The following is a 230,686-nucleotide window of genomic DNA, read 5'->3' on the forward strand; positions in this document are numbered from 1 at the left end:
TAAAAAATCATTACAGACAAATCGCTTAAATTCTTCACTGTATTTAGATTGCCATTTTGAGGTTGATATTTTTGTATATCGTTCCATTTTGTTACACTTTTGTGTAAACCTATTTCAGGACAAGACAGATTGCTTAAAAAAAAGTCTCACGCAGATTTTAGCAGAATCAAATAAAAAAATCCGCAAAATCCGCAAAATCTGCGTGAAAAAACTCTTAACTTAATGACATTGAGCGCGAGCGTCCCGCTCGTGACTATTTTTAATGTTTTATTGTGTTTACGAGTGGTATGCTGACGCTGGTGGTGAATTGAAATTATTTGTCTTTTATAAATCTTTAATGAAATCACTTGGACTTATTTTTAAAGCTTGAGCAATTTTAAATAGAGTACTTATCTTCATTTCTTGTGAGCCTTTAATGTATTTCCTTAGATTTTCTACATCCATTTCAGCTTCATGAGCAACCTCTCTTTGTTTTAATTGATTGTCTTCTATTATATCCTTTATTCTGATTCCGAGCTGTTTTACAACTTCCGGAATTTCAGTTTTTCTTGTTCTTTTCATGGAAATGAAATTACAAGTAATAGATTGTTTTTATGGGATTGTAAAGAATCGGTTGTTTGTAACCGATTTTTTGTATATTTGTTTTTCAATTAGTAGAAATATAATTTAATTTAATCATGGAAGTACAAAATAATAAGCCAGTTGCAGAATTTTCAGAATTGATGAATAAGACAAATTATTTCACGAAGTTAAAAGAGAATACGATTAACAATTCCTTTAGCGTACCACTAAAAGTGTCTGGTTATGAGGAATTAAATCTAATAGCTTCAAATCTTCTTAAAGCAAGTATCTTTATGCTTAAAAATGATGGTGAATGTTTGTCAAACAGTTCTGATATAGATGTCATATCTTTACTTGAACTTGCTTTGCAGCTTCTACCGGAGGATGAGATGGAGTTGTTGGATGAGTTAAATAAACGTCATTTGTAGTTGATACTATGTGAAGTCTCCCGACTTCGCACAACGATCGTAGTATTGGAAGAACACTTCGAAGAACTGAGGATTAAATATGCAAGTCTTTTCCCGAGGCATAAATTTTTCAAGCACATGCACTATCAAATACAGGACTTGAAATTTTATACATTTTTCTTTTTATTTATATCCCGAATTGTGAAAATCATTGCTAGTATTAATAACAAATTTGAAACAATACTTGCGTATCGATTTTCTTTTAAGTTGTCAAAGTTCAATTCACTTATGTTGAAAATGAGCAGAATTAAACTTGCAAATATTAAAAAGTAGGCTATGATTTTTCTATTCATATCGTTTCTGTTTTTTATTTCAATTTTTAGAAAACTTTTTTTCGTTGCAACGTAGCTGTTTGCCAATTCCTTGTCTTACAGCCGGTTTCCGTTGGTTTACTAGCGGGGCATTTTTATACAATTCATTCAATAACCCGCTTTTTTGTCGAACGCCCGTTAGCAGCAGTTGTTTTGTTACTCTTGTGGTTTTATAGCTCTTGTCGCGATGAATGCAGGTAAAAATTCGTCCATTTTATTTTCTCCGCCCCAAGAGTCTTCAAACATTGCAGTTATTGTAAAACCAGCGTCTAATTGTCCGCCAATTTGGTCTGTCAAACTGTGTCCAAACAGCAATGCTTCCTTGTTTTTTTTCAACTCTTCTAATTCTTCTGTCGGCAATGAATGCAGGTCTGAAAAGGGTTGCTTGTAAATTAACGTCAAGTTTTTTTCGTCAAGCTGAAGTGAAATTGGATTCATCAAACCCGTCATTAAAATTCCGTTGGGTTTTAAAACTCGAAAACATTCTTTCCAAACGGGCAAAATATCTTCAACGAAGAGTATGGAGCAAGGATTAAAAATTAAGTCAAATGAGTTGTCTGCAAACACAGAAAGGTCTTTCATATCTCCTTGAACAGTTTTTATATCAAGGTCAAATTTGTCGCTTAGCGTTTTGTCTTGTAGTAATTGCTTTTCGGAATTGTCAAAAATGGTTACGTCCGCACCCAAAGTCGCAAGGATTGGACCTTGCTGTCCACCACCGGAGGCAAGTCCTAATATTTTTAAACCTTTTAAAGTAGGAAACCAATTTTTAGGTACCGCTTTTTTAGGTGTCAAAACGATACTCCAATTTCCGTTTTTTACGTTTTCCAATTCTTGGTCTGAAACAGGAATTGTCCAACGGTCTTTTTTGTCAACGTAATTGTCCCAAGCTAATTTATTATGTTTTACTATGTCCATTTATTTGTCGTTTTACAATTGATGCTAACTAGTATATATGTCTTATAAAACTAGACCGCTGCTGCATGATTTTAATAAAAATAGCATAAAAGACTACAAGATATCATTTTTTATTTAGCCTCTTCTGCTTCAATTTCTTTTATAATTTCTCTTGCTTCCTTAATTGCGTTTTGATAAGGTTCTTGACTATATTGGGTGAATTTACTAAGTCCCGATAAAACAATTTTTGTCTTCTTTTTCAATACAGTTGTATTAATATCTTCATCTTCTTTTCCGGATATTAATAAATCTACATATCTTGAAATAAGTCTTTCGTATGAAACTTCAACAATTGCTATTTGTGGAATAGTTTGCTGGTAATAACTCAAAATCTTATTTCTTACCTTTTGATTTTCTATAGTATTTATTTTTCCACTAGATTTAAAGCCTTCATAGCTACCATTATTTATTAAGGTATTAATGAAATTTGTACCTGAATTAATCTCTTTATGATTCGCTTCAATACTGTCTATTTTTTTTGGTGTAAGATATAAAACAAAATCTATTTGTTTTTGCGTTTTACTTAATAACTTTTTTGTGTTTTCCAGATTCGAAATGTCATTTTGTAAATCTCCTTTCAACCCCATTAAAAATTTTTGTGCATCTTTCTGTTGATGCTTTTCTTCGCTCCAAGAGTGAAGCCATATTGAAAGTGAAACCGCAAATACAATAATTAAAATTTCAGTAAGTATTTCTTTTACTTTTTCTTTGAAGGAATGTTTTTTATTGTTCATCTCTGAGTATATTTTTTTTGTGTGTTTTATTATTTCGTCTTGCATCTTTGTAGTTTTGTAATTTTAAATGTTTATTCGTTATTCTGTTGCTATAAAGTGACGCACAACATTTTGCCACTTTGAAACGACTGAGAATTCGTATACGCTCCGTTTTCGGCTGAACGAAAATTGGATAAGAAACAGTAATTCCACTAAATTGTAACTCGCTTAAAAGGGCTGTTCGCGACTTTATTTTAATACGTCCTTAAGTTCCACAACATCAAAGTTATCGTTGTTTTCTAAAAAGTGTTTTATTATTGGAATGTGTCCTTGCCCAAAAATTAAAATGACATATTTGTCCGAAGGTTCAACTTGATTTATAATATTTGAATAAATAGCAAGATTTCTTAAATACCATTCTGATACATATTGTGCTCCTGCATAATTTTTACCTCCACCAATCTTTGCTAAAAACTTTAGATAAATGGATAAATTTCTTTTTAACTCTTCGGGTTTATTTACGTATTTTATGACTTCGGTTATGGTGCTTTTTTTTACTTTATTATTATAATCATTTAGCATTGCATTTGCCTGGGACCCTAAATCTTTTAGTATATAAAGTTGATTATTTTCTTTTGCGGTCGCAGCCATTAAGCTATCGTGTAGCCCATAAAATTTGTCTATACAGTTTACTTGATTTAGTTTTAATTTTTTCGCTAACCTAAAGCCAATTTGTTCTCTTTCTGAAACGGTAAGTTTATAATGATCGGTTAAATATAAATGATACAAACTGTCGCTGGAACGTTGATTTTCAAATGGTCTTTCAATCATCACTTTAGTCGCTTTTGTCTGAGATAGAACATTTGTTAAGTCTTCTAATTCATTTTGTCGCTTAGCATTAAAAAAATCGTCCACTTTTAGTTCAAAACTATCTTTATGTGGGGTTTCAAAATGGATAGTTCCAATTAATAAAATTTTTGTTTTCTGAGTTTGTCCGAATGTGATAAGTCCAAAATTTAAAGCAAAAATTAACGGTAATAGTTTCATAGATTTTATTCTGTTTTGGTTGTTTTTTTGGTTGTTGAGGTATTAATAGCCGCTAACGTTCTGACGCTAGACGAGGTTTGGAATCAAAGATGCGAGTTTTTTCCATTATGCACAAATTTTGTAAGTACAAAACACAGCTGAGTTGTAACGGCTGTTATGGACTGTTTTTTGTTTTGCGAGATATTTTTCTTCTAAATTTATTCTGTTTGAAAAATATTCAACATTTGGATTTTTGCGAACATATTTCTTCTATGGTATTGTGTAAAGTGAGTCAATAAGATTTCTTCCGGCTAGATCTTGGGCAATGTCATTAAGTTTTAAAATTTTTTCACGCAGATTATGCGGATTATGCGGATTTTTTTTATTCTATCCCGCTAAAATCTGCATGTGACTTTTTTTAATGTTAGCCTTTATTTAAATTGTATTCACGAGCGGAACACGAATTTTATTATTTAGTAATTTTTTCGATGTAATTTTTTAAACCCGTTGTTTCAACCTGAATGTCCGGAGCAATTCCTTTTCCAATTTCACGATATTCTGTTTTGTTTCGATCCATTAGAATACCTGTTGTTATTTTTAAAATTGCATTATCGGAAAGTCTGAATTCTGAGTTATCGGAAGTTAATCCTTGTGTATTGCAGCCAATTATTTTTACGTTTTTTTGTCCTTTGAAACTGGCAACAATAAATTCTCCCGAGCTCGCCGTTTTTTTACTCGTTAAAATATATATAGGTTTGTTCTTTTTTTTGATTTTTATATCCGGTGTTTGAAAGGTCGCAATTACAGTTTTATTAAAATTGATGTTCGAATTGGTGTTGCTATAGTAGCCAATTTCTCCCGAATTATCTATTGAACCCACCACATTTACAGCATCTAAAAAAGGATAAATGGATTTAAACATGGGCGAAAACATTCCTCCATCATTTTCTCTCACATCAATTATCCAGGCTTTTGGATTTATCTTTTCTAGTTTTTTAATCTTTTTGTAAAAAGAACTCACATATTCTTCCCAATCTTCCTGGTTTAGATTTCCAATGGCTGGAATGGTGATGTAGGCATATTTTTCGTTTATTATACTGTCTTTTGCATAAGGAAAAGGCAAGCCGCTGTCCTTGTATCTTTTTAAATAAAATTCCACTACTTGAGGCTCATAAAAGCCCGAATGCTGGTCACCCAATTCATTCAAAATATTCTTGATAATTGGATACGTGTCTTGTATTGAATTCGATTTGTTATTTTCAAGCTTGGCCTCAGTTCTTATTTTTGCCCAATCAATTTTCTTTTTGTTGACCGAGTTTTGTTCCATTATAGCAATTGCTTTTTCTAAATAAGAATCCGGTTTTGATTGGGAGAAAGTTTTAGTGGTGAATGTTAACAAAGCTAATAGTCCTAGTAGTGTTACTCTTTTCATTTTGGTTGTTTGGTTATTCTTTTAGTGTTAGTTTTTATCTAGATTGCGTTCACGAGCGGGACGTTCGCGTTAGCGGTGGTTTGAATCAAAGATGCGGGTTTTTTCAATTATGCACAAATTATTCAAGTATAAAACCATCTTTAAATTCGGACTAAAACTCAGCTTTGTGAAGTCTCCCAACTTCGTACAGCTGATGATTTAACGGGTTCTAAAAGGCATCAATAAACCCTAGTAAACTTGCAACTGAAATACCGGTAAATAATAGACCAATAATGATCAAAAGTAGTGAGCCCAAACCATTAAAATTGTTTTCTATAACAAATTTTTCAGGGTCTTCCGGATTGTAGCGTATTGTAATGGTTTTATTTATATTTTCCTGATATGACTGAAATTTGTCTAAATCCGATGATGTATGTAAAAAGGGTTTTCCCGTAATATTTTTTCCTTCTGTTGTTAAAAACTCAATGAAAGGAGTTTTATATCCGTCATTATCGGATTCATAAGATAGAATTTTTCCAAAACTTTCGATTCCGTTTTTTTTAATCTGATTTAAGAAAGAGATAGAAGAATAGGCATAAAACAAGAGCAATATTCCTATCATCAAAAAACAAATGGCAGGTTTGTAAAACATAAAGAAAATAAAAAGGATAACAAAAATCAGGCTTTGTTCTTTATTGAGATTCATTCTTATTGAGGATTTTGTTTACTATTTGATTTTGTCTTTTTATAATATGGAAAAATGCTGCTTTGCGAAGTCATGAGATTTCGCAAAGCTGATAGTGTAATTTAAGAACAATTTTAAGAAAGGAACGGGATAAGTTTTTTATAATTTATTTTTTATTTCTCGTATTTCCTTTTCAGAATAATTACAACTATTAATAGTGCCATTTCGATGAACAATTTTTACAATAATCTTATCATAGTTAAATGATTTGATACTTCTGACTAAAAAAGTATAATAAATAATTGCTATTTTCTCGCAATGTGTTTTTATATTTTTTAAATCTGTATCTAATAAGTTACTATTGGTTAATGTTATTGTATAGTTTTCTTTTATAGATTCAGCCTCAATTTTATTTTCTTTTAATTCAAATTTTTCAGGTTTATACAAGTTACCAATTTTCTGAAGTTCATCATTAAGTTTTTCTTTATTAATTACTTCATTGTTCTTTGTCTCCGGATGTTTAACTTCATTTTTTTTACAAGAAAAAGTCAAAATTAAAATTAATATAAATAGTTTTTTTTTCATAGTTTTTTACTGAGTTATGGGTTAGATATTCTCAGGATATTTTGCAGAATGGTTTAGTTGATTTCCTTTAATATTGTAAGTAATTCTGGAATTTTGCTTACTTGCGATTCTGTCCAGAAATAATGTTCGTTATCTGTATTACCGTTATCCTTCAGATAAATAGATATTCTTCTTGTACTTTTTTCAATATAAAAACTAAATGTGATTTCTCTTGAATTAAAAATATATGTTATTGATTGTTTTCTCTCGGTTTTATCTTTAAGATTTGGGATTACGTATTGCTCGATAAATAATATAAATTCATCTACTTCATTTAAATCGATCCATGAAGATTTAAAATAGTTAAAATTTCTTCCTGCTATTTGATATATTACGCTCATATCCATTTGCAAAGATTTGATTTTATTATTTGATTTTAAATCAATTGCTTCAACTGGAAAGAATGTAACTATTTCACCAAGTCCGGATTTAAATTCTGCTTTTACGTTCCAATCTTTATTGATTTGTGTTATCTCTGCATTATCTATAAATTTTCTAGTTTCAGAATTTGTTTTTTCTTTTTGAGAATAACTTTTTGATCCAATTAAGAGTAATAAAATTGAAATTAATATTCTGTTGAATTTCATAATGGTATTTGTTTATTATTTAGTGTAGGCAAAACTAATTTATTGAAATCTAATAAACTTACGGGAAGCCGTAAATACTCAAAATAAATACGAAAGATTTGATAGAAGGGATGTCCTTTTTTTTGGGAAACAAAACGTCTAATTCAGTGACAAAAGTTCTAGCCGAACAAGTAGTGTTTATGGAGGCGGGATGCGCTAGCGGTGAATACCCTCTGCTGTGTGAATTCTCCCGGCTTCGTGCCTGTTCCAATGAGCGAAGAAAGTTGTAGAGCAGTGTTAGCGAGTTGGGAGACTTCGCGCAGCGATCACAGTATTGGAAGAACATTTTGAAAAGCTGGTACAGGTATTAGTTTTTATTTTAATTGTTCTGTAATTATTTTTAAAATGTCAGTTGCAATTTTCTCATTTTCAATTTCATGTTTTGCTTTTTCTTGTTCCCAATTTTTCTTGATCCATGTTATTTCATATTCATTATTTAGTTTTTCAACTTCAATAACTGTTCCGCCTCTTGTTCTTGTTGCGCATAAAATAATATCGCATTTTAATTTTGCAAATATTGGTAGTGAGAAAAATATTCTTGAATTTGGGTCGCCTTGACTTTCAATTCCAATTATTTTGCCATTTATTTTTACGATAACTGAAATATCTCCGTTTTCGTGGGTTATTTGTTCAAAGTCTTCATGAAAGATAAAGCCTTGAAATTTTTCATGAAGTTTTTTATAAACCAATTTGATTGTTTCAGATTTTCCGACATTTGAAGTTCCGTAAAGTCCAATAAGTTTTTTCATATTTTTTATCTTAATTTTAAAAAGTACTTTTTACGAATGGTTACACTAATAAAGCTATTTAACGCTGCTCTGTAAAGTCGCGCGACTTCGTATCCGTTTCAATGAACGAAAAAAGGTGTAGTGTAATATAGCAGTGTGTGCGAAGTCAGGAGACTTCGCACAGCTGACTGGTTTTATTCAGTTGGTATTCCCGCATTTTTAGCGTCTTCTTTTTCTATAGCTTTCCATTTATTATAATTGACTTCATCTTTTGCTTGTAAATATGCTGCAGCAACCAAACTTGCTTGTACATAAGTTTGCATTTTATCACCTCCATTTTTTGCTATTTCATATTGTTGTTCAGCATCCAAAGCAACTTGATTCTCTATTTTTTGCATATCGTTAGCAACTTGTTTATCCATTCCGCCTCCAAAAAAATACCATATAACTCCGATAAAAATTATTGCTGAAATGATTGTTTTCGCTTTACTTGTTTTTTTAGGTGTTTCCATTTTTGTTTCCATAATTTTAATTTTTACAATCTTTAGTTAATTCTCGTTTATTTATGTGGTTTCTGAACTCCACTTTTATTTTTCTATTGTTATTGTTTAGAAAGAGTGTCCGGTTTTCGATATTAGACCAAATTAGTTTCTGTTTTATATTCTTAAAAATGAATTTTTCCCACTATGCATACCCGAGCAATAGCGCACTGACAAAGTAAGTTTTACAAGTAGAAAACAAAGCTGAGGACGTTTATGAGGAAAGAAAATAAGTTCATATTCAATCTGAATTTCGCGAAACCTATCTGTTCGCTGAAATCCCAATTTAATCAAATTATTTTGGTAGATGTGCAATCAATTCAACTTCTAATTTTGCATTTGGTAGGTACAATTGTACTATTTGAACCCATGTAGCAGCAGGAAAGTCACCATTATAGAATTTTTTTCTAACGTTATTGTATTTTTTCATTGTCTCTATATCTGTTGTATATAAATTTTCTTTTACAACATTTTCAAATGTGGCACCATAACTCGATAGTGACGCTTTTAAATCGTTATAGACAGCTGTGATTCCTTCAGGAGTTAATTCGGTTGTTACAGCACCGGAAATGTAAAGAACATTGTCAACTTTTAAAACTTGAGCATAACCAATATCGGTATCTTGTTTTGCCTCATTGTTCCAATGCCATTTTTCCTTTTTTATTTTAGCTTCTTGTGCAAAATTTTTCGTGAAAATTAATAGAAAAGATAGTAAAAGGAAATATTTCATAATGGTTTGTTTTTTAATTGAAGTTTGTTTTAGGGTTTATTTGGTTAACTCAAACTGTTAGAAGTCTCCCCACTTTGTACCAGTCACAATGAGCGAAAAAAACTGCAACGGAATATAGCAGTGTGTGCGAAGTCGGGAGACTTCGCACGGAGATCGCAGTATTGGAAAAACATTTTGAAGAGGTGGATACTATTCTTCCGGTCTTAAAAATTTTCTTTTAATTGAAGTCATTTTTTCTAATCTACTATTTATTGCTTCGACCGTTATTTTTTCATTTTCTAATTGCACAGTTGACCATTTATGCATGTTAACCCAGGCTTCGCCTTTAACTCGTAATGAATGACCTAAGGGGTCATTAGGTAAATATTTACGAATAATTTTACTTGATGCATGCCAAGCATCTCCAACCATTGTATTATATCCGATATTCCGAGAACCATCAGCTCGTTCTCCAAATTCTATTTCTGTGATTTGAATTGCGTCGCTTACAGATTCTGTAATTTCGCTTTTTTCTTCCTTGGTTAAAAACACATAAGATTCTAATCTTTCATATAGATCTAAAAGATCACTTAATAAATTTAATTTAAATTCAGCCATGTCCTAAGTTTTTTTAATTGTCACGCTTTTAATTAGTTTGTATTCGAGATGTTGTTCCATTTTTAATATTCGAAATCAATCTGGATGATTTACAATCCGTCTACTAGGGATTAAACTCAATAAAAGATTTATTCACTTTTTTAACCCTTATTAATACAATTGTATCATCTTATAAAACAAACAAACATCGTCTTTAAATTCAACTGTTCACCACGTAAAAACACCTGATTTTATAATGAGAAGAAATGTAGTTATTCTATGTGCTCCTTTGAAAATGATTCTCTGCTGTGTGAAGTCTCCCGACTTCGTACCCGTTCCAATGAGCGAAAAAGTTGTAGTGGAATATAACAGTGTGTGCGAAGTCGGGAGACTTCGCACAGCGATCACAGTATTGGAAGAACACTTCGAAGAGTTAGTTTTTTCGACTAAACGAGTTTATGAATTATAAGTGTAATTCCAATATAAACCCTGATTTCGCTGATCGTTTGTTAGTAATATTTATAAATTATACAATTAGTTTTTTATAATTAGTCGTTTAGCTTGGCGGTCGGTTCGATCATAACCAATTCAGCTAGTTTAGCTGCTACATCTTTCATCTGTTCTTCTGAAGTACTAAGACCACTTCGTGATCCGAGTAGAGGACTGACTTCGCGAAGAGCTTCGTAAGTAGTATTATGAATAATTGGGACTAATTGGTCACGCGCTAACAATGCAGATAATTCTTTATCTGCAATACCTTCTTTTGGGAGGCGGGAAAGTAGAGCAGGAGTTACTAATACCAATCCAATTCGAGAGTTTGCCAAGCCTTTGTCAATTGCCCTCATCAAAGGTACACCGAGGCCTACGTCTTTCTCGCTGAACCAAACGGAAACGCCATTTTGCACAAGCAAATCGTGAAGTTCTTTTGCGGCACCTTGGCGATCATCCCAAGCATGGCAGAGAAAGACATCCCGAAGATCGGGTTTTGCTTCTGCACGCTCTTCAACTGTTTTGCGGATTGGAGTTAATGCCAGTACTTCAGCGGCTGTATAAAAAACAGGTGAACTTGCTCGCGACCAACGCGGCTTTGAACTTCTGCTAGCTCTGCTACTTCCTCCGCCTACGGATGAGTAGGATGGAGTGGAATATGAATTGTAGGAATATGAATTATAGCTACTACGATAATTTCGACCACTACATGCTGGGCAGGCATCTGCTCCGCTTGCGGTCCGGTGTCCATGAATTGGTGCTGTACATCTTGCCATATTTTCTAGTTTAAAGTGTTACATAAGATTTAGTAAAAAAAATATAGAAAAGTGTCTATTTACTTGTCTATGTATTATATATAAGTTGTTGACAGAGTTTGCTGGTTTTTACTCTTAAAAATTCCTGTTGCTTTTTGGATAGGTATGGATTTAAAATGAGTTTTTTCTAGTATGATACTATCTTTAATTCAGCGCAACCTAAATCACGGCAAACTGCTTATTGATTACTTTTTTTATTCATTTTTTCTTGCAAACCATTGAGTATGTTCTCTTGAAAAAGCATTTTCACAATTTATAATGTAGTTTGAAAAATCTGCTTCATTTTCAATACGTGTTATTTCAGATTTGATTAAAATAATTTCATGAGCTGTCAAGGAATAGGAAGAAGATAATTCATTATGTTTTTTTGATTGTAACCATGTTAATACAGAAGAAGCTGCAGTTGCAATTACTTCTATTGGTATTTTTAATGTTGGTTCATAAATATTATATAATAGTAAAATTATCGCTAATGCATGCAAACTTACTGTTGTCCAAAACCATAATTCAGCTTTATCTTTATTAAATTTTGCCTTTTTTGTATACCATAATGCTTGATTTGTTATTCTTTCTTTTCTGTAAAATTTGAATCTTTCACTTAAATTAAGTCTTCTAACTTGTATCATTATATTAGAAATGGGGTCTTCAATGCTAGCAGATATACCTAGTTTACCTATCAAACTTTCATTTTGTTTTAATATAGTTTTCATATCGTTAATGAAATACTTTCGCATTATTTCAATATTTTCACAATCAACGTAAGGCTCTGCTCTCATCATCCATCTCCAAGAGCGAGTTTTAACGGACTCAGCAACTGCTCTTCCATTATACCAAATGTCATCAGGGCGGCTTATCCGCAACCAAATCATAATAAATAAGGTTATTAAAAAAATAACTGTTGTAATAATTTTTAATATTGGGTTTGGGTAATCATCAGAGAAATAAGCAAATATTGCAGCAATAATTAGGAGAATTAGATACCAAGTAATTCCATTAAAAAACTTTTTTTGCTCATTTATAGAAGCTTTGTCAGAAGTTTGATACAAACCAGGTAAATCTTTATCTTCAACTTTTATCATGGTTTAACTTTTGTTTTTTCTGCAATTTGGTGTTCTCTTTTCTGAAATGCTTTTTCTATATAATTTTCAGGCGTTTTTACAAAATCATCCCATTTAACTAAAACGCAGAATCTATCATCTTCAGACCAAGAACATTTATTTCCATTCGGGATATAATAGTTATAACTAAATTCACTAACAGTTGTGCTATTTAGATTGATATAAGTGTGCGATTTACCACAATTGCTACAAGCATAACTACCTTTATAAACATCTTCGTAAGAACTTGGAAGAACAACCCCTAAGATTCCATTTTGTGTATTTCCTGCACCATGATATAATGAGGCCTGTAGTTCTCTTTTGATGAATTTCTGTTCCTCCCAACCAAGTAATTCAGAACTTTTTGCTCCAATTAAGTGGATTGTTACTGTACTTTTTGCTAGATGATATTTTCTTATTTGTTGCATAATATATTCCTCATTATCTGAATTAATTGCTTCGTCTAATGAATGGTCAATCATATCTATTTCAAGATTTTCTTGAATATATTTTTTATAAGCGTAATCTTCTGTTTTAAAAGAAATAAAACATCTATGTCCCATAATCTAGTGTTTTTAATGTTATGTGTTAAACTTGCCGATAATTTTTATATACGAGACTTTGTTTCGATAATTTACCCTAATTTGGTTGTATAAAAGGAGTTCTGGAGCATATTAATATATTTCCAAATCTAACTGCTTTTAATATCAAAATTTTACGGAAATCCATAAACACTCTTTAAAAAACAAACATCGACTTTAAATTCTACTAACAACCAAGTAGAAACACCTGATTTTGATTTTAAAAATTTATTAACTGTAAATATTCTTTAGCCCTAGCCCTGATAGAAGCGGCATCCTTTTTAGGCAGTCAAAATCGCCTAATTCAACCATAAAAGTACTGCCTGAAAAGATACAGCGGATAGCAGGAAATAGCTCCTGAAAAAGAATATAAGTCTCCTAATGTTAAGTGAGAATAGGCTTCTAAAAAACTTGAAACATGAAACATACAACTATAAACAAAAATTTCGTAATTTTGCACTCCAAATAAAAGGGATTATAAAATGTTAGATAGACTTCAAATAGTAAAACAACGTTTTGACGAGATTTCGGATTTGATTATCCAGCCGGATGTTATTTCGGATCAGAAACGTTATGTGCAATTGAATCAAGAGTACAAAAACTTGAAAGCATTGGCTGAAAAGCGTGATGAATATGTGCTGTTGATGGCTAATATAGAAGAGGCAAACGAAATTATTGCTGATGGAAGTGATGCAGATATGACCGAAATGGCCAAGATGCAATTGGATGAAGCAAAAGAAAGACTGCCTGAACTTGAGGAAGAAATTAAATTTATGTTGATTCCTAAAGATCCTGAAGATGCTAAAAACGTGATGGTCGAGATTCGTGCTGGTACGGGTGGAGATGAAGCGAGTATCTTTGCAGGGGATTTGTTCAGAATGTATACAAAATACTGTGAAAATCAAGGTTGGAGAACTTCGGTTGTAGATATGAACGAAGGAACTTCTGGTGGTTTTAAAGAGGTTATTTTTGAGGTTACGGGTGAAGATGTTTACGGAACTTTGAAGTTTGAAGCTGGTGTACACCGTGTACAACGTGTTCCTCAAACGGAAACTCAGGGTCGTGTGCATACCTCGGCAGCTACTGTTATGGTTTTACCGGAAGCGGAAGAGTTTGATGTACAGATTGATATGAACGATGTTCGTGTGGATTTCTTCTGCTCGTCAGGACCTGGTGGACAGTCTGTAAATACTACGAAATCTGCGGTACGTTTAACGCACATTCCAACGGGATTGGTGGCGCAATGTCAGGATCAGAAATCGCAACATAAAAATAAAGACAAAGCGTTAACGGTTTTACGTTCTCGTTTATACGAACAAGAATTGGCTAAGAAAGAGGCTGAGGATGCTACAAAACGTACTTCTCAGGTAAGTTCAGGTGACCGTTCGGCTAAGATTCGTACTTACAACTACGCACAAGGTCGTGTAACGGATCACAGAGTTGGATTGACTTTATACGATTTAGGAAATATTATGAATGGTGATATTCAGAAAATTGTGGCTGAGCTGCAATTGGTGAATAATATGGAGAAATTGAAGGAAGCTTCGGAGGTTTTCTAAGGGACTGAGGTTCTGAGTTACTGAGATGCTAAGATTTATAGAAAAGGCTGTTTCACTTTGTGAAACGGCCTTTTTTTTGGTCATTTGTGTTCTTTCGAGCGAAGTCGAGAAATCACACAAGAAACTCCGTACAGTTTGTCATCCTGAGGAACGAAGGATCTTCGTTTGCTGAATCGATACCGTTGCGCTTTACTTTACGGAATTACTTGTGAAGATACTTCGTTCCTCAGTATGACAAAATTGTGGAAAATAGAAACGGAGCGCCTTGTGTGATTTCTCATTTGAAATGACAGAATTGTGACAACCCTGAAACTAGTAACCTAAAATCTGTAAAATGTATTGTTTCACTTGTTCATTTCGACGTAAGGAGAAATCGCATCCAATATTCCGTACAGTGCGTTCTTTGCGTGTGTGATTTCTCCTTACGTCGAAAGGACACGATTGTGGTTGTTTTTGCTAAAAAAAGTGAACACGGATTTCTGTTTGCTATTCCTCAATGCTTTACGGAGTTTCTTGCGGAGATCCTTCCTTCGTCAGGATGACAAGATTGTGGTTACGTCGCGGAAAACAAAGAAAAAGCCTTCACATTTTCTCAAAATGAGAAAACAGAAGGCTTTTTCTTAGATTCTTAGTAACTCAGTACCTTAGAATCTTTAAAAATATATAAAGAAGGTATTAACTCATTAACCGTTTGTTTAAGAAACGTATAAAGTGTGTTAGATGCCTAGAAATACTCTCGTAAATTCAAAACATTTATATAGATTAGAGTAGAGTTGCACACCATTTTTTATAAGTACTTCATTGAACTTTTCCATACTATAAGAATTTAAGTTAGACAATTACTCCTTTGATGATTCGTGCGGCTTAGAAACGATATTGGTTACGGCAAACTGTAAGAGTGTACCAAAGATATTTTTGATTTTTGAATCACTTTTTCCGACTACGAATTTTTTGGCGAGATAACCAATGGCGATGCTAACCGCAGATTGTGCTAAATTGCTTTTGAAACCAACTGTTTCGTTGATTTCTTCAACGGTATTGCGAATGAGGTTAAGAGGTTTCAGATTGTCTCTGATTTCATCGATTTCCTCTTTTATGGCACACCATTCTCTGTCCTGTCGGTTTTCGAGTAGTCGAATCCTCTGATTTAAGGTATCAATAGTATAAGTTTCCATAACAGTCTTTTTTGATTTAACGTTACTTTAAATCAGGATCGATTTCTGTATTTTCATCTTTTAAAATACTGGAAATAATCATATTCCCAATCGGAGTCTTGATTAGTTTGTGTTGCATTTTATGCAATACGATGGCCGCAATCAGATAAACCAGTGCCATGATAAAGAAACCGTAATAATACTGTCCCAGTTCGCTCCCAATCCATAAACTAAGTCCAATATTCAGGAACAAGGTAAAGAATGCAACAACAGCGCCAACCGCTATTCTGGATGTTAAGGTCGACAGCGCGTCTGCAGACGACGACACTGTTTTGAGTTTGATTAATTCAAAACTCGTTTTGGTATAATTTTCAGCCTTTTCATAAAGATTAAGGTTCTCGTTTGTTGTTGCATTCGGTTCCATTATATTTGGTTTTATGGTTTGAAAAATTCCCTTTTTCTAGTAATTCGTTTTTACGGTTTTTGCTTCCTCCTTAATGGTATTGAAGTCTTCTTTGGCAGCATTGAATCTTGCTTTACCTTCTTCGATAATTTCTTTACCGTTTGAAGAGATGGTGTGCATGATATCATCAACTTTGCTTTTTAAATTATCTTTGTAATCTTTCGATTTATCTGAGATTTTTTTTCTTGTATTTGATCCTTTATCCGGTGCAAATAATACTCCTAAAAATGCTCCCGCCGCTGCGGCTCCTAAAATTCCTAAAACTGTGGTGCTCGTTTTCATAATATTTGATTTATTGGATTATTAATTAGTGTTGTTTTAAACTTCACGGCCTTTTATAAGCCTCAATAAAATAGCGATAATAGCAATGACTAATAAAATATGAATAATACTTCCCAGGCTGTAAACAAAAAATCCAAGGGCCCAAAGAATAACTAAAATCAATGCTACTGTGTATAGTAAGTTTGACATGGCTTTTATATTTAGGGTTAATATTCAGTTATTGTTTTTAATTTAACTTATACGAGAGGTATAAAGTCAAATTGCTGTTTTTGGCATCAGGAAAAGTATAGGTTGTTCCTAGTACTGTTCGTTCTTTACCAATTGTAGTAAGACCATAATTGTAACGTAATCCGACACTTAGAGGGTTAAAATCAACTCCTACACCTGCTGACAGACCAGCATCAAATTTGTTTAGATCATCGGTGTCTATGTCTTGGTTAAAGTTGAAGTCTCCTTCGCCGCTGACTTTGGAGCTTACCAGATAGGAAGCGTAACCACCGGCATGAACATTAAAATTTTTGGTAATATTTACGCGTACTAACAAGGGAACTTCGATATAGCTTAATTTAAACTTCGTATTTCCACTTGCGAAAGCGTTATTGTAGTCTAGTTTTGAACCCTTTGTGGTAAACAGAATCTCGGGCTGAATAGCGATAAAGTCCGAAATAGGTAATGTTGCATAAAGACCGGCATTAAAGCCGTACAATATATTCTCATCGTCAGCGTCGTTGCTGTATAAGTTAGACATGTTGAATCCTCCTTTTACACCAAACTCTGTATTTACATTATTGTTCTGAGCGTGCAGCATTCCAAATGAGGCTGTTAAAAAAAGGGTCAAGGCGTATAAAAAATTGGTTTGCATTTTCATAGTTAAATAATTTAGTTAATAGTAGATAGATTAATTAAAGGCGTTTAGTTTATTTGTTCTCTGATTTGCGCAGTTTCTCTTAAAAACTGATAATTCTCCGGTAGATACTGTAATACAAATTTTAAAATCACTCTGTCGTTTGTGTCTTTAGAAATGGATTCAAATAACTTGATTTGCTGTTCTAATAATTTTGCAATTGAATTCAGGTAAGCTTCATCAAAATCGACGTCATTTTTATCAATTAGTTCTCGTAAACCTGGCGTGTTGTTGGCGTTTATATCGGTAACGATTACAAGCCTGTTATTGGCCATTTTGTTTATGTCTTCTAACAAAAGATTCTGATGACTTTCTATTCTTTTACTGATTTCCCGGATACTACTTTGTGAACTCTTTTGTTCGGCAATCTGACTTTTAGAAATAATAGACTTACCAATATTTGCCGTCGCAATTAAAAAATAAGCTTCAGTATGTTCTTTGTCACTTTTAATAAAAACTTCATTTTTTAAAGTCGTTTCTATTGAATCACTTTCTTTGCATGATGAAATGCACAGGGTCATAATCAATAAAAAAAAGACTCTTAAAATAGATGCTTTTACGTCAGGTTTTGCTTTCATTTAGAACTTCATAAAGTATTACATTACAAAGATGCCACCGAAATGATTATTTTATTTTACAGCATAAAAAAGAAACGTTATATAATTCCCATAATGGGCTTATATAACGTCTCATAGGTCGGTTTTTTGAGTTTTAATCCGGTAGAAAAACAGTAAATAAAGAACCCTCGTCGGGAGTACTGTCGGCTATAATATAACCTTTATGGTTGTCGGCTATTTTCTTACAGATGGCTAAGCCAATTCCGGTTCCGGGATAGTCTGTTTTGGAGTGTAAACGTTGAAAGAGCACAAAAATAGTTTCTTTAAACTGCGGGTCAAATCCCATTCCGTTATCCTTAAAAGTGATTTTGTGGTACTTTTTTACGTTCTGATCTAACAAATTATGATAGTCGGCTGAGTTTACTTTTTCACTTTCAACCTGAATTTCAGGCGCAATACCCGGACGGTTGTATTTTAGTGAATTTCCAATTAAATTAATAAAAAGCTGTTCGATCTGGTAAGGAATTACAGATAGCTTAGGTAATTTAGAAACGGTTATAGTTGCCTTTTTCTCGTCAATAACTTCTGTTAGTTCCGATTTGGCATTTTCGAAAATATCATTCAGATTGGTTTTAATGAACTCTTTTTTGGTGGTATTGGTTCTTGAAAACAATAGTAAGTCATCAATTAAAACGCGCATTCTCTTGGCTGAGGCTTCAATTTTATTGAGGTATTCTTTAGCGCTGTCGGATAAAACAGCTTTATCGGCATCTGAAACTCTTGATATAAACGTTTGAATTTTTCGAAGCGGTTCCTGTAAATCGTGACTGGCTACATGGTTAAAAGAAGCCAGTTCTTTGTTGCTTTTTTCCAATTCGTCATTTCGCTCTTGCAGTTCTATATTCAGCAAATGCTCGTCTGTGATGTCAAAATTAATTCCGAGTAAAATTTTACCACCCTGTTGATCCGTCAGTAATTTTCCTGTCGATTTAAAATGTCTGATTTCATGATCGGCACGTAAAACTTTATAATAGATAAACGGCAATTGTTTTTTGTTCAAAATACCGTCCATAGAATTTGCAATAGCGTCTCTGTCATCAGGATGGACATATTCTAAAAAGGTCTCTTTTTCGGGAACAAATGAATTGGGTTTAACGCCCAGTAAACGATATTGATTGTCGGAATAATCAATTTTTTGAGTGTCTAAGTCCCATTGCCAGGTGCTAAATTTACCTGTTATTTCAGACTCTGCCATTAAACGGGACGAGATCAGGAGTTTTTTATTGTAGACCATCAAACGATGAATGTCCCGGCTGATTTGTCTGTAAGCCAGTATGATGAAGGTTAAAGCGGTCAGGAATAAAGAGATCGAAAAAACAGGCCCCAAAGAAATTTCCTCATCGTAAATTTTCAAACGTTTTTGGAGATACTCTTTTTCGATATCATTCATTTTGTCTACCTGAAAGCGAATGTTCTCCATTAGAATTCGGCCTCCGAACATATAATTGTCGAGTCTTCTTTTGTCGTATGTTTTTGGATCACTGTATTTAAAACAATTTTCAAACGAGGTAAAACGCTGAATAATTAATTTAAATAGTTTTCGAAGGTTTTGTTGTTGCCTCGCATTATCCGCAGTGAGTTTTTTTAAGGTAATAAAGGAAGTATTTACCTTGTCCCGGGAATAAAGATAGGGGCTCAGGAAGCGATTATTGCGCGTTATGATGTAACCGCGCTGTCCGGTTTCGGCATCTTTTATAGCCGACATTAACCGCTCCAGCTGAATGTTTATTTCATACGTATGCATAACCAACTTACTGGATTCGTTTAGATCCTGGTTGTGTTTGTATGCAATAGAGGAAAGAAATAACAGAATGAAAACTGCAATTACAAAAATAACTCTCAATGAGTTTGAAGAATTAAACTTGGGTAGCCATTTCATGGAATGTTATTATTTTAGGCGTAACAAAAAATTATCACGGTTAAGACCAGACGTGTGGTAGTGCCAATTTAAAGTAACGACTTCATTAATAATTTTTTTCAGTGTACTAAAATCACTTGGTTTTTTGATGTAAATATTAGCCCCTTCAATAAAGGTATCTTCGATGTCTTCTTCTGAAGACGAAGTAGAATATATAGCGATAATGATGTTTTTAAGATGCTCGGTTTTTTTGATTTCCTTCAAACATTCTTTACCCGTTTTTTTCGGCATATTTAAATCCAGAAATAAAATATCAGGTATTTTGATGTCCGGCGTTTTCAAATGTTCCATCAATTGAAGACCATCATGAACGAAGGTTACATCGGTTTGAACTCTTACTTCTTCAAAGGCATCCTTAAAAAAAAGTCTGTCATCTTCATCGTCATCAGCGAGTAAAATGTGTAATGCGTTTTTTTGCATCTATTTTATGGTATTTGTATTTATTGTAAATTTTCTCGTCTCTTTTTTATAATCCTCTGAAAAGCCGATGGCGTAATTCCGGTAGTGTTTTTAAATTGTGTACTCAAATGGGCAACACTCGAATAATTCAATAAAAAAGCAATTTCGGTCAGACTCATCTCATTGACTAACATCAACTGTTTGGCTCTTTCTATTTTTTGTATAATGATGAAATTTTCAATCGAAGAATAGGTTACTTCCGAAAAAACATTCGATAAATACCCGTAACTATGATTTAATTTCTCCGCCAAAAAAACAGAACTTTTCAGGTTGTTATTGTCATCTACATAAACCAGTTCAATAATTGCATCTTTGATTTTCTGAACCAAGACACTTTTTTGATTCTCAACAACTTCAAACCCATATGGACTTAGTGAATTTTTTAAGTTTTCAAGTCCTTCTGCATCAAGCATTTTAGTAAGTTCAATTTCACCAAAACCCAGGGTGCTAAAGTCTATATTTTGTTCGTCCAGCTTTTCTTGTAAAAAAAGGGAACAAATCGCATTGATATCGAACTTTATAAATAGTTTCATAGGATTAAAATAGGGTTAAAGATAATTATTTTTTTCATGCTTACTGTTGGCTTATAGATTTAATTAAGATTTTGGGCTTGAAAATTTATGGTTTGTCGTAACGAAAAAAATACCGTCTAAGTTTAAAATTCAGACGGTATTCTCTCTGGGCCAAAAAAGGTTTATAAATCAGATAACATTTGCTTAAATTCCTCCTTCGTTTTGCCTAATTTTTGCTGAAGTTTTCCATACATTTCTTCTTCTTTTCCCTCAGCATACATTAAGTCATCATCTGTCAGTTCGGCAAATTTTTGTTTCAGTTTCCCTTTTAGCTCATTCCAGTTTCCTTTTATTTCTGTAGTATTCATAATAGTTTTCTTTAATGATTAATAGTATTGTAAAATTGCAAATTAATCATCGTTTATCTCTTACATCGATTTTTAGGAATGTTACATTATTCACAGTTATGGTATTTTAAACCTGATAACGACGAAGAATCCAGGCCATTTTTTCGTGTTGTTGTAATAATCCTGTAATAAAATCGGCAGAGCCCACATCGTGATTGTCATTTTCGAAAGTCGGAATAAAAGCTCTGAATTCGGTCACCAGTTGTTCGTGATTATCGAGTAATTCCTGTAACATATGTTTCTGTGAAGCATATACTTTAGGAGATTCTTTTAAGGTTGAATTTTCGATAAATTCGTGCATCGTTCCAATTGTTTTTTCACCCAATTGACTAATGCGTTCTGCCACTTCATCGATGTTGTTTTCTAAAATTCGATACTGTTCTTCAAACAATTTATGCAATTCCATGAAGCTGTTTCCTGAAATATTCCAGTGAAATTTCCTGGTTTTTACATATAATGTCATTTCATTAGATAAAATTGTGGCTAATATATTCGTGCTTTTCTTTAAATTTTTTGTGGTAATACCAATATTTGGAATCATAATCGCTTGATTTTCGGTTCATTCCAAATTTAACATAAAGAGCTGTTTTATTTTTTATAGAATTTGACAAAGATGTTACAGGAATTCAATGTTTTGGTAACCTCCGAATGAATCCTTTATTGTAGTTTTGCCGCCGAATTAACTTAAACCCCGATTTGAATGAAAAAACAAATACTTATTCTATTAACTTTCAGCGCCTCTTTTACAGTCAAAGCCCAATCTTATTCCGGTTATTTTCATGATAATTATGCTGGTGTACAAAGTGTACTTTTTAACCCGGCTTCTATAGCTGATTCTCGTTTTAAAACCGATATCAATATATTCTCAGTGAGCGGATCGGTACAAAACGATTTGTACGGCGTACGTCTTTTTGATGTTTACAAGGATGGTTATGATTTTGATAAACAAGCAAAAATGACGCCTTCTGGCTCAAATAGTGGTCTTGCCAATTTTGATATTATGGGGCCATCTTTTATGTTTAATATCGCTCCGAAGCATACTTTGGCTGTTTTTACAAGAGCCAGATCAGTATCTAATGTTAGAAATATTAACGGATACCTTGTAGATCAGGTTAAGGACGGATTGGACATGTCAGGCAATTTTAACTTCGATGCCGGGAATGTAAATGCAGCTTCAAACTCATGGGCTGAATTAGGAATTTCGTATGCAGCAGTTTTATACCAAAAGAACCAACATTTCTTAAAAGGAGGTTTAACAGCTAAGTATTTGCAAGGTGGTGTAAACGGTTATGTACAAGGAAAAGATGTAAAAGTAGCCTATGTTGAAAATACAACGAATCCTCAGGCGGGTGTTCTGGCATCTACAGGAGAAATTACGATTGGTGCAAGTCAGGATTTTGAAGCCAATGACGATTACAAATTTGATTCCGGTTCAAGAGGATTCGGTTTTGATTTTGGACTTGTCTACGAATGGAGACCGGATTATGAGCAATATGATTTAAGTAATGCAAAACCGGCAGACAATAATTTCAGAGATTTAAATAAATACAAACTTCGCTTTGGATTGTCTGTTACAGATATTGGATCTATAGATTACAGAAATGCAAAACAGGATACGTATAATGTGACTGGTGTTGTGACAGAAAAGATGATCGATGATATGAGTAATTTATACGATTTTCTAAACGAACATTATACGAAAACATCAACTTCAAAAGGAGCAAAAACAAATTTGCCAACTGCACTTCATGCTGATGTGGATTGGAATATGTACAGAAAATTCTATTTGAATTTGAACGGAGATATCAATATGGTTTCGGCTAATAAACTAAACGGTTACGGAATCGCGGACCGAGTAAGCTTAACTCCTCGTTACGAAAGCAGATGGTTTAGTTTTTATATGCCGATGACTTGGATGGAATACAGCGGAATGCAGGTTGGTTCCGGAATTCGAGTGGGTGCTTTCTTTATTGGTTCAGGATCTGTGTTGACTAATTTAGTTTCTAAAGAATCAAAAGGAGCCGATTTTCATTTGGGTATGAAGATTCCGGTTTACCAAAAGAAATTTAAAGATACAGACGAAGACGGTGTTATCGATAAAGAAGATGCTTGTAGAAAAGTAGCAGGACCGGCAGAAAATAATGGTTGCCCTTGGCCGGATACAGATGGTGATAACGTTTTTGATAAAGATGATGCTTGTCCGGATGTGAAAGGTCCAATCGAAAACAAAGGTTGTCCATGGAAAGATTCAGATGGCGATACTTTATTAGACAATGTTGATGCTTGTCCAAAAGTGGCAGGTCCTGTAGAGAACAAAGGATGTCCTTGGCCAGATACAGATAAAGACGGCGTTTTAGATAAAGATGATGCTTGTGTTGATGTTCCTGGTTTGGTTGAAAACAAAGGCTGTCCGGTTTTAGATGCAGATAAAGACGGTATTCCGGATAATGAAGATAATTGCCCATTGATTGCGGGACCAAAAGAAAATAAAGGTTGCCCGGAAGTTTCTAAAGCGACATTAGAGCAATTAAAAGTAGAAGCAAAATCGATCTTTTTTACAACAGGTAAAGCAACGTTGAATGATGCCAGAAAAGGAGAAACATCAGGAAGATTAGACGCGATTAAAGAAATCCTGAAAAATTATCCAAATGCTAAATTTGCGATTAACGGTCACACGGATAATGTTGGTAATGCTAAAGCCAATCAAAAATTATCGGAAGCCAGAGCCAAAGCAATTATGGATCTTTTAATTAGTAAAGGAGTAAATCCTGCTAATTTGACTTCTCAGGGATTTGGATCTTCAAAACCGGTAAAATCAAATAAAACAGCAGTAGGAAGAGCTGAAAACAGAAGAACAGAAATTGTTTATTTAGGCAATTTATAAGCTGAATTGAATATAATACCAAAAAGCCATTCTTAATTGAGTGGCTTTTTTTATTTTTGCATACTTCTAAAAAAGAATTATTTCTTGCGAATTGGAAGGATTAAAAAAACAAGAATGACAACACAACAACTACACGAACAAATTCTTCAGAAAAAATCATTTTTATGCGTTGGATTAGATCCTGATTTAACGAAGATTCCACCTCATTTATTAGAAACTGAAGATCCTATTTTCGAATTCAATAAAGCCATAATCGATGCAACACACGATTTAACGGTAGGGTATAAGCCCAATACGGCTTTCTTTGAAGCGTATGGAATCAAAGGATGGCTTTCGCTTCAGAAAACGATCAATTATATCAATGCTAATTATCCGGATATTTTTACCATTGCCGATGCAAAACGCGGTGATATCGGAAATACATCAAGCATGTACGCCAAAGCTTTTTTCGAAGATTTAAATTTTGACAGTGTGACCGTTGCACCGTATATGGGAAAAGATTCTGTTGAACCCTTTTTGGCTTTTGAAAATAAACATACTATTATGTTAGCCTTGACATCAAATGAAGGTGCTTTCGACTTTCAAACGTTAACTACAAATGGAAAAGAGTTGTACAAACAAGTTTTGGAAACGTCTAAAACATGGAAAAATAGCGAAAACCTAATGTACGTGGTGGGCGCTACAAAAGCAGAATACTTTGCAGACATTAGAAAAATTGTTCCGGATAGTTTCTTGTTAGTTCCCGGAATTGGTGCGCAAGGCGGTAGTTTATCTGAAGTATGTAAATACGGAATGAATGATAAAATCGGTCTGTTGGTAAATTCTGCCAGAGCCATTATCTACGCCTCAAAAGGAACTGATTTTGCAGAGAAAGCAAGAGAAGAAGCTTTGAAGGTACAGCAGGAAATGGAATCGATTATTAATAATAAATAAGTTTGCAGTCTCGGTTTTCGGTCTCAGTAGGATCGGCTTTGTGAGTTTAACCGCAAGGTTCGCAAAGTTTTAAGCAAAGATCGCAATAAAAAAACCTTTGCGAACCTTGCGTAGCCCCTTGCGCCCTTTGCGGTTAAGAAAACCTGAAACCTGAAACAAAAAAAACAAATCTCTCCCCTTTGAAACAATTCCCCGACCAGCTAGGAACTTTACACACCTTTGAAACGGCTCCAAAACGTATTATTTCGTTGGTACCTTCTCAAACCGAATTATTATATGATTTAGGTTTAGAAGAAAAAATCATAGGGATAACCAAGTTTTGTGTACATCCGTATCATTTAAAAGCGACCAAAAAAGTAGTTGGCGGAACAAAGAAGATTCATTTCGAGAAAATAAAACTATTACAACCCGATATTATCATTTGTAATAAAGAAGAAAATACAGCGGAAATTGTAGCACAATTAAGTGAGATTTGTCCGGTTTGGGTAACGAATATTGTTACTTTGGAAGACAATTTTCAGATGATTTCAGATTTCGGTCAAATTTTTAATTGTCGAACCGAAGCTCAAAAATGGAATAACAAACTGGCTTTCGCCTTGAGCGATTTCAGAAAATACATTGAGGACATCCCGGTAAAAAAAGTGGCTTATTTTATTTGGAAGAATCCTCACATGGTGGCCGGAAAAGATACCTATATAAACGAATTACTGAAACTGAATCATTTTCAGAATATCTACGAAGACAAAGGACGTTATCCTGAAGTCGAACTCAAAAAAATGCGTTTGGAAGGCGATCCCGATTTGGTTTTTCTTTCCTCAGAACCTTATCCTTTCAAAGAAGAAGATGCTTTCGAAATAGGACGTTTTACCCATCACGCCAAAACTGTTTTTGTTGACGGTGAGATGTTTTCGTGGCATGGTAGTAGATTATTAAAGGCCTTTCCATACTTTAAGTTACTTCATGAACGGTTGAAGAATTAATCTGTTTGAAGCTTAAAAGTTTCAAGTTTCAAGTTTCAAGTTTCAAGTTTGAAGTTTCAGGTTTAAAGTTTAACCGCAAGGATCGCTAAGTTTTTCACGCAAAGGCCGCAAAGATTTTAATAAATACTTTGCGGCCTTTGCGTAACTCCTCGCGTACTTTGCGGTTAAATAAGCAAAGTCAAGCAACCTGAAACCTGAAACAATTCAAACCTGAAACAATTCAAACTTGAAACATTTCAAACCTGAAACATTTCAAACTTCTACCAAAAAAAGAATGCCGGCATCTCGAAGACGCCGGCATCATTTAACTAACCAAAACCAAAATAATAAATAACCAGTTTATTACATTACAAAGATCAGACATATATGAATCGTTTGCTGTTAAGGTTTTGTTATTACTTTGTTGAACATAAGTTAAGATTTTTTAATACACTGTTCTGAGCTTTCTGTAGCGTTAAATAACTTTTGGTTATTAAAATATAATAACAATCAATTTTGTTTATGAATATCGAAAGCTTTTGTTTGTATATTTGATAAAACGTTAAATATCAGTGTAATGTGGTTTTGTGAAAAAATTACCATTTCACAAAAAAACAGGCAGCTGTCTCAAAAAAAAACAAACAAAATGAGTGAATCAAATCAAAGTAAATGTCCTTTTCATAATGGACAAGTGAAAGAAACGGCCGGGTCAGGAACATCTAATAAAGATTGGTGGCCAAATCGCTTAAACGTTGATATATTACGTCAGCATTCTAATTTGTCAAATCCATTAGGAGAGGATTTTGACTATGCGGCTGCGTTTAAAAGTTTAGATCTAAGTGAAATCAAAAAGGATATTTATGATCTAATGACAAACTCCCAAGACTGGTGGCCTGCAGATTATGGTCATTACGGGCCTTTGTTTATTCGTATGGCGTGGCATAGTGCAGGGACATATCGTATATCAGACGGTCGTGGTGGTGCAAGTTCGGGTAATCAACGATTTGCTCCGCTAAATAGCTGGCCGGATAATGGTAATTTAGATAAAGCACGTTTTTTACTTTGGCCAATTAAACAAAAATATGGCAATAAAATCTCCTGGGCAGATTTGATGATTTTGACAGGAAACTGTGCTTTGGAATCCATGGGATTTAAAACCTTTGGATTTGCAGGAGGAAGAGAAGATATTTGGGAATCTGAGAAAGATGTAAACTGGGGTTCAGAAGTAGAATGGTTAGCTACCAGTGATAAAGCGAATAGCAGGTATACTGGTGATCGAAATTTGGAGAACCCACTTGCTGCCGTACAAATGGGATTAATATATGTAAACCCTGAAGGCCCGGACGGTAATCCGGATCCACTTGGTTCAGGAAGAGATATCAGAGAAACATTTGCTCGTATGGCGATGGATGACGCAGAAACTGTAGCACTAGTTGCCGGTGGTCATACTTTCGGAAAAGCGCATGGTGCAGGAGATGCTGCTTTAGTTGGAGCAGCTCCCGAAGGTGCGAGTATTGAAGAAATGGGACAGGGCTGGAAAAGTACGTACGGTACCGGTATTGCAGGTGATGCCATTACAAGTGGTATAGAAGGTGCCTGGAAACCAAATCCTACTACTTGGGATAATGGTTATTTCGAGACATTATTCAAATACGATTGGATATTAACAAAAAGCCCTGCCGGAGCACACCAATGGAAACCTTCTGATGAAAGTGCTGCCACTACAGTAGAAGATGCACACGATCCGAACAAACGTCACGCTCCAATGATGACAACGGCTGATATGGCCTTAAAATTGGATCCTGTTTATGAGCCTATTTCAAGAGATTACTTTGAAAATTTTGACAAATTTGCGGATGCGTTTGCCAGAGCATGGTATAAGCTGACGCATAGAGATATGGGGCCAATTGCTCGCTATTTAGGGCCTGAAGTTCCTAGTGAAATACTAATTTGGCAAGATCCGATTCCGGCGGCTAAAAGTGAATTGAATCAAAATGATATAGCTGTATTAAAAGATAAAATCCTTTCAAGCGGACTTTCAATAGCGCAATTAGTTTCTACTGCTTGGGCTTCTGCTTCTACATTCCGTGGTTCGGATAAACGTGGAGGTGCTAATGGTGCACGTATCCGTTTTGAGCCTCAAATTAATTGGGAAGTCAACAATCCAAATCAATTAAAAAAGGTATTGACTGTTTTAGAAGGGATACAAAATGAATTTGAAAATTCAGGAAAATCGGTTTCTTTAGCGGACTTAATTGTATTGGGAGGTTCTGCTGCAGTTGAAAAAGCGGTTGGTAACGCCGGTTTTAATTTCGAAGTTCCATTTGCACCGGGTAGAGGAGATGCTACTTTAGAGCAAACGGATGTACATTCCTTTAATGCATTAGAGCCCAAAGCAGACGGATTCCGAAACTATAAAAATGCCAATAATAATTCGATTACAGAAGAACTATTACTGGACAGAGCGCAATTATTGACTCTGACTGCTCCAGAAATGACCGTTTTGATTGGTGGACTTAGAGTTTTAGATGCTAATTATGACGGGGCTAAAAAAGGTGTTTTTACAAAAAATACAGAGACACTAAGCAATGATTTCTTTGTTAATTTATTAGATCTAACGACAACATGGAAAGCAACAGACGAAACCGGAGAAACATTCGAAGGACGTAATCGTGCAACCGGAGAAACCAAATGGACTGCATCCCGAGCCGATCTTATCTTTGGTTCTAATTCAGAACTTCGCGCCGTAGCTGAAATTTATGGTTCAAACGACTCGAAAGAAAAATTTGCAAAAGACTTTGTAGCCGCCTGGACCAAAGTGATGAATTTAGATCGATTTGATTTGGTTTAGTTTTTTTGGGAGGTTCTGAGTTACTAAGTTTCTGAGTTTCTAAGCTTAGTTGGAAAGACTCAGAGTTGATTTAAAATAAAACCCGACAGGTTTCAAAAACCTGTCGGGTTTGTTATTTTAAAGGTTCAGAGAGAAAACTTAGAGCCTCAGCAACTCAGACCCTCAGTACCTTTTTCAAGAAAAAACCACTGTCTTATTACTATAAACCATTGTCTTTCTTTCTGCATGAAGTTTAATCGCACGGGCCAGAACAATTCGTTCCAGATCACGTCCTTTCATTATAAAATCTTCAACGGAATGAATATGTGATACCGGTGCAATATCCTGCTCTATAATTGGACCCTCGTCCAACTCCTCTGTTACATAATGACTTGTTGCTCCAATAATTTTTACACCACGTTTAAAAGCCGAATGATACGGTTTTGCACCCGGAAAAGCAGGTAAAAACGAATGATGGATATTGATTATTTTATTTTCATAAAGCGAAATCAGCTTAGGCGTGATAATCTGCATATAACGCGCTAAAACAATAAAATTGATCTGATATTTGTTTAACAGTTCGATTTGTTTTGCTTCCCCTTCTTCCTTATTGTCTTTTGTGAAAGGAACACAATGAAACGGAATATCAAAACGCTCTGCTATCGATCGCAGATCATTATGATTACTTATAATTACGGGAATTTCAACATTCAATTCATCTGCACTGTAACGACCCAAAATATCAAACAAGCAATGATCGTACTTTGAAACAAAGAGTGCCATTCTGGGCTTTTGTTCCTGATTGTACAAATCCCACGACATTTGAAAATCGGTGGCAATCGTTTGACTGAATTCATTTTTTATGACTTCAATACTACTGCTGGGATTGGTAAATTCACACTCCAGACGCATAAAAAAAACATTTTGCTCCACGTCAACATGTTGATCAATATAGATAATATTTCCATCTACTTTTGCGATAAAAGTAGTTACTGCGGCGATAATTCCTTTTTGGTCTTTGCAGTGAATCAGAATGGTTATTTTTTGCATTTTTTCCGGGTTGTTTATAGTTTTTTGGTTTTAGATTTAAATATAAAGTCTGTAAAGGTTTATACTATGCGCTCAAACAATTAAAATCTTAGGCTCTTAGTCACTCAGCAACTTAGAGCCTTGCGATTAAAAGTAATTATTTAGCATCCTGCATCGCAAAAACTTTTTGTAACAGAGGACTTGTTCTTGATTTGATATTTTCGCGGATCTCTTTTTCTTCTACGGCAATCATTTTAAAAACACCGGCTAAAGCCTGATTCGTTGTATAATCAGTTAAGTCAGGATTTACTTTTTTAACTAAAGGTAGTTTGTTGTATTTAGTAATGATTTTTGTCCAGATAGAATCGGCACCTACCTTTTCGAATGAACTTTTAACCACCGGATTAAATTTTCCGTATAAGTCTTTTGTGGTACTTCCCTGAAGATAGGTTGTAGCGGCACTTTCGTTTCCAAGCAGTATATTTTTAGCATCTGTAATCGATATGTTTTTTACTGCGGAAACAAATATCGGAGTCGCTTCTTTAACTGCATCTTCTGCAGCACGATTCAATACTTTAACACCTTCATCAGCAAGAGAACCCAAACCGAATCTGCGTAAAGTAGCATCTACTTTTTGAAGTTCTTCGGGCATTAAAATTTTTACCGCTTCATTTTTATAAAAACCATCAACAGCTGTTAATTTACTTACCTGTTCTGTAATTCCTTTGTTTAGTGCTTCTTTTAACCCGGAAGCGATATCAATACCGCCAACCCCTAGAACTTTTGAAGATGATTTTGGAAGTTTATTTAGAATGTCTTTCACTTGGGCATTAGAACTAAGAGAAAAGACGAACATTAAAAGGATAATTTTTTTCATTAAATTTTATTTTTTATAAGTTTCAAAAATACTACTTATTCAAAAATAAAGCCACAATTTTATTGCAGGAGCAGAAACAATTTGTTTTAGAATTAACACTAGTCCCGCTATCCGTTGCAATCTTTTGTGTCGAACTCCGACACAAAAGGATTTTCACTGCTATCGGGGCTATATTATACGTTTTAGTTTTTTTGAGAATGTGTTTTTATGCCAATTCAGGATTGGGAGTTATCATAGGAAAAATCTTTCGACTCTATTGTAAAGCAAAATGATTACAGGTGTTTTATCGAAAAAAAAAGTTTATTTTCTTAAATAATTTTAGTTAAAACCACCATTGATATTTCTTCGGTGTATTTGTTTAATTCCATTTTTTGTAAAAGAATAGGTAGATTCTTCCGTCCAGCTCCATTTTTGAGGTGTTTTTTCGTCAAAGCCTGCCGCAGTATAAATAATTCTTATCGTATTGTTTAGAGTAGCCATTTTTAATACAATAAAGAAATCTTGAGTTTTTTCTGAAGATTCCGTTTTACTGCAATATTGTAGGTTTTGCAAAACAGCTGCATCTTCTTTAAACCATTTTCTTAAATAAGACAAATGCGTCTCAGAACATTGGTAACCCAGATTAAGAGCCCATAGAAATTTACATTTTAGATTACTTTTGTCCGGTTTTTCATCCCCGTCCCAAGAACATTCGTTACCAATAGAAGTTGCAATATAGCCTAATGCTGCACGCTGTTGGTTTGTTATTGTTTTGATAAAGTCATCATTGAGTTGAAGGTTGCGGTTTTTGTCCAGCCACAATACTGTTACATAATCTTCTTGCGAGGTTGGATTGGTCGCTTCTTTATTGGTGGCTGAAGTACTTTTATTTTTGGTTTGAGAAAAAACAGAAAGACTTAAAATTAGAAGAAGCAGGGAGAAAACGACACGTAGGTTCATTAGTAAAGAGTTTTAAATTTGAGTTTTATTTCTTTAGTAAATCGATTTTTTCGTCTGTAGCTTTAATATAAACAGCCATTTCACGGTATTCCCAAGTTCCTCTTTTTTGGGCAATTACAAACAAAGTACCCGTACCTTTTGGACCTTTTATCGGAATTTCTAAATCACAATTTTCAGAATTGCCATTTATTTGAATGCTGCCGGAAGTTAGCCCGTCCATTTCGATAGGTTTTCCTAATTTTTGAATTACTACTTCATTATGGCGAACCTGATTCATTGCATTTTTATAAGCCTCTGATTCTTCCATCATTGAAGTAACTCCGAAAAAAATACCGGCAATAAACAAACCAAAAAGCACGATAAGGCTTAAACATCCGGTTGGTACAAACCATTTCCAGTTTCTGTCCCACCAATTTTTTTTAACTTCATTGTAATTTTCTTCCATAATAAAATAGGGTAATTTTAAATTTAAGTTTAACACTTGAAAGATATTCTTTTTCTTCCAAAATTTTAAACAAACTTAAAATTACCCCGTTTAAAAAATTTAAAAATCAGTTAGTTTTGAATTTAAATATTAGTTGTTAAATGCTACAGATTCCTGATACATAATTTTATTCAGATCATCATCTTTCTCATAAACATCTCTAAAGAAGCTTATTTCCCCGGATTCATTCACCCATGAAGTAAAATAACAGATGTAAATAGGTACTTTGTTTGCTAATTTAAAGGTAGTCTCTTCTTTCCCTTCCATAGCCTTGTTTATTCTGTCGGTAGTCCATTCAGGATAGTCTTTAAGCATCGCGATAGCTAGATTTTTTGCTTCTTTTACATTAATACAACCATGGCTGAAGGTTCTTTTTTCAAAATCGAATAACGTTTTTGCCGGTGTGTCGTGCATATAAATATCTTCAGGGTTAGGGAAAATAAATTTCACCAATCCAAGAGAGTTTTCAGGACCCGGTTTTTGTCTCACCTGACCATTTACCATTTCCATATTATGATCGGCCAGATAATTTTTATCAGCGGCCATTTTTAATTTTAATTCGTTGTCAACGATACTTTGTGGTACAGTCCAATACGGGCTGAAAACAATTCGGTCAATGTTACCACTAAAGATTGATGTTTTAGTCAATGCTGAACCCACAAATACGCGGGATGCTAAGGCTGTCTTGCCGTCTTTCACATATACCAATTCAAAAGAAGGAACATTAACCATGATGTATTCTTTGTCTTTGATCAATTTTGGAGAAATCCAACGGCAACGTTCCATATTAACCGTCAATATTTTGATTTTATCGGCAATAGGCGTGTTCATGTCTTTAATATGTTCTTCGACCAGAATGTAGTTAGGTTTAAAACCGTTTCTTAATTTGTATTTCATTACAGCATCCATCAGTTCTCTGTCATACACATTACTTTTAGAATCCTGTTTTAAATCCCCCATAACCATCAATCGTGTTCTCACCTGAGCAATTGTATTCGAAACAGCATCAGGACGTAAATCTTTATAAGGAGTTTCTGTTACGATTGGTGTCCATGTACCGTCTTTTTCGATTTGTCTGTATTTTTCCAGAGCGCCTTGTAATTTATAATACTGATCAAAAAGCAGTTCGTCATTTTTCTCCAGTAGAGCAGGATTTACAATAAGAGAATCTAATAAAGTTTCATAAGATAATTGTTTTTTAGGTAGAAGCCAACCGGTTTTTTTTACCGTTTCTGCGTCTAGTCCCTCATAAACCTGACTCATATAGATAATGTAAGCAGCACTTAACAACAGATCAGAATCAGATTTTGAAGGTCTTTCTTTTACTTTTTTGTTGAAAATTTTATCAATTTCATTTTCGTAAGGAATTTCAATTTCTAATCCTTCTTCATGTGTTGATTTTAATTTTTGGTGTAACAACTGACCAAATTCATTGATTTTATTGTCTTCAAACCAAATCGATTCATACGATCTGTTTTTGTACAAGGCCACCACTTTGTTTTGGTATTTTTTTAAATCGGTATATCTTTTAAAAAAGTCATTTAGTACCTCATTATCTACTAAAGGATCAGAATTAGTTGAAAAGGCAGAAGGAAGATCCTGTGATTTCTTATTTTCTGTAGGGTCATTTTTTTTCAAATCAAAGGAAGAAGTTATTAAACCAGTGAATAGAATGATGGTGAAGAGATATATTGTTTTCATTGCATTAAATTTTTACGTTACTACTTAAGTTTGAAAAGTCGTGGTAAAAATTTGGGGTTTTTCTACACTACTAAATTATGTATTATGTTGTTTTTCAAGTTGTTGTATTCCTTTTAAATGTTTCGAAATTACCATGTCCTGTAGGTTAATATACCTTATATACGTAGAAAGTTTAAATTGTTACCCCTCGATTAAAAAAAAACGATTTTTTTTGTTAACATAAAGCTATCAAAGTGATCAAATATTAAAATAATTTGTAAATTGCTCCTCTAAAATTATCATATTCATAAAATGGAACAACAAATACCATATATTCCTAAAAATAAAGTAAGAATTGTAACTGCAGCTTCACTTTTTGACGGACATGACGCTGCGATCAATATTATGCGACGTATTATTCAGTCAACCGGTGTTGAGGTGATTCATTTAGGTCACGACCGTAGTGTTGAAGAAGTTGTAAATACCGCCATTCAGGAAGATGCCAATGCGATTGCAATGACGTCTTATCAAGGTGGACACAATGAATATTTTAAATATATGTATGATTTGCTTCACGAAAAAGGAGCAGGACATATTAAGATTTTTGGTGGAGGTGGAGGTGTAATTCTACCAAGTGAAATTTCAGAATTACATGAATATGGAATTACAAGAATCTATGCTCCGGATGATGGCCGTTCTTTGGGATTACAAGGAATGATTAATGATTTGGTGCAACAAGCAGATTTTCCGATTGGAGATAAATTAAACGGAGAAATTGATCATATCGAAAGCAAAAATCCAACCGCAATTGCACGTTTGATTTCTGCCGCAGAAAATTTCCCTGAAATTGCAAAACCTGTTTTTGATCAGATTCATCAAAACAATGCCGATTCTAAGATTCCGGTTTTAGGAATTACGGGAACGGGTGGAGCAGGAAAGTCCTCTTTGGTTGACGAATTAGTACGTCGTTTTCTAATTGATTTCCCTGAAAAAACAATCGGATTAATATCGGTTGACCCTTCAAAAAGAAAAACAGGAGGAGCCCTTTTAGGAGACAGAATCCGTATGAATGCCATTAATAACCCTCGTGTTTATATGCGTTCGTTGGCGACACGTCAGTCTAATTTGGCATTGTCTAAATATGTAGCCGAAGCAATTCAGGTTTTAAAAGCCGCAAAATACGATTTGATTATTCTGGAAACTTCCGGAATTGGACAATCGGATACCGAGATCATGGACCATTCGGATGTTTCTTTATATGTGATGACGCCTGAATTTGGTGCTGCAACACAATTAGAGAAAATCGATATGCTTGATTTTGCAGATTTAGTTGCCTTAAACAAATTTGACAAAAGAGGTGCACTTGATGCGATTCGTGATGTAAAAAAACAATACCAGCGCAATCATAATCTTTGGGATAAAAATCCGGATGATATGCCGGTTTTCGGAACCATTGCTTCTCAGTTTAATGATCCGGGAATGAACACGCTTTACAAAGCGATTATGGATAAAATTGTCGAAAAAACAGCTTCTGAGTTGCATTCGACTTTTGAAATCACACGTGAAATGAGTGAGAAAATTTTCGTGATTCCACCACACAGAACCCGTTATTTATCTGAAATTGCAGAAAGCAACAGAAGTTATGATGAATCGGCACTTTCACAACAAAAAGTAGCGCAAAAATTATACGGAATTTTTAAGACGCTGGAATCTGTTTCAGGAAAAGTTCCACAAATCAATAAAGCGGGAATCGACGATAGTACTGTGTTGCCAACAGGAATTGCAGAACACGACGAAAACCGTATTTTCTTAAATCTTTTACTCAATCAGTTTGATAAAGTAAAAATGGATTTAGATCCGTACAATTGGGAAATTATCCTGAATTGGGAGGAGAAAGTAAACAAATACAAAAATCCGGTTTACTCGTTTAAAGTTCGTGATAAAGAAATCAAAATCGCAACACATACAGAGAGTTTATCACACCTTCAAATTCCAAAAATTGCTTTGCCTAAATATGAGGCATGGGGTGATATTTTGCGTTGGAGTTTGCAGGAAAATGTTCCGGGAGAATTTCCTTTTGCTTCAGGATTGTATCCGTTTAAACGTGAGGGTGAAGACCCGTCAAGAATGTTTGCGGGCGAGGGTGGACCGGAAAGAACGAACAAACGTTTTCACTATGTAAGTGCGGGATTGCCTGCAAAAAGGCTTTCGACTGCTTTTGACAGTGTGACTTTATATGGAAATGACCCTGATTTGCGTCCCGATATTTACGGAAAAATTGGTAATGCAGGAGTTTCGATCTGTTGTTTAGACGATGCTAAAAAACTGTATTCCGGTTTCGATTTGGTTCATGCGATGACTTCGGTAAGTATGACAATCAATGGACCGGCGCCAATGTTGTTAGGCTTTTTTATGAACGCGGCGATCGATCAGCAATGCGAACATTATATCAAAGCCAATGCTTTAGAAAAAGAAGTTGAAGCTAAAATCAACAAAATATATGCAGGAAAAGGAGTAGAGCGTCCTAAATACCAAGGCGATTTACCGGAAGGAAATAACGGTTTAGGATTAATGCTTTTGGGTGTGACCGGAGATCAGGTTTTACCTTTGGAAGTATACAACGAAATCAAAGTTAAAACGCTGTCACAAGTTCGTGGAACGGTTCAGGCCGATATCTTAAAAGAAGACCAGGCACAAAACACCTGTATTTTCTCTACCGAATTTGCTTTGCGTTTAATGGGTGACGTTCAGGAATATTTTATTACCAAAAACGTCCGTAACTTTTATTCGGTTTCTATTTCGGGGTATCATATTGCTGAAGCGGGTGCCAACCCAATTACGCAATTGGCTTTTACGCTTTCAAATGGTTTCACTTACGTGGAATATTATTTGAGCCGTGGAATGAATATCAATGATTTTGGACCAAATTTATCGTTCTTCTTCTCTAACGGAGTTGATCCTGAATATGCTGTAATCGGACGTGTAGCGCGTAAAATCTGGGCGAAAGCCATGAAAAACAAATACGGCGCAAACGAAAGAGCGCAGATGTTGAAATATCACATTCAGACTTCAGGACGTTCGTTGCACGCGCAGGAAATTGATTTCAATGATATCCGTACGACATTGCAAGCTTTGTATGCCATTTACGACAACTGTAACTCGTTGCATACGAATGCGTACGATGAAGCGATTACAACGCCAACAGAAGAATCTGTTCGTCGTGCAATGGCGATTCAGCTGATTATCAATAAAGAATTAGGTTTAGCGAAAAACGAAAACCCAATTCAAGGTTCGTTCATCATCGAGGAATTAACCGATTTAGTGGAAGCAGCCGTTTTACAGGAATTCGACCGTATTACAGAACGTGGAGGCGTTTTAGGTGCTATGGAAACTATGTACCAACGTTCTAAAATTCAGGAAGAAAGTTTGTATTACGAAACCTTAAAACACAACGGAGATTTCCCAATTGTGGGGGTTAACACTTTCCTAAGTTCAAAAGGTTCACCAACCGTTATTCCGGCAGAAGTAATTCGTGCCACCGAAGAAGAGAAACAATATCAAATCACAATGCTGGATAATTTACACCAGTTTCACGAAGCAAAAGTAAACGAGCATTTAAGTAAACTACAGGAAGCAGCCATTAAAAACGAAAACTTATTCGATCATTTAATGGAGGCTACAAAAGTTTGTTCTTTAGGTCAGATTACTTCGGCATTGTTTGAAGTGGGAGGGCAGTATAGAAGGAATATGTAGTTATTAAAGAGTATAGAAAAATAGAGGGTTAGTTTCTTAATTAACCCTCTATTTTTTTATGCTTTTCAATTATTAATATATATTTACGTACTAATTTTTTAGTGTTACTATAGAATCAAATTTTTAAAATCAAAAAATCAATGAAAAGAAAATTACTCTTACTACTTTTAACTTTTATGTGTATCGGAGCTCATGCACAGCAAGAAATTTATAGTTTTACTTCAGCTCATCCAGGAGGATTTGTACAATTTAATGATCAGATTTTTTTTGGAGGTAATCAAGAGAGTACAGGTAAAGAAGTTTGGCAGAGTGATGGAACGACATCAAATACTAATTTACTAAAGGATATTAATCCTGGTATTGGTAATGGATTAGTTGGTGTGTTAAAGCAAAGTTCTTCAGTTTTAAATAATAAGCTTTACTTTCTATCAAAAGATGAAAATTCATTAGGTGAAATATGGAAAACAGACGGTACTGAAAATGGGACAGAGAAAGTAACTAATTTTATTAATGGAAGAGTTTCGAAATTAACGACAGTCGGGAATCTAATTTATTTTTTGTTGAAAAAAGAAGATGATAAATTAGAGGTTTGGAAAACAGATGGAACAACTATAGGGACCGTTTTAGTAAAAGATAATCTACCTATTTGGAATCGGCCTTCTTTTGAGGGAAGCTGTAATAACACTTTTGTATTTGTATTTCAGCCATTTGGGACTAATAATTCAAGAGTATGGAGAAGCAATGGAACTACTGAGGGTACATTTCCGATAACGGAGGAATATGATGGTAATGGTTCAGGTTTTAATAACGGAGCTGGGGGAACTCCTATTCTAACACAATTTATTGAATCTAATGGTAAATTGTATTTTGCTACCAGATATTTTTTGTTTGAAACTGATGGAACTCTCGAAAATACAAAAAATGTTGCTAGGGTAAGAAGTCAGGGTGATTTAGTTCAATATGATGATATTATTGCGGTAAATAACGACTTATATTTAATGTTTTTTACTGCCACAGGTTTTAGTAATAACTTAGTAATTTTAAAATATAATACACTAGATAAAACCATTGCTACCGTTTATGAAAAAAATACCAACGATTATTTTTTTGCATCAAACTTAGTCAAGATAGATAATTCTCTGGTTTTTACCACATCAAATGTAACAGCAGGTACAGAATTAGTATCGTTAAATCTTACTGATAACACTGTTTCAAATATTAAACAATTAGCTGCATCGACAGATTTGACAACACCTCATTTTTTTGATGAAGTTGCGGTTGGTTCCATTATGAAAATAAAGAATAATGAATATTTTATTCTTTCAGGACTAGATAAAAATGATGCCAGAAAAGGGTGGATTTTCAACTCTAGTACACAAACGGTACAAAATATTAGTGCTTTAGAAAATATTCTGCAACCTTTTGTTTATAAGGACAATTTATATTATTCTAAAAATTTTAAATTCTGGAAGTACGCTAATAATTTAAGTACAATTGATTTTGATAAAAAACATTCAATTAGTTTTTACCCAAATCCATCATCTGATATCATGCAGTTAAATGTTGAGAATAGTAATGAAATAGAAAATATAAGTGTTTTCGACTTAAATGGGAGATTACTTCAAACCCTGTCAAATTCTTCTCAAATTGATATTTCTAAGTTACCTAAAGGAATTTATAGCGCTCAAATAAAGAGGAATGGAACTTTGATTAATAAAAAGATTATTAAAAACTAGAAATAGATGAAGCTTTCATAAAAAAACGAAAATTCGATCATTTAATGGAGGCTACAAAAGTTTGTTCTTTAGGTCAGATTACTTCGGCGTTGTTTGAAGTGGGAGGGCAGTATAGAAGGAATATGTAGTTATTTCAACCCGTTGAGAGCAATTGTTTTAACACATAGAAACATAGTTAACAAAACCTATAAAAGGCGTTTTACTTAAAATAAGTCGCATAAAACTATATGAGAAAATTGTAATTTTCTTGAAACACCTTAAATTATAACTTCTAAATCTATGTTTCTATGTGTTAAATAATATTTAGCTGAATTACATCCAACGGATTATCTTTTTAATATTGGAAAAACTTCTCAGAAATGAGAGGTTTTTTTTATTTTAGTGTTATGAAAAATACTATCTATTCTATTCTGTTTCTTTTTGTTACGGTTTTTGGATACACTCAGGATAAGCAATTGTTACCAACGGGAGCTATTATCGATTCGGTGAAAATTGCAACTGCTCCAACGGAATCGTATGCCATCTATTTTCCTAAAAAATACGATGCTAAAACCCCATTGGCCTTGGTTTTTATTTTTGAACCCGATGCGAGAGGCAAAATAGGGATTGAACCCTTTATTCTGGCTGCAGAAACGTATCATTATATTTTGGTATGCTCTAATACGTTAAGAAATGGATCTATTCAGGATAATATTGCTGTTGCCAATAGATTATTTGAGGATGTTTTGCAAACCTATGCTATTGATACTTCACAACTTTATATAGCAGGTTTTTCGGGTGGTGCAAGATTGGCCAGTTATTTCGGGATATCTACGGGCGCTTTTCAAGGAGTTATTGCTTGTGGCGCTTCTTTTAATAATATGGATAAGTTTATACCTCCTTCTAATAAATTCTCCTATGTAGGTATGGTTGGCGATCGGGATATGAATTATCAGGAAATGATAGGAAATAAACAATGGCTGGATAACGCAAAGATGGTGAACACCCTTTTTATTTCTCATGAGGAACACGTTTGGCCCAAACAATCTGAAATGCTTCGCGCATTTGACTGGTTGGAAATTCAGGCTTATAGAAAAAATATAAGACCAAAGAACGATACCATTATTAAAAGAATTTATGATACCAATTTGCGAATCGTCGATAGTTTAAAGGCCAATAAAGAAATGGTCCCTTCGGTGAATGCCTATGAAAAAGGCATTACTTTTTTTAATACCAATGAAGACAATTTTCTAAGAGCTAAGATTGCCGAGATCAAAAAAACCAGAGAATATAAGGAGGAAGTCAACAAAATGGAGAAGATAAATATTTTGGAAAACGAACTTTTAGATAAATTTTCGCTTCGTTTTGATCAGGAATTAAAATCGGCTAAGAGTAAGGCTAATTTTAAGTTTTGGAAATCTGAAATTAAAGATTTGAAGATGATGAAGTCAGACGACAAAAATCCTCTGTTACAGAATATGGTTATTAGGGTATTATATTGGTTTCAGGTTTCGGTTTATGAAACGGGGCAGGAAAGTAAAAGAAACCAACAAAATGATAAGTTTGCCTATTGTGAAGAATTGTATAAAATTATTACTGAAGCTGATTAATATGAAAAGCCTGATCCTTGAAAAAGAATTAGAATAAACTTTAGAAAAGCATTCATTTATTAAGCGGTCAATTTTTGGTCATTAAATTCAAACGGTATTATATTTACTGACGAATTAACAAAAACAAAGAGACTTGATATGAAGCATTTATTTACAATTTTATTTATTGGAATCTTATTTTTTTCCTGCAGCAGCAATGAAGATGACGCAACGAATACTAACAGCGATCCATTGGTAAAACAAATAAAATTTGATGGGGCTACTAATACTGGTCTTGCGATTAATTCTCAGGAGATTAATTTTAATTTTGAATACGACAATAGCAAAAGATTAACCAAAAAAGTGGGTGGCTATTTAGCTATTTCTCCTAATACTGGTTTTGACAGAATTTTTTCAAATAAGGTATATACATCCTTTGTTTACAGTAATAATAAGGCTACTGTTGAAAATTTTTATGATTCAGATAATTATGCAGTTGCTAAAGGCACGATCTATTATACATTAAACAGTGCTAATCTCATTGTCGAAAAAGAAGTGCCAAATAGTATTGCCATTAATTCCAAAAAGCTAGTTTATAAATATTCAGAAGGAAAACTTACAGAGGTCGTAACGAGTTATCCAAATATGACCTACTACCCGGATGATGAAACCGATTTTATATTGACATTTTCGGAGAAATTCTATTACGACGCCAAGAACAATCTGACGAAGACAGAATATACAGAGTTACATAATGGAAAGAACGAAGGGAGAAAAATCGTAAGGACTTTTGAAGAATATGATACCTCTTATAATCCGTTTAAGAGGATGCAATTAGTAGAAGAATATTTTTATCGTTCACTTTCCAAAAATAATTTTAGAAAGTATACAGAGACTTCCTATTACCATGACGATGTCTCAACAAATGAAACAGGATGGAAATTTGTCTATGATAATCAGGGAAATATTATAGTCAATTAGTACCTAGATCCACGAAGTGTTTGCAATTGCTGTGCGAAGTCTCCCGACTTCGTACCCGTTGCTATATTCCGTTCCAAATTTATTTTTTGATTTTCTTTACGAGTTATTGGAGTGGGTGCGAAGTCGGGAGACTTCGCACAGCGATCACTCATGCTAGTAAGACATTCTAGTTATGCTCGTCAACCATCTCGCTAACATAACTCAAAAACTCCAACTCATCCAAAGGAAACAGAGAGAGTACAGTTTCTAAAAGCAGTGCAACATCAACAGATTCCTTTTCGTTATTTTCTGAAATTTTATGCCTGTTATGATGAAGTGCTAAAATGCATAACTTTAGCAGATCAGTAATAACACAACCCAATTCGAAATAGTTAAGAACTCTAATCTGTGCCGTGTAGGTTTGGGATTGGTCATTTGCAGGTTTTAAGGTCTGAAAATGCTCGGTAGCTAATTTTTTAAGATACTCTAAATTTTTAATTTCATTTGTTTCCATAAGGCATATATTTTTAGTTTTGTTAAACGCTTTATTGTTTTTTAAAGAAAAATCGTACATTTGTTTAACTTGGCGAAGAAAGAAAAAGATTCTACTGTATTAAATCATTTTTGGTCGTATTGTACATCGCTAAATATGTTTTTTACATCTTACCAATTATTACACTTAATTATTATCTTTGAATTATGAGCACATTAACAAAACCAAATCATATATGGCGAAAAATAAGCCGTATTCGTGAACTTCGTGATATGAAACAGGAAGCTTTGGCGCAAGCTTTAGGAACAAACCAACAAGCTATATCGGCTATAGAAAATAGTGAGACGATTGATGAGGAAAAACTTATTGAAGTAGCAAAAGCGCTTGGTGTGACGGTTGAAGCCATTAAGAATTTTTCCGAAGAAGCTGCGATTAATTATTTCAATAGTTTTAATGAAGCGGTAAATAACAGTCATTTTGGGAATAACAATCAGTGTACTTTCAATCCGTTAGATAAATTAATGGAGACAGTAGAAGAAAATAAAAAGCTCTACGAACGTTTGCTTCAATCCGAAAAAGACAAAATCGAATATTTAGAAAAATTATTAAAAGGAAAATAATAATCTCTACTGAGATTTATTTATAAAAACAGCTTTTTTGGAAGCTGTTTTTTAGCTTTGCGACTCTGCGACTTCGCGAGATTTTTGTTTCTCCACAACTTTTAGAATTGATTCTAATTTTACTCAAAATTTTAATCTCATGAGAAAGAACAGATCCATATCATTGGGCAGTTATTTTGAAAATTTCATAGAAGACAGCCTCTCTAATGGCAGATTTAAAAATGCCAGTGAAGTTGTCCGGGCAGGTTTACATCTTTTGGAAGAAGAAGAAAGCAGACTTTCAATTTTAAAAAATGCTATTCAGCAAGGAATAAATAGTGGAAGAGTGGAGGATTTCGATCCAAATGAACATTTAAAAATCTTGAAATCCAAATAGTAAGAATCCTTCATGACAGAATGGATTTAAAAGCAAAATTTTAAACAAAACAGATCGCGAAGTCCAAAAAACAAATTAAACCTTCTTTTTAATTGATGTTTTAGATCTGCCTTGCAGTTTTTTAATAACAGCGTCGGCTTTTTCATTTTGACAAATAAACCTTAGAGATTCTGCATAACGGTAATAATATTCAGCCTCTAAATCTGATGTCATGGCAAATAATTGATCGTACCACACAGCAGCTTTTTCTAATTTATTGCGAGAATAAGACGAATCTCCTAGTTTCTGAAATAAGTCTATTGATTTATAGCCTTTTGCAGCGATTTTTTCATATGTTTTTATCACGTCAACATAAGCATATTTGTCGCTTACTTTATCCGTGATATAAACAGTTTGATTTTGCGCAGCAGCACGAAATGAAAATACAATTAATACTAGTAAAACAATAAGGTTTTTTTGCATAGTATTAATTTGAAATATTGGTTTTGATTCTCATTTTTTATTGAATATTTTTTTTGGTATTCTTATGTTTACAAATATATCTAAATCAGTAGTATAACTTGTTTTTTGACTGATTTTTTTTCGTTTTATCGATTTTTTAAAGCAGTTGTAAGAAATAATTTGCAGTTAATTTCAGAACATTTTTTTTTTAAGGGAAGAATATTTATGCAGGCTATTTTTTTATTTTTATAAAGTTTATTTATAGTATATTTCGACTTCTGTAATATAAAATCATGCGTAAAATAATCCTCTCTTTGCTAATTCTTATAATTGTGCTATTTGGTATAATATTATTTGTAAAGAATCCTAAAGAAGAGACAGTTTTTGATAAAAAAGCTGACGATAAATTTACCAAAAGAGTTAGTGCAGTAAAAAAACTAGTTGCGAGTGATTCTAAATACAGTAACAAAACCGCCTTTTTTATCGACATGAAAATTAGTTCGGGAAAGAACAGATTCTTTGTTTATGATTTACAAAACAATAGAATAGTTGATAAAGGTTTAGTGGCTCACGGTTCGGGATCTGAAACAAAAGTTGAAGGAGAATTGAAATTTAGCAATGTCAATAATTCACTTTCTACATCATTAGGAAAATATTACATTGGGTATAGTTATAACGGAGATTTCGGAAAGGCATACAAATTACATGGTTTAGACAAGACAAATGACAATGCCTTTTTAAGAAATATTGTTTTGCATAAGTATAGTAAGGTTCCGTATGAGGAACAAGATACCCCGATTTGCAATAGTTACGGTTGTCCAATGGTCAATGAAAGGTTTTATAAACGAATCGAGAAGCTAATTGATGCTTCTGATAAAAAGATTGTTTTAGATATTTATTACTGATTTTTTCGGACACTAGAAACGGTATAAGAGCGGGATGCTCGTGCCCAATGTCATTATATTATGGATTATCAAAAATAGCCTCACGCAGATTTTAGCAGATTAAAATAAAAAAAATCCGCCTAATCCGCAGAATCTGCGTGAAAAAATATCTTAACTTAATGACATTGTGCCCGCGCCAACGACAGATTGATATAAATAAAAATAATAATTGATGAGCGAAAAATATACCCTTACCGGAGGAGCAAGAATAGGTAAAGCAAACGCAAGTTATCCCCTTGCTAATTTGTATGTTGATAAAGATGTTTTAAAAATTAATGCTTCTATTGTGGGGAATTTGGTTTTTCTACCAAAAGATATCATTTCTATAGAAGCCTATACCTCGATTCCGATAATTGGAAATGGAATAAAAATTAAGCACAGGGTTGAAAAATACAATTCAGAAGTTATATTCTGGACTTTTAAAAATCTAGAGACGGTACTTAATGAAATTAAGAAAACAGGGTTTTTAGAAAACACAAACTCAGAACTAAGCGAACATGATTTTGAAATTATAGAAAGACAAAATAAGGGAGGATTTCCAATAAAAAAAGGCGCTGTTCTATTTTTTGTTGTGACGTGGAATTTTCTTTTTTTATATGATATTGTTCCTTTTTTTCTGCAAGAGAAACCAGAAGGCCTTCCAATAGGAATAGGTATGAACCTGGCTGTTGGTCTGGTTCTGATTAGCTCGATTTTGGTTTTAGTTTCAGAAAAATTCAGAAAATTAATTCTGAAAGAAGACCGAGATATTAATGATATTAAGAGATTTATATATTTATTAATCGTGGTATGTGGATTGTTGTTAATTCAATTTACGATCGTAAATAGTAGTTTTTAATCTTTTATTGTTGAATAAACGAAAGTTTTTTCTTTCAATTTAATTGTTATTGCTAGCAAATAACCTTAAATTTGAGATTTAAAATTTAGTAGATTCAGATTATGGAACATTCAGAAAACATTCAATTATTTGAAGAAAAGAAAGTGAGAGTCGTTTGGAACCAGGAGGAAGAGAAATGGTATTTTTCTATCGTTGATGTTATTGGTGTATTAACTGAAAGCCCCAATGCACGAAAATATTGGAGCGTTTTGAAAACAAGACTTAAAAAAGAAGGCAGTGAGTTGACTACAAACTGTAGTCAACTTAAAATGAAAGCTACGGATGGAAAATTCTATAAAACTGACGTTGCCAATACAGAACAACTTTTCCGATTAATTCAGTCAGTTCCGTCGCCAAAAGCGGAACTTTTTTTTAATATACCTCGTCATACATTTAGGTAATATTGTACTTTTTTGAATTGCCGTTGGTTTTAACCAACGGATTATGAAGTTACAGCTGCAAGGCTTTAGCCAAAACTTTACTCTTAGGTTTTTTTGGCTAAAACCCCCTGACTCAAACATAGATGACCGTTGGTTAAAATAAACGGCTATCCAAATCCGGATTATTTCCCCACCTTTTTTATTTTCAAAAGAATACTTCTCTTTATCAAGCGATCACTTACATATAAAATGTAGTTGATAATAAAAAATTAAGAGACATTAACTTGTACTAATAGCTCTTCGAGCCCCTTTGTTATGGGTAGTTTCGGATAATCAGATCTTTATAAAAGTGATCACTTATTTCCAAAAAAAAAGTTGTTTATGTTGCGGTAAGTTAAGTTTTATTAAAAAATAAAATTTAAAACAGCCAGAATGTGGAAAACCGTAAAAAAATTCCGAAGATAATACCTAGTTTAGCCAAAATAAGGGTGGAGTTCAGACACCACTTAAATAAACGGGGAGTAACTGAAAATCCTAAAGAGTAAGGAAATCAAAACAAAAAACAAAAGAATTATGTTAACAAAATTAGTTTACAAAGCAGCAATTTGCCTAGGTTTAATTTTAGTAATGCAACAAAACTGTTTTGCACAAGCCAAAACAAAAGACGAATTAAAAGCAGAACGTGAAGTTTTGAAATCAGAAATGAAATCAAAAGATGCTGAAGAACGTAAAGCTAAACTGGAAAAATTATCTGCACCAAAACCTTCAGGTATCTCAAGCGTTGATGGACTTGCAGCAAATTCATCACAAATGTTAACTTCTTCAAAAGAATTAAATGTATTGATTCCTGAAATGTACAAAAGAACAGTTGGAGAATCTGTTGACGGTGTTGCAGATGTAACCGTTAAAAAACCAACTTTAGACGAACTTAATGCTCTAGGATTAAATATTGCTACACAAATCAAAACAGTTTCAGAGGCATCAGCAACTGTTGCTACTGCTTCAACAGATTTAAAAGGAGCTGGAATGATGCAAGCACCAAAAGGAGCTAAATCATTAAACTTTTCAAAAGATGTAATGGCTTTGGTTTTACCGGAATTAAACTTAAACTTAAAAGTGGTAAACAATTTAATTTCTACTTTGAAATCATCAGGAAACTATTAATTATATGAGAAATTTATATTTTCTTTTAGTACTGCTTTTGAATAGCCTTGTGGGCTATTCACAAGCAGCAACGAAACCGGTTGTAGGTGTTGCTGCTTTTACGTCTGAAGTAGATTCTAAATATTCGGGAGCAGTTGCCGAAAAAGTAGTTCAGATTGTTACTAATACAAGACGTTTTACCGTTGTTGACAGAACAAGTTATGACAAAGTAAAAGAGGAATTGGAGTTTCAAAAAACAGAAGCTTTTCTTGATAGTAAAAACACTGCCAAACAAGATGTTGCTTTGGCGGCCCAAAATATGATTATTGGGAATATACTAAAAATGAGTGTTTACGCGATAAAAAATACAGACGGTAGTGTAAACGGTTACAAATCAAGTGTTGCTTTTACGCTAAAAGTAAACGAAGTAGAGACAGGACAAACTACTGAGGCTGAAAGTTTTCAAACCTCTGTTAGTCCGTTGATGTTATCTCCTGAGAGTGCTGTGAACGAAGCTTTGAAGTCTATTGAGCCTAAATTGAGCGAGTATTTTATCAAAACCTTTCCTTTAACAACTAAAATCAGTAAAGTGCTGACTGTAAAAAAAGAATCAGCTGCTGTTGTTTTAATTTCAGGTGGTAAAGAATTTGGTTTTAAAGAAGGTGACAAATTAATCGTTGAAAAAAACGAATTGATTGACGGTAAGCCTTACCCATCTCAGATAGGAGAATTAAAAGTGGTTAAAGTAGCCGGAAACGATTTCTCTGAATGTGCTGTTTCTGACGGTGGAAAAGAAATTTTGTCAAGATTTAATGCGGCAGAAAAATTGACGTGTAAACTAATCGTAAAATAAGTACAACATGACTTTATCAAAAAGAATAGGTGTTTTAGTTCTTCTGATTTTAATTTCATTCACGTATAGCTGTAGTCAAAAAACACTTCCAACTTCTGAGGTTAATTATGTTTCAGGAAATGCAGGAACGATTACGATGCGAACCATTGGTAATGGTTCAAATGAGTCTGAAGCAATTAGTGAAGCAGAAAAAAATGCGATTAACGTATTGCTTTTTAGAGGGCTTCCGGAATCAGAGCAGAAGTCGGCCTTAGTTGGAACTAATGAGTCAGAAGAGATAGAAAAGCATAAAACCTATTTTGAAAAATTTTATACTCAAAAAAGATATAAAACTTTCTTTATGTCGAGTATTCCGGTAAGTGATTTTGCAAAACAAAAGGGAGGGGCAAAAAGTATGACTTTAGATGTTAAAGTTAATCTGACGGCATTGCGAACAGACCTTGAACAAAACAACATAATCCGCAAGTTTGGATTTTAAAATAAAATTTATGAAATATAAATATATTAATTATATGATTTTATTTGTAACGTTATGCGTTACAAATTTTGCATTTAGTCAAAATCCTGCAACAAATAGCGGTGGGCAAGTAGTAACAGTTCAACCTAAAATAATGGTAATCCCTTATACAAGAGAAGGGGAAGATTTGAGAACTGTTTTAGAAGATGACCCAAACAAAAGAATTGCCATAACAAAAATAAAGGAAGGTTTTGACAGCAGAGGTTTTACAACTGTAGATTTTATTGCAAAATTAAAAGCTGCCAAAGACAATCACGTTTTTACTTCAGATAATCAAACGGATATTAAGTCGCAGATTATTCAAATGTCCGGTGCAGATGTTTATGTGCAGGCAGAAGTTATTATTGACAATACAAGTTCGGGAAATTCAGTTAAGTTAATTTTGACGGCTTATGAAGCATCAACGGGAAATTCATTGGCCAATAAAGTTGGGGAAAGCGGAAGATTTTACACCGAAGATTACAACAAATTAGCCTCAAAAGCGGTTGAAAGTTGTATTCAGGATTTTCTTAATGTTATGCAAGCCAAATTTACAGACATTGTAAATAATGGTAAGTCCGTAATTGTTGACATTAGTTTTGATGCAGGTTCACAGCACAATATGGCGTCGGAAATTGGTTCTGATGGTTTACCATTATCTGACCAAATCGAGGCCTGGATGGAAAAAAATGCCTTTAAAAACAATTATCATATTCAGGGAACAACTGACTTGAAAATGATACTTGACGATGTTAAAATCCCATTAAAGGATCAAGCAACGGGTAATAATTACAATCCAAATAAATTTGCGCTTGAGCTTTTTAAATTCTTCAAAGGATTAGGATTGCAACCGGCAAAAGATGTTAAAAGCAGTACTATTTACATCACAATTAAATAAATAGAGATGAAAAATATTTACTTTATACTAATTGTTTGGCTTTTTTCATTAGTGGCAAAAGCACAAACAACCAATGATATCGGAAAAATTTCTCTTTCGGTAGTAGTACCTGAATACATGGAGGATTTAGGCGATTCTCAACTCTCAAAATTAGATACAAAAATCTCTCAGATCGTGACAAGTTCAGGTTTGTCGGATTCGGGTTATGGTAATAATTTTGTGATTTATCCGAAATTTGCCGTTAACGAAACTAATGTTGTGGAAGGCGGAATGCAAAACATAACAGTTGTTACTATTGATTTTAGTTTGTTTGTGAAACAAGTAGACAGCAATATTTTGTTTTCGACTATTACCAAAGCAATCAAAGGGAGTGGAAGTAGTAAAGAATTGGCCATCACCAATGCGATTTCTAAAATTGCAACAAACGATCCGGGCTACAAAAAGTTTATTGAGGAGAGTAAAAAGAAAATTTTTCAATATTACGAAACCAAATGCACTGAGCTTATTAAAAAATCGGATGGATTTGTAAAAACGCAGCAATATGAACAAGCTTTAGGTTTACTGATGTCAATTCCTGACGCTGTGAGTTGCTATAGCCAAGTTCAGGTGAAAGCAATTGAAGCGTACAAAGGTTTTCAGAAAAATAATTGTGCGAAACAAATGCAATTAGCGAGAACAACAATCGCAACAAACGATTATGTTGGAGCATTGAATATTTTAGCTGAAATTGATCCTTCTTCCCCTTGTTTTAAAGAGTCACAAACTATGGCGAAAACCGTAGAAACAAAAGTGAACGCGGAGGAAAAGAAACAATGGGATTTTCAAATGAAACAATACAACGACGAAGTTAGTTTAGAAAAACAAAGAGTAAATGCCATTAAGGATATCGCTGTTTCTTATTATAAAAGTCAAACAACAGATATTAATTATACTGTAATTGTAAAATAAAAATCTGTGGTAAACAAAAAAAGCAGCTCCGTAAAGAGCTGCTTTTGTTTTTTCAGGCAAAAAATTAACGACGGAATGCTGGACTTTTATTTACAGATTCGTCAAGTTTAACGGTTTTTGTTTTCTTTGTTGAAACCGTAATTTCATGCTTTGTGATTTTACCATTTTCAGTTACTTCCAAGGTATAAGTTCCAGCTGGATAAGCTTCTAAACTTAATGTTTTTGAAATTTCTAATTCATCTGTAGCAGAAGTTCCTGTATAGACTAAATTATTATTTACGTCGAAGATTGAAAAACTTGATTTCTCAACGGTGTTTATAGTAAAGCTTACTACCTTTCCATTTCCGGTTTTTATATACAAGATATAATCCCCTTTTCCATCAATTGCATAAGTAAACACAGTTGTTAAAAACACGGCTACAACCAAGCCTAATTTGATAAATCTTGTCATTTTTTTTAAATTTAAATCGTGAACCGCGCAAAACTACAAATAGAAATTGAATTTCATATAAAAAAAATATTTTTTTAAAAGACATAAGTAGTTGAATTAAAACGCTTTCGGTGTTTTGTACGAACTATGTACGTCATTACTGGATTTCCGGATGTTTTTGTAGGTGTTTTTTTTTAATGCAATACAAATCAGGATCTTAAAAATTATTAAGAATAATTTTTCAAATGAAAAAAAGCACTACGAAGTATGTTTTTAAATTATGTAATTTCTGACAAAAATAACTGCTCCGTTGATCGAATTGGTACGAATTATTTTTTGCTACAGATTAGAAAGATTTGCACAGATTAGTGAATCATTTTAATCCTTTAATCTGTGACGGGATACAAAAAAGAACAGCGATTTTTTTTTTAACCATATAAGTGATAAAAGCTCATTTAAGATTGTTCTTTGTGTTTCTTGCGAAACCTTTGTGGGTTTTGCGATTAGGAAGTTTAATCTCAAAGTCCGCAAAGGCTTTTATTTGTGTTGAACGCTAAGTGCGCAAGGGGTTAGGCTTTTGGAAATAGGCTTAGAGGTTCAGAGTTACAAAGTTTTTCTTTTTCACGCAGATTTAGCAGATTGAACAGATTTTTTATAAGAGGTAAACAGATCAGCCTAATCTGCTAAATCTGTGTGAAAAAAAATAGGTGCAAAATTTAAAAGGATTTACTATACCATGATTAAACTTCACGCCCCTTGCAGTTAAAAAATGAAACACAAGGCTCGCTTAGGCTTTTGTGAAATATTCAATAACGTTCTGCATAAAAAAACAGCTCAATGATTAACAAGGAGCTGTTTCTTAAACAATCGTTTTATATAACTAACAATATAAAAACACTTTTATACCAGATAATAGGTATGTTTTTTAACGTACCGCTATGCTGCTGTTTTTCGCAGACAAACCGGTTTTGTAAACAGATGAAACTGCTTTTCGGGATAAAACAGATGTGTCATCCGTAATTGTAATCTCATGTCTTACTTTTTTTGCATTATCTTCCACTTCTAAGAAGTACGTTCCTTGCGGTAATTCTTCCAGGTTAAAAGTTCTCAAAATTCCAACTGTGCCGGAAGCATTTTCAGAATAAATAAGAGTATTCTCTTTGTCATAGATCGCCAGATGGGCTTTCTTAACCTGATTCAATGCAAACGTAATTTGTTTTCCGTTTGCTTTTAATACATGAAGATTAAAATCTTCATTCCCGTCGATTGCATAAGAGCTCATTCCTGTGAAAAGCACTGCACATACTAAACTTAATTTTAAAATCTTTTTCATGACTGTTGTTTTTTAGATTAATAGTTCTAATTCTATGGTGCTAAATTACTCCAGTCTTACATGATTTTTCACAACTCTATTGGCTAATTGTGATGCTGTATTCTCATTTACGAAACCGTTATAGGTTAAAATTTGAATTATTTTAGGCGTTTTTGTTAATTATGGTGTTATTTTTTAATGTTTGTATGTGGTGGATTGATTTTTTATTTTTCTGTTCTTCTTACAAAAAAAAAAGGCGAGTGAAATAAAATATGTTTTATTGTGTCAAATAGTAGTTCGGGAAAATACAAAGCGACCAAGTCTTTGTCTGCTTTTTCAACTTCTGTCCTTTTGTCCCTTTTTGACCTTTGAAGGGATCAAGTCTTAAAGTTGTGGGGAAGTAAAAATCTCGCAGAGTCGCAAAATCGCAAAGTTTTAATGAAAAAACAGAAAAAAAATTTGAGACTCTATACTATTTTTAGAAATCCAAAGCGAGAAAGTAGAAAACAGAAAGGTGGAACTTAAAAACAGGAAAAAACTTAGCGGCTTGGCGTCTTTGCGAGATCATCAAAGCGAGAAGTTAGAAAATAAGGTACTTAATAAAAGGCTCTGGCCAAAAAGTATATGATCTGCTACTTCTAAACAAAAGAAATTTCTAAAAATTATTTCACAACTTTTTAACTTGATTCGAAATTACAGAGTTACAAGATATTTGTTCCTCCACAACAATATGTTTTGATCCTTTTGAAGCTGATCCAAATAAGGCATAAAAAAACAGCTCAGTAACCACAAAGAGCTGTTTTGAAAAACAATTAAATGTTTTTAAACTTTACTAACTATCAAACCTCGTTTTATACTATGCAGTATAAACTCTACCAGCATGTTACCATGCTTGTATTTCTATTGCTAAAGTACTTCGATTTTAGTTTTTTTTGCACAACTCTATTGACTGATTTATATGCTGTATTCTCATTTACGAAACCGTTATAGGTTAAAATTTAAAGTATTGTAGGTGTTTTGGCTGATTGAGTAATTATTTTTTAATTATTTATTAAATATAGTGTTTCGTTTTTTCTTCCGTCTTTCTTACAAAAATTACCGTATTTGTATAAAATAAGCGGATTAAATACGATTTGTAAAAAAAAAGTAGTGATAAAAAATCAGATGCAAAAAAAATGACTATTTCGACGATTATTCAGTTTTAGCTATTTTTGATTTTTTGCACTATATTCTTGTTTACGAAACCGATATAGGTTAAAATATGAATTATGATAGGCGTTTTTGTTAAATTTGTTATTATTTTTTAAAATCCTTAGCATGAAGACTATCGTTCCGACTCTTGAAATAATATCCAATTCATACGGAAGTTCTTTTACCTATACGAAACATGCTGAAAAGACCAATAGCAAAACACATTTATGGCATTATCATCCTGAAATTGAATTGGTTTATATAAACGGAGGAGCAGGAAAAAGACAAATTGGGAGCCATATTTCGTATTATACAAATGGAGATTTACTTTTAATCGGTTCGAATATGCCTCATTGTGGTTTTACTAATGAGCAAACAGGAAATAAAAATGAAATCGTAATTCATCTTAAACCGGAATTTTTAGGGATTGATTTTTTTGTCGCTCCCGAAATGAAAAGGGTGTTAAGTGTCATTAACCAAGCCAACGCCGGAATAGCATTTGGCGGGGATACAAAAAAAAATATCGGCAAAAAGATAGAAATGATGGGGGATCAGCTTCCTTTCGAACGTTTATTAACACTCCTGAGTATTTTGGATGAGTTAGAATCTTCAGAGGAATATACAGTGCTTAATGCTAATGGTTTCTCTCTTGAATTAAATGCGCAGGACAGTGACCGGATAAATGTGGTTTTTAATTATGTCAAAGATCATTTCCAGGAATCGATTGCCATAGATGAAGTTTCGAGTTTAGTGAGTATGACTACGCCTTCTTTCTGCAGGTATTTTAAGAAAATATCCAGCAAAACGTTTACAGAATTTGTAAACGAATATCGTTTGGTTCACGCCTCAAAACTTTTGGCGGAAAAACCAATAACCATAAATGAAGTCTGCTACGAAAGTGGTTTTAATAACTTTAGTCACTTTAGCAAATCGTTTAAGCAATATACGGGTAAAAGCGCCTCGCAGTACCGTAATGAACATAAGATAATTATCAAGTAAAGACTTTTTTAGGTGCTTGATTTTTTTTTTCACGCAGATTTGGCAGATTTGGCAGATTTTTTTGTTCCGTTGATAAAAGGTAAATAAATCTGCTTAATCTGCTCGCCAGAGAAAAAAACCTTACGATTCCACGAGCTAAAATTATGCTTTTGCTACCCTTGTAGTTTAAAAAAAAGCAACCATTTCCAAAATAAAAAATCTCAGCGAACTTTGCGTTAACCCTTTGCGACCCTTGCGGTTAAAAAACACACACACAAATAATCTTTTACCTGGAAAAAGTTATATTTACAATCCCTAATCAAAAAAAACACCAATATGAAAAAGATCAGAGCTCTAGTAGTAGTATTTCTTATAGGCATCACCTCAGTGAGTTATGCGGCAAAAGTAGATACTTTACAAATTGCAAGTACAGCGATGGGCAAAACCTACAAAGCCGCCGTTGTATTGCCGAATACCTATGCTAAAAGCAAATCGACTTATCCCGTGATGTATTTATTGCATGGCGCTTACGGTCATTTTAGTGACTGGTTGAAAAATACTCCGAACAAAAAGCTAGTCCAAAATTTGTCGGACCAATACAATATGATTATTGTAATGCCCGAAGGAGAAACATTTAGTTTCTATCTGGATAGTCCTATGAATAAAGAAAGTCAGTTTGAGACTTTCATCACACAGGAAGTGATTCAGAAAGTAGATAAAACATACCGAACGATAAGCAATAGAAATGGTCGTGTCATTACAGGGCTTTCCATGGGCGGACACGGTGCTTTGTATCTCTCCGGCAGGCATCCTGATTTGTTTTGTGCAGCCGGAAGCATGAGTGGGGCAGTAGACATGAGCGCGATGCTCAACAGAGATTCTTCTACTCAGGTGATAAAATTGATGCAGCCAGTTTTTGGTGATAAAAGCAGTAATACGGAATTGTACGAGCAGAATTCTGTATTGGCGATGATAGATAAATTAAAAGCCAATAAGCTACCTTTAATTATAGACTGTGGTGTTAACGATTTTCTGATTGAGCCCAATAGAGAATTACACCGCAGATTGGTTTACAATAAAGTAGATCATGACTATACCGAACGCCCCGGAGCACACACTTGGGACTATTGGGAGAATTCATTGCCGTACCATGTGTTGTTTTTTAATAAAATACTACTTAAAAATCAGGTAGTTAGTAAGAAATAATGAGAAATAGCAAAAAATATTAAGGTAAAATACCCTCAATCGCTTTTTTTGGTTTGGTTTTTGGAATACCTTTATATATAGAAACTTAAAAATATATAAATTATGAAAAAGATACTTACCTTATTCGCAGTTGTTGGATTAATTGTGTTTTCTAGTTGTGAAGGACCTGAAGGGCCTCCGGGATATGATGCACCAATTCCTTTTGTTACTGAAACTACATTTGACTTTGTTGGTCCAAATTATAATAAGAATGTTTCGTTAACAGGAATGTTGTCGGGAGATAATATTCTAGTGTATGAGTTAGTTAGTGCTCCAAATCAGACTGATAAATGGGCTTTATTACCTCAGATATATTACTTTAATAATGGAACTGAAACTGCTCAGTATAATTTTAGTTTTTCGAAAAATAATGTTACGATTTTTGTTGATGGTAGTTTGAGTGATCTCTCCCAACTGCCTTCTAATTTTAGGATAGGAAAAACATTTAGGATTGTTATTATTCCAGGTGACGACGGAGTTAATGCGAAAAAATCAACTAGTAAATCTGATTACTTAGACTATAATGCAGTTATCAAGAAATATAATATTGATGATAGTAATATTAAGAAATTAAACTAATAGTCTAGTTTATAAATAAAAAAAGGAAATCGTAAGATTTCCTTTTTTTGTATCTCTAAATACAGATGCAAACCTTATTTTTCTTTTTCTACAGCCTCCTTGGTTTTACCATACTTCAAAGAAACCAAAATCCCAACTAAAAGCGAGAGTGCGATAAACCCTAAAGAAGCCCACTCTGGAATGTAGATATAATGGTGTAACAGCATTTTTAATCCCACAAAGGCTAAAATAGCGACCAAACTGTATTCTAAATAACTGAATTTTTCCAGCATATTGGCCAGAAAAAAGTACATCGAACGCAATCCGAGAATCGCAAAGATATTAGAACTAAACACTAAAAACGGATCAGATGTAATGGCCAGGATTGCCGGAACACTGTCTACGGCAAAAAGTACGTCCATAACTTCAATGACGATCAAAGCAACGAATAGGGGGGTAGCGGCTTTTTTTCCTTTGTCGGTCAGAATGAAAAATCGCTCATGATCCATATGGGAAGTAATCGGAATAATCTTCCCTAAGGTTTTGTATACGAAAGAATCTTTGGGGTTGAAATCTTCTTCTTCACCCGAGAATAACATTTTGATGGCGGTAAAAAGCAAGAAAGCACCAAATACATAAGTTGTCCAGGTAAATTTATTGATTAATAGTACACCAAAGAAAATCATTAGTCCGCGGAAAACGATCGCACCTAAAATTCCCCAGAATAAAACACGGTGTTGGTATTTTTGAGGTATTTTGAAAGAAGCAAAAATAATAGCAATCACAAAGATATTGTCAACACTCAAGGACAATTCAATTAAATATCCTGTGATGAATTTCATGGAAGCCACAGCAGGTTTCAGATTGTCGGGATTTGAAATATAGTCGGTAGTGTACAACCAGTATATTACTCCGGAGAACAGAAAAGAAAGCGTTACCCAGATCAGGGTCCATTTGCTGGCTTCTTTAGTACTAATAATATGTGGCGTTTTATTGAAAACACCTAAATCCAAAGCTAAAATAAAAACTACGGCTAACAAGAAGAGAATCCAGACTGTCATGATGCTATTTATTAGTGATTTACAAAGATAGTTTTTGAAATTAAACTTAAAAAGTAATTATCCAAAAGTTATTTCTAAACCTAACAGGTTTTTAAAACCTGTTAGGTTTAAGATGAAAAGGTTCTCGACTTCACTCGAACTGACAACGAATCGTTTTTAAAAACCTAATAGGCTTCTAAAACCTATTAGGTTTAGATAACGAAAACGGCTAAAAAAAAAAGTGCCATCAATTTTGATGGCACTTTTGAATATAATTTAAGCAATGAATTACAAAGCAGACTTTACAGTTTTGATAATTCTTGCTGCAATTTTGTATGGATCTCCATTTGAAGCAGGTCTTCTGTCTTCTAACCAACCTTTCCAACCTTTTTGAACTGTAATTAAAGGGATTCTGATTGAAGCTCCTCTATCAGAAATTCCATAAGAGAAATCGTGAATAGAAGCTGTTTCGTGTTTACCGGTTAAACGTAAGTCGTTGTAAGCTCCGTAAACCGCGATGTGCTCAGCAGTAACAGGTCTGAAAGCCTCACAGATTCTTTCGTAAGTAGCCTGATCTCCACATGTTCTTAAAACTTCGTTAGAGAAGTTAGCATGCATACCAGAACCATTCCAATCGGTGTCTCCAAGTGGTTTTGGGTGGTATTCGATATAGTAACCGTATTTTTCAGTCAAACGATCCAGTAAGTATCTGGCAATCCAGATTTCGTCACCGGCTTTTTTAGCTCCTTTAGCGAATAATTGGAATTCCCATTGTCCACAAGCAACCTCTTGGTTAATACCTTCAAAGTTAATTCCCGCAGCAATACATAAATCAGCATGTTCTTCTACTAATTTTCTTCCGTGTGTGTTTTTTCCACCAACAGAACAGTAGTACATACCTTGTGGAGCAGGATAACCTCCAACAGGGAAACCTAATGGCAATAAAGTTTTAGTATCCATGATGAAATACTCTTGTTCAAAACCAAACCAAAAATCATCATTATCATCATCAATCGTAGCTCTACCGTTAGAAGGGTGTGGCTTTCCGTCCGCATACATTACTTCTGACATAACTAAGTATCCATTAATACGAGTTGGATCTGGATAAATGGCAACAGGAACCAAAAGACAATCTGAAGAACCTCCCTCAGCTTGTTTAGTTGACGAACCATCAAATGACCAGTTTCCAAGTTCTTCTAATGTTCCTTTGAAATTTTCGTGCTCTTCAACTTTAGTTTTACTTCTTAGATTTTGAGTTGGTTCATATCCATCTAACCAAATGTACTCTAACTTAATTTTAGCCATAATAATATAAATTTTTGTTTTTTTGTTTTTTCGCTGGGTCAAAGATATATTTATTTTTTTACTCCTGAAAATTAGGGGGCTATTTTGTTTGAATGACTATAATTTTTTAGAAAAGCATAATTTTGATAGGGGTGTATTTTTTAAAAAGCATTTTTAAAGGCTTAAAAAGGCAAATTCGTAAAAATTGAGGTTGTTTATTGAATTTTCTGTCTGCTGAATTGCGAAAAAATGTTTGTTTAATGAAGAATACTGCGGTGTTTTGTTATATTTATTCGATTCAGATTAATTATTCTTGGTAAAATGCTTTTTCTGTTGATAAATCGTTGGATAAAATTCTGTGATTTAAGTTTCAAACAGGGGGTTTAATTCGTTATATTTGTTTTTCTTTTTTTTAGTGAAAATGAGTACGAATTTTTAAAATTATATACATGTCAACATTACGTTTCCAAGCTTTAAAAGAAGCTTCTACAAGAAAGCCGGTACATTTTGAGGAAATAGACAGAAAGTCTAACATTTTTGGTTCAAATGTGTTTAATGAGAAAGCAATGAAGCAATATTTAACTTCAGACGCTTTAAAAGGGGTACGAGACGCCGTTCAGCACGGAGCTAAAATAGACAGAAAACTGGCAGATTATATTGCCATGGGAATGAAAGAATGGGCACTTGCCAAAGGAGTAACACATTATACACACTGGTTTCAGCCACTTACGGGGACAACTGCAGAAAAACACGACGCTTTTTTTGAAACCTCTTATGATGGCAGTGATCCTGTTGAAAAATTTGGAGGCGCACAATTGGTACAACAAGAACCTGATGCCTCAAGTTTTCCGAACGGAGGAATCAGAAATACATTTGAAGCCAGAGGGTATACAGCCTGGGATCCTACTTCTCCCGCTTTTATATATGGTACCACTTTATGTATTCCAACCGTTTTTATAGCCTATACAGGAGAAGCCTTAGATAATAAAATCCCATTGTTAAGAGCGTTGTCTGTTATGGATGAGGCTGCAACAGAAGTATGTAAATATTTTGATAAAAATGTCAAAAAAGTAACCGCTACTTTAGGATGGGAACAAGAATACTTCCTTATAGATAAAGCATTGGCAAATTCCCGTCCGGATTTAATGATGACCGGAAGAACTTTGTTGGGACATACTTCGGCAAAAGGGCAACAATTAGACGATCATTATTTTGGTTCTATCCCCACTCGTGCCTTAACTTATATGAGAGATTTAGAGCAAGAATGTATGTTATTGGGAATTCCGGTAAAAACCCGTCACAATGAGGTAGCACCTAACCAATTTGAGTTAGCGCCTATTTTTGAAGAAACCAATCTTGCCGTAGACCATAACTCTTTATTGATGGACGTGATGCAAAAAGTGGCAGAGCGTCATGATTTTAAAGTATTATTTCACGAAAAACCATTTAAAGGAGTAAACGGTTCCGGAAAACACAACAATTGGTCATTAGCAACCGATACGGGAGTAAACTTATTAAGTCCGAGTAAGACGCCAATGAGTAATTTACAGTTTTTAACCTTCTTTATCAATACAATTAAAGCCGTAAATGATAATGAAACTTTGTTGAGAGCTTCTATCGCAACAGCAAGTAATGACCACAGATTAGGAGCCAATGAAGCACCACCGGCAATTATCTCTGTTTTTATCGGAGCACAATTGACAAAGGTATTATCCGAATTAGAAAGTGTAACCACAGGAAAATTATCACCGGAAGAAAAAACAGATTTAAAACTGAATGTGGTAGGGAAAATTCCAGACGTTCTTTTAGACAATACTGATAGAAACCGAACATCGCCATTTGCTTTTACAGGAAATAAATTTGAGTTCAGAGCGGTGGGTTCAACTGCCAATTGTTCGAACGCGATGACTACACTAAATGCTATTGTTGCCAAACAATTAATAGACTTTAAAAAAGAAGTAGATTCGTTGATCGATTCAAAAGACATGAAAAAAGACGATGCTATTTTTAATGTTTTAAGAGAATACATCAAACAGTCTAAAAAAATACTTTTTGAAGGGGACGGTTATAGCGAAGCCTGGGAAAAAGAAGCCAAAAAAAGAGGCTTAAGTAATTTTAAAACTACACCTGAAGCCATTAAAGCCAAAGTCTCTAAGCAGGCCTTAGATTTGTTTAGTGAATTGGGAATTTTAAATCACATCGAAGCAGAAGCACGTTACGAAATTGAATTGGAAGAATACACCAAAAAAATTCAGATTGAAGGAAGAGTTTTGGGTGATATTTCAAGAAACCACGTAATTCCTACTGCAATTCGTTATCAAAATACCTTGATTGAAAACGTAAAAGGATTAAAAGAAATCTTCGGAAAAGAATTTGAAACCATTGCAAAAGAGCAGATTGTTTTGATTAAAGAAATCTCCGGTCACATTGAAGGAATTAATTCTAAAGTTGAGGCGATGACCAACGAAAGAAAAACAGCCAATCAATTGACAGATGCGCAAAAAATGGCAGAAGCCTACTGTGATAAAGTAAAACCTTATTTTGAAGATATTCGTAATCACTGTGATAAATTAGAATTATTGGTAGATGATGAAAGCTGGACATTAACAAAATACAGAGAATTGTTGTTTACAAAATAACATTTGCTGAACATTTATTTAAAGCCTGTCTCAAAAAGACAGGCTTTTTTGCGATTATGTTAAAATTAAGTCGGTTATTTTTTAATTTTAACAAATGTTTTGGATTAAATGTAAGGAAATTGCAATAAGTAATTAATTTCTGACGACCCAAAATAACAAAAATAGTAGTTCGTCGAGATAGTGTTACATTTCATCGAAAAGACGTTAATGTATTGTAAAATAGGTATTTGTACTTGATTTTTGTTTGGGTAACTTTTTCTAATTTTGAATCAGAAAAGAGAAAATAAGTGCAAAAATTTGTTTTCAAATGATGTTAGATTCTTAAAGAATTTCACCCCAAGATTCGCTTTAGCCTACATAATAAGTTGTATTAATAACCAATTAAATATATTTATTATGAAAAAAGTAATTTTAAGCATCTCCGCGATGCTATTTGTAGGTGCAGCAGCTTTTGCTCAGGGAAACACTTCTTCTGTAAATCAGGTTGGTAACTCTGACCAAGGTATCGTAAATCAAAACGGACAAACGAATGCTTCTACAATTGATCAATTAGGAAATACCAATAAATCAGAAGTTTATCAAGGTATTATGCCGGGAGTTTACAATGCTAAAAGTAATATGGCAGATGTGAAACAAAAAGGAGACAACAATGGTGCATTTATTTCTCAAAGTAATCACGATAACAAAGCGTATCAAACTCAAACAGGAAACAGTAATGGCGCAACTATCTGGCAAGATCAGATAGCACCACCGGCTTCAGCTCTTGGAGGATGGGATAAAGCAACTCAAACTCAAACAGGAAACTATAATTCAGCTACCGTAGATCAGGGTACAACAGGAAACGAAAAACCAACCGGACTTCCTTTCAATGCTACTCAATTAGGGTATGCAGCAGCAGTTAGTGTTCCGTTTGCTCCTCACAGCCAAAACGAAGCAACCCAAACTCAAAATGGAGATAACAATGTAGCTTATGCTAGTCAAGGTGGAGTTAAAAACAAATCTTGGCAAACTCAAACTTCTCCAACCGGTACTTCTGCAGCTGATAAAAACGTTTCCAACCATTATCAATATGGAAATGAAAATGAAGCAAAAAGTACTCAAACTGGTACTAAATTGACTGAAAACACACTACAAATTGGAGATTACAACAAAGCAACTGTAACTCAAACAGGAGCTTCTCACAGTAGTATTTCTTTCTCAAAAGGAAATTCAAATACGATCTTGGTGACACAATCAGGAATGTAAGGAATGAAATAGATGAGATAGTCGTAGAACGACTATCTCATTTTTTAATTTTAAAAGAGTAAAGATGAAAACTTACATTTTAAATAGTGTCTTGCTTTTGCTTTTTTCGTCCGCATTTTATGCACAGGAGAAAGAAGATAGTCCTTATTTCAGACCATACAGTTCTTCTGTGTTTAATACAAAAGAAGTGGCGCTGAGCGTGATTTCTTCTTTGGATAAAAAAGCACAGAATGATTTATATGCAAGAATCCAATCAGGAGTTCAGATCCAACAGATTGGAGATTATAATACTGTAAACGCCAATCTAAAAGCAACAGAAGTAAAAGTTTCGGTAAATCAACAAGGGAATGGTAACGAATTGTTTTTAGATAAAAATGCAAAAACAATTACGCAGAATATTATCCAAAAAGGGAACGACAATGTTATTTCTGACTTCACTTTGCATACCAATTATAAGGTAAATACGCAGATGATTCAGAATGGAGATAATCAAAATATTAAAAGTATCGGAACCAATTCCATGTCAAAAAACATGAAGATTACCCAAACCGGAAATGGTGCCTCATTAATTCTTATAAATAAGTAAGTATGCATTTTTTATACAGACATATAACCCTTTTATTACTTGTTTTTACTGCGATATGCTATGGACAGGTTCCTCAGGATAAAATAAAGGCAAAAATAGAGATTGAAAAAATAGAAGGAAACGTAAAAATTACGGCCAGTGCTGAAAATCTCACAGAAGTAATTAGAAGTGCTAGTTATAGATTGTCTGCCATAAAAAATAATAATAAAAGTAATAATCAGTCTAATAATTCTCAGGAAGGGATTTTTACCCTCCAGCCAAGCGAAATTAAAAAATTGTCTACTGCTCAGGTAAATCTGGAACCCGATGATGAAGTAATAGTTTTGTTATTGTTTTATGATGAAAATAAACAAATCATAGCAAAAGATCGTGTGGTGATTGGGGATGAAAAAAAAAAGATGATGTGAAAGTTCTTCCTGTGGACGGGTTTGAGTTGAGAGGTATCATTACAGACGATACGAAAACTAAAATAGGAAAGGATTTTTACGATCGCTATTATTACAGATACAATGATATTGGAATAAATGCTGAAAAAATAGTAACAATAGGCGAAGAATATAGTTTTGCACGAAATACCTCCATATCAATCACTATTGATAATGAAGTTATTTATGAATTTTTAGCCAGACCCGATGATGATTTTTTAGATGCTGTCGCAGAAGAATCTGTAAACGCGACCTATGCCTATTTTAAAGAGAAAGAAAAACAAAGCAAATATTTCACTCAGTATTAACTTTATTATTAGCGATATGAAATTTATTTTAACCACCGCAATAGTAGTATTTCTGATCCCTCTGTCTATAAGAGCCCAGGCCTTGGTGTATAAACCTGTCAATCCGGCTTTTGGAGGAGATACCTTTAATTATCAATGGCTTTTAAGTAGTGCAGAAGCCCAAAATAAGCAAAAGGATAAAACAGTAGATACGACCCCACAAACCGATTTAGAGCGATTTAAAGCCAATTTAAATTCGCAATTATTGAGTCAGATTTCCAGTACACTCTACAAACAGCAATTTGGTACAGACGGAATCAAAGAAGGATCTTATACTTTTGGGAGCTTTTCAATAGATGTTTACCCGTCGGCAGATGGTTTAACACTTAATATTTTAGATACCAATACAGGAGAGCAGACTCAGGTAATTATCCCAAATCAATAACATGAGATCGCATCACTATTTATGTATCCTAGTCGGAATTCTTTTTACCGGTTGCGGTGCCTATTTCAATCAGCCTACAGGAGTAGAAAAAGCTACTTTAGGCGAGAGTACGCCGGCGACCTCATTGCTAAAAGAATTGCCTAAGCCAAAAGAACCAGTCATAGTAGGAGTCTATAAGTTCAGAGACCAGACCGGACAATATAAACCGCAGGAAAACGGAAGCAGCTTTAGTACGGCGGTCACTCAGGGTGCCACTTCAATTTTGATTAAAGCGCTTGAAGATTCCAAATGGTTTATTCCTATCGAAAGGGAGAATATAGGCAACTTACTTCAGGAGCGAAATCTAATTCGGGCTACCCGCCAGGAGTATATTAAAAATGCAAATCCAAATGAACCACAATTAACGCCTTTGCTGTATGCCGGAGTTTTACTGGAGGGTGGTATCGTTTCGTACGATTCAAATATTATTACCGGAGGTTTTGGAGCACGTTATTTTGGAGCGGGAGGTTCGGTTAAATACCGTCAGGATCGGGTGACGGTTTATTTGCGGATGATCTCAACTTCCAATGGAAAAATTTTAAAATCAGTTTATGTTTCCAAAACTATTTTATCACAGGCAATTGATGAGAGTTTATTTAGATATGTGAATTTTAAAAGACTTTTGGAAGTAGAAACCGGTTATACTACTAATGAACCGGTTCATATGGCCGTGACAGAAGCAATAGAAAAAGCGGTAGAATCTTTGGTTTTAGAAGGGATTAAAGACAATATCTGGCAGGCTGATGCACCAAAAGAAAAAGTTGATGCGCTGTTGGAAGCCTACAGTAAAGAAACCGAAACAGCAGAAGCAACGGCACTTTACGGAAGGCTTTTAGAAGAACGAAGAAGCAAATTTGCTATGGAAATTTCCGGTGGAGGAACATTAATGGACGGTGATTATGCCAATCCAATTGTGAGACCTTTTGGTAGAGGAGCATTGAAGTTTTTTATTTCACCCAGTTTAGATATCAGTGCTTCTACAAACGTGGTAAATCTTGCGAATAAAAACTTACTCGACGTTGGTTACATCACCTTCGATCTTAATCTGGAATGGATTATACTGCCCCGGGATAGGTTTACGCCTTATGTTTACGGTGGTGGCGGATATGCGATGAATCGAAAATTTGAAAACGTTTACGGCAAATTTCAATACGGTTTAGGTCTTGAATATCTGGCATCGAGAAGAATCGGAATAAAAGTATTCGCAGAACAAAATGTAAATTTTAGCGACAATGTCGATTATATAAAAGCAGGAACCCGAGACGATTACTATTATAAATTCGGATTGGGTCTGACGTATTATTTTGCTAAAAATAAAAATAAAGCAAGTAAGAAAAACTAAAAGGATCTATGGAGTTGCATTCGAAAAAAGAGGGTACTCTATACGTTAAAATAAAGGAGGAGACAGCAGGAAGTTTAAACTTAAAAACAAATGAATAATGAAGTATTTATACAAAATAGCAAGCGTACTTTTTTTATTGTTTTTGACGGCATGCAGTGAAGAAAAAATAGACGAATCTCAGTTTGGAACGGTTTCAGGAAGAGTAGTTTCAGCAGATACTTTTACCCCTATGGAAAACGTAAAAGTATTTTCGAGTCCAACTTCCAGTATTGTATTTACAGGTGCTGATGGAAAATTTACTATTCCAAACGTCAAAGTGGGTGAATATTCTTTTCAGGCTCAAAAAGACGGGTATATTGCCAAGTTTGAAGCTGTGACGGTTGGAGCTAATAAAGCGGCAGAAATTGTATTCGAACTTAAAAAATCAACAGCAAACAACAAACCGCCAACCGTTCCGGTATTGGCAGCACCGACAGATAATAGTACGGGGCAGGTGATTCCATTAGATTTGACTTGGACCGTAACCGATCCCGATGCAGACGAACTGACTTTTAAAATAACAGTAAGGAACAATAAAAACAGTGACGTAAAAGTCTATGACGCCGTAAAAGAGAAAAAACTAACCTTGACTGATCTGCTCTACGGTGTAAAATACTATTGGCAGGTTGAGGTAACAGATGGTGTAAATACCCCCGTTTTAAGTGCTCTAAGTAGTTTTACAACAATGGCATTTCCAACGGCACGCTATTTATTGGTTAAAAAGGTAAACGATAATAATGTAATTTATGCAGCCGATGATACCGGGAAACAATACCAACTAACAAGTTCTGATAAAAACAGCTGGCGTCCAAGGAGAAATAATCAGGCCAATAAAATCGCTTACATCGCAACAAATGGCTCTCAAAATGATATTTATACGATGAATTTAGACGGAACAGGAGCAAAAAAAGTAACCAGTTCGGTTCCAATTGCGGGTTTCAATTCAAATTATATAGGTTTCTCTTGGAATACTTCCGGTAGTGAACTGATTTACCCCAACTTTGATAAATTGTACAAAATAAGCAGTGACGGAAGTGGTCTCACAAAAATATACCAAACACCAACAGGTAAGTTTATATCAGAATGTGATTGGAGTGCTGATGGAAAGAAAATTGCTTTGAAAGTAAATGATTCAGATGGTTATGGTGCTGAAATTTATGTCATTAATTTGTCTGGAGTACTAACAACATCAATTACTTCGGGAGAAGACGGAGCGTTGGGCAGTGTGAATTTTTCAGTTACCGGACAAAAGCTCGTTTATACCAAAGATGTTTCAGGATTTGAAAATTCAACGTACCGACAGTTAGATACCAGAATTTTTGAATATAGTTTTCTAACGTCGACTTCGACCCAGATTGTAACGGAGAAGACATCAGGAACAAATGATTTAGACGTTCGCTATTCGCCTAATGAATCCGAATTAATTTTCACGAACACGTCTAATGATGGTATTTCAGCCAAAAATATTTTAAAAACCAGTATCGGTATTGCCAATTCCAGACAGCTATTGTTTTCGGGAAGTTCGATGTCCGATTGGGAATGATTTAAGGAATGCTAAAAGTTTCAAAACCAGATTTAATAGCAGAATTCGGCATTGCCTAAAAACATGCCGAATTTTTTTGCGAATCAAACAATTGAATCAACCAAAGAATTAAAAAAACTGATTATCTTTGCACCACATCAACACAAACTAATTTTCATGAGTTCAGATTCTAGCAAAAGGTACGCACAAAGAGGTGTTTCGGCATCAAAAGAAGACGTACACAACGCCATAAAAAATATTGATAAAGGTTTATTTCCACAAGCATTTTGTAAAATTGTTCCTGATTATTTAACCCAGGATTCAGACTATTGCCTAATCATGCACGCAGACGGAGCCGGTACAAAATCGTCTTTGGCCTATATGTATTGGAAAGAAACAGGAGATATTTCGGTTTGGAAAGGAATTGCTCAGGACGCTTTAATCATGAACATAGATGATTTATTATGTGTTGGTGCAACCGATAATATTTTACTTTCTTCCACAATTGGAAGAAACAAAAACTTAATCCCCGGTGAAGTGCTTTCAGCGATTATCAACGGAACAGAAGAATTGATCAACGAATTAAAATCTTTTGGCGTAACCATTCATTCAACAGGTGGAGAAACCGCAGATGTTGGTGATGTTGTTCGTACCATTATTGTAGATTCTACCGTAACGGCACGTATGAAACGCAGTGATGTTGTTGATAATGCAAACATCAAAGCAGGAGACGTAATTGTTGGTTTGGCTTCTTTTGGTCAGGCCACTTACGAGAAAAGTTACAATGGCGGTATGGGAAGTAACGGACTTACTTCTGCGCGTCACGATGTTTTCGGGAAATATTTGGCTGCCAAATATCCGGAAAGTTACGATGCTGCAGTTCCCGAAGAATTAATTTATTCCGGACAGGTTAACTTAACGGATGAAGTAGAAAACAGCCCGATAAACGCAGGTCAGTTGGTACTTTCTCCAACAAGAACTTACGCGCCGATTATCAAGAGAATTTTAGACACCTATACACCAAACGAAATTCACGGAATGGTGCATTGCAGTGGTGGAGCACAAACTAAAATTTTACATTTCGTTCAGAATTTACACATTATAAAAGACAATTTATTTCCGGTTCCACCATTGTTCAAGTTAATTCAGGAGCAATCAAAAACAGACTGGAAAGAAATGTATCAGGTTTTCAATTGCGGTCACCGTATGGAAATCTATGTACCGGAAGACATCGCACAGGATATCATCGCGATTTCAAAAGAATTCAATGTAGAAGCTCAAATTGTAGGTAGAGTAGAAGCTGCTGATGCTAAAAAATTGACGATCACCAGCGAGTACGGTACTTTCGAATATTAATTTTTTTAAGGTTCTGAGTTGCAAAGTTGCTAAGTTTCTGAGATTTGTTCACAAAGATGAGACTGAAAACTTTTATAAAGGTTCTGAGTTGCAAAGTTTCTAAGTTTCTGAGATTTGTTCGCACAGATGAGACTGAAAACTGAGACTGCGAACTTTTGTAAAGGTTCTGAGTTGCAAAGTTTCTAAGTTTCTGAGATTTGTTCGCAAAGATGAGACTGAAAACTGAGACTGCAAACTTTTGTAAAGGTTCTGAGTTACAAAGTTGCTAAGTTTCTGAGATTTGTTAGCACAGTTGAGACTGAAAACTGAGACTGAGACTGAGACCGAGAACTTTCTAATTAAACAGTTACGCTTCTACAGGAGCTAAAAAAAAATACTAATCCAATAAGCTATGTAAGTTCATCCAGGCACAACGCCAACAATTTAAATGAACTTACATAACTTATATGGTTAAAAAAAAACACTAGATTATGTACGAATTACTTTTTTGGAGATATTTAGACGAAATTTACCTGAACCATCATGAAGTTTATGAAGCTCTTGTGGAGAACGAAGAGGTAAATGGACTTGAAAAACTTCCGGTAGATGTAATTATGAACCGAATCAAATCGGTATTTTCTCAATGGGAAAAAGTCGATGAAAACAGTTGGAAAAATCCAAAAGGAAAAGGAGCATTTCAAGTAATCACCACTCCACAAAGCGTACGAATCGATTGTTACGGAACCGAAGGCAAAACAATGAATCAGTTGGTAAGCCTGATGGAAGAATTCAAATGTCCGTTGTACGACCCACAAGTACCGGAACGTTATGATGAAATGAGTGAGTAATCGGATTTCATTAAATTAAAAAAGAACGATTTTCTAAAATAAATACTGCAATGAATTTTAGTTTTACCTCCACCATAATACTCGAAGACGACTCCGTTCTACTGCGTCCGCTACAGGAATCTGATGTAGAAAATCTATTGGAAATTTCTATTAATGAACCTGAAACCTGGAAATATTCTTTGGTAGGTGCCGATGGGAAAGAAAATCTGATTAACTATATTCAGTCAGCTATAAAAGCAAGAGAAAATCAAAAGGAATTTCCCTTTATTGTTTTCGATAAAAAATCTCAGAAATATGCAGGTTCAACTCGTTTTTACGATATGAGTCTGGACTATAAAACCCTGCAATTAGGATATACCTGGTACGGTTCTGCTTTTAGAGGAACAGGACTTAACAAACACTGCAAATTTTTACTACTACAATTCGCTTTCGAAACGCTGGGGATGGAACGCGTTGAATTTCGTGCCGATAATAATAACCAAAGAAGTATTGCCGCCATGAAAAGTATCGGCTGTAAAGTCGAAGGTGTTTTACGCAGCCACATGCCAACAGCTAATAGTGAAATCCGTCGTGATTCTATTGTTTTGAGTATTCTAAGAAACGAATGGTTTGATGAGGTAAAAGAAAATCTAAAGCAAAAATTGTAATTTTAGGTGCAATTAAAGTTGAACACGAATTACACGAATTTTCACGAATTAATTATTGAGATTCTTTGTGGGAAATTTTTTGCCACTGATTAAAGGATTAGAATGATTTAGCCAATGCTACAGTTCACAAAGAAATTAGTGAAAATTGGTGCAATTCGTGGCGAAAAAAGGCTGGACACGAATTGCACGAATTTTCACGAATTAATTATTGATATTCTTTGTGGGAAATTTTTTGCCACTGATTAAAGGATTAATATGATTTGGCCAATGCTGTAGCTTACAAAGAAATTAGTGCAAATTGGTGCAATTCGTAGCGAAAAAAAACTACCTAACTCTTACTATTTCACTTGATGCTAAACCAAGATATTTAAAAGGGATTTAATTTACAGTCATTTTAATTTTTTAGAAACCAATTTTATTGTATTTTTCTACCCGAAAATTAAAACTTTAAGACGGAGTTACTAAATCGATTTTGTAATTGATTTTCAGTAGGTTAATTAATTGGTTTTTGGGCGTAAAATAGAGTGCTGTAATCGCATTTTAGGAACCGGTCGATTAATTAATTCTTTATTGAAAGTGACTCTAATTAATATTTCGAATATATGCACAAACAACCTCTATGGAGGAGTATTAACTTTCTAACGAATAATAAAACCAAAAGAATGATTAAACCAAGCATTTTAAAAGCGGTGAAGTATCGTAAAACCCTTTTGTTATCATCATTTTTGATGATCGCAGGTTCTTACACTATCGAAGCACAGAAAAAAAAGACAGATTTAAAAGATCTGATTCAGTATGTTGATCCAATGATTGGGACAGCCAAAATGGGGCATACCTATCCGGGTGCCACAGTTCCGTTTGGAAGTGTACAGTTAAGTCCCGAAACCGATACAATTGCTTACGCTTCAAACGGGAAATACAATGGCGAAGTTTATAAATATTGTGCCGGGTACCAATACGAAGACAAAACAATTGTAGGTTTCAGCCACACTCATTTTAGTGGAACAGGTCACTCTGATTTAGGAGATTTTTTAATCATGCCGACAACCGGAAAATTGCAATTGAATCCCGGAACAGCTTCCAAGCCTTTGTCTGGCTATCGATCTGCCTTTTCGCATGCAACGGAAAAAGCAGAAGCGGCCTATTACAGTGTTCTTCTGGAAGATCATAAAATCAAAGCAGAACTCACGGCTACAACGCGTGTTGGAATGCATCAGTATACTTTCCCTAAGTCAGATGAGGCACATATTATTCTCGATCTAACTTCAGGGATTTACAACTATGATAAAAAGAATGTTTGGACTTTTGTTCGCGTAGAAAACGATACTTTAATAACAGGATATCGCCAAACAAGCGGGTGGGCAAGAACCAGAACGGTTTATTTTGCCATGTCTTTCAGCAAACCTATTAAGAGTTACGGACAAGGTGCTCTTGAAAAAAGCGTGTACAGAGGTTTTTGGGGAAGATTTGATCAAACAAAGAATTTTCCTGAAATGGCCGGACGTGACCTGAAATTGTTTTTTGATTTTGATACTCAGGAAGGCGAAAAAATCAAAATTAAAAAGGCTTTATCTCCTGTGAGTTCCGCTGGTGCTCTTGAAAACATGAAGAAAGAAATTCCGGACTGGGATTTCGAACGTGTTAAAAAACAAAGTCAGGAAGTTTGGAACAAAGAGTTGAATAAAATTCAAATCGAAGCCCTTCAAAAAGAAGATCTGGTTAATTTTTATACCGCGATGTACCATTCTTTCTTAGGGCCAACAGAATACATGGATCTTGATGGTACGTACAAAGGTTTGGATATGAATGTACACAAAGCCGATAATTTTCGTAATTATACCAGTTATTCTTTATGGGATACCTATAGAGCTTTGCACCCGTTGTTTAATATTGTACAACCGGCAAGAAATTCAGATATGATCAGTTCTATGCTGGCACATTCAGATCAAAGTGTACATAAAATGCTTCCGATCTGGTCGCATTATGCCAACGAAAATTGGTGTATGATCGGTTATCATTCCGTTTCGGTAATTGCAGATGCTATTGTAAAAGGAAATACCAATTTTGATCCCGAAAAGGCACTTCAGGCTTGTGTGAATACCGCTAAAGTTCCTTATTACGACGGTTTAGAATTTTATATGAAAAAAGGGTACGTTCCGGAAGACAAAAACGGAGCTTCGGTTTCTAAAACTTTAGAATATGCCTATGACGACTGGGCAATTGCTCAGGCCGCTAAAAAATTAGGTAAAACCGAAATCTATAATGAATTTATTGAAAGGTCAAAAAACTATAAAAACGTGTATGATGTCAAAACAGGTTTCATGCGCCCGAAATTAAATGACGGAACTTTCAAAAAAGAATTTGATCCTTTAGATACACACGGACAAGGTTTTATTGAAGGAAATTCATGGAATTACAGTTTGTATGTACCGCACGACCCGGCTGAAATGATAAAATTAATGGGGGGTAATGATAAATTTAAGGTTCGTTTAGATTCTTTATTTAATATGCATCTGCCGGAGAAATATTTCGAAAATACAGAAGACATTACAAGAGAAGGAATTATCGGGAATTATGTTCACGGAAACGAGCCATCACACCACGTAGTTTATCTGTACAACTGGACCAATTCACCGTGGAAGGCACAAGACAAAATTAGAATGATTTTGAAAAAAATGTACCGTAACGGAGCTGACGGTTTAGGAGGAAATGATGATTTCGGACAAATGAGCGCCTGGTATATTTTTAGTAGCTTAGGATTTTACCCTGTTGCTCCCGGTTCTGACGAATATGCTTTAGGAAGTCCATTAGTAAAAAATGCAATTTTTAATCTGGAAAGCGGTAAAAATTTCGAAGTAGAAACGGTAAACCAATCAGATAAAAATGTGTTTGTGAGCAAAGTTCTTCTAAACGGAAAATTACTTTCTAAACCTTTCTTAAAACACTCAGATGTAATTAACGGAGGAAAAATCACTTTTTATATGAGTAGTAAACCTAATAAGAGTTATGGGTTGTAAGTACCAAAACTAATAAAGAAGAATTTTTAATCTGACAGGTTTTTAAAACCTGTCAGATTTCCTCATAAGTTAATGTCCCCCTGAGCGAAGTCGAAGGGAGCTTTTAAAACGTAGAGGGCTTCGACTTCGCTCAGCCTGACAATCGGGTGGTATTGAAATTTGCGAAAATTAGTGCAATTCGTGGCTAAAAAAACATTGCAAACAAAAAAGACAAACATAATGGAGTTTGCAAAAAACTTCACGAAATTTGCCTTTCAAATAAAATTACAATCACTATGAAAATAAATCTAAAATCGGGAATTGATAAATTGCTTTTCGGAATGAAGCAAAATGATGTAACGGCTGCTTTAGGAAAACCGGATAAAAATTACAATGATGAAGATGATAATGTAATTTTCGTATATAATGCCCAAAAAATCAGACTGACTTTTTATCAGGAAGAAGACATGAGATTAGGTTATTTAGTAGCTTCAGCCAATGATTTAGAAGTTTTTGGATTCAAACTAATCGGAAGAAAAATTGCTGATGTAAAGAAAGATTTGGCAACAAAAGGAATCACAAAATACAATCAGGAAACTTTTGATACTTTCGAGAATTACTTCAACGAAGACAACTGGTTTATTCTTCAAACCGAATTTGATGAAGTAGTAAAATTTGAAGTTGGAGCAATTATCAACGACAAAGACGAATTTGACTGGAAATTCCCGGTAAAAAAATAATTTTAAAACAAAGGCTTTTAGTAAAACTGAAAGCCTTTGTTGTTTTTGGGAAGGTTGTTATTCTAAAGATGTAGCTCGTGAATTCGGTTGTTCTATGGACGTTTTTGCCATTTTCGTGATAGGAGAATCGTCGCAAGAAACTCCGCTAACCTTTTCCAGAATCTTGTCATTCTGAGGAACGAAGAATCCTCACAAGAAACTCCGCTAGCCTTTTCCGCAATCTTGTCATTCTGAGGAACGAAGAATCCTCACAAGAAACTCCGCTAACCTTTTCCACAATCTTGTCATTCTTGAGGAACGAAGAATCCTCACAAGAAACTCCGCTAACCTTTTCCACAATCTTGTCATCCTTGACGAAGGAAGGATCTTCGTAAGTAACTCCACAAAGTATTATTTAAATAGATGTGTATTATATTTTTTTATTATTTAAATAAGAAAAATCTTTCTTTTTTATTTCAAAAACAAATTAAAACTACTACTTTAGCTTTATGAAATTACAAGAAGGATATCATACTTACTACATTTATATAATTACGAACAAATCAAAGACTGTTTTATATACTGGAGTAACCAACAGTTTAAAGACTCGTTTGCATCAGCACAGTGAAAACTGCATAACGGGTAAAATAACTTTTGCGTCAAGATACAAAGTAGAGTTTCTGCTTTACTATGAAAAATTTACTTGGATTCAAGAAGCGATTAGTCGGGAAAAAGAAATAAAAGGTTGGCGAAGGGATAAGAAAATGGAACTGATTAAAACAATTAATCCCGATTTGGATTTTTTGAATTATTTATTTGTTTAGTGCTGTAGAGATTTTGTATTTGAATTCTTTGTGGAGTTACTTACGAAGATCCTTCCTTCGTCAGGATGACAAGATTGCGGTTAATCTTTGTCTTTTTTTCTTGTTTTGTAGCCTTAAATGGTCATACCTATATTAGAAATCTTCTCAAAAAATAGGTTGTGCATTCTTAAAATGTCGAGTTACTTGTAAAGATTCTTTATTCGAATGGCAATTTTTCCATAAAACATATTTTCATAAAAAAAACCGACAATCACTTGTCGGTTTTCATGTATTCAGATTAAAAAGATTATCCTTTTAACCAAGCATTTTTAAGTTTCTCTTTTGAAGCATCGGTAGCTTTAAAAGTTTCTGTTTCTTCGTATGGTAATTTTACAGTTCCTTTTATAGTTTGCGCTGCACCACCACGTTTAATTTGAAGCGTGATAGCATCATTTTCTTTCCAGTTTTCACTTTCTGTAATTAACTCATAGATGTTTGTTAATGAGTATGGTTTATTGTTTACAGATACAATGATATCACCACCTTTTAAGTTTAGATTTTTGAAAAAATCATTTGGCTCAATATCCGAACGAACCGCAATCTCTTTGGTTTGTTTGTCAATTGTGATATAAGGCGTTTGACCTTTTAAGAAAATTGAGCCCGGTTTTTTCTCTGTTGCTTTTGTTACACCAACTTTAGCTAAATAAGTGTCATAAGGAATTGGAGTAGTACCTTGTACATATGTTTTCAGGAATTCACCCACTTCAGGGTACGTCAATTCTGTGATTTTTGCAAAAAGTTCATTGTCGTTAAACGGTTTGTCTATACCGTATTCATTAGATAATTTATGCATTAGATCAAGGATTCCTCTTTCTCCGTTGCTTTTTTCTCTGATGATAATGTCAATACACATACCGATTAAAGCTCCTTTTTGATATACATTTAGGTATTGATCTTTATAAGGTTGCTCTAAAACATTCGCACTCATTACCGTAAAAGACATCGTGTCGTTTAAACGTTTAGCTTGTTCGATTTTATCAGCAATACGAGTGTAGAATTCAGCTTCATCAATTAAACCTTGATTGATTTGAAAAAGATTCGCAAAATATTCTGTTACCCCTTCGTACATCCATAAATGCTCAGACATTTTTGGTGCGTTATAATCAAAATATTGAATTTCTTTTGAATGGATCGTTAATGGTGTTACGATATGAAAAAACTCGTGAGAAACCACATCTTTCATCGATTCTACCAACTTTTCTTTTGGCATAGATTCCGGTAAAACTACAGTCGTAGCAGTAGGATGCTCTAAAGCTCCAAAACCATGAGCGTCATCTTTAGCCATGCTTGATAAATACAATAAAACCGTGTATTTTTTTGTAGCATTTACTTTTCCTAAAAAGTTCTTCTGAGCGGTCATCATCGTTTTCATTTCCGGAGTGATACTTTCAGCCGTAAATTTTCCTGTTGGAGAATATACCGCGATCAAAATATCCATTCCGTTTACATTAAACGTAGTGTAATCCGGTTTAGAATACATAATCGGATTCTCAACCAAAACGGCATAACGTGGCGTAGAAAACACATCACTTGTTTTGCTTGCATCTTCGTCTGTCATTGACGTTGCTCCCCAAAGTGCTTCAGGATGTGTGATGGTTACTTTATAAGGAACATCTAACTTATCTTTAAAATACCCAACAAAACCGTGTGTATTGACCATGAAGTTCACTCCCGCGTTGATATTAGTTCCGGCCGGTGAGAAAACATCGTCATTACCAAATCCGGTTCCTTTTTCAGTATCAAAAGTATCACCAACTAAATAGGTGATTTTTTTTAATGTTTTAGCATTTGAGATTGACCATGAATTATCGTCAATTCTTTTTACTGTTAATGCATTTCCTTTAGCGTCAAAAGCTTTGAAATCATCAGAATATTTACCGTAATTATCAGTAGAATAAGTTCCTGGTACTGTTTTAGGAATACTGTAAATTACCTCGTCTGTCTTGATTTGTGGAGGTGTAACGGTTACTAAAACCTTATCGTCTTTAACATCTGTAAGGTTAATGTTAACGTCGACCGTATTTGATTTTGCAGCTCCGGAAGAAGTACCGGTTTTACAGCTCCATAATGTTATGGCGAGCGCTAAAGTGTAAATTATTTTTTTCATTATGTTTGAGTTTAGTTATCTGTGTTGGACTGACAAAATGTAAAATTGTTACAGAATTGTCAGGAAACTTTTAAAAATAAAAAAAACTCCTGATTCACAGGAGCTTTATTTTAGTCTAGTTTGTTCTTTATATAATATTTGCCATCCAAATCTTCATCAAAATCATCAATTTTAACGGGTTTTGGTTTCGGTTTATTTGCTAAAGCTTTCTTTTTCCACATCTCAAATTTTTCAAGAGGCATCTTCTTCTTCAAGATTTCCAGTACTTCTTTTTCTGCCAATCCAAATTCTTTTTTGATAATTTCAAATGGATTCTTTTCTTCCAGGGCTAACGAAACAAGTTTTTCCGTTTGCTCCCAATTCAATTCTTTGCGGTTACTCTTTTTCATCTCGTGAAAATTAATTCAAAAATAGGGGTTAATGATTAGTAGATTGATTTTCAATTTATATATCAATATTAATAAAAAAAATAATTAGTTGGTTCGATCGAGTATATTTTTTTTGTGTTTTTAACTGTTTTTTGCTGATCTGGATTCCTGAAAGGGAATATGAAGTAGATTTTTTAATTTATTGTTTTCTTCAGGCTCCATATGAGTGTCTACGCCATAAACGATGTGTTCTTTCGGAAGTGAGGTAAAAGTCCCGAAAAGACGGTCCCAAATCGAGAATATATTTCCATAATTACTGTCTGTATAAGGCAAAACATAGTGATGGTGTACTTTATGCATATTGGGAGAAACGAGAAAATAACTTAAAAAAGCATCCAGTTTTACAGGCAGCGAAATATTGGCATGATTGAACTGAGAAGCTATTACGGATAAGGATTGGTACAAAAACACCATCCACATCGGACTTCCAACCAGTAAAACCCCAAGTGTAGTAAATACAAAACGGATGACACTTTCTCCGGGATGATGTCTGTTGGCACTTGTGGTGTCTATCCAGGTATCGGTGTGATGTATTAAGTGAAAGCGCCACATGAATTTTACTTTGTGCTGTACAAAATGGGCCAAATAAGCGCCAATTAAGTCTAAAAGCAATAATCCGATAATGGTGTATAATGCGATCGGGATTTCGGGTAGCCAATTTAAAATTCCAAAATGATGTTCCGTAGTCCAATTGGCAGTTTGAATCAAAATAAAAGCCAGAATAAAATTGACAATAATCGTCGTAAAGGTGAAAAAGAAATTGAGACCTGCATGATTCCATTTTTTATATTTCATTTGAAATAGGGGAAAGGCATTCTCAATTAACCAAAAAAGGGTTATTCCTCCAATCAGAATTAAACTTCGGTGGGAAGAGGGAATCGTGCTAAAATAGGTTATTATTTCGTTCATGATTCTATAAAGGATTTTATCAAATTTAAGTAATTTATTGAAATATAGGGACAAAAGAAGTGATTGTTTCGACTTTACGATCTCCCAAAGTCGCCAAGTCGCTAAGTTTTTTCTACTTAGTTTTAAGCTTTACCTTTTTGCTTTCCACTTTGAGTTTCTGGAAATGTCATGGAGTCTCAAAGTTCTTTTTCTGCTATTTCATTAAAAAGGTTGCGATTTTACGACGCTGCGGGATTTTTACTTCCTGTAACTTTTGAATTTGTGTCGCTTTATATGATGTTCGTTAGTAGTTAAACATAAAAAAAGAGAAAAGCGAAGGGGTTACTTCACTTTTCTCTTTTATGTGATTGTAGTAGTACTGTATGCCTACTTATTTCGGGATTATGATTTTTTTATGAGGCTGATAATAAACAACAAAACCCATGCACCTCCAGCGGCTATAATAATCTGCCATAAGAGCCCGCCACCGCCAATGCCAAGTTTAGCTGCCAGCCATCCGCCAAAGATTCCACCAATTATTCCAACAATAATATTACCAAAAAGGCCAAAACCACCACCTTTCCATAATTGACCTGCTAGCCATCCTGAGATTGCTCCGATAAGTAAAAAATATAAAAAGCCCATAAGTTTATGTTTTATAAGTTATTAATTGATTTTGAATCTTCGTTTTACGCTTCGTCGTGATTCTGCAGTAAGGTTTTGTATATAAACCCTGCGACTATAGCCCCTAAGATCGGCGCCACCCAGAATAACCAAACTTGTGATAATGGTTCTCCACCAGTGAAAACAGCCTGAGATAAAGATCTTGCAGGATTTACAGAAGTATTTGTGATTGGAATACTAATTAAATGAATTAAGGTTAGTGCCAAACCAATTGCAACTCCGGCGAATTTTCCGTTGGCAAATTTATCTGTAGCACCCAAAATTACTAATAGGAAAAATAAAGTCAGAACAAATTCAGCTATAAAGGCAGATTGTAAAGAATAACCATCAGGAGAAAAAGCTCCGAATCCGTTTGAGGCAAAGGCTCCGGCTTTGGTATTGTCGATTGCAAAACCCGCTTTTCCGGATGCAATAGTAAACAAAGTACCAGCGGCTGCTATAGCTCCAACGCATTGTGCAATGATATAGGGAATCAGGTCTTTTGCAGGAAATCTGCCTCCGGCCCATAAACCAAATGATACAGCGGGATTAAAATGTCCGCCTGAGATATGCCCGACAGCGTAAGCCATTGTCAGAACCGTAAGACCAAAAGCAAGTGCTACACCGGCAAAACCAATTCCTAAATCAGGAATTCCTGCTGCAAAAATTGCACTACCACAACCTCCAAAAACTAGCCAATAAGTTCCAAAGAACTCTGCAAATAATTTTTTCATAGTAAATAATTTTAATTAATATTTAGTTGTTAACGGGTATATAGATACGCCCATAAAATCAATGCGACTTGTAAGGGCAAGCGTACTAATAGAATGATATTTAACAAAGAAAAACCCTTTTTGCTCTTTTGAAACATATACCAGTTGGCAGGAAATACAGCAATCAACAAAGCTATAATTCCCCAAGCAGCAATAACTCTCGAAAAAGGAAGGGTGAGGAGGATACCTAGAATAATTTCGGCAGCTCCACTTAAACTATTTAATAATTTGGGATTCTGAAAATAAGGGGGAATGATTCTGATGTACATTCCCGGGTTTTTAAAATGATTAATTCCGGCAATTATATATAGAAAAGCCATTAAATATAAGTGCCAAGGTAAATTCATGATATCTTGTTTATCACGAATTTATAAAAAAATTAACAAATATTGTATTATTAAGCTCTTTTTTTTGGAACTATATAAAATAGATTATTTTTTGCCTTTAAAATTTACATTCATTATAATGATAGCCAGAATGATTAGGACAATTCCAACCCATTGTAAAAAGATTACTTTTTCATTCAGTAAAAAGTAAGCCATCATTACTGAAACAGGAAGTTCAAGTGCCGAAACAATACTTCCTAAACCAATTCCTGTTAGTGGAAAACCAGCATTCATAAGCATTGGCGGGATAATCGTTCCGAATAATGACAATACAATTCCCCATTTTAGGAAAATTGCAAGGTTAAAAGGCGTTACCTGAGTAAAAAAAGCAAAAGAAAACACAATTACAGCACCACCCAATAGCATGTACAAACTACGTTGTGCCGATGAAATTTCGGTTGCAACACGATTAGCAGTAAACATTGTTGTCGTAAAAGAAGCTGCAGCCATAACCCCCCAGGCGATACCTCTCCAATCAAGGACTACATCATTTTGAATGATATTGGTTGCCAGTACCGTTCCTACCAGTACAATAAATACGGCGAGCACTTTTTGTTTAGAAGGTAATTTTTTCTCTAAAATCATTTCAAGTAAAACCCCCATCCAAACGGTTTGCATTAATAAAACAATACCAATTGAAACCGGAATATATTTTACAGCCAGGTAGTAGAACAAACTGGTCATTCCCAGAGAAGTTCCCGCTGTCATTAAGCTAATGATATTTTTAGGAGTAGCTTTTACTACTTGATTTTTATTTCTTATTTTCTGAAAGGCATTGATTAATAAAATCCCTGCAATTCCAAGTACAAATTGAGATGTTGTTACCTCGGCTGTGGTATATCCTTCTGAATAGGCCATTTTTACAAAAGTGGCTAACATTCCGAAAGTTGTAGCGCCTAAAGCAACTAAAAATACTCCTTTTAATACATTGTTTTGTGACATTCTGACTTGTTTAGTTTAAAAAATTAAAGCCGGCAAAGGTAAGCTATTTTGTTTAGGATTTAATGTTAAAACTGTGATAAACTTGTTAGTCCTTAAGTATCAGGGGCTAGTTCTTTCTCAGTATGATTTCTCGTTCGTTGAAATGGCGATGGTGAGAAAAAAAGAGCTTGCAGGAGATAAGAAGATGTGTTAAATGTTAGCAGACAAGGTTTAAGTTTTAGCCAATAAAAAAACCATCAGAAAACAATTCCTGATGGTTTAATTTTTATATAACAACCGAAGTCTGAAATATTTATTTCACAGGTTGCGTATTGTAAGTTTCGATTTCGAAAACTAAAGTTGCGTTTGGTGGAATCACTCCTCCGGCACCTTTTTCTCCATAGGCTAAATTAGAAGGAAGAAAGAAGATTGCTTTTTCTCCGTCCGTCATCATGTCTAATGCTTCGATAAAACCTGGAATCATTCCGTCTTTTTTACCAACTGCAAACGGAAAAGCTTGATATCCTTTTTGTGCATCTCTGTTCGCATCATATTTACCATATGCTTTTGCTACATTGGCAATGCTGCTGTCAAAAAGATTTCCATCTTCAAAATAACCTGCATAGTGGAAATAGATATTACTTCCTTCTGCTAATTTTACTCCGGAACCTTTTTGAGTGATTTTATATTTTAAACCCGAAACCGTTGCAGTTGCAGTAGCTTTAGTAGCGGCAAAGTAAGCTGCTTTTTCGGTTACCACTTTTTGACTTTCGGCTTTTTTAGCTTCTCCTTTTTTAGCATCATCACTGATTACTTTTAAAGCATCAAATTTCTTAGCAGCAGCACCTTTACGTGTAATGGTAATTTTAGTCATCACATCGTCCTGAACAATTTTATTCACAACATCCATTCCTGAAACTACGTGACCAAAAATAGTGTGTTTGCCATTCAACCAAGGTGTGTCTTTATGTGTGATAAAAAATTGACTTCCGTTGGTAGCCGGACCTGAATTGGCCATAGCTAAAACACCCCCTTTTTCAAATTTTAAATCTGGTACAAATTCATCTTTAAAAGAGAATCCAGGACCTCCCGAACCGTTTCCGTCCGGATCACCACCCTGAATCATAAAATCATTGATAACTCTATGGAATTTTAATCCGTCATAAAATGGCTTTCCTTTTAGTTTTTCCACTTTTACATTAGGGTTTTTTCCTTCAGCTAAAGTGATAAAGTTGGCTACTGTTACAGGCGCTTTTACATACTCTAAAGACAAAACAATAGTTCCTTTAGTTGTAGCAATTGTTGCAAAAATTCCTTCAGCAGGATTTGCTGCTTTCGGAGCTACTTTTGTTGTAGTTGTCTTTGCGGCCGGTTTTGCAGCCGGTTTTTTGGTTGCTTGTGCCTGAATATTGACTACTGCCAGGCAAAATAAGAATAGAAGTTTAAATTTCATTGTATTTAGAATTTAAGTCTATGTTAATTATTGTGGTTTCTCTAATAATTGAACTTCAAAAATGATATTCGCATTTGGTGGAATAACTCCTCCAGCTCCGGCTTCTCCGTAAGCTAAGTGTGCCGGAATAAAAAGAACGGCTTTGTCTCCAAAAGAAAGTTTCTCGATTCCTTCAATAAATCCCGGAATCATACCGTCTTTACGACCTGCCTGAAATGGAATTGGCTGGTAACCTTTTGCTTCAGCTCTTGCAGCATCAAATTTTCCGAAAGTTTTGCAAACTTCTTCAATACTACTGTCAAATAAAGTTCCGTCTTCTAAAAATCCTGCATAATGAATGTACAATTGTGTTCCGATCGCCGGTTTTTTACCCGTTCCTTTTTCAGTAATAACATATTCTAAACCTGTGCTTGTTTTGGTAGCTTTTGGTTTTAAAGAAGCATAATAAGCTACTTTTTCTTTCTGAACTTCTGCATATTTACCTTTTTCTTTTGCTATTTCTGAAAAATAGTCGTGAAATACTTTTACAGCATCAAACTTTTTTGCAGCTTCACCATTTCTGATAATAGTAACAGTGGTGATGTTATCGTTTTGAACTACTTTATTAACGACATCCATTCCTTTGTCCACTACATGACCAAAAATAGTATGTTTTCCGTCTAACCAAGGCGTTTCAACATGTGTGATGAAAAATTGGCTGCTGTTTGTTCCCGGACCATTATTTGCCATGGCCAAAACACCACTTTTGTCAAATTTTAAATCAGTGAACTCGTCTTTAAATTTGTATCCGGTATCTCCAGAACCTGTTCCTAAAGGATCTCCGGTCTGGATCATAAAATTCTCAATAACACGGTGGAATTTTAATCCGTTAAAAAATGGTTTCTTTTTAAGGTTTTCATCCGTTACAAATTCATTTTTGCCTTCTGCTAACGTTACAAAATTGGCAACCGTTATAGGTGCTTTTTTATAATCTAACTCAACAATAATGCTTCCTTTATTAGTTTCAATTTCAGCGTATAAACCATCCGGTAAGTCACTGTGTTTGTCTTTACAAGAATAAAACGAGGTAGCGGCTAATAGTAATATTAAAATACTCTTTTTCATTTTTTAAATGTTGTTTTATGGGTTTAAAGTGTCTTTTTTAGTCTGAACTACTGGCTTTGGAGCGACCGGTTTTGGAGTTTGTGTACTCGGTGTCGTTGCTTTTGGAGCTTCTTCAGGTGTGAAATTTTTAAGGGTAACGGTACAAATTAAGGATTGATTGGTTCCTATTTTTTTATTGTCTCCATGGTAACCATAGGCGATATGTGATGGAAATAAGAAGTTTACAGTTTCGTTTTTGCGCATTAATTTAATTCCATCGCGCAATCCCATCATGATTTCTTGTTTGTCTACATGATACGTTTGCGGGCCAAGTTCAGCTTCGGGATAGATAATTTTACCTTGTATGTCTTTTATTTCCAGATTATAATAAGCTATATCTCCTCTTTTTGGACGTAACGTATCAATCAGATTTTGTTCCTCATAAGCATACCAATAACCTTTTTGTGAAGCAAAATACTTTACTTTGGGATTACTTTTGATTATTTTTTTGATGATATCTTCTTCACTGGCAACTAATTTTTTGTTCCGATCAGCTGATTTTTTTATGAAAGTACCCGAAGTTCTTGAAATAGGTCTTCTGGCTTCTTCGTGTTGTTTACAGCCTACCAATAAAACGGCAAAAAGTAGGGCACAGCTGCTTAGTTTTAAGTAGTTCATATAGGGTTATATTTTTAGTTTAGTTACTAAATCTTCAAATTTTTTGATCGTCTCTTCCATAGAAACATCAGATCTTCCACCAGCGGCATTGCTGTGACCTCCACCATTAAAATGATCTCTGGCAAACTGATTTACATCAAATCCTCCTTGCGAACGAAATGATATTTTGATGATTTTTTCGTCTCTATTTTCTATAAAAATAGCTGTGAAATTAATTCCTTTGATGCTTAATCCATAATTAACGATTCCTTCTGTATCGCCTTTTATGTAATTAAAAGAATCCAATTCGTCCTGTGTAAGCGTTGTATAAGAGGTTTTATGCTCTTCAAATACTTTCATGTTTTGCAAAGCACGACCTAACAATTGTAAACGGCTGTACGAGCTATTATCAAATAAAAGTACTGGAATCTGCGTGTTTTCAACACCTAAATCAATTAATTCGGCTATAATACGGTGTGTATTTCCGGTAGTTCCAGGAAAGCGAAAAGAACCTGAATCGGTTAGAATTCCGGTATAAATACAGGTAGCAATGGTTTGGTCTAGATCTTCTTTTTTATCTAAAAAGGAAATGAAATTGTAAACCATTTCACAAGTAGAACCAAAAGTAGTATCAGAGTACATATAAGTCGCATAATCATCAGGTCTTTGATGATGATCGATCATAATAAACGGAACTTTTAGCTTGGCTAAAGTGTGTTCCATTTCACCCGTACGATGAAAAGCATTAAAATCGAGTGTAAATACAATCTCTGCTTCTTCTAATATTTTAGTACAGTTTTCGGTGTCTTTTTCAAATATTTTTACGGTTTCCGAACCTGGTAACCAAGCTAAGAAATCAGGGAAATCATTAGGTGCAATCACCGTTGGCTGATGATTGTTTTTTAATAAAAAATGGTATAAACCCAACGTAGACCCCATGGCATCACCATCTGGACCTCTATGCGGGATTATAGCGATTTTCTTTGGGGTTGCGAGCAACAATTGTATCGCTTGAATATCTTGTATTTTCATAGTGTGCGAATTTACATTTTTTTAATGTAATGCTGAAAAGATTTTAGAGATTCTTGGGTTTCAGTTTATAGCCGTGGTTTCAGTTCTTAGTTTTCGGTCTCAGTCTCAGTCTCAGTCTCAGTTTTCAATTCACATTTCATAATTCACAATTTTAATCTTGAACTACAAAAAAAAATCAAAGCCACTTCTGATACAACTTATATTTGGCACCCTTGACAATCTGCGATTTATAAATCCCTACCGAGCCTGAAGAAAAATAAGCAATGGTACAGGCGATCGCAATAAATAGCCCGGGTTGAATTCCAAATAACTCCATTCCCATAATGGTGCAGGCAATGGGAGTGTGGGTGGCACCCGAAAATACGGCTACAAAACCCATTCCGGCCAAAAGGGCTATTGGCATAGGAACGACAAGAGAAAGTGCGCTTCCTAAAGTAGCTCCGACAAAAAATAACGGAGTTACTTCTCCGCCTTTAAAACCAGCTCCTAACGTGAATCCCGTAAATAGAATTTTGAGTAAAAAGTCATACCACGGATTTGCATTTGAAAAGGAATCCACAATGACAGGTACACCTAAGCCAGCAAATTTGGTAAATCCGAAACCTGCAATGGCAATGGCCAAAACGATTCCTCCAACAAACGGACGCAATGGTGGGTATTTAATGTTTTTTGAAAATAAAGAACTCCAAAAATGAGTAGTTCTCGAGAACAGCAAAGCTGCAATGCCAAATAAGAGGCTAATTAGAATGGTATAAAATAAGTTCGTAAAATTGATTTCGGGTACATCGGGAATACTGTAATGCGTGTGTTTGACCTGCCAGAATTCAACCGTAAAATAAGCGGCGTAAGCCACTAAGAAGGATAGAATAATACTTTTAAAGTTGATTTTACTAAAGTACAGTACTTCCAAAGCAAAAATTGCTCCCGCCAAAGGTGTTCCGAAAACAGATGCAAAACCCGCACTGATCCCGAGAATAATCAGAATTTTTCGCTCAGATTGCTCTAGTTTAAAAAGTTTTGTAAACTGATCGGCAATAGCGCCTCCCATTTGTACTGCTGTGCCTTCGCGTCCGGCAGAACCACCAAATAAATGGGTGAGTAGGGTTCCCGCAAGGACCAAAGGAGCCATTTTGAACGGAATGGTTTTCTTTGGGGTTTCGTATTCTTCCAACAATAGATTATTGCCTTTTACAACAGATTCTCCCCAGTAATAGTAACTCAATCCAACAAGTAATCCACCAATGGGTAAAAACCAGATGATCCAGTTGTGGTGGATTCTAAATTGTGTAATCCATTCTAACGAAACTAAAAAAAATGCTGAAGCCGATCCTGAAAAAAAGCCTATTAAAAGACAAATGAGAATCCATTTAAGGACTGTCAGGAGTGTAGTTTTAGAATCAGGTAGAGCCATTTGTAGGTTTAGTTTTTTTAAACACGAATTTCACAAATGTACACGAATTTATTTTTTTTGCCACAGATTAAAAAGATTCGCACAGATTGTAAAATCATTTTAATCATTTTAATCTGTGGCAAAATTAATTAGCACAATTCGTGTAATTCGTGGAAAAAGAAAAGTTACTGAACTACAGCCGTAAATTCAATTTCAACTAAATATTCTGGAGCAACCAATTTACTGATTTCATAAAAACCCGTTGTCGGTTTTACATCTTTGAAAAAAGAAGAATGCGCTCTGGCAACCTCTTCAAAAGTGGTAATATCGGTTGTGAAAATACGGGTTCTGATTACATCTTTCATTCCAACATTCAAATCTTCCAGTACTTTTTCTACACGTTCGAGGATGTTAAAAGTCTGTGCATACGCATCGTCAGCTTTTACTTTATCGCCATCAACAATTGCCACAGTTCCTGAAACTTCAATGATATTGCCAATGCGTACAGCGCGACAATATCCCATTTTGTCTTCCCAAGGTGATCCTGTTAAGATGTTTTCTCTTTTCATTTGGTAGTATTTTATTGAATTGTTTTATTCCTTTTTTAAAACAAATCCCGGTTAGTTAATTAGGCTGCAATTTATAAAATAGGAAACTGAAAAGCGCAAATTTTATTTGAAATCACTTTCAAAATCAAGCTTTTTTGTGATATTTTAAGAAATCGTTTTTTAAGATCTACTTGGTTTGCTGGTGTTCGAAAAGGCGAAGTTTATTTTGAGTTATCGTTAAGTTTTGTTGTAACGTTTCAATCTTACTTAATAAATGCGCTATGGCATCAATTCCTTCAAAATTAATTTTCAGATCATAATGCAACCGGATCATTTTTTCTATGGCAGGCAGGTGTTTAAGGTGCAGGTATTCGTCATCTTCCTGAACAATAATTTCTACCAATCCGTAATTATTTAGTTCGGTTATAAAGGTGTATTCAATTTCGTGATACGTGCAAAATTGTTTGATTTGGATTAGGTTTTTACTGCTCATGATTGCTTATTTTAGATAATTCTTCAAATAATTCTTTTTCCTTTTTTGATAATTTTGTGGGGAGTTTTAAAGTATAAGTAATGTATAAATCTCCAAACTGACCTTCTTTTTTGTAGACCGGAAAACCTTTTCCTTTTAATTTGACTTTTGTTCCGGGCTGCGTTTCTTCAGGAACTTTTATTTTTACTTTTCCGTCAAAAGTGTTAACGAAAATCTCACCTCCTAAAATAGCGGTGTATAAATCGAGAGCAACATCGGCGTATAAATTATTGCCTTCGCGTTTAAAATTAGAATTGTTTTCTATGGTGAAGGTAATGTACAGATCACCGCTGGGGCCTCCATTTGCTCCAGGTCCGCCATGTCCCGGAATTTTTATGATTTGACCGTTTTCTACTCCTGCAGGAATCGTAATCCGGATATTTTTACCATTTACCGTCAGATTTTGTTTGTGGGTGGTGTAAGCAGAATCTAAATCTAATTGTAGTTCGGCATTATAATCCTGGCCTCTGTATTTGGATTGCCTTTTGTTGCCGCCAGTTGAACCGTACATGGAATTGAAAAAATCAGAAAAATCACTGCCTGAGAAATCACCTCCTGAAAAGTCGTTATAATCAGAACTGCTTTGTTGCCTGGTTTGCTGTTGTTGATTGGGATTGTAACCTGCCTTTTCAAATTCGTCCGCATGCTTCCAGTCTTTTCCGTATTTGTCGTATTTTTTTCGGTTTTCGGGATTACTTAGGACTTCATTAGCTTCGTTGATTTCTTTGAACTTTTTCTCCGCTTCTTTATCGTTTGGATTCAAGTCGGGGTGGTACTTTCGAGCCGCTTTTCGATAGGCTTTTTTTATTTCGGCGTCAGTAGCAGACTTTGTAATTTCTAATGTTTTATAGTAGTCGATATAATCCATTTTTCTAGTTTTTAATAAAGGTAGATTAAAACATTGAAATTAGGAATAAGTTGTTAATTATCAAAATGATATATTTTTTTAAAAGAAGAATTTAACTAAGACGTAAAATAGCATCGGTATATTTTTGTGGCATTAAAAATTTAGTTTTTTGATTTTTTGGCAGGTTTTTTGTTTCCAAAAATTAGCCTAATATATTGTTATAAAAGTCTTAAAGTTGTAGTGCCTAATTAAATTATGCTATTTTTGTGAAGCTACACTTGATTTTATAAAAATTATAAAAGCCTATTCGATAATACTTTTTCAATGAAGCAAATTCTATTTTTCATATTATTTTTTACTGCTGTAACTGTATCAGCCCAAACTGAATTCAGTACAAAATTTAAGTCGATTCCGGCTCCAAAATTTAGTGCGAAACCTAAAAAGATCCCGTCTCCGGAAATCAAAAATCCTGCAGGGACTAACTTAGATATTCCAAGTATAAAAACACCCAATGTTTTTGATAATACCAGTATTACACCTAAGTCTAAATTTCAAGTAGGAGAGCAGAAAAGTACTTTTACAATGTCAACCGAAACTGATTTTGCCAATCCCGGAGATCGTTATGTTGGGAAAATGGAAAAGGATTTGGATAAGGCCGTAAAAGAAGCGGGATTAAAAGAAGGCAGAGGACCATTAGTTAGAAAAAACCTTGAATTTGGTGATATTTATACAAGTTCTACTTATTTTATAATAAAATGTCGTGATGCCGGGGCGATTGATGGTGATATGATAAAGGCCGTTTTTAATGAAAATGTTATAGTGCAGAGAATGGTATTAGAGTCCAACTATCAGGAATTTAAAATAACTTTTAATGAAGGTTTTAATACTTTCGAATTAGAAGCACTTAATATCGGAAGCCTTGGAGGAAATACGGGTGGATTTGAAATCTACGATGCCGAAGGTAATCTGATCTTATCTGATTATTGGAATAACCTGGATACAGGATTTAAAGCAAAATTTGTCATTGTGAAACAGAAAAAAGCTCTCATAAAATCTGTGAAATAATTTCAAAAAGACATAAAGTTTCAAAGATATGAAAGGAAAAATCAACTTACTATTTAATTTTTAAGACCTTTAAACCTTTGTAACTTCGAATCTTTGTAGCTAAAATCAGAACAATGAAAAAAATATTAGTTTTTTCATTGTTCTGATTTTTCAAATTCGAATATAAAAAGTATTTTTGCGCATGCAACACAACGTACTTATTTTAGATTTCGGATCGCAATATACTCAACTTATTGCGCGTAGAGTTCGCGAATTAAATATATTCTGCGAAATTTTCCCTTACAATCACTTTCCAAGTGATTTATCACCTTATAAAGCTGTAATTTTAGGAGGAAGCCCATTTTCTGTTCGTGCAGAAGATGCTCCACATCCTGATTTGTCTCAAATTCGAGGTAAACTTCCAATGTTGGCAGTTTGTTACGGAGCACAATATTTAGCGCATTTTAGTGGTGGAGAAGTAGCTGCTTCTAATACCAGAGAATACGGTAGAGCTAATTTGTCTTATATTAAGGAGAATGAAGTTTTCTTTAACGGCGTTTCAGAAAACAGCCAGGTTTGGATGAGTCACAGCGATAGTATCAAAGCTTTGCCGACAAATGCAGTAAAATTGGCAAGTACTCATGATGTAGAATATGCAGCTTATAAAATTGAAGGCGAGACAACTTACGCGATTCAATACCATCCGGAGGTTTTTCACTCTACTGATGGATCAAAAATGTTAGAAAACTTTTTAGTTAACATTGCCGAAGTTCCTCAAAACTTTACGCCAGGTGCTTTCGTAGAAGAAATGGTGGCAGAATTAAAAGAGAAATTAGGTGATGATAAAGTTGTTTTAGGATTGTCAGGAGGAGTAGATTCTACTGTAGCGGCAGTTTTATTACACCAGGCAATTGGTAAAAACTTGTACTGTATTTTCGTAAATAACGGTTTACTTCGTAAAAACGAATTCCAAAATGTATTAGATCAATACAAAGGAATGGGATTGAATGTAAAAGGAGTAGATGCAGGAGATCGTTTTCTTGGCGAATTAGCCGGAATCAGTGATCCTGAAACCAAACGTAAAACAATTGGTCGTGTATTCATTGAAGTTTTTGATGATGAATCACATTTAATCGAAGACGTAAAATGGTTGGCTCAAGGAACTATTTACCCTGACGTGATTGAGTCGGTTTCTGTAAAAGGACCATCGGCTACAATTAAATCACACCACAATGTTGGTGGATTACCGGACTATATGAAATTGAAAATTGTAGAACCACTTAGAATGCTTTTCAAAGATGAAGTAAGAAGAGTTGGAGCTACTTTAGGAATAGATCCTGAATTATTGGGAAGACACCCTTTCCCGGGACCAGGATTATCCATTAGAATTTTAGGAGATATCACTCCTGAGAAAGTTCAGATTTTACAAGATGTTGACGCTGTTTTCATCGATGGATTAAAATCTTGGGGATTATATGACAAAGTGTGGCAAGCCGGAGCGATCCTGCTTCCTGTAAATAGTGTTGGTGTAATGGGAGATGAGCGTACTTACGAAAAAGTAGTAGCGCTTAGAGCCGTAGAATCTACCGACGGTATGACTGCCGACTGGGTACATTTACCTTATGATTTCTTAATGAAAGTATCAAATGATATCATCAATAAAGTAAAAGGAGTGAATCGTGTGGTATACGATATAAGTTCTAAACCACCTGCAACAATTGAGTGGGAATAGTATTATTTTTATAGTAAGGCGTTACAATTTGTAACGCCTTATTTTCTTAACTCCGGTACGTATATCAAAAATACGGATGAATTTTTATGCGAATAAATGCAAGAAAAAGGAAGAACTGGAGTTATATAAGTAAAGGATTATTGTTAAGATCGGAATGGACTGAAGACAATAATCAAAAAAAAAACAAGCCGTGCGAATCCTGCTTTAAGCAAAAATTAGTATCTTGTTTTTTGAATTAAAAATTAAATTGTTTTAAGCCCCATTATGAAATATTATTTTACATTATTGTCTCTCGTTTTTTTAGTAACCTGTTCTGCTTTTTCTCAGGAAAAGGTAGTAAAATATACAGTTTCGAGCGGAGAAACAATTAATCAGATTGCGCAAAAATTTAAGGTAACTCCTTACGATATTTATCAGTTAAATCCGGATGCCAGAAAAGCTTTAGCTCCTAAAACCGTACTGTTAATCCCGACTAAAGGAGATAAATCAACACCTGCTAAAACGGAAGTAACTTCAACGAAGCCAAGTACATCAGGAAAAACAATTGTGCATGAAGTACAACCTAAAGAAACACTTTTTGGCATCGAAAAAAAATATGGTATTTCGGATGAAGCATTAAAAGCCGCTAATCCGTTTTTAGTGACTAATGGTTTGCAAATTGGTCAGACGCTTACTATTCCATCAAAAGGAGCTGCAGTTAAAACTACTGCCGCAGTAAGTCCTAAAGCCACTAAAACACCAGCTCCTGAAAAATACATATATCATGATGTTGTACCAAAAGAGACCAAATATTCTATTGCAAAACAATACAATACAACGGTTGAAGATTTAGAGAAACGTAATCCGGATATTGTAGCAAATTTAGAAGTTGGACACCGAGTAACGATTAAAGGAACCGCTCCAAAAACAGAAGTGGCTACCCCGGTTGTTGCTAAAGTTGCAAAACCGGTTGAGACTAAAAAAGTTGATGAGTCTTCAAAAAAAGGCACAACTTATATGGATTATCAAGTGAAACCAAAAGAAACACTTTATAGTTTGTCAAGAACATTTCAATTAACTCAGGCAGAATTAACAGAATTGAATCCTTCTCTTTCTGAAGGAGTGAAAGAAGGAATGGTTTTAAAAGTACCATCCGGATTCCTTGCACCAACTCCAATTATTGTTCAGCACCAACCAACTGAAAAAGCGGTAGAAAAGCCAGTTGATAATTCCGGTTCAGGAGCAATAAAAATTGTTGAAAAAGTAAAATCGGAAACGACTTCTGCGAATCCTGAAATAGTCGAGTTGACTAAAAAAAGAGGACAAGGTGAGCGTAAAAAATTAGTTTTATTAATGCCTTTTAATTTGGCAAAAATGCAGACTGATACCGTAAGTACTACAAATAGAATTAAAAGCGATAAATTTTTGAACATGACTCTTGATTTTTATTCAGGAGCGATGATGGCAATTGACTCGGCGAAGACCTTAAAATTACCAATTGATGTGTCGATTTACGATTCGCAAGAAACAAAAAGTACTTCCAATGTATTGAGTTTAATTGCACAGAATAAATTGCAGGATGCCGATGCAGTGGTAGGACCTTTTTATCAAGGTAATGCAGAAAGTACCGCTAATGCATTGCATTCATACAATGTACCGGTAATTTCACCACTATCAAAAGATGCGGCCAATCCAATTGATAATTTGTACCAGTCAATTCCAACAAACGATGTCGTTAAAAATGCAGTTTTTGACTATATGCGTGCTAAAAACGGAAACATTGTTGCGGTAGTAGATAAGAAAAAAGAATCGGTTGTTACCTATATTAAGCAAAATCAAAAAGGAGTTGTTTTTGCTGCTTTAACAGAGACCGGAGGTTTAGATGCAGCAAACTTAAAAAGCTTGTTATTGCCTAACCGAATGAATTATGTGGTAATGGAAACGGCTAATACCGCTATGGTGAAAGCAACAATTAAAGCATTGATTGATGCGCAAAAAACTTGTCAGGTGCAATTGGTGATTTTAGAACCAAACAGCACTTTAGATACAGACGAAATTAGTTTTGAAAATTTAGTGAAGTTAAAATTAATGTATCCGTCAGTAACCCGTGAAAGTGATGAATCCGGTGTTTCAATCTTTAAAAAAGAATATCGATTGAAAAACAAAATAAATCCAAATACGTATGCGACTCGTGGTTTCGATGTAACTTTTGATACTATGATGCGTTTGGTTCAGGGTAAAACCTATCAGGAAACAGCAGATTTAATGACGACTGAACAAGCGGACAATAAATTTCAATATTACAAAAAAGAAGATGGCGGACACGCAAACAAAGGTGTTTACATTTTATATTACGATTCAGATTTAACTTTAAAAGTAGCCAATTAATGACATCAAAAGTAACCTACTTAGGGGATTTAAGAACAAAATCAATCCACGTGCAATCCGGAAGCGAAATCATTTCGGATGCACCAATAGATAATAACGGAAAAGGAGAAGCGTTTTCTCCAACAGACACCGTAGCAAACGCTTTAGCAAGTTGTATGATGACAATTATGGGAATCAAAGCTCGTGATATGGAAATCAATATCAACGATTCTACAGCCGAAGTAACTAAAATAATGAACGCTGAACCAAGACGTATCGGAGCAATCGAAATTGTTTTTGAAATGAAAGGTACGACAGACGAAAAAAGCAAAACAATCTTAGAGCGTGCTGCCATGACCTGTCCGGTGTTTTTGAGTTTAAACAGTGAGATTGAAAAACGAATTACTTTTAATTGGAAGTAGTAATTTGTGTTTTAAAATAAAGGAAAAGAGGTTGTTGCACTAGTGTAGCAGCCTCTTTTTTTATTAATAAGCCCAAAACGGCTTTTTTTCTTATACTATAGAGGTTCGATATAACTCGGTTATCAGATTAGAAAAACGAAAATTACACTTTTTATCCAATCGAAAAGATCATTCAGCTTCACGATGAAAAGATCGCTCTCTATAAAGTATGTTGAGGGAAAAAGATGAGATGATGGCAAAGTTGGGGAAATTGATTGAAGGGAAATAAGATTTGCACGCAGATTTGGCAGATTTGGCAGATTTTTTCTGTGATCTTCCGTTAAAATCCGCCGAATCTGCGTGCATATTTTTTTTAAACTCTTTTAATAGTGCCCTTTGCATGCTTTGTGAAGTCTAACCTCACGTTAAGTTTTTTTTTCACAAAGTTCACAAAGCCATAACTAAGTTTTGGGGAGCTTACGTTTTTTCTCTGCGCCTTTAGCGGTTAAATAAGCGCAACAATAATAAATATTAAAATTGAAAAAAGGGCATCTAATAAATTTAAGATGCCCTTTCTCACTAACTAACCAAGAAATATTTAATTTGAAAACTCTAATTTTTGTAGTTTGTTCCAACCCCCACGTGTGAAATCAGGAATTTCTACAGGAGCTGAATTGTTGTCAAGTGAAATTTCTGTTAACGGACCTAAGCAAGACCATTCTGCTAAATCGTAAACGTCCATATCTAATGGCAATCCTTTTTGAAGACAGTAAATCAATCGGTAGTCCATTACGAAATCCATTCCGCCGTGACCGCCTACTTTTTTAGCTTGCTCTTCGATATCTTTTACAATTGGGTGTTTGTATTTTTCCATCAACGCTTTTTTAACTTCTGCAGGAACAAAAGAGTGAGCGCTTAATTTTTCGTGATTTGGTTTTACGTCATCCCCTAATTCTTTACCGTCTAAAGCATAACCTTCCATTGGATATTTATTAGCAAAACCTTTAGTTCCGCTCAATTGATACATTCTGCTGTATGGACGAGGAGAAGTAACATCGTGTTGAATTTGAATAGTTTTTCCGTTTTCAGTACGAATCATCGTCATTGTATGATCTCCATTTCTGAAATCTTTAATTTCTTTTCCGGATTTTTCTTTGATGTAAGCTGGGTTTCCAACAGCTTTCGTATCCATAGAAACTAAGAAATTCATTTTATCACCACGGTGAATATTAAGTGCCTGACAAGCCGGTCCCATACCATGAGTAGCATAAATATCACCACGATGTTTGATATTGTAATCCATTCTCCAGTTGTTCCAATACTCACCCCAGAAAGGTTGTAAACCATGAATATAAGATCCTTCTGCATGAAGAATTTCTCCAAATAAACCTTGTTGGGCCATGTTTAATGTCGTAAGTTCGAAGAAATCATACACACAGTTTTCAAGCTGCATACAGTGTTTACGTGTTTTTTCAGAAGTATCGATCAGTTCCCAGATTTCTTTCATTGTCATTGCTCCAGGAACTTCTATTGCAACGTGTTTACCATCTTTCATAGCCTGAACACCAATCATAGCGTGATGTTTCCAGTCTGTTGCGATGTATACTAAATCTACATTTGGTAATGCTGTAACTTTTTTCCATGCATTTTCGTCGCCATAAAATTCCTGTGCTTTTGCAAGTCCTTGTTTGGTTAAGATTTCGTTTGCTTTAGAAGTATTTTCCTGTGTCATATCACATAAAGCGACAATTTCAACACCGGGTATATGAGTCATGCGTTCTACTGCTCCGGGGCCGCGCATTCCAAGACCTATAAAGGCAACACGTACGGTTGGTAGTGGTGTTGCTGCCAAACGTAAAACGTCAGTTTGACCTTTTGCACGTGACGGGGTTTTGGTTTTGATCATTTGCGCCGATACAATTGCTCCACAAAACAAAATGCAAACGGTTAAAATGAATTTTAAATTACTAGTTTTCATAATTAATTTGATTTTAAATGATTTGATAATCTACTAGATCGATTATCGATAATATAAGTAGTTTTGTTTTTATTAAAGATTATCTACGGTAAAGTAGTGAAATTTATTTCCGGTTTTTTATTCGTTAATGGTCTTGTAAATGTAGTTTTTGGAGTTGTAAAATCATTAAAGAAACCACCATTTTTCAAGAAAAAAGAACCATTTTCTGCACCACCGGCAAAATCCATTCGGTATTCTTTTGCACCCGTATTGTCGTTTGTGAATCGAGCAGTATTAATTTCTGACCAAGCACCTTTATCATCGCAAATCCATTGATTGTTGAATAACACTTTACGCGAGAAATCTCCTTGTTCCGGAACGAAATTTTCTAAGAAAGAATGAAATCTTTTTAAATAAGTATTGGTTTCAGGACGATTAAAACTCGCAATTAACAACCATTTGTTTACTTCAGGAGCGAAGAAATAAGCAGTGTACGTAGTGGTATTATTTCCGGCTGGAAGTCCGCGTAGTAAAAACTTGTAGGTTGTACCTGCTTTCCAGTTGTATTTTAGGTAACTCTGTCCGCCTGAACCTTCATTTCCGAATTCTCCCGTATATACGTTTTCTCCTTTTTTCAACATTTTAATTTTATGAGAATCAGGAATACTGTTTGGATCATCAGTAGTAAACGGACTCCATACAGAGAATAAAACTCTTCTTTCTGTCGATGAGTTTACCTGAATTCCAAAATAACCTTCGCCAAAACCATTTGCCATAAAATAAGAACCGATTTTGTCTTCGTTTTCTGGAATTGTCAACTCGTTGTAATACCATTCGGCATTGATGCTTTCCTGTACTTGATAATTTAAGTGAACAGATGGACCACGTCTTCCCCAGTGATAAAAGTCGCCTTCGTTATTAGGGACATAGGCTATTTTACTATCATAATCAGCACTGGCAATCGTTAAACGACTAATAGACGGAAAACGATCGCCTGTTTTGCTGATTCCTTTTATTTTAACAGCTACATAACCGGCTTGTTTAATCGTCCAGGTTCCCGCGATAACTGCTTTTTTTGTGGTAGTAAAATTTACTTTTTTAGACTCGTTGTTTATCGAAAATTCTACTTCTGATTTCCCATTCACTTCAACAGATTCTTCAACAGTAATTTGAAATGTTCCGGGAGTCGAAATTTTAAAATAAGCAGTAAAAAATTCGTTGGAATCAGTCCAGTTTTCTATTCCATTGTCTGTAATCGTATTGTTTCCGTCTAAATGTTTAGAACTATAGGCATTTCCTCCGAGTGGCAGAGAAATTGTTGTTTTTGGGTTTTGAATTGTTTCATTTTTCGGAGGTGTATCCTGCTGGGTATCATCATTATTATTGCTGGCGCATGAAAATGATACTAAAGAAGCTGCAAAAAACAAGTAAAATATATTTTTCATAATTTGAGGTTATTGGATTAGAATTTATTCAACTATTTTTAAAACAACCTCTCTAATCCTTTTTAATTAGAGAGGTAATAAACAAACAAAAAACAAATATTTAAAATGATTACGGATTCTGGGTTAAAGTCCCCGGATATGCATTTATTTCTGATTGTGGAATATATTGTACTACACGTGGGCTGGAAGCCGGAACGTCTATCATTGGCAAATGTGGACCAGGATAACGACGTGTCATGGTTTGTCCGTTTCTGTAAACATCATACCCACGATGAGCTTCAAAAGCCAATTCTAACTGACGCTCTTCATCAATTCTTTGTACGGCATTTGTACTGTTTAAAGAAGTATAACCCCCACCAACAATGGCTCTTTCTCTAATGATGTTAAGGTTTGTCAATGCATTATTGTAATCTCCTTTTTTAGCATAAGCCTCAGCCATGTTCAGATACATTTCTGCTAATCTCGAAATAATAGGCGAGTGCAGGTGTGAATCATTATCCTGTAGCGAACATTTTGTAATGTAGAACATTGGATATACACGATTTAATAACATCATAAAATCTTTTTCACCTGTGTACGTTTTACCTTGATAAGAGATAGCATATTGGTTTTCTGCAACATTTACTTCGGTAAGATTGTAATCTGCATTTGAAATGGTGATATAGTATGACCCGTCTGCTTTTGTTTTTAAAGGTTGCTGGATATAATTGTATCCGGTTTGAGTACCGCTGGCATCCTTAACATCAACAATAAAACGGAATGCGTCTGTTTTATTCCCACTAGCGTCTTTGGTGTATTGCGGATCGATAAAGGCCCAACGTGCATCTTTCTTTAATCCGGCTTTACGCAACAAATCAAGATATTCTCCACTCGCGTACATTTCTCCCCATCCTTGTCCTTGAAGATTAGCATACATTCCGCCAATTCCGTAATAATGATCAAATCCGGAATATTCTGTAGCAACTCTTTTTACAGCAAAGATAGTTTCAGTTTGTTCGGCTGAATCCGGTGCATAAGTGTTGTACTTCATAAAGTTTGCACGACTTAGTAAACTGTATTTTCCGCTGGTAATAACCTTTTGTGCATAATCTATAGCAAGCGTTGCATACTCTTGATTTGGAGTTTCATACGTTCCGCTCATATACAAATACACTCGTGATAACATAGCCTGCGCAGCTTGTTTGGTTGCGTAACTTGCAGTTTTGCTTACCGTCATTAACGCTTCAGCTTTTTTCAAGTCATTGATCGCTTGATCGTAGGTTGTTTTTATTGTTGAACGATCCGGTAATTTCAGGTTGATTAAATCATCTGGCAAACCATTTACAATAGGCACACCTAAATTAGAATCAGGAGATTGTGCATAAGGCCTTCCGTAAGTACGAGCTAAGTAGAAATAAATCATACCTCTCAGATAATAAGCTTCTCCCAATTGTTGATCAACAGCAGGGCTTTCACCTTCTGAAATCAGTTTAATCAAATCACTGGATTGCGAGATGATTTTATAACCATTATTCCAGAAAGTAGATAATCTGCCATTGTCAGGAATATGCTGGTAGGAGATAAAAGAGTAAAAAGAATCTGTCGAAGTTCCTCTAATCATGATGTTATCTCCGGGATATTCTCCCACACGGTGCATAACATCTGACCAGCCTTTTAGCTGTGCATAACATCCGTTTAATAAAACTTCGATAGAAGCCTCTTTATCTTGTTGTATTTTTTCTTGTGTATAGGATGCAAATGGCTCTCTGTCTAACTCACATGAGGATAGAAAACTAATCGCGACACCTAATATTAATATCTTTTTCATGATTTTGTTTTTTAAAGTGTTAGGTTAAGTCCAAGTGTAATTCTACGCGTTTGAGGGTAAATTTGTGTAGCAGTACCTGAGATTACATATTGACCGGTTGCACTATTGTAATTTGGTGAAAGTTCCGGAGTTACCCCTGAAAAATGAGAGATTGTAAATAAATTTTCTCCCGCTATAAATAACCTTAGGCTATTAATATTTATACTTTTTAGTGGTAAATTATAGCCAATTGAAACACTTCTCATTTTTAGATAAGTACCAGTTTCCAGAAAACGGGAGGATGCTTTGTTTGATTGACTGGTATTGTCATAAATTGCCTGTGGGTGTGTAGCGATGTCGCCTGGTTTTTCCCAACGGCTCCATCCACTGTGCAGATTCATTTGATTTCTATCTGTATAAGCTCCATCTGAGTCAAATTCCGATCTGGCATAGTTGTAAATTTGTCCTCCAACAGAATAACTGAAGATGGCTGAAAAATCAAAGTTTTTATAATTCAAAGTAGTCGAAAATCCTCCAAAGAAATCAGGCGTATAAGAACCGATTGTTTTTCTGTTTTTTGAAGCGTCTGCGTAATTATAAGTTTTTACACGTTCTCCACTAGCGTTTGTTGTATACCACTGTGGTTTTCCGTTTTCAGGATCAACACCTGCCCATTCGGTTAAGAACCAGCTGTCTACATCTTTACCCGGTTTTAATAGTTTATTAGCAGAACCTGCAACACCACTACCGTCTCCAGCAATAATTTCCTGGCGATCACCGTAAAGTTTTGTTACTTTGTTTTTATTTGTACCAATATTAGCATCAACAGTCCATTTCAGGTTTTCGTTTTTAATGATATCTACACTAATAGAAGCTTCGAAACCTCTGTTGTTTACTGCTCCAACATTTCTCCAGATACTGGTTACACCGATCACACCCGGAAGCGGAACTGCATACAACAAATCGGAAGTATTTTTATCATAATAATCAAAAGTAAGGTTTACTCTATTGAACAAGCTTACATCCAAACCTACACCGGCTGTATATGTTTTTTCCCAGCTTAAATCAGGATTTGCTATTTGAGAAATCAAAGCTCCCGGATTTGTATTGTAGCTTTCAGAGAAAGAATACAGTGGCAAGTGTCCGTAAAGACTGTTTGGACGATTTCCTACTGAACCATAACTGGCTCTTAATTTTAAGGTGTTAACCCATTTGGCTTTAAAGAAAGCTTCATTATGAATGTTCCATCCACCACTGATAGAGAAGAAATTACCATATTGTGCATTTTTTCCAAAATTAGATGCTCCATCACGACGGAAAGAGAATTGTGCTAAATACCTATTGTCATAAGAATAGTTTATATTAGACAGTAGCGATTGTACAGCCCATTCAGAACGGTTTCCATCTACTTTTTCCGGGATAGCGGCAGGGTCTGCTACGATAATTCCGGGAGGGATTCCTGTTGCAATAGCATTACTAAATTTAGAACTGTATTCATTCCACTCATAACCCGCAATAGCGTTTATCTGATGTTTATCAAATGAGGTGTTGAATTTTAATAATTGATTGGTATATAATCTGTTAAAAGTGCTGTAGTAGTTACTAACTCTACCTTTTACTGATAAAGCAGAAGATGATCTCGGATCCTCATAAGAAGAGAAATTAGAGTTGCCAAAAATATAATTGTTTACTGAGGCAAAAGTCAACCATTTAGTAAGTCTAACGTCAAAATCAAGATTGGAACGTACGTTGTATTCTTCAGATTCAGAAAAATTCCATTGTAAATCATACAAATAGTTTGATCCTGTAGTATTTACCCACGTTGGGTTAGGAGCATTTCCTACTAAGGTCCCGTCCGGTAAGTAAGGACTGTCCCATGGGAGGTTGCGATACATGTCACTAACAGAGTGCTGTTGGTCGTAACTTGTTTGTCGGGTTAAATTTACCTGAGGCCTGATGGTCAACCAGCTGTTTGGTTTGTATTCAAATTTCAACAGACCATTATATCTTTTGTAATCATAACCTTTTACAGCTCCTGATTCGTCATAAAGACCCAGCGAAACATAACTTTTAAAGTTTTCTCCTCCACCGCTAATAGACAAGTTATAATCTTCTGCAAGACCCGTTTTGGTGGCATTGTCCCACCAATCATAGTTTTTGTTTTTTAATTCAGGTGTCCACCATGAAGCATTTTGAAAAATCTGCTTGTTTGGGAAAGAATTGTAAAGATCGTATAATTCAGCTCCATTCATGATTTTAAAATTCCCTGAATCTAATGTAGCCAAAGAGGTTTTAGCAGAGAAATTTATAGTTGCTTTACCACCTTTACCGCTTTTTGTGGTAACTACAATTACACCATTAGCACCCTGAGAACCATAAACTGCTGTAGAGGCAGCATCTTTAAGAACGGTTAAGCTCTCAATATCTGAAGGATTCATCGGAGGGGAACTGTTTCCAACAATAACACCATCAACAACCCAAAGTGGGTCTGTACTACCATTTACAGTACTGCGTCCTCTAATTACCACTTTTGATGCACCTCCGGGTTGACCACCGCTGGTACTTACAAAAACACCACTTGCTTTTCCTGCCAAAAGATTTTCGACAGAAGGAGTGGTAACGTCAAGTAGTTTTTTACTATTTAAAGTCTGTAAGGACCCGGTTAAACTCTCTTTCTTAATTTTGCTGTATCCAACAACAACTACTTCGTCCATTTGTTGTCCGGCTTCTTTCATAGTTATTTTTAGACCACCGTTTCCTGCAGGGGCTTCTATTTCTTGCATTCCCAGAAAAGAGAATACTAATATTGTAGAAGCATTTGGCACATCTATAGCAAAACTACCGTCCATATCAGTCTGAACACCTGTTTTGGATCCTTTTATAATAACATTTACGCCTGGGATTGGAACCCCTTTTTCGTCTACAACTTTTCCTTTTACTATTTTTTGGAATGCTAATAAACTGATTTTGTTCAAAGCTTTTTCATTAGCAGGAGCAGCAGCATCGGCTGTCTGAAAGCTTAATGACAAAAGTGAAACTAAAGTCGCTTTTAAGCTTTTTTCAAGTACACTATGCAGACCTGAATTTCCAGGTTTTTTTGCAAATACTTTTTTCATACTCTGGTTTGGTTTTGATTAATAAATTGAATCTTTTGTTTAGTAGGTTTTTCTTTTTTACAGTCAAAATTTAGTTTTTAATAAGGTCTTTAGGATCGTTTTAATTCACAAAAAAAAGAGTGAAATTGAACTGAAAAAAGACCACTAAATTTTAATTATTCGACGAAACTATCGATTATATTTTTATTAAACAAGAAAAAATGTGAAAAATGTGCTCGAACACACAAAATTCGTGTTCTCGAGCACATGAAAATGCAATAAATGCTTTTTTTGACATAAAAAGATGACAATTTTTCAAAATATAATACAAAAGACAGAGTTCTTTTATTTAACAGGAATCTTAAGCTGAATATTTTGTTTTTAGTGAATAATCGTTATTTGATTTTATTAAATAAGAATATATTAATTTTTTGATATTTATATTGCCAATAAATTGATTATTCGTTCGCAAAGTGAGATTCCGTATTTTTGTTATTTTTTGATTTTGAAGCTAAAAATAACGTAAAAAACAGTGTTCGTTTTAAGGAAAGTTTACCTTATATTAGTGTTTTAAAAATGAAATAAAACAGTCTTTTTTTTGAGGTTGAAATTTCGAAAAAACAGAAGTCAATTTGGGTTAATGAACCGTTGAAAATCTAAAAAAATATGAGCACAATTTTAAAAGAATATCAAGTAAAATTTACCGATCAAAACGCAAAAATAAATGCTTCAGATTTGGATTTTCAGTGCTGGGAAAAAGCCAATTGTTTAACCGATTTTTGTTCACCTTGGAATACAGATCCCTTTTCAAAAATCGAATTTCGAGCGCTGTGGGATTTCGATAATCTGTATTTTAATTTTAAGGTTTTTGATGGTGATATCCATATCGACCAAAAAGATGATAGTATCGATTGTATTGGAAATTCGGATAGGGTAGAGCTATTTTTTAGGAAAAATGAAGCGATGAGCCCGTATTATTGTTTGGAGATGGATACAGCGGCCAGAATAATGGATTTTGAAGCCTTTCCCAATCATAATTTTGATTTTAAGTGGAATTGGCCCAGAATCGATTTAAAGCTCGAAGCGTCAAAAGAGAATGGTTTTTTTACCGTGCAGGGCAAGATCAGTATGGCGTCTTTAAAAGCTTTAGATTTAATTCATAATAATACAATTGAAACTGGTGTTTTTAGAGCTAAATTTTCTAAAAAAGCGGATTCACAATATGAAGCCACCTGGATTTCGTGGGTGGATCCTAAAACTGAAACGCCTAATTTTCATATTGCTTCTTCTTTTGGGAGGTTTGTTTTGGTGGAGTAAGGTGTGGATTGTTTTAAGTTTCAGGTTTCAAGTTTCAGGTTTCAAGTTTTAGGTTTAACCGCAAGGGATGCAATGGTTTACACAAGGTTCGCAAGGTTTTTTCGCGAAGGGAGAACAAATGTTTGTGTTCTTTTGCGGTTAAAGGTATTTACTAAAGAGTATCGTTTTGATTCTACTCTCTTTTCTGTACTATTGTCACCCTGAGCGAAGTCGAAGGCTGGATAGGTAAAGGGGGGCTTCGGCTCCGCTCAGCCTGACAGATGGGGAAAAAACTTTATAAAAAAAGAGATTATCTCACGGATTGCGAGATAATCTCTTCAAAAACAAACAATACTAAATAAGATCGCTTACTTAGGTTTTAATTTCTTGTTGTCTTTTTTAGTATTTCTGACTGTTAAACTTTTTGATTAGCGGAGTTACATGGTTCTTGGTATCCTCGTCTAAAGAATTTAGTGTTTTATCTGCCTCATCAGCTGAGAATTTAGTTAGTCCGCAGATACCGGCCGCAATTACGTTGTAAGATTGATTTTTGATACTTTCTTGCATCAATCCTTTGTATTCGGGATTAGCTGTGCTGGCAAGTTTTATAATCGCAGCTGCTCTGGCAATTGTCTTTTTGTCGTTTTTGGCAATGTTAAGCAGGCTTTTTAAGGCTGCATTTTTAGTTTGATTGTCTTCTAAACTAATTGCTTTAATACTTAAAACGCGTACATCGTCTTGTTGGTCTTCTAAACCTGCCAACAAAACAAGCTGGGCATCCTGACTTTTATCTGTAGCAGCAAATTTTACGGCTTCGATTCTGTTAAAATAGGAGGGAGCATTTTTATATTGAAAAAGATAATCGGCTATTTTTTTGTTGTCAATAATTTTACCAACTAAGATTTTATCCGGATCCAGGTCTGTAAAATTGGGCTGTGCCGGTACATCAAAAGTAAAATTTTGTTCTCTTTTGTCAATTAAAATTTCTTTTCTAATTTTAGTTCCATTCACATAAAAATCCACTTTTAGCGGTAAGCTGAACGTCTGAACCGAGTTGTCTTGTATTTGTTTTACGGCAATGGTAGCTTTTCCGTCAGCATATCTGTATTCAACATTTAAAATTGGGTTTCCGCCTTGGTAATACCATTGATTAAAATAAGGACTCCAGTCTTTTCCGGTAACCTCTTCCATAGCTAAACGCAGTTGGTGTGATTCTCCCGATTTATAAGCATTTGTCGTTAAATAATGATTTAAGGATTTAAAAAAGGCTTCATCGCCCATTTGATTTTTTAGCGCATACAAGATAATCGATCCTTTAGAATAGCTGATATTATCAAACATGTCGTCTTGGTTTTGATAATGAAAACGAGCTAAAACTGGACTGTCTCCATTTTTTTGAGAGCGCAGGTAATTTTGTAATTTTTCATAACGAGATTTATCTTCTGCGTCTTGTCCTGCATCATGTCCGTGCCAAAGTACCTCACCAAAAGTGGCAAAAGATTCATTCATGGTTAAGTTTGACCAGGATTCAGCGGTAACATAATCTCCAAACCATTGATGAAAAAGTTCATGAGCAATGGTACTCTCCTGGTTATCGTCTAATAATTCTCTTTCTGTTTTTTGTACGTATTCGCCATGTAAAGTGGCAGATGTATTTTCCATTGCTCCCGAAACAAAATCTCTGGCTACTACTTGTGAATATTTTGCCCAAGGATATTCCACGCCCAACATTTTGCTGTAAAACGCCATCATATCAGGTGTTTTTCCAAAAATTTGTTTGGCGTAAGGCGCATACTTCGGCTCCAGATAATAACTTACTTCTTTTCCTTTATAGGGAGTGTCTTTATAAACTTTAAAATCACCAACAGCCATCATAAATAAATAAGGAGAATGCGGTAATTCCATTTTCCAGGTGTCGGTACGCGTTCCGTCTTTATTTACTTTTTGCGCGGTTAATTTCCCGTTGGATAAGGTGGTGTATTTGCCCTCAACCGTCATAGCGATTTCAGAAGTTGTTTTCTGGTTGGGTTTGTCAATAGTAGGAAACCAGGCCGAAGAGGCTTCTGTTTCACCCTGTGTCCAGATTTGAACGGGTTTGTCTCCTTTTCCGTCCGGATTTATAAAGTACAATCCTCTTGCATCTGTGATGGCATTACTCCCTTTGGCTTTCAATTGATCCGGTTTTGCCGTATAATCGATGTAAATAGTATAATTTTCTGTGCTTTTGTATTTTCTGTTTAGCGTAATAAAAAGTTGTTCGTTATTATAGCTGTATTTTAAAGGAATACTTTTTTTTCCGTCAATAACTGCAATTTCTTTGATGTCCATTCCTTTGGCATCTAGCGTAAGCGCATCGGTTTCGTAAAAATGAGGTTTCAGCGTAAGCCATTCTTTTCCATACAAAAAACGTTTTCCATAATCAAAAGACACTTCTAGTTTGGTATGTAGTATATCGTGAACTTTTAACGGTGTAACTCTGTAAATCGACAGATCGCTTTTGTTCTGATCTGTATTTTGTGCCTCTATATTTTGGCAGCCCAACAAGACAATGCTAAAAAAGGTGTATTTTAAAAAATGTTTATTCATGGTATTTTAATTTATATGGGTAGTTTTTATAGTTTTTCAATAATTCGAACCTCACCGTCTTTTTCATCCTCGGTCAAAGGAGTTGATTGCTTTTTAGTATATACTTGTAAGGTCCATTGAATAATTTTGTTGGAAGGATATAACGAAGCTTGATTTTTTAACCATGCTGTTGCTTTTTCTGCTGAAGAAGTTTTTTCAATAGCCCAAGCGGACACAAGCTGATTTGCCGGTAAAAAATTCATAACGGTATTGTCTATTTTTGGATTAAAAGTAAGAATTTTTTCTAAGGATTGTTTTGCTGAATCCAAATTATTAAGGCTGGTATAACAGTGATAATCTAACCAGTTTTCAAGTCTTTCATCAATATCTTCCTCATATGGTTTTCCAACACCCAGATTTTGAGGCCACAACTTGGCATCGGCGATAAATTGTAAGGCTTTTTTGTACTGTTTGTTTTTTATTTGGTTTAATGCCTGCATGAGTTTGGCTTCGTGATAAAGTTGTCGTCCTATAGTTGCTCCTTCAAACGGAAGAATTTCTAATTTAGTCAAAAACGTATCTGCTTCTGCATATTTTTTGTTTAACAATAAAGTTTTGGCGTATAACATTCCCATGATATAATTCGTGGAATGTTGCTTGTAAAAAGGAGCTGCAATGGCCAGTGCTTTATCATATTGTTTTTGATTGATATAATGCTCTGCCAGTAATTTAGGATATCTCCAGCTCTGATTATCTAATTTAATTGCCTGTTGCAGGCTCGATACGACCAATGGTGCGTCTTCTTTCATTAAAGCCGCTTTTGCCGCGTAAAAAGCCGGATCTGCTGGTTGGCTACCGCATTGCAGAAACAATTCTTTCGCTTTTGAAAGCGTATTGCGATTCCATTCTATTAAAGCCAAATGATATTTCAATTGCCATTGCCCGTTGGTTTGGATTAATTTCTCCAGAATTTCAGCAGTTTCGGGACGGAAAGGAAAACTGGTTCCGGGTTGTATTTTACTTAAATCAACGGCTTTATTTTCTAAAAAAGCCATCCAATAGATAATTTCAGCATTTGGAACGGTAAGAGCAAAAACTTTTAAAGCTTCTTCTTTAAGATTCAATTGTTGATACCAAATCCCTAATTCCAAATAAGTTTGTTCCGGCATTTCATTTCGAATAAGTGAAGTAAAATGCACTTTTGAAGCTGTTGATTTTTCCCAAAGGTATTTTTCAAACCCTGCGAAATGATTCAACGGATCAATGGAGTTTATTTGATTTAATAAAGCGGTGGCTTTTTCAGAATTGTTTTGCAAGCGATAAATCACGGCCAGCAATTGTAAACCTTCTAAATTATATGGATTGTTTAGCAGACTTTTTTCCGCGTATTCGATTGCTTTTGCTTGTTGATTTTCGTTGAAATAAAGTTTACTCAATTGCGTGTAAGCGGCAGAGCGGTATTCGACACTTGAGGCTGCGATGTCAAAACCATCCTTAGCATCCGTATTATTTCCTAAATGTAAATTGGCTAAAGCATAATAGTAGTTTGCCGCAGGATCGTAGGTATTTATTGCCAAAGCTTTACTTGCGGTTGCAACTGCTTCCTTGTATTGCAGTTTTCTAATTTGTAAAGAAGCCAGATCGGATAGAGCAGGAGCGTAGTTCGGATCTATTTTCAGGCAAGCCGACAATTTTTCTTCTGCTTTTATGTAATCTTTAAAACTAATGTAATTTTTTCCTTGAAGATACAATCCGTAAAGGGAATTGTTGTCAAAATCTTTTGGTATTTCTAAAGGACGACTTAGATTTCCGTCTTCAGGATCTGAATTCCAAACTAATTTATTTTCGCCAAGCGTAAGTCTTATTTTATTTGGATTAACCGAAACTTGAACAGAATCTTTGAAGGTTTCTAAGGTCGAAAGCGAAATGTCTTTAGAATAGATTTTCTTGTCATTATCAAAAACTTCGAGTTTATCTTTTATTTTTTGAAGTGGCGAAAAATAGATTTTAAGCCAACCATTTTCATTTTTTACATTTACAGAACCATAGTTGTTTGCTTTTACGAAACCTTTGGTCTGCTTTACAGGAAACCAGTATTCGGTCCAGGAATCTGTTTGGTAGGGTGCAAAAGAGCGTTGTTTAAAAGGAGTGAAGCTACTGTTTTCGCTTGCCTGATTGAACAATCTTCCGCTTTGTACTTCTACATATTGTCCGTCGGTATCGGTCAATAATTTTTCCCAGATCATTCCTTGTTGTGACAGTCCCCAAATCCATATTTTTTTACCTGCTTTATCATCGTGATTGCTGTATCTTCCCATTCCAAAGTCTTCGTCATGCCAATAACCACCAAAGAAATCAGTATATTTTCCAAAAACATGATAAGATTTATAACCGCCAAAATCGTTGTTTTTATAGAAAGAGACCTCCTTGCCATTTTGTTTGTTGATGGGCCAGGCATTGTGCTCGCCGTCATGACCCAGGTAGGTAGTGCCCGGATAAATAAACTGCAGATTTCCGGCGGCTTTGATTCCCGTATTCATCCAGGTGTAATAAGGCTGTTCGAATTCGGTTGAATTAAACCAAAACGAATTGGTAGTAAAATAAGCCTTGTCTTTTGGCAGATTAATATCCAGTTTCCAGGACGTACGGGTCAGTAAATCTAAAACCTGAATCACACAACTCACGCTTCCGTCTGCTCTGTTAATGGTTATAAAATCAACGGGAGTAGCACAATTGGGAGTATGCCCAATAATTCCATAATTGCCTTCTACACCACCGCTTGTCCAAGGTCCACGCATGGCGATATCTCTGAATTTGATTACATGGTTGTTGTAAACGAAGTCTTTTCCAGTAGCTTTTTCTACGGCTGACCAAACTTTTCCGCCTACTTCGGGCAGAATCATTAATTTGATATAGTCATTCTCCAATTCAATGACCTTCCATTCTTTTTGAATCGGTTTATCAGTAAAACCATCAAAACGGAAGTACGGGTAAATTTTGGTATCCGGTTTCGGAACCGGATCCGGATCTGAGAATGGATAGGTGGTGAATACTTTTTGGTATTCTTTTATTGTTGGTTGGTTTTGAGCATTTGAAAAAAGGCTTCCGAAGAGCAGAAAGGGAACGAATAGTTTAAGTTTCATAGGGAGCGATTTATTGTTTCGTGTTTTTTTGCCACAGATTAAAAGGATTAGGAAAGATTTTTTTCTTTTTTTTTTCACGCAGATTTGGCAGATTTTTTTTTTAGCATCTGCAAAATTTGCGTGTTATTTTATCTTTTCATCTGTGCTAAAAACGATTTTGCTTTTGCCACAGATTAAAAGGATTAGAAAAGATTTTTTTCTTTTTTGTTTTCACGCAGATTTTGCAGATTTTTTTTAGCATCTGCAAAATCTGCGTGCTATTTTATCTTTACATCTGTGTTAAAAACGATTTTACTTTTGCCACAGATTTCACAGATTAAAAAGGATTTTTTTAAATAAATTAATCTGTGTTAATCTGTGAAATCAGTGGCAAAAAACCATTTTCAATTTGTGTTAATTCGTGCAATTCGTGTTTAAATCTGGATAAAGCATTACTTAACAATAAGCAACCACCCTTTACCTTTAGCGACGGGAATTTCATCCTTTGCCGTAAAAGTTTGCGCAGGCTGAAAATTAGCCACTTCCAATGCTGTAATTGTCGCTTTGGCAGGATTGATTCCCAGTTTTTTCCAGTCGATGTTTAATTTTACTTTTACATCAGCATCTGCCCAGCTTGCGATTGAAATTAAGGCTGTACCGTTCTTTTTGTAAACCGTTGCCAATACTTTTTCGTTAGTTGTTTTTACCGGACAGTTTTCGCTCCAATAACCAATCATTTCAGAACCTTTAATGCCGAAAGTATCCCATAATTTCCAAATTGGTCTTGGGTCTGCATTGTGACTCCAAGGCATTCTGTTGGTCATTCCGTAAACCATTCCTCTCCATGGATTTCCTCCATCTTGCAGCATTTCTCCCATTAATCCAAAAGGAATACCGCTCACTTCAGTTAAGAAAAAGTCAGGATTGTTTTTTTCATAGTCAAAATATTCTCCAAACCACAGTTTATTGATGTATGGAAAGTGTTCCATATACAAATTGGCACTATTATTAAAACCATCACTTTTGTTGTATTGATTGGCACTGTGCAAATCGATGATTCCGGGGTGACCGTCTTTGGTAAGTACTCTTTTGATACGTTTCATGGTAATTCTGTCAAAAGCCACATCGTCAAGATAAACACCATCGATGCCAACGTTTTGTGTCAGCCAATTCATTCCTTCCACATAATAATTGTGCCAACGATTCATACCGCTGTTTACAATGGCAGCATCTTTTATTTCGGGAACAAACCAGGCTGCGATATAATCATCACCCACATGTTCCTGTAGCCAGGAGAATCCGCCTCCTTTACCCGGAGAATAAATTTCGTGTCCCAAACTTCTTAAAGCAAAAGTTTCATACGCTTTATTAGAAACCTCTCTTACGGTGTTGTAAATTTTTACTTTTAATCCTTTTTGATGTGCTTCATCAATGTACTCTTTCATTTTTTTGAATTCAATAAAAGGATAATTAATGTAGGGATTAATGGCATTGGCATGGTGTATATTGACTACCGTTGCTCCCGTTTGGGCTATAGTGTCGAGGTTACTGTATTTATGATAAAACTTCGTGTTCCATTGAAAATCAGTGTCTATTTTACGAAATGGTGTGATCAATAAATTGAAGTTGTAGTATAAAACATCCCCTTTTTTCATTGTGCGATTGCCGCTGTAGGCATTGACCAAAACTGTTTTTTGGTTTGGTGTTATTGTAATTCCACCTTTGTTTTCGTTGCCCCATGAAGAAGGTAATAATAAAGGTTTTTGCAAATAAAAATTAGTGTTTAACGGACGGCTGTATTTTTCATCTCTTAATGAAAATTGCAATCCTGCATTCACATTTCCGATCCAGGCACCATCCTGATTTTTATGTGCCACATCCCATTTCCAGTCGAAAGTCTGAGGACGATCACCCCCTTTTTGGCCTAATCCCATCATGTATTTTGAAGCAGAAGATTGCAATGGCATATGAAAATTAATATCATTGAAAACAGCATCTTCCAAAGCGGTAATTTTTACAGCATACGATACAAATCCATCAAATTCGATGCTTCCCGTCACATCCATTTGAAGGGCTTGTGAGGTAGAACTACTTTCCCACGAAACGGTTCCGGCTTCTTTTTTTAAGAATTTAAGGCCTGAGTTTTTCCATTTTAAAGATTCTTTTCCTGCTGCATCTATAAAATGAAATGCTGCCGGAGCGGTCAAAATATCATTTGGTTTTGTACCGATAGAAGTCATTTCGGGCGTAAAGAAAGTTTGGATTTGGACTGGGAATCCATTTGAACCTAAGACTAATTTTCTCCCCAATAAAGAGATTTCAGTATCTTTTACAACTAATGGAATGTAAGGTGCAATAACCGTATTTTCCTGAGCCAAAGTTGAGTTGAGCCATTTTAAACGCGTCATTTTTTCCGGAAAATCGATTCCTCCGTTTTGAGTCACTTCGTTCGTTACTTTTATTTGAAGGGTAATTTCTTTTGTTTTCCCATCACAATTCACGACTGCTTTTCCGGTATAGGTTCCCGCGGCAGTAGTTTGCGGAATGTCAATGCCACACCACATTGCCTGTACTTTTCCTTTTGAAACTGAAACGGTATTGGCAAATACAGATCCGTCATATCTGGTTCCGTCGGTATTGATGCAGTTTAAATATTTAGCTTCAATGATTGCTCCGTTGTTGCTGATTAAATTGGAGAAAGTAACTTTTAAATTAGTAATGTCTTGCAAGGCGTAAACCCCCAATTGAAAAGCTAAATATTCTCCTTTTAATGCGGTGTCAGCAAAGGTGTTTTGAATTCCTTTTTGGATCCAGCGTTGTGGCAGATCATTTTTCATTCGGATTGAATTTAATCGGTCTTCGGGAAAAACGATAAAAGAACTACCACTGTTTTTAGCAATGATGTCTTGTGTTTCTGCCGCTGTAGCAATAACTTCCATAGGGTAGTAACTGTTAAAAGCATTTACACTCTGGATTTCCTGAACAGTAGTATTGTCCGCCGCAGCTGTTTTTATTTTGGCCAGCCATTGCGCATCGGCTTTGTATTCGGGTTTGGCATACACTCCTTTTGGATAGTTTGCATCACCTTCATCAATATAAGGCATATAGTACACATAATAAGTCGTCTGACCCGAAACTGGCTCAAAGAAAATAGTACCGCTTTCTCTCGTGATGTTAACTGTTTTCAGGTTTGTAATTTCTTTTCCGGTGGCATCCTGAATGATAATTTTTTTCTGATCCGGGTTTTCATCTCTTCGGCGCCATTCGATAGTCGTTTTGGCAACGGCGCCAGTACCGGAAAAGACCACCACAGCGCGATGATTTCCTAATTGATTTGGATTCCAACTGTCATTACCGTCGGTATATTTTATTTGTTGCGCACTTAATGGAATACTGATAATGAAAAAACACATTAGCACTATTCGACTTAAAATTGGGTTGTTTTTTAGGTTTGGCTTCATTTTTTTGTTCAAGTTAAAGGGAGATATTGATATAAAGTTAATAAACGGCTTTCCATCCATTTTGTTTCCAATAGGCAATAATGGGTTTGTATGGACCGTATTTATGTTGTTCTTCAGAAAAAGTATCACTAAAAGGACTGTGGGCATAATCGATTGGTTTGCCCATTTTATTCGGATAGTCAAATGTTTTCGGATTTGGTCTCGTGTGTATAGCATCATCATTTACGTAAGCGGCGATGTCCAGTGCTTCTGTGTCTGTAAGATAAGGTTTTCCTAGCGTTACTTTATCGTATGGCATGTTGCTTTTTAGCCACTGGGCTTGTTTGATAACTCTATGCATGCTTGAGCCCGGCTGATAGCCGTATTGTCCCCAAAGCGGAGGATACACATAACCGGATTTGTCCTCGTTGTATTTTCCTTCCCCATCAGCTCCGTGGCAACGAACGCAGTTTTCGATAAATAATGTTTTTCCTCTTTCAGGGCTGGCAGCTACATCGGGAAAATCGATTTCCAGATTTTTAGCCCCTTTGAATTGCCCGTCTTTAGGAACAAATTTGCTAATCCATTTAAAGTAAGATAAAAAAGCGACCATTTCTTTTCCGTCAAGCGGAAGAGGTTTACCGGAATGAGGACGCATGATGCAATTGTTAACCCGTTCAGCAAGTGTGAGTACTTTATTTTCACGTCCGCGATACTGTGGATAATTGTCATGCGAAGACATCAGGTTGAAAGCATGCGGTTTTGTACCGGCATCCTGATGGCAATTGGTACAGTTCATTTTATTGCCCAAATATTTTCCTTTAATGCCGTTTGGCCCAATATAATAGGCTGTTTTTAGCATTAATTCTCTTCCATATCGAACGGATTCACCAAATGGATCGTCCGGAATTTTGGAGGTATCTATGGTAATGTAACCTTCATCGTCTGAGGTTTCTTTTGCTAATGTTTGAGAATTAGAGGTATTGCACGAATTGAACACTACAATTGGCAGCACTAAAGAGAAACCAATAAGAATTATTTTTTTCATGTTTACTAGTTTTAATCTGATACTCGAATACTAAAAAAGCGATTCACTTACGTCATTATTATTATTAACCCGTTGGTTATAATTTAGCTAAATGTTTTTTAACACATTAGGAACATAGATTTGGCATTTTACAATTGGAGAAATTTCAAGAAAATCACAATTTTTTCACCTCGTCTCCTGTGATTTATTTAAAGTAAAACGCCCTTTTTTTTTAAGTTTTGTTAGCTATGTCTCTATGTGTTAAAATTAATTGTGACTATTTTTTTTAATTGAAAAGAAACGGTTTTAATTTTTCTTCCGGAATAAACTCAACGCGATAAGGAGGGATTTCGGACTCTAAAGCCCAAAGTAACACTCCTTTTTTATTCGTCAGAACCGTTATATGTCTTTTTGAACAACAGCACAATAGCGTTTCTTTATCAATCATATAAGCACTTCCCATTCTGTCATTATAAATTTCTTTGGGCAATTTGATCTGAAAATCCAATTGCGCGGAATTGTCTTTTTCATTTATTTTCAAAGCAAATACCGAGGATTGTTTTTTATCAACACCATTATCAAAAAAAAGTAGACTGCCTTCGGGATTAATGTGTGCGGCATGTGCTTGCGAGAAACTGGAATTTTCTTTTTGCGATAATGTACCACCTTTTCCTAATTTCCAGATCACTTTTCCGGTTTTGGCATCTACTTTCCAAATTTGACCGTTATTGTAAAAAGAGATCAGAAAGTTTCCATCTTTATCATAATTCAGACTGTTGGCGTGCATCCAGTCTTTTTTGGTTTTCAATAAGGCCTTATCTTTCATTGGATCTAAGTCGTCAAAAACACTCCATTTCCAGAGTTGTTTTCCTTTTTTATTCAAAATAAGAATGCCATCTCCATTGATCGTATCTTGTTTTTTGCCACCAATAGCCGTTAAATCGGTTATTCTTTCATCAACAAACAAGGTTACAATTTCATTAGTCGATTTTTTGATGATTTCATGATGGATTACTTGTTTAAAATCACCTTGTCCTTTTTTAATATGTGTTAAAGTGTCTCCCTGTAAATTGATTTCCAGAATTTCACTGCCGTAGCTTGTCGGTTCATTGTTTTTTCCTAAAATAGCTATAATACTTTGGTCTTTAGTAAAATGAGTGACTTTAAAACCGGTTCCTTCTACGGTATGATACCATCTCAAATTACCTTTATAATCAACAATATAAGCGGTACCCGGCGTTTCTCTTTTGCCCATTAGCAGAAAACCTTTTTTGAAATTTTGAGGCAAAAGTTCCGGTTTCTGAAAATTGGCTTTAAATTGTTTTTGTAACCATTCGGGTAATTTTCTGGTTTTAAAATGATATATTTTGCTTGTCTTTTTTTCTCCGTTTGCAACCGTAACCACCTGAAAACTATAACTAGTTTCGGGACTAACGCTACAAAGTATCAAAGAATGTGAAAGTCCTGTTTTTGAAATTGGAGTAGCTACTTTGTTTTTAATTCCTTTTGTATCAGCCCAATATTCTGCATAAACCGAAAGGTTGTCACTCGTAGTAACATCGATCTGAATCTTCAATTCGTTGTTGCTATGAGTTCCAATGGCAATATTTAGAATGCGATTCTGATTTTTGGAACAGCTTGTCAATACAAGCAATGCCAAAATAAAACTCCATTTTACAATTAATTTTTTGATCATAGGAAAAGCTTCTTTTGTGAAACAGAAAGGTACTTCTTTTGTATGAAATCGGGAACAGACAACGCTGAAAACGTTGTCTACTCCTGATTTTCCTGCTCTTATTTATCTATTAGCATTGCTTAAATTGGGGTTTAGATCAACCTGGCTTTGCGGATAGGTGTAATATTTATTTTGCGGCATTTTGATTTGTGCCGTTTCTCCAACTCTGAGGTGATAGGCATTTACAAGAACGTCGAATTTATTCATTCGGATTAAATCCTGACGGCGTTTACCTTCGTAGAAAAGTTCCCATCCTCTTTCTTGCAGAATAGCATCTCTCAAAGTACTTTGATTGTAATCTGCTAAAACCAATAATTTGGCATGAGATCTTCCTTTCACCTGATTGATAAGATCTATAGCTTCAATGGTTGGACCACTGATCTCGTTTAGTGCTTCGGCTCTGCTTAACAATACATCTGCATAACGTAAAATGTTGACACTGTGACCATCATAATAGGTGGTAGTTTCATCATCTGCGTATTTTCTGGTCGATACATCGGGCATGTAAAATACGCCTGCCGGTGGCTCTGCACCCAAAGATGGTGCTTGTTTGTGCAGCAATTTATCTGTTCCCATAAATTCTGGAAAAAAGCATTGTTTTCTGTCATCTTCATTACCAAAGGTGTTGTAGAAATCCCAGTTTACCGTATAATACTGCCATCTGTTTTCAACAACAGGATGATCAATTGGTCCAAAATGGTTCAATAACTCCGTTCCGTTTGTATTGGCATCGCTAAGAGAAGAAAAAATGTTTTCGCTGCACCATTTGTTACTTTCTTTGAACAATCCTGAATAACTAGGATAAAGACTGTATTGACCTAAGTTCATTACTTGTTGTGTAAGCGTAGCGACTTTTTGCCAGTCGTGCGCACGCAAATACAATTTCGCTAATAAAGTTAAAGCAGCACCTTTTGTAGCGCGTCCTACATCATTACCACCATAGATAGGATTGTCCTGATAATTTATAGGAAGTACAGCAGCAGCATCGTTGAGTTCTTTGATCAGAAAAGCATCAATTGCCTCAACCGATGTTGGAGGGGTTTGTGCCAAGTAATCCGGATTAGTTAAATCGGCTTCCGTAATTAAAATTACAGGTCCCCAGGAATCTGTTAAGTCCATATAACCGGAAGCTCTTAGAAATCGGGCTTCAGCTATAAATTGCGCTTTATCTGAACTTGAAATTTCCTGCATTTGATTGATGTAGAAAATGGCATTATTGGCATTGGCAATCAATTTGTACATGGCATTCCAGTCTTCTAAAAGCAATCCATTAGTAGAACTCCAGGTCCCTAAAGATAATTGACCCGGATCCCCGCCGTACTGACAATGTCCCAAATCTGTTGCAATATCCGTTAAAGCAAAATGTCGTGTTGCCCAGTATGAAAAGTTGTCACCTACAGACGGACCTTTCAATCTGCCGTAAATTCCGTTTATAGCCGCTATGGCATCCGATTTTGTTTGATAGCCATTCGCAGTTGTTAAACTACTGTATATGGTGGGGTCTAGATCTTCATTACACGAAAAATGTGTACCTGCGACAAGTAAAAGTAAGAGTACTGTATATTTTTTCATTTTAATAAATTTAATGTTACTAAAAAGCCTTTAGACTAATGAATTGCAACTTTAATACCTAGAATAAACGTTCTGGAAGCCGGGAAGGAGTTGAAATCAATTCCTCCGCCTAAGTTCTGTTTGGTATTATCAGTGGTAAAATGTCCATTTACTTCCGGATCATTTCCGGAATAATTTGTAATAGTCAGCAAATTTTGTCCAATAGCATACAATCTGATACTATCTATGAATTTAACTTCTTTTAATACGCTTTGCGGAATAGAATAACCGATAGAAACATTTTTCAGACGCAGGTAGGAAGCTTCTTCAACAAATTTTGAATTGACATAACTGCCATATTTACTTTTGTAATAACCATCTCTCGGAATATCCGTATTTTCATTTGTATTGGCAACCCAGCGATTTAAAGCATCAGTACTTGTAGTAGACTCACCAACCATTGCAGTCATATTATAAACGGAATAGTCGAAAGCACCCTGAAAGAAGATATTCAAATCAAAATCTCCATATTTAAAATCGTTATTAAACCCGAGAATAAAATGCGGCGTAGAATTTCCTAAATAAGTTCTGTCGGCAGCTGTAATGGTTCCGTCACCATTTAGATCTTCATATTTTGGATCTCCGGGTACAGAAAGCGGCTGCGGAGCATACGTTTCTCCTGATTTTATAACCCCTGCATACTTATAACCGAATAAAACGCCCATTTCCTTACCTGGCTCCAGTCTTGTAAATTCTTGTCCGGAAACAGTTCCGCTTGGGTTAGAAGTACTGTTACTGATTATTTTAACATTATCAGCAAGGGATACAATTTCTTGTTTGTTGTAAGCAAAATTTAGAGAAGTACTCCAGGTAAATTTATCATTGCTAAAGTTTACAGTGTTAATGCCTAACTCGATTCCTTTGTTATCAATAACCCCGGAATTGAATCTTAGGGTACCAAAGCCCCACCATCCACCAACAGGAACATTCAAAAGAGCATCAGTTGTTCTTTTTTTGTACGCATCGATAGTGATGTTCAATCTGCTGTTAAAGAAACCCATATCCAATCCGATATTGGTTTGGGCTGTTTCTTCCCATTTCAGATCAGGGTTTGCTAAATTGGCAGGCTCGTTACCACCCGAAAGACCGCCTTGTCCAATTACTGTTCCCCATGGAGTCAGTCTGCTCAGGTAGGCATAGTCTCCAATGCCATCACTTCCTGTAATACCGTAACTCACTCTTAATTTAAGCTCAGAGAATGTATTTAGTTTTTCTATAAAAGGTTCGTTGGAAAGCTTCCAGGCAACGGCTCCGGATGGAAAAATTCCGAATTTGTTATTTGGGCCAAATCGGGAAGAACCGTCTTTTCTTATTGTAAAGGAGGCTAAATATTTATCTGAATAAGAATAGTTTAATCGGCCAAAATAAGAGGTAAGCTTCGTTTCTGTTTTTTCTGTTTCCGGTCTTAGGTATACTTCAGCACTTTCGAGTTTATGATACGTCAATAAATCATTAGAAAAACCGGAACCGGAAGCTTTTAGACGTTCGTAAGTATCTTTTTGATTAGAAGTTCCAATCATTGCTGTTATGGAATGTTCTTTTATTGAAAATTTATAAGTCAGATACTGATCTGTACTCCATCTGAAATAGGTTTTATTCTCTTCAGATCCGGTACCATGCAGGGCAGCTCCGGCAATTAACGTACTAGGAGTATATTTTCCCTGGATATTTTCCTGCCATTCTGCTCCGGCACCAAAATGGAACGTAAGGTTTTTAATAATTTCATAGTCCATAAACATACTTCCGTTTACCAATCTGTTGATGACGTGGTCTGTAGGTTCCAATAACAAGGCCAAAGCATTGTCTTTTCCCTGATATTTGTAGTAAGAACCATCAGGATTGTAAATAGGAATAGTTGGAATAGCGGTCTGAATCGTAAACATAGGAGATAGGATATTGTCGCCAAAATCGCTGTTGTTCCCTTCACTTGCCGCACCATAAATATTAGTGCCGACATTTAATTTGTCGTTGAATTTTTTCTCGCCACCCATTCTTACACTATATCTTTTAAAATCAGTGTTTTCAATAGCTCCGGTTTGTTTCAGGTAATTTCCGGAAAGAAAAAATTTAGAGGTTTTATCGCTTCCGCTAAAACTAATTGTTCTGTTAATCACTTCTCCCGGACGTGTTGCAGCTTCAAACCAATTGGTATTGGCGATTGGGAAACTTGCAGGAAAAACGGGAGGTCTTCCATTTTCCTTTGCAATCGCATTTTGGATATTGGCATATTGCTGTCCGCTTAATAAAGAAGGCTCATTGATGATGTTTTGAAAACCATCCGAAATTTCGGCCTCAATTTGCATTTTTCCTGATTTTCCTTTTTTAGTTGTAATGATGATAACTCCATTTCCTCCTCTGGCACCATAAATAGCTGTAGAGGAAGCATCTTTAAGAATTTGGATGTTTTCAATATCATTAGGACTGATAGAAGCACCTGTGCTGGTAATAAATCCGTCTACAACATATAATGGAGCGTTGGAAGTATTAATAGAATTTCCTCCTCTGATTACCACTGACGGGTTTGTTCCAGGTGCGTAGCTGTTCTGCTGTACCTGAACTCCTGAAGCACGTCCTTGTAGCGCTTGACCAACATTGGCAATCGTACCTCCTAAATTTAAATTGTCTTTGCTGATCGAACTGATAGAGCCCGTAAGGTCTTTTTTCTTTTGTTTTCCGTACCCAATAACAACTTCATCTAATTTTTGTCCTGCTTCTTTCAGCATAATTTTCAGAGGAGCATTTGTTATGGTAATTTCCTGGTCTTCCATACCAACATACGTTACAATAAGTTTCGCGGCATTGTCCGGTACTGTGATTGCAAAGTTTCCGTCAAAATCAGTTTGTACGCCTTTTGAACTTCCTTTTACTACAACGTTGGCACCCGCCAAAGGAACACCATTTTGATCAGTGACAGTTCCTTTTACTATTTTTTCAAAAAGAATAACTATAGTATTTTCGTCTGAAGTAGTTATCGAGGAAGCAGCCGAAGCCTGAAACGCAAAAACTAATAACGAGAGAACTGTTAATTGGACCTTTTTATCGGATAGAATGTTAATCCGAAAATCTCTAGGCTTTTTTTGGGTTAAAAATTTCATACTTTAATCGAGTTTGGTTAATTAATAATCTGTTTTTTATTATTTGTAGGTTTTGGATTTCTTTTCTGATTGGGAATAATATGGTATTCTTTAATCGAATCTTTTTTTTCAATAAATCACTGCTTCATTTTTCAACCTTAATGTTGGTTTACTTAATCCATTTTACTCGCTTTAAACCTTATAAAACGCTTTAAAAATTTCACCTATTAACTTAATTTTAAGAATAGTACCTAACGAAATTATAGATTATATTTTTATTAAACAAGAAAAAACATGAAAAATGTGCTCGAACACATTAAATTAATGTTCTCGAACACATAAATAGTTGTAAATTGTAATTATTAACTTAAAATGATGTGATTTGTATAAAATGTTTTGATTTTAAAAAGATTTATTAGTTTGAGTATTTCTAATGTTAAATTGCTATAACTTGTTATATCATTGGTATTTGTGTGAAAATGCTGAATATTTTATATTGTATAGTCTTATGTTATGTACGATAAAGAGACTTGTGTTTTTGCGAAAAAGGGGTTTCAAAAAAGCTTTTTTGCGTTTAAATTTCTAGTTTAGAAAACTATGTTGGAATTGATATAAATAAGGGATCATTTTTGATACTATTTTCAATTTTTAGAAAAATAAAAATTAACAAAAAATTAAGAATTAAGGTTTTGGAAGAATATCAAGTGGTTTTGGCAAAAAAAGAATAGAAAATTTCTAAGGAGTTTACTGGATTTTAATATTCTTTTAAAGAGATGAAGTTGGAGTGATGTGAAATGTAAAGTGCAAGATAATGAAAGAGGATGTGTTGATTTAGGGTGGTGAAGAGCCGTTGTTTTTTATTAAACCATAAAAGTGTTTAAGGAAACAGAAGTATTGCTTAAATGGACTTACATTACCCCACAACTTCTGTCCTTTCGAGCGAAGTCGAGAAGTCACACAAGTAACCCCGTACAGTTTGTCATCCTGAGGAACGAAGGATCTACGTTTGCTGAATCGATAGCGTTGAACTTTACTTTATGGAAGAATTACTTGTGAAGATACTTCGTTCCTCAGTATGACAAAATTGTGGAAAATAGAAGCGGAGCAGCTAGTGTGATTTCTCATTCTTCGAAATGACAAAAAAACAGAAGTACGATGTTAATATGGTTTTAAATTTTGCGCGTCAAAATATTTAAGAAAATGTAGATACTGCTAAAATGAACTTACATTACCCCACAACTTCTGTCATTTCGAAGAATGAGAAATCACACAAGAAACTCCGTACAGTTTGTCATACTGAGGAGGCGTAATCAAGCGAGAAACTCCGCCCAGTTTGTCATCCTGAGGAACGAAGGATCTACGTTTGCTGAATCCATACCCCTGAACTTCACTTTACGGAATTACTTGTGAAGATACTTCGTTCCTCAGGATGACAAAATTGCGGAAAATAGAAGCGGAGCACTTAGTGTGATTTCTCATTCTTCGAAATGACAAAAAAACAGAAATACGATGTTATTATGGTTTTAAATTTTGCACGTAACAGTATTTAAGAAAATGTAGATACTGCTAAAATGAACTTACATTACCCCACAACTTCTGTCCTTTCGAGCGGAGTCGAGAAATCACACAAGAAACTCCGCACAGTTTGTTATCCTGAGGAGGCGTAATCAAGCGAGAAACTCCGTACAGTTTGTCATCCTGAGGAACGAAGGATCTACGTTTGCTGAATCCATACCCCTGAACTTCACTTTACGGAATTACTTATGAAGATACTTCGTTCCTCAGTATGACAAAATTGTGGAAAATAGAAGCGGAGCACTTAGTGTGATTTCTCATTCTTCGAAATGACAAAAAAAACAGAAGTACGATGTTAATATGGTTTTAAATTTTGCGCGTAACAATATTTAAGAAAATGTAGATACTGCTAAAATGAACTTACATTACCCCACAACTTCTGTCATTTCGAGCGAAGTCGAGAAATCACACAAGAAACTCCGCACAGTTTGTCATCCTGAGGAGGCGTAATCAAGCGAGAAACTCCGTCCAGTTTGTCATCCTGAGGAACGAAGGATCTACATTTGCTGAATCGATACCGTTGAGCTTCACTTTACGGAATTACTTGTGAAGATACTTCGTTCCTCAGTATGACAAAATTGTGGAAAATAGGAGCGGAGCACTTAGTGTGATTTCTCATTCTTCGAAATGACAAAAAAAACAGAAGTACGATGTTAATATGGTTTTAGATTTTTCGCATAACAATATTTAAGAAAATGTAGGTATCGCTAAAATGAACTTACATTACTTATATGGTTTAAAACTTAACATCAGGTATTTTTATGAAATATAAAAACCGGCATTTTCGACATTGATAATGTCAATTGGTAGTAACACCGTTTCAGGAATTTCTTTGCTGTATAAAAAATGTTCTACTAAGGTGCTTACACCTAAATAGGCTTGTCTCTTTTGATTTTGATGAATTAAAAAATGAACCAATCCCTGATTCAAGAAACTGACATTTTTTTCAACTAAATCGTATCCGATTAAGGCAATTTTTTTATTCTTTTGTTCGGCGAGTATCGAAGCAATTTCGTAAGCTTTGGAAGTGGTGATAAAAATTCCTTTCAGATTAGGATGTTCTTCTGTGAAATTTAAAAACTTACTTTCTACATTCGCATGTTTTAATTTTAAAGTGGTTAAGGAAAAGTTGGTTAGTTTTTTTTCATCAAAATAATTCCGGAAACCTTTTTCCTTTTCCTGCATGTGAACGGCATTTTTTAGACTCTCATCAATATGCACAATCGCGATATGACCGTCTTCTAAAATTAAATTCATTAAACTGGCAGCAACACGACCGCTCTTGTATAAATCCTGTCCGACAAAACTTTTAATGGTATCAGACTCCACCTGGTTGTTAAACGTATTGACCATGATGTTTAACTCATCATATTGTTTTACAGCTTCTAAAGTCTCTTTGTGAAATAGGGGTGCTATCAAAACCGCTTCAGGTGCAATTTTGACCACCACATCATTGGTATTGATAAATGATTTTTTGCTTTCCGGATTAAAATAATGGATGGTGATATTGACATTGTAAGCTTTATACTCCTTTACCGCATCCTGGATTCCGTTTACGCACGGAAGCCAATAGGAATCTATTTTAGGATCAGGTAGTAAAACACAGATGCGATAAATTTTATTGTTTTTTAAATTTCTCGCAATAAGGTTGGGTTCATAGTCTATTACCTTTAAGACTTCGTTTATCTTTTCAAGTGCTGCAGGAGAGACCTTTCCTCTTTTGTGTAATACACGATCAACAGTTCCTTTAGAAACTCCGGCCATGTTTGCAATATCCTTAATAGTGTATTTCTTATCCATATTAGCAAATATATAAATTTGATTTAATTATTTCAGTATATAGTTTAAGGAAATATTAAAATGTGCTCGAGAACATTTTTAGGTGTGTTCGAGCACATTTTTTTGTTTTTTCTTGTTTTATCAAAAAATAATCTATAGTTTCGTAGAATCAAAACCCGAAATCAGAGCCGAATTTATAATCAAGTAATACTGTATTTTTTTGAAATTCAGTATTTTAATATCATATATGTAAGTGAAAAGAATCATATCATCAGCACCAGGAAGAACATGTCTTTTTGGAGACCATCAGGATTATTTAGGATTACCTGTTATAGCCTGCGCCATCAATAGAAAAATTAGCCTAACGGCAGAACAAAACGGTAGAGAAACATTTGTTCTTAATATGGTTGATATTGACGAAGTTAGAGTGATTGCTATAGATGCCGCTTTTACGACGTTGGAACCACGTGATTATTTTGCTTCCTCGCTGCGGGTCTTGCGCAGATACGGCTGTATACCAACAGTTGGTTACGATATCACGATAACAGGAGATATTCCGATCAATTCGGGAACGTCAAGTTCATCGGCTTTGTTGATGGCTTGGATTCGTTTTTTAATTGCAGCTTTCGGAGTTAATGATGAGGTTACTCCTGAGTTTATTTCAAAAATCGGATATGAATCAGAAGTATTAGAGCATAGAGAGCCGGGTGGAATGATGGATCATTTTAGCATTGGTGTTGGCAATATAGTGTATATCAATACAAAAGATCCTTTTTCTTATAAAGTTATCGGGGCTGAATTAAAAGGTCTGATTACCGGAGTTTCCGGGGTTCCAAAAGAGACCATCGGTTTGTTAGGGGACTTAAAAGGGAATGCTTTAATGGCTATTGATGTGGTGAAGCAAAATTTTCCCGATTTTGATTTATATACTACTGAAATTGAAGATATAGACCGATACAGAAATTGTCTTCCCGATCGGTTAATTCCGTTTTTTGAAGCGGCGATTAAAAATTATCACTATACCAAAGAAGCCTTAAAAGAGTTCGAAAAACCCGTTTTGGATCTTAAAAAAATAGGTTCTTTAATGAATGATCATCATGCCGTCTTGCGTGATTTATTGAAAATTACTGTTCCAAGAATTGACGACATGGTAAATGCAGCTTTGAAAGCGGGTGCATACGGAGCCAAAATCGTTGGTTCAGGCGGTGGCGGAAGTATTGTAGTTATTGCCGATCCTAAAGTGGAAAATTTGGTTATAGAGGCCATTTTAAAAGCCGGAGCAGAGGAGGCTTACGCTGTAAATGTAGATGCTGGCGTAAGAATTTTAGAAAATATTGAAATTTAAAAAAATAAGATGCACAACAATTTAGTTATTCTTGCCGGAGGAGCTTCTTCCCGCATGAAAAAAGAAGCGATTACCACTAATTTATCGCCGGAAGAAATAGCACAGGCAAACGAAAGAAGTAAAGGTTTAATCGGAGTAGGAGCCAGTGGAAGACCGCTGTTGGATTATCTTTTGTTGAATGCAAAAAAAGCAGGGTACCAAAATATTTACATTATTATCGGAGAACAGGGAGGTTTGTTTAAAGAGTTTTACGGAAGTGAAATGAAGAATAATGATTTTCATGGACTCAATATCTCATTCGCTGTACAGTATATTCCGGAAGGAAGAGAAAAACCGTTTGGTACTGCTGATGCTTTGTTTCAGGCTGTTGAGCAATATCCGGAATTAAATACACAACAGTATTCCGTTTGTAACAGTGATAACCTGTATTCAGCTGCCGCTTTATTGGCACTTCGTGAAACCGAAAGTCCAAATGCTTTTATTAGTTACGATCGTGATGCTTTGGCGTTTCCAATAGAACGAATTTCACGTTTTGCGATTGCGAAACTGGATAAAAACAATCAATTGTTGGATATTTTAGAAAAACCTACGGCTGATGTTTTAGAAGAATATAAAGATGTTGACGGGAAAATCAGAGTGAGCATGAATGCTTTTAAATTTAATGGTGCAACCTTATATACGCATCTTAAAAACTGTCCGGTTCATCCCGAAAGAGACGAGAAAGAATTGCCAACGGTACTTTTGAACTCCGTTAAAGAAAACCCGGGTACAACAATTGGTATCGCATTTTCTGAGCATGTACCTGATTTAACCGCAAAAGAAGATATTGCAGACGTAAAGGAATACCTTCAAAAATATTACCCTGATCTAAATTGGGAAACAAAAAATTAACAAAATTTTCATATCTGAATTAGGAATAAGACCAACTTATTGTATTACTTTTGTTTTGCAAAAAAAATGCAAAACATTTGCGTAAAAACCGCAATAGGTAATTTAGTGTTGATTCTACTTTAGATTTGAAATCAAAATCTTTTTAACAATCAACCAAAAATAGTATGTCAAACATTGAAAATGCAGTCCGTTTAGAGAGAGGGAATCCGGTTATTCCGATGGTTATTTTAACCTTATTGTTTTTTATTCTGGGTTTTGTTACCTGGCTTAACGGGCCTTTAATTCCATTTTTCGAATTGGCCTGTGAGTTATCCTCTTCACAAGCTTATTTTGTGACTTTTGCTTTTTATATTGCCTATTTTGTGATGGCAATTCCATCCTCTTGGATTATCGAAAAAGTAGGGTATAAAAATGGTATTTCTTTAGGATTATTGATCATTGCAGCCGGTGCATTTATGTTTTATCCCGCTGCGTCAAGCCGTACTTTTTTGCTGTTTTTAATTGCATTATTTGTGATGGGAACAGGCTTAGCTGTTTTGCAAACTGCCTCTAATCCGTATGTTGTCGTTATAGGTCCTCGTGAAAGTGCTGCGGCAAGAATCAGTGTTCTGGGAATTGCAAACAAACTGGCCGGATTTGTGGCTCCGATTGTATTAACAGCCTTGGTTTTATCAAACATGCAGGATTTTACTGCCGATAAGATTGCGTTGTTAGATGAAGCATCAAAAACTGCTGCCTTAAATTCACTTGCACTACAATTGCAAAGACCTTATCTTTATATGGGGTTGATCATTATGGTTTTAGCGTTGTTGGTTAAGTTTTCTCCGCTTCCTGAGATTGATTTGGATGAAGACGGAAATGTAACAAATTTGAGTATTTTTCAGCAAATAAAAAACGCATTTAAGTACCCGCAATTGGTTTTAGGTGTTGTAACTTTGATGCTGTACATATCAGCGGAAGTTTTGGCCGGTGATTCAATAGGTGGTTTCGGAAAACAATTAGGAGTTTATGGCGATGAAGGGAACTTTTATTTGAAATTAACCTCATTCACTATGTCATTTATGGTAGTGGGTTATGTATTGGGAATCACATTAATTCCAAAATATCTTTCGCAGGTTACAGCTTTAAAAGCTTCGGGATTTTTAGGTTTAATTTTGGTTTTAGCGATTGTATTAATCTCTCCAAAGTTAATGATTCAGTTGCCCGGAATTCCAAATTTACCGATTGTAATTCTTTTGGTAGCCTTACTTGGATTGGCAAATGCACTTTGTTGGCCGGCAATTTGGCCAATGGCCCTTCAGGATTTAGGAGGTTATACTAAAATTGCAAGTGCAATTTTGATTATGGGAATTATTGGTGGTGCTGTTTTTCCGCTGTTTTATGGGATGATTGTGGAGCACGTAAATACATCAAATATCGAAAATGGAGTAGCATTAACTTCAAAAAGCGGGAATCAAATTGCTTATTTAATATTATTGCCTTCGTATTTAATGATTCTTTTTTATGCAATAAAAGGTCATAAATACAGAAGTTGGAAGATTTAGAATCAGGAATAAAAAAAGATATATATCATGTTAAAAAGTAAAATAGACAAAGCAACAGGCTTCGAAAAACGATTTGAAAACATCAATACAGTAGTTTTTGAAAATTCTAATGAGGCTTCTAAAGCGGTTGCTCAGGAAATTGCAGCTTTAATTCAATCCAAACAAAAAGAAAACAAACCTTGTATTCTGGGTCTTGCAACCGGTTCTTCTCCAAAAGGATTGTATGCAGAGTTAGTGCGTCTTCATAAAGAGGAAGGTTTGAGTTTTAAAAACGTAATTAGTTTTAATTTGGATGAATATTATCCAATGGAACCTAATTCTATCAACAGTTATGTTCGTTTTATGAAAGAATTACTGTTTGACCATGTCGATATTTTACCTGAAAACTTCCACGTTCCCGATGGACTTTTAACCAAAGAACAAATTGCAGATTACTGTCATGATTACGAAGCTAAAATTGAAGCTTTAGGTGGAATCGATTTGCAGATTCTTGGAATTGGAGGAAACGGACACATTGGTTTTAATGAATCCGGTTCTCTTCAAAACTCTAAAACGCGTTTGGTAGCTCTAGATCATATTACCAGAGTTGCCGCAAGTAAAGATTTCTCCGGTTTAAGTAATACGCCTAGAACTGCAATCACACTTGGAGTTAAAAAAATCATGGAAGCCAAGCAAGTTATTTTGATGGCTTGGGGAGAAGGAAAATCTAATGTGATCAAAAAATCGGTTGAAGATGAGGTGACCAATCAGATTCCGGCTTCGTTTTTACAGGAACACAATAATGCTGTTTTTGTTTTAGATAAAGAAGCGTCTTCAAAACTAACCCGAATCAACAGACCTTGGTTGGTAGAAAAAGTAACCTGGAGTGATAAATTAATCCGTAAAGCTGTTTTAGGATTAGCGCTTGATCTTAAAAAACCAATTTTAATGCTTACCGATGCCGATTATATCGAAAACGGGATGAGTGATTTATTGGCCGATTCAGGTCCTGCTTATGATATTAACATTAAGATATTCAATAAATTACAAAACACAATTACAGGTTGGCCAGGTGGAAAACCAAATGCAGACGATGCTAATCGTCCTGAAAGAGCGGAGCCAGCCAGAAAACGTGTATTGCTTTTCAGTCCACATCCTGATGATGATATTATCAGTATGGGAGGAACGTTTATGCGTTTGCAAGAGCAAGGGCATGAAGTGCACGTAGCCTACCAGACTTCAGGAAATATTGCCGTTGCCGATGATGAAGCCTTGCGTTTTGCAAGTTTCGTAATTGATTACAATGAGAAATTCGGAATCAAAAGCCCGGAAGCCGATGCGATTTATGAAAAAGCAGTTAACTTCTTAAAAAATAAAAAGAACAGCGAAATTGACATCCCTGAAGTCCGTTATATCAAAGGACTAATCAGAAAAGGAGAAGCAAGAGCAACAAGTCATTTTGTTGGTTTAACAGACGATCAGATTCATTTTATGGAGCTTCCATTTTATGAAACGGGTACTATCGAGAAAAAACCAATCGGACAAGAAGACATTCAATTGACGATGGATTTAATTGAAAAAATTAAACCACATCAAATCTATGCTGCAGGAGATTTAGCAGATCCGCACGGAACACATAAAGTATGTTTAGATGCTATTTTTGAAGCCGTGAAAGCCTTAAAACCAAAATCATTTATGGACGACTGTTGGTTATGGTTGTATCGTGGTGCTTGGCAGGAATGGGGTATTGACGAAGTAGAAATGGCGGTACCTATGAGCCCGGATCAGGTTTTGGCAAAACGCCATGGAATCTTCAAACACCAATCACAAAAAGACGGTGTTGTTTTTCAGGGAACCGATGCCAGAGAATTTTGGCAAAGAGCTGAAGACCGAAACCACGAAACAGCAGCTTTGTATCAGCAATTAGGTCTAGCGACTTATGCGGCGATGGAAGCTTTTGTGAGATGGCATTACTAGTTAGAAGGTGCTAAGATTCTGAGCTGCTAAGGTTCTGAGCTAAAAAAAGTTTTGGCCACGAATTACACGAATTTTCGCGAATTTATTTTCGGGATAATTGGTGTGATTCGTGGCTTTTTTTTTTGCCACAGATTAAAGGATTCTCGCAGATTAAAAAAAAATCATTTTAATCCTTTTAATCTGTGGCTAACTAAAAAAAATACGAGACAAAAATTACTTTTTTACTGTGACTTTAAAAAAGTTGGATAAAAAATTAAGGAGGTAAGATAATTTAATTTTCCGGCACACAAAGAAATTAGCGAAAATTCGTGTAATTAGTGGTAAAAAAAATCATTCTAATCCTTTTAATCTGTGGCAAAAAAATAAAAAATAAAAGTAACTTTGCATAATTAGAAGCAAGAAAAGAGAATGAGTCTATTCTTTTTTTCTTGCTTCTTTTTTCTAAAAAAAATGCAACAAGACAGTAAACTTCTCATAAAATTAGCCCATACCAAAATGCCTTTCGGAAAATACGAGGGACGTTACTTAATAGACTTGCCCGAGTATTATGTTGTTTGGTATCAAAATAAAGGTTTCCCGAAAGGAGAACTGGGGCAACAACTACAACTGATCTATGAACTAAAACTAAACGGATTAGAAGAGTTGATCCGTAATATCAAAATGCAGTATCCTAAGCCTTTAAAGTAGTTTCTGGGTTAGCTGTTAGAGCTACACTTGTATTTGTTTTTCAATTATCGATTTTTTTTTAACGGAATTAATATACCACGATTTTGCTTACGCGTAGAGGCTAATTTATGTCTTGATTTTACTTTGTAGCGGTAGTGTTGTGAAAAATAAATAAAACAGGCTGTTATAGAAAAATAATAATTGAACAATTGTTTCTTTTTGGTAACAGTCTTATTCGTAAAAACTTCATTATAATGTGAAGGAGGAAGATTATCAAGGTTTTAAAAGTGATTTTCTGACGTATAAGGGAGGTATTTATTTTGAAATATAAAGACTACAGAAATTTTACATAAATTCTATTATTTGTAAGAAATATTTTATATATTTGAATAAATATTGAAATATCTCTATTATGAAAAATCTTAAAAAAATGAAATTTTCTGACATTACAGGAATGTTAGAGGCAGATGAAGCAAAGGGAATTTTGGGAGGAGGACCTATAAAGTATACTAACGACCAGGAAGCCCCTGGTGAAGCGGATAATATTGGAGGAAACGGTGGTTTTGGCTTGACAGGTTTTGGCCAAGGAGGTTTTGTTAGCGGGAGTGCTAACAATTTTTCTCAATTAGGCAGTTATGGTAATACTTCCTTTGGTGGGAATTACTCTAATTCAGGGGCTGGCACAAATTCTGGTTCAGGAACAAATAATTTAAATTCTTCTACTTCTAATACCAATTATAATAATGATTGGTTTGTCAATGCTCAAGGCAATCTAAGTACTACAAGTGCAATTGCTATAGATCGTTATTTTCAATTTATTCGCGCAAATAATGGGATTGTAAATGCGAATCAAATAAATGCCTTCGTAAATAACGAAAAAACGGCAAGCGGACAGCAGCAAAATTTTATTCAGTATAATATTCAATTGCCGGGCACACGATTAGATAATGTTACTGTAGTGAATTATTACAAAGGACCAAGTACAATAAAACAAGGTACTGTAATTGATAATATGACATTGCAAATTAATCTTTCCAATGGTCCAAGAAGCACAAGTACAACCAATACGACAAATTCAAATGCGTCTTGGTATGTAATGCCTATACATGGCAGTTCTTCAAAACCTTCACCTTTAGAAGCTGCATTACTATCGAAATCAGTTTATGGCGGTAAGGACACGGTTGGGCCTGATAAGCTTTTCGGATGGAAAGTTTCCAATGAAGTAAAAGGTATTAAATATAATGATGCTTCTTCAGGTTTTAAATCGCAATTATATGAAAGAATTACAGCTGGCAAAAAAGAATATTGTTATGTAACTGCTGGTACAGAACCTGAGATAGGAGATTATGCTGCGGACGTCTTACAAACAGCGGGGATTTCTCTGCAATATAAAGAATCTGTGGATAATGCTAAGGCATTAAAGGCTCTGTTTGGTGATGCATTATCTTTTTCAGGGCATTCTTTAGGCGGAGGTATGGCAGAAGCCAATGCCCGTGCTACGGGAGGAAGTGCTGTCACAATTAATGCGGCAGGATTGAGTTATTCAACAGCTTTACTTTTAGGAATAGGGTTCGTGTCAGATACGCATTCTTATATTATGACAAATGATCCTTTAAATATAGCGCAAATGGTGATGCCGGGGTTAACAACAGCGGGAGGGCAAAAACACTTTATTACACCAACCAGAACATCAGGGGGACACGGTGTAAATGAAATGGCAATAGAACTGGGTATAAAATCAAAGTGAGATGAAAAAAGTAATTATGTTATTTGTTATTGTAGCGTCTACATTAAGTTCATGCAATTGCAAGTGTACTAAAACTCATTTATCTAAAGACGAAAAAGAGTGGTTTTCGGCTTACAAAAAAGGGCAGCAAATAATTTTTAAAAGCAATCTGGGGAAATTGGACACGCTTTTTGTAGCGGATAAATATGAAACATATGATAATAAAGAATGTAATTGTTACGAAGTAGGTAATTTACAATACAATATGATGCATATTGACTTTAAGTCCAGAATTTGCCACAATGATTCCTATTGTGTTAGCGGAGTATCAATTAGTAAAGACGAAATAAATAAAAAGTCTTTTCCTACTTTTAATGTTTTTGGCCTATTTTATCCGGATGTTCAAGTAAAACCTATACCGACAGAAAGTTGGGTTGTCTTGAGAACATCTTTAAAAAAGTATACACATGTGTATGTTTTTGAAGACGGTATCAATGCAAAAAACTTTGGTAATAACTATCTAAAATCTTTTTACTGGGATAAAAGAGAAGGTTTAATACGTTACGATACAGGTGAAGGTGAGATATTCGAGCTGCTAAAAAAATAGACCACTTATGATTAATTTCCCCCACGAGTTTCAGCTCGATGCTAAAGATTGTGGTCCTGCCTGTATAAAAATTATTGCAAAATATTATGGCAGGTTTTATAGCCTGCCTTTTTTACGTGATTTATGTGGTATCACGCGCGAAGGGGTCAGTTTTTTAGATCTTAGCGATGCTTGTGAAGCAATTAGTTTGCGTACTAAAAGTGTTAAAGTAGATTTTAGTGTTTTGCAGACAATTCCATTGCCTTGCATTGTACATTGGAAGGAGAGTCACTTTATTGTGGTTTATAAAATAACACAGAAACAAGTATATGTTTCAGATCCCGCAAAAGGGTTGTGTAAATATTCGTACGAGAGTTTTCAGGAAGACTGGTTAAAAGAATCAAAAGTGGGTGCTGTTTTAGCTATAGAGCCCATGGCGGATTTTAAACAACGCTCTATAAATGATAAATTAGAACGAAGAAAAACGTTAGAGAATTTTCTGGGGTACTTTACACCTTACAAAAGAAGTTTTGTAAACCTGTTTGTAGTGATGCTTGTAGTGACGTTGTTACAGGCCTTTTTGCCCTTTATTTCAAAATCAGTTATCGATGTTGGAATTCAGACCAATGATTTAGATTTTATTGATCTTGTTTTAATCGCCAATATTACCATTATATTGAGTATCTTATTGAGTAACATGATTCGCGATTGGATTTTACTGCATCTTACCTCGCGAATCAACATCTCTTTGATATCAGATTATCTGATAAAATTAATGAAGCTGCCTATTACTTTTTTTGAGAATAAGTTGATTGGAGATATTTTACAACGAGCGCAAGATCATGAGCGTATTCGGGATTTTATAATGAACAATTCGCTCAACTTTATCTTCTCTATTCTCACCTTTTTTATATTCGGGATCATTCTGTTTGTTTACAGTCCGGTCTTGTGTTTGATTTATTTGATCGGTAGTACTTTATTTATTGGTTGGGTGGTCTTTTTTTTTAAATTCAGGAAAAAACTGGATTGGGAGTATTTTGACGTTCACACAAAAAATCAGAGTTACTGGGTGGAAACTATTGGAAGTATTCAGGATATAAAAATCAATAATTACGAAAAGCAAAAAAGATGGAAATGGGAAGCTTTGCAAGTTCAATTATTTAAGATTGACCAAAAAATATTGCGAATTACCAATGCGCAAAACCTGGGAGCGCAATTTATTAATCAATTAACCAATTTAATGATTACGTTTTATTGTGCAAAAGCAGTGATAAAAGGTGATATTACATTTGGTGTAATGATTTCGACACAATTTATAATAGGGATGCTTAATGGTCCGATTATGCAGTTCATTTCTTTTGTTCAATCTGCTCAATATGCAAAAATTAGTTTTTTAAGGCTTAACGAAATACACGAATTAGAGGAAGAAGAAGAAAACGAAACCAATAACAGTATCAAACTTCCGGAAGATAAAAGCTTGCTATTGCGAAATGTTAGTTTTCAGTACAGTAGAAATAGTCCTTATATTTTGACTAATATTTCAATATTGATTCCGGAGGGAAAAGTAACTGCCATTGTAGGAGATAGCGGTAGCGGTAAGACCACTTTGTTAAAACTTATTTTAAGATTGTATAAACCGACCCATGGTGAACTTTCTATGGGGAATCTTAATATTCAAAACGTTAATCTAAAACAATGGAGAGCAAGTTGCGGAGCGGTGATGCAGGACGGCAAAATTTTTAGCGATACGATTCAAAATAACATTGTCTTGGACGATGAGAATATTGATTATGCAAGGTTGAAAAAAGCGGTAATGGTAGCCAATATAGCAGCAGAAATAGAAGCTATGCCCAAAGGATATCAAACGATGATGGGAGAAAACGGCAGAGGTTTAAGCGGAGGACAGAAACAACGTGTTCTGATAGCAAGAGCTTTGTACAAAGATCCCGACTATTTGTTTTTTGATGAGGCAACAAATTCACTGGATGTTATAAATGAGCAAAAAATTGTGACAGCATTAGAAGAGATTTTTAAAAATAAAACAGTAATCGTGGTGGCACATCGATTGAGTACGATTCGTAAGGCAGATCAGATTATAGTGCTTAAAAATGGATTTATTAGTGAAATTGGAAATCACGATATGTTGATGACAAAAGAAGGTGGGCATTATTATGAATTGGTTAAAACACAGACAGGAGATACTGTAAATGGATAATAAAGGATTTCATAAAACACTAAACTCAAATCGAACCGAAGAGGTAGCTTGGATTATTGAAAAAATGCCGACTAAATTCGGAATTTTAATTAGCTCAGTTGTTATAGGTTTGGTATTACTGTTGTTGCTTTTTGGCTGGCTTATAAAATATCCGGAAGTATTAATGGGGCAAATTGTGATAAATACAAGACAGGCTCCGGTTAAATTAGTTGCATCGACTCAAGGGAATATTATATTGTTAGAACATGCTTCCGGTGCTAATGTACATGCCGGAGAATACATTGCGTACATAAAAAATGAAGCCAATTTAGCTGATGTCAAACTGTTGAAAAACACACTTGGTGATATAAATATTCATGAAGTCGATTTTCAAAAACACCGTCATTTATTTCCTGAAAATTTATCTTTAGGAGATATAAATAATAAATACTATAACTTTTTAAATGCGCTGTATCAATATTTAGATTACACGAATCAACAGCCTTATGAGGTTCAAAAACAAATTAATAAAAAATTACTCGAGCTACAGATAAAGAAATTTGAGCAGTTAAAAAATGATTTTAAGAGCCAAAAAATAAAACACGAAGTTTCACAGAGTCTTTTTCATAAAGATTCGACACTATATAGTAAAAATGTCACTTCCAAAGCAGATATAGAACGTTCAATTATAGCAAAAGCAAATAGTGAACTGGATTATAAAGCAATTGATAAAGAGATTAATAATACAGATTATCAAATCAATGAAGCTCATAATAAATCACAAGTAATTGCAATTGAAAAAACAGCTAAAGAAAGAGAATTGATTATTGGGTTATTTAACAGTTATTATGACTTAATTGATGCCATAAAAAAATGGGAACGGACGTATGTTTTTCTTTCCCCGATAAAAGGAAAAGTAGATTTTTTGAATTTTCTTAAAGACAACGATTATATTCAGTCCGGAGAAGAATTATTTAAGATAGTACCGGATAATAACCAAATAATAGGACAGGTTAATCTTCCTGAAAATGGCTCAGGGAAAGTGAAAATTGGACAAAATGTTATAATTAAACTGAATAATTATCCTTATAATGAATATGGCTCGATAAAAGGTAAGGTGGTAAGAATATCACTTGCAACAAATCAGCAGGTTCTTTCTGATAATCAAAAGAAAATGAGTTACTATCTGGTTGATGTAAATCTGCCCTACGGATTAAAAACGAATTATGATGTTGTATTAAACTTTCATGCTGAAGCTAAAGGGACAGCCGAAATCATAACAGAAGACAGGAGATTGATCGAACGTTTCTTTGATAATTTGAGATATAAATTAGAATAGAATTTCTTCCGAATAGTAGGAGCAATGTTTTTAACTTTAAATAAAAATACGGGTTACTTATTCGGTATTTTAGATTTATAGCAAAGAAGGATTTAAGTGAGACCAATAAATTATTCAAAAATAAGTCACTATAACATCTAAAATTAGGGATTACGGAAACAAGTAAACGATCTGTTTATAAATTTGCAAATTATCTCATTCGCTATTTGCCAAAATGTCCAATTAAATTTGTACTTTTGCCAAGTTTTTTACACAACTACAATACAAACAACAACAGAATGAATCAGACAAAATATATTTTTGTTACAGGTGGTGTGACTTCATCTTTAGGAAAAGGAATTATCGCGGCATCTTTGGCAAAATTGTTACAAGGAAGAGGGTATCGTACAACTATTCAGAAATTTGATCCATATATTAATGTGGATCCGGGTACGTTAAATCCATATGAGCATGGGGAATGTTATGTGACTGATGATGGTGCTGAAACCGATTTAGATTTAGGTCATTATGAGCGTTTTCTTAATGTTCCTACTTCTCAGGCGAATAATGTTACAACAGGAAGAGTATATCTTTCGGTTATTGAAAAAGAAAGAAGAGGAGAATTTTTAGGAAAAACAGTTCAGGTTGTTCCTCATATTACCAACGAAATCAAAGACAGAATGCAATTGCTGGGTAAATCCGGTGATTATGATATTGTTATTACTGAAATTGGTGGAACAGTTGGTGATATTGAATCACTACCTTATATAGAGTCTGTTCGTCAGTTGGTTTGGGAATTAGGTGAAAATAACGGAATCGTGATTCACTTAACATTAGTTCCGTTTTTAGCTGCTGCAGGGGAGTTAAAGACAAAACCTACACAACACTCGGTAAAAACATTAATGGAGAGTGGTATCAAAGCCGATATTCTGGTTTGTAGAACCGAGCATGAATTGTCTCAGGAACTACGTCAAAAATTGGCATTGTTCTGTAATGTGAAAAAAGAAGCGGTTATTCAGTCTATTGATGCTTCAACGATATACGAAGTACCTAATTTAATGCTTGAAGAAGGATTAGATGTAGTGGCTTTGAAAAAATTAGATTTACCTAAAAAAGCATTGCCGGACCTTAAAAACTGGAATACTTTTTTACGCAGATTAAAAAATCCAAAGCATACCGTAAACATCGGTTTGGTTGGGAAATATGTAGAAATGCAAGATTGTTACAAATCGATCTTAGAGGCGTTCATTCATGCCGGTGCTGCTAATGAAACCAAAGTAAATGTAATTTCTATTCATTCAGAGCATATTAATGCGGACAATATCGTAGAAAAACTAAAAGATCTTGATGGTGTTTTAGTTGCTCCTGGTTTTGGAGAAAGAGGTATAGAAGGAAAAATCGAAGCCGTTCGTTATGTACGTGAAAATAATATTCCGTTTTTCGGAATTTGTTTAGGTATGCAAATGTCAGTGATCGAATATTCAAGAAATATTTTAGGATACAAAGATGCGAATTCTACAGAGATGAACGATAAAACGTCACATCCTGTTGTAGATTTAATGGAAGAGCAAAAAACAATTACAGATAAAGGTGGAACAATGCGTTTGGGAGCCTGGAAATGTGATATTAAACCCAATACGCTTGCACATAAAATTTACGGAGAAAAAACGATTTCAGAGCGTCACCGCCACCGTTATGAGTACAACAATAAATATGCTGAAGAATTACAAAAAGCAGGTTTATTGGCTTCAGGAGTTAATCCCGATACCGGTTTAGTGGAGATTGTGGAACTTGAAAATCACCCGTTTTTTATAGGGGTGCAATACCATCCGGAATACAAAAGTACGGTTGCTAATCCACATCCGATTTTTGTAAACTTTGTAGCTGCTGCTGTAAATTCACATAAAAAACAATAATTAATATTCTGTAAGGTTGTAACGTTTGGATTAAACTCAAGACAAATAGCCTTTAACGAATAACCTTTTTTAAACTATAATGGAAGAAAAAAAATTTGACCTTAATTCAATCATTGGTTTTGTATTGATATTTGGAATTTTGATTTGGATTATGTACCAAAATCAACCTTCTGATAAGGAAATTGCTGCTGAAAAAGCCAAGAAAGAATTAGTTGCGAAACAAGAAGCTCAAGCTAAAGCGGATAAAACTAAAACGGCAGTTTTGCCAGTTGCAGCAACAACTCCAGGCGATACAGTTCAATTAGCACAATTGCAAAAAACCTTAGGTGGTTTTGCTTACTCAGCGACACTTCCTTCTGCAAAGGAGTCTTTTACAACAATCGAAAATGAGAAGATTAAACTAAAAATCGCTAATAAAGGGGGTTATATTGTTGAAGCTACTCTTAAAGAATTTGAAAAATTTCAAAAAGGTTCAAAACAATTAGTGGAATTAATCAAAGACAATAATTCTAATTTAAACATTCAGTTACAAACAACAGATAACAGAACTTTAAATTCGAAAGATTTGTTTTTTGAGCCAACACTAACTAAAGTTGGAGCAGATCAGATTTTAACAATGCGTTTGAAAGCTGGAGCGAACGAATTTTTAGAATACAAATACATTTTAAAACCAAACGAATATTTAGTTGGTTTTGATGTTCGCTCTCAAGGTTTGAATAAGATTTTAAATTCGTCTAAGCCATTAGATTTAGTTTGGGATTTAAAATCATACAGAAACGAGAAAAGTATTTCTATCGAGAAGCGTTATGCACAACTTGAATACGAATATGAAGATGAAAAATACAGTTCGGTAAGCGACGGTACAGCAAAAGAAGATACTCCTGAAAAAGTGAGTTATGTAGCTTTTAAACAACACTTTTTTACGGCTATCTTGGCGACTGATAAACCATTTGAGAAATCTAAATTACAATCTGATGCTTTAGTAAAAGATGAAAAAATAGATACTACTTTTATCAAACAATTTAAAGCAACAGTTCCTTTAGCTTTTTCTAATGGAGAAGTAGATTATAAAATGAGTTGGTATTTTGGACCAGCTGATTATAAGGTTTTAAAAGCATATGATAAAAACTTCGAAAAAATTATTCCACTAGGATGGGGGATTTTCGGATGGATTAATCAATGGATTTTCATTCCATTATTCGGATTCTTAAGCTCTTATATTGCTTATGGAATTGCGATTATCATTTTTACAATTATCATCAAATTGGCAATGTCGCCAATTACCTATAAGTCATTTTTGTCTCAGGCTAAGATGAAAGTTTTACGTCCGGAGATTACAGAGTTGGGAGAAAAATTCAAAAAGGACCCAATGAAGAAACAACAGGAAACGATGAAATTGTACAATAAAGCAGGGGTGAACCCAATGGCAGGATGTATTCCGGCATTGATTCAGCTTCCGTTTATGTATGCGTCATTCCAGTTCTTCCCATCTGCTTTTGAGTTAAGACAAAAAAGTTTCCTTTGGGCAGACGATTTATCATCTTTTGATGCGGTTGTAAACTTACCATTCCACATTCCTTTATATGGAGATCATATCAGTTTGTTTCCAATTTTGGCCGCAATTGCGATTTTCTTCTATATGAAAATGACTTCAGGTGACCAACAAATGGCAGCTCCTCAACAAGAAGGTATGCCGGATATGGCGAAAATGATGAAAATCATGATTTACGTTTCACCATTAATGATGTTAATTTTCTTCAATAGTTATGGTGCAGGATTGAGTTTGTATAACTTTATCTCTAACTTAATTACAATCGGAATTATGTTTGTAATTAAAAACTATATTGTGGATACAGATAAAATTCATGCTCAGATTCAGGAGAACAAGTTGAAAGAGCCTAAAAAGCAAAGTAAATTTCAACAACGTCTTCAGGAGGTAATGGAGCAACAAGAGGCCGCAAAAGGTCAGAATAAAAAGAAATAAGTACTAAAAAAAATCTCGATTTATCGGGATTTTTTTTTACGACAGATATACTTTATAAAGTGTAATTTCGTTAAAGTTTAAAAGGAATTAAAAGATGATTTTAAGAAGAATACTACTTGGCTTAGCCTTACTGAATGTTATAGTAATAAATGCTCAAACAGACTTTAATAAGTTAGACGCAAACGGAAAAAAAGAAGGTTTGTGGAAAGGGACTTATGAAGTTTCGAAACGTCCGAGATACGAAGGGACTTTCAGCCACGGAAAAGAAACCGGAGTATTTAAGTTTTTTGATGACACGAAAAAAGGAGATGTTGTCGCAACACGAGATTTTAGTGCCAACGACGGGAGTGCTTATAATATCTTTTATGATCAGAAGAAAAATAAAGTAAGTGAAGGAAAAGTGATCGGTAAAAATTATGAAGGGCAATGGACGTACTACCATAAAGCTTCAGCTATAGTAATGACCACCGAAAATTATAAAAATGGGAAATTGGAAGGTGCAAGGACCGTTTTTTACCCAAATGCTAAAGTCGCAGAAAAAATGACTTATGTGAATGGTCAGAAAGAAGGGATCTATGAAAAGTACGGGCAGAACGGAATTATTCTGGAGAAAAGTACCTATAAGAATGACGAATATAACGGAGATGCTGTTTTCTATGATTCTGATGGAGTGGTGGCTTCTGAAGGAAAATTTTTGAAAGGAAAAAAAGCCGGAATGTGGAAGTTTTACTTAAAAGGAAAACTAACGAAAGAAGTGAATATGAGTGACCCGAAAAGTAATTACCAGTCTGACTCAAAACCTAAAATGGAATAGAACTTTTTGGTAGCAATTCAAATTTGAGGCTTTTTTTATGCCAAAATTTTTAGGCTCCTATTTCGGACTAAAGTAAAATAGATGCTAAGGATTTTTTTTTTTGATTGGTAATTTGTAACTGTGATTTCGGATTATAGCTCGACTCAATGAGAATTACTTTGTATTCTATTTTGTCTAGATTGAGTTGTTTATATATGGATTTTTTTTTGACAGTATTTTTTTTTAATTTTTAATAAAAAAATGGAGTGATGTTCTTTTTTGGTAAGTAAATATCTATATTCGCCGCTTAATCGCAATTTTGCATTTTAATTAAAGAAGTGTTTAATTAGACTTCTTTTTGTATGAAAAAAAAGGAATATATATGAGGAAAAACTACCATTTTTTATTGATTTTATTAGTAATGTTTTTTTATAATAATGTCGCTATCTCTCAAACTTCTCTAGGGACATGTACAAGCTTTATGAATAGCTTAAAGAAGGAGTTTATTGTTTCAACCGGAAAAAGGGAAGTGAAAAGTGTTTTACTTCAGACTGTCGATTCAAAAAAGTTTAATGGAAAAATAAATTACAAGGAATCAACTCCTTCGAGTGAATTTTTGATTGGAGAAATTAAAGATATTTCAGAGTCTTCTTTTTATATTAAAGTAATTGGGCAGTCATTGGAAGGGCATATTATTTTAAGAAAAACAAAAGAAGCATATAAGTATTCTTCTGATGCTCATGGAAATGCTTACGTTTCAAAAGTAGACATAAATTCTTTGATTTGTGTGGAATATAGTAAACTGCCACAAAAAAAGACCACAACTACAAAGTATAATGTTGCAGAGTTGAGTGCTAACATATTTAGTTTAGAAAGCTTGCCAGGCGGAAAAGGTTGTGTACTGTTGGATTTTGACGGTTACAATATGCTTGCAGGAAATTATTGGAATGAAGGGAAAGCAATTAATGCAGCTCCGGCTGGATTGAGAAGCGCTTATATAATGGAGCTTTTTGAAATTGTTGCAGAAGATTTCAGACCATTTAATCTGAATATAACAACAAATGAAGCCGTTTTTAATAAGTATCCTAAATCGAAAAGGATGCGTATAGTGCTGACCACAACAAAAACTGCAAGTCCAAAAGCGGGTGGAGTAGCTTATATGGGGTCCTTTGGCTGGGATAATGATGTTCCGGCCTGGTGTTTTAATCTTAATAATGGTAAGGATGCTGGAGATACCTGTTCTCATGAAATAGGGCATACTTTTGGGTTAGAACATGATGGACGTACTTTGCCGACGGAAGAATATTTTTACGGATTAGACAATACTTCCTGGGCACCAATTATGGGGTTTAGTTATTACAGACCTGTTGCGCAATGGAGCAAGGGAGAATACAATAGCGCAAATAATAAAGAGAGTGATGTTGATGTTATTTCCGGACGGGAATATGGAGTGGGGTACAGAATGGATGATTATGGTAATGATGTATCTTCAGCATTTAGTTTAACTCACGATGATACAGGATTGATTATTAAAAAAGAGGGCGTAATCGAAAAAGAAAGTGATCGTGATTTCTTTGCATTTACCACCAAAGGAGGAAATGTAATAATCAACGCTAATGCAATAAACGGATCTGGTAAAGGGAATCTCCATGTTGCAATTACGTTGCATAATTCGACTGGTGCTGAAATAGAAAAATTTTGGAATCCGAACCCTTATTCGCTCAATGCGTCAATGAGTATAGACCTGCCGGCAGGTAAATATTTTATCAGCGTGAGTGGAATTGGAGCTGGCGATATTTTATATGGCGGTTATTCTGCATACGGTTCGGTTGGGGGGTATTCTATTTCAGGGTTTATTTCGATCTCGGACACCCCTGTTTCGGATATCTTTATTTCCGGAGTACAAACAAACGTAAGTTGTTATGGGGAAGCTGACGGAGTTGTTCGTGCAAGCGTTGTGGGAGGATCCGGTAATTACACTTATGCTTGGACGCCTTTCGGAGGAACAACTGCCACCGCATCCGATTTAAAAGCAGGTATTTATAGCCTAATAGTTAAGGATGATAAAGGGGGAAGTAAAACGAGAACCTTTAATATAACAGAACCTCCGGCTTTAAATTCAAATGTAACGGTTGGAACTGAAGTTTTAATTGCAGATCAATCCGGTGCGACTTACCAATGGTACGAATGTCCTATATCATCAATCGATGGAGAAACAGGTCAATTCTTTGAACCAAAGATAGATGGCTCCTATAAAGTTGTAATGACTTTAAATGGTTGTACTGTTTCTTCCGATTGTATAAACTTTAACAATCTTAGTACAGTATCGTTCGATAAAGCTGTAAAGTTTATGTTACATCCAAACCCAAGTAATAAAATTATAACGATCAAGTCAGATCATGATGCGGATTTAAATCTTATTAACTCATTGGGAGGAATCATTAAAACATTTAAAGTAGTAGCAGAGGTAGATAAAATAGTAAATGTCGAAAATTTAGCTAATGGTATTTATTTTATTTGTGAAATAAGGGAAGGAAAATTAATCACTCATAAATTTGTGAAAAACTAGTATTTAGAAAATATCTTTTTATCTGTCATTACACCTGATTTTTGCCTGTAGTAAGACCTGAATGGTTTGGTAAAATCAGGTGTAATGATTTTGATTCAGAAAAAAAATACATTCCAAAATTTTTTAGACAGAAAAATAAAAAGTATAATTTCATCTTTAGTAGTAAAGTTTGAATAGTGGTGAGCGTATTTAAGTTTTATCCAAAAAACGACTTAGAGAAATTCCTAAAGAAATACAAAGAACTTCACATTCTTTAAGAAAAAAAATAGGTGCCTTGCATTGACTTTGGTGATTTTTGCAGGTAAACAAAAAATGCAATAAGTTTTATCTACCGCAGCATTATATAAAGTAATCAAAAGAATTACAATTATCTATAATTTGGCTTACCTTTGCACCCTTGTAAAAATATAAACGAGTTAAAATGAAACGTGTAGTTGTTGGACTTTCCGGTGGTGTTGATTCTAGTGTTGCTGCTTATTTGCTGCAAAAACAAGGGTACGAAGTTATTGGCCTTTTTATGAAAAACTGGCACGATGATTCGGTTACTATTTCTAACGAATGTCCTTGGTTGGAAGATAGTAATGATGCTTTATTGGTAGCCGAAAAACTTGGAATACCGTTTCAAACTGTTGATTTGAGCGAAGAGTACAAAGAAAAAATCGTTGATTATATGTTCAACGAATACGAAAAAGGAAGAACACCAAATCCGGATGTACTTTGTAACCGTGAGATCAAATTTGATGTTTTTATGAAAATTGCTTTAAGTCTTGGGGCCGATTATGTGGCCACAGGACATTACTGTCAAAAAAGTGAAATTGAAGTAGATGGAAAGCCGGTGTATCAATTAATAGCCGGTGCTGATACAAACAAAGACCAGTCTTATTTTTTATGCCAGTTGTCACAAGAGCAATTAGCTAAATCATTGTTTCCAATTGGCGCTTTAACCAAACCGGAGGTTCGCGAAATTGCTGCCGAAATGGATTTGATAACCGCAGAGAAAAAAGATTCCCAAGGATTATGTTTTATCGGAAAAGTTCGTTTGCCGGAGTTTTTACAACAAAAACTACAACCAAAAGAGGGTAAAATTGTACAGATTGATAAAAACGATCCGATTTATACAATCGAAAAACCAACTGGTTTATCTATAGAAGAAGAATTAAAATTAGAGTCTCAGAAACGAAATTACCTTCCTACAATGGGGAAAGTAGTGGGTAAACATCAAGGCGCGCATTATTTTACAATCGGACAAAGAAAAGGCCTTAATGTAGGCGGAACAACTGATCCGTTATTTATTATTGCTACGAATGTTGAAACTAATACTATTTATACAGGATTAACAAGTCAGCATCCGGGATTGTTTAAGAAAGCTTTGTTTATCGAAAAGTCTGAGGTACATTGGATTCGTACTGATTTGGCTTTAAAAGTTGGAGAAACGATGGAGGTAATGGCCAGAATTCGTTATCGTCAGCCTTTGCAAAAAGCAACTTTACATCAGTTTGAAGAGGGGATGTATGTTTCTTTTGAAGAACCTCAATCTGCTATAACAGAAGGTCAATTTACAGCTTGGTATTTTGAGAATGAATTAGTTGGTTCGGGAGTAATTTCTTAGCTTTATACTTTTTAAGAAGGTTTTGCCTTTAAAAAAGTATACTATGAAAAACAACTACCTATTTTTTCTATTGTTATTTTCTTCTGCCCTGTTTGCGCAAGAAGATGCGTGGGTGTATTTTAATGCAAAGCCCAATGCACAGTTCTATCTGGATAACCCACTGCAAATGCTTTCACAACGAGCATTAGATCGACGAACCAATCAGAATATTGCCTTAAGCAGTACTGACGTTCCTGTAGAAACTACCTTTGTTACTCAGGTAAAACAAAGCACCGGAATTACGGTAATGGCACAATCCAAGTGGTTAAACGCACTTCATATCAGGGGGAGTCAGGCCGATATTAATGCTTTGAAAAACTTTACTTTCGTTGATAAAGTAGTTTTTGCCAATAAGATTTTAAATACGACTTCAAAAAAGGATACGGAGAATAAAATAGCGAAAACAAAGGATAAGTTTAAAGCTACCGTTAACTATGCTTACGGAGCTTCCGCAAATCAAATTCAGATGTTGAATGGTCAGGTTTTGCACCAGCAGAACTATACCGGATCGGGAAAAATAATTGCTGTTTTAGATGCCGGTTTTCCGGGAGTAGACGTGGCACAACCTTTTCAAAGACTGATAAATAATAACCAAATTTTAGGCGGTTATGATTTTACAACCCGTAATGCCAATTTTTATGCCGGAGACGAGCATGGTACGATGGTGCTTTCAACAATGGGTGGTTACAAAGAGAATTCTTTAGTAGGAACAGCTCCGGATGCTTCTTATTATTTGTTCATTACAGAAATTGATGCTACAGAAAATCCGGTGGAAGAATCACTTTGGGTTGAAGCGGCAGAAAAAGCAGATGAGTTTGGAGTTGATATCATTACGACTTCATTGGGATATTTTGGTTTTGATAATGCGAATTACAGTCATACCTATAGTGATATGAATGGAACGACGAATTTTATTTCTCGTGGTGCCGAAATGGCGTTTAGCAAAGGTATTGTGGTGCTTGCTTCAGCAGGAAATGAAGGAAATACAACAGAACGACATATTGGTGGGCCGGCAGATGCTGTTTCAGTTATAGCAGTGGGTTCCGTTACCGCTTCAAAGGTTAGATCAAGTTTTAGTTCAATAGGGCCAAGTTTTGATAGTCGAATTAAGCCGGAAGTTATGGCACAAGGAAGCTCAGCAGTTGTTTCAAGCCCTGCCGGTACTATTACTACGATTGATGGGACTTCATTTTCGTGTCCTATTATGGCGGGGATGGTTGCTTGTTTGTGGCAGGCTTTCCCTTCCAAAACGAATCAGGAAATTAGACAAATGATTCTGAAATCTTCAGATCGATATACCGTTCCAAATAATGATTATGGTTACGGAATCCCTAATTTCGGGTCGACTTTAGGAGTTGATGATTTTCAGATCTCCTCTTTTTCGGTATATCCAAATCCGACTCAGGCCACAGTTACATTTGCCCTTTCAGATCAAAATACAGCTTCCATAACGATTTATTCTGTTTTGGGACAAAAAGTTTTGGAGAAACAAATTACAAATGAAAATTCAACTCTTTCTTTACAAACCTTAAAAAGCGGTCTCTATTTTTATACTTTTGATGCCGAAGGCTTACATAAAACAGGAAAGATTATCAAACAATAACAGCATTTTTGAATGAATAAAATCACACAACTTTTTAAAATAAAATATCCAATAATTCAAGGAGGAATGATTTGGAACAGCGGTTATAAATTAGCAAGTGCAGTTAGTAATGCGGGAGGTTTAGGACTTATTGGCGCCGGCTCTATGTACCCTGAAGTATTACGCGAACACATTCAGAAATGTAAAAAAGCTACAGATAAACCTTTTGGAGTCAATATACCAATGTTGTATCCCAACATTGAAGAAATTATGAATATCGTTGTAGAAGAAGGCGTGAAGATCGTTTTTACTTCAGCAGGAAATCCTAAAACATGGACTTCTTTTTTGAAAGAAAAAGGTATTACAGTAGTGCATGTGGTCAGTAGCAGTGTTTTTGCCTTAAAAGCGGAACAAGCAGGTGTAGATGCTATTGTGGCGGAAGGTTTTGAAGCCGGAGGACACAACGGGAGAGATGAAACCACAACGCTGACGTTGATTCCTATGGTGAAAGAAAAAGTTCAGATTCCGCTTATCGCTGCCGGAGGTATTGCAACCGGAAGAGGAATGCTGGCCGCTATGATTTTAGGTGCCGATGGTGTTCAGGTTGGAAGCCGTTTTGCAGCTTCTGTAGAATCTTCTTCTCATGATAATTTCAAACAGACCATTTTGAATGTGAAAGAAGGGGATACCCAACTAACATTAAAAGAATTGGCACCGGTACGATTGATTAAAAATAAATTCTACCAGGATGTTCAGGTCTTATATGAAAGATGCCCGTCAAAAGAAGAATTGGTACAGCTTTTAGGCAGAGCACGAGCTAAAAAGGGAATGTTTGAAGGAGATTTAGAAGAAGGAGAACTTGAAATAGGTCAAATTGCCGGAATTATTCATGAAATTTTGCCTGTAGAAAAAATTATTCAACAAATGATGGCCGATTTTGAAATTGCAAGCAAGGAAAAAGCTAAATTTGAGTTTTAATAGCCCTAAATTACATCATGAATACTTTACGTACCTACATATTATTCCTTTTCCTTGGACTGGGTTTGCAGCAGTCCTATAGTCAGTCTTATCGTTTTAAAACATCCGGATTTAGTGTGTTAGAAAAAAATGAAAGAGGAAAATGGGGAGAGTGGTCCACGCTTGATCTGGTCAACCTTTCTGTAATTCTGGATACTGATAAACACCGAATCGTGGTGTATTCTCAGGAAATTCAGTTGTACACGATCACCAATTATATCGAACGCGAAGAAAACGACACCGACATAGTGTATTCATTTTTATGTAAAGATAATAACGGAAACGACTGTAAGCTCTCCATAATTACACGGAAAAAACAAGACTATCGCAAACAGCTTTACATTAATTACGATAATCAGATTATAGTTTATAATATTGTTACGGTATAAGACAAAAAAATAAACCCAACAGGTTTCTAAAACCTATCGGGTTTATTTTTTTAAACCTTTGCAACTTTGCATCTAAAAAGGCTAAAAAACTTAGCGACTTATAAACTCAGAGCCTTAGAATCTTAAAAAAAAAACTACTCAATATCCTTAATAAATTCATCATACTCAAGATAGAACATTTCAAGAGCGTGCATTTTTTCGTTGAAAAAATCAAAAATAGTATCCCAATTAGTGCGATTGCTAAAGCCAACACCTGTTATTTCTACCCAGATTCGGCTTATGGTTTTGCCGCTTTCAAGGGTATATTCCTTTTCGAAAACCAAATCTTTGATGAATTCTTCTTCCAGAATATTTTTTAGGGCTTCCAGTTTTTCAAAATAAGCAATTCGTTTCTCATCGTTTCGTTGCTCGATATCAATTAAAACCTGTGCTTTTTTATTGTCTACATAAAACTTAAAAGAGAAGTCTTTAATTTTGGTATCATAAAGTACCCATTTACGCGGGTATTTTTCGGCGAAAGCCACCCAAAATTCTCTTTTTATTCGCTGTGATTCTTCTTTACTGTACATTTTTAAAAATTGGTATAGTCGAAACTATTTTAATATTTAAGTTCAAAATTATTTACGAATAACGTACTGTTTACACCCCCCTCATACAAGATTCCGTCAGCACTGGAGGCAAAAACAACGATGATGTGTGTTGGTTTATCATTAGAATTCCCATAAATTCCATTGCCAGGCTTCTGATAATCAGGAAATGTTGCGTTTAACGTTCCGTAGGTCAAAGCTACATTAATATTTTGAAGATTCACACCTGTTGTTGTCCCGGTTCTGTACCAACCTGTTGCAATACGTTTGATCGCATTAGGATCCTCTCTGTTTTCAAGAATAACATAAATATCAGCTTGGTCGGTTTTGTCTAAAACATTGCCTTTGCCATCCTGATATGGTGTTCCGGCCGTGTACTTAATTTCGGCAGAGAAACTTTTGGGTTTGGCGGTAAATGGAATTCCAAATTGTGCCGAAGCAGGCGGATTTGCAACATTCAAAACAAATTTTCCGGTAAATAAAGTACCCGATCCCATACGTTGCCCTACAATTCCCGAGACACTGCCCAAATCTTTTGTAATAATTTGAGCTACATAATCAGTGCCCGTATTCAGATAAGGATAAGTGGTTACATTGGCGCTGCTGGTAGTAGTGGTTCCGTCATTGGCGGTAGCCCAAATGGTATTATCATTGGTTCCGGGTTGTTTGTATGATTTTCCCGAAGGTTGATACCAGGCATCAAAAGCGCTGTTGTCTAATTGCGGGTTAGCACCTTCTTGTGTAACAGTAACAAGATAAGCTGCCTGATCTCCATTTTCGGCGGTTACTATATAAGTCTGAGGAGTTGTAAAATCTCGTATCGTTTCTTTAACTGGTGAAATTGTAGCAAAAGTTGATAAAGCAAGTGAATCGATTGCCAGTTTTGTGATATCAGCTTCAGAATTCACCGTGATCTGAATCGTTTTTGTTGCGATGTTGATAGTAGAAAATCCTGACTGCCCTGTGACTGTAAAGTAGCGAATAGCGTTTTTGTCGGATTTACCAAAATAAGTATCGTTTACGCAAGCAGCGGTAAGCAGAAACAAACAAAAGCTGAAAATTTTAAAGATTATATTTTTCATTTTGAGTGTTTTTTAATGGGAAAATAATAATAAAAACCAATATTCAACCGTAATAAATTGATACTAAAATCGGCATCGGTTGCATGCGATTTCTCCGTAACTTCATTGTTGAGCGTAGTCTTTGACCAAGTTGAGCTAAAACCGGCAATTTGAGCCCCTACTTCAATAGAAAACCCCTTTACAACATTGACCATAATCCCCGGATTAATCTGCAATTCAAGAGCGACATCTTTGGTATAACTTCTTTTTAGCAAATCGTTTGTAGTTCGTTCTTCAATTATATGTTTAAAACTGGTTCCCAAGAGAACCAAATTGTACAAATAAAAGCGTCTTTTTGAGTCAAGGGGAATGAAATTTTTCATTCCGCCATAAAGTCCATAAGAATCCTTGGCATATTGCACTGCTGTTTTTGTGCCTTGTTGATCCGTTTCGGTTTGATTATGACGATCATTTTCGAAACTAATTAAGGCTCCCAAAGCAAAATTATCTTTGATAAAATAACCCGCATCAACGCTCATTTTAAACTGATTTCGTGATTGATCACTAACGTCTACAAGCAAGCCTTGCTTGACATCGGTATCTTTTGTTGAGAAATTAAAAGTTAGCCCACTGTACATATTGCCTTTTGAGGTAAGCCTGTTTTTTGAAACCAAAGTGTCTTTAACGATTTGATTTTGAGCGTTAATCCTTTGGCCGGAAATAAGTAAAATAAATAGAAAAGAAAAGAGGAGTAAGGTTTTCTTAATCATAAATTAGTTTTTTGTGACTTTATTATTCGTTTAAAAAATTGCCTTTTATAAAAGTACACTTTTTATTTACGCATTAAGATTTTCAGAAGTAGTTTGCATTAAAATTTGTGGGGCGATGAATTCTAAACTATCTTTAGATATTATTTAAAAGTATTCGCAACGCTATAATATGGATTTTAAAGATTTCTTGCATTATGTTCCTAATATAATTCCGGTAGAGTTGCCGGCTATACTGGCTCATTTGAAAATGGCTCCAAAAGAGCGGGCAGAGGCATTAAAGAACTTAAATGCAGAAGCGATAAATCCCAGAATAGCAGCTGTTATGATGTTGTTTTATCCTAAAAAGGGAAAAACACATTTGGTTTTAATAGTCCGAAATGCCTATAATGGAGTTCATTCTTCGCAAATTGCTTTTCCGGGTGGAAAATACGAAACGACTGATGCCGGATTTGCAGCAACCGCTTTAAGAGAGACACATGAAGAAGTAGGGATTTTGCCGGAGAAAATAAAGGTAATTAAGGAATTTACGCCGATGTTTATACCGCCGAGTAATTTTATGGTGCATCCTTTTTTGGGAGTTTCTTCAGAAGAACTTTCTTTTTATCCGGATGTCAGAGAAGTTGCGGACATTATAGAATTACCTCTTTCTGTTTTTTTGAATGACGAAATTATAATCGAGGCCACATTGTCAACTTCTTACGGATCAAATATTCTGGTTCCGGCATTTAATATTCAAAATCATATCGTTTGGGGAGCAACAGCGATGATATTAAGTGAATTAAGAGATGTGCTAAAATTGACTTTTGCAGAAAATTCGTAAAAACAATAAATTAACAATTTGATATTCATTACGATAAGCATTTGTCTTAGAAATTGCTTAATACTATAGGTAAAAGAATAATTTTTGTATGTTTGCGAACTTAACTAAAAAATACAATACACAGCTATGGGATTGTTTAAACGAAATCCTTTCGGACATATATTATTCATCAAGAAATGGTTAATCCGTGTTTTGGGTGCCATGACGCACCGAAGATATAGAGGTTTTAATGAATTACAGATTGAAGGATCTGAAATCATAAAAAACTTGCCGGATACTAATGTTTTGTTTATATCCAATCACCAAACTTATTTTGCTGACGTTGTAGCCATGTTTCATGTTTTTAATGCAAGTTTATCAGGTCGTCAGGATACGATCAAGAATATTGGTTATTTGTGGCAACCTAAAATGAATCTGTATTATGTTGCTGCCAAAGAAACGATGCAAGCTGGTTTATTGCCAAGAATTTTGGCTTATGTTGGTGCAATTACAGTAGAAAGAACCTGGCGTGCAAAAGGGGTTGATGTTACCGAAAAAAGAGACGTGAATCCTAATGATACCGAAAACATTAGAATCGCACTGGAAGACGGCTGGGTAATCACATTCCCGCAAGGAACTACAAAATCGTTTAAACCCGTTCGAAAAGGAACCGCTCATATTATAAAACAGCATAAACCTGTTGTAATTCCAATTGTCATTGACGGTTTTCGTCGTTCATTTGATAAAAAAGGATTGCGAATGAAAAAGAAAGGGATTCTACAGTCCTTTATAATCAAAGAACCTCTTGACATTGATTACGAAAACGATACGATCGACGAAATCGTAGAAAAGGTAGAATACGCAATCGAACAACACCCGTCATTCTTAAAAGTAATTCCCGCAGAAGAATTAAAAGTGCAGGAAGAACTGAACCAAATGAGAAGATGGGGGTATTAGAATTTTAGAGTGTAGATTTTAGATTTTGGAGTGTAGATTTTTGATTGAAAATTTTTAAGTTTTTTTGGTTTGCGGACAGCAGAGTCGGTATTCTAAAGTTTGTTGGTCTATTGTCTAGATTTAGTACCACAATAGACATAGTAACTCAAAGAAACCTTTTGCAACTCTAAACCTTTGCGCCTAAGAAAAAAAACTCAGAACCTTAGCAACTCAGCACCTCAGAACCTTTTTTAAAACTACAGATCAATCTTCTTCAACTCCTTATAGTTAGCGTATAATCTGCGTAAAAGTGTACCGTACAATAATCTGTAAAAGCACCAGAATATCCCTAAGAAAGCTAATGTAACCAAAAGTAAAATCCCACCGGTAACAAACATTGCTTTACCGTTTGTAGCTAATTTATCTCTTAAAAAGCTCATGTCCGGATTGTATACAAAGGCGATAAAGAAACTTATTATCGAACTGATTACGGCCATTCCCAAATTATACCACACATAATATTGAACTGTTCTTCGGGTTTTCAAAATACTGCTCATTAATAGTTTAGTAGACCCCGTAGTCGATATTGTTTTGTAGTTTTTGTAGAAAAAATAGACAAAAATAAGCACAACTACATAGTTGAAGTAGGTTAAAACAGCAAGATAAAAAATCATTTCAGGATGTTTTATCTTAATTAACATTTCATCAGTACTGAAGAATAAATTTGAAACGGTCCAGAATAAAATTTCCAAAATACTGATAATCAAAATCCACTTCACGATCGAAGAAGATTTTTTGTGTATCATTTTGTAGATTTCATTTTCTGAAATTTGCTCAAAAGAATCGGCATTCTTTTTCCAGTCTTTTTTTAATAAATCCAGTTCTTTCATAATAATTTTTAAGGATTTAATATTTTTTTAAGTTTCCCCTTTATTCTGTTCATTTTCACACGTGCATTCACTTCGCTGATTCCTAAGGTCTCTGCTATTTCTTGATAATCTTTGTCTTCTAAATACATAAAAACTAATGCTTTTTCGATGTCATTAAGCTGATAAACGGCTTTGTACATCAGTTTAATTTGTTCCTCCTCTTCATAGTTGTAATCAACGTCTTTTACAAAATGCTGATGACTTTCATAATCTACAGTAGATATGGTTCTTTTGGTTTTTCGATATAAGGTAATGGCGGTATTTAAAGCAACGCGATACGTCCAGGTCGAAAATTTACTGTCGCCTCTAAATTTAGGATAAGCTTTCCATAATTGAATAGTAATTTCCTGAAACAAGTCTTTATGAGCGTCTTCGCCAGCAGTATATAATCTACAAATCTTGTGGATTATATTCTGATTTGCCTGCAATTGCACAACAAATGACTGTTCTAAATTTTCGCTCATAATCTATTAGTAGTACTGTTTTAATTTTTGTTACACTTCAATCAAAATTCTTTTCCTTTATAATAATTCACCATCAAATCGACAAATTTGCTGTAACTCTCCATACCGTCTTTTTGCTGGTTTATTTTTAAGAAATTATCATAAAAGATATGAAAACCAGTTTCGATCGGGGTTTCATATTGTTTCCAAAAATCCTGACTTTCCTGATAGTTTTTTAAAATCCCAACATGAACCGTTTTCTTTAATTGATTAAAAAGGGGTTCGTTTTTTGCCTGCCAAATGCCAAGACAATAACGCAAAGCAAAACTATAACCGGAATATTGGTAATATAAATTATCGTTTTTAACGGTTGCCAGAACGCCAATAAAATTACATTCGCTTTCGCTGGCAAACCCGATCTGATGTGCCATTTCGTGACAACTCGTTGCAGGGAAATTATACATTGGCAATAAGTTATTTACTTGCGCTTCATTGGTAAACGGATTCAGGTAACCTCCAAATCCCATATAAGTCAAAGGCAAACTGAATAGCGACTTTTTGATGCTTAGATTTTGATAAGCAAAATAGGGATGTTCTTTTGCAAGATTTTGATATCCGTTTAAATTCATCTGAAAAGCTTGCTGCTGTGAATACGGGAAAACGACTTTTGAACTGTCTTTTTTTGTTATTTGAAATTGAATTTCATTCGTTTTTGCTATTAGTTTTTTAGTGAAAACCAATAGTTCGGCATCCGTGTATTCTCTTTTAATCTTCATTTTTTCGAAAAGAGGTTCACGATAATAATTGAGAGCCCAAAGCAAATGAAAGAAAAAGTAAAATATAGAAATTACGCTTAGTGTTCTTAAGAGATGGTCTTTCCAATTTGATTTCCAGGTCTTACGGTTTTTCCAAACCCAGCGAATTAAAAGGAGTATTAAAACCGAATATATACAATCGCCTATAGAAAACGGAATCCAGCCTAGAATAATTCTCGAGAAATGAGAGATTTTCAAATAGATTCCATTGCTATAAAAGCGTTCGATGAATTCCGGAAAAAAGGGAAGAATCTTTAAAAGAATAATCTGCAGGAGAAGTAATAAAGGTAGAATGTATTTTCGTTTCACAATGTAAATTTTGGTTACGTAAATATAAATACAATTATTAATTTTCTATAAGAGATTTTTGATATTCTGGCAGATCGTAAATGGTAAAGATACATTTATGGCGATACGAAGTATTAAAAAACAGAAAAACCGAAGAGACTTCGGTTTTTGGTTGTATTTTTTAAGTGTTATTTTTTGATGAGCTTACATTGCAATGATATCATTTTTCATAACTGTTTTGTTTTAAGTTTAATATTGTAAATGTATGTATTTATTATTGATCTAAAAAGTTAATTAACATTGTAAGATTTCTTTGAAGTTTCCTTCTTTAAATTTTCCTTCACGGATCGCGGCTTTATTGACAAATTCATGAGTAAATATGTTGTTTAGCCCCGTTAAACTATGACGGGCGGTAATTTGAAATTGTATGTGTGTAGGGGAGTATTTCATTTTTTCAGGTAAATCTTCATAAGTAAAAAACTGAATACAGTTATGACCGTAATTCTTTTTGAAAGGAATATAACCGGGTATGTAATTGATTGTATCTGTTTTAAGTTCAATTCTGGAAAAGATCTTATTAATGATGCCGTTCTCTCCTTGTATGATGTAATAATAATTGGTTCTGGCTTCAATGTTATAAGCACCAAAAAGTGATTTGTTTATAATTTTGAACGAATAACAAATTTGGTCAATATTATCAAAAGGACTATTGTTTTTTGCTATTAAGGGTACTATTTCAAATTTGGGTTTGAAAAAAATCAAAAGAGTAAAGATAAAAAAGAACGAAGCAAAGAAGCTGCAAATAATATTGAAGAATAGAGTGGAAACTGTAAATTCTGAAAGGAGAGATTCCATAAAATGATTTTTAGTTTAAAAATTAAAAGGTAATTAAAAGTAAGTAAAATTTTACAATTTTAAATGGAAAATTACTTTTTATAACCTTCCTTATTTGTTAATTGGAAGTAATATCCAATGATTCATTTTATTTGTTGATTGAATGGTAGATACTTTTTTTTAAGAGGTAATACTTTCTTAACTTTGATGCTCTTAATTGTTAAACTTCAAACACAAAATAATGAGTCAGGAAATAAGAAATCTGGAACCTAAAGCGCTATGGAACAAATTCGCTGATCTGAATGCCGTTCCACGTCCGTCAAAGAAAGAAGAACGAGTGATCGAGTTCATGAAGAACTTTGGAAATAGCTTAGGTTTAGAAACTTTTGAAGACGATATCCGCAACGTTATAATTAGAAAACCGGCAACTGCTGGAATGGAAAATCGTAAGGCGATTGTAATGCAAGGGCATCTTGATATGGTGCACCAAAAAAATGCAGACACCGTTTTTGATTTCGATACGCAAGGAATTGATATGTATGTTGATGGTGACTGGGTTCGTGCGCGTGGTACTACACTTGGTGCAGATAACGGGTTAGGGGTAGCTACTATTATGGCTATTTTAGAAAGTAAAGATATTCCGCATCCTGCGATTGAAGCTTTGTTTACAATTGATGAGGAAACTGGAATGACAGGAGCTTTAAACCTAAAAGGAGGAATTCTTCAGGGGCAGATTTTATTAAATTTAGATACTGAAGAGGATGATGAAATTGATATTGGTTGTGCTGGAGGAATTGATGTAACGGCTACAAGAAGCTATCATGAAGAAGAAGTTCCGGAAGGTTCTGTTGGACATATTATTACCGTAAAAGGGCTTAAGGGAGGTCATTCAGGAATGGATATCCATAAAGGTCTTGGGAATGCTAACAAAATTATGAACCGTTTGTTATTTGATGCCTTTGAAAACTTTGGTTTACAGGTGGTTGAAATAAACGGAGGAAGTTTACGAAATGCAATTCCAAGAGAAAGTGTTGCTAAAGTAATCATTTCTGAAATGTTTGATGAAGCTTATATTTTTGATATGCAGGAAATTATCAACGATATTAAAGCCGAGTATAAAACGACTGAACCTAATCTTTCTATTGAAATCGTGAAATGTGATTTACCGGAAAAAGTAATGGATTTAGGGGTCCAGGAAGGTATTATTCGTGCTATTTATGCAGCTCATAATGGTGTTTACAGAATGAGTGCTGATATGGAGGATTTAGTTGAAACCTCAAATAATATTGCCAGAGTAATAATAAAAGACGGTGAAATCACAATTGGATGTTTAACACGTTCTTCTGTAGAAACTTCAAAATTTGATTTGGCAAATGCATTGCGTTCTGCTTTTGAATTAGTAGGTTGTGAAGTAGAACTTTCAGGTTCTTACCCAGGTTGGACACCAAATGTAAATTCAGAAATACTAGAAGTATTAAAAGAGATTTACGAAAAGCAAAATAACGAGAAACCAAAAGTAGTGGCTTGTCATGCTGGTTTGGAATGTGGGATTTTAGGAACAAACTATCCGGATATGGATATGATTTCTTTTGGACCAACCATTCACGGAGCGCACTCTCCGGACGAAAGAGCAAGTATCTCTTCTGCTAAGAAATATTGGAAATTTGTATTAGAAATTCTATCAAATATTCCGGTTAAATAAGTAATTAGTCTCAGTTTGCAGTCACAGTTTTCGGTAATAACTGAAAACTGCGACTGCGACTGAATACTGCTATCAATCTCGTTTAGGATTGTTTTTCTTCTCTCTCTTTTCTTCTTTCTTTTCTTTAGCCGTTTTTAACGGTTCTTTTTTTACCGTTTTTTTTGCATCTTGACTTTTTGACATAATATTTATTTTTTTAGGGTTTTTATTTCGGGTACACTTTGTCTATATACTTCTATAGAGTCTTTTTGAAGTCTCACTTTTAGCCAGGACTTTAGTTTTTCTTTGGTTTCTGAAGTGATGTCTTTTTTGCTTTGAAAAAGGATTATCGGGATAATTTTGGTTCTACTGTCTTTGTGTTCAGACGAATAATTTCCAATAGACAGTGAGGTTACAAATGGAAACAGAATTTTGGCTTCGCTTCCTATCTGAAGGTTTTTGAATTGATATTGTGACAATTGATTTCTTAAATCGTTAATCAGAACATCTTTTTGATCGACTAAGTTTTTGCTGCTGTTGATTTTATTCATGATGTCTTTTGACAGATTAAAAGTGTCTTGTTTAATAATCAATCGGGTATTTTTCAGATCGTATTCCGTTAATTTTTTATTTAAATTGATAATCTCGGCATCGTTAAATTTCTTTGTTAAAAATGCAAGTTCTATTCTTTTTGGATTAGTATTGTATTCGATGTTTTTGTAGATAATAGGATAATCGTTATCCAGAAATTCTTTTCGGATAAAAGTTTCTGTTTTAAAGGTATAATTTTTTTGAATGAATAATTGGTAAGCAAAATAGATGCTGGGAACTATTAAAAATAAAATCAGAATCGTAATAATGTATTTAACACGTTTTTGATGTACAGTATCAAGCTGTCTGGTTATAGGGTATTTCAGGTAGTTAACAATTACAAAAGTAGCGATACAGATAAAAACACAATTGATGGTATATAAGTACATGGCACCTAAGAAAAACTTAAAATTACCTAAAGCAAGACCATAACCCGCGGTACATAAAGGAGGCATTAAAGCCGTAGCAATAGCAACACCCGGAATTGGATTTCCTTTTTCGACTCTGGTTACGGCTATCACACCAACCAAACCTCCAAAAAAGGCAATTAAGATGTCGTAGATATTAGGAGATGTTCTGGCTAGTAATTCAGATTGTGCTTCTTTAAAAGGGCTGATATAAAAGTAAATGGTAGAAGTTGCTAAACTTGCGATTGTTGCAATTAATAGATTCTTAATCGATTTTTTTAGTAATTCAAAATCATACATGCCTAAGCCAAATCCAGCGCCAACGATTGGTCCCATTAAAGGAGAGATAAGCATGGCGCCAATTATCACAGCGGTAGAGTTGACATTTAGCCCTACAGATGCAATGATGATAGCGCATACTAAGATCCAGAGATTTGATCCTCTAAAAGATACCGTGCTGCTAATGTTTTGTATTACTGTTTTTTTGTCTTCTTCCCCTTTATGCAGATCTATAAAATTTAGAATCTTATCGGTTATGTTTATCATTTTAAATTGATTTTTAAAATCGATGACGATTTTAAGAGATGTATAATGACTAATTTAATCAATTATTTGTTGAAATACCATTATTTTGAAAGAATAATGCCGTAAATAAAAAAATCCCCAATTAGACAATTGAGGATTGATTTTTATAATGTAGTAATTAATTTCGTTTTAATACTTTATATTGTTCATAACAAGCACTTATGGCATCCATGATTTGCAGATCGTTTGCAGTCTGAATAAAAGAATCAGAATAGTTACAACGGTGCATAATCTCCGGAATTTCATCTTTACTGATACCTAATAGTACAGAAACTGTTTCGCGGTCGTATTTCGACTCTAAAAGATTTCGAACCGTATCGTCTTTCTTCATCTCTTTAAGCTTCTTGAGTTCTTTACCATTTTTTCCGAAGAAATTATAAAGCATATCTGCAGGATTAAAAATCGAACCGAGTACTTTTCCAAAGGCATTTGGAGAATATTCACCGGCTTCATACCCTTGTGTAAGGCCTGAAATGCTATAACGATAGTTTTCTTTAGTCGGAATTAATTTAGAATCAACTTCAAGGTAACCCGTTAAGCTAAAGGGAGCAATAATAACTTCTTCAAGCGCAATTGCTTTTTCAGTAAGCTGAATTCTGGTTACTTTATTTTTTATCCAGTCATTGGTTACTCTGATACGCAGCGATTGAAATCCTAAAATCGAAAAATGAAGGGTATCATTGACTTGTACGTCGATTTCGAAATATCCTTTTTCATCAGATTTTGCACCTCTAACCTTGTTGGTGTTGATGATGTTAACTCCTGAAAGAGGTTGTTTGCTGTTGTCATTAATAATGTAGCCCGAAACTCTTTGTGGTATTGTAGACGGGGTGTCTTGTGCAAAAGCAATAGTAGATAGTAATGTAAAAAAGAAAACTGCGAAATATTTCATATCCTGATTTAAAGCACTAAAAGTAGTGAATCAAGATTAAATATTTCGCAGTATCCAAATATAATTATCAGAAAATTAACAAAGAGAATTAATCTCTTCTTGGTCTTCTTGGTCTTGGCGAATCACCAAAGCTTTCAGAACGTCTTGGGGCTCTGTCAGAACCACCTTCAGTTCTTGGAGTTGAACTTCTGAAACCACCTTCTCTTTTTGGAGCAGATGAATTTCTGTCGCTTCTGAAACCACCTTCTCTAGGAGCAGAGTTTCTGTCGCTTCTGAATCCACCACCACCAGAACCTTCACGTCTTGGAGCAAAACTTCCTTCTCTTCTTGGTCCTCCAGAGCTTCTTCCGCCACCAGAACGTCCATTATGATCACGTCTTCCGCCACCGTCATTTTTAGAAATTTCAACATTAATACGACGTCCTTCTAATTGTACGTTGTTTAATACTTCCATTACTTTTTCTGTGTGCTCAGGATCCGTGTTAAAGAAAGAGAAACCTTCTTTTACGTCTACTTTGAAAACGTCATCACGACCTAAGTCTAATGTTTCTTTCAAGTAATCTTTAAGTGACATCCAATCGAAGTTGTCTCTTGAACCGATGTTTACGAAATAACGAACTGCTCCGTTATTGTTGAATTCTCTTGGCTCAGAATCACTTCTTTCGCGTCTTTCTCCAGCTTGAGATGAAATATCTCTGTTCTTTTTGTAGTAAGCGATAAAACGATTAAATTCTACAGATACCATTTTTTTGATCAACTCTTCTTTAGATAACTCTTCAAGAACGTTGTTGATAGCCGGTAGGTAGTTGTCAATTTCGTGATCTACCTCAGTATCTTTAATTTTATTAGCTAAGTGTAATAATTGAATTTCGCAGATTTCGATTCCAGATGGAATAACTTTCTCTTCGAATTTTTGTTTGATAATTCTTTCGATAGAAGAAATCTTACGCAATTCACTTTTAGTAACAATTACGATAGAAGTTCCTAATCTTCCAGCTCTACCTGTACGTCCTGAACGGTGATTGTAAGTTTCAATCTCGTCAGGTAATTGATAGTTTACTACGTGAGTAATATTATCAACGTCAATTCCACGTGCAGCAACGTCAGTAGCAACAAGCATCTGAATTTGTCTTCCACGGAAAGATTTCATTACACCATCACGTTGCGCTTGAGATAAATCTCCGTGTAACGCAGCAGCGCTGTATCCATCTTCGATTAATTTTTCAGCTACCGCTTGTGTATCACGTTTTGTTCTACAGAAAACTACTGAGAAAATGTCCGGATTAGCATCTGCGATACGTTTTAAAGCTTCGTAACGGTCACGTGCATTTACTAAGTAAAATTCGTGAGAAACAGTTGCAGAACCTGAGTTCTTAGCACCTACTGTAATTTCAACAGGCTCGCTCATGAATTGTTTTGCAATTCTGGCTACCTCTTGTGGCATAGTTGCAGAGAACAACCATGTACTTTTTTCGTCTGGAGTATCGGATAAAATAGATACGATATCCTCATAAAATCCCATATTCAACATTTCGTCAGCCTCATCAAGAATACAGTAATCTATATTTTTAATGTTAACTAAACCTCTGTTGATCATGTCTTGCATTCTCCCCGGAGTAGCTACAATGATCTGAGCTCCTCTTTTAATTTCTCTGGCTTGCTCTGTAATACTAGCCCCGCCGTAAACTGCTACCACATTAATACCTTTTTCGTATTTTGAGTAGTTTTTAAGTTCGTTGGTAATCTGTAAACAAAGTTCTCGTGTTGGCGATAAAACTAATGCTTGTGTATTTCTGTTGTCAGCATCAATTTTTTGAATTAGCGGAAAACCGAAAGCTGCCGTTTTCCCTGTCCCTGTCTGAGCCAACGCAACCATATCTGTGTCTTTTTCCAATAATAGGGGAATCGCCTTTTCCTGTACCTCTGACGGATTTTCAAATCCTAGATCTAAAATCGCCTTCAGTAACGATTCATTCAATCCTAATTGTTCAAATTTATTCATATGTATTTTTAAAATAGGGTGCAAAATTACTGTTAATTATTCAGATAAACTAATGCTTATTTAAGAATTATGGATTTGTTATGATTTGATTATCAAAAAGTTATAAAAATTGTAAAATCATTTTGAGTAAGAAATCGTTAAAAAAGAAAAAAAATACGTCGTGAAATATAATTTTTTGAGTTTAAAATGTTGTATTTTAAACGATTATTTTGCTGAATTCAGAAAATCAATTAGTTGCTGTGTTGCTTTTCCGCGATGACCGATTTTATTTTTGATCTCTAAAGGCAGTTGCGCAAAAGTTTCCGTATAGTTTTCGGGCTGAAAAATCGGATCGTATCCAAAACCCTCATTTCCTGCTTTGGTAAGTGTGATAGTTCCTTTTACGATTCCCGTAAAAAGATGTTGTTCTCCTTTTATGTTTAAGGTTATAACGGTCTTGAACTGGGCGCTGCGATCTGATTGATCTGATAGCGCATCTAAAAGTTTGTCCATGTTATCATTTGCATCACGGTGTTCGCCTGCATAACGGGCGGAGTATACACCCGGAACGCCATTCAAAGCAGTAACTTCAAGGCCTGTGTCATCTGCAAAACAATCGTAGCCATAGTTTTTAGTTACATAATCGGCTTTTAAAATTGCATTTCCTTCTATGGTATCGGCAGTTTCGGCAATATCTTCGTGACAGCCAATTTCTTCAAGACTTAATATTTTGATAGAATCCGGAAGGATGCTTTGTATTTCTTTGATTTTATTTTTGTTGTTTGAAGCGAAAACGAGATTCATAAGTAGTATAGTTTAAGGTAAGTTTTTCTATTGTATAAGCAATTGCAATTCCAAAAGTATAAGCTAGGAGATCACTCCATAAAAATCCCTGTCCTAAAACATACCTTCCAAAGAGTGTTTTTCTCAGAGCGATAATCCATTCTTGCTGATAGAGTTGAAAAATTTCAATACTATAACAAATCAATAAAGAAATTAGTATAATAAAGTGTGCTTTTTTATTAATGAATACAATTCTAACTAAAGTATACATCATTATAGCGTATAATCCGTCTCCAAAACATAGTGGAATTAGTGTGATTTTTCTGGAGAGTATTCCAAGACAGATTACCAAAAGAAATACGAGAGCATAGCAGATTCTTAATTTTTTCAATTTCTGTATTAATTTAGGTCTTGGTAGTCTTTTAGTTAAACAAAGATATAAAAAGGGGCGTAAAGTAGTGTGATTTAAAGAGCGACAGATCAGGTTTCTTTTCGGTCTTTATATATTAGACGGATTATTATTATCTTGAGACACTTTTAAGAGTAAAGCGATTAATGTAAAAATTCTAAAAATTATGAGGAAGAAAATAAGTCGGATTTTGTTTGCAGTTAGTATCATGGTACTGTTGGTAAGTTGTAAAAACACTAAACAAAAACTTCAGGAGTATGTGGTTGAATATAACAATACTGCTAATAGCTTTAAAGCAGAAAACGTAACATTAACTACTGCAAGAGGATATGTTAATGATAATAAGATTGAACTGCGATTTGAAACCAATTTAGAACAAAACGAACCTAATAAAGTAGCTGCCACCGAATCGTTTCCTAAATTATTGAAAGAAATGATCCGTAAAAATCAAATTCCCAAAGAGTTAATCGAAGAAGGAGTGCGATTTGACGTATATTTTTTAGCCAATGATAATACGGTTCTGGTAAAAGAAATTCTGGATAAGGAAGCTGTTGTTGTTTTGTTGAAAAAATAATTTTATCAAAGGAGGCTAGAGGGGTGAGAAGTTTTTTTTAGTTTCAGGTTTCAGGTTTCAGGTTTCAAGTTGAGATTGAGACTGTAAACTGAGACTGTTTTAGGTTTCAAGTTTCAGGTTGGGACTGAGACTGTAAACTGAGACTGAGACTGTTTCAAGTTTCAGGTTTCAAGTTGTGACTGAGACTGTAAACTGAGACTGAAAACTAAAAATAAAAGCTACTTTTCGGTTGAATATAACCGCAAAGTAGCTTTTGTTGTTTTAATGTTTGGTGACATTCGTTAGGTTGTCAGGGAAATAACTGTCTGATAAATTGCTGAATTCATCACCACGCATGAATATATTAATGTCTACATCGGCGAAGCTTTTTTTGCCGGCTGCGGCTAGAAGTTCATTTGCGGCATGTAAAGTGTTTTTATGAAAATGATAGACACGATCTGATTTATCGGTTACTACCAAACCTTTCATAAGCATTTTGTTTTGAGTTGCTACTCCGGTAGGACATTCGTTATTGTGACAACGTAATGCCTGGATACAACCTAGAGAAAACATAAATCCACGGGCACTATTACACATGTCGGCGCCTAAAGCAACAGCATGTAGGATAGAGTAACCTGAAATAATTTTTCCACTGCCAATAATGCGTATTTTGTCACGAATATTTAAGCCAACCAATGTTTTGTTTACAAAGATCAAAGCAGGTTCAAAAGGCATTCCGACACCATCAGAAAACTCCAGAGGTGCTGCTCCCGTACCACCTTCTGCACCATCTACTGTAATGAAATCAGGGAAGATGTTTTCTGCGATCATTTCGTGACAAATGGCTTCGAATTCGGCAGTGTTTCCGATACATAATTTAAAACCGATTGGTTTTCCGTTCGACAATTCACGTAAGTGTGCTATAAAATGAACTAAGCCTTTTGCATCAGAAAAAGCACTGTGGCTAGGAGGGGAGAGGATCAGCGTATGTGGAATAACTCCTCTTATTTTTGCAATTTGAACGGTGTTTTTTGCTGCCGGAAGAACACCACCATGACCTGGTTTTGCACCTTGCGAAAGTTTAATCTCAATCATTTTTACATTTGGATGATTGGCTTTTTCTTTAAAGTTTTCCGAACTAAAATTTCCTTCAGCATCACGACAGCCAAAATAACCGGTTCCAATTTGCCAGGTAATATCGCCGCCGCCGGCAAGGTGAAATTCTGTTAATCCTCCTTCACCGGTATTTTGATAAAATTTTCCTTTTTGTGCGCCAATGTTTAATGCACGAACAGCATTTTCGCTTAGGGAGCCAAAACTCATGGCCGAAACATTAAAGAGAGAGGCAGAATAAGGTTGTTTGCAGTCTTTTCCTCCAACTAATACACGTGGTAGTTCGTCATTTACTTTTGCAGGAAAAATAGAATGTTTGATTCCTTCGTAGCTGTCCTGATTTAAATTGAGTTGTGTTCCAAAAGGGGTGTTTGAATCAATATTTTTGGCTCTTTGATAGACTAAGGAGCGTTGATTTCTGGAAAAAGGTTTTCCGTCTGTAGATCTTTCGATAAAATATTGTTGAATTTCCGGAGCAATCATTTCAAATAAATACCTGAAATAGCCTAAAACCGGAAAGTTTCTCAGAATGGCATGTTTGGTTTGAACAGTGTTATAGATTCCGACAACCAATAGAATCGGCAGAATGATAACGAGTAAAAAACCACGATCTGTATAATAATAGATTGCAGCAACAATTAGAAACAATAAGAATCCGTAAATAAAGAATTTTTTTCTCATGTTTTTTTGAAATTAAAATGGAATAGTTTGGTAATTAGTTGAAGCGTAAACGAACGTAAACGTGTTTAATGCCTTTTTTGTCTGATTCTCTTTCGTCAATTTCAAGAATATCAGTTAAGGATTTCAACATCGGCGTAAGTTTTGAGAAACCGTAGTTTCTAGGGTCAAATTCGGGTTTTTTCTTTACAATCAGATTTCCGACATCACCAAGGAATGCCCAGCCGTCATCGTCTTCGATGTCTTCAATTGTGGCTTCGATAAGTTCGATAGTTTGTTTGTCGATTTTGTGAAGGGCTTTTTCGGCGGGTTTTTCGACCGGTTTTTTAATATCGGCTACGGCGGTTTTTGTTTTCTTTTTCTGAATGGCGCCGTCTAAAACTTCAATATAAATAAATCGATCACAGGCGACAATAAAAGAGTTTGGTGTTTTCTTTTCCCCAATACCAATCACTTTCATGCCGGATTCCCGAAGACGAATTGCTAAACGAGTGAAATCGCTATCGCTGGAAACAATGCAAAAACCATCCAATTTACCGGAGTAGAGCAAGTCCATGGCATCGATTATAAGTGCTGAATCGGAGGAGTTTTTACCGACCGTATAACTGTATTGTTGTATGGGAGTGATGGCATGCTCGAGTAAAACCCCTTTCCATCCGTTAGCGTTTGGTTTGGTCCAGTCGGCATAAATACGTTTGGTGGTTGGTGTTCCAAATTTGGTTATCTCTTCCATCATACCCTTTACATTACTATAAGGAACGTTGTCGGCATCAATAAGAACGGCTAGTTTTAAATCTTTTGAGGTGCTTAAAGCCATTATTTAGATATTAGAATTTATAATGTTCATTTTGTAAAATGCTTTTAAAATTAATAAAAAATAAAACAAATTCGTTCGTTTAAGCGGAATTTATAACAGGTATAAATTACGGTTTTTATTGTTGGTTATATTTTTTTAAAGGAAAAACACTACAAATAAATTGGTTTTTACTCTTAAAGTATATTAAAGTATTGCCTTGAATCCGATTCATTTTTAAATTATTATGATAACATAGAATAAATATTTATTTTTGCTCGCGTTTAAAATTAAAAATATTACTTCATTATATTATGGTAAAAGATTTATTCGAAAGAATTCAAAACAATAAAGGGCCGTTAGGAAAATGGGCTTCACAAGCTGAAGGGTATTTTGTATTCCCTAAATTAGAAGGAGAACTTGGTCCAAGAATGCAATTTGGTGGGAAAAATATTTTGAACTGGAGTATAAACGACTATTTAGGTTTGGCAAATCATCCTGAAGTACGTCAGGCAGATATTGATGCTGCTGCAGAATATGGTGCTGCTTATCCTATGGGAGCACGTATGATGTCTGGTCACACTAAATACCACGAGCAATTAGAAAATGAATTGGCTGCTTTCGTAATGAAAGAATCGGCTTATTTATTGAACTTTGGTTACCAGGGAATGGTATCTACTATTGATGCTTTGGTTACTAAAAATGATATTATTGTGTATGATGTAGATTCTCATGCTTGTATCATTGACGGAGTTCGTTTGCACATGGGGAAACGTTTTACTTACAAGCACAATGATCTTGAAAGTATAGAGAAAAACCTGCAGCGTGCTACTAAAATGGCATTAGAGACTGGTGGTGGAATCTTACTTATTACAGAAGGTGTTTTTGGAATGCGTGGTCAACAAGGAAAATTGAAAGAAATTGTTGCGCTTAAAGAGCAATACAACTTCAGATTGTTAGTTGATGATGCACACGGTTTTGGAACTCTTGGTAAAACAGGAGCCGGAGCAGGTGAGGAGCAAGGAGTTCAGGACGGTATTGATGTTTATTTTTCTACTTTTGCAAAGTCAATGGCTAATATTGGAGCTTTTTTAGCTGCAGATAAAGATATTATCGATTATTTAAAATACAATTTACGTTCTCAAATGTTCGCTAAGGCGTTACCAATGATTCAAACTATTGGATCTTTGAAACGTTTGGAATTGTTGCGTAACCACCCGGAATTGAAAGATAAACTTTGGGAAAACGTAAATGCATTACAAAACGGATTACGTTCAAAAAATTTCAATATTGGAGATACTAATACTTGTGTAACACCGGTTTATTTAGAAGGAAGTGTTCCTGAAGCAATGGTTATGGTGAATGATTTAAGAGAGAACTACGGTATTTTCTTGTCTATTGTAATCTATCCGGTAATTCCAAAAGGGATTATTTTATTGAGAATGATTCCAACAACTTCACATACTTTAGCTGATATCGATGAAACGTTAGTTGCTTTTGAAGCAATTCGTGAGAAATTAGAAAACGGTACCTACAAAGAAATAGCAAGTAAAACTAAGGTTGATTTAGATGCTTAATTGCTGAAAATGATAGATTCCTCCAATAGTGGGAATTATGTAAAAAAATCCATTCTGCATAAGAATGGATTTTTTTTATTTCAGCTAAATTTATAATAGTAAAACATAAAAATTATTATTATGAAAAAAATACTCGCACTAACGATAGTCACTTTGGCTGTTTTAACATCCTGTAAAAAAGCACCTGAACCGGTAGAGATTGCGCCAAATCCGCCAAAAGAGGCAGAGATTGTAGAGCCTTCCGGAGATCAATGTTATGCTTCGATTGCTAATAACAGTATTGTGCAACTTAGTTTTAATGTAAATTCACATCAGGAAGTTAACGGAAAATTGAGTTATGCTTTATCGGGAAAGGATAAGAATGACGGAACGATTATCGGAAATATGAAGGGAGATACGCTAATTGCAGATTATACCTTTATGTCGGAAGGACTTTCGTCTGTCAGAGAAGTTGTTTTTCTTCAAAAAGACGGTGCATTTATTGAAGGATATGGAGATATTGTCGAGGTAAATGATAAAGCAACCTTTAAGGATAAAACAAAACTGAAGTTTGATCAGAAAAATGCGTTGACGAAGGTCGATTGTAAGGTCGAATAAAATAATAAAATCAAACCCTACAGGTTTTTCAAACCTGTAGGGTTTAGTTTATTTTAAAGATCCTTTTTATACGTTTTTCTTCGACAGTGTACTTTTGGGTCGAAATTTTTCCAAAGTAAATGAATGGCCGTATTTTCGGCTAATTCCGGAGTTCTGATGCAGTTTACGATTCCTTTTTCTGAAAAAGTTTTAAAATACTCATCAAAGATAATCGCTGTAACTCCTTTGTTTTGATAGTCGGGATGTACGCCAATTAAATAGAAAACAACATCTTTACTGTGTTTTCTGGCTTTTAACAGATGGTAAAAGCCAAATGGGAAAAGTTTTCCTTTAGCTTTTTGTAAAGCTTCAGAAAAACTAGGCATTACAATGCTAAACGCTACTAAATTATCCTCCTTGTCAACAACAAATTTGATGTATTCCGGATTGATAAAACTGATGTATTTCTTTTTGAAATATTCTTTCTGCACATCAGAAATGGCAACAAATGAAGCCAGGTTTGCATAAGAATCATTAAACAAATCAAACATTTTATCCACGTGCGGCATAATGTCTTTTGTTTTGGTAAAGGTAAGCGATCTTAAACCGTATCTTTTTTTGATTAATTCCTGTGCTTTCAGGAAAAATTCAGGTTTTACGTTAGAGAATGGGAAGATGCTTTCGAGATATTCTTTCTCCACCTGAAAACCTAATTGCTCAAAATGGGTTACATAATAAGGATTGTTGTACCAGGTGATCATAGTCCCCATCTGATCGTATCCTTCTGTAAGTACTCCAACTTTATCCAAATTAGAGAAGCCCATTGGACCTTCAACATGTTCCAGATTGTTTTGTTTCCCTAATTCGTATACTTTTTCTAATAAAGCTTTGGTCACTTCAATATCATCAATAACATCAAACCAGCCAAAACGAACTTTCTTTTTGTGCTGATTGTTTACTTCCGACCAGTTGATGATGGCCGTTATTCTACCAGCAATTTCATCATTTTTGTAAGCCAGATAAAAATAAGCTTCGGCATTCTCAAAAGCAGGATTTTTGGTTTTATCAAAAGACTCCAGTTCGTCAGCAATTATAGGCGGAACCCAATACGGGTTGTCTTTGTATAGTGAAAACGGGAATTTGATATAATCTGTTAATTCTTTTTTGCTTTTGGCTTCTTTAATTGTAATCATTAAGATCGTATTGTGAAATATCTCTTTGTTTTGAGATTTAGGTTATTAAATTTTTATTCGTATTTAGATTTACGTTTTCTCTCTTGTGCCTGATAATCTGTTTCCTTCTTAGATTTAGCATCTTTAGGATTTTTTTTGTCTTTTCGGGACTGTCTCTTGGATTCTATTTGGTTCTCTTTATATTTCCCATCATAACGCCACGAAACCCCAACTCCTCCGTACAATATAGACGGTGTGTTTTTAAAATTGGTGCTTACAGAAGCATCAACCTGTAAGTTTGGGTTAATCAGATAGGCTGCTCCACCGCGCACGATGGCATCGCTGTAAAAATCACTTTTATAACCTTGATTTTCAACAAAACCGGACCATTTGTTGTTGAAACCGTGCGTTAAAGTTAGTACATAACCATAACTTGGGTAATCTGTTGTGATATAATCGGCAATAATATTAGTTACAAATACCCATTTCCCGCCACCAAACTGATTTTGTGTAATTAATACTATTTTTGGCGAAATACTGGACTTCGGGGAAAACGAGTACGGATTGTCTGCGCCAACAAAATTGGCTCCTGCAAAAAGAGATACGGCAGGTATTAACTGATGCCAGTCAAAACTATGATTGGCTTTGTAACTGTATATGTTTTTTGTTTTTTCGTAGTTTTTAAAAGGATCGTAAATTAAATATTTCGCTCCCAAAACGGTTTGTCTGAAATTATTTCTCTTAGAATTGTTGTAGGGTGTATTAAAAGCTTCCATTTGATATTGCAAATCAAGTACAAATTCAAGTTTTTCTAAAAATGCACCATAACGGAATGTTAAATCGGTACCAAAACCATTCGCATCATAATTTAATAAATCATGTTTTTCCTTTATTCCGTAGATACCAATTTCGGCCTGAATAACAGTTTTTCCAACAGCAAAGGCAGACATTGTCTCCCCTGGACGGTTAGAATTAATGATATCAGTGTATTGTGCGAAAAAGAATTGTGGTGTAAAAAAGAGAGTAGCAATAAATAAGTTTTTAACTTTTAACATAAACGTAATTTTTGATTAAAAAGTAATAACGCATTTCAAATGTACATATTTTATTATTTATTTAAGATTGATATTTTAATTTTAAACAACAGATTTCTTAATTTTGAAAAAAAAATATACAATTATGCAAGAAGCATCTTTTTCAGGTTTAATAAAAGCTATTTTTTACATCTTGGCTTTTTATTATATTTTTAAATTTTTAGCTAGAATCTTTTTGCCTGTGTTGGTTAAAAAGGCTGTAGAAAAAGCAGGAGAGAATTTTCAGAGACAACAACAATATAGCCAGGGTAACTCATGGCAAAATACGCAACGCAATAAAGATGAGATAATTATCGATACTGCGAATGCGAAAAATCCCCGTGAAACCAAAAAAGTGGGAGATTATGTTGATTACGAAGAAATAGATTAAGTTTGTGTCCTGAAAAAACAGGATTCATCATTTAACCAAACTTGCCTAAATTGAAAATAGTAAATAAGTTCTATCCGCACGCCCTAGTTGTTTTGGGCTTTATTCTCGTTTCCCTAATTTATTTTTACCCGGTTTTGCAGGGAAAACAAATTTTCCAGTCTGATATTGCTCAATATACCGGAATGGCAAAGGAGCAAAATGATTTTAGAGCGACAGAACATGCCGAGCCTTATTGGACAAATTCTGCTTTTGGGGGGATGCCGACATACCAGCTTGGTGCCAATTACCCTAACGATTATGTTGGGAAATTAGACGATGCATTGCGTTTTTTACCTCGTCCGGCTGATTATTTATTTTTATACTTTTTAGGTTTCTACGGTTTGTTGTTGGTTTTAAAAACAGATCCTTTAAAAGCTTTTATCGGCGCATTGGCATTTGGTTTTTCAACCTACTTAATTATTATCTTGGGAGTAGGGCACAATGCAAAAGCACATGCGATTGCTTATATGCCATTGGTTATTGCCGGATTTATATTGGTTTTTCAGAAAAAATACATTAGGGGAGGTTTGCTCACCATGTTTGCGGTGGCTTTAGAGGTTAATGCCAACCACTTCCAGATGACCTATTATTTATTGATTTTTCTGCTGATACTTTCGGGTTATTATGCGTTCAATTTCATTAAAGATAAAGAATACAAGCCACTTTTAATTTCGTTTGGTGTTTTGGTAGCTGCAGGAATTTTGGCTATTGGAGCCAATGCAACTAATTTATTGGCGACTAGCGAATATGCTAAATTTAGTACACGAAGCAATAGCGAATTGACTTTTAATCCGGACGGAACCAAAAAGACAAACGAGAATGCGCTAAGCCGTGAATATATCACAGAATACAGTTACGGAATTGCGGAGAGTTTGAATCTAATTGCGCCAAGACTTTTTGGAGGTTCAAATCATGAAAATTTAGGGACAGACAGTCGCATGTATTCTTTCATGATCGAAAAAGGAGTTCCATCAGAACAAGCACAAGATTTTGTATCCGGGATGCCTACTTATTGGGGAGACCAACCTATTGTTGCAGCTCCGGCTTATATTGGGGTTGTAGTTTTCTTTTTAGCCGTTTTGGCATTGTTTATTGATGACAGAAAAATAAAATACGTTTTTCTTTCTGGAGCATTAGTTTCACTTATACTTTCATGGGGGAAAAACTTCTCTCTGTTAACAGACTTTTTTATCGATTACGTACCGATGTACGATAAATTCAGAGCCGTTTCCTCTATTCAGGTGATACTTGAATTGTGTTTCCCTGTTTTGGCTGTTATGGGCTTACAATCGTTTTTTAAAGCGAAAGAAGAGCCAAAATTACAACAGAAAGCATTGGTACAAACCGGAGTTTTTGGTCTTGGAATTTTGTTGATTTTAGTAATTACCAAAAGCATGTTTCATTTTTCAGGAAGCAGCGATAGTTATTACTTAGAAAGTTACGGACCTGATTTTGTTGACGCTTTAAAAGAAGACAGAATGAGTTTGTATTCGGCAGATTTATTGCGATCAGGCTTTTTTATTGTAGTGACTTTTGCAATTCTGTGGTTGTTTATTAAAAACAAATTTTCGCAAAATACAACTTTGGTTATTGTTGGTGTTTTAATGATTTTTGATTTGTTTTTTGTAGATAAAAAATACGTTTCAGCCAAAGATTTCGTGAGTCCGGTACAAATTGCAGCTCCATTTCAGGAAACGCCATCTGATGCTCAGATTTTAAAAGATACCACACATTACAGAGTTTTTGAAGTAAACGGAAATATGTCGAGTGCACGTGCTTCTTATTTTCATCATTCATTGGGAGGATACCATGCGGCAAAACCAAGAAGAATTCAACAGTTGTTTGATTACCAAATTGCGAAAAACAATATGGAAGTACTGGACATGTTGAATGTGAAATATATTATTCAGACCGATAAAGAAGGAAAAGAATTCCCGACCGTAAACCCGAATACCAATGGTAATGCCTGGTTTGTAAGTTCTGTTAGACTGGTAAACAAACCGGATGATGTGATGAAAGCATTAGACAATATCGATACTAAAAGGGTCGCTGTTTTTAATGTGCGTGAACACGAAGGCAAATTCAGAAATGCGCGTTTGAAAAAACAATGGGATACAACCGGAACGATCAAAACGGTAGTATACAAACCAAATTATATTAAATACCAATCAGATAATAAGAAAGACGGTTTGGCTGTTTTCTCTGAAATGTATTATAAAAATGGTTGGAATGCCTATATCGACGGACAATTGACAGATCATTTCCCTGTAGATTATGTCTTAAGAGCGATGGAGATTCCGGGTGGTCAACACACTATTGAGTTTAAATTTGAGCCTCAGGTTGTAAAAACCGGAAGTACGATTACCTTGATAAGTTCAATCGGAATGTTATTATTGTTGATTGGTGGGATTTATTTTGAAAGGAAAAGAGTAATTTTACATAAAGAGTAAATTTTCATGAAAACGACTACTGTAAAAAAAAATCAGAAACCTCAAGTGAATGATACTTCCGTTAATTCGGAATTGCAACAGTTATACGTTGAAAGGATAGAGCGTTTTATGGCTTTAGTGGAACTTTCATATGTCTTAAAACATTCTCCTAAAATTATTCAGAGTAAATAATGCTTCTGGAAATTCTAAATATTTGGAGAATTTTTAATGAAGAGAATGTTCGTTACATTACTATTGGAGGTTTGGCTGTTAATATCTATGGGTATGTAAGAAATACAGGAGATATTGATATATTGATTGAGGATTCTGTTGAAAATAGATTAAACCTTCGTGCTGCTTTTAAAAAAATAGGATTAGGTGATTTTCCACAAATTGAAACGATGCAATTTGTAGCAGGATATACTGATTTTACTATATCTTATGATTTGAGATTAGATGTAATGACTTCGATTAAAGGTCTAGAGAATGTGAAATTTGATGAATTACATCAAAAAGCTACTATTGTTTATTTACAAAAAACACCAGTCTATTTTATTGATTATGATAATTTAATGATTGCAAAAAAAGCGACTAATAGATTAAAAGATCAGTTGGATATTGAAGAATTGAATAAATTGAATAAAAAATGAATGGAAAGCAGAATCTAAAAAGCGCTTTCTTATGTGGAAATATTAGAAAAATTAATGGCTCTGATAGAGTTGTCTTATATGTTGAGAAAGGCAAAAAAGTACACTTTTAAAGATATATATAAAAGCTAGTTTAATTAGAAATGGTTGATTTTGAGTAAGTTGTCTTTGAACGTTTTTTCAATTATTGGTCTGCTGATTTTAGATCTTTCAGTTTATATTTTCTGTGGTCTTTTTATGATGGGATACGATGATTTTTATGATGAAAGTCAAGGAGAGTATTTTAGTTTTTCAAGCATGGAAATGAAATATAAAGTAGTTTATGTCTTTAGTAATTTCTGGCTTATCTTAAACGGTATTCTGTTATTGTATTTTTTATTTAATTTATATAAGAAATTGATTTTAAAAAGACATAAATGATTCTAATAACTTTTAAATTTGCATTTTTAAAACTTTAAACCAATTTTTCTTGGAACAAAAAAAGCTCTTAATCATTACCTATTATTTCCCACCTGCCGGAGGGCCTGGTGTACAACGTTGGTTGAAATTTGTAAAGTACTTACCTGACTTTAATGTTCAGCCTATCGTTTATGTTCCTGAAAATCCAACCTATCCAATCGTTGATGAAGCTTTGGTTAATGAAGTGTCGGATCAGGTAATTGTTCTTAAAAATAAAATTATGGAGCCTTACCAACTGGCGGCTCTTTTTTCTAAAAATAAAACAAAGAAAATCAGTTCGGGAATCTTTCCACAAAAGAAAAAACAAACTTTTTTGGATAAACTTTTTCTTTGGGTCAGAGGGAATCTTTTTATTCCGGATGCCCGTGTTTTATGGGTAAAACCTTCTGTTTCTTATCTTGAAAAATACATCAAAGAAAACAATATAGATACGATTGTAACTTCCGGTCCACCGCACAGTTTGCATTTAATCGGATTAGAATTAAAAGAGAAACTGAATGTAAAATGGTTTGCGGATTTCCGCGATCCGTGGACTACAATTGGCTATCATAAAGCATTGCGTTTATCTGCTTACGCTGCGAAAAAACATAAAAAATTAGAACATAAAGTGCTTAATTCGGCAGATACGATTATTGTAACCAGTAAAACGACGAAAACGGAGTTTCAGGCGATCACCAGTAAACCAATTTCGGTAATTACAAACGGTTATGATATAGAAAATGTTGAAAAACAAACGCTGGATACCAAGTTTACTTTGGCTCATATCGGATCCTTTCTTTCAGATCGTAACCCGCGTTTTTTATGGGAAAGTCTGATCGAATTGCTTCAGGAAGTTCCGGATTTTAAGACACATTTAGAAATAAAATTAATTGGTGCCGTAAGTCAGGAAGTATTAGATGCTATCAAGGAGTTTAATCTGGAGGAGTATTTAAACCTGTTGGGATATGTTTCACATCATGAAGCTATTGCGCATCAGAAAAAATCACAGGTTTTGCTGCTGATCGAAATTAATTCAGAAGATACCAGAAGTATTATTCCGGGTAAATTGTTTGAATATATGGTGTCAAACAGACCTATAATTGCAATTGGACCACAAGGTTCTGATTTCGCGGATATTATAAAGGAAACAAATACAGGTGTATTTTTTGATTATTCTGAAAAAGCGAAACTAAAAAGTGTAATTTTGGACTTTTATAATCAATATTTGGAAGGGAAATTACAAGCGAATGGCGTTGGTTTACAACAATATTCGAGAAAAAACTTAACCAAACAGTTAGCACAGTTGATTAGCGAATAAACTATCAGAACACTACAATCTAAAATTACAAATGGGCATTGTCTTAAATCAGTCTTTCAAAAATACCATAATTACTTATATAGGCTTCGGAATTGGAGCCATCAATACCCTTTATTTGTATCCGGTTTTTTTAGGTGCTACCTATTATGCTTTAACCAATTATGTTCTTTCTGCGGCCAATGTAATCATGCCATTGTTTGCCATCGGAATGCAAAATACACTGGTTAAATTTTATTCCCAGTATAAAACAGAAAAAGAAAGAGAGCAATTTCTGTCGTTTACGGCATTGTTTCCTATTATAATGTGTATTCCGTTAGGGATTATTGGTTTGCTCTTCTTTGACGATATTACGGCCTTTGTTTCTAAAGAAAATCCTGTTGTAAAGGAATTTATGCTTCTGATTCCTTTTATCGGAATTTGTATGGCTTATTTTGAAATTTTTTATGCCTGGGCAAGAGTACACATGCATTCGGTTTTTGGAAATTTCATTAAAGAAGTAGGATTGAGATTGTTTTCTTCGTTTGCATTGGTTGGTTTGTATTTTCATTGGATCACCTTAGTGCAATTTGTTTACGTGACGGCAGTAATTTATTTTATTGGCTTTCTGGTGACGATGTTTTATGCCTTTTACATAAAAAGACCCAATTTTCAGATTACAATTCCGGCGAATGTAAAAAGTGTAATGGAATATACTTTCTTTATTATTTTATCAGGAAGTGTTGCAAATTTACTTTTGGACGGGGATAAACTGATGTTGAATCAATACATGAAAATTGAGAATATTGCCTATTACTCTGTTGCGACATATATTGCGTTGGTGATTTCGGTTCCAAGTCGGGCGATGCATCAGATTGTATATCCAATTACCGCAAAATTGATGCACGAAAATAAACATGATGAACTGAATGTTTTGTATAAAAAAACCTCAATAAACCTCCAGTTCGTGGGTGGTTTTGTGATGCTGTGTATTTTTGTAAACATCAACCAGTTGTACGAATTGGTTCCTAAAGAATACAGCGGGGGAATTCCTGTAGTGTTTATGATTGGATTGTCTAAATATTTCGATTTGATCCTTGGAAATAATAATGCCATTATTTTTAATACCAAATACTACCGAATGGTGCTGTATTTAGGATTACTGTTGGTGTTTTTAACTTTTGTTTTAAACATGATCTTTATTCCGTATTGGGGAATATTCGGTTCTGCATTTGCGACTTTATTGTCTATTACTTTATACAGTTTAGCTAAATTGCAATTTGTGGTTAAGAGACTGCATCTGTATCCGTTTACAAAACAGACGGTACATTCGATTTTAATAACAGCTGCTTTGTTTTTAGTGTTTTATTTTTGGGAATTTCCTTTTTATCAATTGATTAGCATTGCATTAAAATCCGCTATAGTAACTGTTTTTTATGTTTATTTCAATTATAAGTTCAATATCTCACCCGAAATTAATCAGGTTATTAAGAATCTTTTAAAAAGAATCGGAATTAGCATTTAATAAGATTTTACAGAAAATAAAAAGAAATGTTAAAAGGAAACTTAATTGTTTTTATATTTGTTAGAAAGGATAATTAATTTATTTCTAATAGCATATGAAAAAAAGATTAGTTTGTTTTTTAGTGCTCTTTATTGCACTGTCTTCTTCTGTCAGTTTTGCTCAGAAAAAAGAGCCGCAAGAGTCAGCAAAAGCTATAGATTCAGTTAAGTTAAAAGGTTATCCCGTAAGCCCTTTTAAAGACACGCTTTTTTATATTTACAACAGAGTAGGCTCGTTTTCTGCAGAAGACAGAGCAAACACCATTACAGGAAAGATAAAAAAAATCTACGAAGATTCTTTTTTCGATACAGACTCGATTCAGGTCGTGCCGTCGGATATTACTCAGGACATTGTCTATAAAGGCGATTTTGTTATTATGTCTGTTTTGGATATTGATGCCCAGTCCGAAAAACAGTCCGCAGCTTATCTTGCAAAACGGAATCTAAACTTAATTAAGAAAGCAATTATTGGCCAGAACGAAAACCATTCCCAGCTTCCAAAAAGATTGGGTTATACGGTTCTGCTGATTCTGATTGTTGGTTTTATACTGTTTTTTGTCGGCAAGATTTTTAATAGAGTTAAACTTTACATTTTAAAGAACAGCGACAAACACTTTAAAGGGTTTGTTTATAATAATATCACGATGCTTTCGCCGCAAAGACAGCAATTTGTCGTGATGCGTTTATATGGATTCGTCAAGATTATTGCGCTGATTCTGATCGTTTATTTCTCTTTGCCTTTATTGTTTAGTATTTTTCCGGCTACAGAAGATTACACCACAACATTACTTCGCTGGGTACTTTCTCCGGCAAAACTTGCTTTTTTAGGATTTGTTGGTTTTCTGCCAAGTTTATTTGCTATTATAGTCATCATTGTAATATTCAAATACGCACTGAAAATTATCAAATTCTTTTTTGATGAGATAAAAAAGGAGAACATAAAAATCGATGGTTTTTACAGCGATTGGGCAATGCCGACCTTTAATATCATACGGTTTTTAATGATGGCCTTTATGTTGGTTATTATTTTCCCGTATCTGCCGGGTTCCGATTCTCCGATTTTTAAAGGAGTTTCCGTATTTGTGGGGGTTTTGTTTTCATTGGGTTCTTCAAACGCTATTGCTAATATGGTGGCGGGATTAGTTATTACTTATATGCGTCCTTTTAAGATTGGTGATTTTATAAAGATTGGTGATGTAAGCGGGGAAGTGATCGAAAAAACAGCTTTAGTAACCCGGGTAAGAACTCCGAAGTTTGAAGACATTACGATTCCAAATGCGACCGTATTATCTAGTACATCGACGAACTTCTCGGCGAATACAAAAAATGCCTCAAATGGCTTGTTAATTCACACTACAGTGACAATTGGATACGATGTTCCGTGGAAAGATATTCATAAAGCTTTGATTGAAGCAGCACTAAAAACAGACATGATAGAACAAACTCCGACTCCTTTTGTATTGCAAACGAGTCTGGATGATTTTTACGTTTCCTATCAGGTAAATGTTTATACTAAAGAACCTACAAAACAACCGAGGATTTATTCGTCGTTGCATCAAAATATTCAGGACTCTTTTAATGCTGCCGGGATAGAGATCATGTCTCCACACTATAAAGCGTTAAGGGACGGAAACACAACAACAATTCCTGAAAATTATTTAAAAACAGACTATGAAGCACCAACCTTTAATGTAAAGAACAAGAGTTAAGTCGCTGATAAGCAGATATAAGTATTGAAATTTTAACAGTTTTTTATTTTGTTGTTCGCTTAATAAAAACTAACTTTAGGTGAGAATTTAATAGCAGTTTAATTAGTATGATTAAAAAAATCTAATAAAATGCAATAAATATAAAGTAATGGTGTTTTAGTAGATTGAAATAATTGATAGTAATTAAGAAAAATTAACAATGAGAGTGGAAGTATTGGGATTAATTTAATTTGGTAATTATGAAGCACAATCAACTTAGTCAGGAACAAAGCTTACAAGTATTTTCTAATATGATATCGAATAAAGTTCATAATGGATTTACACTGGAAGAAAGAAATGATGAATTGCTTTTTGCAGTTCTTTCAAAAGGGGGAAAAGTGGTCAATCACAGTTTGAATTTTACAATTTTTTGTCTGACTTTGGGGTTATGGTCATTTGCATGGCTTTATCTTACTCTGGAAGCGTCTAAACAGAAAAAAATATTAGTCGCAATAGATGAAGACGGGTTTCCTTTTGAAGAGAAATGTTTAGTAGCTTAAAAGTAACAGCTAACAGTAAGTAAAACGGCCAGAAATAGGATTTCTGGCCGTTTTATTTTTTGAGTTATTTAGTTACGTATTAAACGCAATTTATTTATTTCACGCAGATTTTTTTTCATTTTTTTTTTGAAAAAATCTGTTAAATCTGCAAAATCTGCGTGCTATTCTACTTTTGTATTTCCTATCCCAAAAATGTACTTTCTCGAAATCTGTGGTACAAAAATAAGTACGCTGGTTCAGAGTGATAGCAATACAAAGAAAAGCTGGCCACGAATTACACTAATTAAAAGGATTTGATCTAAGGTTTTTGATTTCTCCTTTTACTATTTTGTCATTTTTGCACTGACTAAACGAAATAGTATTCGTAAAGCTTTGTGCAAAACCTACAGTTTGTCTTTTAAATATACTCCGGTTACGGACTCTTTTACTTTTACAATGTCTTCCGGAGTTCCTACTGCCAGTAAATGGCCTCCGTTTTCTCCACCTTCCGGACCTAAATCAATAATCCAGTCAGCACATTTGATGAGATCCAGATTGTGTTCAATAACAATTATCGAATGACCTTTATCTATCAATGCTTCAAACGAAGCAAGTAATTTTTTGATATCGTGAAAATGCAAACCGGTAGTAGGTTCATCAAATACAAACAAAGCTTTGTCTTTTGTAGCTCCTTTTACCAAAAAGGAAGCCAGTTTAATACGTTGCGCTTCACCACCTGATAGAGTAGAAGAAGACTGTCCTAATTGTACATACCCTAAACCTACATCTTGAAGCGGTTGTAATTTTTGAGTGATCTTGGCTTGTTTGTTTTTTTCGAAAAAAGCAATAGCATCATCGATCGTCATCGTCAGGATATCGTTGATGTTTTTATCATCGAAAGTAATTTCTAAGACTTCTTTTTTAAAGCGTTTGCCTCCACAAGTTTCGCAGGGTAGCTGAACATCGGCCATGAAGACCATTTCAACATTAATAGAACCTTCTCCTTTACAGGTTTCACATCGGCCTCCATCAACATTAAAAGAAAAATGTTTCGCCTGATACCCTCTTATTTTTGATAGTTTTTCTTTGGAGTATAAATCACGAATATCATCATAGGCTTTGATATACGTAACAGGATTAGATCTCGAACTTCTTCCAATCGGATTCTGATCGACATACTCAATGTGTTTTATTTGCGAAAAAGAGCCTTTTATTTCACTAAACTGCCCCGCTTTTTCAGAAGCACTTTCCAGCATTTTTTGCATGGCCGGAAATAAAATTTTCTTTATCAGGGTACTTTTTCCACTTCCGGATACACCAGTAACGACTGTTAAAACGTCCAGCGGAAAAGTAACATTAATATTTTTTAAGTTGTTTTCTCTGGCGCCAACAATGTCAATATGATTTTTGAATTTTCTTCTTTTTTTCGGAACGGTAATTTCCAGATCTCCATTTAAATACTTTGCAGTCAGAGATTCTGATTTCAGGATTTCAGGATATGTACCTTGCGCCACTAGATGTCCACCAAAAGTACCGGCTTCGGGACCAATATCGATAATCATATCGGCAGCCTTCATGATATCTTCGTCATGCTCTACGACAATAACGGTATTGCCTAAATCACGTAGAGAGAGTAAAACTTTTATTAAACGTTCTGAATCTTTTGGATGCAAACCAATACTTGGCTCGTCTAGAATGTACATTGACCCAACCAAACTACTCCCGAGAGAGGTAGCCAGATTAATTCTTTGTGATTCTCCTCCCGAAAGCGTTGCTGAATTTCGGTTTAAAGTAAGGTAATCTAAACCTACTTCGGTTAGGAATGACAAACGATTATTGATTTCGATCATCAGACGTTTTGCGATTTGATGTTCGTAAACGTTTAGTTCTATATTTTTGAAAAAAGTAACCAGATGTTTAATCGGTAAATCGACTAAGTCAGAAACCGTTTTTCCATTGATTTTTACATAAGATGCTTCTTCGCGTAGACGTTTACCACGACACACATGGCATTTTGTTTTTCCGCGATAACGGGATAACATTACCCTGTTTTGGATTTTATAATTTTTTTCTTCTAATTCTTTGAAGAAATCATTTAGCCCTTGAAAATATTGATTTCCACTCCAGATCAGCTCTTTTTGTTCTTCTGACAGTTCAAAGTAGGGTTTATGAATAGGAAGATCAAATTTATAAGCATGTTTAACCAGTTCATCTTTGTACCAGCTCATGCTATCACCTCTCCAGGGATAGATGGCGCTTTCGAAAATAGATAAAGAAGTATTCGGAACCACCAGATCGGCATCTATTCCGATAATGTTTCCATAACCTTCACAAACCGGACAAGCACCGTAGGGGTTGTTGAAACTGAATAAATGAACATTCGGTTCTAAAAACGTAATGCCATCCAATTCAAAATTATTAGAATAAGAAAATCTTCGATCTGAGTTTAATTCTTGCAGATAACAAATCCCTTTTCCTTCAAAAAAAGCAGTCTGTATCGCATCTGCCAGACGATTATAGAATTCTTCTTCCTCTTTTACAACGATTCGGTCAATAATAAGCAGTATGTCTTTATTGTCAAATTGATGTAACTCTGCCTCAGCAAATTCATCGAGACGAACCATTTCATTATTCACAAGAATACGGGCAAAACCTTGTTGAAGCAGTACTTTTAGTTTGTCTTCCAATTGTCTTCCTTCTTCCAAATGGATCGGAGCCAATAAAAGCCATTTGCTGTCTAATTCCAATGTTTTTACATCTGAAACAACATCGGTAACGGTATTTTTCTTTACTTCCTGACCTGAAACCGGAGAGTACGTACGACCAATTCGGGCATACAGCAGTTTCATATAATCGTAAATCTCAGTCGATGTTCCTACAGTAGATCGCGCATTGGTGGTATTTACTTTTTGCTCAATCGCAATTGCCGGCGCAATCCCTTTGATATATTCAACTTTTGGTTTGTCTAAACGACCTAAAAACTGACGCGCATAAGAAGACAAACTCTCTACGTAACGACGCTGTCCCTCGGCATACAAGGTATCAAAGGCTAAACTCGATTTTCCGGAACCTGAAAGTCCTGTAATAACCACGAGTTTGTTTCTGGGAATAGCTACATCTACATTTTTTAAGTTATGTACTTGTGCGCCTTTAATGATGATATTATGTTTTGGGTCGAGTGTAGAAAGGTCGATTTGCATAAAAAAAGTCAATTTCTACAAAAGTAATCAATTTTGACGTGAGTTTAGTTAATGAGATTGATCCAAATCTTAACAATTTACAGCTTGGTTTCTCATTTTTTAATATTGGTTTTTTTATTAAAAAGTTATTGTATCAGTATAAAATAAGCTATTTTAGAGCAGTTTTTATAGTAAATTAATACCATTCCAGTTTGAAATCAAAATTACATCTGCTATTTGTTTTGGTCAGCTTTACGGTGTTTTCGCAAGAGCTGCCGCCAATTGTAAAATATCCGCCCATCGTTTATGGTGCCGGAAATCAAAGTTGGATGATCTCTCAGAACGAGCAAAATTACCTGTATTTTGCCAACAACGAGGGCCTTCTGGAGTTTAATGGTACCAATTGGAAATTGTATCCGACGCCAAACGAAACCATAATGCGTTCGGTAAAAGTAATCGACAATAAGATCTACACAGGTTGTTATATGAATTTTGGCTATTGGACAAGACAGCCAAACGGAAAATTGACGTATACATCGCTAAGTGATACCATTAAATCAAAAATTCTGGACGACGAACAGTTTTGGAACATTCTAAAATACGATCAATGGATTTTGTTTCAGTCCTTAAACAGAATTTATATTTACGATACAAAAACAAAAAATTTCAAAATCATTTCGCCCGAGAAAGGGGTTATAAAATCGTTCAGTACCAAAAATTCGATTTATTATCAAACCGCAAACGAAGGTCTTTTTGAAATTGAAGCCGGAAAAGGAAAACTAATTTCAGATCATCCCGTTTTTAAAAAATATACTATTGTTAATGTTTTTACACTTGATGATGGTTTATTAGTTCAAACCCAATTAGACGGATTTTATAAGTTAACCGGAACTGCATTAACACCATTTAAAACCGCTGTAGATGCAGATTTGAAATCAAGTTTTGTATACAGCAGTCAGCGCTTGCAGGATGGAGGATATGCTTTAGGGACCGTGTCAAATGGTATTTATATTCTGTCAAAAGAAGGACAATTAAGATACCATATTTCGCAAAGTAAAGGTTTGAGTAACAATACCGCCCTGTCTTTGTTTGAAGATAAAGATCAGAATGTATGGGTGGGTCTTGATAATGGAATTAATTGCATCAATCTGCAAACACCTGTACATAATTTTACAGACGATACCGGCGTTTTGGGAACCGTATACGCATCGATTACCTATAACGGAATGTTGTATGTAGGTACCAATCAGGGATTGTTTTGTAAAAAATACCAAAGCAATGGAGATTTTCAGTTTATAAGCGGAACAAAAGGACAAGTTTGGTCGCTGTTTGTTTATGATAATACACTTTTTTGCGGGCACGATTCAGGGACTTTTATCGTGGCGAATACCTCAGCAAGAACTATTTTCTCCGGTTCAGGAACCTGGAAATTTGAATCCGTTCCGAATGCGAAAAACCAGTTAATACAAGGGAATTATTACGGAATTTCGGTTTTAGAAAAAGTAGGGGATCAATGGCAGTTTAGAAATAAGATTCAGGGATTTGATTATTCTTCCCGTTATTTCGAAATAACAAATAATCTGGAGGTTTATGTTAGCCACGAATACAAAGGGATTTTTAGATTTAAACTGGATAAAAACCTTTTAAAAGCAAAAGAATTCTATGCCTATTCAGCCCCGAAAAAAGGAAAAAATGCAAGTTTAATAAAATTCAATAATTCGATTTATTATGCTTATAAAGGAGGGATTTTTAAACTGAATCCTGCCACAAAACAATTTGAAAAAGAGAAAGTACTAAGTTCTATTTTTGAAAAAGACGAATATACTTCCGGTAAATTAATTGTAGATAATTCCAATAGAATATGGCTTTTCTCTAAAAACTACATTCATTACTTCTCTGCCAGCAAACTTAGCAATCAGTTAAAACAAAACATAATTCCGATTCCGTCCTCTCTGACCAATTCGATGTTGGGTTTCGAGAATATTACACAAATTTCAAAATCAACTTATTTAATCGGAACTACCGATGGTTATTATATGCTGGATATTGATGATTTAAGTTTTAAAAACTATACCGTCTTGATTTCGGAAATTTCAATAAATAAGCAAAATCAAACGCTGAAGGATGTTGTGCTCAATGAAGAAGGACGTTTTAAATCGAATGAAAATAACATCACCTTAAACTACACCGTTCCCGAGTACAACAAATACATCAACACAGAATATCAATATTTACTCGAAGGATTTCAAAACGATTGGAGCGAATGGAGTACAAAATCGTCGGTTAATTTTAAAAATCTGGCACCGGGCAAATATACATTCAAATTAAAAGCTAAATACGCCAATACGATCCTGCAAAATACAGCGGTTTATACTTTTGTGGTTTTAAAACCTTGGTATTTAACCTATCTGGCTTACTTTATTTATTTCTTGCTAATTCTTATTCTGGCCTATTTTGTAAACAAAACCTATCGTAATTTTTACCGAAAGCAAGAAGAGAAGTTAATCGAAGAAAACAATCTTTTGCTGGAGATAAAAGAACTGGAAAACGAGCAGCAACTCATGAAGTTAAGAAATGAACAGCTGTCACAAGATGTCGATACTAAAAACAGAGAGCTGGCCGTTTCGACTATGAGTTTGAATAGTAAAAATGAACTTCTGGCTTTTATCAAAGAAGATTTAAAGAAAACTGCTCAGGACGATACTAAAAACATCAAATCGGTAATCAGAACCATAAACGATAACATCACCGAAGAAGATTCGTGGAAGGTTTTTAAAGAAGCATTTGATAGTGCCGACAAAGATTTTCTAAAACGAATTAAGCTTTTACATCCCTTATTAACACCCAACGATTTGCGCCTTTGTGCTTATTTACGATTGAATCTTTCTTCAAAAGAAATTGCTCCCTTGTTTAATATCTCTGTTCGGAGTGTGGAGATAAAAAGATATCGTTTACGCAAAAAAATGGATTTACAGCACGAAAATGGCTTAGTAGAGTACATTCTGGCTGTATAGGAAACCCAAGAGCACCCCAAAACACCTATACATCACCACAACATTAACGTTTTGTTGTGCATTTTCGATGTAAATGTTAAAAAAATTAACATTTGTAATTTACAGTTAAATAAGGGTTTGTTTTATGATATCTTAAAAATTAGTCTTATTTTTTTATGATGTATGTTTTTTGTTGAGGTTAATTTTGGGTTATTGTTAAAAGGATGCGATAAATTTAACTTTCAATAAAAACTAACTAATTATGAAATCTAAATTATTACTAATGGTATTGTTACTGTTTACATCTTTTGCATTCTCGCAGACTTTTGATGTAACCGGAACAGTACTGGATGGATCAGGTTTATCATTACCTGGTGTGAATGTAAAAGTTAAAAGTTCATCACAAAGTACAACCACAGACTTTGATGGATCTTTTAAGCTATCAGGTGTTCCAAAAGGGACTATAATTGTTTTAAGTTATATTGGTTTTCGGACGCAGGAAGTAGCGGTTACGGGACCTAAAATAACGGTGAAATTGAGTGAGGATGCCAGATCACTGGACGAAGTTGTTGTGATTGGTTATGGTAGCCAGAAAAAGAGAGAAGTAACGGGAGCAGTAGCGGTTCTGGACAGTAAAACACTTGATATTTTAAAACCAGCAAGAATTGAACAAGCTTTACAAGGAACTATTTCGGGAGTAAATGTGACCACACAATCAGGTTCGCCGGGAGCTCCGTTGGATATCCGTATTCGTGGTATTGCTACTAATGGACAAAATTCACCTACCGTAATTATTGACGGTTATGTGGGAGATTTAGGGATTTTAAATCCAAATGATATTGAGACTATTACCGTTTTAAAAGATGCTCAGGCCGCCATTTACGGGACGATTGGAGCAAACGGAATTATTTTAGTAACGACCAAGATGGGGAAGAAAAATTCTAAAACCAAAGTTTCTTTCAACAGTTACACCGGATTTCAGGAAACATCCAGAAAAATACAAATGTTGAATGCCACAGAATATGCTTTATTGTTAAACGAAAGTTATACCAATGGAGGAAAACCGGTTCTTTACCCGAACGTAAGCGGTTTAGGCAAAGGAACCAATTGGCAGGATGAGGTTTTTAAAACAGGAGTGCCTATTCTCAATAGCGATTTGACTATTTCAGGAGGTTCAGAAAAAATCACGTATTCTGTTAGTGGTTCTCACTTAGATCAGGAAGGTATAGTGGGCGGTGATAAATCAGGTTTTTTAAGAAACACAGCCAGGATAGCCCTTAGTGCTGATTTAAGTGAAAAATTCAAATTAAGAACCAATGTTATTTATACGTATTTCACCAGAAAAACATTAAATGAAAATGGATTAGGATCGGTTTTATTTAATGCCTTAAACGTGCCTGCAACGATGACTCCTTACGATGCTAATGGTGAACTTACCAAAGTGCCTATAGCCGGATTTGGAAACGAAATTATAAATCCATTAGCACAAATTGAAAATACTTATAATGACTATAATTATAAAAAAATCAATGGAAATTTTGGGTTGGATTATAAAATTTTTAAAGGATTTACGTTATCGTCTTCTATAGGTTTTAATACGGCTAACAGTGAATCAAAAACTTTTGCGAAAAAACTTTTATACTGGATTAATCCTAGTGATAAAGTATTTGACGTATTGAGAAGTTCCGTTAATCAGGGTGCAACGAATGACAATGACTATTCATTTGACCTTTTTGGAACTTATACGACTAAAATTGCAGAACATCATAACATAGTCGCTACAATAGGTAATACCATCTACAAACAATGGGGAAACAGTTTTAATGCTACCGGTTTTGATGTTCCGAACAATTCCTGGGAGTATGCCGACATTAGTTTAACAAGAGGAGTGCCGGTCGCGGTCAATACAGCCGGATATGTGTACGATCAAAGAAGGCTTTCTTATTTTGGAAGAGTGCAATACGACTACAAAGGAAAATACTTGTTTTCGGCTATGATCAGACGTGATGCCTCTACTAAGTTTGGTCCCGGGAACAAAGTAGGTTATTTTCCCTCTCTTACCGCAGGATGGGTGATCTCTGACGAAAATTTCTTTGGTAAATCTGAAACATTTAATTTTTTAAAGTTTAGAGCGAGTTATGGTACGCTGGGGAATGATCAGATTCCAAATTACGGCTATATCTCTCTATTAAATGGTGAAGCGACCTATGTGTTTGGAGGTTCTTTGGCCAGTGGCCAGGCAACAGGACAAGTGCCAAACCCTGATTTAAAATGGGAAGAGGCGAAAAAATTTGATGCAGGTTTAGATTTAAAACTCTTTAACGACAAAGTTTCCATCGTTGCCGATTACTTTATTGATACGAGAAAAGATTTGTTGATCCCCAATGTTCCTGTTTCAGGAATTAATGGTACCGGAGCACCTGGTGCAAGTCCGCCAACAGTGAATGCAGGTACCGTTAGAAATTCCGGTGTTGAATTTTCAATAGATTATAAAGAAAAGTTTTCTAATTCCTTTTCATTAAGTGTGGGGTACAACGTAACGTTTTTGAAAAATGAAGTGTTGGAAGTAAACAATGGTACCGGATTTATTCCCGGAGGAGCCTTTGGAGTAGGGCAATTGGCGCCTTCCCGTATGGAAGTAAGTAAACCAATTGGCTATTTTTATGGCTATAAAACCGATGGGATTTTTCAGAATCAGGCAGAAGTTGCAGCGCATCCTTCTCAATTAGCGTTGGGAGCCAATGCGGCGCCGGGAGATCTTCGTTTTGTTGATGTAAACGGTGATGGAAAAATTGATACTCAGGATAAAACAAATATTGGAGACCCAATTCCTGAAGCCACAATGGGATTCAATTTACAACTGAATTATAAAAATGTAGATTTTGCGCTCTTTACTTTTGCCTCTGTCGGAAATGACATGGTAAGAAACTACGAAAGAACCGTTACAAACGCCAATCGTTTAAATTATGTTTTAGACCGCTGGACCGGAGAAGGAACCAGTAATTCGACACCAAGAGTTACAACAGGAGCTACGGCAAACAATGTTTTCTCCGATTATTTTGTTGAAGATGCTTCTTATCTGAGAATTCAAAATATACAGATAGGATATTCACTTGACCCGAAAGTAACGCTGAAGGCCGGAATAACAAAACTAAGACTGTATGCAGGAGTAAATAATCTGTACACTTTTACAAAGTACAAAGGTTTTGATCCCGGAGCTTCCTTTGGACCTCAAAATAGAGATGGAGTATCACAATCTCCTATTGGAGCCGGAATCGATTATGGATTCTATCCCGTTCCAAGAACCTATTTGTTAGGCTTAAACATTAATTTTTAATTTTTATTAAAATGAAAAAATATTTTTTTACAACAATAGTAATGGTAACACTGTTTTCAGCCGTAACGATTTCCTGTTCGGATGATTTTGTTGATCCCACTCCGCCATATTCCATCGACTCTGAGAATTATTTCAATTCAAAGGCCGATTACGATCAGGCTTTGATCGGAGCTTACGATTTACTTCAAGCCACATATGTAAATGTTTTATTGGGTGAAATTGCATCAGACAATACACTTTGTGGAGGAGAAAGCCCAACAGATGTAATTGGTTTTCAGCAAATAGATGATATGATTCATACACCGACAAACAGTAACCTTAAAGATGTATGGGACTGGATGTTTGCAGGTGTTCAAAGAGCTAATTATATACTTGAATTTCAAAATAAAATAGATTTTGAAGGTAAAACACAACTTATAGCGGAGACCCGTTTTCTTAGAGCCTACTACCAATTTGAATTAGTGAAATGGTTTGGTGGTATTCCGATGAAAGGCGACGCGAGGTTTAAAATTGGAGATGAAACGAAGATACCACGTTCATCAGTAGCAGAAGTTTATGCTGCTATTGAAGGCGATTTGATTTTCGCGGCAGCTAATTTATCTCCAATACCTTCACAAAAAGGAAGAGTTACAAAAGGTGCTGCTCAGGCATTGCTTGGTAAAGTGTATTTGTACCAAAATAAATTTGTTCCGGCTGCGAATATTTTACAAACTGTAATTACTACGGGAGGTTATTCCTTACTACCTAATTACAATGAAATATTTGAAGCAGAGCAAGAAAACGGAAATGAATCTGTTTTTGAAGTTCAATATACCGATGTTGAAGGAGCAGCTTTTACCTGTTTACAATGTAGTGAAGGAAACGTTGCCGTAGGTTTTAGCGGAGTAAGAGGTTATGACGGACCGCTTTACACATCAGGTTTTAGTTTTAATCTTCCAACGCAGGAAAGTGCAAATGCATTTGCGGCAGGAGACAAACGCAAAGAGGTTGCTATTTTGGATATTAATGCGTGGGCTTTGGCAAATGCAAGTTATGATGGTGGTAACGGAATTAAATTCGGAAAAGGGAATGAAGACACCGGTTTCTTTAACAGAAAATACATTCCAAGAAAAAGAAGTACCAATTCTCAGGGAGATTTGAACCTGACAAATCCAAATAATTACAGAGCCATTCGTTATGCAGATGTTTTATTGATGGCAGCAGAAGCTTACAACAGAGGCGCAATCGACGATGGTAAAGCAAAAGAATACCTGAATCAGGTCAGAAGACGCGCTTTTGGAGACAACAATCATGATGTAAATCTTACGGGAGCTTCTTTGACGGATGTGATTTTGAATGAAAGAAGAGTAGAACTTTTCGGAGAAGGACACCGTTTCTTTGATTTAGTAAGAACCGGAAAAGCTGCTGGAACCATACCTGGTTTTAAAGCAAATAAAAACGAATTATTTCCGCTGCCGATTGAAGAAATTCAATTTGCTAATGGAAACTGGCCTCAAAATCAGGGTTATTAAAAAAAAAGTAATTATGAAAAAAATACATTTTATTATAAGTCTTTTCGTTTTAGCCACACTTATAGGTTGTGCAAACGATGACGGTGGTACAATTGATTTAGATGGAGTTAGCGCGCCGGCAAATATTTCGGCTTTGACGACCGTAACGCAGGATAATACCGGTAAAGTAACTTTTGTTCCGAAAGGTGAAGGTGCAACGCAATACAAAATCAATTTTGGGGATGGTAGCGCCGAGTCGGCTTATGTAGCTCCCGGAGAAGGAATCGTACATACCTATGCCGAAGGCGTGTATCAAGCTAAAATCACCGCAATGGGAATTAACGGAAAAATCACCGCAGTAGACAAAGAAGTGGTAGTTTCTTTCAGAGCTCCCGAAAATTTAGTGGTTCTTATTACAAATGATATCGCTATCTCTAAAAAAGTAACCGTTAAGGCAACAGCCGATTTTGCTTTGTTCTACGATGTTTATTTTGGAGAAGCAGGAAAACCGGACCCTGTTTCGGCAAACAATGGAGATCCTGTTTCTTATACCTATCAGCAAGCCGGAGTTTATACGATACGAGTTGTTTCAAAAAGTGCTGCAATTCAGACTACAGAAAAAACACAGCAGTTTGAAGCGATCCTTATTCTAAACCCGACAGCATCAGCGCCAACGCCTCCAAACAGACAAGTCGGAGATGTAATTTCGATTTATGGGTCTAAATATACTAACCTTGCCGGAGTCAATTATTTCCCGGATTGGGGACAAGCAAGCCAGGGTAGTAGTTGGAGTGAGTTTGATCTGAATGGCGATAAAATGCTGAATTATATCAAGCTGAGTTACCAAGGGATTGCATTAGCAGAGGGGACTTCTATAGATGTTTCCGGTATGGATTACATTCATATGGATGTTTGGACAGCTGATGTAGAGAAAATTGAAACTTCTTTAATCAATACAGCAGGTAAAGAAAGACCGGTTGTAAAAAATCTTACTGCAAATCAATGGACTAGTATAGACATTCCGATTTCGGCCTTTACAAGTCAAGATGGATTCATCGTGACCAATATTTTCCAATTGAAATTGGTTGGAACACCTTGGGCACAAGGAACGGTTTTTATAGATAATATTTATTTTTATAAAGAAGGTACGAGTTTAACCCCCGCTCCAACACCAACAAAAGCAGCCGGAGACGTTATTTCATTGTTTAGTGATGCGTATACCAATATACCAATGAGTACCTGGAGAACTTCATGGTCAAGTGCTGTATTGGAAGAGACCGCCATTAGTGGAAATGCAGTAAAAAAATACGCAGATTTAGATTTCGTAGGTGTTGAACCTGTTGCACCAATTGATGCCACTGCAATGACACATTTTCACGTAGATGTATGGTCTTCTGATTTTACAGAATTTAGAATAAAACTAGTCGATTTTGGAGCAAATGGCGTTTATAACGGAGCAGGAAGTGATGATGTTGAACACGAAATTAAGTTTACGGCACCTGTACAGGGAGGCTGGGTGAGTCTGGATATTCCTCTCAGTGACTTTACAGGATTAACTACCCGAGGGCATATTGCACAGTTGATCTATTCAGGAAAGCCTGCCGGAAGTCATACTGTTTATATTGATAACGTTTATTTTCATAAATAGAAAGTAAATCTTATTGATTCATTTAAAGTGAATTTACATTTTATAAAAAAATCGAAATGAAAAAATATATTAAATACTTCGTGTTCCTTTTTGCACTACTGGCAATAAGTTGTCAAAAAGAAGATTATGCGTTTGGGGCAATAGACACGCCAACAAATCTTAAGATAACCGCTGAGATAGTAGGTAAGACGGCCGAGATGCCTTATGGTGACGGATCAGGAAAAGTTAATTTTAAAGCCACTGCAGATAAGGTTATTTCGTATAAATACGTATTTAGTGATGGTGGCTCGGAAAATTCGCCGAATGGAATTTCTGAAAAGAGATTCAACACCACCGGAATTAATAAATACACGGTTACTGTTATTGCTTATGGAAGAGGTGGTGTCGCAACCAATATAACAATGGAGGTTGAGGTTTTTAGTGATTTCAAAGACGAGCAAGCTGTACAGTTCTTAACAGCAGGAACTTCTAAAAAATGGTATTGGGCCGCAGCAGAAGTAGGGCATTTGGGTGTAGGTCCAAATGATGACAATGTCGATAAAAACTGGATTCCGGATTACTACAAAGCCACTCCTTTTGAAAAAGCGGGCTCGCCAACGAGCAGCTGTTTATACGAAAACGTATTGACTTTCTCTTTAGTAGATGGACAGCTAAAATATCAGTTAGACAACGGCGGAGCTACATTCTTTAACGCTGCTTTCGAAGCTATCGGTGGCGGAAGTTCCGGTTCTGATGCTTGTTTGGCGTACGATGCGAGCGGAATTAAATCGGTTTTACTAGGTCCTTCAGAATCGGTAGTGATGAAAAACCCAAAACATGCCGAGCAAACCAGAGGAACGATGCTGAATTTCTCTGATGGAGGTTTTATGGGGTACTATATTGGACAAAGTTCTTACGAGATTTTATCAATAACCGAAAACAGAATGACGGTTAGAGCCGTAATGGGAGGCAACACAGCATTGGCCTGGTATCATACCTTTACCACAACACCGCCCAATCAAAATCCAACTACAGATTACACCAATTTAGTTTGGTTTGATGAGTTTAATACGGATGGAGCACCGGATCCTTCCAAATGGGTTTATGACTTAGGAAATGGCGATAACGGATGGGGAAATAGCGAAAAACAAAATTATACCAATGCCGCATCAAATGTAGTAGTACAAGGAGGAAACTTAAAAATCACTGCTAAAAAAGAAGCCTCAGGCGGATTCAATTATTCCTCGGCACGTTTAAAATCAGAAGGAAAATTTGATTTTACGTATGGTAAAGTTGAGGTTCGCGCCAAACTTCCAATAGGAGGAGGAACCTGGCCTGCCATCTGGATGCTGGGTGCCAATTATGCTACAAATGCATGGCCGGCATGTGGCGAGATAGATATTATGGAACATGTTGGAAACAGTCAAAACCTGATACACGGAACACTCCATTATCCCGGACGTTCCGGAGGAAATGCGAATACGGGATCTAAAACCATTCCTAATGTATCCACAGAGTTCCATGTATATAAAGCGATTTGGTCACCTGCATCGGTAAAAATTTACGTTGACACAGAATTGATTCACTCTGTTCCGAATGATGCCACTTTGCCATTCAATAAGGATTTCTTCCTGATTTTGAATGTTGCGATGGGAGGAACCTTCGGAGGTGCGATTGATTCTGCCTTTACACAGTCGGCTATGGAGATTGATTATGTGAGAGTGTATCAATAGAGTATCAATAAAGTAATCCGTTGGATGTGATTTAAAACAATAATAACGAGTTGAGTAGTAAGAATAAAAGAAGAAGGTCAGTTGCAGGCTGACCTTCTTAATTGTAGAAATTTAAAACATATGTATGAAAAAAATAATCGTGTTGGTATTAATGAGCAACTTTTGTTTTGCACAGCAGACAAACAGAAAACTCATCTGGGAAGAAAATTTTAACAAAAAGAAAATAAACGAGACCTTTTGGAATTTTGAACTGGGAGACGGCTGTCCGGATTTGTGTGGTTATGGTAATAATGAAAGACAGATTTATACCAAGACAAACCATGAAATAAAAGACGGAAATCTGATTATTGAAGCCAGAAAAGAAGGAAATAAGTATACGTCAACTAAAATTACAACCAAAAGGAAAAAAGAATTTAAATATGGCAGAATAGAAGCGAGAGCAAAATTGCCTGTAGGTCACGGTTTATGGCCGGCATTTTGGATGTTGGGCGCTAATATTGATGAGGTAAAATGGCCAAAAACAGGAGAAATTGATATTTTAGAATATATCGGAAGAGATCCTCATATGGTGTATACAACTCTGCATACACAAGACAGTCATGGGAATACAATCAATACCAAAAGAACGGAATTTCCTAATATTGAAGAAGGGTTCCATGTATACGCAATAGAATGGTCTAAAGATAAAATTGATTTTTTTGTAGACACTTCTTTAGTTTATACTTTCGACCCTAAGGTAAAAGATGAAAATACCTGGCCTTTTGATAAGCCCTTTTATATAATTGTCAATTTAGCGATCGGAGGTAACTTTGGAGGGCCTGAGGTTGATGATAGTATATTGCCTCAAAAGTACTATATCGATTATATTCGTGTTTATCAATAGCAATATAAGTACTATAAATAGTACAAAAAAATGAAGGATAACTTGTTTGTACTGAATGTTTTAACTTGTTATTCTTCATTTTAAATTGTTAAAGAAGTCGCTGTTATTTGGTGATTTTAAGCACTTTGCACCGAAAAATTACTTTTAATTTGCAATAGTGCCCTTTTTATTATTAATTAATTGTCGCTCTAATTTGCTTTTTAGAATAATAATTTGTTAAATTTGAACAGAATATTAACATAACTCACAAAAAAAGATCCGCCTATTACATAAAATTACTTTTTAGAAAAAATTACTCCAAATTTTAAACAGAAACTAAAAAAGTAGTATTATGGTTGATCTGCATATTCCAGACGCTCTATTAGTAAAAAATTATATCGAAGGCAACGAAACTGCCTTGGCGACACTAATAAAAAGACACGAATCTAAGATATATGGTTTTATATATTCGAAGATCGCTGATAGAGATATTTCAAATGATATTTTTCAAGATACTTTTATTAAGGTAATCAAAACCCTTAAAAGTAATTCCTATAATGAAGAAGGAAAATTTCTGCCTTGGGTAATGCGTATTTCGCATAACCTAATTGTAGATCATTTTCGTAAAACCAAAAAAATGCCCATGTACAGAGAAACAGAAGAGTTTTCTATCTTCTCTGTAATGTCGGACAACTCTTTGACAATCGAAAACAAAATGATCTTTGATCAGGTTGAGGTAGATTTGAAAAAGATAATCGAGGAGCTTCCTGAAGATCAAAAAGAGGTTTTGGTAATGCGCATGTATCAAGACATGAGTTTTAAAGAAATCTCAGAACTTACAGGGGTAAGTATCAATACCGCATTAGGAAGAATGCGTTATGCATTAATGAATTTGAGAAAAATAATTGACAAACATCAAATTATTTTAACCAACTAATACTATTTTGAGTATTAGTTCGTTATACTATAAAACAAATCATTTTAATAGTATGGCGAAAATTTACTCTAAAAAAGCGTTAGCTTCTAAAGACCTAAAACCTAGAAAAGAAGTTGTTTCTTTTTTATTAAGCTATTCACAAGCACTTTCTGTTGTGAAAGTGGAAGGCAAAAGTTTTGAGATAATAGCGAATTAAACTGCCCGGTACTTTTAACGGGATATATTTTAAAAAGAAAAACCAACTGGTCGTTTGGTTGAAAGCTCACTATAGGTATGTAAGTACAGCTAGTGAGTTTTTCTGTTTGTTTCAGGTTTTAAGTTTAAGGTTTCAGGTTTCAGGTTTCAAGTTTTTGGAAACTGCAAAACTTGAATTAGTTTTACCTGTAGAAAGAATAAGCCAATTAAGGGGTGATCTTTTTGCTACGAATTGCACCAATTGTCACGAATTGTTTTTTTGCCACAGATTAAAGTGATTCTCACAGATTATTTAATCTTTTTAATCTGTGGCAAAACAAAAACAAGCAATGGATTAAATAATTTTATCATTCCCAACAAAAAAACAAAGGTTTGTTAAAACCAATAAGCCTGTCACTCTGAGCGAAGTCGAAGAGCACTCTGAGCGAAGTCGAAGAGCACTCTGAGCAAAGCCGAAGAGCTCGCACAAACTCCATAATTTTAAAGTTTGATCCATTCGCCTTTTTAAAAAGAACAAAATGTTCAAATAGGATCAAAAATGTAATTCAATACTATTCTTATAGTAAAATACTTTCTTATGCGTGGTAAATCATAAGTTATTACTTATTTTAACTAAAATGTTATATTTTAGTTAAAAAATTGCCCGTATTTTATTTGTGCATTCAGTTTTTAATTTTATTTTAGTTAAAAATAAATTCTTTTTAATAATTTATTGATTAAAAAATATTTATAGCTTAAATATTGTTAAAATGATATTTTTTCTATAATTATGATAAAGAAGTAATGCGATATGTTTAACCTGTAAAATGCTCAGTATGATAAAAAACTACCCTTTTTAATTTTTTAGTTTGATACACTTTTGAATCCACGAGAGGATATTAAAAGGAAGACACAATTTTGCTTAAAAGAAAGCCACCGGACATTGAGAAACCTTCGTTTTGTCTGGAATCATAAAGGATATTTTGTTTAAAATATTCTAATGGTAATTTTTTAAGCTGGCTTACTGCTAAAAATTGGTCGCAAAATTAGGCCCAAAATCTATTTTAAAAATCAAACTTAATCTCCAATGAAAATAAAATTTATAATAGTATCCATACTACTGGTAAATGTTGGTGCGCATGCACAAAATGCACAAATAAAAGAAGCCCAATCTATTTTTGAAAAAGGTAATTCCCAAGATGCGATTACGATTTTGAATAAAACCGAGTATCTTATTCTTAATGCATCCGATGAAGACAAATCTGATTTTTACTTTTTAAAAGGAAATGTATTAAAGGATTTAGCGACCAAAAATATAGATGCAGCCAATAACTTCACTCTGGCCTCGCAAGCTTATCAGGATGTTTTGTTATACGAAAACGAATCCGGTAAATACAAATCCAGTATAAAAGCGAATGCCGCATTAAAACAAATGAAATCGAATCTCGTTAACGGCGCGATGAATGATTTTAAAACTGGTAATTTCAAAGAAAGTGCAAAAAAGAGTTACGAGGTTTATTTGTTTGATAAAAAAGATACTTTGAACTTATATAACGCGGCCGCAGCTTCTATAAACGGAGAAGATTATGACTTAGCCATAAAATATTATGAACAGTTAAAAAAGATTAAGTTTTCAGGAAAAGGAATCCTTTATTTCGCTACAAATAAAAAAACAAAAGAAGAAGATACTTTTATTTCACCGAAAGCAAGAGAATCAGCTATTCAGGCCGGGCTTTACGAAAAACCAAGAACGGAGTCTATTCCATCCAAGAAAACAGAAGTCAATAAGAATTTGGCTTATGCCTATCTGGAAAAAAAGGATTTCGCCAAAGCAGAAGTAATCTATAATAATGTTTTGGAGTTAGATCCTAACAATATAGATGCGTATATCAATCTGGCATATTTGAAATTGGAATTAAAAAAGGTATTGGCAGACGAGATTGCGACTTTAGGTACCAGCGCAGCAGAAATGCAAAAGTATGATAAGCTAAATGCTAAAAAAGATGATATAACCAGAAGTGCTATACCTTATCTTAAAAAAGCACTTCTTATTGAACCTAAAAATACGTCCGTTACAAAAACACTTTTGGGAGTTTATAAATCACTGGATATGACCAATGAGTATAATTCTTTGAAAGGAGGGATGTAGGGAATAAGTTTGAAGGTTCAGAGGTACAAAAAGGTAAAGGTTTTAGAATAGGTATCGGTATTTGTTATAAGGGGAATTAAATTCCAAACAGCAAAATCCATGTTTATTTTAAAACCTTTACGTTAACTTTGCTTTTACTTTAAGATTAAAAAAATAAACGCAAGGCTCGTAAAGATTTTCTTTTTCACGCAGATTTAGCAGATTAAGCGGATCTTCTTTAACTCTTGAAAAAAAATCTGCGCAATCTGCTAAATCTGCGTGAAAAAAATTAGGTATAAAATTAAAAAGGAGTTGCAATGTTATAATTAAACTTTGCGAACCTTGCGAAACCCTCGCGAACTTAGCGGTTAAACTTGTAATTTTTTATTCATCTCCTCGATAATAGACTTTTTCCCAATGGTTCGGGTGATAATATCTTTTTCTGAACTCCAGCCACGTGCAGGGGAGTACTCACGTCCGTACCAAATAATCTGAAGATGCAGATCATTCCATATTTCTCTTGGAAATAATCTTTTAGCATCTTTTTCGGTTTGCACTACATTTTTTCCATTAGTAAGGTTCCATCTGTACATCAATCGGTGTATGTGCGTGTCAACCGGAAATGCCGGAACTCCAAAAGCCTGTGACATGACTACACTTGCCGTTTTATGACCGACAGCCGGTAATTCTTCAAGTGCTTCAAAACTTTGCGGAACTTTTCCGTCATGTTTGTCAATTAATATGTGTGATAAACCATGAATCCCTTTCGATTTCATTGGCGATAATCCACAAGGGCGGATGATTTCTTTGATTTCTTCCACCGACATTTTAATCATGTCATACGGATTATCCGCTTTTGCAAAAAGTAAAGGTGTAATTTGATTCACCCGCACATCTGTACATTGCGCTGACAGTAAAACAGCAATCAATAAAGTATAAGGATCTTTGTGATCAAGAGGAATTGGTATAGTAGGATAGAGTTCTTTTAACGTATTTATAACAAATTGTACGCGAGCTTCTTTATTCATTTCCGTAATTTTAGTCCCGTAAAAATAGCATAATTTTATTAGTGAAATGTGTATAGTGAAATGTAAAATGCGTATTCTGAGAAGTTAAAATTAATAAAATTGAAAATTTCAGATCGTACAAACATATTTCACATCAAACATTTGGCATTTCGCATTTTCACAGAACGATAGTAAACAATAAACAAGATATGACAACACTACAAAAAGGAGATAAGGCGCCGCAATTTTCGGGAGCAGATCAGGATAGAAAAGTGCATAAATTGGCGGATTATGCGGGTAAGAAATTAGTGGTTTTCTTTTATCCCAAAGCTAGTACACCGGGTTGTACGGCAGAAGCTTGTGATTTAAGAGATAATTTCGAGCGTTTTAAAGCCAATAATTATGAGCTTTTAGGTGTAAGTGCAGACAGTCAGAAAGCACAAGGGAAATTTAAAGATAAATATGAATTTCCTTTTCCACTAATTGCCGATGAAGATAAATCGGTAATCAATGCTTTTGGTGTTTGGGGACCTAAAAAATTCATGGGAAGAGAGTATGATGGAATCCACAGAACTACTTTTGTAATAAACGAAAATGGTATCATCGACGAAGTAATCGAAAAAGTAAAAACAAAAGAACACGCAGCGCAGATTTTGAAATAAGTACCCAGTCTCAGTATTTAGTCTCAGTCTCAGCGTTCAGTATAAAACTGAGACTGAAAACTGAGACTGAAAACTGAGTACTGCGACTGAATACTAAAAAAAAATCCCCTTAAAAAGAATGAATTTCTTCTAAGGGGATTTTTTTTAATTTGTCTGATTCAGCTCTTTCTCCGGATGGTAACCAAAAAGATGGTGTTCTTTTATGATTTCGGCGATACCTGGAGGTAACATATGTTCCCAGCCGGTTTTTCCTTGATTGATCATTTTTAGAACCTCGCGAGAGAAAACTTCCAAATTATGTGGATCGTAACCAACGACATCAACCACTTTTCCGTTGAATTTAAAGAATTTGTACAATTCTTTCATTCGTGGATGTACTTTTAAGTTCGTTGAATTCATTAGAGTTCCGTTTTCATCTAACATCGGATATAAGAATACTTTCATATCTCGGTAGAATAATTTTCCGAAAGCTTCGAGAATTCCTCCACTTAAATGACGGTAATATTTCTCATCAAAAATATCAACTAAATTGTTAACACCCATTGCCAATCCCATACGTGCTTTGGTATAGTTTGCAAAATATTCAACAACCTTATAATATTCCTGGAAATTCGAAATCATAACTGTCTGACCTAGCGAACAAAGTAGTTCGGCTCTGTCCATAAAGTCACGCTCGTCAATTTCACCATCTGAACGTAAATTTGAAAGTGTGATTTCAAAAACCACCAAAGTATTGTCTTTGTCAACTTTGTTTTCTTCGAGAAACATTTTTAATGACTTCTCATACATGTCCATGTTAACTTTTGTAACGGGACGAAAACTTCCTCTTAAAGCTAAAAGGTTCTTTTTGTATAAAATAGCAGCTGGTAAGATGTTTTTTCCTTCAGGATTGAACATTACCGCATCAGTCATTCCGTTTTTAACCAATTGTAAACTCATCAAACGATTGTCAACATCAGCAAAACGAGGTCCTGAGAAGTTAATCGTGTCAATTTCTAATTGATCTTTGTCTAAGTGATCGTATAAATAACGAAGTAATCGTTTTGGATCATTGTATTTGTAAAAAGCACCGTAGATTAAGTTTACCCCTAAAATACCAAGTGTTTCCTGTTGTAGTCTGGCATCGGTTTCTTTAAAACGAATGTGTAGAATAATTTCGTTGTAAGCTTCGTCCGGCTCAATTTGATATCGGATTCCAACCCAACCATGACCTTTAAATTGTTTTGCAAAATCAATAGTTGCAACGGTATTCGCATAACTAAAGAAAAGTTTGTTTGGATGTTTTTCACGGCTCAAACGCTCTTCAATAAGCTCCCCTTCAAAAGTCAGCATTTTTTTCAGACGGTTTTCCGTCACATATCTTCCATCACTTTCAATTCCGTAAACCGCATCACTAAAATCTTTGTCATAGGCAGACATTGCTTTTGCAATTGTTCCCGATGAACCTCCGGATCTGAAAAAGTGTCTAACGGTTTCTTGTCCAGCACCGATTTCAGCAAATGTCCCGTAAATATTCTCGTTTAAATTAATGCGTAAAGCTTTGTCTTTTATAGAAGGAATCTGTTCGATGACCTTGTCACCTTTGAGTTTTATTTCTGTACCCATTTTATTTTAAATAGATTTGTTACAAAGTTAGCAAATTAGGCTTCTAATGAAAGAGAAATAATCCTATTTTTGTAAAAAAAATAAGTTCAATTGAAGATCAATTTTTTAGGTACCGGCACTTCTCAAGGCATCCCAATTATTGGGGTTGATCATCCTGTTTGTAAAAGCACTGATGCTAAGGATAAAAGACTTCGAGTGTCCATTTGGATCACTTGGGGCGAACATTCGTATGTGGTAGATTGCGGACCTGATTTCAGGCAACAAATGCTTACTTGCGGCTGCAGAAAACTCGATGCAATCCTATTTACGCACGAACATGCGGATCACACTGCGGGATTAGACGACATTCGTCCGTTTAATTTCAGGCAAGGCGAAATTCCGGTTTATGCGCATCAGCGTGTTATAGACAATTTAAGACGTCGTTTTGAGTACGTTTTTGAAACCGTAAACAAATATCCCGGCGCTCCAAGTGTCAGAACCATTGAAGTAAAAAACAATGAACCTTTTGCTATTGGGGATAAAATGGCAATTCCGGTAAATGTAATGCACGGTGATTTACAGGTTTTTGGCTATCGAATCGATGATTTTGCTTATCTGACCGATGTAAAGACGATAGAAGATATTGAAATAGAGAAACTTAAAAATCTGAAAGTTTTGGTGGTGAATGCTTTGCGCGTTGAACCGCATGACACCCATTTTAACTTGCAGGAAGCTTTAGATTTTATTGATTTAGTAAAACCTGAAGTGGCTTATTTGACGCATATCAGTCATGTTTTAGGTTTTCACGAAGAAGTGCAAAAACTACTGCCTAAAAACGTTTTTCTGGCTTACGATAATTTAGAAATTACAATTTAATTATATTACAAAATGAAAAAATCCTTAATGCTTTATCTTTTTATCCTGGCGATATTAATGAATGTTTTTACTTATATGTTTTATAGTCGCGAAGTGAAATTTGAGCAGGAAAGATACGAGAAGACTACTAAAAAGCTCAGAGACAGTATCAGTTTGGTTTCGACAAAACTATCTGAATCAGATTATTTTTCTTTGGAGCGTAATGAAAATGCTCAAAACTACTTTGATAACAGTGCTACAGGCGGAAAAATTATTCAATATGAAAAATTGATTCCGGTTGTGACTGAAAAATTATTAGACCTGAATTCGAATCCAAACGGGAATCCATATACCGGACAGGATAAAATTGAAGGTAAAAAGTTTATCATCAATAAAATTAAAATCCTGAACCACAGATGGATTATTGCGGATTACAGTAATGGTGAATTGTGGGGAGAAGTCTTATTAAAATACTTTGTTAATACTGACGAAAGTATTACATTTGAAGTAAATCAATCTTTGCTGTATCAAAAATAAAGAATGATAATGCTTTGATATGTAGTAATTTAAAACAATGAAATTATGAAAAAACTATTTTTATTCGCAGTTATTATCACACTTTCTTTTTCTTGCAATAAGAAAGTTGCTCAGGAAGCCAAACCAGTACAAGAAGAACCAAAACCAAGAGTGGTTGGTGGCGATAGTGACGCTCATGGATGTAAAGGCTCTGCCGGTTATACCTGGTCAATTGTTAAGAAAGAATGTGTACGTCTTTTTGAAGTTGGAACACAGTTGGCTCACGCCGAAGATGGAAAAACATATTCGACAGTTGCCTACGTAATTTTTGAAGGAGATAAAGCAGAGCTTTTTCTGGACAATACAGAAAACGAAACCATTATCTTAGAAAGAAAATCAGAAGGTGAGCCCTGGACAAAGGGCGATTATGAGCTAATTCCATGGAAAGGATATGTTCTGAAAAAAGCAGGTAAAATTATTTATACAGGGATATAGGTTTGGAAATTCCAAATTTTTGAAATTCCAAATTCCAAATTTGTAAAAAGTGAGATGTAAGATGGTGGATGCCAAATTAGATCTCACTTTTTTATTATGTACATCAAACTTCACATTTCACATATATCTAAACAATTTGTTTGATAAAAGCACTTGTTATCACTTGTGCAAACTCTTCGTTTAAACTTGCTAATGCGGTTTGATGAATTATTTCTGCTGAGAAATCTTCTCCGTTAATACCTTTTTTATTGAATGTTGCTGTTGCGTCCGAAACTAAATATACGGAGTAACCAAAGTTTCCGGCCATTCTTGTTGTTGTAGAAACACAATGATCGGTTGTTAGACCTACAATAACAAGGTTTTCTATTTTTGCAGCATCGAGTAACTCTTTTAAGTTAGTTCCGATAAAAGCGCTGTTTACATTCTTTTTGATGACGGTTTCGCCTTCAAGTGGTTTTACAACATCCTGAAATTCATTTCCCGGACTTGTCTCATTCAAAATTGAATTTGGATTAGAGGAACAATGTTGTACGTGAAAAATCGGTAAGTTTTTAGCTCTCCAGATTCCTAAAAGTTCGCCGGCTTTTTGTTCTGCAGTTACATTATTTCGGTCTCCTCCCCAATAAGTAATATCATCGAATCCTTTCTGAATATCAATTAAAATTAATGCCGGGTTATTAAGTTTTGTGCTACTCATATTTTGAAGTTTTAATTTCAGTTGGGTTTGTTTGTGGTGTCAATTATAAATTAGTACAAATACATTGTCATAAATAGAATGGTGTAAATCCAGAAATTATAAAGAAATGTGAAGCTAAGTCCATAGAAGATGCTTTTTGAATAACTTCCTTTACAAATTACTGATTTTTTAAAAACGAGTTTTAATGCGCTGAAAAAAATCCAATATAATATACCGATAAAATTTAAGATTGTAATCCATAAAATGGTTTCAAAAACCCAAAGAAGATAACTTGCAATTATGGATATAAGGAACCATAAAATTATGCTGACTATAATGCCCATTATTCCTTCTCCTATGTCGGGAATATCTCCATTACTGTCAAGAGCGGTATTTTTTTGAAAAAAAATATTATCCTGTTCTAATTCACCGAGATTGTCTTTCATTTTTTTTCCATTATACAAACCAATTGAAATAAAAAGAAAGAAGGCTAAAGATAGAATTGTTGTAGATAATAATGAGTTTTCAAATATTGACCTTTGATTTTGTAGCCCAATAATCCAAACAGATATAATTGTTAAAGGAATAATAATAAGAGTAATTATAAAAACATTTTTAGCGTTAATAATTTTATAATTACTCATATATAGAATTTTATTGTTATTGTAAACTGCGACCGAGACTGTAAACTACTCCGCCAGCCAATTCTTAAAATCAAAGAAATTCTGAGGCGCCACACCGTGACCAACAGGATATTCTTTATAAACAGCGGGAATATGTAATTTTTCTAAAATTGCAGGAGTTTTTCTTGCCCAGTCAATTGGGATAACCTGATCTACCGTTCCGTGAGAAGCAAATATTTTCAGGCTTTTGAAGTCGTTTTGCGCAAAACCTTCTTTAATAATTTCGTCATTAAAATAACCACTCATCGCAACTACTTTCTGAATCTTCTCCGGATAAGAAAGCGCTACGGCATAACTTAAAATCGACCCCTGACTGAACCCAATTAAAGTAACATTGTTAGCATCAATAGGATATGTAGCTACCAATTCATCAACAAAAGTAGCGATTAAATCACGAGAGGTTTTCGCCTGTTCGTTATCTGAAAATTTGTTCTGATCCGCATCAAAATTTATAGCGTACCAAGCATAAGCGCCATATTGTATGTCATAAGGTGCTCTAGCCGAAATAATGTAATAATGATCGGGTAATTCGGTTGCAAACGAAAACAAATCCGCTTCGTTGCTTCCATAACCATGTAATAAAAGTAAAACTGGATTTTTATCTAAAATAACTTTTGGTTCTTGTATTTTATATTCTAAAGATAGATTCATTTTTTTTAAGGTTCTAAGAGGCTAAGATTCTGAGGCTCTAAGTTTTTAATTGTGAAATGTAAGTTTTTGGTTTTCGGCTTCAACTTTGACAAAGATTGGAATTTGGAATTTTAAAAGTTTGGAATTTAATGTTAAGAAATGCTTTTAAACCATTTCTGGAAAAGCTCACCAACCAAAGGAATTGGTTTTGTATGTCCCTGAATAGCACTGAAAATGCCATAAGACCATAGAACAGAAATACAAATCCACATTGGGAAAGTGATAAAAAAGCTGTCAAAGTTGCTGATAATCGCTCCAAACGAAATAAAAGCTAAAGACAATCCCAAAGCCTGACGAATATGAAAAGAAGCAAAACTATTTTTATTTTCCGAGTTCATAGACATGGCAATTAGTACACCAACGATTAAAATATAGCTGGTAATTGCGGCCGTTTTTCCCTCTTCGATTGAATTATTCATTGTAATTATTTTGTGATAACGAGTTGATTTTGATTTAAAATGCCATAAACAGTACCTTTTGTTTCAGTTCCTAAGAAGGCAGAGTTTTTTGATTTTGAAAGGATGTTTTCTTTTGTGAAAGTTGAGTTACCTTCAGGAGAAAAGAAGGTGAAATTAGCTTTAGAACCTTCCACAATCGAATTATTTTCGATACCAAAAACAGCTTTTCCAAGAGTTAGTTTCTCGATAACAGTTTCCAAAGGCAGAACAGTAAGCAAAGCTCCGAAAGCACTTTCAAGTCCAATAGTACCATTTTTAGCCGTATCAAATTCCATTTTCTTAAATTCAATATCAATCGGATTATGGTCAGAAGTAATCATGTCAATAGTTCCGTCAAGAGCAGCATTTACAAGAGCAGCTCTGTCGCTTTCAGTTCTCAAAGGCGGCGTAACTTTATAACGGGTGTCAAACCCTTCCAGTTTTTCATCGTTTAAAACCAAATGATGCACAGAAGCGCTGCAAGTTACGTTAAGACCTTTAGCTTTGGCTTCTTTAATCAGGGCAGCCGATTTTGCTGTAGAAACAGTTGGAATATGTAATTTTCCACCGGTATATTCCAGTAAAAACAGATTTCTTGAAATTTGTAATTCTTCGGCTAAATTCGGAATTCCTTTCAATCCTAATTTGGTAGAAATGATTCCTTCATTTACAACACCAGTCCCTTTTAAGTTAACATCTTGCGAATATGCTACTACCAAACCATCAAAATCCTGTACATATTGTAAAGCGATTTTAAGCAAATTGGCATTGTCTAAGCTTTTGTTGTAATCTCCAAAAGCCACGGCACCCGATTTTTTCATGTCAAACAATTCTGCCATATCTTTTCCTTCGCTGGCTTTGGTTAAAGCGCCGATAGGAAAAAGTTCAGTAGCAAAACCATGGGCTTTACTTTTTACAAAATTAATTTGCGATTGATTGTCAATAATTGGGAAGGAGTTCGGTTGTAAGGCTACACCCGTAAAACCACTTTTGGCAGCAACAGTTAATCCGTTTGCAATGGTTTCTCTGTCTTCGTAACCAGGTTCTCCAAAAGAAACACTGCTGTCGAACCAGCCTTGTGAAAGGTGCAGGTTATCAAATTTTACTTCTTTAGTCTCTGTAGATTCAGGAAGTGAAGCTCCTATTTTTTCTATAATACCATCTGCAATTAAAAGATCAACGGTCTGGTTGTGAAACGGACTTTTGGAGTCGATAATTTTGGCGCTTCTGATGATTATTTTCATATGTAGATAAATTTATTTTGTACTGAAATCGTTTTTTAACCATTCTATTTGTCATTTCGACGAAGGAGAAATCGCATTCAATATTTCATGTAGTGTATTCTCAGTGCTTGTGTTTTTTCTTTCGATGAAACGAGGACTGAATTACTTTACAAATTTGATGATTGCCATTTCTAATGCTAAAAATAACAGTGCAAAGATAATAAACCATTTCCAAAGTTGGCTGTCAGTTCGCTCAGTTTGTAGGGTGTTAAAAATAGTAGAAACGGTATCGGCAGTTTTGAAATCTGAAACCACATTTGTATTGACCTGGCTTAAATCGCTTTCGCTTCGTTTGTAATTGAAACTCAGATTTTCTACCCAGTTTTTTTTGTCAAATACACTATTATTTCCCGCTGTTTCAGGGAAATCATTGAAAACTAATTTTACTTTATTGTTCAATATTTGCTGAATCGGAATAAAAGAATCATCGTTTCCTTTTACTTCCAAAATTGCATCTTTCGTCAAAAGAACATCAACAAAATAAGGTTGATTATTGCCAATGGTCAAAGCGTTAACTCCAGCTTTTTGATTGTTCTGTCCCATTTTGTAAAAAAGAGGTACAATTAACGGAGACTGCTGAAAGTTTGAATTCACAGCATTAATCGGTGCCGAAAAAACAGAGACTCCCGAAACCGGATTTTGAACCATGGTCAAAAACACGCTTTGGTCTTCATAAGATAAAACCGCCGGATATGGGCTAGAGATATCAAATGATTTGGACGTTTTCGGATATTGAAAATTAGTGATTTTATTTTCAAAAACACCCGAAAACAAAGGATGATCAAAGTTGATTTTGGTAATTAGTTTACTGGTATTTTGAAGATTTTTGAATTGAATTTTTCCAAAATTGCCTAAAAATGAATTTAGATTCGTAACCGAAGTTTTTTCAGATGGAATGATTACCAGATTACCGCCTTTTGCTACAAATGCTTTTAAGGTCGTTTGCAAAGCTTGTGGCACTTCTTCTAATTCATTTAAAATAATAGTATTTTGTTTGTCTAGACTATTATAGTCCAAACTACTAATCGAATAATTGTTGTAATTGAATTCGGTTGACGTATAGATTCGCGATAAAAAGTTGCTTTTTTCCGGTTCTCCGATACTAATTATATTCGTTTTTTTAGTTTTAGAAATACTAAAATAAAGCTTGTTATCGTAAGTCAAACCATGATCTTCGATCGTTACGTAACCATGAAAAGCTTCTTTTGGAATCGTAAAATTGATTTTCTTTTCCTTACTGTCAAAATTGATAATGGTTTTGGCAATTAATTTCTCCTGATTGTATAAAGCCATCGAAACAGGCTTGAAATCTTCACCATAAGCAGCTAAATTGACAGTGATTTCGTAAAAATTCTCTAAAGTCTGATTGATAAAAACGCTATCAATGGCCACATTGTTTTTTTGTTCGGCCTCGGGAATTATGAAATACGGTTTTTCTTCAAAATCAATGTTTTTTAACTCTTTTTCGGCCAGACCTACGGCATCTGTAATAATGACGATGTCTTTTTTATGAGCCGATTTATGCGCTTTTATTTTCGCCAGTATAGCCGAAAGTTCAAACGGAGTGGCACTGTAATTTAGATTTTGCAAAGCACCTTTGGATGATTTGATATCCGTATTCCAAAAGTTTTCGGTATTGGTAAGTAGGGAGAATTGTGCTGTTTCGGGCGTATTTTCAAGCAATTCCTGAACGGCACGTTTTAGTAATTCGCCTTTTTTTCCTTTGGCCTGCATACTAAACGAATTGTCCAAAACGATATACATTTCGTTTGAGGCATTTTTACTGTCTTTTGCTTCGAAAAAGGGCTGGGCAAAGGCAATAATAGCAAATGCCAACAGCAATAAACGGGTTGCCAGTAGCAATCGTTTTTTAATTTTTGAACTTTTTCGGGTTTGTATCGAAAGTTCTTTCAGGAAACGGACATTAGTAAAATAAGAGATTTTAAAGCGGCGTAATTGAAATAAATGTACCAAAATTGGAACAATCAACAGAAACAGAAAGTATAGAATTTCAGGGTGTTTAAAATGCATTCTGGCTTCGATTTACTTCACTACGTTTGATTTTTCATGAAGATGCTGGTCAAAAATACAAATTTGTTTTTTTATTTTAACCATATAAGTTATATAAGTTCATGTAAATACAGTGCATTGAAAATCAAGCGGGCTAAACTTAAATTAATCTAAGGTGGCGGCTGTAATGCTGTAAAAGTTCTTTAACACATAGAAACATAGCTTGTAGAAATCTTAATAAGTCATTTCGTTTAAAATAAATCAGAGATACCTGTGCGAATAAATCGCGATTTTCTTAAAACCACTTAGAACAATCCATTTTAAAACTATGTTTCTATGTGTTAAAAAGAAATACAACTTGTGCGAATTTATTCCAAAGCGTTAAGATAAAATGGGGACTATACGCAAAAGTAAAATGAACTTACATAACTTATATGGTTTAAAAGGAAATATAACTTTTGCGAATTCATTTGTAATAAAAATTAGATGCCCTAATTAGAATATTAAGTATTTTAGCCAGATTCAAAAAAAAAAAAATATGAAAAGAGTCTATATGTTGTTTTTTTCTGTGTTGACTTTTTCGGCTTCACAGGCTCAAAGCAAATTTAATTTGTTGGTTGGGACTTATACCAATACTTGTCAAAGTGACGGAATTTACGTTTACGAATTTGATTCTAATTCCGGAGATTTTAAGTTAAAGAGTTCTTCAGAAAATGTTTTGAGCCCAAGTTATTTGTCGGTTTCAGCGGACAACAAATTTGTTTATGCAGTAAATGAAAATGGAACTCAAAGTACAGTAAGCGCTTTTGGTTATGACTCAGCAAGCGGGAAACTTAATTTTCTGAATAAAAATGATGCTCTAGGAGCCGATCCCTGTCATCTGATTAATGATGAAAAAAACGTAATTATCGCCAATTATTCTGGTGGAAACATCGCTGTATTCAAAAAGAATCCTGACGGAAGTATTACAACAGGACAGCAATTAATTCAACATGAAGGAAAAGGAGTTAATCCTGTGCGTCAGGAAAAGGCACACGTACATATGGTTTGTTTCTCTCCCGATAAAAAATATGTTTTGTCTAATGATTTAGGCTTAGATAAAGTTTTTGTTTATAAATACAATCCGGATTCTAAAAACGAAATATTGACATTAAAAGAAAGTGTTCCTGTGAAAGCGGGAAGTGGTCCAAGACATTTAACTTTTAGCAAAGATGGCAAGTTTGTGTATCTAGTTCAGGAATTAGACGGAACACTAACTACTTTTTCTTTTGATAAAAATGGAAGTCTGAAAGTTATCGCAGAAACAAGTATTCTTGAAAAAGATTTTAAAGGAGGAACAGGAGCAGCAGCCATAAAAATTTCGCCTGACGGAAAGTTTTTATACGTGTCCGATCGTGTAGATGTTAACGCTATTTCCGTATATAAAATCCTTAAAAACGGAGGTCTTGAAAAAGTAGAGCAGGTAAGCACTTTAGGAAAAGGCCCAAGAGATTTTGCTATCGATCCAACTGGGAATTACCTTTTAGTAGGGCATCAATACACAAACACTATAGTTATTTTTAAAAGAGATAAAACAACAGGAAAACTGACAGATACAGGCAAGAAAATAGAATTGTGCTCGCCGGTTGGGTTGGTTTTTACTAAGATTTAGTTTTTTTGAAGGTTCTGAGGTACTGAGTTTCTAAGTGGCTAAGAATCGGAACTTAAAAAGCTTCAAATACAAGTTTAAACGATTAAACTTGTATTTGAAGCTTTTTTAATATTTTAAAACTTAGAACCTCAGTATATTAGTGTCTCAGAATCTCAAATGGAATATTTTAAAACTCAGAACCTCAGCAACTCAGTATCTCAGGACCTTCAGAAAAACTATTTATTCTTATCTTTCCTCTTCTTATCCCTAGTCTTCAACATATTTCTATTAACAGAACCATGCGTTTTCTTTTTGGTTTTTGAAGGACCTCCAAGATTGACTTTTTTATTCTTTTTATCTTTTTCGTGAAAAGCACCATCTCCCATAAGTTTTGGTTTTTTCGTTAAGAACTTAATGGGCTGACGGTCTTTTTCCGGCTCGATTAATTTCAAGGAAACTTCAACTTCTTCAGGGAAATCAGCGATTTCAAGTTCCTGATTCATCAAAACTTCAACTTCAACTTTAAATTCTTCTTCACGAGGAGTGATGAAACTAATTGCAGTTCCCGTTGCATCAGCACGACCGGTACGACCAATTCTGTGCATGTACAATTCAGGAAATTCCGGAAGTTCAAAGTTGATAACGTGCGAGATGTTCGAAATATCCAAACCTCTGGCCATAATATCGGTTGTGATCAATCCGCGTAGATTTCCTTCTTGAAATTCTGCCATCGTGCTCAAACGGTAATTTTGAGACTTGTTCGAGTGAATTACCCCAAACTGACCTTCAAAATCCTCTTCGATTCGGGTATGAAGCATATCCGAAATCTTTTTATTATTCACAAAAACCAAAACACGTTCCATGCTTTCGTTTGTTTCTAATAAATGTTTCAGTAAGTTAACTTTGGTATTAAAGTTCGGAACATTATAGGTAATCTGTGTAATTTTTTCAAGTGGAGTTCCTGAAGCGGCAAGTGTAACCTCTTCCGGAAAATCAAAAAAGTCATTCAAAACAGCATCAACTTCATCAGTCATTGTTGCAGAGAATAAAATGTTTTGACGTTTGGTTTTCATCATTGCCAAAAGTGCCGTTAATTGCGTACGGAACCCTAAGTTCAGCATTTCATCAAACTCATCGATTACTAATTTCTGAGTTTCATCAAAACGAACCACCGCGTCCAAAGCTAAATCCATAGTTCTTCCCGGAGTTCCGACTAAAATGTCGATTCCTTCATAAACTGCTTTTTTCTGCGTATTGATGTTTACTCCACCAAAGATTCCAAGTGTTTTAACCGACATGTATTTGGTTAATTTTTCGATTTCTTCTACCACTTGAACAACTAATTCACGTGTTGGAACCAGCACTACAATTTTAGGTGTATTGGTTGGTGTAAATTTGTATAATTTTAAAAGTGGCAACAAATAGGCAAATGTTTTACCCGTACCGGTTTGGGCAATTCCCATCATATCGCGACCTGACATAATCACAGAAAAAGTTTTTTCCTGAATAGGAGTAGGTTTAACAAAACCTAATTCGTCTATTGCTTTTTGAAGTGATTTTGGAAGATTGAATTGTTCGAAAGTGCTCATTTACATTAAATTTTGTGCAAAGGTACGTTAAAATAACGGTTTGATTGTTAGATTATTAGTTGATTCGAGAAATTTAGGTATTTAATTGGTTGATTATCAATGATTGTGTGCTTTAAAAAGAACGAATTCAAAGAATGTAACATTACATTTTATCGACTCTTTTTATCCCCATGTTCCTCAATATTGTCATTTCGACGTAAGGAGAAATCACACAAGCAGAGCACGCACTGTACGGAATATTGGATGTGATTTCTCATACTGCTAAAATGAACTTACATTACCCCACAACTTCTGTCATTTCGAAGAATGAGAAATCACACAAGAAACTCCGCACAGTTTGTCATCCTGAGGAGGCGTAATCAAGCGAGAAACTCCATACAGTTTGTCATCCTGAGGAACGAAGGATCTACGTTTGCTGAATCGACAGCACTGAGCTTCACTTTACGGAATTACTTGTGAAGATACTTCGTTCCTCAGTATGACAAAATTGGGAAAAATAGAAACGGAGCAGCTTGTGTGATTTCTCCTTGCGTCGAAATTGACAATCGAAACGTATTATTGTTACAGTTTAAGAAAAAAATCAACTAGATTAAGGGGTTTTGTTATTTGATTGTTAGTGAAATATATTACATTCACTTTTACCTCCATGTTCCCAATATTGTTCATTTCGGGCGAAGTCGAGAAATCACACAAGCTAAGCACGCACTGTACGGAATATTGGATGTGATTTCTCATACTTCGAAATGACAGAATTGTGACAACCTCGATACCAGTAAGCAGTATACTGAAATCTGTAAAATGTATTGTGTAGCTTGTTAATTACGAGATACGAGAAATCACACCAGAAACTCCGTACAGTTTATCATCCTGAGGAACGAAGGATCTCCGTTTGCTGAATCGATAGCGCTAAGCTTCACTTTACGGAATTACTTGTGTAGATACTTCGTTCCTCAGTATGACAAAATTGGGAAAAATAGAAACGGAGCAGTTTGTGTGATTTCTCCTTGCGTCGAAATTGACAATCGAAACGTATTATTGTTACAGTTTAAGGAAAAAATCAACTAGATTAGGGATTTTGTTATTTGATTGTTAGTGAAATATATTACATTCACTTTTATCCCCATGTTCCTCAATATTGTCATTTCGAGCGAAGTCGAGAAATCACACAAGCAGAGCACGCACTGTACGGAATATTGGATGTGATTTCTCATACTTCGAAATGACAGAATTGTGACAACCTCGATACCAGTAAGCAGTATGCTGAAATCTGTAAAATGTATTGTGTAGCTTGTCAATTACGAGATACGAGAAATTACACCAGAAACTCCGTACAGTTTGTCATCCTGAGGAACGAAGGATCTCCGTTTGCTGAATCGATAGCGCTGAGCTTCACTTTACGGAATTACTTGTGAAGATACTTCGTTCCTCAGTATGACAAAATTAGGGAAAATAGAAACGGAGCACCTTGTGTGATTTCTCCTTGCGTCGAAATTGACAATCGAAACGTATTATTGTAACAGTTTAAGAAAAAAATCAACTAGATTAGGGGTTTTGTTATTTGATTGTTAGTGAAATATATTACATTCACTTTTGCCTCCATGTTCCTCAATATTGTCATTTCGAGTGAAGTCGAGAAATCACACACGCTGAGCACGCACTGTACGGAATATTGGATGTGATTTCTCATACTTCGGATGACAGAATTGTGACAACCTCGATACCGGTAAGCAGTATACTGAAATCTGTAAAATGTATTGTGTAGCTTGTCAATTACGAGATACGAGAAATCGCAAAAGTAACTCCGTACAGTTTGTCATCCTGAGGAACGAAGGATCTTCGTTTGGTGAATCGATACCGTTGAGCTTCACTTTACGGAATTACTTGTGAAGATACTTCGCTCCTCAGTATGACAAAATTGGAGAAAATAGAAACGGATCAGCTTGTGTGATTTCTCGACTTCGCTCGAAATGACAATCGAGATGTATTTATAAAGGAGGAAGAAAACAAACTGACCATCACTATAGACAAAGGATAGAAATGCCTGTGTTAAATTTTGGTTAGGCAAAAGCAAGAAGGATAGACTTCGTATAAAAGTTTTTTGTAAGTTTGAACATTAAGGTTTCAAATGAAGGTTTATGGCAAAATCCTACCTTCACCAAACCGTAAAACGTTGCTAATAACCTTAACTTCTAAAAACCAAAAGAAACTAATAAATGGATAAGATTAATTTACTAATTATTGTGACTGTTATCTCCTTGTTTATTTCATTATTTCTTGCCTTTTTTCTGCTCACGGTTAAAACAAAACACAAGATTAGTAATTCTCTTTTTGCTTTTTTTTTAATATTATGCGCGATTGATTCTGGTTATCCTTTATTTGATTTAGTGAGTGACGGACCTTCAAATTTAGGAATGTTAAGAAATTTATTATGTTTCTTACAGCTCCCTGTTTTTTACCTTTATGTAATATCTGCTTGTTATTCGGATTTTAAATTCAAACCTAAATATATACTGCATTTGCTTCCTTTTTTTATTGCGAATGCCATTTTAATACCTCGTTTTTATAGTGTAGATCTCGCTTCTAAGATCAGTTTTCTTCAAAATTATCAAAATGAAATAGAGCTAAAGTTTAATCATACTCTGATACATGTTCAAATGGTGACCTACCTTGTTCTTGTTTTTATGATATTGAGAAAAGCTAAAAAACTATATCTTGAAAATTACGCGGGTACAAGTATTAAATCCTATAATTGGTTGTTTCAGTTTACGATTGTACTGACTGTTTTATATGCGGCTACCATTGTAAAAAACATTTTTAAATTTTCGGATTACCCCTATATTTCGGCAGGGATAAAAGTAGGACTACTGGCATTTCAGTTGGTTATTACCTGTTGGTATTTATTTAAAGCATTAAACAATCCTGGTTTATTTAGAAACATTGATTCGAAATTAAAACTGGTTTCGGATATTATTTTAGAAGAAAAAAAGAAGGAGCAGCCGGCTTTAAAGGAAAACGAATCAAATGAAGAATTAGTAAAATTGAGAAAGTATATGATCGAAGAAAAGCCATTCCTTAATCCTTCGCTTACGATTCAAGATGTTTCTAAGGGGATTGAAATTCCTGTTCGCGATTTGTCTCTTCTGATTAATCATAAACTAGAGCAACATTTTTATGATTTTGTCAATACCTATCGTATTGAAAATGCTATGGAAATTTTAAAAGATGTTACAAAAAGTAAGGTAACTGTTTTAGAAATTCTGTACGATGTAGGGTTTAATTCAAAATCTTCTTTTAATACCGCTTTCAAAAAACACACGGGAAGTACACCTACTGATTATCGTAAAAGTTTGTAAAATAGTATTTTGTAATGATTCGTACTTGTGTTTTTATCTACTCGTACTTATTTTTTGAAACAAATGCGTCCGACTGTTTTTATTCGGTCGCATAAGAATACTTACATCCACATCTTTGTATCGAAATAAATTTTTAACCCAAAACACGATACAATGAAAAGTACTATTTTTTTACTATTTTTTGCAATTATAATCTCGAACGCTCAAACAAGTAATAAAACATTGTCTCAAAAAAGAGACTATAGTTTTCTTACGGACAGTTTGAAAATGGACCAACAGTTAGAAAAATACAAATTGGCCGGATTTAGTCTGGTTGTTTTTGAAAATTATCAAATTGTGTACTCCAATCAATTCGGTGTGAAATCGGTAGATTCTAAAGAGAAGATCAATGAAAATACAGCTTTTTCTACCGGATCAATTTCTAAATCAGTAACAGCGCTACTTTGTCATATCCTTGACGAAAAAGGATTAATTAACCTCAATGATCCAATTGACAAGTATTTGAAGCGTTGGCATTTGCCAAAAAGTAAGTTTACGGAAAACAACAGTCCAACCTGGAAACAGTTTTTGAATCATACCGCCGGTACCAGTCAAGGTGGATTTGCAGATCATTATCAAGGCGATACTATTCCAACAATAAAACAAAGTCTTTTAGGGCAGATACCAAGATATGATAAAGAAATTGAATTTTTGTTTACTCCGGGAACGGGTTGGTCGTACAGCGGTGGAGGATATGTAATTGTACAAATGGCACTGGAAGACACTTTAAACAAATCTATAGCGGCACTTGCTCAGGAATATATCTTTTCGCCTCTGGGGATGAAAAATACAACCATGATTCAGCCCAATGAAAAAGGATTTCTAACCAATGTAGCTCTTGCGCACGATAAAGAGGAGAAAGTGATCAGAACTGGTTTGCCAATCACGCCGCAAGTTGGAGCATCAGGAATGTGGTCAACACCGACAGATTTAGCTAAACTTTCGTTTGAAATGCAAAATGCCTTACGCAATAAAAACAACAAAGTGATTTCTCATAGCGTGGCTGAAAAAATAGCAGAAGTAGCTGCTTTAAAGAATGCTGTAGGAGGCTGGAGTAGCGGATGGCAAAGATCTTTTAGTTATAATAACTATGATTGGTTGTCATGCAATGGCTCTAATACCGGAGTGGGAGGCAGTGTTTTTGCTACAATGACCGATGGAAATGGCTTTGCTTTTCTTGCTAACGGCGAAAAACAGAACCGAATTCCTGTGATAAAACATACGCAAATGAAAATTCTGAAATTGATGAACTGGAATAAAAAAGTAGCGATTGACGAGGTTCAGGATATCCCCTTAGCTCTAAGAGAGAAATTAATCGGAACTTACGACGATTTCCTTTACGGAATGGGAGGAGAAACAAAAATAACAGAAAAGAATAATCGTCTTTATATAGAATCTGTAATGTTGGGCCATTTCATGGAGAGCAATGATATTGAATTAATCTATCTTAAAAACGGATTGTTTAAAATTGCAGATTACCCGAACTTGTTAAAATTTGATTACAGTGATGGAAAACTAAGTTCTGTAATCTTAACAAGAGGTAATTTGAATGCTAAAGTTCAAATAGTTGCAAAAGGAAAATAGCTAGTGGTTTGATGCCAATTTGGGATCAAGTCCCAAAGTTGTGGGGAAATAAAAATCTCGCAGAGTCGCAAAATCGCAAAGTTTTAATGAAAAAACAGAAAAAAAACTTTGCGACTTGGCGTCTTTGCGAGATCGTCAAAGCGAGAAGTTGGAAAATTAGGTACTTAAAAAGCTGTGGCGAAAAAGTATAAGATCTGTTACTTCTAACAAAAGAAATTTCTAAAAATTATTCCACAACTTTTTAACTTGATTCGAAATTACAGAACTATAAGATATTTGTTCCTCCACAACAATATGTCTTGATCCCTAATTTGTTCGCAAGAAGGATAAGAATTTCATATAAAAAAAGCTCCACTAATGGAGCTTTGGTTTTTTTAAAGACCTTTCAGATTAAGAATTCTGTCTTTCGACCTGTCAAATTCTTTATCCTGTCTTTGTTTAAGCAAAGGTAAGTGTTTTTTTTATTTGTGTAAATAAAATCAATTGTATTAATCTATTAGAATATTCCGCTTTATAGTTTATAGTTATTTTCTGTCAAAAGTGTGTAGTTTTTTAAGAACCCTTTTTACAAATTGCAAAAGAATAGTTTTGTCATGATGTAACTGGATAATATATTGTCCTTCTCTAATATGAAAGCCTTTATGTTTCATGGCGGTCCAGACCGTTACTTCATAAGTATCAACATCGAGAAAATGATATTCGAGAGCAACATTTAAAAAATGCTCTTCATTATCAACATGATTTTGAATAACTATTCTAGTGCTTTGCGGCGGTGCAAATGGTGGAAAATTAACAATTTTGCCATATTTAAGTGAATAATTAATGACGTGATTAAAAGTGTCTCTTATAAGCTCTAAAATTGCTTCAAGCTCAATTCCTTCTCGAACTCCATTATCATCACCTTGTTGTACTCTAATAGTATAGTGTTTATCTGCCCATACATCTGAGTTGAATTTATGCGGACTCAATAGTACCTGTCGGGCATTTTTTGAACAGCAATTTTCAGAATATGCTTCAAGGTTAACAATTGATTCGGTGATAATAGATTTTATTCTCGGTCTTTCTCCAGCCATCTGTTATTTTTCTAAGCTACAATATTAGCAATTAATTTGATTAATTGTAAGAAAATACGTAAAATAATTAAAGCTTATATTTATTTAGCAAGATAGGGATAGCAGTAATATAGTCTCGACATGTTTTATTTGGCAAAAAAATACTTGTAGTCAAGCAAAAAACATTAAAATCTATTTGAACTAAAATAATTGTGAAATCAGTGTTTATGCACAGGAGTTGATGAGGATTAGAATCTTTTAAAACCCTTCAAAAACGCCTAATCCAAAAAGAGCAAAATCATATTTTACAGGATCTTTAGGATCCATTTTTCGGAGTTTAAGATCTAATTCAGTCAAAGCCTTTCCGTCGTTTTGTTTTCGGGTTAAAATGCCCAATTTACGGGCAACATTACCGGAATGCACATCTAGTGGACAAGATAAAGCGGCTGGCGAAATGCTTTTCCAGATACCTAAATCGACTCCTTTTGAGTCCTGACGCACCATCCAGCGCAAATACATATTGATTCTTTTGGCTGCCGAATTGTTTAAAGGGTCTGAAATATGTTTTTGCGTTCGCGGTAAATGATCAATTTCAAAAAAGACTTTTTTAAACTCATGTATGCTTTTCTGCAAACTGTCTTTTTCTTGATTTTTAGCAAAAACAGCTTCTAAGCCGTTGTGGTTTTTATAAATGTTTTGCAATCCTTTTACAAAGCCTGTAAAATCTTTCCCGTTGAAAGTTCGATGCACAAAATTTTCTAATCTTTCTAAATCTTCATCCGTATGGGACATAACAAAATCGTAAGGAGTATTCCCCATCAATTCCATCATGGTATGTGAATTTTTGATAATCATTTTGCGATTTCCCCAAGCTATGGTTGCACTCAGAAAACCAGCAATTTCGATGTCTTCTTTCTGCGTAAACAAATGCGGAATCTGCACCGGATCACTTTCAATAAAATCGAGATTATTGTATTGAATGACTTTTTCGTCGAGAAATTCTTTGAGTTCTTTTTGGGTCATGATAAAATGAAAGTTCTTGGAGGTTTGTGTTTTTTTGTTCTTAGTCTAAAGCTTATGCCTACAATTTATAACTCGACATCATTAAGTTGAAGATTGTCAAAAAAAGTCTCATACAGATTTTAGTGGATTGAAATTAAAAAAATCCGTAGAATCTGCAAAATCCGCAAAATCTGCGTGAAAAGACAGCTTAATTTAGTAACATTGAGCTTATAGCTTAAAGTGACTAATTACTAATTAAACCATCAACCATTATTAGTTTCCTGTCGGCCATATTGGCTAATTCTTCGTTATGAGTGACGATTACGAAAGTTTGGCCAAATTCATCACGAAGCTGAAAAAACAATTGATGTAAGTTTTCGGCAGAATGAGTATCCAGATTTCCTGAGGGCTCGTCGGCAAAAATCACATCGGGTTTGTTGATTAAAGCTCTTGCAACGGCGACGCGTTGTTGTTCACCGCCTGAAAGTTCGCCTGGTTTATGATTAATTCGGTGAGATAATCCTAAGTAGTCTAAAAGTTTCTTTGCTGCTGCTTCTGTTTCCGCGGGTTTTTTACCTGCAATGTAAGCGGGAATACACACGTTTTCTAAGGCTGTAAATTCAGGTAAAAGTTGATGAAATTGAAAAATAAAACCAAAATTCAGGTTTCTGAATTTGGATAATGTTTTATCGTTAAGCCCTAAAATATTCTCTCCATTTATGATTAATGAAGTTTCATCCGTTGACTTTGAAGGTTTATCAAGAGTTCCTAAAATTTGCAAAAGCGTTGTTTTTCCGGCTCCTGAAGCTCCAACGATGGAAACAATTTCACCTTTTTTAATATGCAGATCCACTCCTTTTAAAACCTCAAGCTGATCGTAGAACTTATGTATATTTTTTGCGTGTATCATGATGAAACTGTTTTTACAAAGAAACAAAGATTCTGTCGATATTAAAATGGGTTGTAACAGAATTTTGGGAACAATATTTGATTAATGGGTTTCTGGTGGTTTGTGAAAATGAGAAAATGAGAAATGTAGGTTTTGGAATTTAAGATTTGAGATTTGGAATTTAAAGTAAGTTGTTTTTTAAGGAAAATAGAACTAAATTTATGAACATGAAAGAAGAAATAATCGTGAAGGACGAAAAAAACAAGAAACTTTTGATGGGTTTACTTTTTGATGGTATAGGAATGCTTTCCTTTACGATTCCTTTAGTTGGTGATTTTGCCGATGTAATCTGGGCACCGCTTGCTGGTTTCTTAATGACATATATGTACAAAGGCAAGGTAGGGAAAGTAGCCGGTATTTTGACTTTTGTAGAAGAGATTTTACCCTTTACAGATATAATTCCATCCTTTACCCTTACATGGATTTACACCTATTATATTCAGAAGAAAGAGTAGAATTAAGCTATTGACTTCAATTAGCTTTATGACATCGAGGATAGCTAAAAAGAATGTTTTGTTGAAATAAATCACATATGACTAATAAGACTATGTGAAAAAAATATGTTTTTCTGGAACGTTTTTAATTGATAAGTCTATGTTTCTATGTGTTAAACAGTCTTTAGCTGGATTATACACGACGAGTTAAAATTAATCTTTAAATAAAAACCCGAGTCCCATATTTTTAAGCATTTTCTTTTCAAAATTCCAAAAGAAACGGAATTGACCAAAAAGTGCACCTATTGCAACCAATAGAACCTGATAAATAGGGAAAATAACCAACAGGCGAATTAGAGTAAACCAACCTCCAAAATCGTCTTTCGTAATTCCCAATAAAACACAAAAGGGTTTAGAAAGCCATGCAGAAGATGATCCTGTGATAGCAAAAACGGTAAGTATGATTATGGCTTGTAGGTTTGAGGTAATACCCCAACGTTCTTTTAATCTCTTCATTCTTTATTTATAACAATTACAAATATAACAACATTATCTGGACGGAACATATCCCCAAAGCTTTTGTTTGTAAGTATTTTGAAAATAAATCATGTAATTGTAAATGAGGTAATTTACTTCATATCCATAATCGATTGTTGGATTGTAATTAATATTCATTTCGTACAAATTCGGACTGTAACGTTGTGGTTGTAAAACACGATTATTCCATTCGGTTATGTAAAGTCTGTTTTTTGTTTCGAGGTAGCTTTGTGAATAATAGTTTCGCGGAAAAGCTCTGGAAGCTAACCACGTACTAAAGCCGTTGTCAATAATAATAACTTCATATTCTAAAGAATCATTCGCAATTCTGACCGTATCGCTTAAGGCTACATTTTTAGTTACAGGCTGCTCTACATTGGTTTTAGCAGTAGAGCAGGCGATAATAGTACCTAAAATAATCAGGATGTAAACAGCATTTTTCATGACTTTTTATTTAATCTTAAATTTACAAAAAAAAAGTGAAGGTTGGTTTGGAGGAAGGTACAAAGTAGCAAAGGTTAAAAGGTTTTAATAAAATGTAAAAAGCTGTTTATTTTTTGAATAAACAGCTTTTTGTATTAAGGAAGTTCAAAAAGAGAAAAACTTTGTTCCCCTGTACCTTTGAACCTTTGTAACTTATAAGAAGAACCTATTTGCCAAATAATTTACCAAGCAGACCTGAAATACCACCTTTGCTTTGAGTAATGGCAACGGCATCGGCGATGTCAACTTTTCCGTCGGCATTTTGATCCAGGCCAAATTGCATTCCGTATTTAGAAATGGTGTCCATGATGCCTGACGCTTGTCCGCTGTTTCCTGAGATTGAATTGATGATATCTGAAATCTGGAAACTACTATCGTTAGGATCTTTTGCTTTATTAACCAAAGAATTCAATACTTGCGGAATCATATTAGAAGCCACACCTGAAGAGTCAGCGCTACTAAGCCCGAATTTCTCACCAAGACTTCCAGTTAGTTGTTGCGTTATTTGCTGTACAACAGGATTTGAACTGTCTATTGGAGTGCTTCCGTTAAATAAACCCGCCAATTGCTCTGCACCACCTTCTGAAGCAATTTTTTGGAGTCCTTCAAATATCGAATTACCAGCTTCTTTTACTACTGCTTCATTATGTTCATTTGGGACAGCACTGTTATTTACAACAGCATCTCCTCCATATTGTTGCACTAATTGTGTTAATTGTTCAAACATGATTAAATTTTTTTTGGATTGGTATCCTCAAATTTAATGAAAAAAAGAAAGGGATTTATTAAACGATGTTAATAAATCCCTTTTAAGATATTTAATTATAGTTAATTAGCTTAATAAAGTAATAATTTGTGAAGCTAATTCTGTTCCAATTCTGTCTTGTGCTTCTCCGGTTGCCGCTCCGATATGCGGAGTCAACGAGATTTTAGTATGCATTAAAATAGTCATTTCCGGTTTTGGTTCGCTTTCAAAAACGTCTAATCCGGCAAAAGCAACTTTTCCTGAATCCAGCGCTTTTACTAACGCTACTTCGTCAATAACACCACCACGGGCACAGTTTACGATTCCAACACCGTCTTTCATGATCGCAAGTTCTTTTTCTCCAATGATGTAACCATCCTGAGCCGGAACGTGTAAAGTAATAAAATCAGCTTCTTTAAATAAAGACTCTAAAGATTGAGAAACAATTGTTGTAGTGATAGACTGACCGTCAAAAAACTCCACTTTAATATCTACTGTCGGAATAAAACTATCGGCAGCAATAACTTTCATACCTAGACCAAGCGCCATTTTTGCAGTAGCCTGACCAATACGGCCAATACCAACAATTCCCAAAGTTTTTCCTCTTAATTCAATACCATTTGCGTAGGCTTTTTTCAAACCATCAAAATTAGTATCTCCTTCAAGTGGCATATTTCTGTTCGAATCGTGTAAAAAACGAACACCGCTAAACAAGTGACCAAACACCAATTCAGCAACAGATTCTGATGAGGAAGCCGGAGTATTGATTACATGAATCCCTTTACTTTTAGCATAATCAACATCAATATTGTCCATACCAACACCACCACGTCCAATGATTTTAAGACCCGGACAAGCATCAATAATATCTTTACGAACTTTAGTCGCACTACGCACTAAAACTACGCTTACATTGTTTTCGTTTACAAAATTAGCAACTTGTTCTTGTGCAACTTTTGTAGTTATAACTTCAAATCCACCTTTCTCTAAAGCTAGAATTCCACTTTTTGAAATTCCATCATTGGCTAATACTTTCATTTGTATCTATTTTGTTTATATGGCTAATCGTTTAATTGATCAACCAAGTATTACGATTTTTTCTTTTTTGTTCAGGAGCTATTTCCCGCTGTTCCTTCCAATCTTTTGCTTTTTAAAGAAAAAAGCAAAAGGATTTTCCCTCCCATCGGGGCTAGGGCTTCCGGTATTCTGAGCAAACCATTATTTCGATTAAAAAAGTAACCGAATTAACAATTAAACTTTAGTTTCTAAAGCTTTCATTACATCAACTAAAACCTGAACACTTTCGATAGGCATTGCGTTGTAAATAGAAGCTCTGTAACCACCAACAGAACGGTGACCCGGTAATCCTGAAATATTAGCTTCTTTCCATAAAGCATCAAAAGTAGCTGCGTGATCCGGATTGTTCAATAAGAAAGTAACATTCATTTTAGAACGATCTTCAACTGCTGCTGCTCCTTTGAATAAAGGATTTCTGTCGATTTCATTATAGAGTAAAGTTGCTTTTGCATCATTTAATTTTTCAACGGCTGCAACGCCACCTTTATTTTTGATCCATTGTAAAGTCAATAACGACACATAAACAGCAAAAACAGGAGGTGTATTGTACATACTTTCTGCTTTAATATGTTTAGCATAGTCTAACATACTTGGAATAGTTCTTCCGGTTTTTTCTAAAATTTCTTCTTTTATCACAACCAAAGTTGTTCCAGCTGGACCCATGTTTTTTTGAGCTCCGGCATAGATTAAATCAAATTTAGAGTAATCTAAAACACGTGAAAAAATATCTGAACTCATATCGCAAACTACAGGAACGTTTGTAGTAGGGAAATCATTCATTTGAGTTCCAAAAATAGTATTGTTACTGGTACAGTGAAAATAATCAGCATCACTTGGTATTTCGTAACCTTTTGAAATATGGTTGTAATTTTCTTCTTTTGATGAACCAACGATAACCGTTTCACCAAAATTTTTGGCTTCTTTTATCGCAGCTGCTGCCCAGGTTCCTGAATCTAAATAGGCTGCTTTTCCGTTTTCTTTCATCAAATTATACGGAGCCATTAAGAATGCTGTACTGGCACCACCTTGTAAAAATAGGGCTTGGTATCCTTTTCCTTGAAGGCCAAGTAATTCTAAAGCAAGCGAACGTGCTTCTTCCATTACAGCAACAAAATCTTTGCTTCGGTGGGAGATTTCAAGGATAGAAAGTCCTGAATCGTTAAAATTTAAAATTGCTTGTGATGCCTTCTCAAAAACTTCTTGAGGTAAGATACTTGGTCCTGCGCTGTAGTTGTGTTTTTTCATGGTTTTTGTTAATAGTCGAGAATTTTAAAGACGCAAATTTCGGCAATAGGAGCGGAAAAAGCGATAAAATATTAGAAATGTTTGAACATTTTGTTACTTTGTTGTTAACAAAAACGTTATAGTATCTACGTTATCCGCATAATCCCATAATTGCGGATTTTGGGTTTGTCCGAACGAAATACTGTTTTTTACTAAATCGTTACTAACGATACACTGAATTTGTTCAGCATCAGCCTGAAGGCGTTTTTCCAGCTCTTCGATATCATCGTAGAACTCATAAAAAACACTCGAAATAGGTGAGGCGTAACTTGGATCTTCTTTTATCGTTAGAAAGCCATTATCTAGCAATTTAAAATTACTCATTAAGAATACCGCTTTGTTGTAATCGTAGTTGTTGGCGTATTTTTCATAATGTATAACGTCCTGATATTTGAAAATTGCTTCAAAAAAAGCAGTAAAAGAATACCCTTTTGGAACAAATAGTTTCGAGACATTGCGACATCCCAGACCAAAATATCTGAAAATATCTTCCCCTAAAGCTTCTAATTGTTCTTTGGTTTCTTTTCCGTTTAAAACAGCAACCGAATTTCTGTTTTTTCGAATAATCGAAGGTTTGTCTTTAAAATAATATTCAAAGTAACGCGCTGTATTGTTGCTTCCCGTAGCAATTACAGTATCGAAATTCTCTAATTTACCTTCGACAAAAGTGATTTTATCTTTGAAATCAGGGTTAACTGCAATAATGTATTTTGCTAAAAAAGGCAATAAATGCTGATCATTTGAAGATGTTTTGATAATAGCGCGATTTCCTGTCAGTAAAACAGATAAAAAATCATGAAAACCTACCAACGGTATATTTCCTGCTAATATCAAAGCTACCGTTTTGTCATTTTCAGCAGCGTCTAACGAATAAGCAGAAAGCCATTTTGTGATGTTTTCTTCCGTTAAGGCAGCAGCCCAAGATTGAAGAGCAAAATAAACCTGTTCAGGAGTATACCAGCCATTATGAGATTGCGATAAGTGAATGAGTTTTTCGAAATCATCAAAAAATAAATCGTTGTGTAAAACACCCGATTTTTTAATTGTATCCTGTTCAGAAAATTGGTTTAAGAATTTTCCTAATTCAACAAAAACACTTTTTTTTGTTTCTAATGTCATAATGTTTGTTTATGAATTGTTTTGATTGTAATTTTGCACAAAAATAAGCTATATTAAGTTATAAGGCAAAGGAGAATAAAATCTTAATCGATTATTTCTCGACTTGTAACTTTTAACTCGTAACTAAGACAAAAATGGCAATAATTATAACCGACGAATGTATTAACTGTGGGGCCTGCGAACCGGAGTGCCCGAATACAGCAATTTATGAAGGAGCGGATGATTGGAGATACAAAGATGGTACAAGTTTATCCGGAAAAATAATTTTACCTGATGGAACTGAAGTAGATGCAGGTGATGCACAAACTCCAATTTCTGATGAAGTATATTACATTGTTCCCGGAAAATGTACGGAGTGTAAAGGTTTTCATGACGAACCTCAATGTGCTGCAGTATGTCCGGTTGATTGTTGCGTACCTGATGATAACCATGTAGAAGATGAAGAAACGTTACTAGAGCGTCAGGCATTTCTGCACAACGAATAATATTTCACAAGTTTTAAACATAAGAAAAATCCCAAGTTTTAGAACTTGGGATTTTTTTTACCAGCTATTTCTTATTTTATTTTTGTATAGTATTGGTATTTAAGGATTTAATTTAGTTAATTTGGCGATGTTTTTTAACACTTTGTTTGATAATTTTAAAAGCATCCTATGAAGAGAGTTTTACTTTTACTTTTTGTGTTCTTTAGTGTCAGTGTTTTAGCCCAAAACACAGAGTATTCTATTGTTGTAAAAGACCTGGAAACACAGTTGCCTATAGAAAATGCATCGGTTGTGATCATGAAAACCAAGCAAATTTTATTGAGTAATGCAGAGGGTAAAGTTACTTTTATATTAAATGGAGGCACTAATGTTCAGGTTTCAGAACCGGATCATGAAGATTTAACCGTGCGATGGACTGTTTTAAAAGAAAGTCAATTTGTTGTTTATCTAAAAAACAGACATAGTAAATTAGATGAAATTGTTTTATCTAAAGAATCTCCTCAAAAAACACTGCAAAAAATTATCTCCAGTTCCAGAAAGAAACTGGCTATGCCTTATCGATTAAAGGTGTATGTGAGGGAATTTTTTAGTCTTGATAACAAATATTCGTATTATAATGACGGTCTTGTTAATTTTCAATTTACGGTGAACCAGAAGAAAGTGAATACTACGTTATTGGTAGAGCAAAATCGTTCGTATGGTTTATTGGAAAATGATGTAAGCGCAGATTTAAAAGGATATAATTTGAATAATATCATGGAGAATTATTCGAATTTAAGTTATTTGGATCCACTCTTAAGCCCAAAAGCAAAAAAAGAGTACGATTTTTTTACCAAAGGACATCCTTCTAATACGGACTATTATATAATGAGTATTAGTCCACGCGATAAATCTAAAATCGCTGTAGATAATTTCGAAATTGTGTACGATCCGGTAAAAAAAGTAATTATGGAGTTTTCGATTACGATTACTCCGAGAACATTAGCCGAAAAAGTTGATAAAATAGGAGTAGGAGCTAAGAATATTACCCAATCGGTGGTGAAAGTAAATTACAGACTGGATGGCTTAGACTATTATTTATTGAGTTCGAATGAAGAGATCGCGTATGATCTTATTCTGAAAGATAATAAAGTTAAAAAAATCCATGTTCGCAATAATTTTATTACGACCAATTTCAATAAACAAAAGTTTAGTTATAAGGATAGCGATGTTTTTAAAGAGAAAACCCTTTTTAATAAACGCAATAAGATTTTGACTAATTACTGGGATATTTCCGGATTTACAGCTACTGAAGAAGAAAAAGTATTAATCAGCGCATTAGATTTTAAGCTGTAGTTTTAAAAATATAAAAAAATAAATCCGACAGGTTTCAAAAACCTGTCGGATTTATTTTTTTATGTACTACCTATTAGAAATTAAATCCAATTCTGGCATAGTAGTAAGCACCGCTGAAACCCATTTGAACCGCATCCCAATAACCACCGGCTTCGGTATTACCTAATTCGTCTTGTTTGGTTGGGTATACATTAAATAAGTTATTGCTACCCACACTTAATTTCAGGTTGTTTGTCAGTTTATAACCAACTGTTAGATCTGTAATTAATCTTGCGTTGTAAACATCGTCTTCGTCACCATAATCCACTAATACTACTTTACTAAATCGTGTGAACGCTAAGCCCGCATCAAATTTATTTTTAGAATAGTTTAAGTTTAAACCAAATTTGCTGTCCGGAGCGGAGGATAATAAAAAGGCTTTCTCTCGTTTTCCAAAGAAAGTTGCTTCATCCAGAGAACCATTTTTCACATTATCAATTTTCATGTCATTGATGTTTCCAACCAAAGTCACTCCAAATTGTGAGGCTCCGAATTTTTTCTTCCAGGCCAAAACTAAATCTAAACCATGTGTACTGGTATCAACGCCATTAACAAAAAACTGTGCTTTGTCAACGCCAAGATTAAAAGCACTTGCATCAAAATATCCGGTAAGAACTATACGATCTTTTACTTTGATATAATAACCATCTACTGTTGCTGTGAAGTCACCAAATGTAGCAGTGAAACCCAAAGAGGCGTTCACGGCCTTCTCTTCATTTAATTTTTGAATTCCAAAAGCTTTTGTAACAGGGCTATTATTTGGAGCCAGTAAAACTTCGGTAGCACCGCCTGCATTGAAATTTGTAAAACGTAAGTTATAGTAAATTTGTGCTAATGACGGAGCACGGAAACCGGTACTTACAGATCCTCTGAAATTAATATGTTCTCCTGCTTTTATTCTGGCAGCTAATTTTCCGTTTAGAGTACTTCCGAAATCACTGTAGTTTTCAAAACGAACCGCTCCGCTTAATAAAAAGGCTTCTGTTACGTCCAACTCAGCATCTGTATATAAGGATAAGTTGGTACGACTTTTATCAACCGTATTGGCAGGGCTATATCCAGGGAAACCTTGTGATCCTCCTGGTCTTGAAATTGTTAAAGGATTATCAGGCGAAGTAGGTTTAGTAGGATCATAATCCGGATTTGGGATTGTTGGAGCCTGTTGCGTTGTAGGATCCGTGATAGGTCTTCCATTAGTATCATAGGTTGCATAAGAACCCTCTTCTCCGGCAAAAATATTGAATTTTTCTGTTCTGAATTCTGCTCCAAAAGCAAGATTTAAACCACTCAATACCGAATCGTAATTTTTAGAAAGATCAAAATTAGTAGTATTTTGAGTCAAACTGTGTCCGCCGGCATCAAATTCTGTTGGAGATTTGTCTTCTAATGAAGCATTTATAGTTCCTTTTATATAGTAATGAAAAAGGTTTTTCCCATAAGTATTACTCATGTCGATATTCCATCCACTGGCAGTTTTGGTTTTAAATCCTGCCGCCAAAGAATTGTCCACAATATTGGAGGTAATTCTTGGTGTATAACCACCCGGGTATACAGATTCTACCACTCTTTCGCCTCCATTTCTGGTAAAAGCATAAGCATCGGTATCTCTGTAGTTTCGGCCTCCAAAAGCATAAAACTGCGTTTTTTCAGAAATAGGAATGGATAAATTTCCAAAAAGATTAAAGCCTTGAATGGCGGCATCTCCAAAACCTTTTCTAAAATCATAAGCAGGTCTGAGTGTTTTGTTTTTGTTGATGTATTCTGTAGTGAAATTGGCGTAACCACCTTTCTCACCAATAGCAACACCATAGTTGGCAGCTACTTTTACGGATCCACCATCAAAAGATTGGTTTTTGCCGTATGAATTTCCATTCCCGTTTTGATCCAATCTGAAATCTTTGGTATTTGGAGTTCCGTCCAGGAAATCACCTTTTGCATTGGTATTAAACACGCCATAAGTTACGGATCCGGTTAATTCATCAACATTGTCATTTAATACAATATTAATAACCCCCGCAATAGCATCAGAGCCGTATTGTGCTGCAGCACCATCGCGTAAAATTTCAATTCTTTTGATAGACGTAGCCGGAATTGCATTCAAATCCGTTCCTGTATTCCCACGCCCGCGAGTTCCAAATAAATTAATAAGTGACGATTGGTGTCTTCTTTTTCCATTAATAAGAACTAAGGTCTGATCAGGTCCCAAACCTCTCAAGGAAGCAGGATCTACGTGATCGGCACCATCAGAACCGGATTGTTTGTTGGCATTAAAAGAAGGAGCGACATATTGCAGTAATTCATTAATCTCTAATTTACCGCTTTGGGTAGTAACATCTTTTACGCTAATAACGTCAATAGGAACTGCAGAATTGACTACAGTTCTTTTGGAATTTCTTGATCCAACAATTACGACATCACTTAGTACTTGTCCACCATTTTCGTCTAAAGTAACGTCAGTTATACGGTTTGTTGTTGATTTTTCTACATTAGTATAGCCAACATAACTAAAAATTAAGGTAGCACCTTCTTTTACTTTTATAAGGTAACCGCCTTCAAAATTGGTAGATACCCCATTTGTTGTTCCTTTTTCAAGAACGTTAACTCCTGGTATTGGTGTGCCTGATTTGTCTTTTACAACTCCCGATATTTCTTTTTGAGCAAAGAGAAATACCGTATTAAATAGAAATAATAATAGTGCAATCTTTTTCATAGTTACTTAAGTTTGGTTTACTTTTTCTGTTTGGTATATTATAAAAGTAATGTTTTTTAACAAAAAATTAATAAAAAATATAATTATTTTCAAGAGGATGCTTTTAAAAATATTAATCATCATTTTTACTTCACTGGCGAGTTATTAAATCTTATATTTGCAAAATTTTAAAGTCGAAAAATAATATTTTGACAGAAGAATAAGAACAATACGTAAATCATAACCCGTTTAAAGTGACTCCTGTATAAGGATAACATGAGGTGGGAAGTCCCGATGAAATTGGGATTACATAAAAAATAAATAGAGTCAACAGATGAAAGCAGGAATTGTAGGATTACCAAATGTTGGAAAATCAACATTATTTAATTGTTTATCTAATGCAAAAGCGCAAAGTGCCAACTTTCCGTTTTGTACTATCGAGCCTAATATTGGTGTTGTAAACGTTCCAGATCCGAGAATTAACAAATTAGAAGAGTTAGTAAAGCCAGAACGCGTACAAATGGCAACCGTTGATATTGTAGATATCGCAGGTTTGGTAAAAGGCGCAAGTAAAGGGGAAGGTCTTGGAAACCAATTTTTAGGAAACATTAGAGAGTGTAACGCTATTATTCACGTTTTACGTTGTTTTGATAATGATAATATTGTACACGTTGACGGAAATGTAAACCCAATTCGTGATAAAGAAACAATTGATATTGAACTTCAATTGAAAGATTTAGAAACGGTTGAAAAACGTTTGGAAAAAGTAAACCGTGCCGCTAAAACCGGAAACAAAGAAGCGCAAACAGAAAAAGGGCTTTTAGACAGAATCAGAGAGTCGTTATTACAAGCTAAGTCGGCTCGTACTATTGTACCTCAAGGGAATGATGAAGAGGTTCTAATGGAATCTTTCCAATTGATTACCGCAAAACCGGTTTTATACGTTTGTAATGTTGACGAAAGTTCAGCAGTAAACGGAAATAAATATGTAGATCAGGTTCGTGAGTTAGTAAAAGACGAAGATGCTGAAGTTATCATCCTTTCAGTAGGAGCAGAGGCAGATATTACCGAATTAGAAAGCTACGAAGAGCGTCAGGTTTTCCTTGAAGATATGGGATTACAAGAGCCGGGAGCATCTGTTTTAATTCGTGCTGCTTACAAATTGTTAAAACAACAAACGTATTTTACAGCAGGTGTAAAAGAAGTTCGTGCCTGGACGATCAATATCGGATCTACTGCACCACAAGCAGCCGGAGTTATCCACACTGATTTCGAAAAAGGATTCATCCGTGCAGAAGTAATTTCATACGAAGATTACGTTCAATACGGTTCAGAAGCCAAAGCAAAAGAAGCAGGAAAA

General features: G+C 34.8%; 192 protein-coding genes and 2 pseudogenes (1 of these 194 cut by a window edge). 94 read left to right on the forward strand and 100 right to left on the reverse strand.

Features of this window, described 5'->3' with window-relative positions; all coding sequences use genetic code 11:
• Positions 1-324 precede the first annotated feature (324 nt).
• A complete protein-coding gene (locus ACHRV5_RS03760) occupies positions 325-561 on the reverse strand; it encodes a helix-turn-helix domain-containing protein (RefSeq protein WP_047775585.1) in 237 nt (78 codons plus the stop codon).
• 116 nt (positions 562-677) lie between these two features.
• Between ACHRV5_RS03760 and ACHRV5_RS03765 the strand changes: the two genes are divergently transcribed.
• A complete protein-coding gene (locus ACHRV5_RS03765) occupies positions 678-989 on the forward strand; it encodes a hypothetical protein (protein WP_395425840.1) in 312 nt (103 codons plus the stop codon).
• A 506-nt stretch (positions 990-1,495) separates the two neighbouring features.
• Here ACHRV5_RS03765 and ACHRV5_RS03770 read toward each other — a convergent pair.
• From ACHRV5_RS03770 to ACHRV5_RS03835, 14 genes are all read right to left on the reverse strand, one after another.
• Positions 1,496-2,257, reverse strand: coding sequence for a methyltransferase domain-containing protein (locus ACHRV5_RS03770; RefSeq protein ID WP_395425841.1), 762 nt, complete (start codon positions 2,255-2,257; stop codon positions 1,496-1,498).
• Between the two features lie 110 nt (positions 2,258-2,367).
• On the reverse strand, positions 2,368-3,075 hold the full coding sequence (locus ACHRV5_RS03775) for a DUF6090 family protein (RefSeq protein ID WP_395425842.1): 708 nt from the start codon (positions 3,073-3,075) through the stop codon (positions 2,368-2,370).
• Between the two features lie 183 nt (positions 3,076-3,258).
• Positions 3,259-4,056: a DUF5694 domain-containing protein gene (locus ACHRV5_RS03780; RefSeq protein WP_395425843.1), complete on the reverse strand. Its 798-nt coding sequence runs from the start codon at positions 4,054-4,056 to the stop codon at positions 3,259-3,261.
• A 448-nt stretch (positions 4,057-4,504) separates the two neighbouring features.
• Positions 4,505-5,467 carry a S41 family peptidase gene (locus tag ACHRV5_RS03785; RefSeq protein WP_395425844.1) on the reverse strand — a complete coding sequence of 321 codons (963 nt, stop codon included), beginning with the start codon at positions 5,465-5,467 and terminating at the stop codon, positions 4,505-4,507.
• A 208-nt stretch (positions 5,468-5,675) separates the two neighbouring features.
• Positions 5,676-6,152: a DUF3592 domain-containing protein gene (locus ACHRV5_RS03790; RefSeq protein ID WP_395425845.1), complete on the reverse strand. Its 477-nt coding sequence runs from the start codon at positions 6,150-6,152 to the stop codon at positions 5,676-5,678.
• A 138-nt stretch (positions 6,153-6,290) separates the two neighbouring features.
• Positions 6,291-6,716: a hypothetical protein gene (locus ACHRV5_RS03795; protein ID WP_395425846.1), complete on the reverse strand. Its 426-nt coding sequence runs from the start codon at positions 6,714-6,716 to the stop codon at positions 6,291-6,293.
• Between the two features lie 53 nt (positions 6,717-6,769).
• Complete coding sequence (locus ACHRV5_RS03800) at positions 6,770-7,342, reverse strand: hypothetical protein (protein WP_395425847.1); 573 nt, start codon at positions 7,340-7,342, stop codon at positions 6,770-6,772.
• Between the two features lie 353 nt (positions 7,343-7,695).
• On the reverse strand, positions 7,696-8,130 hold the full coding sequence (locus ACHRV5_RS03805; protein ID WP_395425848.1) for a hypothetical protein: 435 nt from the start codon (positions 8,128-8,130) through the stop codon (positions 7,696-7,698).
• 173 nt (positions 8,131-8,303) lie between these two features.
• On the reverse strand, positions 8,304-8,633 hold the full coding sequence (locus ACHRV5_RS03810) for a hypothetical protein (RefSeq protein WP_230005074.1): 330 nt from the start codon (positions 8,631-8,633) through the stop codon (positions 8,304-8,306).
• A 310-nt stretch (positions 8,634-8,943) separates the two neighbouring features.
• Positions 8,944-9,378 (reverse strand): RidA family protein, encoded by a 435-nt coding sequence (locus tag ACHRV5_RS03815; protein WP_395425849.1) that lies wholly within the window; start codon positions 9,376-9,378, stop codon positions 8,944-8,946.
• Between the two features lie 189 nt (positions 9,379-9,567).
• Positions 9,568-9,975 carry a hypothetical protein gene (locus tag ACHRV5_RS03820; RefSeq protein WP_395425850.1) on the reverse strand — a complete coding sequence of 136 codons (408 nt, stop codon included), beginning with the start codon at positions 9,973-9,975 and terminating at the stop codon, positions 9,568-9,570.
• Between the two features lie 527 nt (positions 9,976-10,502).
• Positions 10,503-11,219 carry a toll/interleukin-1 receptor domain-containing protein gene (locus ACHRV5_RS03825; RefSeq protein ID WP_395425851.1) on the reverse strand — a complete coding sequence of 239 codons (717 nt, stop codon included), beginning with the start codon at positions 11,217-11,219 and terminating at the stop codon, positions 10,503-10,505.
• Positions 11,220-11,452: 233 nt separating this feature from the next.
• Positions 11,453-12,337 carry a DUF4231 domain-containing protein gene (locus ACHRV5_RS03830; protein ID WP_395425852.1) on the reverse strand — a complete coding sequence of 295 codons (885 nt, stop codon included), beginning with the start codon at positions 12,335-12,337 and terminating at the stop codon, positions 11,453-11,455.
• Positions 12,334-12,918: a TIR domain-containing protein gene (locus ACHRV5_RS03835; protein WP_395425853.1), complete on the reverse strand. Its 585-nt coding sequence runs from the start codon at positions 12,916-12,918 to the stop codon at positions 12,334-12,336. Before ACHRV5_RS03835 ends, ACHRV5_RS03830 begins: the two co-directional genes overlap by 4 nt.
• A 500-nt stretch (positions 12,919-13,418) precedes the next feature.
• On the opposite strand from ACHRV5_RS03835, the gene prfA reads away from it, so the two are divergent.
• A complete protein-coding gene (gene prfA, locus ACHRV5_RS03840; RefSeq protein ID WP_047775612.1) occupies positions 13,419-14,495 on the forward strand; it encodes a peptide chain release factor 1 in 1,077 nt (358 codons plus the stop codon).
• A gap of 839 nt (positions 14,496-15,334) precedes the next feature.
• On the opposite strand, the gene ACHRV5_RS03845 is transcribed toward prfA, so the two are convergent.
• The 11 genes from ACHRV5_RS03845 to ACHRV5_RS03895 form a co-directional block, all read right to left on the reverse strand.
• Positions 15,335-15,670 (reverse strand): hypothetical protein, encoded by a 336-nt coding sequence (locus tag ACHRV5_RS03845; RefSeq protein WP_047775614.1) that lies wholly within the window; start codon positions 15,668-15,670, stop codon positions 15,335-15,337.
• A 22-nt stretch (positions 15,671-15,692) separates the two neighbouring features.
• Positions 15,693-16,073, reverse strand: coding sequence for a hypothetical protein (locus tag ACHRV5_RS03850; RefSeq protein ID WP_047775616.1), 381 nt, complete (start codon positions 16,071-16,073; stop codon positions 15,693-15,695).
• A 36-nt stretch (positions 16,074-16,109) separates the two neighbouring features.
• Complete coding sequence (locus ACHRV5_RS03855) at positions 16,110-16,394, reverse strand: YtxH domain-containing protein (RefSeq protein ID WP_047775618.1); 285 nt, start codon at positions 16,392-16,394, stop codon at positions 16,110-16,112.
• Between the two features lie 36 nt (positions 16,395-16,430).
• The gene (locus ACHRV5_RS03860) at positions 16,431-16,583 is read right to left on the reverse strand and encodes a lmo0937 family membrane protein (protein ID WP_117610295.1); all 153 of its coding nucleotides are present in this window, start codon (positions 16,581-16,583) and stop codon (positions 16,431-16,433) included.
• Positions 16,584-16,620: 37 nt separating this feature from the next.
• Positions 16,621-17,262: a porin family protein gene (locus ACHRV5_RS03865; RefSeq protein ID WP_395425854.1), complete on the reverse strand. Its 642-nt coding sequence runs from the start codon at positions 17,260-17,262 to the stop codon at positions 16,621-16,623.
• 44 nt (positions 17,263-17,306) lie between these two features.
• Positions 17,307-17,876, reverse strand: a complete 570-nt coding sequence (locus ACHRV5_RS03870; RefSeq protein ID WP_230005082.1) for a DUF4142 domain-containing protein — start codon at positions 17,874-17,876, stop codon at positions 17,307-17,309.
• Between the two features lie 133 nt (positions 17,877-18,009).
• Positions 18,010-19,794 carry a CHASE3 domain-containing protein gene (locus ACHRV5_RS03875; RefSeq protein WP_395425855.1) on the reverse strand — a complete coding sequence of 595 codons (1,785 nt, stop codon included), beginning with the start codon at positions 19,792-19,794 and terminating at the stop codon, positions 18,010-18,012.
• A gap of 9 nt (positions 19,795-19,803) precedes the next feature.
• Positions 19,804-20,253 (reverse strand): response regulator, encoded by a 450-nt coding sequence (locus tag ACHRV5_RS03880; RefSeq protein WP_047775625.1) that lies wholly within the window; start codon positions 20,251-20,253, stop codon positions 19,804-19,806.
• Positions 20,254-20,273: 20 nt separating this feature from the next.
• On the reverse strand, positions 20,274-20,825 hold the full coding sequence (locus tag ACHRV5_RS03885) for an AraC family transcriptional regulator (protein ID WP_047775626.1): 552 nt from the start codon (positions 20,823-20,825) through the stop codon (positions 20,274-20,276).
• A gap of 161 nt (positions 20,826-20,986) precedes the next feature.
• Positions 20,987-21,172 carry a CsbD family protein gene (locus tag ACHRV5_RS03890; protein ID WP_047775628.1) on the reverse strand — a complete coding sequence of 62 codons (186 nt, stop codon included), beginning with the start codon at positions 21,170-21,172 and terminating at the stop codon, positions 20,987-20,989.
• Between the two features lie 106 nt (positions 21,173-21,278).
• On the reverse strand, positions 21,279-21,752 hold the full coding sequence (locus tag ACHRV5_RS03895) for a Dps family protein (protein ID WP_047775629.1): 474 nt from the start codon (positions 21,750-21,752) through the stop codon (positions 21,279-21,281).
• A 159-nt stretch (positions 21,753-21,911) separates the two neighbouring features.
• Between ACHRV5_RS03895 and ACHRV5_RS03900 the strand changes: the two genes are divergently transcribed.
• The 4 genes from ACHRV5_RS03900 to katG all read left to right on the forward strand — a co-directional run bounded on the left by ACHRV5_RS03900 (position 21,912) and on the right by katG (position 28,838).
• On the forward strand, positions 21,912-24,095 hold the full coding sequence (locus ACHRV5_RS03900) for a DUF5723 family protein (protein ID WP_395425856.1): 2,184 nt from the start codon (positions 21,912-21,914) through the stop codon (positions 24,093-24,095).
• A 114-nt stretch (positions 24,096-24,209) separates the two neighbouring features.
• A complete protein-coding gene (gene pyrF / locus ACHRV5_RS03905) occupies positions 24,210-25,028 on the forward strand; it encodes an orotidine-5'-phosphate decarboxylase (protein WP_047775788.1) in 819 nt (272 codons plus the stop codon).
• Between the two features lie 179 nt (positions 25,029-25,207).
• The gene (locus tag ACHRV5_RS03910) at positions 25,208-26,008 is read left to right on the forward strand and encodes an ABC transporter substrate-binding protein (protein ID WP_395425857.1); all 801 of its coding nucleotides are present in this window, start codon (positions 25,208-25,210) and stop codon (positions 26,006-26,008) included.
• Between the two features lie 625 nt (positions 26,009-26,633).
• Positions 26,634-28,838, forward strand: coding sequence for a catalase/peroxidase HPI (gene katG, locus ACHRV5_RS03915; RefSeq protein WP_395425858.1), 2,205 nt, complete (start codon positions 26,634-26,636; stop codon positions 28,836-28,838).
• Between the two features lie 174 nt (positions 28,839-29,012).
• Here katG and purU read toward each other — a convergent pair whose 3' ends face one another.
• The 5 genes from purU to ACHRV5_RS03940 all read right to left on the reverse strand — a co-directional run bounded on the left by purU (position 29,013) and on the right by ACHRV5_RS03940 (position 33,847).
• The gene (purU, locus tag ACHRV5_RS03920) at positions 29,013-29,867 is read right to left on the reverse strand and encodes a formyltetrahydrofolate deformylase (protein ID WP_395425859.1); all 855 of its coding nucleotides are present in this window, start codon (positions 29,865-29,867) and stop codon (positions 29,013-29,015) included.
• Between the two features lie 136 nt (positions 29,868-30,003).
• The gene (locus ACHRV5_RS03925) at positions 30,004-30,723 is read right to left on the reverse strand and encodes a DUF4197 domain-containing protein (protein WP_047775635.1); all 720 of its coding nucleotides are present in this window, start codon (positions 30,721-30,723) and stop codon (positions 30,004-30,006) included.
• 318 nt (positions 30,724-31,041) lie between these two features.
• Positions 31,042-31,662, reverse strand: coding sequence for a hypothetical protein (locus ACHRV5_RS03930; protein ID WP_395425860.1), 621 nt, complete (start codon positions 31,660-31,662; stop codon positions 31,042-31,044).
• A 25-nt stretch (positions 31,663-31,687) separates the two neighbouring features.
• Entirely contained in the window at positions 31,688-32,107 is a 420-nt protein-coding gene (locus ACHRV5_RS03935; RefSeq protein WP_395425861.1) for a cytochrome c oxidase assembly factor Coa1 family protein, read from the reverse strand.
• 129 nt (positions 32,108-32,236) lie between these two features.
• A complete protein-coding gene (locus tag ACHRV5_RS03940) occupies positions 32,237-33,847 on the reverse strand; it encodes a murein L,D-transpeptidase (RefSeq protein WP_395425862.1) in 1,611 nt (536 codons plus the stop codon).
• A gap of 291 nt (positions 33,848-34,138) precedes the next feature.
• On the opposite strand from ACHRV5_RS03940, the gene ACHRV5_RS03945 reads away from it, so the two are divergent.
• From ACHRV5_RS03945 to ACHRV5_RS03960, 4 genes are all read left to right on the forward strand, one after another.
• Positions 34,139-37,579, forward strand: a complete 3,441-nt coding sequence (locus ACHRV5_RS03945; protein WP_395425863.1) for a methylmalonyl-CoA mutase family protein — start codon at positions 34,139-34,141, stop codon at positions 37,577-37,579.
• A 140-nt stretch (positions 37,580-37,719) separates the two neighbouring features.
• On the forward strand, positions 37,720-39,315 hold the full coding sequence (locus tag ACHRV5_RS03950; RefSeq protein ID WP_395425864.1) for a T9SS type A sorting domain-containing protein: 1,596 nt from the start codon (positions 37,720-37,722) through the stop codon (positions 39,313-39,315).
• Positions 39,316-39,701: 386 nt separating this feature from the next.
• On the forward strand, positions 39,702-40,904 hold the full coding sequence (locus tag ACHRV5_RS03955; RefSeq protein ID WP_395425865.1) for a hypothetical protein: 1,203 nt from the start codon (positions 39,702-39,704) through the stop codon (positions 40,902-40,904).
• Between the two features lie 138 nt (positions 40,905-41,042).
• On the forward strand, positions 41,043-41,864 hold the full coding sequence (locus ACHRV5_RS03960; RefSeq protein WP_395425866.1) for a hypothetical protein: 822 nt from the start codon (positions 41,043-41,045) through the stop codon (positions 41,862-41,864).
• 166 nt (positions 41,865-42,030) lie between these two features.
• Here the strand turns inward: ACHRV5_RS03960 and ACHRV5_RS03965 are convergent, their stop codons facing one another.
• Positions 42,031-42,357 carry a hypothetical protein gene (locus tag ACHRV5_RS03965; RefSeq protein ID WP_395425867.1) on the reverse strand — a complete coding sequence of 109 codons (327 nt, stop codon included), beginning with the start codon at positions 42,355-42,357 and terminating at the stop codon, positions 42,031-42,033.
• Positions 42,358-42,542: 185 nt separating this feature from the next.
• Here ACHRV5_RS03965 and ACHRV5_RS03970 point away from each other — a divergent pair, with 185 nt between their 5' ends.
• Both ACHRV5_RS03970 and ACHRV5_RS03975 read left to right on the forward strand, forming a co-directional pair.
• On the forward strand, positions 42,543-42,956 hold the full coding sequence (locus ACHRV5_RS03970; protein WP_395425868.1) for a helix-turn-helix domain-containing protein: 414 nt from the start codon (positions 42,543-42,545) through the stop codon (positions 42,954-42,956).
• A 139-nt stretch (positions 42,957-43,095) separates the two neighbouring features.
• Entirely contained in the window at positions 43,096-43,332 is a 237-nt protein-coding gene (locus ACHRV5_RS03975) for a type II toxin-antitoxin system ParD family antitoxin (protein WP_230005098.1), read from the forward strand.
• A gap of 75 nt (positions 43,333-43,407) precedes the next feature.
• Here the strand turns inward: ACHRV5_RS03975 and ACHRV5_RS03980 are convergent, their stop codons facing one another.
• Entirely contained in the window at positions 43,408-43,794 is a 387-nt protein-coding gene (locus tag ACHRV5_RS03980; RefSeq protein WP_047775645.1) for a hypothetical protein, read from the reverse strand.
• 272 nt (positions 43,795-44,066) lie between these two features.
• Between ACHRV5_RS03980 and ACHRV5_RS03985 the strand changes: the two genes are divergently transcribed.
• The 8 genes and pseudogenes from ACHRV5_RS03985 to ACHRV5_RS04020 all read left to right on the forward strand — a co-directional run bounded on the left by ACHRV5_RS03985 (position 44,067) and on the right by ACHRV5_RS04020 (position 50,312).
• Complete coding sequence (locus tag ACHRV5_RS03985; RefSeq protein ID WP_395425869.1) at positions 44,067-44,678, forward strand: murein L,D-transpeptidase catalytic domain-containing protein; 612 nt, start codon at positions 44,067-44,069, stop codon at positions 44,676-44,678.
• Between the two features lie 211 nt (positions 44,679-44,889).
• The gene (locus ACHRV5_RS03990) at positions 44,890-45,555 is read left to right on the forward strand and encodes a hypothetical protein (protein WP_395425870.1); all 666 of its coding nucleotides are present in this window, start codon (positions 44,890-44,892) and stop codon (positions 45,553-45,555) included.
• A gap of 101 nt (positions 45,556-45,656) precedes the next feature.
• Positions 45,657-45,965, forward strand: a pseudogene (locus ACHRV5_RS03995) (Bro-N domain-containing protein); the annotation flags it as partial.
• 582 nt (positions 45,966-46,547) lie between these two features.
• Entirely contained in the window at positions 46,548-47,138 is a 591-nt protein-coding gene (locus tag ACHRV5_RS04000) for a hypothetical protein (RefSeq protein WP_047775651.1), read from the forward strand.
• A gap of 4 nt (positions 47,139-47,142) precedes the next feature.
• Positions 47,143-47,970, forward strand: coding sequence for a penicillin-binding protein activator LpoB (locus tag ACHRV5_RS04005; protein ID WP_230005101.1), 828 nt, complete (start codon positions 47,143-47,145; stop codon positions 47,968-47,970).
• A 7-nt stretch (positions 47,971-47,977) separates the two neighbouring features.
• Complete coding sequence (locus ACHRV5_RS04010) at positions 47,978-48,448, forward strand: hypothetical protein (protein ID WP_395425871.1); 471 nt, start codon at positions 47,978-47,980, stop codon at positions 48,446-48,448.
• Positions 48,449-48,458: 10 nt separating this feature from the next.
• Entirely contained in the window at positions 48,459-49,364 is a 906-nt protein-coding gene (locus ACHRV5_RS04015; protein ID WP_230005103.1) for a DUF6175 family protein, read from the forward strand.
• Positions 49,365-49,370: 6 nt separating this feature from the next.
• Entirely contained in the window at positions 49,371-50,312 is a 942-nt protein-coding gene (locus tag ACHRV5_RS04020) for a hypothetical protein (protein WP_047775655.1), read from the forward strand.
• A gap of 64 nt (positions 50,313-50,376) precedes the next feature.
• On the opposite strand, the gene ACHRV5_RS04025 is transcribed toward ACHRV5_RS04020, so the two are convergent.
• Positions 50,377-50,763, reverse strand: coding sequence for a T9SS type A sorting domain-containing protein (locus ACHRV5_RS04025; protein WP_047775656.1), 387 nt, complete (start codon positions 50,761-50,763; stop codon positions 50,377-50,379).
• Between the two features lie 904 nt (positions 50,764-51,667).
• Complete coding sequence (locus ACHRV5_RS04030; RefSeq protein WP_230005105.1) at positions 51,668-52,075, reverse strand: secretion protein; 408 nt, start codon at positions 52,073-52,075, stop codon at positions 51,668-51,670.
• Positions 52,076-53,371: 1,296 nt separating this feature from the next.
• Between ACHRV5_RS04030 and ACHRV5_RS04035 the strand changes: the two genes are divergently transcribed.
• The 3 genes from ACHRV5_RS04035 (at position 53,372) to ACHRV5_RS04045 (ending at position 56,047) form a co-directional block, all read left to right on the forward strand.
• Positions 53,372-54,244: an AraC family transcriptional regulator gene (locus ACHRV5_RS04035; RefSeq protein WP_395425872.1), complete on the forward strand. Its 873-nt coding sequence runs from the start codon at positions 53,372-53,374 to the stop codon at positions 54,242-54,244.
• Between the two features lie 315 nt (positions 54,245-54,559).
• Positions 54,560-55,429 (forward strand): alpha/beta hydrolase, encoded by an 870-nt coding sequence (locus ACHRV5_RS04040; protein ID WP_395425873.1) that lies wholly within the window; start codon positions 54,560-54,562, stop codon positions 55,427-55,429.
• Between the two features lie 102 nt (positions 55,430-55,531).
• Positions 55,532-56,047 (forward strand): hypothetical protein, encoded by a 516-nt coding sequence (locus ACHRV5_RS04045; protein WP_395425874.1) that lies wholly within the window; start codon positions 55,532-55,534, stop codon positions 56,045-56,047.
• 74 nt (positions 56,048-56,121) lie between these two features.
• On the opposite strand, the gene ACHRV5_RS04050 is transcribed toward ACHRV5_RS04045, so the two are convergent.
• Both ACHRV5_RS04050 and ACHRV5_RS04055 read right to left on the reverse strand, forming a co-directional pair.
• Entirely contained in the window at positions 56,122-57,087 is a 966-nt protein-coding gene (locus ACHRV5_RS04050; protein WP_047775663.1) for a TerC family protein, read from the reverse strand.
• Between the two features lie 267 nt (positions 57,088-57,354).
• Positions 57,355-58,371, reverse strand: coding sequence for a glutamine synthetase beta-grasp domain-containing protein (locus tag ACHRV5_RS04055; RefSeq protein WP_047775796.1), 1,017 nt, complete (start codon positions 58,369-58,371; stop codon positions 57,355-57,357).
• Positions 58,372-58,799: 428 nt separating this feature from the next.
• On the opposite strand from ACHRV5_RS04055, the gene ACHRV5_RS04060 reads away from it, so the two are divergent.
• From ACHRV5_RS04060 to ACHRV5_RS04125, 14 genes are all read left to right on the forward strand, one after another.
• Positions 58,800-60,989 carry a glutamine synthetase III gene (locus tag ACHRV5_RS04060; RefSeq protein WP_395425875.1) on the forward strand — a complete coding sequence of 730 codons (2,190 nt, stop codon included), beginning with the start codon at positions 58,800-58,802 and terminating at the stop codon, positions 60,987-60,989.
• A 396-nt stretch (positions 60,990-61,385) separates the two neighbouring features.
• The gene (locus ACHRV5_RS04065; RefSeq protein ID WP_047775666.1) at positions 61,386-62,234 is read left to right on the forward strand and encodes a hypothetical protein; all 849 of its coding nucleotides are present in this window, start codon (positions 61,386-61,388) and stop codon (positions 62,232-62,234) included.
• Positions 62,235-62,298: 64 nt separating this feature from the next.
• On the forward strand, positions 62,299-62,820 hold the full coding sequence (locus ACHRV5_RS04070) for a hypothetical protein (protein ID WP_395425876.1): 522 nt from the start codon (positions 62,299-62,301) through the stop codon (positions 62,818-62,820).
• A 2-nt stretch (positions 62,821-62,822) separates the two neighbouring features.
• On the forward strand, positions 62,823-63,227 hold the full coding sequence (gene csgH / locus ACHRV5_RS04075) for a curli-like amyloid fiber formation chaperone CsgH (RefSeq protein WP_047775670.1): 405 nt from the start codon (positions 62,823-62,825) through the stop codon (positions 63,225-63,227).
• Entirely contained in the window at positions 63,224-63,553 is a 330-nt protein-coding gene (locus tag ACHRV5_RS04080) for a curli production assembly/transport protein CsgE (protein WP_230005111.1), read from the forward strand. The genes csgH and ACHRV5_RS04080 overlap by 4 nt, the downstream gene beginning before the upstream one ends.
• Positions 63,554-63,569: 16 nt before the next feature.
• A complete protein-coding gene (locus ACHRV5_RS04085) occupies positions 63,570-63,977 on the forward strand; it encodes a curli production assembly/transport component CsgF (protein ID WP_230005112.1) in 408 nt (135 codons plus the stop codon).
• A 1-nt stretch (position 63,978) separates the two neighbouring features.
• Positions 63,979-65,358 (forward strand): CsgG/HfaB family protein, encoded by a 1,380-nt coding sequence (locus ACHRV5_RS04090; RefSeq protein WP_230005113.1) that lies wholly within the window; start codon positions 63,979-63,981, stop codon positions 65,356-65,358.
• Positions 65,359-65,455: 97 nt separating this feature from the next.
• Positions 65,456-66,940, forward strand: coding sequence for a carboxypeptidase regulatory-like domain-containing protein (locus tag ACHRV5_RS04095; protein ID WP_395425877.1), 1,485 nt, complete (start codon positions 65,456-65,458; stop codon positions 66,938-66,940).
• A gap of 156 nt (positions 66,941-67,096) precedes the next feature.
• Positions 67,097-68,275 (forward strand): AIR synthase related protein, encoded by a 1,179-nt coding sequence (locus ACHRV5_RS04100; protein ID WP_395425878.1) that lies wholly within the window; start codon positions 67,097-67,099, stop codon positions 68,273-68,275.
• Positions 68,276-68,745: 470 nt separating this feature from the next.
• Positions 68,746-69,102, forward strand: coding sequence for a hypothetical protein (locus ACHRV5_RS04105; RefSeq protein WP_230005116.1), 357 nt, complete (start codon positions 68,746-68,748; stop codon positions 69,100-69,102).
• A 50-nt stretch (positions 69,103-69,152) separates the two neighbouring features.
• On the forward strand, positions 69,153-69,749 hold the full coding sequence (locus ACHRV5_RS04110; protein ID WP_395425879.1) for a GNAT family N-acetyltransferase: 597 nt from the start codon (positions 69,153-69,155) through the stop codon (positions 69,747-69,749).
• Positions 69,750-70,411: 662 nt separating this feature from the next.
• Positions 70,412-72,766, forward strand: a complete 2,355-nt coding sequence (locus ACHRV5_RS04115) for a GH92 family glycosyl hydrolase (RefSeq protein ID WP_395425880.1) — start codon at positions 70,412-70,414, stop codon at positions 72,764-72,766.
• 275 nt (positions 72,767-73,041) lie between these two features.
• Positions 73,042-73,485, forward strand: a complete 444-nt coding sequence (locus ACHRV5_RS04120) for a hypothetical protein (protein ID WP_047775680.1) — start codon at positions 73,042-73,044, stop codon at positions 73,483-73,485.
• Between the two features lie 488 nt (positions 73,486-73,973).
• On the forward strand, positions 73,974-74,288 hold the full coding sequence (locus tag ACHRV5_RS04125) for a GIY-YIG nuclease family protein (RefSeq protein WP_047775682.1): 315 nt from the start codon (positions 73,974-73,976) through the stop codon (positions 74,286-74,288).
• Positions 74,289-74,574: 286 nt separating this feature from the next.
• On the opposite strand, the gene ACHRV5_RS04130 is transcribed toward ACHRV5_RS04125, so the two are convergent.
• The 15 genes from ACHRV5_RS04130 to ACHRV5_RS04200 form a co-directional block, all read right to left on the reverse strand.
• Complete coding sequence (locus ACHRV5_RS04130; RefSeq protein ID WP_230005119.1) at positions 74,575-76,434, reverse strand: peptidase M61; 1,860 nt, start codon at positions 76,432-76,434, stop codon at positions 74,575-74,577.
• Between the two features lie 110 nt (positions 76,435-76,544).
• On the reverse strand, positions 76,545-76,823 hold the full coding sequence (locus ACHRV5_RS04135) for a DUF2805 domain-containing protein (protein WP_047775685.1): 279 nt from the start codon (positions 76,821-76,823) through the stop codon (positions 76,545-76,547).
• Positions 76,824-76,943: 120 nt separating this feature from the next.
• A complete protein-coding gene (locus tag ACHRV5_RS04140) occupies positions 76,944-77,771 on the reverse strand; it encodes a sterol desaturase family protein (RefSeq protein ID WP_395425881.1) in 828 nt (275 codons plus the stop codon).
• Between the two features lie 381 nt (positions 77,772-78,152).
• Positions 78,153-78,395: a GlsB/YeaQ/YmgE family stress response membrane protein gene (locus tag ACHRV5_RS04145; RefSeq protein ID WP_047775688.1), complete on the reverse strand. Its 243-nt coding sequence runs from the start codon at positions 78,393-78,395 to the stop codon at positions 78,153-78,155.
• Positions 78,396-78,439: 44 nt separating this feature from the next.
• Positions 78,440-79,147 carry an aquaporin Z gene (gene aqpZ / locus ACHRV5_RS04150; protein WP_047775690.1) on the reverse strand — a complete coding sequence of 236 codons (708 nt, stop codon included), beginning with the start codon at positions 79,145-79,147 and terminating at the stop codon, positions 78,440-78,442.
• A 29-nt stretch (positions 79,148-79,176) separates the two neighbouring features.
• Entirely contained in the window at positions 79,177-79,533 is a 357-nt protein-coding gene (locus ACHRV5_RS04155; RefSeq protein WP_047775692.1) for a DoxX family protein, read from the reverse strand.
• 84 nt (positions 79,534-79,617) lie between these two features.
• Positions 79,618-80,514, reverse strand: a complete 897-nt coding sequence (locus tag ACHRV5_RS04160) for an EamA family transporter (protein ID WP_395425882.1) — start codon at positions 80,512-80,514, stop codon at positions 79,618-79,620.
• A 292-nt stretch (positions 80,515-80,806) separates the two neighbouring features.
• Positions 80,807-81,946: a peptidylprolyl isomerase gene (locus ACHRV5_RS04165; protein WP_395425883.1), complete on the reverse strand. Its 1,140-nt coding sequence runs from the start codon at positions 81,944-81,946 to the stop codon at positions 80,807-80,809.
• Positions 81,947-81,973: 27 nt separating this feature from the next.
• Complete coding sequence (locus ACHRV5_RS04170; protein WP_047775696.1) at positions 81,974-83,050, reverse strand: peptidylprolyl isomerase; 1,077 nt, start codon at positions 83,048-83,050, stop codon at positions 81,974-81,976.
• A 15-nt stretch (positions 83,051-83,065) separates the two neighbouring features.
• Positions 83,066-83,707 carry a gliding motility-associated peptidyl-prolyl isomerase GldI gene (gene gldI, locus ACHRV5_RS04175; RefSeq protein ID WP_395425884.1) on the reverse strand — a complete coding sequence of 214 codons (642 nt, stop codon included), beginning with the start codon at positions 83,705-83,707 and terminating at the stop codon, positions 83,066-83,068.
• Between the two features lie 6 nt (positions 83,708-83,713).
• On the reverse strand, positions 83,714-84,718 hold the full coding sequence (locus ACHRV5_RS04180; protein WP_230001223.1) for a bifunctional oligoribonuclease/PAP phosphatase NrnA: 1,005 nt from the start codon (positions 84,716-84,718) through the stop codon (positions 83,714-83,716).
• A 175-nt stretch (positions 84,719-84,893) separates the two neighbouring features.
• Positions 84,894-86,129 (reverse strand): voltage-gated chloride channel family protein, encoded by a 1,236-nt coding sequence (locus tag ACHRV5_RS04185; RefSeq protein WP_395425885.1) that lies wholly within the window; start codon positions 86,127-86,129, stop codon positions 84,894-84,896.
• Positions 86,130-86,293: 164 nt separating this feature from the next.
• Positions 86,294-86,677 carry a RidA family protein gene (locus ACHRV5_RS04190; protein ID WP_047775703.1) on the reverse strand — a complete coding sequence of 128 codons (384 nt, stop codon included), beginning with the start codon at positions 86,675-86,677 and terminating at the stop codon, positions 86,294-86,296.
• Between the two features lie 166 nt (positions 86,678-86,843).
• A complete protein-coding gene (locus tag ACHRV5_RS04195; protein ID WP_395425886.1) occupies positions 86,844-87,149 on the reverse strand; it encodes a chaperone modulator CbpM in 306 nt (101 codons plus the stop codon).
• A complete protein-coding gene (locus ACHRV5_RS04200) occupies positions 87,139-88,056 on the reverse strand; it encodes a DnaJ C-terminal domain-containing protein (protein WP_395425887.1) in 918 nt (305 codons plus the stop codon). The genes ACHRV5_RS04195 and ACHRV5_RS04200 overlap by 11 nt, the downstream gene beginning before the upstream one ends.
• Positions 88,057-88,359: 303 nt before the next feature.
• On the opposite strand from ACHRV5_RS04200, the gene ACHRV5_RS04205 reads away from it, so the two are divergent.
• From ACHRV5_RS04205 to ACHRV5_RS04225, 5 genes and pseudogenes are all read left to right on the forward strand, one after another.
• A complete protein-coding gene (locus ACHRV5_RS04205) occupies positions 88,360-89,100 on the forward strand; it encodes a hypothetical protein (RefSeq protein WP_395425888.1) in 741 nt (246 codons plus the stop codon).
• 181 nt (positions 89,101-89,281) lie between these two features.
• Positions 89,282-90,811, forward strand: coding sequence for a glutamine-hydrolyzing GMP synthase (gene guaA, locus ACHRV5_RS04210; RefSeq protein WP_047775709.1), 1,530 nt, complete (start codon positions 89,282-89,284; stop codon positions 90,809-90,811).
• A 264-nt stretch (positions 90,812-91,075) separates the two neighbouring features.
• Positions 91,076-93,178, forward strand: coding sequence for a LysM peptidoglycan-binding domain-containing protein (locus ACHRV5_RS04215; RefSeq protein WP_395425889.1), 2,103 nt, complete (start codon positions 91,076-91,078; stop codon positions 93,176-93,178).
• Positions 93,178-93,579 carry an OsmC family protein gene (locus tag ACHRV5_RS04220; RefSeq protein ID WP_047775713.1) on the forward strand — a complete coding sequence of 134 codons (402 nt, stop codon included), beginning with the start codon at positions 93,178-93,180 and terminating at the stop codon, positions 93,577-93,579. Before ACHRV5_RS04215 ends, ACHRV5_RS04220 begins: the two co-directional genes overlap by 1 nt.
• A 149-nt stretch (positions 93,580-93,728) precedes the next feature.
• A pseudogene (locus tag ACHRV5_RS04225) lies at positions 93,729-93,847 on the forward strand (XRE family transcriptional regulator); the annotation flags it as partial.
• A gap of 309 nt (positions 93,848-94,156) precedes the next feature.
• Here ACHRV5_RS04225 and ACHRV5_RS04230 read toward each other — a convergent pair.
• The 4 genes from ACHRV5_RS04230 to ACHRV5_RS04245 all read right to left on the reverse strand — a co-directional run bounded on the left by ACHRV5_RS04230 (position 94,157) and on the right by ACHRV5_RS04245 (position 101,862).
• The gene (locus ACHRV5_RS04230) at positions 94,157-95,536 is read right to left on the reverse strand and encodes a Gfo/Idh/MocA family protein (protein WP_047775715.1); all 1,380 of its coding nucleotides are present in this window, start codon (positions 95,534-95,536) and stop codon (positions 94,157-94,159) included.
• 83 nt (positions 95,537-95,619) lie between these two features.
• Complete coding sequence (locus ACHRV5_RS04235; protein ID WP_395425890.1) at positions 95,620-96,960, reverse strand: DUF3472 domain-containing protein; 1,341 nt, start codon at positions 96,958-96,960, stop codon at positions 95,620-95,622.
• 109 nt (positions 96,961-97,069) lie between these two features.
• Complete coding sequence (locus ACHRV5_RS04240) at positions 97,070-98,767, reverse strand: RagB/SusD family nutrient uptake outer membrane protein (RefSeq protein ID WP_395425891.1); 1,698 nt, start codon at positions 98,765-98,767, stop codon at positions 97,070-97,072.
• Between the two features lie 11 nt (positions 98,768-98,778).
• A complete protein-coding gene (locus ACHRV5_RS04245; protein WP_395425892.1) occupies positions 98,779-101,862 on the reverse strand; it encodes a SusC/RagA family TonB-linked outer membrane protein in 3,084 nt (1,027 codons plus the stop codon).
• A gap of 645 nt (positions 101,863-102,507) precedes the next feature.
• On the opposite strand from ACHRV5_RS04245, the gene ACHRV5_RS04250 reads away from it, so the two are divergent.
• The gene (locus ACHRV5_RS04250) at positions 102,508-103,158 is read left to right on the forward strand and encodes a sugar-binding protein (RefSeq protein WP_395425893.1); all 651 of its coding nucleotides are present in this window, start codon (positions 102,508-102,510) and stop codon (positions 103,156-103,158) included.
• A gap of 378 nt (positions 103,159-103,536) precedes the next feature.
• Here the strand turns inward: ACHRV5_RS04250 and ACHRV5_RS04255 are convergent, their stop codons facing one another.
• From ACHRV5_RS04255 to ACHRV5_RS04290, 8 genes are all read right to left on the reverse strand, one after another.
• On the reverse strand, positions 103,537-105,723 hold the full coding sequence (locus ACHRV5_RS04255; protein WP_395425894.1) for a M1 family metallopeptidase: 2,187 nt from the start codon (positions 105,721-105,723) through the stop codon (positions 103,537-103,539).
• 26 nt (positions 105,724-105,749) lie between these two features.
• On the reverse strand, positions 105,750-108,845 hold the full coding sequence (locus ACHRV5_RS04260; protein WP_395425895.1) for a DUF5107 domain-containing protein: 3,096 nt from the start codon (positions 108,843-108,845) through the stop codon (positions 105,750-105,752).
• 431 nt (positions 108,846-109,276) lie between these two features.
• Positions 109,277-112,285, reverse strand: coding sequence for a glycoside hydrolase domain-containing protein (locus ACHRV5_RS04265; protein ID WP_395425896.1), 3,009 nt, complete (start codon positions 112,283-112,285; stop codon positions 109,277-109,279).
• 37 nt (positions 112,286-112,322) lie between these two features.
• Positions 112,323-113,312 carry a c-type cytochrome gene (locus ACHRV5_RS04270; protein ID WP_395425897.1) on the reverse strand — a complete coding sequence of 330 codons (990 nt, stop codon included), beginning with the start codon at positions 113,310-113,312 and terminating at the stop codon, positions 112,323-112,325.
• Between the two features lie 265 nt (positions 113,313-113,577).
• On the reverse strand, positions 113,578-114,987 hold the full coding sequence (locus ACHRV5_RS04275; protein WP_395425898.1) for an aryl-sulfate sulfotransferase: 1,410 nt from the start codon (positions 114,985-114,987) through the stop codon (positions 113,578-113,580).
• A 102-nt stretch (positions 114,988-115,089) separates the two neighbouring features.
• On the reverse strand, positions 115,090-116,598 hold the full coding sequence (locus ACHRV5_RS04280) for a RagB/SusD family nutrient uptake outer membrane protein (RefSeq protein ID WP_395425899.1): 1,509 nt from the start codon (positions 116,596-116,598) through the stop codon (positions 115,090-115,092).
• Between the two features lie 35 nt (positions 116,599-116,633).
• Positions 116,634-119,732 (reverse strand): SusC/RagA family TonB-linked outer membrane protein, encoded by a 3,099-nt coding sequence (locus ACHRV5_RS04285; RefSeq protein ID WP_395425900.1) that lies wholly within the window; start codon positions 119,730-119,732, stop codon positions 116,634-116,636.
• A gap of 2,313 nt (positions 119,733-122,045) precedes the next feature.
• The gene (locus ACHRV5_RS04290) at positions 122,046-123,086 is read right to left on the reverse strand and encodes a LacI family DNA-binding transcriptional regulator (RefSeq protein WP_047779123.1); all 1,041 of its coding nucleotides are present in this window, start codon (positions 123,084-123,086) and stop codon (positions 122,046-122,048) included.
• A gap of 232 nt (positions 123,087-123,318) precedes the next feature.
• Between ACHRV5_RS04290 and ACHRV5_RS04295 the strand changes: the two genes are divergently transcribed.
• From ACHRV5_RS04295 to ACHRV5_RS04375, 17 genes are all read left to right on the forward strand, one after another.
• Positions 123,319-124,410, forward strand: a complete 1,092-nt coding sequence (locus ACHRV5_RS04295) for a mevalonate kinase (protein WP_395425901.1) — start codon at positions 123,319-123,321, stop codon at positions 124,408-124,410.
• A gap of 9 nt (positions 124,411-124,419) precedes the next feature.
• Positions 124,420-125,301, forward strand: coding sequence for a sugar phosphate nucleotidyltransferase (locus ACHRV5_RS04300; RefSeq protein ID WP_395425902.1), 882 nt, complete (start codon positions 124,420-124,422; stop codon positions 125,299-125,301).
• A gap of 164 nt (positions 125,302-125,465) precedes the next feature.
• Positions 125,466-126,845, forward strand: a complete 1,380-nt coding sequence (locus ACHRV5_RS04305; protein WP_230001326.1) for a sugar MFS transporter — start codon at positions 125,466-125,468, stop codon at positions 126,843-126,845.
• A 27-nt stretch (positions 126,846-126,872) separates the two neighbouring features.
• Positions 126,873-128,801: a glucosamine-6-phosphate deaminase gene (gene nagB, locus ACHRV5_RS04310; protein WP_230001328.1), complete on the forward strand. Its 1,929-nt coding sequence runs from the start codon at positions 126,873-126,875 to the stop codon at positions 128,799-128,801.
• A 450-nt stretch (positions 128,802-129,251) separates the two neighbouring features.
• Positions 129,252-129,488, forward strand: a complete 237-nt coding sequence (locus ACHRV5_RS04315) for a DUF3820 family protein (protein ID WP_395425903.1) — start codon at positions 129,252-129,254, stop codon at positions 129,486-129,488.
• 391 nt (positions 129,489-129,879) lie between these two features.
• The gene (locus tag ACHRV5_RS04320) at positions 129,880-131,214 is read left to right on the forward strand and encodes a hypothetical protein (protein WP_395425904.1); all 1,335 of its coding nucleotides are present in this window, start codon (positions 129,880-129,882) and stop codon (positions 131,212-131,214) included.
• Between the two features lies 1 nt (position 131,215).
• The gene (locus ACHRV5_RS04325; protein ID WP_395425905.1) at positions 131,216-131,800 is read left to right on the forward strand and encodes a hypothetical protein; all 585 of its coding nucleotides are present in this window, start codon (positions 131,216-131,218) and stop codon (positions 131,798-131,800) included.
• A gap of 7 nt (positions 131,801-131,807) precedes the next feature.
• On the forward strand, positions 131,808-133,994 hold the full coding sequence (locus ACHRV5_RS04330; RefSeq protein WP_395425906.1) for a peptidase domain-containing ABC transporter: 2,187 nt from the start codon (positions 131,808-131,810) through the stop codon (positions 133,992-133,994).
• Positions 133,987-135,312: an HlyD family efflux transporter periplasmic adaptor subunit gene (locus ACHRV5_RS04335; RefSeq protein ID WP_395425907.1), complete on the forward strand. Its 1,326-nt coding sequence runs from the start codon at positions 133,987-133,989 to the stop codon at positions 135,310-135,312. Before ACHRV5_RS04330 ends, ACHRV5_RS04335 begins: the two co-directional genes overlap by 8 nt.
• 278 nt (positions 135,313-135,590) lie before the next feature.
• Positions 135,591-137,207: a CTP synthase gene (locus tag ACHRV5_RS04340; protein ID WP_047778817.1), complete on the forward strand. Its 1,617-nt coding sequence runs from the start codon at positions 135,591-135,593 to the stop codon at positions 137,205-137,207.
• Between the two features lie 79 nt (positions 137,208-137,286).
• Positions 137,287-139,191, forward strand: a complete 1,905-nt coding sequence (gene yidC, locus ACHRV5_RS04345; RefSeq protein WP_395425908.1) for a membrane protein insertase YidC — start codon at positions 137,287-137,289, stop codon at positions 139,189-139,191.
• 94 nt (positions 139,192-139,285) lie between these two features.
• On the forward strand, positions 139,286-140,005 hold the full coding sequence (locus ACHRV5_RS04350) for a toxin-antitoxin system YwqK family antitoxin (protein WP_395425909.1): 720 nt from the start codon (positions 139,286-139,288) through the stop codon (positions 140,003-140,005).
• A 361-nt stretch (positions 140,006-140,366) separates the two neighbouring features.
• Positions 140,367-142,553 (forward strand): T9SS type A sorting domain-containing protein, encoded by a 2,187-nt coding sequence (locus ACHRV5_RS04355; RefSeq protein ID WP_395425910.1) that lies wholly within the window; start codon positions 140,367-140,369, stop codon positions 142,551-142,553.
• Between the two features lie 421 nt (positions 142,554-142,974).
• Positions 142,975-144,162, forward strand: a complete 1,188-nt coding sequence (gene mnmA, locus ACHRV5_RS04360; protein ID WP_395425911.1) for a tRNA 2-thiouridine(34) synthase MnmA — start codon at positions 142,975-142,977, stop codon at positions 144,160-144,162.
• 43 nt (positions 144,163-144,205) lie between these two features.
• On the forward strand, positions 144,206-145,804 hold the full coding sequence (locus ACHRV5_RS04365) for a S8 family serine peptidase (RefSeq protein WP_047778806.1): 1,599 nt from the start codon (positions 144,206-144,208) through the stop codon (positions 145,802-145,804).
• Between the two features lie 12 nt (positions 145,805-145,816).
• Positions 145,817-146,761 (forward strand): NAD(P)H-dependent flavin oxidoreductase, encoded by a 945-nt coding sequence (locus ACHRV5_RS04370; RefSeq protein WP_395425912.1) that lies wholly within the window; start codon positions 145,817-145,819, stop codon positions 146,759-146,761.
• Between the two features lie 17 nt (positions 146,762-146,778).
• The gene (locus ACHRV5_RS04375) at positions 146,779-147,189 is read left to right on the forward strand and encodes a hypothetical protein (RefSeq protein ID WP_047778804.1); all 411 of its coding nucleotides are present in this window, start codon (positions 146,779-146,781) and stop codon (positions 147,187-147,189) included.
• A 134-nt stretch (positions 147,190-147,323) separates the two neighbouring features.
• Here the strand turns inward: ACHRV5_RS04375 and ACHRV5_RS04380 are convergent, their stop codons facing one another.
• Genes ACHRV5_RS04380 through ACHRV5_RS04390 form a run of 3 tightly spaced genes read right to left on the reverse strand, consistent with a single transcriptional unit; the run spans position 147,324 to position 149,607 of the window.
• On the reverse strand, positions 147,324-147,758 hold the full coding sequence (locus tag ACHRV5_RS04380) for a DUF4268 domain-containing protein (RefSeq protein WP_395425913.1): 435 nt from the start codon (positions 147,756-147,758) through the stop codon (positions 147,324-147,326).
• A gap of 29 nt (positions 147,759-147,787) precedes the next feature.
• On the reverse strand, positions 147,788-148,858 hold the full coding sequence (locus ACHRV5_RS04385) for a PCMD domain-containing protein (protein WP_395425914.1): 1,071 nt from the start codon (positions 148,856-148,858) through the stop codon (positions 147,788-147,790).
• Entirely contained in the window at positions 148,855-149,607 is a 753-nt protein-coding gene (locus ACHRV5_RS04390) for a hypothetical protein (protein ID WP_395425915.1), read from the reverse strand. The genes ACHRV5_RS04385 and ACHRV5_RS04390 overlap by 4 nt, the downstream gene beginning before the upstream one ends.
• A gap of 169 nt (positions 149,608-149,776) precedes the next feature.
• Between ACHRV5_RS04390 and ACHRV5_RS04395 the strand changes: the two genes are divergently transcribed.
• Positions 149,777-150,427, forward strand: a complete 651-nt coding sequence (locus ACHRV5_RS04395; protein WP_047778800.1) for a CoA pyrophosphatase — start codon at positions 149,777-149,779, stop codon at positions 150,425-150,427.
• A gap of 126 nt (positions 150,428-150,553) precedes the next feature.
• Positions 150,554-151,363 carry a 1-acyl-sn-glycerol-3-phosphate acyltransferase gene (locus ACHRV5_RS04400; RefSeq protein ID WP_047778799.1) on the forward strand — a complete coding sequence of 270 codons (810 nt, stop codon included), beginning with the start codon at positions 150,554-150,556 and terminating at the stop codon, positions 151,361-151,363.
• A gap of 236 nt (positions 151,364-151,599) precedes the next feature.
• Here ACHRV5_RS04400 and ACHRV5_RS04405 read toward each other — a convergent pair whose 3' ends face one another.
• The 4 genes from ACHRV5_RS04405 to ACHRV5_RS04420 all read right to left on the reverse strand — a co-directional run bounded on the left by ACHRV5_RS04405 (position 151,600) and on the right by ACHRV5_RS04420 (position 154,672).
• Positions 151,600-152,232, reverse strand: coding sequence for a hypothetical protein (locus ACHRV5_RS04405; protein WP_047778798.1), 633 nt, complete (start codon positions 152,230-152,232; stop codon positions 151,600-151,602).
• An 8-nt stretch (positions 152,233-152,240) separates the two neighbouring features.
• Complete coding sequence (locus tag ACHRV5_RS04410; protein WP_047778797.1) at positions 152,241-152,735, reverse strand: RNA polymerase sigma factor; 495 nt, start codon at positions 152,733-152,735, stop codon at positions 152,241-152,243.
• Between the two features lie 41 nt (positions 152,736-152,776).
• Positions 152,777-153,838: a DUF3810 domain-containing protein gene (locus ACHRV5_RS04415; RefSeq protein ID WP_395425916.1), complete on the reverse strand. Its 1,062-nt coding sequence runs from the start codon at positions 153,836-153,838 to the stop codon at positions 152,777-152,779.
• A gap of 273 nt (positions 153,839-154,111) precedes the next feature.
• Positions 154,112-154,672 (reverse strand): hypothetical protein, encoded by a 561-nt coding sequence (locus ACHRV5_RS04420; RefSeq protein ID WP_395425917.1) that lies wholly within the window; start codon positions 154,670-154,672, stop codon positions 154,112-154,114.
• A gap of 220 nt (positions 154,673-154,892) precedes the next feature.
• Here ACHRV5_RS04420 and ACHRV5_RS04425 point away from each other — a divergent pair, with 220 nt between their 5' ends.
• Positions 154,893-156,353 (forward strand): aminoacyl-histidine dipeptidase, encoded by a 1,461-nt coding sequence (locus tag ACHRV5_RS04425; RefSeq protein ID WP_395425918.1) that lies wholly within the window; start codon positions 154,893-154,895, stop codon positions 156,351-156,353.
• A gap of 188 nt (positions 156,354-156,541) precedes the next feature.
• On the opposite strand, the gene ACHRV5_RS04430 is transcribed toward ACHRV5_RS04425, so the two are convergent.
• From ACHRV5_RS04430 to ACHRV5_RS04450, 5 genes are all read right to left on the reverse strand, one after another.
• Positions 156,542-157,876 (reverse strand): DUF389 domain-containing protein, encoded by a 1,335-nt coding sequence (locus ACHRV5_RS04430; protein ID WP_395425919.1) that lies wholly within the window; start codon positions 157,874-157,876, stop codon positions 156,542-156,544.
• A 157-nt stretch (positions 157,877-158,033) separates the two neighbouring features.
• Positions 158,034-158,807 (reverse strand): carboxypeptidase-like regulatory domain-containing protein, encoded by a 774-nt coding sequence (locus tag ACHRV5_RS04435; RefSeq protein ID WP_047778793.1) that lies wholly within the window; start codon positions 158,805-158,807, stop codon positions 158,034-158,036.
• Between the two features lie 88 nt (positions 158,808-158,895).
• Positions 158,896-160,809, reverse strand: a complete 1,914-nt coding sequence (locus tag ACHRV5_RS04440) for a DEAD/DEAH box helicase (RefSeq protein ID WP_047778792.1) — start codon at positions 160,807-160,809, stop codon at positions 158,896-158,898.
• Positions 160,810-161,013: 204 nt separating this feature from the next.
• Positions 161,014-161,592, reverse strand: coding sequence for a non-canonical purine NTP diphosphatase (locus ACHRV5_RS04445; protein ID WP_395425920.1), 579 nt, complete (start codon positions 161,590-161,592; stop codon positions 161,014-161,016).
• Positions 161,558-161,962 (reverse strand): DUF2809 domain-containing protein, encoded by a 405-nt coding sequence (locus ACHRV5_RS04450; protein WP_395425921.1) that lies wholly within the window; start codon positions 161,960-161,962, stop codon positions 161,558-161,560. The genes ACHRV5_RS04445 and ACHRV5_RS04450 overlap by 35 nt, the downstream gene beginning before the upstream one ends.
• Before the next feature lie 184 nt (positions 161,963-162,146).
• Between ACHRV5_RS04450 and ACHRV5_RS04455 the strand changes: the two genes are divergently transcribed.
• Positions 162,147-162,554 carry a hypothetical protein gene (locus ACHRV5_RS04455; RefSeq protein WP_395425922.1) on the forward strand — a complete coding sequence of 136 codons (408 nt, stop codon included), beginning with the start codon at positions 162,147-162,149 and terminating at the stop codon, positions 162,552-162,554.
• Between the two features lie 261 nt (positions 162,555-162,815).
• Here ACHRV5_RS04455 and ACHRV5_RS04460 read toward each other — a convergent pair whose 3' ends face one another.
• Positions 162,816-164,327: an FMN-binding glutamate synthase family protein gene (locus tag ACHRV5_RS04460; protein ID WP_395425923.1), complete on the reverse strand. Its 1,512-nt coding sequence runs from the start codon at positions 164,325-164,327 to the stop codon at positions 162,816-162,818.
• 34 nt (positions 164,328-164,361) lie between these two features.
• The gene (locus tag ACHRV5_RS04465) at positions 164,362-165,141 is read right to left on the reverse strand and encodes an NYN domain-containing protein (protein WP_047778787.1); all 780 of its coding nucleotides are present in this window, start codon (positions 165,139-165,141) and stop codon (positions 164,362-164,364) included.
• A 290-nt stretch (positions 165,142-165,431) separates the two neighbouring features.
• Between ACHRV5_RS04465 and ACHRV5_RS04470 the strand changes: the two genes are divergently transcribed.
• Positions 165,432-166,694, forward strand: coding sequence for a pyridoxal phosphate-dependent aminotransferase family protein (locus ACHRV5_RS04470; RefSeq protein WP_047778786.1), 1,263 nt, complete (start codon positions 165,432-165,434; stop codon positions 166,692-166,694).
• 120 nt (positions 166,695-166,814) lie between these two features.
• On the forward strand, positions 166,815-167,291 hold the full coding sequence (locus ACHRV5_RS04475) for a hypothetical protein (RefSeq protein ID WP_047778785.1): 477 nt from the start codon (positions 166,815-166,817) through the stop codon (positions 167,289-167,291).
• A gap of 53 nt (positions 167,292-167,344) precedes the next feature.
• Here ACHRV5_RS04475 and ACHRV5_RS04480 read toward each other — a convergent pair whose 3' ends face one another.
• Both ACHRV5_RS04480 and ACHRV5_RS04485 read right to left on the reverse strand, forming a co-directional pair.
• Positions 167,345-168,463 (reverse strand): GTP cyclohydrolase, encoded by a 1,119-nt coding sequence (locus ACHRV5_RS04480; protein WP_395425924.1) that lies wholly within the window; start codon positions 168,461-168,463, stop codon positions 167,345-167,347.
• Between the two features lie 53 nt (positions 168,464-168,516).
• Entirely contained in the window at positions 168,517-169,497 is a 981-nt protein-coding gene (locus tag ACHRV5_RS04485; RefSeq protein ID WP_395425925.1) for a transporter, read from the reverse strand.
• A gap of 124 nt (positions 169,498-169,621) precedes the next feature.
• Between ACHRV5_RS04485 and ACHRV5_RS04490 the strand changes: the two genes are divergently transcribed.
• The 8 genes from ACHRV5_RS04490 (at position 169,622) to ACHRV5_RS04525 (ending at position 178,564) form a co-directional block, all read left to right on the forward strand.
• Entirely contained in the window at positions 169,622-169,906 is a 285-nt protein-coding gene (locus tag ACHRV5_RS04490) for a DUF4834 family protein (RefSeq protein WP_047778782.1), read from the forward strand.
• Positions 169,907-169,956: 50 nt separating this feature from the next.
• Positions 169,957-172,395 (forward strand): YfhO family protein, encoded by a 2,439-nt coding sequence (locus ACHRV5_RS04495; protein WP_395425926.1) that lies wholly within the window; start codon positions 169,957-169,959, stop codon positions 172,393-172,395.
• A 6-nt stretch (positions 172,396-172,401) separates the two neighbouring features.
• Positions 172,402-172,566 carry a hypothetical protein gene (locus ACHRV5_RS04500; RefSeq protein WP_395425927.1) on the forward strand — a complete coding sequence of 55 codons (165 nt, stop codon included), beginning with the start codon at positions 172,402-172,404 and terminating at the stop codon, positions 172,564-172,566.
• Positions 172,566-173,024 (forward strand): hypothetical protein, encoded by a 459-nt coding sequence (locus ACHRV5_RS04505; protein ID WP_395425928.1) that lies wholly within the window; start codon positions 172,566-172,568, stop codon positions 173,022-173,024. The genes ACHRV5_RS04500 and ACHRV5_RS04505 overlap by 1 nt, the downstream gene beginning before the upstream one ends.
• 466 nt (positions 173,025-173,490) lie before the next feature.
• Positions 173,491-174,777, forward strand: a complete 1,287-nt coding sequence (locus ACHRV5_RS04510) for a glycosyltransferase family 4 protein (RefSeq protein WP_395425929.1) — start codon at positions 173,491-173,493, stop codon at positions 174,775-174,777.
• Positions 174,778-174,808: 31 nt separating this feature from the next.
• A complete protein-coding gene (locus tag ACHRV5_RS04515) occupies positions 174,809-176,278 on the forward strand; it encodes a lipopolysaccharide biosynthesis protein (protein ID WP_047778778.1) in 1,470 nt (489 codons plus the stop codon).
• Between the two features lie 94 nt (positions 176,279-176,372).
• Entirely contained in the window at positions 176,373-178,025 is a 1,653-nt protein-coding gene (locus ACHRV5_RS04520) for a mechanosensitive ion channel family protein (protein ID WP_395425930.1), read from the forward strand.
• Positions 178,026-178,264: 239 nt separating this feature from the next.
• Positions 178,265-178,564, forward strand: coding sequence for a hypothetical protein (locus ACHRV5_RS04525; RefSeq protein ID WP_047778776.1), 300 nt, complete (start codon positions 178,265-178,267; stop codon positions 178,562-178,564).
• 383 nt (positions 178,565-178,947) lie between these two features.
• Here the strand turns inward: ACHRV5_RS04525 and uvrA are convergent, their stop codons facing one another.
• On the reverse strand, positions 178,948-181,743 hold the full coding sequence (uvrA, locus tag ACHRV5_RS04530; RefSeq protein WP_395425931.1) for an excinuclease ABC subunit UvrA: 2,796 nt from the start codon (positions 181,741-181,743) through the stop codon (positions 178,948-178,950).
• A gap of 191 nt (positions 181,744-181,934) precedes the next feature.
• On the opposite strand from uvrA, the gene ACHRV5_RS04535 reads away from it, so the two are divergent.
• From ACHRV5_RS04535 to ACHRV5_RS04575, 9 genes are all read left to right on the forward strand, one after another.
• On the forward strand, positions 181,935-184,736 hold the full coding sequence (locus ACHRV5_RS04535) for a triple tyrosine motif-containing protein (RefSeq protein ID WP_395425932.1): 2,802 nt from the start codon (positions 181,935-181,937) through the stop codon (positions 184,734-184,736).
• A gap of 241 nt (positions 184,737-184,977) precedes the next feature.
• Entirely contained in the window at positions 184,978-188,052 is a 3,075-nt protein-coding gene (locus ACHRV5_RS04540; protein WP_395425933.1) for a SusC/RagA family TonB-linked outer membrane protein, read from the forward strand.
• A gap of 11 nt (positions 188,053-188,063) precedes the next feature.
• Positions 188,064-189,563: a RagB/SusD family nutrient uptake outer membrane protein gene (locus ACHRV5_RS04545; RefSeq protein WP_230001426.1), complete on the forward strand. Its 1,500-nt coding sequence runs from the start codon at positions 188,064-188,066 to the stop codon at positions 189,561-189,563.
• Between the two features lie 13 nt (positions 189,564-189,576).
• Complete coding sequence (locus ACHRV5_RS04550) at positions 189,577-191,190, forward strand: hypothetical protein (protein ID WP_395425934.1); 1,614 nt, start codon at positions 189,577-189,579, stop codon at positions 191,188-191,190.
• Positions 191,191-191,246: 56 nt separating this feature from the next.
• On the forward strand, positions 191,247-192,902 hold the full coding sequence (locus ACHRV5_RS04555; protein WP_395425935.1) for a family 16 glycosylhydrolase: 1,656 nt from the start codon (positions 191,247-191,249) through the stop codon (positions 192,900-192,902).
• Between the two features lie 124 nt (positions 192,903-193,026).
• A complete protein-coding gene (locus ACHRV5_RS04560; protein ID WP_395425936.1) occupies positions 193,027-193,785 on the forward strand; it encodes a family 16 glycosylhydrolase in 759 nt (252 codons plus the stop codon).
• Between the two features lie 331 nt (positions 193,786-194,116).
• Positions 194,117-194,701 carry an RNA polymerase sigma factor gene (locus ACHRV5_RS04565; protein WP_047778768.1) on the forward strand — a complete coding sequence of 195 codons (585 nt, stop codon included), beginning with the start codon at positions 194,117-194,119 and terminating at the stop codon, positions 194,699-194,701.
• Between the two features lie 52 nt (positions 194,702-194,753).
• The gene (locus ACHRV5_RS04570) at positions 194,754-194,897 is read left to right on the forward strand and encodes a hypothetical protein (RefSeq protein ID WP_165579396.1); all 144 of its coding nucleotides are present in this window, start codon (positions 194,754-194,756) and stop codon (positions 194,895-194,897) included.
• Positions 194,898-195,962: 1,065 nt separating this feature from the next.
• Positions 195,963-197,024, forward strand: a complete 1,062-nt coding sequence (locus tag ACHRV5_RS04575) for a tetratricopeptide repeat protein (RefSeq protein ID WP_395425937.1) — start codon at positions 195,963-195,965, stop codon at positions 197,022-197,024.
• A 347-nt stretch (positions 197,025-197,371) separates the two neighbouring features.
• Here ACHRV5_RS04575 and nth read toward each other — a convergent pair whose 3' ends face one another.
• Positions 197,372-198,031, reverse strand: a complete 660-nt coding sequence (gene nth, locus ACHRV5_RS04580; protein WP_395425938.1) for an endonuclease III domain-containing protein — start codon at positions 198,029-198,031, stop codon at positions 197,372-197,374.
• A gap of 188 nt (positions 198,032-198,219) precedes the next feature.
• Here nth and bcp point away from each other — a divergent pair, with 188 nt between their 5' ends.
• Entirely contained in the window at positions 198,220-198,672 is a 453-nt protein-coding gene (bcp, locus tag ACHRV5_RS04585) for a thioredoxin-dependent thiol peroxidase (protein WP_395425939.1), read from the forward strand.
• 144 nt (positions 198,673-198,816) lie between these two features.
• Here the strand turns inward: bcp and ACHRV5_RS04590 are convergent, their stop codons facing one another.
• A complete protein-coding gene (locus ACHRV5_RS04590; protein ID WP_047778763.1) occupies positions 198,817-200,277 on the reverse strand; it encodes a TonB-dependent receptor in 1,461 nt (486 codons plus the stop codon).
• Positions 200,278-200,367: 90 nt separating this feature from the next.
• On the opposite strand from ACHRV5_RS04590, the gene ACHRV5_RS04595 reads away from it, so the two are divergent.
• The 3 genes from ACHRV5_RS04595 to ACHRV5_RS04605 are packed head-to-tail and all read left to right on the forward strand — an operon-like array spanning position 200,368 to position 202,122.
• Positions 200,368-201,132, forward strand: a complete 765-nt coding sequence (locus ACHRV5_RS04595; RefSeq protein ID WP_395425940.1) for an MBL fold metallo-hydrolase — start codon at positions 200,368-200,370, stop codon at positions 201,130-201,132.
• A 12-nt stretch (positions 201,133-201,144) separates the two neighbouring features.
• Positions 201,145-201,648 (forward strand): hypothetical protein, encoded by a 504-nt coding sequence (locus ACHRV5_RS04600; RefSeq protein WP_047778761.1) that lies wholly within the window; start codon positions 201,145-201,147, stop codon positions 201,646-201,648.
• 45 nt (positions 201,649-201,693) lie between these two features.
• Positions 201,694-202,122, forward strand: a complete 429-nt coding sequence (locus ACHRV5_RS04605) for a hypothetical protein (RefSeq protein ID WP_395425941.1) — start codon at positions 201,694-201,696, stop codon at positions 202,120-202,122.
• Between the two features lie 127 nt (positions 202,123-202,249).
• On the opposite strand, the gene ACHRV5_RS04610 is transcribed toward ACHRV5_RS04605, so the two are convergent.
• The 6 genes from ACHRV5_RS04610 to ACHRV5_RS04635 all read right to left on the reverse strand — a co-directional run bounded on the left by ACHRV5_RS04610 (position 202,250) and on the right by ACHRV5_RS04635 (position 207,922).
• Positions 202,250-202,819, reverse strand: a complete 570-nt coding sequence (locus ACHRV5_RS04610; RefSeq protein WP_395425942.1) for a cysteine hydrolase family protein — start codon at positions 202,817-202,819, stop codon at positions 202,250-202,252.
• Positions 202,820-202,869: 50 nt separating this feature from the next.
• Entirely contained in the window at positions 202,870-203,442 is a 573-nt protein-coding gene (locus ACHRV5_RS04615) for a hypothetical protein (protein ID WP_395425943.1), read from the reverse strand.
• A gap of 45 nt (positions 203,443-203,487) precedes the next feature.
• Positions 203,488-204,132, reverse strand: coding sequence for an alpha/beta hydrolase (locus tag ACHRV5_RS04620; protein WP_395425944.1), 645 nt, complete (start codon positions 204,130-204,132; stop codon positions 203,488-203,490).
• 131 nt (positions 204,133-204,263) lie between these two features.
• A complete protein-coding gene (locus ACHRV5_RS04625; protein ID WP_047778756.1) occupies positions 204,264-204,590 on the reverse strand; it encodes a hypothetical protein in 327 nt (108 codons plus the stop codon).
• Positions 204,591-204,595: 5 nt separating this feature from the next.
• Positions 204,596-205,852 (reverse strand): dihydroorotase family protein, encoded by a 1,257-nt coding sequence (locus tag ACHRV5_RS04630; RefSeq protein ID WP_395425945.1) that lies wholly within the window; start codon positions 205,850-205,852, stop codon positions 204,596-204,598.
• A gap of 141 nt (positions 205,853-205,993) precedes the next feature.
• A complete protein-coding gene (locus ACHRV5_RS04635; protein WP_395425946.1) occupies positions 205,994-207,922 on the reverse strand; it encodes a BatA domain-containing protein in 1,929 nt (642 codons plus the stop codon).
• A gap of 517 nt (positions 207,923-208,439) precedes the next feature.
• Between ACHRV5_RS04635 and ACHRV5_RS04640 the strand changes: the two genes are divergently transcribed.
• Entirely contained in the window at positions 208,440-209,552 is a 1,113-nt protein-coding gene (locus ACHRV5_RS04640) for a lactonase family protein (RefSeq protein WP_395425947.1), read from the forward strand.
• Positions 209,553-209,767: 215 nt separating this feature from the next.
• On the opposite strand, the gene ACHRV5_RS04645 is transcribed toward ACHRV5_RS04640, so the two are convergent.
• The gene (locus ACHRV5_RS04645; protein WP_395425948.1) at positions 209,768-211,120 is read right to left on the reverse strand and encodes a DEAD/DEAH box helicase; all 1,353 of its coding nucleotides are present in this window, start codon (positions 211,118-211,120) and stop codon (positions 209,768-209,770) included.
• A gap of 2,681 nt (positions 211,121-213,801) precedes the next feature.
• Between ACHRV5_RS04645 and ACHRV5_RS04650 the strand changes: the two genes are divergently transcribed.
• Positions 213,802-214,473 (forward strand): helix-turn-helix domain-containing protein, encoded by a 672-nt coding sequence (locus tag ACHRV5_RS04650; RefSeq protein WP_395425949.1) that lies wholly within the window; start codon positions 213,802-213,804, stop codon positions 214,471-214,473.
• A gap of 153 nt (positions 214,474-214,626) precedes the next feature.
• Positions 214,627-216,096 carry a serine hydrolase domain-containing protein gene (locus ACHRV5_RS04655; protein ID WP_395425950.1) on the forward strand — a complete coding sequence of 490 codons (1,470 nt, stop codon included), beginning with the start codon at positions 214,627-214,629 and terminating at the stop codon, positions 216,094-216,096.
• A gap of 524 nt (positions 216,097-216,620) precedes the next feature.
• Here ACHRV5_RS04655 and ACHRV5_RS04660 read toward each other — a convergent pair.
• The 3 genes from ACHRV5_RS04660 to ACHRV5_RS04670 all read right to left on the reverse strand — a co-directional run bounded on the left by ACHRV5_RS04660 (position 216,621) and on the right by ACHRV5_RS04670 (position 219,060).
• Positions 216,621-217,169: a hypothetical protein gene (locus ACHRV5_RS04660; protein ID WP_047776284.1), complete on the reverse strand. Its 549-nt coding sequence runs from the start codon at positions 217,167-217,169 to the stop codon at positions 216,621-216,623.
• Positions 217,170-217,406: 237 nt separating this feature from the next.
• Complete coding sequence (locus tag ACHRV5_RS04665; protein ID WP_395425951.1) at positions 217,407-218,171, reverse strand: TIGR02757 family protein; 765 nt, start codon at positions 218,169-218,171, stop codon at positions 217,407-217,409.
• 223 nt (positions 218,172-218,394) lie between these two features.
• The gene (locus tag ACHRV5_RS04670; protein WP_395425952.1) at positions 218,395-219,060 is read right to left on the reverse strand and encodes an ABC transporter ATP-binding protein; all 666 of its coding nucleotides are present in this window, start codon (positions 219,058-219,060) and stop codon (positions 218,395-218,397) included.
• Between the two features lie 206 nt (positions 219,061-219,266).
• Between ACHRV5_RS04670 and ACHRV5_RS04675 the strand changes: the two genes are divergently transcribed.
• Positions 219,267-219,554 carry a hypothetical protein gene (locus ACHRV5_RS04675; RefSeq protein ID WP_395425953.1) on the forward strand — a complete coding sequence of 96 codons (288 nt, stop codon included), beginning with the start codon at positions 219,267-219,269 and terminating at the stop codon, positions 219,552-219,554.
• 192 nt (positions 219,555-219,746) lie between these two features.
• Here the strand turns inward: ACHRV5_RS04675 and ACHRV5_RS04680 are convergent, their stop codons facing one another.
• The 6 genes from ACHRV5_RS04680 to ACHRV5_RS04705 form a co-directional block, all read right to left on the reverse strand.
• Complete coding sequence (locus ACHRV5_RS04680) at positions 219,747-220,049, reverse strand: DUF6787 family protein (RefSeq protein ID WP_395425954.1); 303 nt, start codon at positions 220,047-220,049, stop codon at positions 219,747-219,749.
• A 33-nt stretch (positions 220,050-220,082) separates the two neighbouring features.
• Positions 220,083-220,514 carry a DUF6146 family protein gene (locus ACHRV5_RS04685; protein WP_395425955.1) on the reverse strand — a complete coding sequence of 144 codons (432 nt, stop codon included), beginning with the start codon at positions 220,512-220,514 and terminating at the stop codon, positions 220,083-220,085.
• Positions 220,515-220,719: 205 nt separating this feature from the next.
• A complete protein-coding gene (locus ACHRV5_RS04690) occupies positions 220,720-221,280 on the reverse strand; it encodes a hypothetical protein (RefSeq protein ID WP_047776273.1) in 561 nt (186 codons plus the stop codon).
• A gap of 105 nt (positions 221,281-221,385) precedes the next feature.
• Positions 221,386-222,336: a D-2-hydroxyacid dehydrogenase gene (locus ACHRV5_RS04695; protein ID WP_047776271.1), complete on the reverse strand. Its 951-nt coding sequence runs from the start codon at positions 222,334-222,336 to the stop codon at positions 221,386-221,388.
• 213 nt (positions 222,337-222,549) lie between these two features.
• Positions 222,550-223,620 carry a 3-phosphoserine/phosphohydroxythreonine transaminase gene (gene serC, locus ACHRV5_RS04700; protein ID WP_230001462.1) on the reverse strand — a complete coding sequence of 357 codons (1,071 nt, stop codon included), beginning with the start codon at positions 223,618-223,620 and terminating at the stop codon, positions 222,550-222,552.
• A 93-nt stretch (positions 223,621-223,713) separates the two neighbouring features.
• A complete protein-coding gene (locus ACHRV5_RS04705; RefSeq protein WP_395425956.1) occupies positions 223,714-224,778 on the reverse strand; it encodes an acyl-CoA reductase in 1,065 nt (354 codons plus the stop codon).
• Between the two features lie 134 nt (positions 224,779-224,912).
• On the opposite strand from ACHRV5_RS04705, the gene ACHRV5_RS04710 reads away from it, so the two are divergent.
• On the forward strand, positions 224,913-225,263 hold the full coding sequence (locus tag ACHRV5_RS04710) for a 4Fe-4S dicluster domain-containing protein (RefSeq protein ID WP_047776265.1): 351 nt from the start codon (positions 224,913-224,915) through the stop codon (positions 225,261-225,263).
• A 168-nt stretch (positions 225,264-225,431) separates the two neighbouring features.
• Entirely contained in the window at positions 225,432-226,598 is a 1,167-nt protein-coding gene (locus ACHRV5_RS04715) for a hypothetical protein (protein ID WP_395425957.1), read from the forward strand.
• A gap of 73 nt (positions 226,599-226,671) precedes the next feature.
• Here the strand turns inward: ACHRV5_RS04715 and ACHRV5_RS04720 are convergent, their stop codons facing one another.
• Positions 226,672-229,347, reverse strand: a complete 2,676-nt coding sequence (locus ACHRV5_RS04720; RefSeq protein WP_395425958.1) for a TonB-dependent receptor domain-containing protein — start codon at positions 229,345-229,347, stop codon at positions 226,672-226,674.
• Positions 229,348-229,660: 313 nt separating this feature from the next.
• On the opposite strand from ACHRV5_RS04720, the gene ychF reads away from it, so the two are divergent.
• Positions 229,661-230,686: the 5' portion of a redox-regulated ATPase YchF gene (gene ychF, locus ACHRV5_RS04725; protein WP_047776258.1), read on the forward strand. 69 nt of this gene lie beyond the right edge of the window; only the first 1,026 of its 1,095 coding nucleotides appear in the window; its start codon is at positions 229,661-229,663; its stop codon lies off the right edge, out of view.

The organism is Flavobacterium sp. FlaQc-52 (genome assembly GCF_044007495.1).
Classification (GTDB): domain Bacteria; phylum Bacteroidota; class Bacteroidia; order Flavobacteriales; family Flavobacteriaceae; genus Flavobacterium; species Flavobacterium cupriresistens.

What these genes read in the sequence shown, in the direction of transcription:
- ACHRV5_RS04710 (WP_047776265.1), top strand. Translation starts at nt 224,913, where the DNA reads ATGGCAATAATTATAACCGACGAATGTATTAACTGTGGGGCCTGCGAA.
- ACHRV5_RS04465 (WP_047778787.1), bottom strand. Translation starts at nt 165,141, where the DNA reads ATGGCTTTAAGCACCTCAAAAGATTTAAAACTAGCCGTTCTTATTGAT.
- ACHRV5_RS04180 (WP_230001223.1), bottom strand. Translation starts at nt 84,718, where the DNA reads ATGAAAATACAAGATATTCAAGCGATACAATTGTTGCTCGCAACCCCA.
- ACHRV5_RS04275 (WP_395425898.1), bottom strand. Translation starts at nt 114,987, where the DNA reads ATGATCAAAAAATTAATTGTAAAATGGAGTTTTATTTTGGCATTGCTT.
- ACHRV5_RS04500 (WP_395425927.1), top strand. Translation starts at nt 172,402, where the DNA reads ATGAAAACGACTACTGTAAAAAAAAATCAGAAACCTCAAGTGAATGAT.
- ACHRV5_RS04685 (WP_395425955.1), bottom strand. Translation starts at nt 220,514, where the DNA reads ATGAAAAATGCTGTTTACATCCTGATTATTTTAGGTACTATTATCGCC.
- ACHRV5_RS04125 (WP_047775682.1), top strand. Translation starts at nt 73,974, where the DNA reads ATGAAATTACAAGAAGGATATCATACTTACTACATTTATATAATTACG.
- mnmA (WP_395425911.1), top strand. Translation starts at nt 142,975, where the DNA reads ATGAAACGTGTAGTTGTTGGACTTTCCGGTGGTGTTGATTCTAGTGTT.
- ACHRV5_RS04170 (WP_047775696.1), bottom strand. Translation starts at nt 83,050, where the DNA reads ATGAAAAAGAGTATTTTAATATTACTATTAGCCGCTACCTCGTTTTAT.
- ACHRV5_RS04625 (WP_047778756.1), bottom strand. Translation starts at nt 204,590, where the DNA reads ATGAATAATTCAATCGAAGAGGGAAAAACGGCCGCAATTACCAGCTAT.
- ACHRV5_RS04130 (WP_230005119.1), bottom strand. Translation starts at nt 76,434, where the DNA reads ATGAAAAAAATAATTTACACTTTAGCGCTCGCCATAACATTATGGAGC.
- ACHRV5_RS04605 (WP_395425941.1), top strand. Translation starts at nt 201,694, where the DNA reads ATGAAAAAACTATTTTTATTCGCAGTTATTATCACACTTTCTTTTTCT.
- ACHRV5_RS04705 (WP_395425956.1), bottom strand. Translation starts at nt 224,778, where the DNA reads ATGACATTAGAAACAAAAAAAAGTGTTTTTGTTGAATTAGGAAAATTC.
- ACHRV5_RS03885 (WP_047775626.1), bottom strand. Translation starts at nt 20,825, where the DNA reads ATGAAACTATTTATAAAGTTCGATATCAATGCGATTTGTTCCCTTTTT.
- ACHRV5_RS04205 (WP_395425888.1), top strand. Translation starts at nt 88,360, where the DNA reads ATGAAGCAAATTCTATTTTTCATATTATTTTTTACTGCTGTAACTGTA.
- ACHRV5_RS04575 (WP_395425937.1), top strand. Translation starts at nt 195,963, where the DNA reads ATGAAAATAAAATTTATAATAGTATCCATACTACTGGTAAATGTTGGT.
- ACHRV5_RS04550 (WP_395425934.1), top strand. Translation starts at nt 189,577, where the DNA reads ATGAAAAAAATACATTTTATTATAAGTCTTTTCGTTTTAGCCACACTT.
- ACHRV5_RS04440 (WP_047778792.1), bottom strand. Translation starts at nt 160,809, where the DNA reads ATGAATAAATTTGAACAATTAGGATTGAATGAATCGTTACTGAAGGCG.
- ACHRV5_RS04000 (WP_047775651.1), top strand. Translation starts at nt 46,548, where the DNA reads ATGTTAACAAAATTAGTTTACAAAGCAGCAATTTGCCTAGGTTTAATT.
- ACHRV5_RS03815 (WP_395425849.1), bottom strand. Translation starts at nt 9,378, where the DNA reads ATGAAATATTTCCTTTTACTATCTTTTCTATTAATTTTCACGAAAAAT.
- ACHRV5_RS04250 (WP_395425893.1), top strand. Translation starts at nt 102,508, where the DNA reads ATGAGCACAATTTTAAAAGAATATCAAGTAAAATTTACCGATCAAAAC.
- ACHRV5_RS04045 (WP_395425874.1), top strand. Translation starts at nt 55,532, where the DNA reads ATGAAAAAGATACTTACCTTATTCGCAGTTGTTGGATTAATTGTGTTT.
- ACHRV5_RS04485 (WP_395425925.1), bottom strand. Translation starts at nt 169,497, where the DNA reads ATGTTAAAAGTTAAAAACTTATTTATTGCTACTCTCTTTTTTACACCA.
- ACHRV5_RS03870 (WP_230005082.1), bottom strand. Translation starts at nt 17,876, where the DNA reads ATGAAAGCAAAACCTGACGTAAAAGCATCTATTTTAAGAGTCTTTTTT.
- ACHRV5_RS04245 (WP_395425892.1), bottom strand. Translation starts at nt 101,862, where the DNA reads ATGAAAAAAGTATTTGCAAAAAAACCTGGAAATTCAGGTCTGCATAGT.
- ACHRV5_RS04545 (WP_230001426.1), top strand. Translation starts at nt 188,064, where the DNA reads ATGAAAAAATATTTTTTTACAACAATAGTAATGGTAACACTGTTTTCA.
- ACHRV5_RS04085 (WP_230005112.1), top strand. Translation starts at nt 63,570, where the DNA reads ATGAAATTTATTTTAACCACCGCAATAGTAGTATTTCTGATCCCTCTG.
- ACHRV5_RS03785 (WP_395425844.1), bottom strand. Translation starts at nt 5,467, where the DNA reads ATGAAAAGAGTAACACTACTAGGACTATTAGCTTTGTTAACATTCACC.
- ACHRV5_RS04320 (WP_395425904.1), top strand. Translation starts at nt 129,880, where the DNA reads ATGAAAAATCTTAAAAAAATGAAATTTTCTGACATTACAGGAATGTTA.
- ACHRV5_RS04165 (WP_395425883.1), bottom strand. Translation starts at nt 81,946, where the DNA reads ATGAAATTTAAACTTCTATTCTTATTTTGCCTGGCAGTAGTCAATATT.
- ACHRV5_RS04365 (WP_047778806.1), top strand. Translation starts at nt 144,206, where the DNA reads ATGAAAAACAACTACCTATTTTTTCTATTGTTATTTTCTTCTGCCCTG.
- ACHRV5_RS04375 (WP_047778804.1), top strand. Translation starts at nt 146,779, where the DNA reads ATGAATACTTTACGTACCTACATATTATTCCTTTTCCTTGGACTGGGT.
- ACHRV5_RS04095 (WP_395425877.1), top strand. Translation starts at nt 65,456, where the DNA reads ATGAAGTATTTATACAAAATAGCAAGCGTACTTTTTTTATTGTTTTTG.
- ACHRV5_RS03865 (WP_395425854.1), bottom strand. Translation starts at nt 17,262, where the DNA reads ATGAAAATGCAAACCAATTTTTTATACGCCTTGACCCTTTTTTTAACA.
- ACHRV5_RS04220 (WP_047775713.1), top strand. Translation starts at nt 93,178, where the DNA reads ATGACATCAAAAGTAACCTACTTAGGGGATTTAAGAACAAAATCAATC.
- ACHRV5_RS04155 (WP_047775692.1), bottom strand. Translation starts at nt 79,533, where the DNA reads ATGAATTTACCTTGGCACTTATATTTAATGGCTTTTCTATATATAATT.
- ACHRV5_RS04430 (WP_395425919.1), bottom strand. Translation starts at nt 157,876, where the DNA reads ATGATAAACATAACCGATAAGATTCTAAATTTTATAGATCTGCATAAA.
- ACHRV5_RS04520 (WP_395425930.1), top strand. Translation starts at nt 176,373, where the DNA reads ATGAAAAAAAGATTAGTTTGTTTTTTAGTGCTCTTTATTGCACTGTCT.
- ACHRV5_RS03800 (WP_395425847.1), bottom strand. Translation starts at nt 7,342, where the DNA reads ATGAAATTCAACAGAATATTAATTTCAATTTTATTACTCTTAATTGGA.
- ACHRV5_RS04425 (WP_395425918.1), top strand. Translation starts at nt 154,893, where the DNA reads ATGAGTCAGGAAATAAGAAATCTGGAACCTAAAGCGCTATGGAACAAA.
- ACHRV5_RS04660 (WP_047776284.1), bottom strand. Translation starts at nt 217,169, where the DNA reads ATGGCTGGAGAAAGACCGAGAATAAAATCTATTATCACCGAATCAATT.
- ACHRV5_RS04055 (WP_047775796.1), bottom strand. Translation starts at nt 58,371, where the DNA reads ATGGCTAAAATTAAGTTAGAGTACATTTGGTTAGATGGATATGAACCA.
- ACHRV5_RS03770 (WP_395425841.1), bottom strand. Translation starts at nt 2,257, where the DNA reads ATGGACATAGTAAAACATAATAAATTAGCTTGGGACAATTACGTTGAC.
- ACHRV5_RS04090 (WP_230005113.1), top strand. Translation starts at nt 63,979, where the DNA reads ATGAGATCGCATCACTATTTATGTATCCTAGTCGGAATTCTTTTTACC.
- ACHRV5_RS04695 (WP_047776271.1), bottom strand. Translation starts at nt 222,336, where the DNA reads ATGAAAGTATTAGCCAATGATGGAATTTCAAAAAGTGGAATTCTAGCT.
- ACHRV5_RS04065 (WP_047775666.1), top strand. Translation starts at nt 61,386, where the DNA reads ATGAAAAAAGTAATTTTAAGCATCTCCGCGATGCTATTTGTAGGTGCA.
- ACHRV5_RS04435 (WP_047778793.1), bottom strand. Translation starts at nt 158,807, where the DNA reads ATGAAATATTTCGCAGTTTTCTTTTTTACATTACTATCTACTATTGCT.
- ACHRV5_RS04305 (WP_230001326.1), top strand. Translation starts at nt 125,466, where the DNA reads ATGTCAAACATTGAAAATGCAGTCCGTTTAGAGAGAGGGAATCCGGTT.
- ACHRV5_RS04230 (WP_047775715.1), bottom strand. Translation starts at nt 95,536, where the DNA reads ATGAAAACTAGTAATTTAAAATTCATTTTAACCGTTTGCATTTTGTTT.
- ACHRV5_RS03970 (WP_395425868.1), top strand. Translation starts at nt 42,543, where the DNA reads ATGAGCACATTAACAAAACCAAATCATATATGGCGAAAAATAAGCCGT.
- nagB (WP_230001328.1), top strand. Translation starts at nt 126,873, where the DNA reads ATGTTAAAAAGTAAAATAGACAAAGCAACAGGCTTCGAAAAACGATTT.
- ACHRV5_RS04565 (WP_047778768.1), top strand. Translation starts at nt 194,117, where the DNA reads ATGGTTGATCTGCATATTCCAGACGCTCTATTAGTAAAAAATTATATC.
- ACHRV5_RS04715 (WP_395425957.1), top strand. Translation starts at nt 225,432, where the DNA reads ATGAAGAGAGTTTTACTTTTACTTTTTGTGTTCTTTAGTGTCAGTGTT.
- ACHRV5_RS04200 (WP_395425887.1), bottom strand. Translation starts at nt 88,056, where the DNA reads ATGGATTATATCGACTACTATAAAACATTAGAAATTACAAAGTCTGCT.
- ACHRV5_RS04325 (WP_395425905.1), top strand. Translation starts at nt 131,216, where the DNA reads ATGAAAAAAGTAATTATGTTATTTGTTATTGTAGCGTCTACATTAAGT.
- ACHRV5_RS04395 (WP_047778800.1), top strand. Translation starts at nt 149,777, where the DNA reads ATGGATTTTAAAGATTTCTTGCATTATGTTCCTAATATAATTCCGGTA.
- ACHRV5_RS04555 (WP_395425935.1), top strand. Translation starts at nt 191,247, where the DNA reads ATGAAAAAATATATTAAATACTTCGTGTTCCTTTTTGCACTACTGGCA.
- ACHRV5_RS03890 (WP_047775628.1), bottom strand. Translation starts at nt 21,172, where the DNA reads ATGAATACTACAGAAATAAAAGGAAACTGGAATGAGCTAAAAGGGAAA.
- uvrA (WP_395425931.1), bottom strand. Translation starts at nt 181,743, where the DNA reads ATGCAAATCGACCTTTCTACACTCGACCCAAAACATAATATCATCATT.
- ACHRV5_RS03760 (WP_047775585.1), bottom strand. Translation starts at nt 561, where the DNA reads ATGAAAAGAACAAGAAAAACTGAAATTCCGGAAGTTGTAAAACAGCTC.
- ACHRV5_RS04620 (WP_395425944.1), bottom strand. Translation starts at nt 204,132, where the DNA reads ATGAATCTATCTTTAGAATATAAAATACAAGAACCAAAAGTTATTTTA.
- ACHRV5_RS04015 (WP_230005103.1), top strand. Translation starts at nt 48,459, where the DNA reads ATGAAATATAAATATATTAATTATATGATTTTATTTGTAACGTTATGC.
- ACHRV5_RS04515 (WP_047778778.1), top strand. Translation starts at nt 174,809, where the DNA reads ATGGGCATTGTCTTAAATCAGTCTTTCAAAAATACCATAATTACTTAT.
- ACHRV5_RS04615 (WP_395425943.1), bottom strand. Translation starts at nt 203,442, where the DNA reads ATGAGTAATTATAAAATTATTAACGCTAAAAATGTTTTTATAATTACT.
- ACHRV5_RS03820 (WP_395425850.1), bottom strand. Translation starts at nt 9,975, where the DNA reads ATGGCTGAATTTAAATTAAATTTATTAAGTGATCTTTTAGATCTATAT.
- ACHRV5_RS04030 (WP_230005105.1), bottom strand. Translation starts at nt 52,075, where the DNA reads ATGAAAAAGATTTTAAAATTAAGTTTAGTATGTGCAGTGCTTTTCACA.
- ACHRV5_RS04195 (WP_395425886.1), bottom strand. Translation starts at nt 87,149, where the DNA reads ATGAGCAGTAAAAACCTAATCCAAATCAAACAATTTTGCACGTATCAC.
- ACHRV5_RS04460 (WP_395425923.1), bottom strand. Translation starts at nt 164,327, where the DNA reads ATGAGAAAAAAATTCTTTATTTACGGATTCTTATTGTTTCTAATTGTT.
- ACHRV5_RS03795 (WP_395425846.1), bottom strand. Translation starts at nt 6,716, where the DNA reads ATGAAAAAAAAACTATTTATATTAATTTTAATTTTGACTTTTTCTTGT.
- ACHRV5_RS04185 (WP_395425885.1), bottom strand. Translation starts at nt 86,129, where the DNA reads ATGGCTCTACCTGATTCTAAAACTACACTCCTGACAGTCCTTAAATGG.
- aqpZ (WP_047775690.1), bottom strand. Translation starts at nt 79,147, where the DNA reads ATGAAAAAATTATTTGCAGAGTTCTTTGGAACTTATTGGCTAGTTTTT.
- ACHRV5_RS03980 (WP_047775645.1), bottom strand. Translation starts at nt 43,794, where the DNA reads ATGCAAAAAAACCTTATTGTTTTACTAGTATTAATTGTATTTTCATTT.
- ACHRV5_RS04050 (WP_047775663.1), bottom strand. Translation starts at nt 57,087, where the DNA reads ATGACAGTCTGGATTCTCTTCTTGTTAGCCGTAGTTTTTATTTTAGCT.
- ACHRV5_RS04330 (WP_395425906.1), top strand. Translation starts at nt 131,808, where the DNA reads ATGATTAATTTCCCCCACGAGTTTCAGCTCGATGCTAAAGATTGTGGT.
- ACHRV5_RS03860 (WP_117610295.1), bottom strand. Translation starts at nt 16,583, where the DNA reads ATGTCAAACTTACTATACACAGTAGCATTGATTTTAGTTATTCTTTGG.
- ACHRV5_RS04645 (WP_395425948.1), bottom strand. Translation starts at nt 211,120, where the DNA reads ATGAGCACTTTCGAACAATTCAATCTTCCAAAATCACTTCAAAAAGCA.
- katG (WP_395425858.1), top strand. Translation starts at nt 26,634, where the DNA reads ATGAGTGAATCAAATCAAAGTAAATGTCCTTTTCATAATGGACAAGTG.
- ACHRV5_RS04350 (WP_395425909.1), top strand. Translation starts at nt 139,286, where the DNA reads ATGATTTTAAGAAGAATACTACTTGGCTTAGCCTTACTGAATGTTATA.
- ACHRV5_RS04260 (WP_395425895.1), bottom strand. Translation starts at nt 108,845, where the DNA reads ATGAAACTTAAACTATTCGTTCCCTTTCTGCTCTTCGGAAGCCTTTTT.
- ACHRV5_RS04340 (WP_047778817.1), top strand. Translation starts at nt 135,591, where the DNA reads ATGAATCAGACAAAATATATTTTTGTTACAGGTGGTGTGACTTCATCT.
- ACHRV5_RS04410 (WP_047778797.1), bottom strand. Translation starts at nt 152,735, where the DNA reads ATGAGCGAAAATTTAGAACAGTCATTTGTTGTGCAATTGCAGGCAAAT.
- ACHRV5_RS03850 (WP_047775616.1), bottom strand. Translation starts at nt 16,073, where the DNA reads ATGGAACCGAATGCAACAACAAACGAGAACCTTAATCTTTATGAAAAG.
- ACHRV5_RS03985 (WP_395425869.1), top strand. Translation starts at nt 44,067, where the DNA reads ATGCGTAAAATAATCCTCTCTTTGCTAATTCTTATAATTGTGCTATTT.
- ACHRV5_RS04315 (WP_395425903.1), top strand. Translation starts at nt 129,252, where the DNA reads ATGCAACAAGACAGTAAACTTCTCATAAAATTAGCCCATACCAAAATG.
- ACHRV5_RS04640 (WP_395425947.1), top strand. Translation starts at nt 208,440, where the DNA reads ATGAAAAGAGTCTATATGTTGTTTTTTTCTGTGTTGACTTTTTCGGCT.
- ACHRV5_RS03965 (WP_395425867.1), bottom strand. Translation starts at nt 42,357, where the DNA reads ATGGAAACAAATGAAATTAAAAATTTAGAGTATCTTAAAAAATTAGCT.
- ACHRV5_RS03790 (WP_395425845.1), bottom strand. Translation starts at nt 6,152, where the DNA reads ATGAATCTCAATAAAGAACAAAGCCTGATTTTTGTTATCCTTTTTATT.
- ACHRV5_RS04675 (WP_395425953.1), top strand. Translation starts at nt 219,267, where the DNA reads ATGAAAGAAGAAATAATCGTGAAGGACGAAAAAAACAAGAAACTTTTG.
- ACHRV5_RS03925 (WP_047775635.1), bottom strand. Translation starts at nt 30,723, where the DNA reads ATGAAAAAAATTATCCTTTTAATGTTCGTCTTTTCTCTTAGTTCTAAT.
- ACHRV5_RS04135 (WP_047775685.1), bottom strand. Translation starts at nt 76,823, where the DNA reads ATGAAAAAGAGTAACCGCAAAGAATTGAATTGGGAGCAAACGGAAAAA.
- ACHRV5_RS04215 (WP_395425889.1), top strand. Translation starts at nt 91,076, where the DNA reads ATGAAATATTATTTTACATTATTGTCTCTCGTTTTTTTAGTAACCTGT.
- ACHRV5_RS03935 (WP_395425861.1), bottom strand. Translation starts at nt 32,107, where the DNA reads ATGGAAGAAAATTACAATGAAGTTAAAAAAAATTGGTGGGACAGAAAC.
- ACHRV5_RS04370 (WP_395425912.1), top strand. Translation starts at nt 145,817, where the DNA reads ATGAATAAAATCACACAACTTTTTAAAATAAAATATCCAATAATTCAA.
- serC (WP_230001462.1), bottom strand. Translation starts at nt 223,620, where the DNA reads ATGAAAAAACACAACTACAGCGCAGGACCAAGTATCTTACCTCAAGAA.
- ACHRV5_RS03975 (WP_230005098.1), top strand. Translation starts at nt 43,096, where the DNA reads ATGAGAAAGAACAGATCCATATCATTGGGCAGTTATTTTGAAAATTTC.
- ACHRV5_RS04060 (WP_395425875.1), top strand. Translation starts at nt 58,800, where the DNA reads ATGTCAACATTACGTTTCCAAGCTTTAAAAGAAGCTTCTACAAGAAAG.
- bcp (WP_395425939.1), top strand. Translation starts at nt 198,220, where the DNA reads ATGACAACACTACAAAAAGGAGATAAGGCGCCGCAATTTTCGGGAGCA.
- ACHRV5_RS04420 (WP_395425917.1), bottom strand. Translation starts at nt 154,672, where the DNA reads ATGGAATCTCTCCTTTCAGAATTTACAGTTTCCACTCTATTCTTCAAT.
- ACHRV5_RS03945 (WP_395425863.1), top strand. Translation starts at nt 34,139, where the DNA reads ATGGAACAACAAATACCATATATTCCTAAAAATAAAGTAAGAATTGTA.
- ACHRV5_RS03780 (WP_395425843.1), bottom strand. Translation starts at nt 4,056, where the DNA reads ATGAAACTATTACCGTTAATTTTTGCTTTAAATTTTGGACTTATCACA.
- ACHRV5_RS04590 (WP_047778763.1), bottom strand. Translation starts at nt 200,277, where the DNA reads ATGGGTACAGAAATAAAACTCAAAGGTGACAAGGTCATCGAACAGATT.
- ACHRV5_RS04070 (WP_395425876.1), top strand. Translation starts at nt 62,299, where the DNA reads ATGAAAACTTACATTTTAAATAGTGTCTTGCTTTTGCTTTTTTCGTCC.
- ACHRV5_RS04005 (WP_230005101.1), top strand. Translation starts at nt 47,143, where the DNA reads ATGAGAAATTTATATTTTCTTTTAGTACTGCTTTTGAATAGCCTTGTG.
- ACHRV5_RS04025 (WP_047775656.1), bottom strand. Translation starts at nt 50,763, where the DNA reads ATGACAAGATTTATCAAATTAGGCTTGGTTGTAGCCGTGTTTTTAACA.
- ACHRV5_RS04630 (WP_395425945.1), bottom strand. Translation starts at nt 205,852, where the DNA reads ATGAAAATAATCATCAGAAGCGCCAAAATTATCGACTCCAAAAGTCCG.
- purU (WP_395425859.1), bottom strand. Translation starts at nt 29,867, where the DNA reads ATGCAAAAAATAACCATTCTGATTCACTGCAAAGACCAAAAAGGAATT.
- guaA (WP_047775709.1), top strand. Translation starts at nt 89,282, where the DNA reads ATGCAACACAACGTACTTATTTTAGATTTCGGATCGCAATATACTCAA.
- ACHRV5_RS04490 (WP_047778782.1), top strand. Translation starts at nt 169,622, where the DNA reads ATGCAAGAAGCATCTTTTTCAGGTTTAATAAAAGCTATTTTTTACATC.
- ACHRV5_RS04020 (WP_047775655.1), top strand. Translation starts at nt 49,371, where the DNA reads ATGAAAAATATTTACTTTATACTAATTGTTTGGCTTTTTTCATTAGTG.
- ACHRV5_RS04235 (WP_395425890.1), bottom strand. Translation starts at nt 96,960, where the DNA reads ATGAAAAATATATTTTACTTGTTTTTTGCAGCTTCTTTAGTATCATTT.
- ACHRV5_RS03805 (WP_395425848.1), bottom strand. Translation starts at nt 8,130, where the DNA reads ATGAAAAAACTTATTGGACTTTACGGAACTTCAAATGTCGGAAAATCT.
- gldI (WP_395425884.1), bottom strand. Translation starts at nt 83,707, where the DNA reads ATGAACTACTTAAAACTAAGCAGCTGTGCCCTACTTTTTGCCGTTTTA.
- ACHRV5_RS04380 (WP_395425913.1), bottom strand. Translation starts at nt 147,758, where the DNA reads ATGTACAGTAAAGAAGAATCACAGCGAATAAAAAGAGAATTTTGGGTG.
- ACHRV5_RS04115 (WP_395425880.1), top strand. Translation starts at nt 70,412, where the DNA reads ATGATTAAACCAAGCATTTTAAAAGCGGTGAAGTATCGTAAAACCCTT.
- ACHRV5_RS03875 (WP_395425855.1), bottom strand. Translation starts at nt 19,794, where the DNA reads ATGAAATGGCTACCCAAGTTTAATTCTTCAAACTCATTGAGAGTTATT.
- ACHRV5_RS03950 (WP_395425864.1), top strand. Translation starts at nt 37,720, where the DNA reads ATGAAAAGAAAATTACTCTTACTACTTTTAACTTTTATGTGTATCGGA.
- ACHRV5_RS03990 (WP_395425870.1), top strand. Translation starts at nt 44,890, where the DNA reads ATGAGCGAAAAATATACCCTTACCGGAGGAGCAAGAATAGGTAAAGCA.
- ACHRV5_RS04445 (WP_395425920.1), bottom strand. Translation starts at nt 161,592, where the DNA reads ATGAATCTCGTTTTCGCTTCAAACAACAAAAATAAAATCAAAGAAATA.
- ACHRV5_RS04145 (WP_047775688.1), bottom strand. Translation starts at nt 78,395, where the DNA reads ATGGGCTTTTTATATTTTTTACTTATCGGAGCAATCTCAGGATGGCTA.
- ACHRV5_RS03830 (WP_395425852.1), bottom strand. Translation starts at nt 12,337, where the DNA reads ATGATAAAAGTTGAAGATAAAGATTTACCTGGTTTGTATCAAACTTCT.
- ACHRV5_RS04300 (WP_395425902.1), top strand. Translation starts at nt 124,420, where the DNA reads ATGCACAACAATTTAGTTATTCTTGCCGGAGGAGCTTCTTCCCGCATG.
- ACHRV5_RS04650 (WP_395425949.1), top strand. Translation starts at nt 213,802, where the DNA reads ATGATATTGAGAAAAGCTAAAAAACTATATCTTGAAAATTACGCGGGT.
- ACHRV5_RS04400 (WP_047778799.1), top strand. Translation starts at nt 150,554, where the DNA reads ATGGGATTGTTTAAACGAAATCCTTTCGGACATATATTATTCATCAAG.
- ACHRV5_RS04480 (WP_395425924.1), bottom strand. Translation starts at nt 168,463, where the DNA reads ATGATTACAATTAAAGAAGCCAAAAGCAAAAAAGAATTAACAGATTAT.
- ACHRV5_RS03855 (WP_047775618.1), bottom strand. Translation starts at nt 16,394, where the DNA reads ATGAAAACGAGCACCACAGTTTTAGGAATTTTAGGAGCCGCAGCGGCG.
- ACHRV5_RS03835 (WP_395425853.1), bottom strand. Translation starts at nt 12,918, where the DNA reads ATGGGACATAGATGTTTTATTTCTTTTAAAACAGAAGATTACGCTTAT.
- yidC (WP_395425908.1), top strand. Translation starts at nt 137,287, where the DNA reads ATGGAAGAAAAAAAATTTGACCTTAATTCAATCATTGGTTTTGTATTG.
- ACHRV5_RS04285 (WP_395425900.1), bottom strand. Translation starts at nt 119,732, where the DNA reads ATGAAATTTTTAACCCAAAAAAAGCCTAGAGATTTTCGGATTAACATT.
- ACHRV5_RS04560 (WP_395425936.1), top strand. Translation starts at nt 193,027, where the DNA reads ATGAAAAAAATAATCGTGTTGGTATTAATGAGCAACTTTTGTTTTGCA.
- ACHRV5_RS04390 (WP_395425915.1), bottom strand. Translation starts at nt 149,607, where the DNA reads ATGATTAAGAAAACCTTACTCCTCTTTTCTTTTCTATTTATTTTACTT.
- ACHRV5_RS04525 (WP_047778776.1), top strand. Translation starts at nt 178,265, where the DNA reads ATGAAGCACAATCAACTTAGTCAGGAACAAAGCTTACAAGTATTTTCT.
- csgH (WP_047775670.1), top strand. Translation starts at nt 62,823, where the DNA reads ATGCATTTTTTATACAGACATATAACCCTTTTATTACTTGTTTTTACT.
- ACHRV5_RS04335 (WP_395425907.1), top strand. Translation starts at nt 133,987, where the DNA reads ATGGATAATAAAGGATTTCATAAAACACTAAACTCAAATCGAACCGAA.
- ACHRV5_RS04100 (WP_395425878.1), top strand. Translation starts at nt 67,097, where the DNA reads ATGAGTTCAGATTCTAGCAAAAGGTACGCACAAAGAGGTGTTTCGGCA.
- ACHRV5_RS04255 (WP_395425894.1), bottom strand. Translation starts at nt 105,723, where the DNA reads ATGAATAAACATTTTTTAAAATACACCTTTTTTAGCATTGTCTTGTTG.
- ACHRV5_RS04240 (WP_395425891.1), bottom strand. Translation starts at nt 98,767, where the DNA reads ATGAAAAAGATATTAATATTAGGTGTCGCGATTAGTTTTCTATCCTCA.
- prfA (WP_047775612.1), top strand. Translation starts at nt 13,419, where the DNA reads ATGTTAGATAGACTTCAAATAGTAAAACAACGTTTTGACGAGATTTCG.
- ACHRV5_RS04570 (WP_165579396.1), top strand. Translation starts at nt 194,754, where the DNA reads ATGGCGAAAATTTACTCTAAAAAAGCGTTAGCTTCTAAAGACCTAAAA.
- ACHRV5_RS03775 (WP_395425842.1), bottom strand. Translation starts at nt 3,075, where the DNA reads ATGCAAGACGAAATAATAAAACACACAAAAAAAATATACTCAGAGATG.
- ACHRV5_RS04600 (WP_047778761.1), top strand. Translation starts at nt 201,145, where the DNA reads ATGAAAAAATCCTTAATGCTTTATCTTTTTATCCTGGCGATATTAATG.
- ACHRV5_RS04670 (WP_395425952.1), bottom strand. Translation starts at nt 219,060, where the DNA reads ATGATACACGCAAAAAATATACATAAGTTCTACGATCAGCTTGAGGTT.
- ACHRV5_RS04540 (WP_395425933.1), top strand. Translation starts at nt 184,978, where the DNA reads ATGAAATCTAAATTATTACTAATGGTATTGTTACTGTTTACATCTTTT.
- ACHRV5_RS03880 (WP_047775625.1), bottom strand. Translation starts at nt 20,253, where the DNA reads ATGCAAAAAAACGCATTACACATTTTACTCGCTGATGACGATGAAGAT.
- ACHRV5_RS04190 (WP_047775703.1), bottom strand. Translation starts at nt 86,677, where the DNA reads ATGAAAAGAGAAAACATCTTAACAGGATCACCTTGGGAAGACAAAATG.
- ACHRV5_RS04720 (WP_395425958.1), bottom strand. Translation starts at nt 229,347, where the DNA reads ATGAAAAAGATTGCACTATTATTATTTCTATTTAATACGGTATTTCTC.
- ACHRV5_RS03765 (WP_395425840.1), top strand. Translation starts at nt 678, where the DNA reads ATGGAAGTACAAAATAATAAGCCAGTTGCAGAATTTTCAGAATTGATG.
- ACHRV5_RS04690 (WP_047776273.1), bottom strand. Translation starts at nt 221,280, where the DNA reads ATGTTTGAACAATTAACACAATTAGTGCAACAATATGGAGGAGATGCT.
- ACHRV5_RS04470 (WP_047778786.1), top strand. Translation starts at nt 165,432, where the DNA reads ATGGTAAAAGATTTATTCGAAAGAATTCAAAACAATAAAGGGCCGTTA.
- ACHRV5_RS03845 (WP_047775614.1), bottom strand. Translation starts at nt 15,670, where the DNA reads ATGGAAACTTATACTATTGATACCTTAAATCAGAGGATTCGACTACTC.
- ACHRV5_RS04680 (WP_395425954.1), bottom strand. Translation starts at nt 220,049, where the DNA reads ATGAAGAGATTAAAAGAACGTTGGGGTATTACCTCAAACCTACAAGCC.
- ACHRV5_RS03940 (WP_395425862.1), bottom strand. Translation starts at nt 33,847, where the DNA reads ATGAAAACAATATATCTCTTCACCATCATTCTATTCACTGGTTTAATA.
- nth (WP_395425938.1), bottom strand. Translation starts at nt 198,031, where the DNA reads ATGAATAAAGAAGCTCGCGTACAATTTGTTATAAATACGTTAAAAGAA.
- ACHRV5_RS04290 (WP_047779123.1), bottom strand. Translation starts at nt 123,086, where the DNA reads ATGGATAAGAAATACACTATTAAGGATATTGCAAACATGGCCGGAGTT.
- ACHRV5_RS03960 (WP_395425866.1), top strand. Translation starts at nt 41,043, where the DNA reads ATGAAGCATTTATTTACAATTTTATTTATTGGAATCTTATTTTTTTCC.
- ACHRV5_RS04405 (WP_047778798.1), bottom strand. Translation starts at nt 152,232, where the DNA reads ATGAAAGAACTGGATTTATTAAAAAAAGACTGGAAAAAGAATGCCGAT.
- ACHRV5_RS04040 (WP_395425873.1), top strand. Translation starts at nt 54,560, where the DNA reads ATGAAAAAGATCAGAGCTCTAGTAGTAGTATTTCTTATAGGCATCACC.
- ACHRV5_RS03900 (WP_395425856.1), top strand. Translation starts at nt 21,912, where the DNA reads ATGAAAAAACAAATACTTATTCTATTAACTTTCAGCGCCTCTTTTACA.
- ACHRV5_RS04035 (WP_395425872.1), top strand. Translation starts at nt 53,372, where the DNA reads ATGAAGACTATCGTTCCGACTCTTGAAATAATATCCAATTCATACGGA.
- ACHRV5_RS03955 (WP_395425865.1), top strand. Translation starts at nt 39,702, where the DNA reads ATGAAAAATACTATCTATTCTATTCTGTTTCTTTTTGTTACGGTTTTT.
- ACHRV5_RS04120 (WP_047775680.1), top strand. Translation starts at nt 73,042, where the DNA reads ATGAAAATAAATCTAAAATCGGGAATTGATAAATTGCTTTTCGGAATG.
- ACHRV5_RS04105 (WP_230005116.1), top strand. Translation starts at nt 68,746, where the DNA reads ATGTACGAATTACTTTTTTGGAGATATTTAGACGAAATTTACCTGAAC.
- ACHRV5_RS04655 (WP_395425950.1), top strand. Translation starts at nt 214,627, where the DNA reads ATGAAAAGTACTATTTTTTTACTATTTTTTGCAATTATAATCTCGAAC.
- ACHRV5_RS03825 (WP_395425851.1), bottom strand. Translation starts at nt 11,219, where the DNA reads ATGGCAAGATGTACAGCACCAATTCATGGACACCGGACCGCAAGCGGA.
- ACHRV5_RS04270 (WP_395425897.1), bottom strand. Translation starts at nt 113,312, where the DNA reads ATGAAAAAAATAATTCTTATTGGTTTCTCTTTAGTGCTGCCAATTGTA.
- ACHRV5_RS04160 (WP_395425882.1), bottom strand. Translation starts at nt 80,514, where the DNA reads ATGTCACAAAACAATGTATTAAAAGGAGTATTTTTAGTTGCTTTAGGC.
- ACHRV5_RS04665 (WP_395425951.1), bottom strand. Translation starts at nt 218,171, where the DNA reads ATGACCCAAAAAGAACTCAAAGAATTTCTCGACGAAAAAGTCATTCAA.
- ACHRV5_RS03810 (WP_230005074.1), bottom strand. Translation starts at nt 8,633, where the DNA reads ATGGAAACAAAAATGGAAACACCTAAAAAAACAAGTAAAGCGAAAACA.
- ACHRV5_RS04265 (WP_395425896.1), bottom strand. Translation starts at nt 112,285, where the DNA reads ATGAAGCCAAACCTAAAAAACAACCCAATTTTAAGTCGAATAGTGCTA.
- ACHRV5_RS04475 (WP_047778785.1), top strand. Translation starts at nt 166,815, where the DNA reads ATGAAAAAAATACTCGCACTAACGATAGTCACTTTGGCTGTTTTAACA.
- ACHRV5_RS03930 (WP_395425860.1), bottom strand. Translation starts at nt 31,662, where the DNA reads ATGAACCTACGTGTCGTTTTCTCCCTGCTTCTTCTAATTTTAAGTCTT.
- pyrF (WP_047775788.1), top strand. Translation starts at nt 24,210, where the DNA reads ATGACAACACAACAACTACACGAACAAATTCTTCAGAAAAAATCATTT.
- ACHRV5_RS04355 (WP_395425910.1), top strand. Translation starts at nt 140,367, where the DNA reads ATGAGGAAAAACTACCATTTTTTATTGATTTTATTAGTAATGTTTTTT.
- ACHRV5_RS04110 (WP_395425879.1), top strand. Translation starts at nt 69,153, where the DNA reads ATGAATTTTAGTTTTACCTCCACCATAATACTCGAAGACGACTCCGTT.
- ACHRV5_RS04010 (WP_395425871.1), top strand. Translation starts at nt 47,978, where the DNA reads ATGACTTTATCAAAAAGAATAGGTGTTTTAGTTCTTCTGATTTTAATT.
- ACHRV5_RS03895 (WP_047775629.1), bottom strand. Translation starts at nt 21,752, where the DNA reads ATGATTCCAAATATTGGTATTACCACAAAAAATTTAAAGAAAAGCACG.
- ACHRV5_RS04455 (WP_395425922.1), top strand. Translation starts at nt 162,147, where the DNA reads ATGAGGAAGAAAATAAGTCGGATTTTGTTTGCAGTTAGTATCATGGTA.
- ACHRV5_RS04505 (WP_395425928.1), top strand. Translation starts at nt 172,566, where the DNA reads ATGCTTCTGGAAATTCTAAATATTTGGAGAATTTTTAATGAAGAGAAT.
- ACHRV5_RS04635 (WP_395425946.1), bottom strand. Translation starts at nt 207,922, where the DNA reads ATGCATTTTAAACACCCTGAAATTCTATACTTTCTGTTTCTGTTGATT.
- ACHRV5_RS04610 (WP_395425942.1), bottom strand. Translation starts at nt 202,819, where the DNA reads ATGAGTAGCACAAAACTTAATAACCCGGCATTAATTTTAATTGATATT.
- ACHRV5_RS04140 (WP_395425881.1), bottom strand. Translation starts at nt 77,771, where the DNA reads ATGAACGAAATAATAACCTATTTTAGCACGATTCCCTCTTCCCACCGA.
- ACHRV5_RS04280 (WP_395425899.1), bottom strand. Translation starts at nt 116,598, where the DNA reads ATGAAAAAATATACAGTACTCTTACTTTTACTTGTCGCAGGTACACAT.
- ACHRV5_RS04385 (WP_395425914.1), bottom strand. Translation starts at nt 148,858, where the DNA reads ATGAAAAATATAATCTTTAAAATTTTCAGCTTTTGTTTGTTTCTGCTT.